Annotated in this window: 213 protein-coding genes, 1 tRNA gene and 10 pseudogenes (1 of these 224 cut by a window edge); 133 read left to right on the top strand and 91 right to left on the bottom strand. The window is 70.6% G+C overall.

From position 1 onward, the window contains the following. From IG99_RS04635 to IG99_RS04620, 4 genes are all read left to right on the top strand, one after another. Positions 1–184 carry the 3' portion of a DUF397 domain-containing protein gene (locus tag IG99_RS04635; protein ID WP_037670053.1) on the top strand. Its footprint begins 26 nt before the window's first position, so 184 of the gene's 210 nt are visible here — the last part of the coding sequence; the start codon falls outside the window, past its left edge; the stop codon is at positions 182–184. Positions 185–283: 99 nt separating this feature from the next. Continuing rightward, a complete protein-coding gene (locus IG99_RS04630) occupies positions 284–3,421 on the top strand; it encodes a sacsin N-terminal ATP-binding-like domain-containing protein (RefSeq protein WP_037670246.1) in 3,138 nt (1,045 codons plus the stop codon). Positions 3,422–4,001: 580 nt separating this feature from the next. Then, entirely contained in the window at positions 4,002–4,868 is an 867-nt protein-coding gene (locus IG99_RS04625; protein ID WP_037670052.1) for a hypothetical protein, read from the top strand. A 186-nt stretch (positions 4,869–5,054) separates the two neighbouring features. Next, the gene (locus tag IG99_RS04620; protein WP_037670050.1) at positions 5,055–5,906 is read left to right on the top strand and encodes a hypothetical protein; all 852 of its coding nucleotides are present in this window, start codon (positions 5,055–5,057) and stop codon (positions 5,904–5,906) included. A gap of 28 nt (positions 5,907–5,934) precedes the next feature. Here the strand turns inward: IG99_RS04620 and IG99_RS04615 are convergent, their stop codons facing one another. After that, positions 5,935–8,331 carry an HAD-IC family P-type ATPase gene (locus tag IG99_RS04615; RefSeq protein ID WP_037670048.1) on the bottom strand — a complete coding sequence of 799 codons (2,397 nt, stop codon included), beginning with the start codon at positions 8,329–8,331 and terminating at the stop codon, positions 5,935–5,937. Positions 8,332–8,429: 98 nt separating this feature from the next. After that, on the bottom strand, positions 8,430–8,693 hold the full coding sequence (locus IG99_RS04610; RefSeq protein WP_037670046.1) for a DUF2530 domain-containing protein: 264 nt from the start codon (positions 8,691–8,693) through the stop codon (positions 8,430–8,432). A gap of 150 nt (positions 8,694–8,843) precedes the next feature. Between IG99_RS04610 and IG99_RS04605 the strand changes: the two genes are divergently transcribed. Continuing rightward, positions 8,844–10,295 carry an NCS2 family permease gene (locus tag IG99_RS04605; RefSeq protein WP_037670045.1) on the top strand — a complete coding sequence of 484 codons (1,452 nt, stop codon included), beginning with the start codon at positions 8,844–8,846 and terminating at the stop codon, positions 10,293–10,295. Positions 10,296–10,311: 16 nt separating this feature from the next. Here IG99_RS04605 and IG99_RS04600 read toward each other — a convergent pair whose 3' ends face one another. Continuing rightward, positions 10,312–10,494, bottom strand: a complete 183-nt coding sequence (locus IG99_RS04600; protein ID WP_037670244.1) for a ribbon-helix-helix protein, CopG family — start codon at positions 10,492–10,494, stop codon at positions 10,312–10,314. A 153-nt stretch (positions 10,495–10,647) separates the two neighbouring features. On the opposite strand from IG99_RS04600, the gene IG99_RS04595 reads away from it, so the two are divergent. From IG99_RS04595 to thpR, 3 genes are all read left to right on the top strand, one after another. Further along, positions 10,648–11,085, top strand: a complete 438-nt coding sequence (locus IG99_RS04595) for a MarR family winged helix-turn-helix transcriptional regulator (protein WP_037670042.1) — start codon at positions 10,648–10,650, stop codon at positions 11,083–11,085. Between the two features lie 131 nt (positions 11,086–11,216). Next, on the top strand, positions 11,217–12,497 hold the full coding sequence (locus tag IG99_RS04590) for an MFS transporter (RefSeq protein WP_037670040.1): 1,281 nt from the start codon (positions 11,217–11,219) through the stop codon (positions 12,495–12,497). A gap of 29 nt (positions 12,498–12,526) precedes the next feature. Further along, positions 12,527–13,099: an RNA 2',3'-cyclic phosphodiesterase gene (gene thpR / locus IG99_RS04585; RefSeq protein ID WP_037670242.1), complete on the top strand. Its 573-nt coding sequence runs from the start codon at positions 12,527–12,529 to the stop codon at positions 13,097–13,099. A gap of 196 nt (positions 13,100–13,295) precedes the next feature. On the opposite strand, the gene IG99_RS04580 is transcribed toward thpR, so the two are convergent. The 3 genes from IG99_RS04580 to IG99_RS04570 all read right to left on the bottom strand — a co-directional run bounded on the left by IG99_RS04580 (position 13,296) and on the right by IG99_RS04570 (position 15,782). Next, complete coding sequence (locus IG99_RS04580; protein ID WP_037670038.1) at positions 13,296–14,288, bottom strand: aldo/keto reductase; 993 nt, start codon at positions 14,286–14,288, stop codon at positions 13,296–13,298. Between the two features lie 44 nt (positions 14,289–14,332). After that, the gene (locus IG99_RS04575) at positions 14,333–14,920 is read right to left on the bottom strand and encodes a Uma2 family endonuclease (protein WP_037670037.1); all 588 of its coding nucleotides are present in this window, start codon (positions 14,918–14,920) and stop codon (positions 14,333–14,335) included. A gap of 112 nt (positions 14,921–15,032) precedes the next feature. Further along, positions 15,033–15,782, bottom strand: coding sequence for an SGNH/GDSL hydrolase family protein (locus IG99_RS04570; RefSeq protein WP_037670034.1), 750 nt, complete (start codon positions 15,780–15,782; stop codon positions 15,033–15,035). Positions 15,783–15,895: 113 nt separating this feature from the next. Between IG99_RS04570 and IG99_RS04565 the strand changes: the two genes are divergently transcribed. The 4 genes and pseudogenes from IG99_RS04565 to IG99_RS49500 all read left to right on the top strand — a co-directional run. Next, positions 15,896–16,882 carry a hypothetical protein gene (locus IG99_RS04565; RefSeq protein ID WP_037670033.1) on the top strand — a complete coding sequence of 329 codons (987 nt, stop codon included), beginning with the start codon at positions 15,896–15,898 and terminating at the stop codon, positions 16,880–16,882. 139 nt (positions 16,883–17,021) lie between these two features. Next, positions 17,022–18,557: a cellulase family glycosylhydrolase gene (locus IG99_RS04560; protein WP_037670032.1), complete on the top strand. Its 1,536-nt coding sequence runs from the start codon at positions 17,022–17,024 to the stop codon at positions 18,555–18,557. A gap of 329 nt (positions 18,558–18,886) precedes the next feature. Then, a complete protein-coding gene (locus tag IG99_RS04555) occupies positions 18,887–19,258 on the top strand; it encodes a hypothetical protein (RefSeq protein WP_234311753.1) in 372 nt (123 codons plus the stop codon). A 52-nt stretch (positions 19,259–19,310) separates the two neighbouring features. Further along, positions 19,311–19,421 (top strand): annotated as a pseudogene (locus IG99_RS49500) (IS5/IS1182 family transposase); the annotation flags it as partial. A 30-nt stretch (positions 19,422–19,451) separates the two neighbouring features. Here IG99_RS49500 and IG99_RS04550 read toward each other — a convergent pair. Beyond that, entirely contained in the window at positions 19,452–19,970 is a 519-nt protein-coding gene (locus IG99_RS04550) for a P-loop NTPase family protein (protein ID WP_037670029.1), read from the bottom strand. A gap of 213 nt (positions 19,971–20,183) precedes the next feature. Continuing rightward, positions 20,184–21,302, bottom strand: coding sequence for a phosphoserine transaminase (gene serC / locus IG99_RS04545; RefSeq protein WP_037670028.1), 1,119 nt, complete (start codon positions 21,300–21,302; stop codon positions 20,184–20,186). A 226-nt stretch (positions 21,303–21,528) separates the two neighbouring features. Between serC and IG99_RS04540 the strand changes: the two genes are divergently transcribed. From IG99_RS04540 to IG99_RS04525, 4 genes are all read left to right on the top strand, one after another. Further along, on the top strand, positions 21,529–24,381 hold the full coding sequence (locus tag IG99_RS04540; protein WP_037670026.1) for an FAD-binding and (Fe-S)-binding domain-containing protein: 2,853 nt from the start codon (positions 21,529–21,531) through the stop codon (positions 24,379–24,381). Positions 24,382–24,487: 106 nt separating this feature from the next. Then, complete coding sequence (locus IG99_RS04535; protein WP_037670024.1) at positions 24,488–25,633, top strand: lipid II:glycine glycyltransferase FemX; 1,146 nt, start codon at positions 24,488–24,490, stop codon at positions 25,631–25,633. A gap of 152 nt (positions 25,634–25,785) precedes the next feature. Next, the gene (locus IG99_RS04530) at positions 25,786–26,733 is read left to right on the top strand and encodes an EamA family transporter (RefSeq protein ID WP_037670021.1); all 948 of its coding nucleotides are present in this window, start codon (positions 25,786–25,788) and stop codon (positions 26,731–26,733) included. Positions 26,734–26,818: 85 nt separating this feature from the next. Next, the gene (locus tag IG99_RS04525) at positions 26,819–27,310 is read left to right on the top strand and encodes a nucleotidyltransferase domain-containing protein (protein ID WP_037670018.1); all 492 of its coding nucleotides are present in this window, start codon (positions 26,819–26,821) and stop codon (positions 27,308–27,310) included. Between the two features lie 11 nt (positions 27,311–27,321). On the opposite strand, the gene IG99_RS04520 is transcribed toward IG99_RS04525, so the two are convergent. Further along, a complete protein-coding gene (locus IG99_RS04520; protein WP_037670014.1) occupies positions 27,322–28,011 on the bottom strand; it encodes a DUF6882 domain-containing protein in 690 nt (229 codons plus the stop codon). Positions 28,012–28,117: 106 nt separating this feature from the next. Between IG99_RS04520 and IG99_RS04515 the strand changes: the two genes are divergently transcribed. From IG99_RS04515 to IG99_RS44075, 9 genes are read left to right on the top strand one after another with little or no spacing between them, the layout of a single operon-like run. Next, on the top strand, positions 28,118–28,912 hold the full coding sequence (locus IG99_RS04515; RefSeq protein WP_037670011.1) for a TIGR03084 family metal-binding protein: 795 nt from the start codon (positions 28,118–28,120) through the stop codon (positions 28,910–28,912). A gap of 50 nt (positions 28,913–28,962) precedes the next feature. Continuing rightward, positions 28,963–30,585: an acyclic terpene utilization AtuA family protein gene (locus IG99_RS04510; protein WP_234311756.1), complete on the top strand. Its 1,623-nt coding sequence runs from the start codon at positions 28,963–28,965 to the stop codon at positions 30,583–30,585. Next, entirely contained in the window at positions 30,582–32,180 is a 1,599-nt protein-coding gene (locus IG99_RS04505) for an acyl-CoA carboxylase subunit beta (protein ID WP_037670007.1), read from the top strand. The genes IG99_RS04510 and IG99_RS04505 overlap by 4 nt, the downstream gene beginning before the upstream one ends. A gap of 11 nt (positions 32,181–32,191) precedes the next feature. Then, entirely contained in the window at positions 32,192–34,033 is a 1,842-nt protein-coding gene (locus tag IG99_RS04500) for an acetyl/propionyl/methylcrotonyl-CoA carboxylase subunit alpha (protein ID WP_037670005.1), read from the top strand. 55 nt (positions 34,034–34,088) lie between these two features. Continuing rightward, the gene (locus tag IG99_RS04495) at positions 34,089–35,249 is read left to right on the top strand and encodes an acyl-CoA dehydrogenase family protein (RefSeq protein ID WP_037670004.1); all 1,161 of its coding nucleotides are present in this window, start codon (positions 34,089–34,091) and stop codon (positions 35,247–35,249) included. Between the two features lie 39 nt (positions 35,250–35,288). Next, a complete protein-coding gene (locus IG99_RS04490) occupies positions 35,289–36,857 on the top strand; it encodes a 4-coumarate--CoA ligase family protein (protein ID WP_037670002.1) in 1,569 nt (522 codons plus the stop codon). Beyond that, entirely contained in the window at positions 36,854–37,588 is a 735-nt protein-coding gene (locus IG99_RS04485) for an enoyl-CoA hydratase family protein (protein ID WP_037670001.1), read from the top strand. Before IG99_RS04490 ends, IG99_RS04485 begins: the two co-directional genes overlap by 4 nt. Beyond that, a complete protein-coding gene (locus tag IG99_RS04480; protein WP_051864923.1) occupies positions 37,576–38,205 on the top strand; it encodes a TetR/AcrR family transcriptional regulator in 630 nt (209 codons plus the stop codon). The genes IG99_RS04485 and IG99_RS04480 overlap by 13 nt, the downstream gene beginning before the upstream one ends. Before the next feature lies 1 nt (position 38,206). Beyond that, entirely contained in the window at positions 38,207–38,620 is a 414-nt protein-coding gene (locus IG99_RS44075) for a hypothetical protein (RefSeq protein ID WP_051864922.1), read from the top strand. On the opposite strand, the gene pdxH is transcribed toward IG99_RS44075, so the two are convergent. Beyond that, a complete protein-coding gene (gene pdxH, locus IG99_RS04470; RefSeq protein ID WP_394297971.1) occupies positions 38,610–39,320 on the bottom strand; it encodes a pyridoxamine 5'-phosphate oxidase in 711 nt (236 codons plus the stop codon). The genes IG99_RS44075 and pdxH overlap by 11 nt on opposite strands. Positions 39,321–39,555: 235 nt before the next feature. Between pdxH and IG99_RS04465 the strand changes: the two genes are divergently transcribed. The 3 genes from IG99_RS04465 (at position 39,556) to IG99_RS04455 (ending at position 43,564) form a co-directional block, all read left to right on the top strand. Then, the gene (locus tag IG99_RS04465) at positions 39,556–40,656 is read left to right on the top strand and encodes a citrate synthase 2 (protein WP_037669996.1); all 1,101 of its coding nucleotides are present in this window, start codon (positions 39,556–39,558) and stop codon (positions 40,654–40,656) included. A gap of 868 nt (positions 40,657–41,524) precedes the next feature. Beyond that, positions 41,525–41,968 (top strand): GNAT family N-acetyltransferase, encoded by a 444-nt coding sequence (locus tag IG99_RS04460; RefSeq protein ID WP_037669994.1) that lies wholly within the window; start codon positions 41,525–41,527, stop codon positions 41,966–41,968. Positions 41,969–42,097: 129 nt separating this feature from the next. Beyond that, positions 42,098–43,564 (top strand): PAS domain-containing protein, encoded by a 1,467-nt coding sequence (locus tag IG99_RS04455; RefSeq protein ID WP_037670237.1) that lies wholly within the window; start codon positions 42,098–42,100, stop codon positions 43,562–43,564. A gap of 33 nt (positions 43,565–43,597) precedes the next feature. On the opposite strand, the gene IG99_RS04450 is transcribed toward IG99_RS04455, so the two are convergent. Next, positions 43,598–44,353 carry an SIS domain-containing protein gene (locus IG99_RS04450; protein WP_037669992.1) on the bottom strand — a complete coding sequence of 252 codons (756 nt, stop codon included), beginning with the start codon at positions 44,351–44,353 and terminating at the stop codon, positions 43,598–43,600. Between the two features lie 271 nt (positions 44,354–44,624). On the opposite strand from IG99_RS04450, the gene IG99_RS04445 reads away from it, so the two are divergent. Beyond that, positions 44,625–45,317 carry a metal-dependent transcriptional regulator gene (locus IG99_RS04445; RefSeq protein ID WP_037669991.1) on the top strand — a complete coding sequence of 231 codons (693 nt, stop codon included), beginning with the start codon at positions 44,625–44,627 and terminating at the stop codon, positions 45,315–45,317. A gap of 609 nt (positions 45,318–45,926) precedes the next feature. Next, complete coding sequence (locus IG99_RS04440) at positions 45,927–46,871, top strand: alpha/beta fold hydrolase (RefSeq protein ID WP_037669989.1); 945 nt, start codon at positions 45,927–45,929, stop codon at positions 46,869–46,871. A gap of 150 nt (positions 46,872–47,021) precedes the next feature. Here the strand turns inward: IG99_RS04440 and IG99_RS04435 are convergent, their stop codons facing one another. From IG99_RS04435 to IG99_RS04425, 3 genes are all read right to left on the bottom strand, one after another. After that, positions 47,022–48,605, bottom strand: a complete 1,584-nt coding sequence (locus IG99_RS04435) for a hypothetical protein (RefSeq protein ID WP_037669987.1) — start codon at positions 48,603–48,605, stop codon at positions 47,022–47,024. Then, on the bottom strand, positions 48,602–49,366 hold the full coding sequence (locus IG99_RS04430; protein ID WP_037669985.1) for an ABC transporter ATP-binding protein: 765 nt from the start codon (positions 49,364–49,366) through the stop codon (positions 48,602–48,604). Before IG99_RS04430 ends, IG99_RS04435 begins: the two co-directional genes overlap by 4 nt. A 105-nt stretch (positions 49,367–49,471) precedes the next feature. Continuing rightward, a complete protein-coding gene (locus IG99_RS04425) occupies positions 49,472–50,134 on the bottom strand; it encodes a bifunctional DNA primase/polymerase (RefSeq protein ID WP_037669983.1) in 663 nt (220 codons plus the stop codon). A 307-nt stretch (positions 50,135–50,441) separates the two neighbouring features. Between IG99_RS04425 and IG99_RS04420 the strand changes: the two genes are divergently transcribed. Continuing rightward, positions 50,442–51,827: a hypothetical protein gene (locus IG99_RS04420; RefSeq protein ID WP_037669980.1), complete on the top strand. Its 1,386-nt coding sequence runs from the start codon at positions 50,442–50,444 to the stop codon at positions 51,825–51,827. Positions 51,828–52,071: 244 nt separating this feature from the next. Continuing rightward, the gene (locus tag IG99_RS04415) at positions 52,072–53,898 is read left to right on the top strand and encodes a hypothetical protein (protein ID WP_037669978.1); all 1,827 of its coding nucleotides are present in this window, start codon (positions 52,072–52,074) and stop codon (positions 53,896–53,898) included. A gap of 30 nt (positions 53,899–53,928) precedes the next feature. Here the strand turns inward: IG99_RS04415 and IG99_RS04410 are convergent, their stop codons facing one another. Continuing rightward, positions 53,929–55,245, bottom strand: coding sequence for an ABC transporter substrate-binding protein (locus IG99_RS04410; RefSeq protein ID WP_037669975.1), 1,317 nt, complete (start codon positions 55,243–55,245; stop codon positions 53,929–53,931). A gap of 117 nt (positions 55,246–55,362) precedes the next feature. Here IG99_RS04410 and IG99_RS04405 point away from each other — a divergent pair, with 117 nt between their 5' ends. Continuing rightward, positions 55,363–55,863, top strand: a complete 501-nt coding sequence (locus tag IG99_RS04405; protein ID WP_037669974.1) for an SCO4402 family protein — start codon at positions 55,363–55,365, stop codon at positions 55,861–55,863. Positions 55,864–55,946: 83 nt separating this feature from the next. After that, positions 55,947–56,828, top strand: coding sequence for a formyltetrahydrofolate deformylase (gene purU, locus IG99_RS04400; RefSeq protein WP_037669972.1), 882 nt, complete (start codon positions 55,947–55,949; stop codon positions 56,826–56,828). A gap of 93 nt (positions 56,829–56,921) precedes the next feature. Here the strand turns inward: purU and IG99_RS04395 are convergent, their stop codons facing one another. Continuing rightward, positions 56,922–58,145 carry a zf-HC2 domain-containing protein gene (locus IG99_RS04395; RefSeq protein ID WP_051864930.1) on the bottom strand — a complete coding sequence of 408 codons (1,224 nt, stop codon included), beginning with the start codon at positions 58,143–58,145 and terminating at the stop codon, positions 56,922–56,924. A 95-nt stretch (positions 58,146–58,240) separates the two neighbouring features. After that, positions 58,241–58,822 carry a sigma-70 family RNA polymerase sigma factor gene (locus IG99_RS04390; protein WP_037669968.1) on the bottom strand — a complete coding sequence of 194 codons (582 nt, stop codon included), beginning with the start codon at positions 58,820–58,822 and terminating at the stop codon, positions 58,241–58,243. 355 nt (positions 58,823–59,177) lie between these two features. On the opposite strand from IG99_RS04390, the gene IG99_RS04385 reads away from it, so the two are divergent. Both IG99_RS04385 and IG99_RS04380 read left to right on the top strand, forming a co-directional pair. Further along, a complete protein-coding gene (locus IG99_RS04385) occupies positions 59,178–59,558 on the top strand; it encodes an STAS domain-containing protein (RefSeq protein WP_037669966.1) in 381 nt (126 codons plus the stop codon). A 146-nt stretch (positions 59,559–59,704) separates the two neighbouring features. Next, on the top strand, positions 59,705–60,217 hold the full coding sequence (locus IG99_RS04380) for an EF-hand domain-containing protein (RefSeq protein ID WP_037669965.1): 513 nt from the start codon (positions 59,705–59,707) through the stop codon (positions 60,215–60,217). Here the strand turns inward: IG99_RS04380 and IG99_RS04375 are convergent. Beyond that, the gene (locus IG99_RS04375) at positions 60,201–61,718 is read right to left on the bottom strand and encodes a class I adenylate-forming enzyme family protein (protein WP_037669963.1); all 1,518 of its coding nucleotides are present in this window, start codon (positions 61,716–61,718) and stop codon (positions 60,201–60,203) included. The two genes, IG99_RS04380 and IG99_RS04375, sit on opposite strands and share 17 nt — an antisense overlap. Positions 61,719–61,815: 97 nt before the next feature. Here IG99_RS04375 and IG99_RS04370 point away from each other — a divergent pair, with 97 nt between their 5' ends. From IG99_RS04370 to IG99_RS04355, 4 genes are all read left to right on the top strand, one after another. Further along, positions 61,816–63,009, top strand: a complete 1,194-nt coding sequence (locus tag IG99_RS04370; RefSeq protein WP_037669962.1) for an amidohydrolase family protein — start codon at positions 61,816–61,818, stop codon at positions 63,007–63,009. Then, entirely contained in the window at positions 63,009–64,142 is a 1,134-nt protein-coding gene (locus tag IG99_RS04365) for an acyl-CoA dehydrogenase (RefSeq protein WP_037669960.1), read from the top strand. The genes IG99_RS04370 and IG99_RS04365 overlap by 1 nt, the downstream gene beginning before the upstream one ends. 1 nt (position 64,143) lies before the next feature. Continuing rightward, entirely contained in the window at positions 64,144–65,037 is an 894-nt protein-coding gene (locus IG99_RS04360) for an acyl-CoA dehydrogenase family protein (protein ID WP_037669959.1), read from the top strand. Positions 65,038–65,603: 566 nt separating this feature from the next. Continuing rightward, positions 65,604–66,086, top strand: a complete 483-nt coding sequence (locus IG99_RS04355) for an ATP-binding protein (RefSeq protein ID WP_037669957.1) — start codon at positions 65,604–65,606, stop codon at positions 66,084–66,086. Positions 66,087–66,554: 468 nt separating this feature from the next. Here IG99_RS04355 and IG99_RS04350 read toward each other — a convergent pair whose 3' ends face one another. Further along, positions 66,555–67,481, bottom strand: a complete 927-nt coding sequence (locus IG99_RS04350; protein WP_037669955.1) for a cyclase family protein — start codon at positions 67,479–67,481, stop codon at positions 66,555–66,557. A gap of 86 nt (positions 67,482–67,567) precedes the next feature. Between IG99_RS04350 and IG99_RS04345 the strand changes: the two genes are divergently transcribed. From IG99_RS04345 to IG99_RS04335, 3 genes are all read left to right on the top strand, one after another. Further along, positions 67,568–68,482, top strand: coding sequence for an SDR family NAD(P)-dependent oxidoreductase (locus IG99_RS04345; protein ID WP_037669952.1), 915 nt, complete (start codon positions 67,568–67,570; stop codon positions 68,480–68,482). A gap of 97 nt (positions 68,483–68,579) precedes the next feature. Next, entirely contained in the window at positions 68,580–69,728 is a 1,149-nt protein-coding gene (locus IG99_RS04340) for an acyl-CoA dehydrogenase family protein (RefSeq protein ID WP_037669950.1), read from the top strand. After that, positions 69,728–70,777: a Zn-dependent alcohol dehydrogenase gene (locus tag IG99_RS04335; RefSeq protein ID WP_037669948.1), complete on the top strand. Its 1,050-nt coding sequence runs from the start codon at positions 69,728–69,730 to the stop codon at positions 70,775–70,777. Before IG99_RS04340 ends, IG99_RS04335 begins: the two co-directional genes overlap by 1 nt. On the opposite strand, the gene IG99_RS04330 is transcribed toward IG99_RS04335, so the two are convergent. Beyond that, complete coding sequence (locus tag IG99_RS04330) at positions 70,767–71,783, bottom strand: GlxA family transcriptional regulator (RefSeq protein WP_037669946.1); 1,017 nt, start codon at positions 71,781–71,783, stop codon at positions 70,767–70,769. The two genes, IG99_RS04335 and IG99_RS04330, sit on opposite strands and share 11 nt — an antisense overlap. A gap of 71 nt (positions 71,784–71,854) precedes the next feature. On the opposite strand from IG99_RS04330, the gene IG99_RS04325 reads away from it, so the two are divergent. Next, positions 71,855–73,183 (top strand): MFS transporter, encoded by a 1,329-nt coding sequence (locus IG99_RS04325; protein ID WP_037669944.1) that lies wholly within the window; start codon positions 71,855–71,857, stop codon positions 73,181–73,183. 136 nt (positions 73,184–73,319) lie between these two features. Further along, positions 73,320–73,775 carry a nuclear transport factor 2 family protein gene (locus IG99_RS04320; protein WP_037669942.1) on the top strand — a complete coding sequence of 152 codons (456 nt, stop codon included), beginning with the start codon at positions 73,320–73,322 and terminating at the stop codon, positions 73,773–73,775. Here IG99_RS04320 and IG99_RS04315 read toward each other — a convergent pair. Next, entirely contained in the window at positions 73,721–74,392 is a 672-nt protein-coding gene (locus IG99_RS04315; RefSeq protein ID WP_158973135.1) for a hypothetical protein, read from the bottom strand. The two genes, IG99_RS04320 and IG99_RS04315, sit on opposite strands and share 55 nt — an antisense overlap. Before the next feature lie 339 nt (positions 74,393–74,731). On the opposite strand from IG99_RS04315, the gene rox reads away from it, so the two are divergent. Continuing rightward, positions 74,732–76,159, top strand: coding sequence for a rifampin monooxygenase (gene rox / locus IG99_RS04310; RefSeq protein WP_037669940.1), 1,428 nt, complete (start codon positions 74,732–74,734; stop codon positions 76,157–76,159). Positions 76,160–76,234: 75 nt separating this feature from the next. Here rox and IG99_RS04305 read toward each other — a convergent pair whose 3' ends face one another. From IG99_RS04305 to IG99_RS04290, 4 genes are all read right to left on the bottom strand, one after another. Then, the gene (locus IG99_RS04305; protein WP_037669938.1) at positions 76,235–76,819 is read right to left on the bottom strand and encodes a flavin reductase family protein; all 585 of its coding nucleotides are present in this window, start codon (positions 76,817–76,819) and stop codon (positions 76,235–76,237) included. Positions 76,820–76,884: 65 nt separating this feature from the next. Next, positions 76,885–77,688 carry an enoyl-CoA hydratase/isomerase family protein gene (locus IG99_RS04300; protein ID WP_037669937.1) on the bottom strand — a complete coding sequence of 268 codons (804 nt, stop codon included), beginning with the start codon at positions 77,686–77,688 and terminating at the stop codon, positions 76,885–76,887. Beyond that, positions 77,679–79,904, bottom strand: a complete 2,226-nt coding sequence (locus tag IG99_RS04295; protein ID WP_037669936.1) for an acetate--CoA ligase family protein — start codon at positions 79,902–79,904, stop codon at positions 77,679–77,681. Before IG99_RS04295 ends, IG99_RS04300 begins: the two co-directional genes overlap by 10 nt. Before the next feature lie 169 nt (positions 79,905–80,073). Further along, positions 80,074–81,297 carry a flavin-containing monooxygenase gene (locus IG99_RS04290; protein ID WP_037669935.1) on the bottom strand — a complete coding sequence of 408 codons (1,224 nt, stop codon included), beginning with the start codon at positions 81,295–81,297 and terminating at the stop codon, positions 80,074–80,076. A gap of 268 nt (positions 81,298–81,565) precedes the next feature. On the opposite strand from IG99_RS04290, the gene IG99_RS04285 reads away from it, so the two are divergent. The 3 genes from IG99_RS04285 to IG99_RS04275 all read left to right on the top strand — a co-directional run bounded on the left by IG99_RS04285 (position 81,566) and on the right by IG99_RS04275 (position 83,058). Next, positions 81,566–82,015: a hypothetical protein gene (locus IG99_RS04285; RefSeq protein ID WP_037669933.1), complete on the top strand. Its 450-nt coding sequence runs from the start codon at positions 81,566–81,568 to the stop codon at positions 82,013–82,015. Position 82,016: 1 nt separating this feature from the next. After that, positions 82,017–82,424 carry a Zn-ribbon domain-containing OB-fold protein gene (locus tag IG99_RS04280; RefSeq protein ID WP_037669931.1) on the top strand — a complete coding sequence of 136 codons (408 nt, stop codon included), beginning with the start codon at positions 82,017–82,019 and terminating at the stop codon, positions 82,422–82,424. 118 nt (positions 82,425–82,542) lie between these two features. Next, positions 82,543–83,058 (top strand): hypothetical protein, encoded by a 516-nt coding sequence (locus tag IG99_RS04275; RefSeq protein WP_234311752.1) that lies wholly within the window; start codon positions 82,543–82,545, stop codon positions 83,056–83,058. A gap of 23 nt (positions 83,059–83,081) precedes the next feature. Here the strand turns inward: IG99_RS04275 and IG99_RS50085 are convergent, their stop codons facing one another. Further along, positions 83,082–83,345, bottom strand: a complete 264-nt coding sequence (locus IG99_RS50085; RefSeq protein ID WP_234311751.1) for a hypothetical protein — start codon at positions 83,343–83,345, stop codon at positions 83,082–83,084. A gap of 390 nt (positions 83,346–83,735) precedes the next feature. Here IG99_RS50085 and IG99_RS04265 point away from each other — a divergent pair, with 390 nt between their 5' ends. Continuing rightward, positions 83,736–84,338, top strand: coding sequence for a GNAT family N-acetyltransferase (locus IG99_RS04265; RefSeq protein ID WP_037669926.1), 603 nt, complete (start codon positions 83,736–83,738; stop codon positions 84,336–84,338). Next, positions 84,335–84,523, top strand: a complete 189-nt coding sequence (locus IG99_RS48610) for a hypothetical protein (RefSeq protein WP_158973133.1) — start codon at positions 84,335–84,337, stop codon at positions 84,521–84,523. Before IG99_RS04265 ends, IG99_RS48610 begins: the two co-directional genes overlap by 4 nt. On the opposite strand, the gene IG99_RS04260 is transcribed toward IG99_RS48610, so the two are convergent. The 3 genes from IG99_RS04260 to IG99_RS04250 all read right to left on the bottom strand — a co-directional run bounded on the left by IG99_RS04260 (position 84,471) and on the right by IG99_RS04250 (position 87,446). After that, positions 84,471–85,136: a pyridoxine/pyridoxamine 5'-phosphate oxidase gene (locus IG99_RS04260; protein WP_037669924.1), complete on the bottom strand. Its 666-nt coding sequence runs from the start codon at positions 85,134–85,136 to the stop codon at positions 84,471–84,473. The two genes, IG99_RS48610 and IG99_RS04260, sit on opposite strands and share 53 nt — an antisense overlap. Positions 85,137–85,151: 15 nt before the next feature. Then, entirely contained in the window at positions 85,152–86,135 is a 984-nt protein-coding gene (locus IG99_RS04255; RefSeq protein ID WP_037669922.1) for an expansin EXLX1 family cellulose-binding protein, read from the bottom strand. A gap of 141 nt (positions 86,136–86,276) precedes the next feature. Continuing rightward, the gene (locus IG99_RS04250) at positions 86,277–87,446 is read right to left on the bottom strand and encodes a thiolase C-terminal domain-containing protein (RefSeq protein WP_037670232.1); all 1,170 of its coding nucleotides are present in this window, start codon (positions 87,444–87,446) and stop codon (positions 86,277–86,279) included. 104 nt (positions 87,447–87,550) lie between these two features. Between IG99_RS04250 and IG99_RS04245 the strand changes: the two genes are divergently transcribed. Both IG99_RS04245 and IG99_RS04240 read left to right on the top strand, forming a co-directional pair. Further along, positions 87,551–88,738, top strand: coding sequence for an acyl-CoA dehydrogenase family protein (locus IG99_RS04245; protein ID WP_037669920.1), 1,188 nt, complete (start codon positions 87,551–87,553; stop codon positions 88,736–88,738). After that, positions 88,735–89,268, top strand: a complete 534-nt coding sequence (locus tag IG99_RS04240; protein WP_051864918.1) for a nitroreductase family deazaflavin-dependent oxidoreductase — start codon at positions 88,735–88,737, stop codon at positions 89,266–89,268. The genes IG99_RS04245 and IG99_RS04240 overlap by 4 nt, the downstream gene beginning before the upstream one ends. On the opposite strand, the gene IG99_RS04235 is transcribed toward IG99_RS04240, so the two are convergent. Continuing rightward, positions 89,192–89,815 (bottom strand): LysE family translocator, encoded by a 624-nt coding sequence (locus tag IG99_RS04235; RefSeq protein ID WP_037669918.1) that lies wholly within the window; start codon positions 89,813–89,815, stop codon positions 89,192–89,194. The two genes, IG99_RS04240 and IG99_RS04235, sit on opposite strands and share 77 nt — an antisense overlap. An 82-nt stretch (positions 89,816–89,897) precedes the next feature. Here IG99_RS04235 and IG99_RS04230 point away from each other — a divergent pair, with 82 nt between their 5' ends. Further along, on the top strand, positions 89,898–90,350 hold the full coding sequence (locus IG99_RS04230; protein WP_037669916.1) for an Lrp/AsnC family transcriptional regulator: 453 nt from the start codon (positions 89,898–89,900) through the stop codon (positions 90,348–90,350). 150 nt (positions 90,351–90,500) lie between these two features. On the opposite strand, the gene IG99_RS04225 is transcribed toward IG99_RS04230, so the two are convergent. Beyond that, a complete protein-coding gene (locus IG99_RS04225) occupies positions 90,501–91,136 on the bottom strand; it encodes a TetR family transcriptional regulator (RefSeq protein ID WP_037669915.1) in 636 nt (211 codons plus the stop codon). A gap of 134 nt (positions 91,137–91,270) precedes the next feature. Between IG99_RS04225 and IG99_RS04220 the strand changes: the two genes are divergently transcribed. The 3 genes from IG99_RS04220 (at position 91,271) to IG99_RS04210 (ending at position 95,262) form a co-directional block, all read left to right on the top strand. Further along, complete coding sequence (locus IG99_RS04220; protein ID WP_078947526.1) at positions 91,271–91,993, top strand: VOC family protein; 723 nt, start codon at positions 91,271–91,273, stop codon at positions 91,991–91,993. A 187-nt stretch (positions 91,994–92,180) separates the two neighbouring features. After that, complete coding sequence (locus IG99_RS04215; RefSeq protein WP_037669911.1) at positions 92,181–94,523, top strand: outer membrane protein assembly factor BamB family protein; 2,343 nt, start codon at positions 92,181–92,183, stop codon at positions 94,521–94,523. A gap of 199 nt (positions 94,524–94,722) precedes the next feature. Continuing rightward, positions 94,723–95,262, top strand: coding sequence for a hypothetical protein (locus tag IG99_RS04210; protein ID WP_037669909.1), 540 nt, complete (start codon positions 94,723–94,725; stop codon positions 95,260–95,262). Positions 95,263–95,264: 2 nt separating this feature from the next. Here IG99_RS04210 and IG99_RS04205 read toward each other — a convergent pair whose 3' ends face one another. The 4 genes from IG99_RS04205 to IG99_RS04190 all read right to left on the bottom strand — a co-directional run bounded on the left by IG99_RS04205 (position 95,265) and on the right by IG99_RS04190 (position 98,293). Beyond that, complete coding sequence (locus IG99_RS04205) at positions 95,265–95,816, bottom strand: hypothetical protein (protein WP_037669907.1); 552 nt, start codon at positions 95,814–95,816, stop codon at positions 95,265–95,267. Between the two features lie 137 nt (positions 95,817–95,953). Continuing rightward, positions 95,954–96,727 carry an enoyl-CoA hydratase/isomerase family protein gene (locus IG99_RS04200; protein WP_078947525.1) on the bottom strand — a complete coding sequence of 258 codons (774 nt, stop codon included), beginning with the start codon at positions 96,725–96,727 and terminating at the stop codon, positions 95,954–95,956. Continuing rightward, complete coding sequence (locus IG99_RS04195) at positions 96,724–97,143, bottom strand: Zn-ribbon domain-containing OB-fold protein (protein ID WP_037669904.1); 420 nt, start codon at positions 97,141–97,143, stop codon at positions 96,724–96,726. The genes IG99_RS04200 and IG99_RS04195 overlap by 4 nt, the downstream gene beginning before the upstream one ends. A gap of 1 nt (position 97,144) precedes the next feature. Continuing rightward, positions 97,145–98,293 (bottom strand): lipid-transfer protein, encoded by a 1,149-nt coding sequence (locus tag IG99_RS04190; protein WP_037669903.1) that lies wholly within the window; start codon positions 98,291–98,293, stop codon positions 97,145–97,147. 98 nt (positions 98,294–98,391) lie between these two features. Here IG99_RS04190 and IG99_RS04185 point away from each other — a divergent pair, with 98 nt between their 5' ends. After that, positions 98,392–99,996 carry a FadD3 family acyl-CoA ligase gene (locus IG99_RS04185; RefSeq protein WP_037669901.1) on the top strand — a complete coding sequence of 535 codons (1,605 nt, stop codon included), beginning with the start codon at positions 98,392–98,394 and terminating at the stop codon, positions 99,994–99,996. Positions 99,997–100,050: 54 nt separating this feature from the next. Here the strand turns inward: IG99_RS04185 and argG are convergent, their stop codons facing one another. From argG to IG99_RS04170, 3 genes are all read right to left on the bottom strand, one after another. Then, positions 100,051–101,496, bottom strand: coding sequence for an argininosuccinate synthase (argG, locus tag IG99_RS04180; RefSeq protein ID WP_037669899.1), 1,446 nt, complete (start codon positions 101,494–101,496; stop codon positions 100,051–100,053). A gap of 301 nt (positions 101,497–101,797) precedes the next feature. Further along, on the bottom strand, positions 101,798–102,004 hold the full coding sequence (locus IG99_RS04175) for a hypothetical protein (RefSeq protein ID WP_037669898.1): 207 nt from the start codon (positions 102,002–102,004) through the stop codon (positions 101,798–101,800). Positions 102,005–102,241: 237 nt separating this feature from the next. Next, positions 102,242–105,205 (bottom strand): AfsR/SARP family transcriptional regulator, encoded by a 2,964-nt coding sequence (locus IG99_RS04170; RefSeq protein ID WP_037669895.1) that lies wholly within the window; start codon positions 105,203–105,205, stop codon positions 102,242–102,244. 209 nt (positions 105,206–105,414) lie between these two features. Here IG99_RS04170 and IG99_RS04165 point away from each other — a divergent pair, with 209 nt between their 5' ends. The 3 genes from IG99_RS04165 to IG99_RS04155 all read left to right on the top strand — a co-directional run bounded on the left by IG99_RS04165 (position 105,415) and on the right by IG99_RS04155 (position 108,369). Beyond that, positions 105,415–106,692: an amidohydrolase family protein gene (locus IG99_RS04165; protein WP_037669893.1), complete on the top strand. Its 1,278-nt coding sequence runs from the start codon at positions 105,415–105,417 to the stop codon at positions 106,690–106,692. Next, positions 106,689–107,621, top strand: a complete 933-nt coding sequence (locus tag IG99_RS04160) for an LLM class F420-dependent oxidoreductase (protein ID WP_037670228.1) — start codon at positions 106,689–106,691, stop codon at positions 107,619–107,621. Before IG99_RS04165 ends, IG99_RS04160 begins: the two co-directional genes overlap by 4 nt. Before the next feature lie 94 nt (positions 107,622–107,715). Then, positions 107,716–108,369 (top strand): response regulator transcription factor, encoded by a 654-nt coding sequence (locus IG99_RS04155; protein WP_037669891.1) that lies wholly within the window; start codon positions 107,716–107,718, stop codon positions 108,367–108,369. A 4-nt stretch (positions 108,370–108,373) separates the two neighbouring features. On the opposite strand, the gene IG99_RS04150 is transcribed toward IG99_RS04155, so the two are convergent. After that, a complete protein-coding gene (locus IG99_RS04150; protein WP_037669889.1) occupies positions 108,374–109,174 on the bottom strand; it encodes a hypothetical protein in 801 nt (266 codons plus the stop codon). 61 nt (positions 109,175–109,235) lie between these two features. Continuing rightward, entirely contained in the window at positions 109,236–109,970 is a 735-nt protein-coding gene (locus IG99_RS04145; RefSeq protein ID WP_051864916.1) for a hypothetical protein, read from the bottom strand. A 193-nt stretch (positions 109,971–110,163) separates the two neighbouring features. Here IG99_RS04145 and IG99_RS04140 point away from each other — a divergent pair, with 193 nt between their 5' ends. The 4 genes from IG99_RS04140 (at position 110,164) to IG99_RS04125 (ending at position 115,486) form a co-directional block, all read left to right on the top strand. After that, positions 110,164–110,934: an SDR family NAD(P)-dependent oxidoreductase gene (locus IG99_RS04140; RefSeq protein ID WP_037669887.1), complete on the top strand. Its 771-nt coding sequence runs from the start codon at positions 110,164–110,166 to the stop codon at positions 110,932–110,934. Between the two features lie 98 nt (positions 110,935–111,032). Then, the gene (locus IG99_RS04135; RefSeq protein ID WP_078947524.1) at positions 111,033–112,151 is read left to right on the top strand and encodes an LLM class flavin-dependent oxidoreductase; all 1,119 of its coding nucleotides are present in this window, start codon (positions 111,033–111,035) and stop codon (positions 112,149–112,151) included. Positions 112,152–112,250: 99 nt separating this feature from the next. Then, on the top strand, positions 112,251–113,999 hold the full coding sequence (locus tag IG99_RS04130; protein WP_267882523.1) for an N-acyl-D-amino-acid deacylase family protein: 1,749 nt from the start codon (positions 112,251–112,253) through the stop codon (positions 113,997–113,999). Then, positions 113,996–115,486 carry an aldehyde dehydrogenase family protein gene (locus IG99_RS04125; protein ID WP_234311750.1) on the top strand — a complete coding sequence of 497 codons (1,491 nt, stop codon included), beginning with the start codon at positions 113,996–113,998 and terminating at the stop codon, positions 115,484–115,486. The genes IG99_RS04130 and IG99_RS04125 overlap by 4 nt, the downstream gene beginning before the upstream one ends. A 10-nt stretch (positions 115,487–115,496) precedes the next feature. Here IG99_RS04125 and IG99_RS04120 read toward each other — a convergent pair whose 3' ends face one another. Then, positions 115,497–115,889 carry a nitroreductase/quinone reductase family protein gene (locus tag IG99_RS04120; RefSeq protein WP_037669880.1) on the bottom strand — a complete coding sequence of 131 codons (393 nt, stop codon included), beginning with the start codon at positions 115,887–115,889 and terminating at the stop codon, positions 115,497–115,499. A gap of 84 nt (positions 115,890–115,973) precedes the next feature. On the opposite strand from IG99_RS04120, the gene IG99_RS04115 reads away from it, so the two are divergent. The 3 genes from IG99_RS04115 to IG99_RS04105 all read left to right on the top strand — a co-directional run bounded on the left by IG99_RS04115 (position 115,974) and on the right by IG99_RS04105 (position 120,408). Beyond that, positions 115,974–116,792, top strand: coding sequence for an endonuclease/exonuclease/phosphatase family protein (locus IG99_RS04115; protein WP_037669877.1), 819 nt, complete (start codon positions 115,974–115,976; stop codon positions 116,790–116,792). Between the two features lie 574 nt (positions 116,793–117,366). Then, positions 117,367–118,890, top strand: coding sequence for a glycosyltransferase (locus tag IG99_RS04110; RefSeq protein ID WP_234311749.1), 1,524 nt, complete (start codon positions 117,367–117,369; stop codon positions 118,888–118,890). A 204-nt stretch (positions 118,891–119,094) separates the two neighbouring features. After that, the gene (locus IG99_RS04105) at positions 119,095–120,408 is read left to right on the top strand and encodes a UDP-glucose dehydrogenase family protein (protein ID WP_037669875.1); all 1,314 of its coding nucleotides are present in this window, start codon (positions 119,095–119,097) and stop codon (positions 120,406–120,408) included. 25 nt (positions 120,409–120,433) lie between these two features. Here the strand turns inward: IG99_RS04105 and IG99_RS04100 are convergent, their stop codons facing one another. Then, positions 120,434–120,958 carry a hypothetical protein gene (locus IG99_RS04100; RefSeq protein ID WP_037669870.1) on the bottom strand — a complete coding sequence of 175 codons (525 nt, stop codon included), beginning with the start codon at positions 120,956–120,958 and terminating at the stop codon, positions 120,434–120,436. Between the two features lie 208 nt (positions 120,959–121,166). On the opposite strand from IG99_RS04100, the gene IG99_RS04095 reads away from it, so the two are divergent. The 4 genes and pseudogenes from IG99_RS04095 to IG99_RS51340 all read left to right on the top strand — a co-directional run. Beyond that, positions 121,167–121,481 (top strand): hypothetical protein, encoded by a 315-nt coding sequence (locus IG99_RS04095; protein ID WP_158973130.1) that lies wholly within the window; start codon positions 121,167–121,169, stop codon positions 121,479–121,481. Between the two features lie 121 nt (positions 121,482–121,602). Further along, a complete protein-coding gene (locus IG99_RS04090; RefSeq protein ID WP_037669867.1) occupies positions 121,603–121,887 on the top strand; it encodes a hypothetical protein in 285 nt (94 codons plus the stop codon). A 147-nt stretch (positions 121,888–122,034) separates the two neighbouring features. Continuing rightward, positions 122,035–122,880, top strand: coding sequence for an LLM class F420-dependent oxidoreductase (locus IG99_RS04085; RefSeq protein ID WP_037669865.1), 846 nt, complete (start codon positions 122,035–122,037; stop codon positions 122,878–122,880). Positions 122,881–122,891: 11 nt separating this feature from the next. After that, positions 122,892–123,095 (top strand): annotated as a pseudogene (locus IG99_RS51340) (adenylyltransferase/cytidyltransferase family protein); the annotation flags it as partial. Between the two features lie 226 nt (positions 123,096–123,321). Here the strand turns inward: IG99_RS51340 and IG99_RS04080 are convergent. From IG99_RS04080 to IG99_RS04075, 3 genes are all read right to left on the bottom strand, one after another. Next, positions 123,322–124,038: a class I SAM-dependent methyltransferase gene (locus IG99_RS04080; RefSeq protein ID WP_234311748.1), complete on the bottom strand. Its 717-nt coding sequence runs from the start codon at positions 124,036–124,038 to the stop codon at positions 123,322–123,324. Between the two features lie 143 nt (positions 124,039–124,181). Beyond that, entirely contained in the window at positions 124,182–124,781 is a 600-nt protein-coding gene (locus IG99_RS45025) for a GNAT family N-acetyltransferase (protein WP_078947523.1), read from the bottom strand. Then, positions 124,778–125,398 (bottom strand): TetR/AcrR family transcriptional regulator, encoded by a 621-nt coding sequence (locus IG99_RS04075; protein ID WP_037669863.1) that lies wholly within the window; start codon positions 125,396–125,398, stop codon positions 124,778–124,780. The genes IG99_RS45025 and IG99_RS04075 overlap by 4 nt, the downstream gene beginning before the upstream one ends. 114 nt (positions 125,399–125,512) lie before the next feature. On the opposite strand from IG99_RS04075, the gene IG99_RS04070 reads away from it, so the two are divergent. Continuing rightward, complete coding sequence (locus IG99_RS04070; protein ID WP_037670216.1) at positions 125,513–126,433, top strand: alpha/beta fold hydrolase; 921 nt, start codon at positions 125,513–125,515, stop codon at positions 126,431–126,433. A gap of 192 nt (positions 126,434–126,625) precedes the next feature. Here IG99_RS04070 and IG99_RS04065 read toward each other — a convergent pair whose 3' ends face one another. Further along, positions 126,626–127,324: a hypothetical protein gene (locus IG99_RS04065; RefSeq protein WP_037669861.1), complete on the bottom strand. Its 699-nt coding sequence runs from the start codon at positions 127,322–127,324 to the stop codon at positions 126,626–126,628. A gap of 149 nt (positions 127,325–127,473) precedes the next feature. On the opposite strand from IG99_RS04065, the gene IG99_RS04060 reads away from it, so the two are divergent. Together IG99_RS04060 and IG99_RS04055 are read left to right on the top strand one after the other, a co-directional pair. Continuing rightward, a complete protein-coding gene (locus tag IG99_RS04060) occupies positions 127,474–130,059 on the top strand; it encodes a bifunctional FO biosynthesis protein CofGH (RefSeq protein WP_037669857.1) in 2,586 nt (861 codons plus the stop codon). An 88-nt stretch (positions 130,060–130,147) separates the two neighbouring features. Beyond that, positions 130,148–130,714 (top strand): L,D-transpeptidase, encoded by a 567-nt coding sequence (locus IG99_RS04055; protein WP_037669856.1) that lies wholly within the window; start codon positions 130,148–130,150, stop codon positions 130,712–130,714. Here IG99_RS04055 and IG99_RS04050 read toward each other — a convergent pair. Genes IG99_RS04050 through IG99_RS04040 form a run of 3 tightly spaced genes read right to left on the bottom strand, consistent with a single transcriptional unit; the run spans position 130,698 to position 132,247 of the window. Further along, positions 130,698–131,207: a DUF2165 domain-containing protein gene (locus IG99_RS04050; protein ID WP_037669854.1), complete on the bottom strand. Its 510-nt coding sequence runs from the start codon at positions 131,205–131,207 to the stop codon at positions 130,698–130,700. The genes IG99_RS04055 and IG99_RS04050 overlap by 17 nt on opposite strands. 51 nt (positions 131,208–131,258) lie before the next feature. After that, the gene (locus IG99_RS04045) at positions 131,259–131,441 is read right to left on the bottom strand and encodes a DUF397 domain-containing protein (protein WP_037669853.1); all 183 of its coding nucleotides are present in this window, start codon (positions 131,439–131,441) and stop codon (positions 131,259–131,261) included. Continuing rightward, positions 131,438–132,247, bottom strand: coding sequence for a helix-turn-helix domain-containing protein (locus IG99_RS04040; RefSeq protein ID WP_037669852.1), 810 nt, complete (start codon positions 132,245–132,247; stop codon positions 131,438–131,440). The genes IG99_RS04045 and IG99_RS04040 overlap by 4 nt, the downstream gene beginning before the upstream one ends. A gap of 113 nt (positions 132,248–132,360) precedes the next feature. Here IG99_RS04040 and IG99_RS04035 point away from each other — a divergent pair, with 113 nt between their 5' ends. Further along, positions 132,361–132,792, top strand: a complete 432-nt coding sequence (locus tag IG99_RS04035; RefSeq protein WP_037669850.1) for an ATP-binding protein — start codon at positions 132,361–132,363, stop codon at positions 132,790–132,792. 222 nt (positions 132,793–133,014) lie between these two features. Beyond that, positions 133,015–133,824 (top strand): DNA-binding protein, encoded by an 810-nt coding sequence (locus tag IG99_RS04030; RefSeq protein ID WP_051864912.1) that lies wholly within the window; start codon positions 133,015–133,017, stop codon positions 133,822–133,824. Positions 133,825–133,955: 131 nt separating this feature from the next. Here IG99_RS04030 and IG99_RS04025 read toward each other — a convergent pair whose 3' ends face one another. Continuing rightward, positions 133,956–134,828 (bottom strand): universal stress protein, encoded by an 873-nt coding sequence (locus IG99_RS04025; RefSeq protein ID WP_037669845.1) that lies wholly within the window; start codon positions 134,826–134,828, stop codon positions 133,956–133,958. A gap of 263 nt (positions 134,829–135,091) precedes the next feature. Between IG99_RS04025 and IG99_RS04020 the strand changes: the two genes are divergently transcribed. Together IG99_RS04020 and IG99_RS04015 are read left to right on the top strand one after the other, a co-directional pair. After that, positions 135,092–136,210 carry an ADP-ribosylglycohydrolase family protein gene (locus tag IG99_RS04020; protein ID WP_037670215.1) on the top strand — a complete coding sequence of 373 codons (1,119 nt, stop codon included), beginning with the start codon at positions 135,092–135,094 and terminating at the stop codon, positions 136,208–136,210. 230 nt (positions 136,211–136,440) lie between these two features. Beyond that, on the top strand, positions 136,441–137,226 hold the full coding sequence (locus tag IG99_RS04015) for a hypothetical protein (protein ID WP_037669843.1): 786 nt from the start codon (positions 136,441–136,443) through the stop codon (positions 137,224–137,226). A gap of 15 nt (positions 137,227–137,241) precedes the next feature. Here IG99_RS04015 and IG99_RS04010 read toward each other — a convergent pair whose 3' ends face one another. Both IG99_RS04010 and IG99_RS04005 read right to left on the bottom strand, forming a co-directional pair. After that, complete coding sequence (locus tag IG99_RS04010; protein WP_037669842.1) at positions 137,242–138,816, bottom strand: sodium:solute symporter family protein; 1,575 nt, start codon at positions 138,814–138,816, stop codon at positions 137,242–137,244. A gap of 230 nt (positions 138,817–139,046) precedes the next feature. Next, a complete protein-coding gene (locus IG99_RS04005; RefSeq protein ID WP_037669840.1) occupies positions 139,047–139,835 on the bottom strand; it encodes an SDR family oxidoreductase in 789 nt (262 codons plus the stop codon). Positions 139,836–139,912: 77 nt separating this feature from the next. Here IG99_RS04005 and IG99_RS04000 point away from each other — a divergent pair, with 77 nt between their 5' ends. Then, positions 139,913–140,806: a hypothetical protein gene (locus tag IG99_RS04000; protein ID WP_051864910.1), complete on the top strand. Its 894-nt coding sequence runs from the start codon at positions 139,913–139,915 to the stop codon at positions 140,804–140,806. Here IG99_RS04000 and IG99_RS03995 read toward each other — a convergent pair. Together IG99_RS03995 and IG99_RS03990 are read right to left on the bottom strand one after the other, a co-directional pair. After that, positions 140,761–142,596, bottom strand: coding sequence for a membrane protein (locus IG99_RS03995; RefSeq protein ID WP_037669836.1), 1,836 nt, complete (start codon positions 142,594–142,596; stop codon positions 140,761–140,763). The two genes, IG99_RS04000 and IG99_RS03995, sit on opposite strands and share 46 nt — an antisense overlap. Before the next feature lie 156 nt (positions 142,597–142,752). Further along, on the bottom strand, positions 142,753–145,461 hold the full coding sequence (locus tag IG99_RS03990; protein WP_051864908.1) for a hypothetical protein: 2,709 nt from the start codon (positions 145,459–145,461) through the stop codon (positions 142,753–142,755). A 396-nt stretch (positions 145,462–145,857) separates the two neighbouring features. Here IG99_RS03990 and IG99_RS03985 point away from each other — a divergent pair, with 396 nt between their 5' ends. From IG99_RS03985 to IG99_RS03975, 3 genes are all read left to right on the top strand, one after another. Further along, positions 145,858–146,610, top strand: coding sequence for a GOLPH3/VPS74 family protein (locus IG99_RS03985; RefSeq protein ID WP_037669834.1), 753 nt, complete (start codon positions 145,858–145,860; stop codon positions 146,608–146,610). Positions 146,611–146,919: 309 nt separating this feature from the next. After that, positions 146,920–147,777: a helix-turn-helix domain-containing protein gene (locus tag IG99_RS03980; protein ID WP_037669832.1), complete on the top strand. Its 858-nt coding sequence runs from the start codon at positions 146,920–146,922 to the stop codon at positions 147,775–147,777. A 190-nt stretch (positions 147,778–147,967) separates the two neighbouring features. Continuing rightward, positions 147,968–148,159: a DUF397 domain-containing protein gene (locus IG99_RS03975; RefSeq protein WP_037669829.1), complete on the top strand. Its 192-nt coding sequence runs from the start codon at positions 147,968–147,970 to the stop codon at positions 148,157–148,159. 153 nt (positions 148,160–148,312) lie between these two features. Here IG99_RS03975 and IG99_RS03970 read toward each other — a convergent pair whose 3' ends face one another. From IG99_RS03970 to IG99_RS03960, 3 genes are all read right to left on the bottom strand, one after another. Next, complete coding sequence (locus IG99_RS03970; protein WP_037669827.1) at positions 148,313–149,182, bottom strand: MerR family transcriptional regulator; 870 nt, start codon at positions 149,180–149,182, stop codon at positions 148,313–148,315. 106 nt (positions 149,183–149,288) lie between these two features. Continuing rightward, positions 149,289–149,804, bottom strand: coding sequence for a glutathione peroxidase (locus IG99_RS03965; protein WP_037669824.1), 516 nt, complete (start codon positions 149,802–149,804; stop codon positions 149,289–149,291). Continuing rightward, on the bottom strand, positions 149,801–150,805 hold the full coding sequence (locus IG99_RS03960) for an ArsR/SmtB family transcription factor (RefSeq protein ID WP_037669822.1): 1,005 nt from the start codon (positions 150,803–150,805) through the stop codon (positions 149,801–149,803). The genes IG99_RS03965 and IG99_RS03960 overlap by 4 nt, the downstream gene beginning before the upstream one ends. 81 nt (positions 150,806–150,886) lie before the next feature. Between IG99_RS03960 and IG99_RS03955 the strand changes: the two genes are divergently transcribed. Beyond that, positions 150,887–152,110: an MFS transporter gene (locus IG99_RS03955; RefSeq protein WP_037669820.1), complete on the top strand. Its 1,224-nt coding sequence runs from the start codon at positions 150,887–150,889 to the stop codon at positions 152,108–152,110. A 21-nt stretch (positions 152,111–152,131) separates the two neighbouring features. Here the strand turns inward: IG99_RS03955 and IG99_RS03950 are convergent, their stop codons facing one another. Beyond that, positions 152,132–152,791, bottom strand: a complete 660-nt coding sequence (locus IG99_RS03950) for a hypothetical protein (protein WP_394297969.1) — start codon at positions 152,789–152,791, stop codon at positions 152,132–152,134. Positions 152,792–152,991: 200 nt separating this feature from the next. Here IG99_RS03950 and IG99_RS03945 point away from each other — a divergent pair, with 200 nt between their 5' ends. After that, positions 152,992–153,513: a GNAT family N-acetyltransferase gene (locus IG99_RS03945; protein ID WP_037669818.1), complete on the top strand. Its 522-nt coding sequence runs from the start codon at positions 152,992–152,994 to the stop codon at positions 153,511–153,513. Positions 153,514–153,647: 134 nt separating this feature from the next. Here the strand turns inward: IG99_RS03945 and IG99_RS03940 are convergent, their stop codons facing one another. From IG99_RS03940 to IG99_RS03930, 3 genes and pseudogenes are all read right to left on the bottom strand, one after another. Beyond that, positions 153,648–154,472, bottom strand: a complete 825-nt coding sequence (locus IG99_RS03940; protein WP_037669817.1) for a class I SAM-dependent methyltransferase — start codon at positions 154,470–154,472, stop codon at positions 153,648–153,650. A gap of 81 nt (positions 154,473–154,553) precedes the next feature. Continuing rightward, positions 154,554–154,748 (bottom strand): annotated as a pseudogene (locus IG99_RS03935) (hypothetical protein); the annotation flags it as partial. Between the two features lie 20 nt (positions 154,749–154,768). After that, complete coding sequence (locus IG99_RS03930; protein ID WP_037669814.1) at positions 154,769–156,286, bottom strand: MFS transporter; 1,518 nt, start codon at positions 156,284–156,286, stop codon at positions 154,769–154,771. A 214-nt stretch (positions 156,287–156,500) separates the two neighbouring features. Between IG99_RS03930 and IG99_RS03925 the strand changes: the two genes are divergently transcribed. The 3 genes from IG99_RS03925 (at position 156,501) to IG99_RS03915 (ending at position 159,263) form a co-directional block, all read left to right on the top strand. Beyond that, on the top strand, positions 156,501–157,154 hold the full coding sequence (locus IG99_RS03925) for a TetR/AcrR family transcriptional regulator (RefSeq protein ID WP_051864907.1): 654 nt from the start codon (positions 156,501–156,503) through the stop codon (positions 157,152–157,154). A gap of 358 nt (positions 157,155–157,512) precedes the next feature. Further along, on the top strand, positions 157,513–158,142 hold the full coding sequence (locus IG99_RS03920) for an RNA polymerase sigma factor (RefSeq protein ID WP_051864905.1): 630 nt from the start codon (positions 157,513–157,515) through the stop codon (positions 158,140–158,142). After that, complete coding sequence (locus IG99_RS03915; protein WP_037669813.1) at positions 158,139–159,263, top strand: CU044_5270 family protein; 1,125 nt, start codon at positions 158,139–158,141, stop codon at positions 159,261–159,263. The genes IG99_RS03920 and IG99_RS03915 overlap by 4 nt, the downstream gene beginning before the upstream one ends. 13 nt (positions 159,264–159,276) lie before the next feature. Here the strand turns inward: IG99_RS03915 and IG99_RS03910 are convergent, their stop codons facing one another. From IG99_RS03910 to IG99_RS03885, 6 genes are all read right to left on the bottom strand, one after another. After that, positions 159,277–162,396 carry a family 20 glycosylhydrolase gene (locus tag IG99_RS03910; protein WP_037669811.1) on the bottom strand — a complete coding sequence of 1,040 codons (3,120 nt, stop codon included), beginning with the start codon at positions 162,394–162,396 and terminating at the stop codon, positions 159,277–159,279. 130 nt (positions 162,397–162,526) lie between these two features. Further along, positions 162,527–163,204 (bottom strand): polysaccharide deacetylase family protein, encoded by a 678-nt coding sequence (locus IG99_RS03905; RefSeq protein ID WP_037669810.1) that lies wholly within the window; start codon positions 163,202–163,204, stop codon positions 162,527–162,529. Then, positions 163,201–163,875, bottom strand: coding sequence for a glycoside hydrolase family 11 protein (locus tag IG99_RS03900; RefSeq protein WP_037669807.1), 675 nt, complete (start codon positions 163,873–163,875; stop codon positions 163,201–163,203). The genes IG99_RS03905 and IG99_RS03900 overlap by 4 nt, the downstream gene beginning before the upstream one ends. Before the next feature lie 197 nt (positions 163,876–164,072). Then, positions 164,073–164,645, bottom strand: a complete 573-nt coding sequence (locus IG99_RS03895) for a dihydrofolate reductase family protein (protein ID WP_037669804.1) — start codon at positions 164,643–164,645, stop codon at positions 164,073–164,075. 310 nt (positions 164,646–164,955) lie between these two features. Next, positions 164,956–165,936 (bottom strand): alpha/beta hydrolase family protein, encoded by a 981-nt coding sequence (locus tag IG99_RS03890; RefSeq protein WP_037669801.1) that lies wholly within the window; start codon positions 165,934–165,936, stop codon positions 164,956–164,958. Next, positions 165,933–166,937: a zinc-binding dehydrogenase gene (locus IG99_RS03885; RefSeq protein WP_234311747.1), complete on the bottom strand. Its 1,005-nt coding sequence runs from the start codon at positions 166,935–166,937 to the stop codon at positions 165,933–165,935. Before IG99_RS03885 ends, IG99_RS03890 begins: the two co-directional genes overlap by 4 nt. Positions 166,938–167,026: 89 nt before the next feature. Between IG99_RS03885 and IG99_RS03880 the strand changes: the two genes are divergently transcribed. Continuing rightward, the gene (locus IG99_RS03880; protein WP_037670201.1) at positions 167,027–167,962 is read left to right on the top strand and encodes a LysR family transcriptional regulator; all 936 of its coding nucleotides are present in this window, start codon (positions 167,027–167,029) and stop codon (positions 167,960–167,962) included. Between the two features lie 89 nt (positions 167,963–168,051). Then, the gene (locus tag IG99_RS03875; protein ID WP_037669798.1) at positions 168,052–168,654 is read left to right on the top strand and encodes a sugar O-acetyltransferase; all 603 of its coding nucleotides are present in this window, start codon (positions 168,052–168,054) and stop codon (positions 168,652–168,654) included. A 123-nt stretch (positions 168,655–168,777) separates the two neighbouring features. On the opposite strand, the gene IG99_RS03870 is transcribed toward IG99_RS03875, so the two are convergent. Next, positions 168,778–171,180, bottom strand: coding sequence for an ABC transporter permease (locus IG99_RS03870; protein ID WP_037669796.1), 2,403 nt, complete (start codon positions 171,178–171,180; stop codon positions 168,778–168,780). Further along, a complete protein-coding gene (locus IG99_RS03865) occupies positions 171,177–171,881 on the bottom strand; it encodes an ABC transporter ATP-binding protein (protein WP_037669794.1) in 705 nt (234 codons plus the stop codon). Before IG99_RS03865 ends, IG99_RS03870 begins: the two co-directional genes overlap by 4 nt. Before the next feature lie 204 nt (positions 171,882–172,085). Between IG99_RS03865 and IG99_RS03860 the strand changes: the two genes are divergently transcribed. The 3 genes from IG99_RS03860 to IG99_RS03850 all read left to right on the top strand — a co-directional run bounded on the left by IG99_RS03860 (position 172,086) and on the right by IG99_RS03850 (position 174,654). Further along, positions 172,086–173,447 (top strand): sensor histidine kinase, encoded by a 1,362-nt coding sequence (locus tag IG99_RS03860; RefSeq protein ID WP_051864903.1) that lies wholly within the window; start codon positions 172,086–172,088, stop codon positions 173,445–173,447. Then, positions 173,444–174,133 carry a response regulator gene (locus IG99_RS03855; protein ID WP_037669791.1) on the top strand — a complete coding sequence of 230 codons (690 nt, stop codon included), beginning with the start codon at positions 173,444–173,446 and terminating at the stop codon, positions 174,131–174,133. Before IG99_RS03860 ends, IG99_RS03855 begins: the two co-directional genes overlap by 4 nt. Positions 174,134–174,237: 104 nt before the next feature. Then, the gene (locus IG99_RS03850; protein ID WP_037669789.1) at positions 174,238–174,654 is read left to right on the top strand and encodes a hypothetical protein; all 417 of its coding nucleotides are present in this window, start codon (positions 174,238–174,240) and stop codon (positions 174,652–174,654) included. Positions 174,655–174,667: 13 nt separating this feature from the next. Here the strand turns inward: IG99_RS03850 and IG99_RS03845 are convergent, their stop codons facing one another. After that, entirely contained in the window at positions 174,668–175,462 is a 795-nt protein-coding gene (locus IG99_RS03845; protein ID WP_037669788.1) for a helix-turn-helix domain-containing protein, read from the bottom strand. 86 nt (positions 175,463–175,548) lie between these two features. On the opposite strand from IG99_RS03845, the gene IG99_RS03840 reads away from it, so the two are divergent. After that, entirely contained in the window at positions 175,549–176,553 is a 1,005-nt protein-coding gene (locus tag IG99_RS03840; RefSeq protein ID WP_037670198.1) for an LLM class flavin-dependent oxidoreductase, read from the top strand. Between the two features lie 13 nt (positions 176,554–176,566). Then, positions 176,567–176,719, top strand: coding sequence for a hypothetical protein (locus tag IG99_RS49495; RefSeq protein ID WP_199815449.1), 153 nt, complete (start codon positions 176,567–176,569; stop codon positions 176,717–176,719). A gap of 26 nt (positions 176,720–176,745) precedes the next feature. Here the strand turns inward: IG99_RS49495 and IG99_RS03835 are convergent, their stop codons facing one another. Both IG99_RS03835 and IG99_RS03830 read right to left on the bottom strand, forming a co-directional pair. Continuing rightward, positions 176,746–177,945: an SPFH domain-containing protein gene (locus tag IG99_RS03835; RefSeq protein WP_037669787.1), complete on the bottom strand. Its 1,200-nt coding sequence runs from the start codon at positions 177,943–177,945 to the stop codon at positions 176,746–176,748. Between the two features lie 12 nt (positions 177,946–177,957). Beyond that, positions 177,958–178,209 (bottom strand): hypothetical protein, encoded by a 252-nt coding sequence (locus IG99_RS03830; RefSeq protein WP_037670197.1) that lies wholly within the window; start codon positions 178,207–178,209, stop codon positions 177,958–177,960. Positions 178,210–178,237: 28 nt separating this feature from the next. Here IG99_RS03830 and IG99_RS45020 point away from each other — a divergent pair, with 28 nt between their 5' ends. Both IG99_RS45020 and IG99_RS03825 read left to right on the top strand, forming a co-directional pair. After that, on the top strand, positions 178,238–178,465 hold the full coding sequence (locus tag IG99_RS45020; RefSeq protein WP_078947521.1) for a hypothetical protein: 228 nt from the start codon (positions 178,238–178,240) through the stop codon (positions 178,463–178,465). A 241-nt stretch (positions 178,466–178,706) separates the two neighbouring features. Then, on the top strand, positions 178,707–179,159 hold the full coding sequence (locus tag IG99_RS03825; RefSeq protein WP_078947535.1) for a DUF5707 domain-containing protein: 453 nt from the start codon (positions 178,707–178,709) through the stop codon (positions 179,157–179,159). A 361-nt stretch (positions 179,160–179,520) separates the two neighbouring features. Here the strand turns inward: IG99_RS03825 and IG99_RS03820 are convergent, their stop codons facing one another. The 3 genes from IG99_RS03820 to IG99_RS03810 are packed head-to-tail and all read right to left on the bottom strand — an operon-like array spanning position 179,521 to position 182,240. Further along, a complete protein-coding gene (locus IG99_RS03820; RefSeq protein WP_037669783.1) occupies positions 179,521–180,702 on the bottom strand; it encodes a nucleotidyltransferase family protein in 1,182 nt (393 codons plus the stop codon). 33 nt (positions 180,703–180,735) lie between these two features. Next, positions 180,736–180,984 carry a hypothetical protein gene (locus IG99_RS03815; protein WP_037669780.1) on the bottom strand — a complete coding sequence of 83 codons (249 nt, stop codon included), beginning with the start codon at positions 180,982–180,984 and terminating at the stop codon, positions 180,736–180,738. Further along, complete coding sequence (locus tag IG99_RS03810; protein ID WP_051864901.1) at positions 180,981–182,240, bottom strand: MFS transporter; 1,260 nt, start codon at positions 182,238–182,240, stop codon at positions 180,981–180,983. Before IG99_RS03810 ends, IG99_RS03815 begins: the two co-directional genes overlap by 4 nt. A gap of 342 nt (positions 182,241–182,582) precedes the next feature. Here IG99_RS03810 and IG99_RS03805 point away from each other — a divergent pair, with 342 nt between their 5' ends. Genes IG99_RS03805 through IG99_RS03770 form a run of 7 tightly spaced genes read left to right on the top strand, consistent with a single transcriptional unit; the run spans position 182,583 to position 189,514 of the window. Then, a complete protein-coding gene (locus IG99_RS03805; RefSeq protein ID WP_037669778.1) occupies positions 182,583–183,248 on the top strand; it encodes a hypothetical protein in 666 nt (221 codons plus the stop codon). A gap of 20 nt (positions 183,249–183,268) precedes the next feature. Continuing rightward, complete coding sequence (locus tag IG99_RS03800; protein WP_037669775.1) at positions 183,269–183,529, top strand: acyl carrier protein; 261 nt, start codon at positions 183,269–183,271, stop codon at positions 183,527–183,529. Next, positions 183,526–185,625, top strand: coding sequence for a beta-ketoacyl-[acyl-carrier-protein] synthase family protein (locus IG99_RS44070; RefSeq protein WP_051864899.1), 2,100 nt, complete (start codon positions 183,526–183,528; stop codon positions 185,623–185,625). Before IG99_RS03800 ends, IG99_RS44070 begins: the two co-directional genes overlap by 4 nt. Beyond that, positions 185,625–187,022 (top strand): class I adenylate-forming enzyme family protein, encoded by a 1,398-nt coding sequence (locus IG99_RS03790; RefSeq protein ID WP_037669773.1) that lies wholly within the window; start codon positions 185,625–185,627, stop codon positions 187,020–187,022. The genes IG99_RS44070 and IG99_RS03790 overlap by 1 nt, the downstream gene beginning before the upstream one ends. Before the next feature lie 7 nt (positions 187,023–187,029). After that, on the top strand, positions 187,030–188,283 hold the full coding sequence (tmk, locus tag IG99_RS44770) for a dTMP kinase (RefSeq protein ID WP_063768287.1): 1,254 nt from the start codon (positions 187,030–187,032) through the stop codon (positions 188,281–188,283). After that, positions 188,280–188,837: an orotate phosphoribosyltransferase gene (locus IG99_RS47380; RefSeq protein ID WP_037669770.1), complete on the top strand. Its 558-nt coding sequence runs from the start codon at positions 188,280–188,282 to the stop codon at positions 188,835–188,837. Before tmk ends, IG99_RS47380 begins: the two co-directional genes overlap by 4 nt. Then, positions 188,834–189,514, top strand: a complete 681-nt coding sequence (locus IG99_RS03770) for an IMP cyclohydrolase (protein ID WP_051864897.1) — start codon at positions 188,834–188,836, stop codon at positions 189,512–189,514. Before IG99_RS47380 ends, IG99_RS03770 begins: the two co-directional genes overlap by 4 nt. A gap of 391 nt (positions 189,515–189,905) precedes the next feature. Here the strand turns inward: IG99_RS03770 and IG99_RS45015 are convergent, their stop codons facing one another. Next, on the bottom strand, positions 189,906–190,478 hold the full coding sequence (locus tag IG99_RS45015; RefSeq protein WP_078947518.1) for a CGNR zinc finger domain-containing protein: 573 nt from the start codon (positions 190,476–190,478) through the stop codon (positions 189,906–189,908). A gap of 103 nt (positions 190,479–190,581) precedes the next feature. Between IG99_RS45015 and IG99_RS03765 the strand changes: the two genes are divergently transcribed. The 5 genes and pseudogenes from IG99_RS03765 to IG99_RS47370 all read left to right on the top strand — a co-directional run bounded on the left by IG99_RS03765 (position 190,582) and on the right by IG99_RS47370 (position 193,196). Further along, on the top strand, positions 190,582–191,754 hold the full coding sequence (locus tag IG99_RS03765; RefSeq protein ID WP_037669769.1) for an epoxide hydrolase family protein: 1,173 nt from the start codon (positions 190,582–190,584) through the stop codon (positions 191,752–191,754). 263 nt (positions 191,755–192,017) lie between these two features. Next, positions 192,018–192,128: pseudogene (locus IG99_RS50075) on the top strand (tyrosine-type recombinase/integrase); the annotation flags it as partial. Between the two features lie 95 nt (positions 192,129–192,223). Next, positions 192,224–192,563: pseudogene (locus tag IG99_RS47375) on the top strand (IS481 family transposase); the annotation flags it as partial. A 12-nt stretch (positions 192,564–192,575) separates the two neighbouring features. Further along, positions 192,576–192,716 (top strand): annotated as a pseudogene (locus IG99_RS50070) (DUF2637 domain-containing protein); the annotation flags it as partial. A 309-nt stretch (positions 192,717–193,025) separates the two neighbouring features. Beyond that, positions 193,026–193,196 carry a mobile element transfer protein gene (locus IG99_RS47370; RefSeq protein WP_107055827.1) on the top strand — a complete coding sequence of 57 codons (171 nt, stop codon included), beginning with the start codon at positions 193,026–193,028 and terminating at the stop codon, positions 193,194–193,196. 83 nt (positions 193,197–193,279) lie between these two features. On the opposite strand, the gene IG99_RS03750 is transcribed toward IG99_RS47370, so the two are convergent. After that, entirely contained in the window at positions 193,280–193,849 is a 570-nt protein-coding gene (locus IG99_RS03750; RefSeq protein ID WP_037669767.1) for a DUF4232 domain-containing protein, read from the bottom strand. A 159-nt stretch (positions 193,850–194,008) separates the two neighbouring features. On the opposite strand from IG99_RS03750, the pseudogene IG99_RS03745 reads away from it, so the two are divergent. The 6 genes and pseudogenes from IG99_RS03745 to IG99_RS48605 form a co-directional block, all read left to right on the top strand. After that, a pseudogene (locus IG99_RS03745) lies at positions 194,009–194,305 on the top strand (tyrosine-type recombinase/integrase); the annotation flags it as partial. Between the two features lie 914 nt (positions 194,306–195,219). Beyond that, the gene (locus IG99_RS03740; RefSeq protein ID WP_037669764.1) at positions 195,220–195,864 is read left to right on the top strand and encodes an RNA polymerase sigma factor; all 645 of its coding nucleotides are present in this window, start codon (positions 195,220–195,222) and stop codon (positions 195,862–195,864) included. Then, positions 195,861–196,946, top strand: a complete 1,086-nt coding sequence (locus tag IG99_RS03735) for a CU044_5270 family protein (protein ID WP_037669761.1) — start codon at positions 195,861–195,863, stop codon at positions 196,944–196,946. The genes IG99_RS03740 and IG99_RS03735 overlap by 4 nt, the downstream gene beginning before the upstream one ends. Then, positions 196,947–200,321, top strand: coding sequence for a S8 family peptidase (locus IG99_RS03730; RefSeq protein WP_051864892.1), 3,375 nt, complete (start codon positions 196,947–196,949; stop codon positions 200,319–200,321). It abuts the gene before it with no gap. A 118-nt stretch (positions 200,322–200,439) separates the two neighbouring features. Beyond that, the gene (locus tag IG99_RS03725) at positions 200,440–200,709 is read left to right on the top strand and encodes a tyrosine-type recombinase/integrase (protein ID WP_078947517.1); all 270 of its coding nucleotides are present in this window, start codon (positions 200,440–200,442) and stop codon (positions 200,707–200,709) included. A gap of 370 nt (positions 200,710–201,079) precedes the next feature. Further along, positions 201,080–201,562 (top strand): DUF5994 family protein, encoded by a 483-nt coding sequence (locus IG99_RS48605; protein WP_037670177.1) that lies wholly within the window; start codon positions 201,080–201,082, stop codon positions 201,560–201,562. A gap of 597 nt (positions 201,563–202,159) precedes the next feature. On the opposite strand, the gene IG99_RS03715 is transcribed toward IG99_RS48605, so the two are convergent. Both IG99_RS03715 and IG99_RS03710 read right to left on the bottom strand, forming a co-directional pair. Further along, complete coding sequence (locus IG99_RS03715; RefSeq protein WP_037670173.1) at positions 202,160–203,203, bottom strand: fatty acid desaturase family protein; 1,044 nt, start codon at positions 203,201–203,203, stop codon at positions 202,160–202,162. A gap of 317 nt (positions 203,204–203,520) precedes the next feature. Further along, positions 203,521–204,306: a hypothetical protein gene (locus IG99_RS03710; RefSeq protein WP_037669759.1), complete on the bottom strand. Its 786-nt coding sequence runs from the start codon at positions 204,304–204,306 to the stop codon at positions 203,521–203,523. 129 nt (positions 204,307–204,435) lie between these two features. Between IG99_RS03710 and IG99_RS03705 the strand changes: the two genes are divergently transcribed. The 6 genes from IG99_RS03705 (at position 204,436) to IG99_RS49490 (ending at position 207,148) form a co-directional block, all read left to right on the top strand. Further along, the gene (locus tag IG99_RS03705; protein WP_037669757.1) at positions 204,436–204,867 is read left to right on the top strand and encodes an Asp23/Gls24 family envelope stress response protein; all 432 of its coding nucleotides are present in this window, start codon (positions 204,436–204,438) and stop codon (positions 204,865–204,867) included. 38 nt (positions 204,868–204,905) lie between these two features. Next, positions 204,906–205,133, top strand: coding sequence for a hypothetical protein (locus IG99_RS03700; protein WP_037669755.1), 228 nt, complete (start codon positions 204,906–204,908; stop codon positions 205,131–205,133). Beyond that, on the top strand, positions 205,130–205,576 hold the full coding sequence (locus IG99_RS03695) for an Asp23/Gls24 family envelope stress response protein (RefSeq protein WP_037669753.1): 447 nt from the start codon (positions 205,130–205,132) through the stop codon (positions 205,574–205,576). The genes IG99_RS03700 and IG99_RS03695 overlap by 4 nt, the downstream gene beginning before the upstream one ends. Then, positions 205,573–206,262 (top strand): DUF6286 domain-containing protein, encoded by a 690-nt coding sequence (locus tag IG99_RS03690; RefSeq protein ID WP_037669752.1) that lies wholly within the window; start codon positions 205,573–205,575, stop codon positions 206,260–206,262. The genes IG99_RS03695 and IG99_RS03690 overlap by 4 nt, the downstream gene beginning before the upstream one ends. An 11-nt stretch (positions 206,263–206,273) precedes the next feature. Then, positions 206,274–206,867, top strand: a complete 594-nt coding sequence (gene amaP, locus IG99_RS03685) for an alkaline shock response membrane anchor protein AmaP (protein ID WP_037669750.1) — start codon at positions 206,274–206,276, stop codon at positions 206,865–206,867. A 110-nt stretch (positions 206,868–206,977) separates the two neighbouring features. Further along, on the top strand, positions 206,978–207,148 hold the full coding sequence (locus tag IG99_RS49490; RefSeq protein ID WP_167404007.1) for a hypothetical protein: 171 nt from the start codon (positions 206,978–206,980) through the stop codon (positions 207,146–207,148). Here IG99_RS49490 and IG99_RS03680 read toward each other — a convergent pair. From IG99_RS03680 to IG99_RS03640, 11 genes and pseudogenes are all read right to left on the bottom strand, one after another. Next, positions 207,097–207,483: an STAS domain-containing protein gene (locus IG99_RS03680; RefSeq protein WP_037669746.1), complete on the bottom strand. Its 387-nt coding sequence runs from the start codon at positions 207,481–207,483 to the stop codon at positions 207,097–207,099. The genes IG99_RS49490 and IG99_RS03680 overlap by 52 nt on opposite strands. 22 nt (positions 207,484–207,505) lie before the next feature. Continuing rightward, on the bottom strand, positions 207,506–207,793 hold the full coding sequence (locus tag IG99_RS03675; RefSeq protein ID WP_037669743.1) for a hypothetical protein: 288 nt from the start codon (positions 207,791–207,793) through the stop codon (positions 207,506–207,508). Between the two features lie 10 nt (positions 207,794–207,803). After that, a complete protein-coding gene (locus IG99_RS03670; protein WP_394297966.1) occupies positions 207,804–208,388 on the bottom strand; it encodes a DUF5994 family protein in 585 nt (194 codons plus the stop codon). 291 nt (positions 208,389–208,679) lie between these two features. Beyond that, positions 208,680–209,872 (bottom strand): annotated as a pseudogene (locus tag IG99_RS03665) (PP2C family protein-serine/threonine phosphatase). A gap of 65 nt (positions 209,873–209,937) precedes the next feature. Beyond that, on the bottom strand, positions 209,938–210,339 hold the full coding sequence (locus tag IG99_RS03660; protein ID WP_234311746.1) for a DUF5994 family protein: 402 nt from the start codon (positions 210,337–210,339) through the stop codon (positions 209,938–209,940). A gap of 328 nt (positions 210,340–210,667) precedes the next feature. Beyond that, positions 210,668–211,126 carry a hypothetical protein gene (locus tag IG99_RS03655; protein ID WP_037669737.1) on the bottom strand — a complete coding sequence of 153 codons (459 nt, stop codon included), beginning with the start codon at positions 211,124–211,126 and terminating at the stop codon, positions 210,668–210,670. A gap of 379 nt (positions 211,127–211,505) precedes the next feature. Then, positions 211,506–211,664, bottom strand: coding sequence for a hypothetical protein (locus IG99_RS48600; protein ID WP_158973123.1), 159 nt, complete (start codon positions 211,662–211,664; stop codon positions 211,506–211,508). A gap of 29 nt (positions 211,665–211,693) precedes the next feature. Further along, a complete protein-coding gene (locus IG99_RS48595) occupies positions 211,694–213,934 on the bottom strand; it encodes an nSTAND3 domain-containing NTPase (RefSeq protein WP_158973121.1) in 2,241 nt (746 codons plus the stop codon). Between the two features lie 426 nt (positions 213,935–214,360). Then, positions 214,361–214,735: a hypothetical protein gene (locus IG99_RS03650; protein ID WP_037670171.1), complete on the bottom strand. Its 375-nt coding sequence runs from the start codon at positions 214,733–214,735 to the stop codon at positions 214,361–214,363. Further along, on the bottom strand, positions 214,735–215,163 hold the full coding sequence (locus IG99_RS03645) for an ATP-binding protein (protein WP_037669735.1): 429 nt from the start codon (positions 215,161–215,163) through the stop codon (positions 214,735–214,737). The genes IG99_RS03650 and IG99_RS03645 overlap by 1 nt, the downstream gene beginning before the upstream one ends. Before the next feature lie 46 nt (positions 215,164–215,209). Continuing rightward, positions 215,210–215,617: an NUDIX hydrolase gene (locus IG99_RS03640; RefSeq protein WP_037670168.1), complete on the bottom strand. Its 408-nt coding sequence runs from the start codon at positions 215,615–215,617 to the stop codon at positions 215,210–215,212. A 109-nt stretch (positions 215,618–215,726) separates the two neighbouring features. Here IG99_RS03640 and IG99_RS03635 point away from each other — a divergent pair. The 10 genes and pseudogenes from IG99_RS03635 (at position 215,727) to IG99_RS03590 (ending at position 222,574) form a co-directional block, all read left to right on the top strand. After that, positions 215,727–216,514 (top strand): annotated as a pseudogene (locus IG99_RS03635) (GntR family transcriptional regulator). Between the two features lie 137 nt (positions 216,515–216,651). Further along, positions 216,652–217,026, top strand: coding sequence for an SCO3933 family regulatory protein (locus IG99_RS03630; protein WP_051864928.1), 375 nt, complete (start codon positions 216,652–216,654; stop codon positions 217,024–217,026). Next, positions 217,026–218,402: an FtsK/SpoIIIE domain-containing protein gene (locus IG99_RS03625; RefSeq protein ID WP_037669732.1), complete on the top strand. Its 1,377-nt coding sequence runs from the start codon at positions 217,026–217,028 to the stop codon at positions 218,400–218,402. The genes IG99_RS03630 and IG99_RS03625 overlap by 1 nt, the downstream gene beginning before the upstream one ends. Before the next feature lie 82 nt (positions 218,403–218,484). Beyond that, positions 218,485–219,102 carry a DUF2637 domain-containing protein gene (locus IG99_RS03620; protein WP_037669730.1) on the top strand — a complete coding sequence of 206 codons (618 nt, stop codon included), beginning with the start codon at positions 218,485–218,487 and terminating at the stop codon, positions 219,100–219,102. Between the two features lie 12 nt (positions 219,103–219,114). Beyond that, positions 219,115–219,306 (top strand): mobile element transfer protein, encoded by a 192-nt coding sequence (locus IG99_RS03615; RefSeq protein ID WP_394297965.1) that lies wholly within the window; start codon positions 219,115–219,117, stop codon positions 219,304–219,306. A 15-nt stretch (positions 219,307–219,321) separates the two neighbouring features. Continuing rightward, the gene (locus tag IG99_RS03610) at positions 219,322–219,516 is read left to right on the top strand and encodes a hypothetical protein (RefSeq protein WP_037669727.1); all 195 of its coding nucleotides are present in this window, start codon (positions 219,322–219,324) and stop codon (positions 219,514–219,516) included. Positions 219,517–219,542: 26 nt separating this feature from the next. Then, positions 219,543–219,794 carry a hypothetical protein gene (locus tag IG99_RS03605; RefSeq protein WP_037669725.1) on the top strand — a complete coding sequence of 84 codons (252 nt, stop codon included), beginning with the start codon at positions 219,543–219,545 and terminating at the stop codon, positions 219,792–219,794. 158 nt (positions 219,795–219,952) lie between these two features. Beyond that, positions 219,953–221,239: a replication initiator gene (locus tag IG99_RS03600; protein WP_037670164.1), complete on the top strand. Its 1,287-nt coding sequence runs from the start codon at positions 219,953–219,955 to the stop codon at positions 221,237–221,239. Next, positions 221,232–221,444, top strand: a complete 213-nt coding sequence (locus IG99_RS03595; RefSeq protein WP_037669724.1) for an excisionase family DNA-binding protein — start codon at positions 221,232–221,234, stop codon at positions 221,442–221,444. The genes IG99_RS03600 and IG99_RS03595 overlap by 8 nt, the downstream gene beginning before the upstream one ends. After that, on the top strand, positions 221,444–222,574 hold the full coding sequence (locus tag IG99_RS03590; protein ID WP_037669723.1) for a tyrosine-type recombinase/integrase: 1,131 nt from the start codon (positions 221,444–221,446) through the stop codon (positions 222,572–222,574). The genes IG99_RS03595 and IG99_RS03590 overlap by 1 nt, the downstream gene beginning before the upstream one ends. A 108-nt stretch (positions 222,575–222,682) precedes the next feature. On the opposite strand, the gene IG99_RS03585 is transcribed toward IG99_RS03590, so the two are convergent. Continuing rightward, a tRNA-Arg gene (locus tag IG99_RS03585) sits at positions 222,683–222,755 on the bottom strand. Between the two features lie 527 nt (positions 222,756–223,282). Between IG99_RS03585 and IG99_RS03580 the strand changes: the two genes are divergently transcribed. After that, on the top strand, positions 223,283–224,407 hold the full coding sequence (locus IG99_RS03580) for an ArsR/SmtB family transcription factor (RefSeq protein WP_037669720.1): 1,125 nt from the start codon (positions 223,283–223,285) through the stop codon (positions 224,405–224,407). A gap of 47 nt (positions 224,408–224,454) precedes the next feature. Further along, positions 224,455–225,715, top strand: a pseudogene (locus IG99_RS51905) (MFS transporter). Positions 225,716–226,153 lie beyond the last annotated feature (438 nt).

Raw genomic sequence — 226,153 nt, 5'->3', positions numbered from 1 at the left:
CGCCTCGGACCTGGCGTGGTTCAAGAGCAGTTACAGCAGCAGTAGCGAAGGCGACTCCTGTGTCGAGATCGCCGCCGCCCCCGCCACCGTCCACGTCCGCGACTCCAAGCACGTCGAGGGGCCCCGGCTCGCGCTCACCCGGACCGTTTGGGCGGACTTCGTGACGTACGCGGCCCGGGGCTGACGGACGGCTCTCTTCCATCGGGGCCGGTGACGGCGGGCGGGCGGCGCGTCCTGGTCGTGTGGGCGGTACCTTCGTCCCACGCCGATGAGGAGAGTGAACGTGAGCAAGTTCGTGCGGCCTGCGGCCGAGGGGGCCGATCCGTTCGGGACGGCACGGCTGCGGCGAGGAGTGCTGGACGCCTGGGCCACCAGCCCCGCGCGCTTCCGCGAGGACGCCAACGCCGAGGAGGATCTGGTCCTCGGGGGGTACCGGGACCGGCTCGTGGTCGAGCTCGCTCAGAACGCCGCCGACGCGGCCGCCAGGGCCGGGGTGCCCGGACGGCTCCGGCTGACCCTGCGCGACGGCGTCCTCGTCGCCGCCAATACCGGTGCCCCCCTCGACGCGGCCGGCGTCGAATCACTCGCCACCCTCCGCGCCTCGGCCAAGAGGAACACCGACCAGGGCGCGGTCGGCGCGGTCGGCCGGTTCGGTGTCGGTTTCGCCGCCGTCCTCGCCGTCACCGACGAACCCGCCGTCATCGGGCGGCACGGTGGCGTCCGCTGGTCCCTCGCCGAGGCCCGCGCGCTCGCCGCCGACACCGCCCGGCACAGCCCCGGCCTCGGTGACGAGATCCGCCGCCGCGACGGACACGTACCGCTGCTGCGGCTGCCGTTCGCCGCCGAGGGCAGCGCCCCCGAGTCGTACGACACGGTCGTCATCCTCCCGCTGCGCGACACCGCGGCCGCCGACCTCGCCGAACGCCTGCTCAACTCCGTCGACGACGCCCTGCTCCTCGCCCTCCCGGGGCTGGAGGAGGTCGTTGTCGAGGTCGGCGACGGCAACCCCCGCACCATCACCCGCCGTACCGACGGCGCGTTCACGGTCGTGGACGACTCGCGGGACGGGATCACGTACTGGCGTACCGCCGCCGCGCACGGGGAACTCACCCCCGACCTCCTCGCCGACCGGCCCGTCGAGGAGCGGCTGCGGCCCCACTGGGCGGTCACCTGGGCCGTGCCCGTGGACTCCGACGGCAGCCCCGTCCGGCCCACCACCAGCCCCGTCGTGCACGCCCCGACCCCCAGCGACGAGCCCCTCGGCGTGCCCGCGCTGCTCATCGGATCCTTCCCGCTGGACACCACCCGGCGCCACGCCGCGCCCGGCCCGCTGACCGACTTCCTGGTGCGGCAGGCGGCGGACGCGTACGCCGAGCTCCTCGCCGGCTGGCGGCCGGTGACCGTCGGGATCATCGACCTCGTCCCCGGTCCGCTGGGCAAGGGAGAGCTGGACGGCACGCTGCGCCAGGCGATCCTGGAGCGGCTGCCGCGCACCTCGTTCCTGCCGCCGGCCGTGGAGCCGGGCAAGGACGAGGACGACGACCTGCCGGAGTCGTTGCGGCCCCGGGACGCCGAGGTCGTCGAGGGCGCCAACGCGGGCACCGTACGGGTCCTCGCCGAGGTACTTCCCACCCTGCTGCCCGCCGGTCTGGAACGCCGGGTGGAGCTGCGCACGCTGGGTGTCGCCCGCGTTCCGCTCACCGACGCGATCGACCGGCTGGCCGGGCTGGAGAAGGCCCCGGAGTGGTGGCACCGGCTCTACGAGAGCCTCGCGGGGGTCGACCCGGACCGGCTCTCCGGGCTGCCGGTGCCCCTGGCCGACGGGCGGACCACGATCGGGCCCCGGCAGGTCCTGCTGCCCACCCCGGACGCGGCCCGGCTCGACCCGGAGGTCCTCGCCCGGCTCGGCCTCAAGGTCGCCCACCCGGACGCCGCCCATCCGCTCCTGGAGAAGCTCGGCGCGCTGCCCGCGACCCCGCGTGCCGTCCTCACCACCCCGCAGGTGCGCGCGGCCGTCGCCGCCTCCCTCGACGACGACGGCGCGGTGAGCTGGGAGGAGGACGCCCCGGACGCCGAGGAGCTGGCGGACACCGTCCTCGCCCTGGTCCGGGACGCGGGCCTCGAACCCGGGGACGAGCCCTGGCTGGGTGCCCTCGCCCTGCCCGACGAGGACGGGGAGCTGTCCCCGGCCGGTGAACTCGTCCTGCCCGGCAGCCCCTTCGCCCAGGTCATCCGCGAGGACGAACTCGCCGCCGTGGACGCCGAGCTGGCCGAGAAGTGGGGCGAACAGCCGCTGGCCGCCTGCGGTGTGCTCGCCGACTTCGCCCTGGTACGGGCCACCGATGTCGTCCTCGACCCGGACGAACTGGAGCCCCGGGAGGGCGACTTCGCCGAGCCCGACGACGCGGGCCTCCTGGACGCGGTGGACGTGTGGTGCGAGGACATCCTCGACCGGTTCCCGGACACACCCGTACCGCCGGTGGCGACGGAACTGGTCGCCGTGCGCGACCTCGACCTCGTCGACGACGACCGCTGGCCCGAGGCCCTGGCCCTGCTGGCCCAGCCGCCCCTGCGGGACGCCCTCACCCAGCCCGTGCGCATCCTGCTCCCCGACGGCACGCACGAGGTCGTACGCCCGTACACGGCATGGTGGCTGCGCGGTCACCCGGTCCTCGACGGCCGCCGCCCCGCCGGTCTCCTCGCCGCGGGAGGCGACCCTCTCCTGCACGGTCTCTACGAAGAGGCCGACGCCACCGGTTTCGACGACGAGCAGGTACTCCGGGCGCTCGGCGTGCGCACCTCCGTGGCCGCGCTGCTCGACGAGCCCGGCGGCGCCGCCGAACTCCTCGAACGCCTCGCCGACCCGGAGCGTCCCGTCACCGCCGCCCAACTGCACGGCCTCTACGGCGCGCTGGCCGAGCTGGACCCCGAACAGGTGACCCTGCCGGAGGAGTTGCGGGCCGTGGTCGACGGGCGCGTGGAGGTCGTGGACGCGGCCGACGCGGTGGTCGTCGACTCACCCGACCTGCTGCCGTTCACATCCGGCGTCGCCCTGCTGCCGGTCCGCCCCTCCCGGGCCGCCGAGTTGGCCGAGCTGTTCCAGGTACGGCGGCTCAGCGAGTCCGTCACCGGCGAGGTCACGTCCGAGGGCACCGAGCACGACGTACCGGATTCGGTACGGGTCCTGCTGGGCCCGCGGACCCCGTCCTCGTACGTCGAACACGAGGAACTCGTCGTGGACGGCGTCGAGATCGACTGGCGCCTCACGAACGACGGCGTCCTGCACGCCGCCACCCTGGAGGGCGTGGCCGCGGGCCTCGCCTGGGCGGCCGGCCAGTGGCCCCGCCGCTTCGAGGTGGCGGCACTGCTGGAGGACCCGTCCAGGACGGGGGAGTTGGCGCGGGACCGCTGGTTCGACTGAGGCCGACCGAAACCGAATGGCCGCCCCCGGGAGGGGTCCGGGGGCGGCCACCGTATGTCGCCTAGTCAGCGCCCCGCTCGGCCAGGAAGTCGAGCAGGAGAGTGAACAGGTGGTCGACAGCGGGCTGTTGCTGTCTTCGGTCAGACCAGTCCAGCGCCGGACGCCTGGGTCAGGAAAGGCCTCCTCAAGAACGAGGGCCCGCCGGCCGAGACTGGTCTGCTCGCCCTTGCGCGCGACAAGCCACTCGGTGAACCCCTGCAACAGCACGCCGGATACGACCGAGGTCGTATCCGCCGAGGAAGGTGACCGTCGGGTAGTAGGTGCCGTTCAGGCCGTAGAGCCCCGGTCTGGCCTGGATCCGCTCGATCAGTTCTCTGTCGTTCACTTGCCTCCCTTTGTCGCCGTGCAGTCAGGTGCACCGTAAAGACCAGTCCACAAAATCTTCACGTCCCGTACAACCTCTCGCCCCCGTCATGTATCTGACACATCGGAGTCAACGGACTCCGCGATCATCCGGGCCTCGACGTGATCACGAGTCGTGCGAACGACGACCGGCGGGGCCCCTCACAGTGGGGGGAACATGCGCATTCGTGCCACCGTCGCCGCCGTCACCGGCGCCCTGGCTCTGTCTGCCTTCGCCATTCCGGTCGCGCAGGCCGACGGGCACAAGCCGAACCTGGCCTCGTTGGTCCCGTCCAGCTCGAAGGCCACGCCGTCCGTCGCCGCAGCTCCGTTGGACGAATCCGAGGGTGACACCAGGGTCACGAGCGTGACCGTCAACGGCGGCAAGAACATCGTCGTGGGCACCACCGCGAAGAAGTCCTTCACCGTCTCCGTGACGGCCACCGACCCCGAGGGCATCTACGACGCCTTCCCTGTCCTGTGGCACGGTCAGGACATCGAAAATGTCGACGGGGCGATCGAGCCTGCGAACCTGGACGAGGAGCAGGTCGGCAGCTGCACCCACTCCAGCGCCACCACCGCGACCTGCAAGGTGACGCTCGTCGCCGACCCGGGCACGAACATCTTCCGCAACTTCCAGGCCGGCACCTGGAAGGTGTGGGTCGCTGCCGTCGGCAACGACGGCGACTACATCATCCGCGACGCTTACAAGACCGCCAAGGTCCAGCGCAACTCGACCCTCACGGTCAACGCCTCGCCCGAGCCGGTGCGCAAGGGCCGGACCATCACGATCACGGGCAAGCTGGCCCGCGCCAACTGGGAGGACTTCAAGTACCACGGCTACACCAGCCAGCCGGTCAAGCTGCAGTTCCGCAAGGCGGGCAGCAACACCTACAGCACGCTGAAGACCATCAAGACGAACTCGACGGGCAACCTGAGCACCACCGTCACGGCGTCCACCGACGGCTACTTCCGCTACAGCTTCGCCGGCACCTCGACCACGCCGGCGATCACCACCGCGGGTGACTTCGTCGACGTGCGATAAAACAGACCCGCACCGCGCCGGTTCCGGACCTTCCGGGACCGGCGTCGTGTTTCGTCATATGAATGCCAAAGCTTGTGCATGCGCGGACAAAATAATGATCCACCCCTACAACCCGACCCCCCGGCGGCGGATCTGAAGCAAGTGAGTCAACAGACTCCACTTCACTTCTCCCCCTGGGGAACGCACATGCGCATTCGTGCCACCGTGGCCGCCGTCACCGGCGCCCTGGCCCTCACCGCACTCGTCGTGCCGGCCGCGCAGGCCGCCGACGCCTCCTCCGGCAAGGCCGCCTTCGGCGCCGCCACCGCCGACGGTCCGGCCACCGCCACCGCCACGCTCGACGTCACCTTCTCCAACATGAAGGTCAACAACGGCAAGAACATCGTCGTCGGCACCACCAACGTCGTCAGTTTCCCGGTGACCTACACCCTGACCCACCCGTCCGGGATGGACGTCAGCGAGGACAACTTCGCCAGCGGTCCGCTGATCTACCACGGCACCTCGGTGACCAGCCCGGACAACGAGATCATCAGCGACGACCCGGCGACCTGCACCGTCACGTCGTCCACCACCCTCAGCTGCAAGGGCACCGTCTCCATCCGCCCCGCCGACGGCGACCTGTACAACTCCGACGCCGGCACGTGGAACGCGGGCGGCCTCGCCGTCACCCAGAACGGCGACACCAAGACCCAGGGCGGCCTCGGCACCACCAAGGTCCAGCGCTACTCCAAGCTGACGGTCAACGCCGGCCCCGAGCCCGTCACCAAGGGCAAGACCGTCACGATCACTGGCAAGCTGTCCCGTGCCAACTGGGAGGACAACGCGTACCACGGCTACACCGGCCAGTACGTCAAGCTCCAGTTCCGCAAGGCGGGCACGAGCACGTACACCACGCTCAAGACCATCAAGACCGACTCCTACGGCAACCTGAAGACCACCGCCACGGCGTCGGTCGACGGCTACTGGCGCTACAGCTTCGCCGGGACCACGACCACCCCCGCGGTCAGCGCCGCGGGCGACTACGTCGACGTCAAGTAGTCGAGCACGGGCCACAGAGGCTTGAGGCCTAGTCGGGAAAGCGGCGGTCGACCCACTTCCACACCACTTCCAGGGCGGCCGCCGCCACCACCGCGATGCCCACCGCGATCCACGGCATCGCCACCCCGACCAGCTTCAGCGCGAAGAAGTGCTGCAACCCCGGCACCATCAGCACACACAGGAATGCCACGCCCATCGCGGCGACCAGCGCGATCCGCCACCAGGTGTAGGGACGGGCGATGATCGCCAGTACCCACATCGAGATCAGGAACAGCGTCAGCGTCGCCGCGCTGGTCTCCGCGTCCAGCGCGCCGCTGCCGGTGTAGTGGTGCCGGGCCAGCAGATACGTCACGAAGGTCGCGGCACCGGCCACCACCCCGCCCGGGACGGAGTACCGCATCACCCGCCGGACGAAGTGGGGCCTGGCCCGTTCCTTGTTCGGGGCGAGGGCCAGGAAGAAGGCGGGGACGCCGATGGTGAGGGTGGACAGCAGCGTCAGGTGCCGGGGCAGGAACGGGTACTCCACTCGCCAGCACACCACCAGCAGGGCCAGCAGCACCGAGTAGACCGTCTTCACCAGGAACAGCGTGGCCACCCGGGTGATGTTCCCGATGACCCGTCGCCCCTCCGCCACCACCGACGGCAGGGTGGCGAAGCTGTTGTCGAGCAGCACGATCTGCGCGACGGCGCGGGTGGCCTCGGAGCCCGAGCCCATCGAGACGCCGATGTCGGCGTCCTTCAGGGCGAGGACGTCGTTGACACCGTCGCCGGTCATGGCGACCGTGTGCCCGCGCGACTGCAGGGCGCCCACCATGTCCCGCTTCTGCTGCGGGGTGACCCGCCCGAACACCGTCGCGCCGTCGAGGGCCTTGCCCATCCCGTCCTGGTCGGCGGGGAGCCGGCGCGCGTCCACCGTTTCGCCGGAGAGCCCCAGCTTGCCGGCGACGGCGCCGACCGACACCGCGTTGTCGCCGGAGACGACCTTGGCGTGGACGTCCTGCTCGGCGAAGTAGCGCAGGGTGTCGGCGGCGTCCGGCCGCAGCCGCTGCTCCAGTACGACCAGGGCGGCGGCCCGCGCTCCGTCGCCGACGGTGGGATCGGCGAGGTCGTGGCGGGCACGGGCGAGCAGCAGCACCCGCAGGCCCTGCTCGTTGAGCCGGTCGGTCTCGTGGAGGGCGGGATCGTCGTCGGCGAGCAGGACGTCGGGGGCCCCCAGCAGCCACGTACTGCTCTGACCGTCGCCCTCGCTGAAGGTGGCGCCGCTGTACTTGCGGGCGGAGGAGAACGGCAGGGACTCGGTGCAGCGCCAGTCCTCGGCGTCGGGGTAGGCGTCGACGATCGCCTGGAGGGAGGCGTTGGGCCGCGGATCGGACTCGCCGAGCGCCCCGAGCACCTTCCGTACGTACGACTCGTCGCTGCCGTTGAGCAGGCGCACCTCGGTGACGTCCATGCCGCCCTCGGTGAGGGTGCCGGTCTTGTCGAGGCAGACGGTGTCGACGCGGGCGAGGCCCTCGATGGCGGGCAGCTCCTGCACGAGGCACTGCTGACGGCCGAGCCGGATCACGCCGATCGCGAAGGCGACGGAGGTGAGCAGGACGAGCCCCTCGGGGACCATGGGGACGATACCGCCGACGGTGCGGGCGACGGAGTCCTTGAGGTCGTTGTCCTTCACGAACAGCTGGGTGATGACCAGGCCGATCGCCGCCGGGACCATCATCCACGTCACGTACTTGAGGATCGTGGAGATGCCGGTGCGCAGCTCGGACTGGACGAGGGTGAAGCGGGACGCCTCCTCGGCGAGCTGGGCGGCGTAGGCCTCGCGGCCGACCTTCGTGGCCTTGAAGGCTCCGCCGCCGGCGACGACGAAACTGCCGGACATCACCTGGTCGCCGGGGTGCTTGACGACGGGGTCGGCCTCGCCGGTGAGCAGCGACTCGTCGATCTCGAGGCCGTCCGCCTCGACGCAGACGCCGTCGACGACGACCTTGCCGCCGGGGCCGATCTCGATGAGGTCGTCCAGGACGATGTCACCGGTGGCGACCTCGGCGGCGGTGCCGTCCCGCCGTACGGTCGGGCGGGCCTCCCCGATCACGGCGAGCGAGTCCAGGGTCTTCTTCGCGCGCCACTCCTGGACGATGCCGATGCCGGTGTTGGCGAGGATCACGTAGCCGAAGAGGCTGTCCTGGAACGGTGCGACGAACATCATGATCAGCCAGAGGACGCCGATGATCGCGTTGAACCGGGTGAAGACGTTGGCGCGGACGATCTCGGCGGTGGACCGGCTGCTGCGCACCGGCACGTCGTTGACCTGCCCGCGTGCGACGCGCTCCGCGACCTCGGCGGCCGTCAGCCCCGTCGCCGGGCCGACGGGGACCGGCACGGGGTGCACAGGGTCGAGTTCCGCTCCGGCGTCGATATGCGTCATGCATTCGACGGTACGTGCGGATTTGGGCCTTCACCCGCCGAGTGGGCGGAAGATCCGACCAGGGGAGGACGGAAGTCCTGCGGTGGTAGTACGCGGGGCTACTCGACGGCCGACTTCCGTGTCGCGTCCCGCTTGATCGCCGCGTCCCGCCTGCGGACGTAGTACACGCCGATCAGCCCGAGCCCGCCCCCGGCCAGGCAGGTCCACAGCCACCACAGGTGGTCGTGGTCGTCGAACCAGCCGTAGAAGGGGAGCTGGACCAGGAAGAGGGCGAACCAGACGATCGTGCCGCCGGTGATGGTGGCGACCACGGGGCCCTCCAGGGGCTCCGGCGCCTCGTGCTGTGGTGTCCACTTCGCCATGGGGACAGCTTACGAGGAGGTCACATCTACGCGCGGAGATGGCGGTGCCCGACTCATATGTTCATACTGAAACAGTTTGTTTCCAGTCACTCCTGTTCGTATGAAACGCCAACGGCGCCTGAGGGAAGTCCGATGGTGATGAGGTCACGCATGCCCACCTCGGCCCCCGCCAAGGTTCCCGCGCCCGAACAGCCGGGCGGCTCGTCCGCGTACGGCGCACTCGACCGCTACTTCAAGATCTCCGAGCGGGGAAGCACCCTCGCCCGCGAGGTCCGCGGCGGTCTCGCCACCTTCTTCGCGATGGCGTACATCATCGTGCTGAACCCGATCATCCTCGGCAGCGCGAAGGACATGTACGGGCATCAGCTGGACAACGGCCAGTTGGTCACCGCCACGGCCGTGACCGCGGCGTTCACCACGCTGCTCATGGGCGTCGTCGGCAACGTTCCGATCGCCCTCGCCGCCGGCCTCGGCGTCAACTCCGTCGTCGCGCTCCAGCTGGCCCCCCGGATGTCCTGGCCGGACGCCATGGGCATGGTGGTCCTGGCCGGCTTCGTCGTGATGCTGCTCGTCGCCACCGGTCTGCGCGAGCGCGTCATGAACGCCGTCCCCTACGGCCTGCGCAAGGCGATCGCCATCGGCATCGGCCTGTTCATCATGCTGATCGGGCTCGTCGACTCCGGCTTCGTCTCCCGCATTCCGGACGCCGCCCACACCACCGTCCCGCTCCAGCTCGGCGCCGACGGCCACCTCACCGGCTGGCCGGTGCTCGTCTTCATCCTGGGCACCCTGCTCACCCTCGCGCTCATCGTCCGCAAGGTCTCCGGCGCGATCCTCATCTCGATCGTCGCGATGACGGTCCTGGCCGTGGTCATCAACGCCGTCGCCAAGGTGCCGTCCTGGGGCCTGACGACCCCGAAGTGGCCCGGCAACCCGGTCGCCAGCCCCGACTTCGGCCTCATCGGCAAGGTCAGCCTGTTCGGCGGCTTCGACAAGGTCGGCGTCCTGACCGGCGTCCTCTTCGTCTTCACCGTGCTGCTGTCCTGCTTCTTCGACGCCATGGGCACGATCATGGGCGTCAGTGACGAGGCCAAGCTGACCGACGCCCAGGGCCAGATGCCCGGCATCAACAAGGTCCTCTTCGTCGACGGCATCGCCGTGGCCGCCGGTGGCGCCAGTTCCTCCTCGGCCACCACCTGCTTCGTGGAGTCCACGGCCGGTGTCGGCGAGGGGGCCCGCACGGGCCTCGCGAACGTCGTCACCGGCGCGCTGTTCGGCGTCGCGCTCTTCCTGACCCCCGTCGCCACAATGGTCCCGTCCCAGGCCGCCACCCCGGCCCTGCTCGCGGTCGGCTTCCTGATCCTGGCCGGCTCGGTCAAGGAGATCGACTGGGCGGACCACACGATCGCCGTCCCGGCCTTCGTGACGATGGTGATGATGCCGTTCACCTACTCGATCACCAACGGCATCGGCATGGGCTTCATCACCTTCGTCGTGCTGCGCCTGGCGGCGGGCCGGAGCAAGGAGATCCCGGCCGCGATGTACGTGGTGGCGGCGGTGTTCGCCTTCTACTACCTGATGCCGGCCCTGGGCCTGACCTGACGGACCCGACACGGGATCAGGCGATCCCGTAGAACTTCTCCGTCTCCTCGACGGCGGTCTGGAACCGCTCGTCGAAGTCATCGCGAATGAGCGTCCGGACGACATAGTCCTGGACGCTCATTCCTCTTCTGGCGGCGTGTTCCCGGAGCCGCTCCAGCAGATCGTGGTCTATTCGCAGGCTGAGCACGCTGGTCCCCATGAACAGAGGGTCGCGGCACGCCTCGGGGCAGCGCGTCACGTTCCGCAGTGGTGTCACCCGGATGAGTGATAGTGCGGCCCAGTGGCCGGTTTCACTGCGGTCCCGCGTGTCCCCGGTGGTCTTTAGCGAGAGTAATGAGTTACGCTAAAGAACATGCCGGACCTCACCCATGGCGACGATGTGGCCGCCGTGAACTCCCTTCGATCAGCCGTGATGCGACTGTCACGCCGACTCAAGCACCAGCGGGTCGACGAGTCGCTCAGCCCCACCGAGATGTCGGTGCTCGGCACCCTCTCCCTCTGCGGCAGCGCCACACCCGGCGAACTCGCCCGCAAGGAACACGTCCAGCCGCCCTCGATGACCCGCATCGTGGCGCTGCTCGAGGCCAAGGGCCTGGTCCGTCTGGAGCCACACCCCGAGGACCGACGGCAGAAGGTCGTCACCAAGACGGAGCAGGCCGAGGCGATGCTCGAGGAGAGCCGCCGCAAGCGCAACGCCTTCCTGGCCTCCCTCGCCGACGGCCTCGACGAGGACGAGTGGGCGACCCTGCGCGCCGCCGCACCCGTCCTGGAGAAGCTGGCACACCTGTAAAGGGCAGTACGAACCGCAGTACGAGCAAAGGAAGAGGAGGCGAACTCACTTTGAGTTCGGGACCCGGAGCAGCTTCCGCCCCCGCACCTGACACCTACGATTCCCCGCCCGCCCGCTCTCGCAAGTCCTCGATGTTCAGCTCGCTGAGGATCCGCAACTACCGCCTCTTCTTCGCCGGCCAGGTCGTCTCGAACACCGGCACCTGGATGCAGCGCATCGCCCAGGACTGGCTGGTCCTCAGCCTCACCGGCTCCTCCACGGCCGTCGGCGTCACGACGGCCCTGCAGTTCCTGCCGATGCTGCTCTTCGGTCTCTACGGCGGTGTCCTCGTCGACCGCCTGCCCAAGCGCCGCACCCTCCTCTTCACCCAGACGGCGATGGCGCTCACCGGTATCGCGCTCGCGGTGCTGACCCTGTCCGGTCACGTCCAGGTCTGGCACGTCTACCTCGCCGCCTTCGCGGTGGGTCTCGCCACGGTCGTCGACAACCCGGCCCGGCAGTCCTTCGTCAGCGAGATGGTCGGCCCCGACCAGCTCCAGAACGCGGTCAGCCTGAACTCCGCGAACTTCCAGTCCGCACGCCTCGTCGGCCCCGCCGTCGCCGGCCTGATGATCACCGGCGTGGGCACCGGCTGGGCGTTCCTCGCCAACGGACTGTCCTTCGTCGCGCCCATCGCCGGCCTGCTGATGATGCGCGGCCGCGAGCTGCACATCGTCGAGCGCGCCCCGCGCGGCAAGGGCCAGCTGCGTGAGGGCCTGCACTATGTCGCCGGGCGCCCCGAGCTGATCTGGACGATCGTCCTGGTCGGGTTCATCGGCACCTTCGGCTTCAACTTCCCCGTCTACCTCTCGGCCTTCGCCGACGACGTCTTCCACGCCGGTGCCGGCTCCTACAGCCTCTTCAACACCCTGATGGCGATCGGCTCCCTCGCGGGCGCCCTGCTCGCGGCCCGCCGCGGCACGGCCAAGATGCGGGTGCTGATCGCGGGGGCGCTCGCGTTCGGCGCGATGGAGCTGGTCGCGGCGGCCGCCCCCTCGCTCTGGCTGTTCGCGCTGCTCATGGCCCCCATCGGCATGTTCGGCATGACGGTCAACGTCACCGCGAACACCAGCGTCCAGATGTCCACCGACCCCGCCATGCGGGGCCGGGTGATGGCCCTCTACATGATGGTGTTCATGGGCGGCTCACCCGTCGGCGCCCCGATCGCGGGCTGGCTCACGGACGCGTACGGGGTCCGGGTGGGCCTGGCGGCGGGCGGCGCGATCTCGGCGGCCGCGGCCGTGACGATCGGCCTGATCCTGGCCCGGATGGGCGGACTGCGCCTGTCGGTCGGCTGGAACCGCGGCCACCCGCACGTCCGCTTCGTCCCCCGTGAACCCGAGGAGCGGGAGCGGCTCGCGACAGTCGCGTGACCGCGCGGGGCGCGTGGCAGGGTGAGCCCATGAGACTCTTCGCCGCCGTGCTTCCGCCGACCGATGTGACCGACGAACTGGCCGCGAAGATCGCCGAACTGAAGGAGCTGCCCGGCGCGGCCGGCCTGCGCTGGACGGGCCGCCCGGGCTGGCACTTCACCCTCGCGTTCTACGGCGAGGTCGACGACGCCGTCGTACCCGACCTGTCGGCCCGCCTCGAACGGGCCGCCCACCGCACCCCCGTCTTCCCCCTCGCCGTCCGGGGAGGCGGCCAGTTCGGCCACGGCCGGGCCCTGTGGGCGGGGGCGCACGGCGACCTGGACACCCTGCGCCTGCTGGCCGACCGGTCGGAGGCGGCGGCGCGCAAGGCGGGCATCCCGATGGGGGAGCACCGCAAGTACAGGCCCCACCTGACGGTGGCCCGCAGCAGGGACGCCTTCCCCGTGCGGCCGTACGTCGAGGCCCTCCACCCCTTCACCGGCACCACCTGGACCGTCCGGGAGCTGCATCTGGTCCGCAGCGACCTGCCGACGTCCGGGGTGCCGGGCGAGCAGCCCCGCTACGAGGCGGTCGCCCGCTGGCCGCTCGGCACCGCCGGTTAGGCTCGATACGTGGACCCGAAAACCCGGAACCGGATCATGGCCGGTGTGCTTGTACTGATGTTCGTCGCTGTGGCGTTGGCGGCGGTGCTCGGTAAGTAGGGCCGAGGGAGGGCCGGGAACCGCACGTCGTCGGTCCGGTGCGGACCGTGGTGGGCCGATCGCGCAGTTCCCCGCGCCCCTCAGATCGCACCCGGGGTTACCAGGCGAACGCCTCCGGCGACGGCCCCGGGCCCGGGAAGATCTCGTCGAGCCCGGCGAGCAGCTCCTCGCTCAGCTCCAGCTCGACCGCGCGCACGGCGCCCTCCAACTGCTCGGCGGTACGCGGCCCGACGATCGGCCCGGTGACGCCGGGCCGGGTCAGCAGCCAGGCCAGCGCGGCCTCGCCCGGCTGGAGCCCGTGCTTGTCGAGCAGGTCCTCGTACGCCTGCACCTGCGCCCGTACGGAGCTGTTGGCGAGCGCGTCGGCGGAGCGCCCGGAGGCGCGGCGGCCGCCCTCGGCCTGCTTCTTCAGCACGCCACCCAGCAGTCCACCGTGCAGTGGCGACCACGGGATGACGCCGAGCCCGTACTCCTGCGCGGCCGGGACGACCTCCATCTCGGCCCGCCGCTCGGCCAGGTTGTACAGGCACTGCTCACTCACGAGCCCGATGGTCCCGCCCCGCCGCGCGGCGATCTCGTTGGCCTGCGCGATCTTGTAACCGGGGAAGTTGCTGGACCCGACGTAGAGGATCTTCCCCTGCTGCACCAGGACGTCGATGGCCTGCCAGATCTCCTCGAAGGGAGTGTTCCGGTCGACGTGGTGGAACTGGTACACGTCGATGTAGTCCGTCTTCAGCCGCTTGAGGCTGGCGTCGACGGCCCGACGGATGTTCAGCGCGGAGAGCTTGTCGTGGTTGGGCCAGGCCTGCCCGTCGGCGGCCATGTTCCCGTACACCTTCGTGGCGAGCACGACCTTGTCGCGCCGGTCGCCGCCCTTGTCGAACCAGCTTCCGATGATGCTCTCGGTGCGGCCCTTGTTCTCGCCCCACCCATACACGTTGGCCGTGTCGAAGAAGTTGATGCCGGCGTCCAGCGCCGCATCCATGATCGCGTGACTGTCCGCTTCGTCAGTCTGCGGTCCGAAGTTCATCGTCCCGAGGACGAGTCGGCTGACCTTGAGTCCGGTGCGTCCGAGCTGCGTGTACTTCATGACCGCCTAGCCAACGGCTTGGAGTGCGCTCTACGCAAGGGGGGTCAGTCGCGGGGGAAGTCGTCGGTCCTGAGGGTGAGGTCGACCACCGTGCCGGTCAGGTCGATGTCGGTGCCGAAGTCCACCGGCGTCCGCTGTTCGTAGTCACCTTCCTTGGGGTCGGTGTAGACGTAGCACCGCCCCTGGTAGGGGTCGGCGACGACATAGACCGGCACTCCGGCCTCCGCGTAGGCGAGCTTCTTCGGGCCGTAGTCGTTGTGGGCCGTTCCGTCGGAGATGACCTCGGCGACGAACTCGACGTCCTGATATCGCCAGCGGCCCTTGTCATCCGGCTTGGCCGAGTCCTTGAGCAGGGCGATGTCCGGGCAGAAGCCGTTCTGGTGGCCCGGGAAGTCGACGCGGACGTCAGAGAAGACCTTGACCTTCCTCCCGAATCTGTCTTCGAGGGCCCAGAGGAAGTGGCGGATGATCTCCCAGTGAGTGTCCCTCTGCGGTGTCATGAAGACGCTGCCCCCGACGATCTCGACCCTGAATCCTTCGGGGACGGGCATGTGCTCCAGCCGCTCGAACCACTCGTCCAGGCGCTGGGTGTTCGCGTCGGCCATCATGATCCTGTCTTCGAGGAGGGTCATCTTGGCACTCCTCCCCGGCGGCCCGTGGATGAGCGCCGCCGAGCAGTACAACGATACGCACGGTGACCAGGACACGGGTCTCTTGGCATATGCCACAGCGCTCCCGGGCCGGTCACCTCCGAACGGCGCGGTGGGACGACCCGCGCCCCCATGTGCGGCCCGGTGCCGGGTGACTCGCGGATCCCGTCGGCTCCCCGTACTCCCCGCCGATCCCCCATGCCTGGTGCATCGCCCCCGCGAACGCCGCCGCCAGTTTGTGCTCGCCGTTCGCGTTGGGGTGGGTGCCGTCGTAGGTGTCGGTGTGGATGTCGTACGACTCCGGGATCGAGGCCATCAGCAGGGGTGACGTCGGATCGTCCAGGTTCGCCGCCGTCTTCGCCAGCAGCTCGTTGAAGCGGGCGACCTCCGCGGCGAAGGGCGCGTCGGCCTCGGCGCGCACATTGGGGATCACCGGGAGGAGGACGACGCGGACATGCGGGTTCGCGGCGCGGGCCTCGGTGACGAACTCCCGCGCGTTGGCGGCCGTCTGCTCGGCGTTCGTGTAGAAGCCCAGGTCGATCAGCCCCAGGGAGACCAGCAGCACGTCGGCCCGGCAGGAGCGGACCGACTCGCGGATGGCCGGGGCCATGTGCAGCCAGCCCTCGCCCCAGCCCGCCAGGTGGGCGCGGGGGAAGTCCGGGTCGGCGTACTCGTACGACGTCGGCCCCTGCGTCGCCTTGTCGTACAGCGTCTCGCGGGGACCGACCACCTCGAACGGGGCGCGGTACGTCGCGCGCAGGTGCTGCCACATGCGGTACCGCCATGTGTGCTCGCCCGCGCTGCCGATCGTCATGGAGTCTCCGACGGGCATGAACCTGAGCATCCGCTCATGATGGACGATCAGCAGGGGAGTTGGGATGTGAGGCTGCCCACGCGTCGGGCGGGCACGCGGTGTCCACTCCGGCTTCACAACCCGGGGATGGCAAGCTGGACGTCATGCGCGCATTCCTCGGGGCGATCTCGGCCGCCGCTCTTGTCGTCCTGACGGGCGCCGGGCCCGCCACCGCCGCTCCCTCCGCCTCCGGCGACGACGGATTCACCATCGAGGACTCCCGCGTCACCGAGTCGAGCGGACTGGCCGCCTCCCACCTCCACCCCGGGATCTACTGGACGCACAACGACAGCGACGACGGCCCGTACCTGTACGCCGTCGACAGCGCCACCGGGAAGACGGTCGCGCGGGTCACCATGACCGGCGTGGGCCGGCCGCGGGACGTGGAGGCCATCTCCATCGGGCCGAACAACCAGATCTACGTCGGGGACATCGGCGACAACCTCGGCGGCTCCTGGTCCTACGTGTGGATCTACCGGCTGCCCGAGCCCAAGGAGCTGAAGGACCAGACGATCCGGGCGAAGCAGTACGTCGTGAAGTACTCGGACGGCGCCCGGGACGCCGAGTCGCTCGTCGTCCACCCCAAGACCGGCCGCGCCTACATCGTCGACAAGAACGAGGACGGCGGACACCTCTACGAGGGTCCCGCCAAGCTCTCCACGTCCGGCACGAACGTCTTCCGCCCCATCGCCACCGTCGACCTGTGGGCCACCGACGCCGCCCTCTCCCCGGACGGCAAGCAGCTCGCCGTACGCGGCTACCTCGGCGGCATCGCCTACGACTGGAACGGCGGCAGGATCAAACGACTCGAGCAGCTGGACGTGCCCCTGCAACGGCAGGGCGAGTCCGTCAGCTACTCCGCCGACGGCACGAAGCTGATGTACGGCAGTGAGGGGACCGGCAGTTCGGTGGTCGCGGAGGACGCGCCCGGTGAGAGCGGGTCCAAGTCGCCTTCCGGCGGCGGGAGTTCGTCCGCGTCCGATGACGGCAAGGGCTCCGACACGCCCGTGACGCTCAAGACGGGCGCGGTGGCCGTCGTCCTCGCCTGTGCCGCCCTGTTCGGCCTGAGCCGGCTCTTCCGCCGGCGCTGAGCCGTGTCCCGGTCTCGCGGCGGCTGAGGATCCGTCCCATGTATTGACGTGAACATGTGTTCCGTTTTCCATGGAGGATGCGGGGGTGGGAGCGCTCCCACTCGTTCCGGCCCGCGCCTCCCCGAGAGGAAGCAGCGACATGTTCCGCAGCTTGCGAAAAGCGCTGTGCGCGATGGCGGTGGCGCTCTTTTTACCGCTGGCGGGCGCGCACACGGCGAACGCGGCGGATGCCGCAGACGTGCGCGCCGCAGACGCCGGCGCCGGTTACTGGCACACCAGCGGCCGTCAGATCCTCGACGCGGCCGGACAGCCGGTCCGGGTCGCCGGCATCAACTGGTTCGGCTTCGAGACCGGCAACAACGTCGTCCACGGCCTCTGGTCCCGCGACTACAAGAGCATGATCGACCAGATCAGGGCAACCGGCTACAACACCCTCCGCATCCCCTACAGCGACGACATCTTCAAGAGCGGCACCGCCCCCAGCAGCATCGACTTCTCCAGCGGCAAGAACGCCGACCTCCAGGGCCTGAACTCCCTCCAGGTCCTGGACAAGATCGTGGCGTACGCCGGTCAGGACGGCCTGAAGGTCATCCTCGACCGGCACCGCCCCGACGGCGGCGGCCAGTCCGCGCTCTGGTACACCTCGGCCGTCCCCGAGTCGACGTGGATCACCAACCTCAAGGCGCTGGCCACCCGTTACAAGGGGAATCCGGCTGTCGTCGGCATCGACCTGCACAACGAGCCGCATGATCCCGCCTGTTGGGGCTGCGGCGACACCACGAAGGACTGGCGGCTGGCCGCCCAGCGCGCCGGCAACGCCGTGCTGTCCGTCAACCCCGACCTGCTGATCTTCGTCGAGGGCGTGCAGACCTTCAACGGCGTCTCCGGCTGGTGGGGTGGCAACCTGATGGGCGTCGCCCAGTACCCGGTCCAGCTCGACGTCCCCAACCGGGTCGTGTACTCCGCCCATGACTACGCCACCAGCGTCGCCCAGCAGAGCTGGTTCAGCGACCCTTCGTTCCCGAACAACATGCCGGGCATCTGGGACAAGTACTGGGGCTACATCTTCAAGCAGAACATCGCCCCCGTGTGGGTGGGCGAGTTCGGTACGACCCTCCAGTCGACGATCGACCAGAAGTGGCTGGCGGCGCTGGTGAGCTACCTGCGGCCGACCTCGACGTACGGCTCCGACTCCTTCCACTGGACCTTCTGGTCCTGGAACCCCAACTCCGGTGACACCGGCGGGATCCTGAAGGACGACTGGCAGACGGTGGACACCGTGAAGGACGGCTACCTCACCAGCGTCAAGGCCCCGGGCTTCCCGAGCGGCGGCGGAGGCGGCGGTGGGGGCGGCGGTGGGGGCGGCGGGAGTACGGCCGCCTGCGCCGCGACCTACACCGTCAGCAGCGACTGGGGCGGCGGCTTCAACGCCGAGGTGAAGGTGACCAACACGGGCACGACGGCGCTCAAGTCCTGGAAGGTCAACTGGACCTGGCCCGGCGCCCAGAAGGTCACCAGCATGTGGAACGCGTCCTACACCCAGAGCGGGGCAGCGGTCACCGCGTCCAACGCCGCCCACAACGGAGCGATCGCGGCGGGCGGTTCGGCGACCTTCGGCTTCGGGGGCGCGCCGGGGGGTGGGGGTGTGCCGAGTGTGAGCTGCACGGCGACATGAGAGAAGGGCGTCCGGCGGTGGTCACCGGGCGCCCTTGCCTACCAGCGGTGTCGCGCACGGCGACGGCCGGCCGAGCTGGACGACTTCGCCCTCGGCTGGGTGAAAGCGCGGAAGTCGAGCGCCTGAGCTGCTACACCTCTCAACCCATGACGGGCCGTCCTCGGGTGTGAGGGCGGCCCGCCCCCATCTGGAAGGCGCGCATGACCTGGACAGGACACTTCCACGGCTACGGCCCGTGGATCGGATCGCCAGACAGCTACCACCGGGAAGGCGACCGGCGGCCTCCGCATCCTGACCCTCCAGCGCCTCCCGCTTCCGACGACGACAAGATGGCCATCCGCGTCCTCCAGCGGTACCGCGAGGTGAGCGCCGAGTTTCCGGCCTCGAACCTGCCGCCCGTGATGTCGGGCCACTGGCTCATGAAACGCAGCCAGGCCAGCCATGAGCGGTCTTGGGCCGACCCCGTCGCGGCCCTCGACTGGCTGACCAAGCTGTTCCTCGACAACCTGCCGATGGAGCGGGAGGACGGGCGGCCGCCGTACGCGGGCTTGGACACCAAGCGTGATTACGCGCTCGATGTCCTGCCGGTCGGTGTCGATGTGAGCTGGGTGTATTACAACCGGTCGGGCAGCATGGTGTCGCTGAACGTGGTGTGCTGCCCGAACCGGCACCACCCTGATCTCACCTGCCCGCTGGCATGACGTCGGTTTGGAGATCGTCTCAACTGGCCTGATCACTGGGCTGGCTGCCGTGATGGCGATGGTGGAGCGTCTGGTGCCGGATGGGTTGTGGGAGTTCTTCCAGTGGGTAGTTCCGGCCGCTCCGGTACGGCCCCAGGGCGGTGGCCGCACCCAGCCCGTCGACGAACCAGGTCCCCAGTAGGCAGCCCGCCGGTCAGAAGGACGCCAGCCAGGCCGCGGTGTCGTCGGGGTGGCCGAAGCGGAGAGTGTCGAGAGGAGCGAAACGGGGATCGCGGACACGGCGCCCGACTTCGCGGCGGCGGCTCCCGTGTTGGGACCATGCCCACCAGGCCGGGTGCTCCCGGCTCAGCCAGCCCGTCCAGGTTTCCCTGTTGCCGCCGAAGAGAACCTCGCGTGTGACGGTGCGGTGGAAGGACCGGCGCAGGACACGGAGCATGATGACGCGTTTGGGATAGTCCAGCCAGATCACGGTGTCGGCCCGGTCCCACAACAGATCACGGACTTCTGGATAGCCGAGAGAGTCTATGACCCAGCAAGGCTTGGCGGTGAGCCTTGATACGTCTTCGGTGAAGTTGTTATTGATGGCCCAGTTGGGGCCGTTGTGGTACAGCGCGTCCATCTCGTGGTAGGGCAGGCCCAGACGACTGCTCAAGGCCCGGGCGAGCGTGGATTTGCCCGCACCGGTGACACCCACCACCAAGATCCGTTCCACGGGTGCACCCTATCCCGGCGCGCCGGCAGCAACGCTCCCGCTGCTCACCTGTCGCCGCCAACTCACCAATGGACACGTCGGTTTAGGTGGCCAGTGCGGCGTACTGGGCCATCCCGCGGCCCCTGCCACGGCCGTGTATGCGGGAGGGCGCCCCACGCATGTGGGGCGCCCTCGTCGTCGTTCGGGTCGTACGGGGTGTCGTACGGAAAGCGGCTAGAGCTTCTCGATCACGTAGTCGACGCACTTCGTCAGCGCCTCGATGTCCGCCGGGTCGATCGCCGGGAACATGGCGACGCGGAGCTGGTTGCGGCCGAGCTTGCGGTAGGGCTCGGTGTCGACGATGCCGTTGGCGCGCAGGACCTTGGCGACGGCGGCCGCGTCGACCTCGTCGGTGAAGTCGATCGTGCCGATGACCTGGGAGCGCTTTGCCGGGTCGGCCACGAAGGGGCTGGCGTACTTGATGTCCTCGGCCCAGCCGTACAGGGTGCGGGCGGAGGTCGCCGTACGCCGGACCGCCCAGTCCAGACCGCCCTGGCCGTTGATCCACTCCAGCTGCTGGTTGAGCAGGAAGAGGGTGGAGAGGGCGGGGGTGTTGTACGTCTGGTTCTTGCGGGAGTTGTCGATCGCCGTCGGGAGCGAGAAGAACTCCGGGACGTGGCGGCCGGACGCGTGGATCCGCTCCGCTCGCTCGATCGCGGCCGGGGAGAAGACGCCGATCCACAGGCCGCCGTCGGAGGCGAAGGACTTCTGCGGGGCGAAGTAGTAGACGTCCGTCTCGGCGATGTCGACGGGGAGGCCGCCCGCGCCGGAGGTGGCGTCGACCAGGACGAGCGCGCCCTCGTCGGCACCGGCCACCCGGTTGATCGGCATGGCGACGCCGGTCGAGGTCTCGTTGTGGGTGAACGCGTAGACGTCCACGCCCGCCTCGGCGACCGCCTCGGGGTGCGTGCCCGGGTCGGCGGAGATGATGTCCGGCTCGGCGAGCCACGGGGCGAGCTTGGCGGCCTTGGCGAACTTGGAGCTGAACTCGCCGAAGCTGAGGTGCTGCGACTTGTTCTCGATCAGGCCGTGGGTCGCGACGTCCCAGAACGCGGTGGAGCCACCGTTGCCGAGGATCACCTCGTAGCCCTCGGGGAGCTGGAACAGCTCGGAGATGCCCTCGCGCACCTGGCCGACCAGGTTCTTGACCGGGGCCTGGCGGTGGGAGGTGCCGAGCAGGGACGTGCCGGTGGCGGCCAGGGCGTCCAGCGCCTCCACCCGCACCTTGGAGGGGCCCGCACCGAATCGACCGTCGGCGGGCTTCATGTCAGCAGGAATCTGGATCTCAGCCACGGAGGGAGGTTAGCCCGTGGAGGAAACCTGGGCGAAACCTCGTCCGTCGGGTGAGACGGCGTTTCGGTGGGCGGACCTGGTGGCTGCCGCCCCACAGACCCCGATTCGGCCGCCGCTTCGGCCGCCGGCGCGGTCGAGGAACGGCCGCGTCCTCGATCGCCGGACGGCTGAGGACGGCCGAGACGGTCTTCTGTCTGCGGCCCGTCCGAACTGGTTTGCTGGACGTATGACGACGGATCTTGAGGGTGAGCTGCGCAAGGCCGTCCGAGGCGACGTCCGTTTCGACGTCACCTCCCGGGCCCTGGTCACCATGGACGCCTCCAACTACCGCCGCGTCCCGCTGGGGGTCGTCGCCCCACGTGACGCCGATGACGTGGTGGCCGTACTGGAGGTGTGCCGGGGGCGCGGGGTGCCCGTGGTGCCGCGCGGCGGGGGTACCTCGATCGCCGGGCAGGCCACCGGCACCGGGGTCGTGCTGGACTTCACGCGGTACATGAACCGGCTGGTCTCGCTGGACCCGGAGGCGCGGACCGCCGTCGTCCAGCCGGGCCTCGTCCTCGACCGTCTCCAGGAAGCCGCCGCCCCGCACGGGCTGCGCTTCGGGGCCGACCCCTCCACCCACAGCCGGTGCACCCTCGGCGGGATGATCGCCAACAACTCCTGCGGCTCCCACTCGGTGGCCTGGGGCACCACCGCGGACAGTGTGCGCGAGCTGGACGTGGTCACCGCGCGGGGCGAGCGGCTGCGGCTCGGGCAGGGCTGGGCCGGCGCGCCGGACGGGCTGCGGGGACTGGTCGACGGGGAACTGGCCCGGCTGCGCACCGGCTTCCCCGAGCTGCCCCGCCGTATCTCCGGCTACGCCCTGGACGCGCTGCTGCCCGAGAACGGCGCCGACGTGGCCCGCTCCTTCTGCGGTTCGGAGGGCACGCTGGGCGTGCTGACGGAGGCGGTCGTACGGCTCGTCGAGGCGCCACGCGCGCGTGCGCTGGCCGTTCTCGGCTACGCCGACGAGGGCGCCGCCGCGGAGGCCGCCGCCGGGCTGCTGCCGCTCGGGCCGCTGACGGTGGAGGGCATGGCGGCCGACCTGGTGCCCTCGGGGGCCGGCCTGCCCGAGGGGGGTGCCTGGCTGTTCGTGGAGACCGGCGGGGAGTCGCCGGGTGAGGCACGCGCGCGTGCGGAGGCGATCGTGCGCGCCGCCGACGTCGTCGACGCGCTGGTGGTGACCGACCCGGCGGGGCAGCGCGCGCTGTGGCGCATCCGGGAGGACGCGAGCGGTACGGCGACCCGGATGCCGGACGGGAGAGAGGCCTGGCCGGGGTGGGAGGACTGCGCGGTGCCGCCCGCCCGGCTGGGCGCCTACCTGCGGGACTTCCGGGGCCTGCTGACCGCGCACGGCCTGCGCGGCACCCCGTACGGGCACTTCGGGGACGGCTGCATCCACGTCCGCATCGACTTCGACCTCCTCACTCAGACGGGTATCGCACGCTTCCGCCGCTTCTCCGAGGAGCTGGCCGAGCTGGTCGTCGCGCACGGCGGCTCGCTGTCCGGGGAGCACGGGGACGGGCAGGCGCGCGCCGAGCTGCTGCCGCGCATGTACGGCGAGGAGATGGTCGCCCTCTTCGAACGGGCCAAGGGCGTGTGGGACCCCGACGACCTCCTCAACCCGGGGATGCTCGTGCGCCCCGCCCCACTGGACGCGGACCTCCGCTTCTCCGTCCTGCCCCGCGAGCCCGTCGACGTCGCCTTCGGCTACCCGGCGGACGGCGGCGACTTCTCCGCGGCGGTGCGCCGCTGCGTCGGGGTCGCGAAATGCCGTACGACGTCGGCGCCGGGGTCCGCCGTGATGTGCCCGTCCTTCCGGGCGACCGGCGAGGAGGCGCACTCCACGCGCGGGCGTGCCCGTCTGCTGCACGAGATGCTCGCCGGCGAGCTGGTGACCGACGGCTGGCGGTCGACGGAGGTCCGCGACGCGCTGGACCTGTGCCTGTCCTGCAAGGGCTGCCGCTCCGACTGCCCGGTCGAGGTCGACATGGCCACGTACAAGGCGGAGTTCCTCCACCACCACTACGCCGGTCGCCGCCGCCCGGCCGCCCACTACAGCATGGGATGGCTGCCGGTGTGGCTCCGGGCGGTGGCGCGGACCCGTGCGGCCCCGCTGGTCAACGCGCTCGCCTCCGTCCCTCCGCTGGCCCGCGCCGCCAAGCGGCTCGGCGGGATCGCGGCCGAGCGGGAGATTCCGCGGGTGGCGACGGAGACGTTCGGCGCGTGGTGGCGCCGGAGGGGGCGGGTCGCCGCCGAGGGCACCCTCGTCGTCCTGTGGCCGGACACCTTCACCGAGCACCTCTCGCCGTCCGTGGGGCAGGCGGCCGTACGCGTGCTGGAGGCGGCCGGGCTGCGGGTGGCGCTGCCGCCGACGGGGTCCGCGTTCCCACGGCGCCGGGGGCGGGTCTGCTGCGGGCTCACCTACGTGTCGACCGGCCAGCTCGACCGGGCCCGCGCGGTACTGCGCCGCACCCTCGACCTGATGGCACCGGTGCTCGCGACCTCCGCCCCGGTCGTCGTACTGGAGCCGAGCTGCGCGGCCGCGCTCCGCACGGACCTGCCGGAGCTGCTGCACGACGATCCGCGCGCGGCCCGCCTCGCCGCACGCGTGCTGACGTTCGCCGAGGCCCTGGAGCGCCACGCACCCGACTGGACCCCGCCACGCGTCGACCGCCCGGCCGTCGGCCAGACCCACTGCCACCAGCACGCGGTCCTCGGCGACGCCCCGGACCGCCGGCTGCGCGCCGCCGCGGGCCTGACCGGCGAGCTGAGCGGCGGCTGCTGCGGCCTCGCGGGCAACTTCGGCTTCGAGGAGGGCCACTACGAGGTGTCGAGCGCCTGCGCGGAGGAACAGCTGCTGCCGTCCGTGCGGGCCGCGGGGGAGGGTGCGGTGGTCCTGGCGGACGGCTTCTCCTGCCGTACGCAGCTGCAGCAGTTGGAGGGGGCGCGGGGGAGGCACCTGGCGGAGGTGCTGGCGGAGGCGCTGGGGGAGTCCCTGGAGGAGCCGCCGGGGAAGGGCATGCGGGGAGGCACGTGACGGACACCGACGCGCGGGAGACGTGCGGCACCCGGGACGGACAGGGCCCTGCTCCTAGGCTGGCAGGTTCAGCCAGGCAGTCCGGCCACCTCGAGGAGCCCCGCCCATGACCCTCCGCGTCCAGCCCATCGGCCGTGACGAGCACCTCGCCTTCGTCGCGGCCCGCGGCTCCGCCAGCCACATGCAGATCCCGTCCTGGGGTGATGTGAAGCCGGACTGGCAGGCGGAGAGCCTGGGATGGTTCGAGGAGGGGGATGGTCAGGGCGAGGGGGAGCGCGGGCGGCTGGTGGGCGTCGCGCTGGTGTTGCTGCGCCCGCTGCCCAAGCTGACGAGGTACCTCGCCTACCTGCCCGAGGGCCCGGTGATCGACTGGTCCGCTCCCGACCTCGACCGCAGGCTGGCGGCCATGCTGGCGTACCTCAGACGGCGGGGAGCCTTCTCGGTGAAGATGGGCCCGCCCGTCGTCGTACGGAGGTGGAGCGCGGAGGCGGTCAAGACGGCGATCGCCGACCCCGGGGCGCGGCGGCTGGGGGACGCCGAGGCCACCTCGTACGAGCCGGGCGCCGCCGAGATCGCCGACCGGCTGCGCAGCGCGGGCTGGCGGCGGAGCGAGCCCGGCGGCGAGGACGGCTTCGCGGCCGGTCAGCCCCGGTACGTCTTCCAGGTGCCGCTGGCGGGGCGGACCCTGGAGGAGGTGCACGCGGGCCTGAACCAGCAGTGGCGGCGCAACATCAAGAAGGCGGAGAAGGCCGGCGTCAAGATCGTGCGCGGCGGCTACGAGGACCTGCCGGCGTTCTACACCCTCTACACCGAGACCGCCGAACGCGACCGCTTCATGCCGCGCCCGCTGCCCTACTTCCAGCGCATGTGGACCGCGCTCACCGCCGAGGACCCCGACCGCATGCGGCTCTACCTCGCCCACCACGACGGCGAGGTCCTCGCCGCCGCCACGATGCTGACGGTCGGCGAGCACGTCTGGTACTCCTACGGCGCCTCCACCAGCCGCAGGCGTGAGGTCCAGCCGAACAACGCCATGCAGTGGCGCATGATCTGCGACGCCCATGAGCTCGGCGCCGCCGTCTACGACCTGCGGGGCATCACGGACACCCTGGAGGAGTCCAACCACCTGCTGGGGCTGCTCCGCTTCAAGGCGGGGACGGGCGGCGAGGCGGTGGAGTACCTGGGGGAGTGGGACTTCGCGCTGAACCGGGTGCTGCAGAAGGTGCTGGACGTGTACATGGCTCGGCGGTAGCGCCAAGGGCCGCGGGGACGCGGACGCGGGAGGACGAGCGGCAGCTGAGGTACAGGGGTATATCGCTTTACGCCCCTGACGTTAGGCCATTACTCTGGACCGCGCAGTACATCTAGGTGAACACATCCCCGAGCACCCGCACTGGAACGCCCGTGAGCACCCGCAACGCCGCCTCCCCGTCCACCTCTCCCGCCTCGGTCGCCCCCGGGGTGAGCCCGGCAGGCGGCGGGCCCCGTGCCCGACGCTCACTCGGGCCGGTCGGCCTGGTGCTCGCGGGGGGTGTCTCCGTGCAGTTCGGCGGCGCCCTGGCGGTCACCCTGATGCCGCGGGCGGGCGCGCTGGGTGTGGTGACCCTGCGGTTGCTGGTGGCGGCGGTGGTGCTGCTCGTGGTCTGCCGGCCGCGGCTGCGCGGCCACTCCCGCACGGACTGGGGCACGGTCGTCGTCTTCGGCATCACCATGGGCGCGATGAACGGCCTCTTCTACGAGGCCGTCGACCGCATCCCGCTGGGTGCCGCGGTCACCCTCGAGGTCCTCGGCCCACTCACCCTCTCCGTCCTCGCCTCCCGCCGCGCGGTCAACCTCGTCTGGGCCGCTCTCGCCCTCGCCGGCGTCTTCCTGCTGGGCGGCGGTGGCTTCTCGGACCTCGACCCCGTGGGTGTCGCGTTCGCGCTCGGGGCGGGCGCGATGTGGGCGACGTACATCGTCTTCAGCGCCCGTACGGGCCGCCGCTTCCCGCAGGCGGACGGTCTCGCCCTCGCGATGGGGGTCGCGGCGCTGCTGTTCCTGCCGCTCGGTGTCGCCGAGTCGGGTGCGAAGCTGCTGGACCCGGTGACGGTGGGGCTGGGAGCCGGGGTGGCCCTGCTGTCCTCCGTCCTGCCCTACACCCTCGAACTGCTCGCGCTGCGCCGCCTGCCCGCGTCGACGTTCGCGGTCCTGATGAGCCTGGAACCGGCCATCGCGGCAACGGCCGGCTTCGTCATCCTGGACCAGGCCCTGTCCCCCGCCCAGGCAGCCGCGATCGCCCTGGTCGTCGCGGCGAGCATGGGCGCGGTGCGGACCCAGGTGGGGCGGGGGAGGGCGGCGGTGCCGGAAGGCTGAAGGCCCGACACCGATCTTCACCGACGGCTGAGGACGGAGGGCTCCGTAGACTTTCCGCTCCGTGAGAGCGAAAGGAGCGTCGGCCGTGACGGGCGATGATGTGCTGGAGATCTTGGACGCGCTCCGAAAGGCCGGCACGGACGTCTGGATCGGTGGGGGCTGGGGCATCGACGCCCTCCTGGGGAGGCAGACCCGCCGGCATCGGGATCTGGACCTCATGCACCGCCATGAACAGGAGCCGACCGTTGTTGCGGCTCTTGCCCGGGTCGGCTTCTCCGAATCGCTCGACTGGCGCCCCGTCCGTTTCGTCGTCGCCGATGCGACGGGACGCGAGATCGACCTGCACCCTCTGGCCTTCGCGCCCGATGGAAGCGCCACCCAGGCTTCGTTGGACCCTGGCCGCCCGTTCGTCTATCCGGCCGCGTGCTTCGTCACCGGCACGATCCAGCACAGCACCGTTCCCTGCCTGTCCGCCGAACAGCAGGTCCACTTCCACCAGGGCTACGAACCCACCGACCGAGATCGCCACGACATGACCCAGCTCCGCGAAGCGTTCGGGATCACCACGCACTTCTGATCCGACTCCACTCAGGGCAGGATCTCGACCCGTACGTCCGCGATCCGGCCGACCGTGTCGAAGTCGACCTCGACCGCGCTGCCACCGGGCAACTCGGCGACGATCCGGTCCTCCTCGACGTGGTGGGGCACGGCGTGGTGGTCGAAGTAGCCGGCGACAACGTGCCGGGCGGAGTGCCCGATCAGCCCGGCTCCGGTGAGCAGCGTGCGCGGCAGCGTGACGGGGTCCAGGCCGGCGCGTGGGACCTGTGCGTCGTCGGGCAGGAAGTACACCTGTGTGGCGGGTCCCGCGGGGACGCCGATGTACCCGGGGGCCTCGGCCGCCCCCATCCCGGTGAAGGCGAGCATCTCGGCCGCGCGGCGCGGGTCCTCGAAGCCCGACAACCGCACGGTTTCCTCGGTCAGTTCGGCGATGCCGTGCGCCTGCCCGTACCGCTCGACCGCGGCGGTCAGCGCGACCACCTCGGTACCCCGCAGCCCCGGGTTCGCCCATCCCCACATCCAGGACTGCTCGTCCATGTCGTACGTGCCCAGTACGGCCACGCGCAGCTCCAGCTCCCCCTGCCGGTACAGGCACGACGGCAGGTCGGCGGTCCACGGCCCGTCGGGCAGGAACGTCGTCAGGGTGTCGAGCTGGGCCGCGCCCCAGGCCGCATGCCGTTCGGCCTCCAGGAGGAAGGCGTCGCTGAATTCTCTTGTCATGTCCTGACCCTATGGGGCCTTCGCGATCACATCTCGAACCGGGGGCGCACCACGAATTAATGCAAGCATGCTTGCTTGTTTCTGGGGGCGCTGCCATGCTCCCCCCATGTCCGATCCGACACCCGTGTTCGACGACCTGCGTGCGGAGAGCGAGGAACTCGACCGGCTCGTAGCCGAGTTGAGTGGGGAGCGGTGGGCGCTCCCGACGCCCGCGCCCGGCTGGACCGTCGCCCATCAGATCGCCCACCTCGCCTGGACCGACCGCGCGGCGCTGGTCGCGGTGACCGACGAGAAGGGCTTCGGCGCGCTGGTCGAGCGGGCCCTCTCGGCACCCGAGTCGTTCGTGGACGAGGGTGCGGAGGAAGGGGCCCGGCTTCCGCCCGAGGAACTGCTCGGCGCGTGGCGGGAGGGGCGCGCCGCCCTCGACCGGGCGTTGCGCCAGTCGGCCCCCGGCGCCCGATTCCCCTGGTACGGGCCGCCGATGTCAGCCGCTTCCATGGCCACCGCCCGCCTGATGGAGACCTGGGCCCACGGCCTGGACGTCGCCGGCGCGCTGGGCGTGACACCGACGCCGACCGACCGTCTGCGGCACATCGCCCGTATCGGCGTACGAACCCGCGACTTCGCCTTCGGGGTGCACCGACTCACCCCACCCACCGACGACGTGCGCGTCGAACTCACCGGCCCGTCCGGCGACCTGTGGACGTACGGTCCCGAAGACGCCCCCCAACGCGTCACCGGCCCCGCCCTGGACTTCTGCCTCCTCGTCACTCAGCGTGCCCACCGCGCCGACCTCGCCGTCAGGGCCGAGGGCCAGGACGCCGACCGGTGGCTCGACATCGCCCAGGCCTTCGCGGGCCCGCCCGGCAACGGCCGCCCGCCGAGGGAGACCACCAGGTGACCCTGCGTATCGGCAACGCCTCCGGCTTCTACGGAGACCGCTTCGACGCGATGCGCGAGATGCTCACCGGCGGCGAACTCGACGTCCTCACCGGTGACTACCTCGCCGAGCTGACCATGCTCATCCTCGGCCGGGACCGCCTGAAGGACCCGTCCGCCGGTTACGCCCGCACGTTCCTGAAGCAGCTGGAGGAATCCCTCGGGCTCGCGCACGAACGGGGCGTCAAGGTCGTCACCAACGCGGGTGGCCTCAATCCCGCCGGACTCGCCGCCGCCGTAAGGGACTTGGCGCAACGGCTCGGCATCCCCGTACGCGTCGCACACGTCGAGGGCGACGACCTCACCGCGGCCCATCCCGGCAGCCTCACCGCCCACGCCTACCTCGGCGGCTTCGGCATCGCCGCCGCGCTGCGGGAGGGCGCCGACATCGTCGTCACCGGCCGGGTCACCGACGCGGCACTCGTCACCGGGCCCGCCACCGCCCACTTCGGCTGGGCTCCCACGGACCACGACCGGCTCGCGGGAGCGGTGGTCGCCGGGCACGTGCTGGAATGCGGGGCACAGGCCACCGGCGGCAACTACGCATTCTTCCGGGACGGAGACGTGCGCCGCCCCGGCTTCCCGCTGGCCGAGCTCCACGAGGACGGCGGCTGCGTCATCACCAAACACCCCGGCACGGGCGGCTTCGTCGACGTCGGCACGGTGACAGCCCAGCTGCTGTACGAGACGGGGGGCGCCCGGTACGCCGGACCCGACGTCACCGCCCGCCTGGACACCGTACGGCTCACCCGGGACGGACCCGACCGGGTGCGGATCGAGGGCGTGCGCGGGGAGCCCCCGCCGCCCACCCTCAAGGTCGGCCGCACCCGCCTCGGCGGCCACCGCAACGAGGTCGTCTTCGTCCTCACCGGGCTCGACATCGAGGCCAAGGCGGCACTGGTGCGGGAGCAGATGGAGACCGGCGCCTTCGCCAGGTCGCGCCCGGAAGAGGTGCGTTGGGACCTCGTCCGCACCGACCGGGCCGACGCGGGCACCGAGGAGACCGCGAGCGCGCTGCTGCGTCTCGTCGTACGGGATCCCGAACCCGACGTCGTCGGGCGGGCGTTGAGCGGGGCGGCGGTCGAGCTGGCGCTGGCGGGATACCCCGGCTTCCATGTGCTCGCCCCGCCCGGCAAGGGCTCCCCGTACGGCGTGTTCGAGGCCTCCCACGTCCCCCAGGGGGACGTCGAGCACGTCGCCGTCCTCGACGACGGGCGCCGCATCGCCGTACCCCCGGCCGCCGAGACCCTCGTACTCGACGACGTACCGGAGCCGCCGCTGCCCGAGCCGCTGCCGCCCGGAGCCACCAGAAGGGCGCCCCTCGGGCTCGTCGCGGGCGCCCGCAGCGGGGACAAGGGCGGGGACGCCAACGTCGGGGTGTGGGTGCGCAGTGATGAGGCCTGGCGATGGCTCGTCCACGCGCTGACCGTCGGCCGCTTCCGGCAGCTCATCCCGGAAAGCGCGGAGTTGAAGGTCACCCGGCACGTCCTGCCGCGCCTGCGTGCCCTGAACTTCGTCGTCGAGGGCATCCTCGGCGCGGGCGTCGCCGCCCAGCACCGCTTCGATCCGCAGGCCAAGGCCCTCGGGGAATGGCTGCGCTCCCGCCACCTGGACATTCCGGAGGCCCTGCTGTGACCGTCCTCGACTCCCGGCTCGACACCCGGGGCGCCGACTACACGGCGAACCGCGAGGCCATGCTGGCCAAGCTCGCCGACCTCGACGCCGAACACGCGAAGGCGCTGGCGGGCGGCGGCGAGAAATACGTGGCCAGGCACCGCGAGCGCGGCAAACTCCTCGCCCGCGAACGCGTCGAGCTGCTCCTCGACCCCGACACACCCTTCCTGGAACTGTCCCCGCTGGCCGCCTGGGGGAGCGACTACACCGTCGGCGCCTCCCTCGTCACCGGCATCGGTGTCGTCGAGGGCGTGGAGTGCCTGATCACCGCCAACGACCCGACCGTGCGCGGTGGAGCCAGCAACCCCTGGTCCCTGAAGAAGGCGCTGCGGGCCAACGACATCGCCCTCGCCAACCGGCTGCCCTGCGTCAGCCTGGTGGAGTCGGGAGGCGCCGACCTGCCGTCGCAGAAGGAGATCTTCATCCCCGGCGGCGCGATCTTCCGGGACCTGACCCGGCTGTCGGCGGCCGGTATCCCGACCGTCGCCGTCGTCTTCGGGAACTCGACCGCCGGGGGCGCGTACATCCCCGGGCTGTCCGATCACGTGATCATGGTCAAGGAGCGGGCGAAGGTGTTCCTCGGCGGGCCGCCGCTGGTGAAGATGGCCACCGGTGAGGAGAGCGACGACGAGTCGCTGGGCGGCGCCGACATGCACGCGCGCGTGTCGGGCCTCGCGGACTACCTCGCCGTCGACGAGCGGGACGCGCTGCGCCAGGCACGGCGGGTGGTGGCCCGGCTCAACCACCGCAAGACCTACGAGGACCCGGCCCCGGCCGCGCCCCCCAAGTACGACGAGGACGAGCTGCTGGGCATCGTGCCGGGCGACCTGCGCACCCCCTTCGACCCGCGCGAGGTCGTCGCCCGGATCGTCGACGCCTCCGACTTCGACGAGTTCAAGCCCCTGTACGGGACGAGCCTGGCCACCGGCTGGGCCACCCTGCACGGCTATCCCGTCGGCGTGCTGGCCAACGCCCAGGGCGTGCTGTTCAGCGAGGAGTCCCAGAAGGCCGCCCAGTTCATCCAGCTCGCCAACCAACGCGACATCCCGCTGGTGTTCCTGCACAACACCACCGGCTACATGGTCGGCCGCGAGTACGAACAGGGCGGCATCATCAAACACGGCGCCATGATGATCAACGCCGTGAGCAACTCACGGGTCCCGCACCTGTCGGTCCTCATGGGCGCCTCCTACGGCGCCGGGCACTACGGCATGTGCGGGCGCGCCTACGACCCGCGCTTCCTGTTCGCCTGGCCCAGCGCCAAGTCCGCCGTCATGGGGCCCCAGCAACTCGCCGGCGTCCTGTCGATCGTCGCCCGGCAGTCCGCCGCCGCCAAGGGCCGGCCCTACGACGAGGAGGACGACGCCGCCCTGCGCGCCATGGTGGAGCAGCAGATCGAGTCCGAGTCGCTGCCGATGTTCCTCTCCGGGCGCCTCTACGACGACGGCGTCATCGACCCGCGCGACACCCGCACCGTCCTCGGCCTGTGCCTGTCCGCCCTGCACACCGCCCCCTTCGAGGGCGTGCGGGGCGGCTTCGGCGTCTTCCGGATGTGAAGGACCCTTCAGTGATCACCTCTGTGCTCGTGGCCAACCGGGGCGAGATCGCCTGCCGGATCTTCCGCACCTGCCGTGACCTGGGCATCCGGACGGTCGCCGTCGCCTCGGACGCCGACGAGAACGCCCTCCACGCGCGCGTGGCCGACGCGACGGTACGGCTGCCGGGCGCGGTGCCCGCCGAGACGTATCTGCGCGGCGACCTGATCGTGAAGGCGGCCCTCGCGGCCGGCGTGGACGCCGTGCACCCCGGCTACGGCTTCCTCTCCGAGAACGCCGGCTTCGCCCGGGCCGTCCTCGACGCCGGCCTGGTCTGGATCGGCCCGCCCCCCGAGGCGATCGAGGCGATGGCGTCCAAGACCCACGCCAAGAAGCTGATGGGCCTCGAACCCCTGCGCGAGGTCACCGAGGCCGACCTGCCCGTGCTGGTGAAGGCGGCCGCGGGCGGCGGCGGCCGAGGCATGCGTGTCGTACGCCGGCTGGAGGACCTGGACGGCGCGCTGGAGGGCGCACGCGCCGAGGCGGCGAGCGCCTTCGGGGACGGCGAGGTCTTCGTCGAGCCCTATGTGGAGGACGGCCGCCACATCGAGGTGCAGATCCTCGCCGACACCCACGGCACGGTCTGGGCGCTCGGCACCCGCGACTGCTCCCTCCAGCGCCGCCACCAGAAGGTGATCGAGGAGGCCCCCGCACCGGGGCTGACGCTCCGACTCGCCCAGGAACTCCAGGACATGGCCGTACGGGCCGCCCGCGCCGTCGACTACGTCGGCGTCGGCACCGTCGAGTTCCTCGTCGCCGACGGCACCGCGCACTTCCTGGAGATGAACACCCGCCTCCAGGTCGAACACCCGGTCACGGAGGCCGTCTTCGGCCTCGACCTGGTGGCGGAGCAACTCCGCGTCGCCGAGGGCCACGCCCTGGCCCCCGAACCCCCACGCGCGCGTGGCCACGCCGTCGAGGCCCGCCTCTACGCCGAGGACCCGGCGAACGACTGGAGCCCCCAGACCGGCACCCTGCACCGTCTCACCGTCCCGGAGGGGGTCCGCCTCGACGCGGGCCACGCCGACGGCGACTCGATCGGCGTCCACTACGACCCCATGCTCGCCAAGGTCGTCGCCCACGCCCCCACGCGCGCGGAGGCCGTCCGCAAACTGGCCGGCGCACTGGAGAGGGCCACGATCCACGGCCCGGTCACCAACCGCGACCTGCTGATCCGCTCCCTGCGCCACGAGGAGTTCACCTCGGCCCGCATGAACACGGGCTTCTACGACCGCCACCTCCAGGACCTGACCCGGCAGCCCCCCGACCCGTGGGCCCTTCTGGCGGCCGCCCTCGCCGACGCCCACGGCCGCTCCCGCTTCGGCGGCTGGCGCAACCTCCCCTCCCAGCCCCACATCAGGCGCTACACCCTCGCCGGCGAGGAACACGAGGTCCGCTACCGGCACACCAGGAACGGCCTGGCGGCGGACGGCGTTCACGTCGTGCACGCCGACACGAACCTGGTCGTCCTGGAGGTGGAGGGCGTCCGGCGCAGGTTCGAGGTGGCGAGGTACGGCGACGAGGTCCACGTCGACAACCGGCGCCTCACCGCCCTGCCCCGTTTCCCGGTCCCGACGGCGGAACGCGCCCCCGGCTCCCTCCTGGCCCCCATGCCCGGAACGGTCGTCAAGATCGCCGAAGGTCTCATCACCGGATCGAGTGTCCAGGCGGGCGAACCGCTGGTGTGGCTCGAAGCGATGAAGATGCAACACGTCATTTCCGCACCGCTCACAGGAAGGCTGACGGCCTTGGAGGTGACCCCAGGACAACAGGTGGAGCTCGGCATGTTGCTGGCGGTAGTGCAGTCGCCCTAGGGGCGCGGGGAACTGCGCGACAAGCCACCCACAACCCGCACCCGAAGGAGCCACCATGACCACCCTCATCGAACCCGACGAACACAAAGCACTCCGAGCAGCGGTATCCACCTTCGCCAAGCGCTACGGCCGCGACTACATCACCCGGGTTGTGGACGAGGGCCGCTACCCCACAGAACTCTGGCAAGAAGCCGCCAAACTCGGCTACCTGGGCGTCAACCTGCCGGAGGCATACGGCGGTGGAGGCGGCGGCATCGCAGAGCTCTCGATCGTCCTCGAGGAACTCGGCACCGCAGGCTGCCCCCTGCTCATGATGATCGTCAGCCCGGCGATCTGCGGCACGGTGATCGCCCGCTTCGGCACCGACGCCCAGAAGAGCCACTGGCTGCCCGCGCTGGCGGACGGCACCCGTCTCATGGCCTTCGGCATCACCGAACCCGACGCCGGCTCCAACAGCCACCGCATCACCACCACCGCCCGCCGCGACGGCACCGACTGGCTCCTCACCGGCCGCAAGGTCTTCGTCTCCGGGGTCGACCACGCCGACGCCACCCTCGTCGTCGGCCGCACCGAGGACTCCCGCACCGGACGCCTCAAGCCCTGCCTCTTCATCGTCCCGCGCGACACCGACGGCTTCCAGCGACGGCCCATCGACATGGAGCTGAACGCCGCCGAGAAACAGTTCGAGCTGGTCCTGGACGACGTACGCCTTCCCGCCGACGCCCTTGTCGGCGACGAGGACGCGGGCCTGCTGCAGCTCTTCGCCGGGCTCAACCCCGAGCGGATCATGACCGCAGCCTTCGCCATCGGCATGGGCCGCTACGCCCTCGCCCAGGCCCTCGCCTACGCCCGCGACCGCACCGTCTGGAACACCCCCATCGGCGCCCACCAGGCCATCGCCCACCCCCTCGCCCAGGCGCACATCGACCTCGAACTGGCCCGCCTGATGACCCAGAAGGCGGCCCACCTGTACGACGCCGGGGACGACGCGGGCGCCGGCGAGGCCGCCAACATGGCCAAGTACGCGGCCGGGGAGGCCTGCGTGAAGGCCGTCGACCAGTCCGTGCACACCCTCGGCGGCAACGGCCTCACCCGCGAGTTCGGCCTCGCCTCACTGATAACGGCCGCCCGCGTGGCTCGTATCGCCCCGGTGAGCCGGGAGATGATTCTGAACTACGTCTCCCACCAGACCCTGGGCCTGCCCAAGTCGTACTGAATCGACCCGCCGCCGCGGCTTCCGCGCGAGGAGGAACCCATGTTCCGCAGCGAGTACGCCGACGTTCCCGCCGTCGCACTCCCCATCCACGAAGCCGTCCTCGCCCGGGCGGCCGAGTTCGGTGACGCACCCGCCCTCGTCGACGGCACGGACGGCACCACCCTCACGTACGAACAACTCGACCGCTTCCACCGCAGGATCGCCGCCGCGCTCGCCGAGGCCGGTGTGCGCAAGGGCGACGTCCTCGCCCTGCACAGCCCCAACATCATCGCCTTCCCGGCCGCCTTCTACGCCGCCACCCGAGCGGGCGCCTCCGTCACCACCGTGCACCCGCTCGCCACCCCGGAGGAGTTCGCCAAACAACTCGGCGACTCCTCGGCCCGCTGGATCGTCACCGTGTCGCCACTGCTGGAGACGGCCCGCAGGGCCGCCGAGATCGCCGGCGGAGTACGGGAGATCTTCGTCTGCGACAGCGCGCCCGGCCACCGCTCCCTCATCGACATGCTCGCCTCGGCCGCGCCGGAACCGGTCGTCGACATCGACCCCGCGCGGGACGTCGCCGCCCTGCCGTACTCCTCGGGCACCACCGGCACCCCCAAGGGCGTGATGCTCACCCACCTCCAGATCGCCACCAACCTCGCCCAGCTCGAACCGGCCATCTCCAGCCGGCCCGGCGACCGCGTCCTCGCCGTCCTGCCGTTCTTCCACATCTACGGCCTGACCGCCCTGATGAAAGCCCCGCTCAGGGCCGGCGCCACCGTAGTCGTCCTGCCCCGCTTCGACCTGGACACCTTCCTCGCCACCATCCAGAACCACCGCATCACCAACCTCTACGTCGCCCCGCCCATCGTCCTCGCCCTGGCCAAGCACCCCGCCGTCGCCCAGTACGACCTGTCGTCCCTGAAGTACATCGTCAGCGCCGCCGCACCCCTCGACGCCAGACTCGCCGCCGCCTGCTCCCAGCGCCTGAACCTGCCGCCCGTCGGCCAGGCCTACGGCATGACGGAACTGTCCCCCGGCACCCACGTCGTCCCCCCGGACGCCCTGCGCGACGCCCCCGCCGGCACCGTGGGCAAGCTCATCGCCGGCACCGAGATGCGCATCGTCTCCCTCGACGACCCCGACAACGACCTCGGCATCGGCGAGTCCGGCGAGATCCTCATCCGCGGCCCTCAGGTCATGAAGGGCTACCTGGGCCGCCCCGACGCCACCGCCGCCATGATCGACCCCGACGGCTGGCTCCACACCGGCGACGTCGGCCACGTCGACGCCGACAACTGGCTCTTCGTCGTCGACCGCGTCAAGGAACTCATCAAGTACAAGGGCTTCCAGGTCGCCCCCGCCGAACTCGAAGCGCTCCTGCTCACCCACGCCGGCATCGCCGACGCCGCCGTCATCGGCGCCTACGACGACGACGGCAACGAAGTCCCCCACGCCCACGTCGTCCGCCGGCTCACCGCCACCGACCTCTCCGAAGGCGAGGTCCTGATGTACGTCGCCGAACGCGTCGCCCCCTACAAGCGGATCCGCAAGGTCACCTTCATCGACGCCGTCCCCCGCGCCGCCTCCGGAAAAATCCTGCGCCGACAGCTCAGGGAGCCCGCATGACCCTCATCGGCCGCACCCGCGAACGCGGCATCGCCACCCTCAGTCTCGACTCGCCCGACAATCGCAACGCCCTCTCGGCGGCCCTCGTCGGCGAACTCGCCGACGCCCTCACCGACTGCGCCAAGGACCACGACGTCCGCGCGATCGTCCTCACCCACACCGGCACCACCTTCTGCGCGGGCGCCGACCTGCGCGACCCACCCCACCCCGACGCCCTGGTCGGCCTCCTGCGCCAGATCCTCGACCTCCCCAAACCCGTCGTCGGCCGCGTCACGGGACACGTCCGCGCCGGCGGCCTCGGCCTCCTCGGCGCCTGCGACATCACGGCCGCGTCCGACCAGGCGACCTTCGCCTTCACCGAGGTACGCATCGGCGTGGCACCCGCCGTGATCTCCCTGCCGCTCCTCCCGCGCACCGACCCCAGAGCCCTCGCCCGCTACTGCCTCACCGGCGAACGCCTCGACGCCGGCGAGGCCGCCCGCATCGGCCTGCTCACCGCGACCGGCGACGACGTGGACACCGTCCTCGCTCCCGTCCTCGACGGTCTGCGCCGAGCCGCCCCCCAGGCCCTGGCCGAGACGAAACAGCTGCTCACAGCCAGGGTGCTGGAGACATTCGACCGGGACGCGGCCCGCCTCACCGCACTCTCGGCCCGGCTGTTCGCCTCCCCGCAGGCACGCGAGGGAATGGCCGCCTTCCTCGAACGACGGGATCCCTCATGGGTGCTGTGACCACGGCCGGCGCACGTGACGAACGAGCCGACCGGGCCGAGCGCATCCCCAAGCAGGACCGCAGCCGAGCCACCCGGCAGCGGCTCCTCGAAGCCGCCGTCGCCTGCCTCGCCGAACACGGCTGGGCCGGCTCCACCGTGTCCGTCGTCGCCGAACGCGCCGGCGTCTCCCGCGGCGCCGCCCAGCACCACTTCCCCACCCGCGAGGACCTCTTCACCGCCGCCGTCGAATACGTCGCCGAGGAACGCTCCACCGCACTGCGCGCCCTCTTCCCCGAAGGCGCCGCCGAACGCCAGGCCGTCGTCGCCGCCCTCGTCGACCTCTACACCGGCCCCCTCTTCCGCGCCGCCCTGCACCTGTGGGTGGCCGCCTCCAACGAGGAACACCTCCGCCCACGGGTGACCGAACTGGAGGCACGCGTGGGCCGCGACACCCACCGCATAGCCGTGGAACTACTCGGCGCCGACGAATCCGTACCCGGCGTCCGCGAGACGGTCCAGGGACTGCTCGACATGGCCCGCGGCCTGGGCCTCGCCAACCTCCTCACCGACGACAAGGCCCGCAGACAACGGGTGGTCGCGCAATGGGCGGGTCTGCTGGAGGAGACGCTCGGCTGACATGAGCGACACCTTCCAGACGATCATCGACCGCGACGCCGCCCCGCGGGACGCACCCGGCCTCGCCCGGCCCGTCGTCGAATGGCTCGTGGCCGAGGGCATCGTGCGCGCCGAACCCGAACCGGGCTGGGCCCTCAGCGACGACCCCGCCCACCCACCCGGCCCGAACTGGCACAAGGCCGTCGCCGAAGCCCGCTGGGGCGCACCCGAGGGCCTCGCCGTGTACACCGAGCACCACATCTTCCACAGCCTCAACAGCGACGACTGCCTCGCCTTCGCCCACCTCGGCTTCGAGTTCTGGAACTGGCGAGGAACTCCGCACCCGCGTCGCGGCACTCCTCGCCGGGCACGAGACCACGTACTTCATGGGCAAGGTCTGAGCACCCCGCAGCCCCAGGCGGGCCTCACGGACTGAGCCGCTCCACCCGCCAGCTCCCGTCCGCCTGCCCCACATACCGCAACCGGTCGTGCAGCCGGTTCTCACGCCCCTGCCAGAACTCCACCGACCGCGGCGCCACCCGGAAACCACCCCAGTGCGGCGGCACCGGCACCTGCTCACCCTCCGGATACCGCGCCTCCAGCTCGGCGTACGACGCGTCCAGATCCGCACGCGAGCCCACCACCGAGGACTGGGCGCTCGCCCAGGCACCCAGCTGAGAACCGTGCGGCCGGGTCCGGAAGTAGGCCGCCGTCTCGTCCCGCCCGGTGCGCCGCGCCACGCCCCGCACGATGACCTGGCGCGCCATCGGATGCCACGGGAACAGCAGCGACACATGCGGGTTCTCCGCCAGGTCGCGCGCCTTGCGGGAGTCGTAGTTCGTGTAGAAGACGAAACCGTGCTCGTCGAACTGCTTCAACAGCACCGTACGAGAACTGGGCCGCCCCTCCGCGTCCGCCGTGGAGACGATCATCGCGTTCGGCTCGAAGAGATGCGCCTCCGTCGCGGCCTGCTTGAACCACCGCGCGAACTGCTCCACCGGAGTGGCGGCCAGCTCGGACTCGGCGAGGCCCTCGGCCCGGTACTGCATGCGCATCGAAGCGGGGTCGGGAGCCCGGTCGCCCGCGGCATCGAGGAAGGCGGCGTCGTGGTCGGTCACCCGGTCATCCTGCCGCATGCGCGCCCCGGGCGCCCCGCCGATTCCCACCCCGCCGTGGCACTCAGTGCCGCGAACACTCCCCAAAGGTGGCACTCGCAGATAAGGTGCCAGTGCCACCCCGATCACCGTCCCTGTCGGGTGACCGCCGACCACACGGGGAATCACTGGGGTGACCGCCCAGGACCGCGAGTCTCGAACAGGACCGCGGATCCCCCGGGCGCCATCTGTCGCACACATCATGAGGAGCCGCCTGATGTCCGACTTCGTACCCGGACTCGAAGGAGTCGTCGCGTTCGAGACGGAGATCGCCGAACCGGACAAGGAGGGCGGCGCACTCCGGTACCGGGGCGTCGACATCGAGGACCTGGTCGGCCACGTCTCCTTCGGAAACGTGTGGGGCCTGCTCGTCGACGGCGCCTTCAATCCCGGTCTGCCGCCCGCCGAGCCCTTCCCCATCCCGGTGCACTCCGGCGACATCCGCGTCGACGTCCAGTCGGCACTCGCCATGCTCGCCCCCGTCTGGGGCCTCGAACCCCTCCTCGACATCGACGCCGAACAGGCCCGCGAGGACCTCGCCCGCGCCGCCGTCATGGCCCTCTCCTACGTCGCCCAGTCCGCCCGCGGCCAGGGCCGGCCCATGGTCCCGCAGCGCGAGATCGACAAGGCCCACTCCGTCGTCGAACGCTTCATGATCCGCTGGCGCGGGGAACCCGACCCCAAGCACGTCAAGGCCGTCGACGCCTACTGGACGAGCGCCGCCGAGCACGGCATGAACGCCTCCACCTTCACCGCCCGCGTCATCGCCTCCACCGGCGCCGACGTCGCCGCCGCGCTCTCGGGCGCCGTAGGAGCCATGTCCGGCCCCCTGCACGGCGGAGCGCCCTCCCGCGTCCTCGGCATGATCGAGGAGATCGAACGGACCGGCGACGCCGAGGCCTACGTCAAGAGCGCCCTCGACCGCGGCGAACGCCTCATGGGCTTCGGCCACCGCGTCTACCGCGCCGAGGACCCCCGCGCCCGCGTCCTGCGCCGCACCGCCCGCGAACTCGGCGCACCGCGCTTCGAGATCGCCGAAGCCCTCGAGAAGGCGGCCCTGGAGGAACTCCACAACCGTCGCCCGGACCGCGTCCTCGCGACCAACGTCGAGTTCTGGGCGGCCATCATCCTCGACTTCGCCGAGGTCCCCGCCCACATGTTCACCTCGATGTTCACCTGCGCCCGCACGGCAGGCTGGTCCGCCCACATCCTCGAACAGAAGCGCACCGGCCGCCTCGTCCGCCCCTCGGCCCGCTACATCGGCCCGGGCCCCCGCGACCCGCGCCAGATCGAGGGCTACGCGGACATCAACGGCTGACCAGCGCGAAAACGCAGACGACCCGCGGGCTGGGTCTCTCCAAGGAGAGGCCGGCCGGACGTACCGGCAGCCCGCGGGTCGGGTGACTGCTTGAAATTGGGCCGGCGACACGCGTTCCTCACGCGCTCCTCCGGCACCGCACAGTGTGTGGTGTGGGCCGCTAGCCCGCAGCCACCTCAGCCGTCCGGTGTTCATACATGTTCCGAACCACCTCCTCTCTGCTTGCTCCACAGCCTAGGAAGACGGCTGGCCCAGGTTCAACCGCTTTTTCGCGATGGCGGCTCCTGATTCGGCCCGGACCCCGTATCCATATCCGTCGCCCCGCTGCAGGAGCTTCAGGTTCCAGTACGAGACGTTGAACCGGCCTGATGGTGTCGTGAGGCTGTGCTGTCCCCGCGCGCGCACTGAAATACGGCCGGTCCACGTCCCCGCCCACTTGCCCGTGGGTATGAGGGCACGCACAAGATCTCCCGTGATGTAGCCGAAGTGCTGTTTGGTGCGGGCCCGCCGCAACCGGGGGAAGCCGTACCGGTCCGGGGTCGTTCGGGCGTATGAGCCGCGCCCGGCAGCCTTGGCGACGAGGACTTGTACGGGGAACCGTACGATCCTGCCGCCGCTCTCGTGGTCAAGAGGTCCCACGGCCAGGGCATCCAGGGTATGGGTCTTCTCGAGCCCCATTGCGCTGCGATTTCCCGTGGTGAGTCTGCCGGACCAGGTATGCACGGGTCTGCCAAGGGCGCTCAGTGCGTCTGCGAGCCGCGAGCGAATTGTGTTCATGGCTGCGGCGTCGTCGAGCGGTGTCTTGATCTGCTGGAGGATCCTTGTGTGGGTGTTGACTGATTGATCACGTCTGCCGTTCGCTGGTGCCGTGACTGATCTTCGTATCGAACCGGTGGCCGGCGAGCGGATGCTGGAGCAGTGGCGGCATGTGCACAACGTGATCGTGCCCCCTGCGGCGATGTCCCTCGACGAGGTGCGGGAGCGGGCCGGGCGTTATCGCCTGGAGAACGCCTACGTCGGCGATGTGCTCGTCGGTTGTTCGACAGTGCGGCCGCCGGAGGGTGAGGAGGCGGTGGCGACGGTCATCGCGCGCGTACTGCCGGAATCCCGGCGGCGGGGGTTCGGGGCCGCGTTGTACGAGCGGGGGGTCGATTACGCGCGCGTGCAGGGGGCAGGCGTGATCGAGACGGTCGTGCTGGCCGAGAACGAGGAGGGCGTCCGGTTTGCTGAGGCGCGTGGGTTTGCCGAGGTCGAGCGGTATGTGCTCGACGGGGAGACGGACGTGTGGCTGACGTTGCGGCTGGCGGGGTGAATTTCGGCGTACAACGATTCCTGCAATCTTGCGGGAATCTGATGTGTGCTGCGTCACGTTCCAGTTGAATGAAGGTGAGTGAGCGAACCGACGCGTCGTGCGTGCGGACGCAGCCTGCAGGGGGTCCAGGTGAGTGCTTCCCGACGTAGTGGGACCACCGACGAGCTGGGGCCGGACGAGCCCGAGCCCGGGCAGACCGGGTCGGAGCGGACCGGGTCCGAGCAGCCGGGGCGGTCCGAGCCGCCCGACCAGCATGAGCGGGACGGCTCGGATCTGCTCGCCGCGCTGCTCGACGGCATGGACGCGGCGCTGTGCGCCTTCGACGCCGACGGCGTGGTGACGCACTGGAACCGCGAGGCGGAACGGATCCTCGGCTGGAGCGCGGCCGAGGCCGTGGGCCGGCACGGTTTCGCCGGCTGGGCCGTGCGCAGCGCGGACGCCGAGGACGTCGAGGGGCGGCTGATGTCCACCATGCACGCGCCCGGCAGACAGGTGTACGAGTTCGCGCTGCTGACCAAGGAGGGCGGGCGCGTCCTGGTGCGGACCCAGTCCGCGGCCGTACGCGGCCCCGACGGGAAGCCCGCCGGCGTGTACTGCGCCTTCAGCGAGGTGCACGCGCAGATCGACCTGGAGCGGTCCATCGCGCTGAGCGAGGCCTTGTTCGAGGACGCGAGCTGGGGTGTCGTCCTCGTCGACGCGGACCTGCGGCCCGCCGTGGTCAACGCGCACGCCGCCCGAGCCCTGGGCATCGGCCGTACGTCCGTGCTGGGACGGCCGCTCGGGGATCTGCTGACGCAGGGCGTCGAGGAGCTGGAGAGCGCCCTCACCCATGTGCTGGCCGAGGGCGCGCCGCCCGCGCCGGCGGAGATCTGGGTGAGCGTGCGGACGCCCGAGGGCGAGAAGCGGCGGTGCTGGCGCAGCGGCTTCCTGCGGCTGGCCTCGCCGCTCGCCGAGGAACCGGTTCCGCTCGGGGTGGGCTGGCTGTTCCAGGACGTCACCGAGACCAAGCAGGGCGAGCAGGAGGCGGCGCTGCTGCGTTTCCGCGCCAAGCAGCTGCACCGTGCGGCGCGGGCGGCCGCGGAGTGCGAGGACCCGGCGGAGGCGGCCGTCGTCCACCTGGACTTCGCGCTCGCCGGCTTCGCCGACCACGCCCTCGTCGACCGGGTGTCGGGCGGGTCGGTGGCCGACGCGGACACCGTGGGACCGGTGCGGCTGGTACGGGCCGCGGCGACGCCCTCCGGTGCGCCCGGACCGAGTGTGCTGACCGGTCAGGCGGGGCTGCCCGTCCGCTATGCCGAGGGTCATCCGGCGCTGCAGTGCGTGGCGCGGTCCGGGTCGGTCCGGGCCGGCGTCGGTGCCGTACCGGCCGAGCAGGCGAGTGAGTGGGCCCGGGTCCGGCAGTGGCCGTCGGACACGGTGCACGCGCTGTGCGCGGTGCTGCGCAGCCGGGGCCGGACCCTGGGCGTGGTGACGTTCCTGCGTGCCTCGGGCCGCTCCGCGTTCGAGCGCTCCGACGCGACCTACGCCGAGGACGTCGCCGTACGTATCGCGATGGCGCTGGATCTGGCGGCGTCGGTGGGTGAGCGGAAGGACTGAGCAGGCCGCATCGCGGCTGTGCCGGTGGCGGTCTCAGTGCCGGTAGAAGATCCGGTCCCGGTACTGCTCCATGATCCGGCTGTTCCAGTCGTGGCCGCCGTCGACGTTGCCCGAGCGCAGCAGTGGGGGTTCGATGTCGCGGTCGGCGAGGGTGGCGGCCGCGGTGGCGACGACGGCCTGGAGGAGGGCGGAGGTGACGACCGTCGAGGCCGGGGCGAAGGGGGCGGGGACGGTGTCGAGGGTGAGTTCCGCGTCGCCGACCGCGATCTTGGAGTCGAGCACGATGTCGCAGTGGTCCTTCAGGTACGTGCCGGAGGCGTGCCGGGACGTCGTATGCGAGGCGTACGCCACCGAGGTCACGCCGATGACCCGCACGCCGAGGGCGCGGGCGGTCATGGCCATCTCCACGGGGAGGGCGTTGCGTCCGGAGAGGGAGATGATCACGAGTGCGTCGCCCTGGCGGACGGGGGAGGACTCGATGACCGCGCTCGCGAGGCCGTCCACCCGTTCCAGGGCGGAGCCGAGCGTGGCGGGCATGACATCCACGCCGACGGTGCCCGGTACGGCGAGCAGGTTCATCAGGGCGAGTCCGCCGGCGCGGTAGACGACGTCCTGGGCGGCGAGGGAGGAGTGCCCCGCGCCGAACGCGAAGAGGCGGCCGCCGGAGGCGACGGTGTCGGCGAGGAGCGTGCCGGCGGCCTCGATGGTTTCGGCCTCCTCGTCGCGGACCCGCTGGAGCAGGGTGATCGCGGCGTCGAAGAACTGGCCGGCCGGCTTGCTGTCGCTCATCCGCGGGGCTCCTTCGCCGTCTGACGGTGTCCGTGTCGCGGATACCGTGCGGTCTGGACCACTGCGGTGTCAATACGACGCCACGCGCGCCGTGGCCGACGAGGCCCGCCCCGTCGGCGCACTTCTCCCGCCGCCGCGCGGGTGGCGACGTAATCGCCTCGTTGCATCGGCGCGGCACGGTTGTCGGTGGTATGCGTCAGAATTGAGTCCACGGCCAGCGCACGCGCCGGAGAGCCGTTCAGCCTTCGGCAGAGCTAATCGAGGGGCACGTATGTCCGGACTGATCGACACCACGGAGATGTATCTCCGCACCATCCTCGAGCTGGAGGAGGAAGGTGTGGTCCCCATGCGCGCCCGGATCGCCGAACGCCTCGACCAGAGCGGGCCGACGGTCAGCCAGACGGTGGCGCGGATGGAGCGCGACGGGCTGGTGTCCGTGGCCAGTGACCGCCATCTGGAGCTGACGGACGAGGGGCGTCGTCTGGCCACGCGTGTCATGCGCAAGCACCGCCTCGCCGAGTGCCTGCTGGTCGACGTGATCGGCCTGGAGTGGGAGCAGGTGCACGCCGAGGCGTGTCGCTGGGAGCACGTGATGAGCGAGGCGGTGGAGCGGCGTGTGCTGGAGCTGCTGCGCCACCCGACGGAGTCGCCGTACGGCAACCCGATCCCCGGTCTGGAGGAGCTCGGCGAGAAGGACGGTGCCGTTCCCTTCCTGGACGAGGGCATGGTGTCGCTGGCCGACCTCGACCCGGGCACGGACGGCAAGACGGTGGTCGTCCGCCGTATCGGCGAGCCGATCCAGACGGACGCGCAGCTGATGTACACGCTGCGTAGGGCGGGTGTGCAGCCGGGTTCGGTGGTGAGCGTGACGGAGTCGGCGGGCGGGGTGCTGGTGGGCAGCGGTGGTGAGGCGGCCGAGCTGGAGGCGGACGTCGCTTCCCATGTGTTCGTCGCCAAGCGCTGAGTAGGGGCTGACGCACGGCGCTGAGCTCTGGCTGGGCAACTCTCGGGGCGGCGGGGGCAGTTGTGGCGTCCCGTCGATCCGGTCGAATCCAAGATTCCCTGTGTCGAATCGCAGCGCTTCGACGGTTCGCGTGCGAGGGTTGTCGCTGAGGCATATGACCTAGGGGGGCCGGGCGGATGTGCCGTGATCATGTGGAGGGCCCCGGTGCCGTTGAGCACCGGGGCCTGTCCTCCCCTGTCATGACCCGGAGCCCCGAGCTCTCAGGGTCATTCCCGTCGGACCGTTTTCCCCGAGCGGTCCGCCTCCCGTTGAAGATCTCCCCTCGCCAGCGCCGATCATTCCTTGCGGGTGGTCACTCGAACGAGCGGTGTTGTGAGCGGAGAGTGCAGTTCTCGAATGAGCATTCGATAATCTGCCTGTGACGGTCTGCGCGGCCCGTGCGTTAGTAGGAGAGGGGTATCCGAACGCACGCGACGTGTGCGACGACGAGAGCGGGACAGGGAAAGCGGCACGACGGCACGGCAGCGACGGCATACAGGACGCGCTACGGGACCGGCCGGCTCGATCGGGAGCGACGGTCCGAGCGGAGCGAGGGGGGTGCCAGAACCAATGGCGCGACGCATCGACGTGACCGGGGCGGGGGGCGTACGCCTGGCCGCCTGGGAGTTCGGCGATCCTCCCAAGAGCGACCCGGCACCGCTCCTACCGGGGCAGGCCGACCCGTTCGTACCGGGACAGGCCGGACCGGTCGACCAGCCCCGTGCCCAGGGGGCCGGGGCCGGGCGGGCGCCCGGGGTGCTCTTACTGCACGGCCTGATGGGCCGCGCCTCGCACTGGGCGTCCACCGCCCGCTGGCTCTCCGAACGCCACCGCGCGGTCGCACTGGACCAGCGGGGCCACGGCCAGAGCGAGAAGCCCCCACGGGCCGCCTACACCCGCGAGGCGTACGTCGACGACGCCGAGGCCGCCCTGGAGCAGCTCGGCCTCGCCCCGGCCCTCCTCGTCGGCCACGCCATGGGCGCGCTGACCGCCTGGCAGCTCGCCGCCAAGCGCCCCGACCTGGTGCACGGCCTGATCATCTGCGACATGAGGGCCTCCGCGCTCGGCGCGGCCTCGCAGCGCGAGTGGGGGGACTGGTTCAAGACCTGGCCGGTGCCCTTCGCCACCCTCGCCGACGTACGGAAGTGGTTCGGTGAGGACGATCCCTGGGTGGAGCGCCCGAATCCGTCCCGGGGCGCGTTCTACGCCGAGGTGATGCAGGAGTCCGCCGACGGCTGGCGGCCCGTCTTCGAGCCGGAGCAGATGCTGAAGTCCCGGGAGACGTGGGTGTTCGACGCCCACTGGGAGGAACTGGCGCAGGTGCAGTGCCCCACGTTGGTCGTCCGTGGCCTGGACGGTGAGCTGGGGCGTGCGGAGGCGCAGGAGATGGTGAGGGTGCTGCCCCGGGGGCAGTACGCGGAGGTGGCCGACGCGGGGCACCTCGTTCACTATGACCAGCCGGAGGCTTGGCGGGCGGCGATCGAGCCGTTCCTCGACGCGGTGCTCACGCGGTAGGGCCGGGTGCCTTCTGGGGTGCCTGGTTGTTCGACGTCGGCGGCCGCGGGTTGTTCGTTGCTGCTCGCGCCCACACGGCGGAGCCGCATATCGACACAGCCCCGCGCCCCCGTCGGGGCGCCGGCCGTCCCCGGCGTCCGTGAGGCGCCCTCAGCCCTTGCTCACCGCTGTCAGGATTTCCGGGAGGTGGTTCGCCGTGTGGGGGGCCGCCAGGCGGAGGCCGAGCAGGGTGATGGCCGTGCCGTAGGCCGCGCCCACCGGCAGGAGGAGCCAGGTGTAGGCGTCGCCGCCCGCGGCGACGTTGAGCCAGATGGTCAGGGCGATCACGGGGGCGCAGAGGAGGGCGCCGGAGATCATGCCGCCGAGGATGGCGATCCAGGCGAGTCCGGCCTGCCCGGGGGCCACGTTCTTGTGGCCCTCCTGGGGGATGGAGTACGGGAAGCGGGCCGATGTCCACGCCCCGGTCGCCAGCATCGCGCCGAGCAGGGCGAGGGACAGGCCCAACACCTCGGGCAGCTTCGCCCAGTCACCCAGCAGCGCGGTCGTCACCACGACGACGAGGGCGGCGTACGGCAGCGTGATCACCAGCAGGGCCAGCGCCCGTGCCCGCAGCTCGGCGTAAGCGTCCCGGGCCGACGAGATCGTCATGGCGACCATCCAGAACGCGGAGGTGTCCTGCCCGAACTGGTTGTACATCTGGATGCCGAGCATCCCGGCGGCGAAGCAGGCGAAGTAGAGCGAGCCGGTGCCCTGGAGGGCGTTGAAGACCGGCACGATCAACCCGATCGCCAGGGACGTCACCCAGGCCGCCTTGGTCTTGGGGTCGCGCCAGATGTAGCGCAGGCTGCGTTCCATGACCGTGCCGGTCCGCCCGGCGGGCAGCAGCCGGGAGAGCCCCGTCGACGTACCACGGTCACGCGACTCGGCGGCCTGGAGCGTCGAACCGTCGGGTGCGGTCATCAGCCGTGTCAGACTGCGCTCCCACACCACCACCAGCAGCACCAACGCGGCGACACTGATGGCGAGTTGCGCGGCCGCGATCCCGTACGAGCCCTCGCTGACCGAGTCGGCCATGCCGATCGCGGAGGCGGGCGGCACCCAGCGCAGCACCGTGGCCGCCGGGTCGAGCTCTCCGAGTCCGGACGAACCGAGCCGCTGTGCGCCGAAGTTGACGACCTGCGCGCCGACGGCGATGACCAGGCCGCTCAGCACGGCGAGGTCGCGGCCCTTGCGGCTGGTCAGCAGCCGGATGTTCGCGGCGGCGACGGCCCGCGCGAGAGCCACGCACAGCAGCAGCGCGAGGACGACCCCGACGATCCCGGTCACCAGCGCGGCCGCCCCGTGCGCCACGGCGATCGCCGAGCCCACCAGCAACAGCAGGGTGAACAGCGGCCCGATGCCCACCAGCGAGGCCGTGAGCAGCGCCCGCACCAGCGGCCGGGGCCGCAACGGCAGCATCACCAGCCGCGTCGGGTCCAGCGTCTCGTCGCCGCTGGGGAAGAACAGCGGCATCACCGCCCACCCCAGCCCCAGCACCGCCACGAGCAGCACGACCAGCGAGACGGCGTGTTCGTGCCCGCGCAGGGCGAGGAGTCCGAGCAACTGCAGTGCGGCGAACAGCAGAACGACGACGGCAGAGGCGATGTAGGCGGTCCGCCGGCCTCCGGACTGCCGCAGCCCGTTCCGCAGCAGCGACAGCTTCAGCCGTACGACCGTGGAGGTCACGTTCGTCATCGGCCGCCGCCGAGCCAGTCGAGGTCGGTGGCGGTGTCGCGGCCGGTCGCGCCGACGAGGTCGAGGAAGGCGCGCTGAAGGGTGGGATGGTCGCCGCGCACCTCGTCGAGCGTGCCGTGGGCGCGGATCCGGCCGGCCGCCATCACGGCGACCCAGTCGCACAGCGACTCGACCAGCTCCATGACGTGCGAGGAGAAGACGACGGTGGCCCCGGAGGCCGTGTACCGCTCCAGGACGCCCCGGATGGTCTGCGCGGAGACCGGGTCGACGCCCTCGAAGGGCTCGTCGAGGAAGAGCACCTCGGGATTGTGGAGGAGAGCGGCCGCGAGCCCTATCTTCTTGCGCATGCCGGTCGAGTAGTCGACGACCAGCTTGTGCTGTGCGCCGGCCAGGTCGAGGACGTCCAGGAGCTGCGTGGCCCGCTTGTCGACCTCGGCACCGGGCAGTCCGCGCAACCGCCCGCTGTACGCGAGCAGTTCCCGCCCCGACAGTCGCTCGAACAGTCTGAGTCCCTCGGGCAGCACCCCGATCCGCGCCTTCACCTCGACCGGGTCCCGCCACACGTCGTGCCCCACGACCTCGACGCTCCCCTGATCGGGCCTGAGCAGTCCGGTCACCATCGACAACGTGGTGGTCTTCCCAGCCCCGTTGGGCCCCACGAGCCCGATGAACTTCCCGGAGGGCAGATCAAGATCGATCCCGGCAACGGCGACCTGCTGCCCGAACCTCTTCCAGAGCCCACGCACACGAACGGACGTCATACGCGAAGCCTACGGCTCAGTAGCTCCGCAGGGGCGCGAGACTGTGCTGATATGCGGCTCCGCCGCGTGGGCGCGGGAAACCAAGAACGACCCGCAGTCGCCGAACTACCGGTCCCGCCCGCACGCGTAGGCCAACGGCGAGATCAACTCCTCCGCGTCCGGCAGCCACCGATTCGCGGGCGTAGGCCGGCAGGCCCACTGCACGGCCCCCCGAGACCCGAACCGAGTAGGCGGCGCAGCCACATACGCCCCCTCCCCGAGCGCGACCAGATCAAGGGACGTGGGCGACCAGCCCAGCTTCCGCACCAGATCCGGCACCTTCACCGACGCCCCCGGCAGCACGAAGAAGTGCATCCGACGATCCGGCGTCAAGGTCACGGGCCCGAGCGTCAGCTCCATCCGTTCCATCCGCGCCAGCGCCAGAAACCCGGCCGTCTCCGGAACGGAGATCGCGTCGAAGGTCCGCCCCGTCGGCAGCAGGATCGAAGCCGTCGGCTGCTTCTGCCACATCCGGCGCGCCACGGTCGCACTGCCGGTGGCCTGCGTCGCCCAGTCCGCACGCGCCGGATGCGCGCCGGGTACGGCGCACGCGACGTCACCGCAGGAACAGTGCTGCACCCCTTCGACCGCTTCCAGCCAGGTGCCGGGGAACACGTCCCAGTGGCGCTCCTCGGCGTAGCGAACGGCGGTCTCCAGCAGCGATTCCCCGCGCTGCTTCGGAATCTGAGCGGCTTCGGTGCCCGCGATCGTCTCTTCCACGATGAACACAACTCCCGCACCCACCTGGAGTTACGGGCGTAGCGCGCGCGGGGGAGGAGCATCGATTCCGTGTCCGGGGCGCATGGGTGCATGTGCGGGGGCGCGCGCGAGGATCCGCGGCGGCAGCGGGTAGGCAGGGATGGGGCCGGCTTCCGCCGTTACCCCGGCAATCCTCGCATTTTCGTCCTGTTTGCGGGGCATTGATCTTTGCGGCCGGATCCTTTCGCCTCTGTTCTCCGGAGGTGTCGTGGCCCGGTCGGGAAAGACACACCAACTCGGTGCACGGGCAAGCACCGCAGCCACAGGGGGTACGCCAATGGCCGCGAGGCCACTCGTAGCGCGGCAGCCGAACGAACGGCTGCAGGCGCTCATCCAGGAAGCGGGGTGCTCGAACGCCGGGCTGGCCCGTCGGGTCAACATGTGCGGCGCGGAGCACGGCCTCGACCTGCGCTACGACAAGACGTCGGTGGCGCGTTGGCTGCGTGGACAGCAGCCGCGCGGACGGGCCCCGGCGATCATCGCCGAGGCGCTGGGCCGCAAGCTGGGCCGTACGGTCACGATCGACGAGATCGGCATGGCCAACGGCAAGAACCTCGCGTCGGGTGTCGGTCTCCAGTTCTCGCCGACGGTACTGGGGGCCATCGAGCAGGTGTGTGAGTTGTGGCGGAGCGACGTGGGCCGCCGTGACTTCCTGTCCGGCTCGTCCGTCGCCGCGTCCGCGCTGGTCGAGCCCAGCCGGGACTGGCTGATCTCCGCACCCGACGCCCAGGTGTCGCGCTCGGCCGGGCCGCGGGTGGGCCAGTCCGACGTGGCGGCGGTCCGGGCGATGACCCAGGCACTGGTCGACCTGGACCACCAGTACGGCAGCGGGCACGTCCGCCCGGTCGTCGTGCACTACCTCAACAGCGTCGTCTCCGGGCTGCTGGCCGGCTCGTACCGGGAGGCGGTGGGACGTGATCTGTTCGCCGCGGTCGCGCGGTTGACGGAGCTCGCCGGGTACATGGCGGTCGACACCGGCCAACCGGGCCTGGCCCAGCGGTACTACATCCAGGCGCTGCGGCTCGCGCAGGCGGCGGGCGACCGCGGATACGGCGGGTACGTCCTCGCCGCGTCCATGAGCCATCTCGCCGCGCAGCTCGGGAACCCGCGGGAGATCTCGCAGTTGGCGAGGGCGGCGCAGGAGGGGGCGCGCGGGCGCGTGTCGCCGCGTGCGGAGGCGATGTTCTTCGCGGCGGAGGCGCGTGGGCACGCCCTGCTGGGTGACGCGCGGGCCGCCCATGTGGCGTCCGGGCGGGCGGTCGCCGCGCTGGAGACGGCCGATCCGGGCTCCGGGGACGACCCGGAGTGGATCGCGCACTTCGACGAGGCCTACCTGGCCGACGAGTTGGCGCACTGCCACCGCGACCTGGGGCAGGCCGAGGCGGCGGTCCGGTGCGCCGAGCAGTCCCTGGCCGGGCATCCCGAGTCCCGCGCGCGCAGGCGGGCCATCGGCTATCTCCTGCTCGCCACCGCGCAGGTCCAGCAGCGGGAGCTGGAACTGGCCTGCCACACCGGCCTGAAGGCCGTGGAGCTCCTGGAGAAGCTCCGCTCCAACCGGGGCGCCGAGTATCTGGAGGACTTCCAGCAGCGGCTCGATCCGTACCGGGACGAGTCGGTGGTACGCGAGTTCGGCGCACGGCTGGGCACGCCGGTCGCCGCGTGAAACCCCCGGTGATCGGCGGGTGAACCAACGGACAACGGAACTTGGTGGTGGGAGGAGGCGCCGTACGGCGGGCGGTGAGCGGAGGGGGAGCACTGGGGGAGCGGTTGCTGTCACCGCCGTCACATTGATCTGTTACGGCGGTCACAGGGACCCAGGTCACGGCCTGAGCTGCGTAGCACCTGGCTCCACGGACCCGGTAGCGTGAGCCGACGATTCCGAAGGTCCCCCATAAGCAGGAGTCCCGGTGACGCAGAGTGGACAGGGCGAGGAGCCCTCGGCGCGGCCCGCGCGCGAAGGCATCGTGCTGCCCTCCGACGGTGGCGAGCCGCTGCTGCCGGGTATGACGGGCGGACCGGGCGACCGGCAGCAGGGCCCGCAGCCGGGGCACGCGACCGGTCAGCAGTCCTACGGCGGGCAGTACGGCCGCCAGGACCCCGCCGCGGCCCCGCCCGGCGGTCAGGCCTGGGACCACCCGTGGGGCCCGGGCCAGCACCAGGATCCCGCCCCGTCCCCCGGCCAGGGCTGGCCGGCCCCGGCCGACCAGCAGTGGGGTACGCCCGAGCCGCCCGCGTGGGGCACCCCGCAGCAGTCGGGAGCGCTCCCGCCGGAGTCCACCCCGTCGCAGGGACACGAAGGACACCAGGGACGCCAGGGGTACGGGGGCTACGAAGGGCACCAGGGCTACGGCGCCGACGCCCAGCAGCAGGGCGGCTACGGCCCCGGCGCACAGCAGCAGGGCGGCTACGGCGCCGACGACCGGCAGCAGGGCTACGGCACCGGCCTGCAGCCCCAGGGCTACGGCACCGGCGCGCAGTCACCCGCGTACGGCACCTCCGGCGCCCCGCTGCCCCCGGCCGACGAGGGGGCCACGCAGTACATACCCCCCGTCCCGGCCGCCCAGGGGGACGAGGGGGCCACGCAGTACATACCCCCGGTCCCCGCCGCCCCGGCGGACGAAGGGGCCACCCAGTACATTCCGCCGGTCCCGGCCGCGTCCGCCGACGAGGGCGCGACGCAGTACCTCCCGCCCGTCGGGCCGGGGGCGCTGCCGCCCGAGACGCCGGCCGAGTCCACGCACTTCCTGGGGCGCTCGCCGCAGGGCGCACCGTCGACCGGGAGACCCGGGCCGGGCGCGGGACCCCTGCCGCCCACCTCGGGCTCCGACGCCGAGGCCACCCAGTACATCCCGCCCGTGACCGGGCAGCCCGGCGGGGCGCCGTACGGAAACCAGCGCACGCCCTCCGAGTTCGACAACCTCTTCCGCAGCGACCAGGGCGGGGGCGCCCAGGCCGGCTCGACCCAGCAGCTGCCGCTGATCCAGCAGCCCCAGGGCGGCTACGACGGTTACGCGCCCGCGGCCTCGTACGCCCCGCCGACCGGGCCCGGCGGCGGGCGAGGCGCGGCGCACGGTGACGACGGCGACGGTGGCCGGGGGCGCCGTACCGGCTCGCGCGTGCCGCTGATCGCCGCCATCGGGGTGGGTATCGCGGTCGTCGGCATCGGCGCGGGCGCGCTGCTGGCCGGCGGGGGCGGCGGTGACGACAAGGGCGACAACAAGACCGCCGCCGCCTCGGCGCCCGCGACGGACGCCTCCGGTTCCGCTGCCGCCGATCCGGCGAAGCAGCAGGCGACCGCGCTGGACGCACTGCTGGCCGACAGCGGCAGCAGCCGCACCAGCGTGATCAACGCGGTGGCGGCCGTGAAGGCCTGCAACAACCTCGACCAGGCGGCCACGGACCTGCGCGACGCGGCCAAGCAGCGCAACGACCTGGTGACCAAGCTGTCCGGGCTGTCCGTCGACCAGTTGCCCGACCACACGGAGCTGACCAACGCCCTCACCAAGGCGTGGCAGGCCTCGGCGGCGGCCGACGACCACTACGCGGCCTGGGCCGACCAGGTCGCCGGCAACAAGAAGATGTGCAAGAAGGGCCAGGCCCGCGTCACGGGCCAGACCCAGGCGGGCAACCGCGAGAGCGGCACCGCCAGCATCCAGAAGAAGACCGCCGCCCGGCTGTGGAACGCGATCGCGGAGAAGTACGGCCTGACCCAACGCCAGCCGACCCAGCTCTGAGGGTGCCTCCGCCGAGGCACCCCGGCTCTCTCAGCCGAGGTCCGCGTCCAGGAGGGTCTTCGTCACGTCGACGAAGCCCTTCTCGGCGGCGACCAGGCGGCCCTGCCGGACGACCTGGAGGGTCACGGAGGTGTTCACCAGGCGCGGGAAGCCGACGGAGGCGAGCCGGTCGGAGAAGCGCCAGCGCAGTGGGGGCGTGAGGCCGCCGGTGGTGACCTTCAGCCCGCCGTTCAACGCCTTGCGCACCGTGCCGGCGCTCACCTCGCCGCCTTCGAGCGACTCCACGGCCTGCCGGAACGCGGTGTAGGCGATCCACGTGGTCTGCACGCCCGCGTCGGCGGGGTCGATGCGGTTGTCGGAGAAGGCCTGCTCCTTGATGACCTGCTTCATCTCGTCCCACCGCTCGTCGGTGGCCACCGGGTACCAGCCGCTGATGAAGGCACCCTCGTACGGCCCCGCCGCGCCGCCGGAGGCGTCGATGACGGTCTGGTCGACACTGCCCAGCACGGTCGCCGTGCGCACCGCGGGGTGGTCGGCGCGGGCGCGCCGGAAGGAGTCCATGAAGGTGTCGTTGCGGTCCCCGAGCGCGGGCACCACGCACCCCTCCTTCGCCGGGTTCCCGCCCGCGTGCGCCAGGGAGCGCTGGGCCTGGGTGGCGTACTCGGTGGAGTCCTCCTTGGCGAGCAGGTCGTGCGCGGCCGTGTGCCGTCCCGCCCGCAGGCCGGAGTCCAGCAGGGTCGGCAGCTGGTCGCCGGCGATGGAGTCGGGGCGCACGAGCGAGACCGGTCCGCAGCGCCCCGCGAGCTCCTTGCCGAGGCCGGCCAGGAGCGCGGGCTGGCCGCCGTTGACCGGGTAGGACAGCGGGCTGGTGAACTCGCTGTTGGTGACGCCGTAGCCGCCGATGTACGGGATGCCGCCGCTCTCCAGCGCCGGGAAGAAGGAGTCGGCGTACTGGCTGTAGGAGCCGACGACGGCGACCACGTTCTCCTTGACGGCGCGCCGGGCGCACTTCGCGGCCTGGACGCTGTCGTTGTGGTCGTTGCAGGTCAGAACCTCGAGCTTGCGGCCGCCGATGCCGCCGTGGGCGTTGACCCAGCGGGCGTAGGCGCGCGCGAAGGCGGGCATGCCGGGCTTGTTCGTCGCCTGGGTGTCCTCGGGCGCCCAGGTCATGACGGTGATCGGGCCGCCCCCGGCGCCCCCCGTGCCGCCGGGGACGATCCCGCAACCGGCGGCGAGCGACGCACACGCGGCCAGCGCGCCCGCCGTACGAACCGTGGCTGTCACGGGACGGGTGAAGCGGCCGAACATGTGGAGGAATGTGCTTCGCGTGCGTCGCGTGCCGGTCATGGAAACGCACGATTCCTGCACACCGCTAACCTGGGAGTGACCTCCGGTCAACGGTCGGTGACACGGAGGTGAATTGCAGGGGGCGGTCAGCCGCGGACGAGGGGGAACGTACGATCGATGACCGTGCAAGGTTCGGAGAACTCTTCCCGTCGCGGGCGTCGCTCATTCACCATGGGCGGCATGCCCCTCAATGACATGCCCTGGTGGCGATGGCGCAGCAATGTCCGCTCCGCGCTGCACATGCTCTCCGATCCGGTGTTCCAGCGGGACGTCTGGCTGGCAGGCTTGGAAGGGTACGGGGACGTCACCGACGCCGTGTACCGCCTCGTCGAGGACACCTGGCTGGACAACTGGTCCGCCGAGAAGTACGTCGGCACGATCTTCCGGGACTCCCAGGAGGCGGCGCTCGTCGACACCGCCGTGCTGCGGGTGCTGAGGATCATGCACCAGGTCGGCCCGGACGCGCCGGTCTCCGCGTACGTCGACAACCAGGCCTGGCCGGAGGCGGTGCGGGCGGCCCGTGACGCGCATGTGCGGATGGCCGCGGCCGACGGGGAGGACCCGGACGCGCCCCCGCGCACCCTCGAGGTGCTGCGCATCATGACGCGGTCCGCGTAGGCCCTGTCGAGGCCGTTTCCCGGCTCGGTCCGCGTGGCGGACGGGTTCCGGTGAGGGTCATGGGATATGGGACCCTGTCCTGCATGAACGCGCAGTCCACCCGAGCCGCCGCCCCGGCCGACCAGTACGTCCTCACCCTCTCCTGCCCGGACAAGCAGGGCATCGTGCACGCCGTGTCGAGCTACCTCTTCATGACCGGCTGCAACATCGAGGACAGCCAGCAGTTCGGCGACCACGACACGGGACTGTTCTTCATGCGCGTCCACTTCTCGGCAGAGGCTCCGGTGACCGTGGACAAGCTGCGCGCCAGCTTCGCGGCGATCGGTGACTCCTTCCACATGGAGTGGCAGATCAACCGGGCCGACGAGAAGATGCGCATCGTGCTGATGGTCAGCAAGTTCGGGCACTGCCTGAACGACCTGCTGTTCCGGGCGCGGATCGGGGCGCTGCCGGTGGAGATCGCCGCGGTGGTGTCGAACCATACGGACTTCGCCGAGCTGGTGGGGTCGTACAACCTTCCCTTCCATCACATTCCGGTGACGAAGGACACGAAGGCGCAGGCTGAGGCGCAGCTGCTGGAGCTGGTGCGCGCGGAGAACGTCGAGCTGGTGGTGCTGGCCCGGTACATGCAGGTGCTCTCCGACGACCTGTGCAAGCAGCTCAGCGGGCGGATCATCAACATCCACCACTCCTTCCTGCCGAGCTTCAAGGGCGCGAAGCCGTACCACCAGGCGCACGCGCGTGGGGTGAAGCTGATCGGGGCGACCGCGCACTATGTGACGGCGGACCTCGACGAGGGACCGATCATCGAGCAGGAGGTCGAGCGGGTGGGGCACGACGTCACCCCGGACCAATTGGTCGCGATCGGGCGGGACGTGGAGTGCCAGGCGCTGGCGCGGGCCGTGAAGTGGCACGCGGAGCGGCGCATCCTGCTGAACGGGCGCCGGACGGTCGTGTTCGCCTAGCGGCTCGGGACTTCTGCCGCCGGGCGGGTGCGGTGGCGTCGTGGTGACCGGCCCCCACTCACCCCCGGTCGCCCGCGAGGCCGCAACCCAGCCCTACATCCGGCTCAGCGACGCCGCCGCGAACAGTACGTCCTTGATGGCCTCGCGGTCGCCGACCTGACCGGCCGCGGCCTCGGCGGGAGACACATGTCCCGCGGCCAGGCGGCAGAACTCGGCGCCGTCGAGGGCGACGTGCGCGACCTCGTGCTGGGCGGAGCCGAGGGCGGCCGGTGAGTCCAGGGGGATCAGCCACTCGCCGCCGCCGTTTCCCTCGATCTCCAGACGGAGGCTGCGGCCGGGCTCGCCGGCCGGGACCAGGTGCCGGTGCGGGACGGCGGAGGCCAGCCCGGCGCGGCGGCGGGCGGCGAGGGTGTGCGGCAGCATCCGTACCGCCAGTTTGATCATCGCGTTCAGATGGCGGGGCGAGGGCGGGGTGTACGGGTAGTCCACCGCCCCCGCGATGTCCTCGGCGTGCACCCAGCACTCGAAGGCCCGGTCCAGCAGGGCGTCGCGCAGGCGCAGCTCGAAGTCGCCGTACGGCACCCTGCGGTCGCCGGAGCCGCAGCCGGTGAACGACGCCGTGCGGACGATGTCGCGGCCCTGTTTGCGCCACGGCGTCCGTACGGAGCGGGTCGGCGGGAAGTGCGCGGCGCGCCAGTAGGCCTCGGTGCGGCCCGCGGGGGTGGCGTCCGCGCCGTCGGTGACATCGCCGAGGGGGTCGGAGAGGCCGAGGGCGACGGCGACCAGCCCGTCGACGGCCAGCAGGTGGGCGATGACTCCCGCGACGGTCGTACGACGGGTCGCCGTGGTGTCCCGCTCGAACCAGCGCAGGCGTACGGGGGCGTGCCACTCGGCGTCGCCGAAGTCCTGGAGCAGGGCGTCGAGTCGGGCGGTCTCGGCGTCGTACGAGGTCGCCCACTCCGGGACCGCGATGCGGGGCGGGCGGCGGTCGAGGCAGCCGGCGAGGACGCGGGTGCGCAGGCCGGGGTCGAGGTCGAGGCTCTCCGGGCGCTGCAGCAGGCCGACCGCCTCACGCAGCCGCCGCGCCTCGTCCGCGCAGGCCCCGCAACCGCCGAGGTGCTCCTCGACGGCCAGGGCCTCCTCCGCCGAGCACGCCGCCAGCGCCCACGCCCCGAGCAACGACTTGAGCACCCGGTGCTCGAACACGGGCGCCGGCTCCCACCCGGCCGGCGCCACCAAACTGTCCTCCACGGAAACCCGAGGCACCGGCTCGTCCATGCCGCCGGACTCGGCCATGCCGTAAGAGTCATCCGCCATGTTCTGCCCCGGCGCGGCCGACCCCGGGAGGCCCGCCACGGCGTGCACCTCGGGGTCCGCGTGCTGGGCGGCGTCGTCCGGCGACCCGGCGCTCCTCATGCCGCACCGCCGTATCCCGGCGGGGCGCCCGGTGTGTCGGTGTCGTGGGCGGTGGCCAGAAGTTGGAGGCCGAGGCGGAGGCGGCGGCGGGCCTCGTCCTCGGTGACGCCGAGGTCCGCCGCGGTCTGGCGGTAGTCGCGGCGCTGGAAGTAGGCGAGTTCGAGGGCGGCCCGCAGCGGAGTGGGCATGGCGTGCACGATGTAGTCGGCGCGGGCGGCGACCGAGGCGTGCCGCACCTTGTGTTCCAGGTCCTCCGTGGAACCCTCGCCGTCCTGGGCGAGAGCGGCCGTCTCCAGGGCACGCAGCCGCTGTACGGCGAGACGGCTGGTGAGCGCGGCGACCCAGGTGCGCAGGGGCCCCTTGTGCGGGTCGTAGGCGTCCGGGTGCTCCCAGACGTGGGTGAAGACCTCACGGGTGATGCGGTCGGCCGCCCGTTCGTCCTCCAGCACGCGGTGGGCGAGGCCGTGTACGAGCGAGGCGAACCGGTCGTACAGCTCACCGAGGGCGGCCGCCTCCCCGCGGGTGAGCCGCTGCTGCATCTTGCGGTCCCAGCGGGACGGTGCGTCCTGCGTCGCCATGCGGCCCCCTCACCCGTGCGCTCGCGTCCAGCCTGCGTCCTTCGTCATCCCGAATGTAGTCGGCATGCACGGGAACGCACGCCCCTTTGTGGCAATGTGCGCCCCCCAGCCCGTTCCAGGTGGTAGAGGGGCTCCGGGGTGCGCCGGGCGTACTTCCGGGCCCGCCTACCCGTCGTTTCCCCGCTCAAGCCTGATCGAACAGGATCGAATACGACTGAAACCAGCCTCTTTTGTTCGATTACCGTTTCTCGCGCTGTGTTTCAGGGAACGGCCGCTGGGCAGCCGCGCAGCAAGGAAGCGTAGGAGCGGCTTCCGTTTTCCGGTTTTTCCGGGATGAGATCAGCGAGCGAAGGGCGTGGTGGTGGCGTTCAAAGTGACCGACGGGGAGCAGGCCGGGTGGGCCGTGCTCCACGTCTCCGGTGAACTGGACCTGGTGACGTCGCCGGTGCTGCGTCAACGGGTGCACGACGTAGTGGCCGACGGCCGCCACAGTCTCGTCCTCGACCTCTCCGAGGTGCAGTTCTGCGACTCCAGCGGTGTCGGCGTGCTGATCGCCGTCCGCCGTCTCATCCGCTCCTGTCGGGGCACCCTGCGCCTGATCCTGCCCGCGCAGGGCGCGGTCGACGGCTCCCACGTCAACCGTGTGCTCGGAGCGCTCGGCGTGCGACGGCTGTTCGACGTGTATGCCGACGTGGAGGGCGCCGTTGAGGACGAGGCGGGCCCGCTGTCGGCCTGAACACCGCCCCCGCGACTGCCACACCGTTGTCGCGGAATGTCCCCGGTATTGGTACAAGCACCGGTTTCCCGCACCCCCACGGCCCACCACGTCGTACGCTCCGTGCCAGAAACACCCTCACGTGACGTAAGGCGGCCCGAAAACACATGGTCAGCAGCGAGTACGAGCGCAGGATCGCCGACCGGTTCGCCACCTTCGACCAGGACGGCAACGGCTACATCGACCGCGAGGACTTCAACGTGGCGGCCAAGGCGCTGCTCGTGGAGTTCGGCACCACGGCCCGCTCCGACAAGGGGCAGGCGCTGTACGCCGGAGCGGAGGCGTTCTGGCAGGGCATGGCCGGCATAGCGGACCGGGACGGTGACCAGCGCATCAACCGGGACGAGTTCGTGAACGGCGCGCTCAAGCGCCTGCGCGACAACCCCGAGCGGTTCGCCGAGATCGCCCGCCCCTTCCTGCACGCCGCCCTCGACATCGCGGACACCGACGGCGACGGATCGGCCACGGTCGCCGACACCGCGCGCGTGCTCGCCCTGTTGGGCGTGCCGGAGGACGCCGCCCGCACGGCCGCCGCCGCGCTCGACGCGGACGGCGACGGCAAGGTGGGCGAGGCCGAGATCGTCCCGGCGTTCGCCCGCTACTTCACCGTTCCCGAATAGCGGTCCCCGCATAGCGTTCGCGCAGCTTGTACTTGAGCACCTTGCGCAAGGTCTCGTTGCGGGGAAGGGCGTCCACCACCTCCAGCCGTTCCGGCAGCTTGTGCGTCGACAGCCCTTCCGCCCGCAGGTACGACGTCACCGCCGCCAGGGTCAGCACCTCGGCCCCCGGCGGCTGCTCCACCACCGCGCACACCCGCTCCCCGCGCTCCGCGTCCGGCAGTCCGATCACGGCTACGTCCCCGACCGCCGGATGCGCGTGCAGCAGGTCCTCTATCTCCTTCGCGGAGACGTTCTCACCCTTGCGGATGATCACGTCCTTCAGGCGTCCCGTCAGCACCAGATGCCCGCTGGACGTGAGGTGCCCCAGGTCGCCGGTGCGCAGGAAGCCGTCCGCGTCGAACGCCTCCGCGGTCTGCGCCGGGTCCAGATAGCCCCGGCAGACGGCCTCCCCGCGCAGTCGTACTTCCCCGTCGACGATCCGTACCTCCATCCCCTCCGGCGGCCGTCCCTCCGTCGTCGCCAGCTCCTCCGGGGTGTCGTCCGGCGCCCCCATCGTGATCATCGGCACCTCCGTCATGCCGTAGCCGTGGGTGAGCCGCACCCCCATCTCCCGTACGACGGCGTGGTACAGCTCCGGCGGCTTGGGCGCCCCGCCGCCGGCGAGCAGCCGCAGGGTAGGAATCACCGGGTCGCCCGGCTGTCCGCGCTGCTCGGCGAGGAACATCGAGTAGAACGCCGTGGACCCGCCCGCCATCGTCACCCCGTGCTCGCGGTACTCCTCCAGCGCGTCCGGCAGCGCGAACTGCTCGAACAGCACCGCGGGGAAGCCGTACAGCAGCAGCATCACCGTGTAGTCGGGGCCGCCGATGTGGGCGTAGGGGAAGGCGATCGAGCCGACGTCGGCGGCCGTGGGGCGCAGCGCGTGGGCGAGGCAGGAACCGCCCGCGATGAGCGAACGGTCCGTGTGCAGCACGCCCTTGGGGTCGGAGGTGGTGCCGGAGGTCCAGTAGATCCAGCGGACGGCGGTGCCGTCGGTGGGCGGGGCGGGCAGTACGGCCGGGTCGCCCTCCGGGAGCCCGTCGTACGCCTCGAAGACGCCCTTCGCGCCCAGCCGACGCGCCATCTCCGTGTGATCGAATCCCCGCCAGACGCCCGGCACCGCGAAGAACTCCGCCTTCGACTCCCGCAGCGCGAAGCCGACCTCCCGGTCCCGGTAGAAGGGGATGACCGGGGTCTGTACGGCGCCCAGGCGGGCCAGGGCGAAGGACAGGACGGCCGTCTCGACGCGGGTGGGCAGCTGCCAGGCCACGACCGTGCCGGGGCGTACGCCCATGTCGTACAGCCCGGCCGCGACGCGCTCGGCACGCGCGCGCAGTGCGCCGAAGGTGAGCGTGCGGTGCTCCTGGAGGAAGAGCGGGCGGTCGGGGGCCAGGTCGGCGCGACGGTCGAGCAGCTCCCACAGCGTGCGGGAGGAACTCAGCGAGTGCGGGGTCTCGGTCACGGATGCCCCTCCTTGGCCGAAGCCTTGGCTGACGGATCGTCAGATGCGATGCTATCTGACACTCCATCAGATAAGTACCGTCCGGCGGAGGGGACCCATGACGGAACTGCCCCGCATCATCAGCGTCGACGACCACGTGATCGAGCCCGCGCACCTCTTCGAGACCTGGCTGCCGGCCAAGTACCGCGACCGCGGCCCCAAGCCCCTCACCGCCGGTATCGGCGAACTCGCCTATATCGGCGGCAAGTACCGGATCACCATGGACCCGGAAGGACCGCCCACCGACTGGTGGATCTACGAGGACCTCCAGTTCCCGTACAAGCGCAACATCGCCGCCGTCGGCTTCGACCGCGACGAGATGACCCTGGAGGGCATCACGCGCGCCGAGATGCGGCGCGGTTGCTGGGACCCCGTCGAGCGGCTGAAGGACATGGACCTCAACCACGTCGAGGCCAGCCTCTGCTTCCCGACCTTCCCGCGCTTCTGCGGGCAGACCTTCGCCGAGGCGCGGGACAAAGAGGTGGCGGTCGCGTGTGTGCGCGCCTACAACGACTGGATGGTGGAGGAGTGGTGCGGCGACAGCGGCGGCCGCCTCATCCCGCTGTGCCTGATCCCGCTGTGGGACATCGACCTCGCGGTCGCCGAGATCCACCGCAACGCCGCTCGCGGTGTGCGCGCGGTGACGTTCTCCGAGATCCCCACCCACCTCGGCCTGCCGTCCATCCACTCCGGCTACTGGGACCCGTTCTTCGCGGCGTGCCAGGACACCGGGACGGTCGTCAACATGCACATCGGCAGCAGCTCGCAGATGCCCGCCGCCTCCCCGGACGCCCCGCCCGCCGTCCAGGCCTCCCTCAGCTTCAACAACGCGATGGCCTCGATGATGGACTTCCTCTTCAGCGGGGTCCTGGTCAAGCATCCGCGGCTGAAACTCGCCTACTCCGAGGGCCAGATGGGCTGGATCCCGTACGCCCTGGAGCGCGCCGACGACGTCTGGGAGGAGCACCGGGCCTGGGGCGGGGTGCGCGACACGATCCCCGAGCCGCCGTCGACGTACTACTACCGGCAGATCTTCTGCTGCTTCTTCCGCGACAAGCACGGCATCGCCTCACTGGACGTCGTCGGCCGCGACAACGCCACCTTCGAGACCGACTACCCGCACGTCGACTCGACCTTCCCGCACACCAAGGAGGTCGCCCTCGACCATGTGAAGGGCCTCGACGACGAGACGGTCCACAAGCTGATGCGGGGCAACGCGATCCGCATGCTGGACCTGGACCTCGACAGGTGATGGACCTCTCCTGCACGCCCGAGGAGGAGGAGTTCCGAGCCCGGCTGCGGGAGTGGCTCGGCAAGGTGCTGCCGGCACTGCCGCCCAAGCCCTCCCCCGACGACTGGCCGGCACGCAGGGCCTACGACCTCGGCTGGCAGCGGATGCTGTACGACGCGGGGTACGCCGACGTGCACTGGGGCGAATCACCGAGCGTCCGTCTGATCTTCCTGGAGGAGACAGAGAAGGCCGGCGCGCCCTACGTGGGTGCCAACTTCGTCGGACTGCTGCACGCGGGGCCCACCATCGCCGCCGAGGGGAACCCCGGTCAACGGGCGCGCTGGCTGGCGCCGATCCTGCGCGGCGAGGAGGTCTGGTGCCAGGGCTTCAGCGAACCGGAGGCAGGGTCCGACCTCGCGGCGCTGCGCACGCGCGCGTGGCGCGACGGCGACCACTACGTGGTGAGCGGCGCCAAGATCTGGACCTCGCACGCGGAGGTCGCCGACTGGTGCGAACTGCTGGTGCGCACCGACCCGGAGGCGCCGAAGCACCGGGGCATCACCTGGCTGGCGATGCCCATGCACACGCCCGGCGTCACCGTGCGGCCGCTGCGCACCCTCGCCGGGTCGGCCGAGTTCGCGGAGGTGTTCCTCGACGAGGTGCGGGTGCCGGTCGCCAACCGGGTGGGCGAGGAGAACGACGGCTGGCGCGTGACGATGGTGACGCTGTCCTTCGAGCGCGGCACGGCGTTCGTCGGCGAGGTGGTGGCCTGCCGGCGCGTCCTCGGCGAACTCGCGCGGGAGGCACGCCGGAACGGCCGCTGGGACGATCCCGCGCTCAGACGCCGCCTGGGCAGACTGAACGCCGAGTTCCGAGCGCTGTGGCGGCTCACCCAGTGGAACGTGAGCGAGGCGGAGGCGTCGGGCGGGGTGCCCGGCGCCGGGGGGTCGGTCTTCAAACTGAGGTACTCGCACGCCCGGCAGGACCTCTACGACACGGCCGCCGCCGTCCTCGGCGACGCGGCCCTCGATCTCGACCGGCCCTGGGTGCTCGACCGGCTGTCCTCGCTGTCGTACACCATCGCGGCCGGCACCTCGCAGATCCAGCACAACATCGTGGCCGAACGGGTCCTGGGCCTGCCGAAGGGACGCTGACGTGCGGTTCCAGCTGAGTGAGGACCAGCGTGCCGTGCAGGCCGGGATGCGGGGGCTGCTGGCACGGCGCTTCGGCGCGGAGGCCCTGCGCGCCGCCGTGGAGAGCCCGGGGCTGGACCGTGCGTTGTGGCGGGAGCTGGGGGAGTCCGGCTTCTTCGCGCTGCGACTGCCCGAGGTGGACGGCGGGGCCGGAGTGGGCCTGCCCGAGACGGTGTTGGCCTTCGAGGAGGCCGGCCGGGCACTGCTGCCGGGTCCCCTGGTGGCCACCCACCTCGCGGCGGGACGGGTGCCGGGGGCGGCCGAGGGGGAGACCGTCGTGACGGCGGTCGACGGCGGGCTGGTGGAGTGGCTCGCGGAGGCGGACGTGGTGGACACGGCGCACGGGGACGCGGGGGACGCCTCCGGCGCCGTACCGCTGCGGTCGGTGGATCCGTTGACGCCGCTGCACCGGGTGGTCGGGGTCCGGACCGCCGCCGACCCCGTCGCCGTCCTGCTCACCGCCGCCGAACAGCTCGGCACGGCGTCGCGTGTGTGCGAGCTGGCGGTGCAACACGCCCGTACGCGGCAGCAGTTCGGGCGGCCGATCGGGGCCTTCCAGGCGGTCGCGCACCTGTGCGCCCAGCTCCTCGTCCGGGCCGAGACGGCCCGTGTGGCGGTCTACGCGGCCGCCGTCACCGCCGACCCGGCCGACATCGCCGCGGCCCGGCTGCTCGCCGACGAGGCCGCCGTACGCGGCGCCCGCGACTGCCTTCAGGTGCACGGAGGCATGGGCTTCACCTGGGAGTCGGAGGTGCACCTGCATATGAAGCGGGCATGGGTACGGACACGGCGTGCGGGAGAATGCACGGAGAGTGAGGAACTGCTCGCCGCGGACCTGTTGTCGGGAGTGGACTGATACGCCGCTGAGCTGCGGGTACGCGTGACGGGGCGTCATGATCCGCTCCGTTGTCACGGATTGTGGCAAAAAAAGACTACGGAGCGTCGATATCGGCTTGTGTCCGCGGCGTGACTCGTCACGGCCCGGAGTCGGCGTGCCCCTCGGGTACCTTGGGTGGGATGCGAGTGGTGCCGAGCGCGAGTCACGCCGGTGCGGCCCCTGGGGCGGCGCCGGATTCGACGGTGCGCGCCGCTGCTCGCTGGGCGGATGAGGCTTTGGCCTTCACCTGTTCGACTCCCCGCGGCGAGCGTCGCACAGTATGCCGCACGGGTACTCCTTCGCGCTGGAATATGCCCGAAGCGCTTGTTGACGTGACTGTACGTCAATCAAGCTGTCCCGTAAGGGATTCACGTTCCGTGACTCCGGCCGTGACTCCGGTACTGGCCGTTGTTCTGGTCATGCAAAAAATGGTTACGATCGTGGCCCTCGTCGTAGCCCTCGTCATGGCGCTCGTCGTGGCGCTCGCGTGCCGCGAGGTCATGTGTCCGCCGGTTCGGATGGTGTGAGCGGTGCAGGTGCTTCAAGTGCAGTTGGAGATCCGGCCCGACCCCGCTGAGGTGGGGCGCGCACGGAGATGGGCCCGGTCGCGGCTCGCCGTGTCCGGTATAGAGGCCGACGAGCCACTCGCCGAGACCCTGGTCCTGCTGGTCTCGGAGCTGGTCACCAACGCCGTGGTGCACACCGGCCGTCCGGCCGTGCTGCGGCTCTCCCTGCCGGGGTCGGCCGCCGCCGACGAGTCGGCCACGGTGCGCCTGGAGGTGGCCGACGGAAGCGGCCGTGCCCCGGTGCCGCGGTGCGCGGACGACGACGCCACCGGCGGACGCGGCCTGGCCCTCGTCGACGGCCTCGCCGACCGCTGGGGCTGGGTCCGCGAGGGCGCCGGCAAGCGCATCTGGTGCGAACTCGACCGCTGTACGAAGCCCCGGCAGGCCGTGGCCGGCTGCGGGGTCGCCGGTGTGCCGGCGTACGAGGACCTGGCGTACGAGGTGATCTGCACGGGGGCCTGACCGCGTGCGCGGGGCTTGAGGGCGTGGGGGCTTGGGGGTGCTCTCGGCGGTCGGTGAGGCGGGCGCACGGGCTGTGAGGGGGCCGTCGGTGTCGTCGGCTCGGTGCACGGTCGCAGAAAGCGCTGTCGTGACATGTCCGCGAGGCATCCGTGCGCCTGGATGTGCTTCTGTGCGCGCCCACGACAAACGGGGGCAAAAACAACTGGGGTGTTGACGCCACGTGTCCGTTTGATCACGCTTGTGGTTCAGCGATTCGCCGCGAGGGGACGGCGAGGGCCTCGGTGACGGAAGCCCTCGTCGAGTGCGGGTCGTTGGTTCGGCGTCGGCTCCCTCAGGGCCAAGGGGGGTCGATGGGGGCTCCCCCCGCCCGAGCGGAGTCGGGTGGGGGAGGGAACGCCGGAGCCGGATGGCGGCGTGCGGTGCCGTGCTCGGGGCGGGCACGCGCGCCGCCAGCCGGGAAACAGTGGGTCAGAGGATCGCGACCGGTGCCACCGGAGTGCCGGTCGCGCCGACGAACGGCTCGGGCATCGCCGCCAGCAGGAAGGCGTACCGCTTCTCTTCTCCACAGGCTGTGGACAACTCTTCGAGATTCCAGTTCTGCCCCTGGGGCATCCCCATCTCCACCAGATCGAGCGCGTGGACGGGCAGCCACAGATCGTCGATCTCGGGCGGAAAGATCTCGAATGTCAACGTGTCGTTGGCGACCGCCGCGGCATCGCGCGCGCGGAACCACTCCGGTGTACGGATCGACAGCCCCGGCGACGGATAGGCGTACGCCTCCCGGTTCCCGGCGAGGTAGACCTGGACCTGCCCGGTCCGTACGAGCGCGATGTCGCCGGCCCTCACCCGCGTACCGGCGAGTTCCTCGGCGGCGTCCAGATCCTCCGGGGTGACGGCGTGCCCGCCGGGCAGCCGGTCGACGCCCCGCGCCCGGGCCACGTCGAGGAGGACCCCTCGCGAGACGATGTGCCGTGCCGTGTCGATGCCGCTGAACTCGGCGCCCCCGTGCGGGGTGATGGTGCCGGCCGGGCGGCCGTTGTAGAGCCGGCCCGAGTGCGAGACATGGGTGAGCGCGTCCCAGTGCGTGCCCGCCTGGAGCCCCATGGTCACCGCGTCGTCGCTGCACGCCACCGTCCCGGGACCGAAGATCTCCTGGTTGATCTGCACCATGACGTGCAGGGGGTTGACCCGCCCCGGGATCACCCCCGTCTGTACGCCGTCCTGCTTCAGGGGCAGCGCGAGGGGCACGCGGCGCCCGGCGCGAACGGTCTCCGCGGCCCGGCGCACCACCTCGTCGGTGATCAGGTTGAGGGTGCCGATCTCGTCGTCGGCGCCCCAACGCCCCCAGTTGTTCACGCGCTTGGCGATGTCGTGGAACTCGGCCGGCAGTGACATCCGGTGCCTCCCCGGGGCTTGTCCTGTCCCGACTGGCGGGACATAAAATCTAACGGACCGTCAGAAACCGCGGGAAGGGGCCGGGCGTGGGGAACTTCTTGGCAGGCAAGGTCGTCGCCGTGACGGGCGCGGGACGGGGCATCGGTCGGGCGGTCGCGCTCGCGGCGGCGGCGGAGGGGGCACGGGTCGTCGTCAACGACTACGGGGTGTCCGTGGACGGCGCCTCACCCAGCAGCGAGGTCGCCGAGTCCGTCGTCAAGGAGATCGAGGCGGCGGGCGGGGAGGCGGTCGCGGTCGCCGACGACGTCTCCACGATGGCCGGCGGCCGGCGGGTCGTGGACGTCGCGCTGTCCGCGTACGGGCGGCTCGACGGGGTCGTGTGCGTGGCCGGGATCCTGCGTGAGCGGATGCTGTTCAACATGTCCGAGGAGGAGTGGGACCCCGTGGTCGCCACCCACCTCAAGGGCACCTTCACCGTGTTCCGGGCGGCCGCGGCGGTGATGCGGAAGCAGCGCGCGGGAACGTTGATCGGGTTCACCAGCGGCAACCACCAGGGCTCGGTGTCCCAGGCCAACTACAGCGCGGCCAAGGGCGGGATCATCTCGCTGGTGCGGAGTGCCGCGCTGGGCCTGCACAAGTACGGGGTGACCGCGAACGCGGTGGCGCCGGTGGCGCGGACGCGGATGTCGGCGGGGGTGCCGATGGAGTTGGCGGAGATCGGGGAGCCGGAGGATGTCGCCGCGCTGGTGGTGTACCTGCTGTCCGACCGGGCTCGGGAGCAGGGCATCACCGGGCAGGTGTACACGGCGGCGGGGGCGAAGATCGCGGTGTGGGCGCAGCCGAGGGAACTGCGTTCGGCTTACGCGGAGGGGGGTTCCTGGACGCCGGAGCGGATCGCCGAGGTGTTGCCGGGGGCGGTGGGGGTGGATCCGATGCCGATGCTGGCGCAGCTGGCCGGGATGGAGAGGGCGGCGCGGGAAGGGGCGCGGCCCAACGGGTGAATTCTGAAGGCTGGCGGGTGCGGGTTGTCTGTGGCTGGGCGCGCAGTTCCCCGCGCCCCTGAGTTGGCTGCACTTGCCCCGATTCAAGGAGCTGGACGTGGACTTCGGGTTCTCCGGGCAGGATGAGTTGTTCCGTATGGAGGCGCGTGCCTGGCTCGATGCGCATGTCGATGGGGAGCGGGACCGTCGTAGCTGGGAACGGGCTCTTGGCTCGGCCGGGTGGATCGGGCTCGGGTGGGGTGAAGGTGGGTACGGCAATCGGACCGCGTCTCTCACGCAACAAGTCGCCTGGGCAGAGGAGTACGCGCGGTCGGGGGCGCCGGCGCGGTCTGGGCACATCGGGGAGAATCTGCTCGCCCCGACTCTCATCGCGCACGGCACCGACGAGCAGAAGGCCCGTTTCCTGCCTCCCGTCGCCGCCGGGGAAGAGCTGTGGTGTCAGGGGTACAGCGAACCCGGAGCCGGGTCCGATCTCGCCGGGGTTCGTACGAAGGCCGAACTCGACCCGGACGGGCGGACGTACCGCGTCACCGGGCAGAAGATCTGGACGTCTCTCGCCCACGAGGCCGACTGGTGCTTCGTGCTCGCCCGTACCGACCCCGAGTCGGCGCGGCACCACGGGCTGAGTTTTCTGCTGGTGCCGATGGATCAGCCGGGGCGGATCGAGGTGCGGCCCATCCGGCAGATGACCGGCACCAGTGAGTTCAACGAAGTGTTCTTCGACGGGGCGCGGGCGGAGCATGTCGTCGGGGGTGAGGGGCACGGCTGGCGGGTCGCGATGAGTCTGCTCGGGTTCGAACGCGGGGTGTCCACGCTCGCCCAGCAGATCGGGTTCGCGGCGGAGTTGGGGCGGGTGGTGCGCACGGCCGTGGAGACGGGGGCGGCGGACGATCCCGTCGTACGGGAGCTGCTGGTGCGGCAGTGGGCCGAGTTGCGCGTCATGCGGTGGAACGCGATGCGGACGCTGGGGAGTTCGGGCGAGGCCGGTGCGCCGAGCGTGGCGAAGCTGTTGTGGGCCGGGTGGCATCAGCGGCTCGGGGAGCTGGCGGTGCGGGTGCGCGGGGCGGCGGCGGGCGTGGGACCGGTGGACTGGTCGCCGTCGGCGCCGTACGAACTCGACGCCGCGCAGCACCTGTTCCTGTTCTCCCGGGCCGACACGATCTACGGCGGCTCGGACCAGATCCAGCGCACGATCATCGCCGAGCGCGTGCTCGGCCTGCCCAGGGAACCCAAGGGAGCCGCGTGATGCGAGGCGTGATCTATGACGGGAAGCGGATCGAGGTCGCCGACGATCTGGAGGTGCGGGAACCGGGGCCCGGTGAGGTGCGGGTGGCGATCTCCGCGGCCGGGCTGTGCCACAGCGACCTGTCGGTGGTGGACGGGACGATCCCCTTCCCCGTGCCCGTGGTGCTCGGGCACGAGGGTGCGGGCGTGGTGGAGACCGTCGGCGCGGGCGTCTCGCACGTGGCGCCCGGGGACCACGTCTCGCTGTCCACGCTCGCCAGCTGCGGCACCTGCGCGGAGTGCGGCCGGGGGCGTCCTACGATGTGCCGGCGGGCCATCGGGCGACCGGAGCGGCCGTTCTCGCGCGGCGGGCGGCCGGTGTACCAGTTCGCGGCCAACTCCGCCTTCGCGGAACGCACGGTGGTCAAGGCCGTCCAGGCGGTGCGCGTCCCGGACGACATCCCGATGCCGTCCGCCGCGCTCATCGGGTGCGGGGTGCTGACCGGCGTCGGCGCCGTGCTCAACCGCGCGCGGGTGGACCGCGGGGACAGTGTGCTGGTGATCGGTACCGGCGGGATCGGCCTCAATGTCATCCAGGGGGCGCGGATCGCGGGGGCGTCGCGGATCGTGGCCGTGGACGCCAATCCGGCGAAGGAGGCGGTGGCCAGGCAGTTCGGCGCGACGGACTTCCTGACGTCGACGCAGGGGGTGCGGGAGCTGCTGCCCACGGGTGCCGACCACGCCTTCGAGTGCGTCGGCCGCGTCGAGCTGATCCGGCAGGCGATCGACCTGCTCGACCGGCGCGGACAGGCGATCCTCCTCGGGGTGCCCGCCTCGACCGCCGAGGCGTCCTTCCTCGTCTCCTCCCTCTACCTCGACAAGTCCATCCTGGGCTGCCGCTACGGCTCCTCCCGCCCCCAGCACGACATCGCCCTGTACGCGGAGCTGTACCGGCAGGGCCGGCTGCTGCTGGACGAGCTGGTCACAGCGACCTACCCGGTGGAGGACTTCGAGAAGGCGGCGGCGGACGCGGAGGCGGGGCGGGTGGCGCGGGCGGTGCTCACGTTCTGACGCCGGTGCCGTTCCCGCTCGCCCTGAACGTCCTGCGGTACGCGGTCGGGGTGACTCCGAGGGCCGCCTGGAGGTGCTGGCGCATCGACTGGGCCGTGCCGAAGCCGGCGTCATGGGCCACCTGGTCGACGGACAGCTCCGTGGACTCCAGCAGGTGCCTGGCCCGTTCGACGCGCTGCTGGGTGAGCCACTGGCCGGGGCTGACACCGGTCTCCTCGCGGAAGCGGCGCGTGAAGGTACGTACCGACATGGACTCCTGGGCGGCCATGTCCCGCAGCTGGATCGGCTCCTGCAGCCGCCCCAGCGCCCAGGCGCGCGCCCCGGTCGTGGTGGCCTGCTGCGGGTCCGGGACGGGCCGCTGGATGTACTGTGCCTGGCCGCCGTCGCGGTGCGGCGGTACGACCGTACGGCGGGCCGCCTCGTTGGCGACGGCCGTGCCGTGGTCGCGGCGCACGAGGTGCAGGCACAGGTCGATCCCGGCCGCGACACCCGCCGAGGTGAGGACGTCGCCGCCGTCGATGAACAGCACGTCCGGGTCGACCTCGATCCGCGGGAAGAGGCGCTGCAGGCGCTCGGCGTCGATCCAGTGCGTGGTGGCGGTGCGGCCGTCGAGGTAGCCGGCGGCGGCGAGGACGTAGACGCCGGTGCAGATGGAGGCGAGGCGGGTGCCGGGCCGGATGAGGGCGAGCGCGGCGGCCAGCTCGTCGGTGAGGACACCCTCCTCGTAGACGGGACCGAGTTCGTACGACGCCGGGACGATCACCGTGTCGGCGGTGGCCAGGGCCTCGGGGCCGTGGGCGACGTGGATGGCGAAGTCGGCGTCGGTCTCGACCGGGCCGGGCGGCCGGATCGAGCAGGTGACGACCTCGTACAGATTCCGGCCACCGGCGTCCCTGGAGAGGCCGAAGATGCGGTGCGGGATGCCCAGTTCGAAGGGGAGCAGCCCGTCGAGGGCGAGAACGACGACACGGTGGGGGCGGAAGGCGGGGGAGGGCGTACGGGCCATGGCCCGATCCTAGCGAATATCGTCTCTCGGGCCACTCGTTCGCTCGGGTCGCAGGCCGGATGCTCGGTGATGTGACTGAGACGACCGAAGCCGCCGCCCCCGTGGCCGCCGAAGCACCCGAAGCCGCCGCCAAGGACTCCCGCGGACGCTCGCGTATCCACCGCGCCTGGTTCGTCGCCGCCGTCACCTTCGTGACGATCATCGGCGCGGCCGCCTTCCGCTCCCTGCCCGGGCTGCTCATCGACCCCCTGCACGACGACTTCGGCTGGTCACGCGGCACGATCAGCGCGGCTGTCTCCGTCAACCTCGCCCTGTACGGCCTGACCGCGCCCTTCGCGGCCGCGCTGATGGACCGCTTCGGCATCCGCCGGGTCGTCGCCGTCGCCCTCACCGTGATCTCGATCGGCTCGGGGCTGACGGTGTGGATGACGTCGGCCTGGCAACTGATGCTGTGCTGGGGGCTGTTGGTCGGGCTCGGTTCGGGCTCCATGGCGCTGGCCTTCGCCGCGACCGTCACCAACCGCTGGTTCACCGAGCGGCGGGGCCTGGTCAGCGGCATCCTGACCGCCGCGTCCGCCTCGGGTCAATTGATCTTCCTGCCGCTGCTGTCCTGGCTGGTCGAGGCGCACCGCTGGCGCCCGGCCGCGGTCACGGTGGCCCTCGCGGCCCTCGCGGTCGTCCCCTTCGTCTGGCTGCTGCTGCGGGACCACCCGGCGGACGTGGGCCTGAAACCGTACGGCGCACGGGACTTCGTGCCCAAGCCCGCACCCGTGCCGGGGGCCGCTCGGCGCGCGGTCAAGGTCCTGCTCTCCGCGATGCGCACCGGCCCGTTCTGGCTGCTCGCCGGCACCTTCGCGATCTGCGGCGCGTCCACCAACGGACTGATCCAGACCCACTTCGTGCCCGCCGCCCACGACCACGGCATGCCCGTCACGGCGGCGGCCTCACTGCTCGCGGTCATCGGCGTGTTCGACGTCGTCGGCACGATCGCCTCCGGCTGGTTCACCGACCGCTTCGAGTCACGCCGGCTGCTGGCGGTCTACTACGCCCTGCGCGGCGTCTCCCTTCTGTTCCTCCCCATGCTGCTGGCGTCCTCGGTCCACCCCCCGATGATCTTCTTCATCGTCTTCTACGGCCTCGACTGGGTCGCCACCGTCCCGCCCACCCTCGCCCTGTGCCGCGAGCACTACGGCGAAGACAGCGCCATCGTCTTCGGCTGGGTCCTCGCCTCCCACCAGCTCGGCGCCGCCCTCGTCGCCTACCTCGGCGGCGTCTCCCGCGACGTCTTCGGCTCGTACGACATGGTCTGGTACGCCTCGGGCGCCCTGTGCGCGGCGGCGGCGCTGATGGCGCTGGTGATCCGGCGAAGGGCGACGAGCCCGGTGCCGGCGGTTGCCTGAGGACCGCGCGGTGCGCTGCCACCGCGGGTCACTCATGACCCGCCGGGTAATCGACCGCTCTCCCCACCCTCGGCAGGATCGGACACACCGACGGGAACCTCCGCCGGTATCAGGCCGCAACCACGAGGAGAGCGCCATGCCCGTCAAGTCCACCGCCGCCACCACGGCCGGTTCCGTCGCCGACGCCACCCGGGCCGTCGTGCGGGAGTTCCTCGCGGCCCGGCTGGCCTGTGACACCGAGCGGCTCGCCGCGCTCTTCGCCGACGAGGTCGACTGGCTGCTCGCCGAGAACCCCGCCGTCCCGTGGATCCGCCCCCGGTCCAGCGCCGCCGACTGCGCCGCCCAGGGCGCGGAGCTCATGGAGCACACCGTGCCCGAGGACGCGCGCGCCCGCGTCGACACCTTCCTCGTCGACGGCACCGACGCCGTCCTGATGGGGCACCTGTCGGGGACCGTGCGGGCGACGGGAAAGTCCTTCGAAGGCCCGTTCGCGCTGCGTCTCACCGTCGAGGACGGCCGGATCACCCGGCACCACCTCTACGAGAACAGCCTGTCGCTCGCCGAGGCCTGCGCCCCGTGCGTGCGGGTGTGAGCTTCGGGCACCGCGGCTCCGGCAACTGCCGCATCGCGCCCCAGGGGAGACAGTGCCGCGGCGAAGAGGAGCCCGCCGAGAGGCATCAGATCCAGACTGGCGGCCATGGTCGCCGTACCGAGCACCACCAGCGCGGGACGCCAGACGCGGATGCGGCGCTGTACGGCGAGTTGGATCACCAACCACAGCAGGCCGACGTAGAACAGCATCGGGCCGACCGTGTACACCGCGGGCATCACGCCCGGGTGGCTCTGGACGTCCTCGAAGAGTCGCTCCATCCCTGCCCGGTCGCCCGCCCGGAAGCCGACGACGAGATCGATGACGCCCTGGGCGGTGACTGCCACCACCCCCACCAGCCCGAGTAACGTCGCCACGCGGGCGCTCGCCCGTGCCGCGCCGGTCGTCGGCTCCGCCAGCCGGAGCAGGCCCAGGAAGACCGCGCCGAAGAGCAACACCCCGGAGACCAGAGCGACATGACCGCTGGTCCAGGCGAGCCCCGGGCCGTGGTCCGGGTCGGAGAGACGGATGGATCCGTAGGCGAGCATGCACAGAGGGGCGGCGATGAAAGCGGTCCGCGTCAGTGCGGTCCGGTGGAGTCCCCGAGGTCGATTCGTCATGTGTCGATCTTGTCCGCCGGCACCCGTACCCGAGATCAGGCATCACCCCGAGAAGACCCTCGCTCACCCCTGACGAGCCCTCGGGGTGCCACGCGGCAGATGGCTACCGGGTAGGGGCGACATGTCCGGCGCGCTCGCCGGTGACGGGAGGTTCCGGCCGGCAGGCGCTCTCGACCAAGAGAAAGGCAAGGGGGGAACTCCCACTCCTTGCCACTATCAACCTATAGCGCACCGGGGGGCTTGCGGCAAGACCCCGGGGCTGATGGAGAATCTCCGGCCTGGGCCTGAACCTGGCGAAAATCAGGGGTTGGCGAAGTTCATGGGCATATGGGGGATTCGATGTTCGACGTGATCATCGCCGGTGGCGGACCGACCGGCCTGATGCTGGCCGCCGAGTTGCGGCTGCACGGGGTGCACGTGCTGGTGCTGGAGAAGGAGGCGGAACCGACCAAGGTGGTCCGCGCGCTCGGACTGCACGTGCGCAGCATCGAGGTGATGGACCAGCGTGGCCTGCTGGAGGAATTCCTCGCGCTCGGCAAGCAGTACAGGGTCGGCGGTTTCATCGCCGGCATCGAGGCGCCCTGGCCCGACCGGATGGACACCGCGCACGGCTACGTCCTCGGCATTCCGCAGCCCGTCACCGACCGTCTGCTGAGCGAGCACGCCATCGGGCTCGGCGCCGAGATCCGACGCGGCTGCGAGCTGGTCGGGCTGAGCCAGGACGACGACGGGGTGACCGCCGAACTGGCGGACGGCACCCGGCTGCGCTCGCGCTACCTCGTCGGCAGCGACGGCGGCCGCAGCACCGTGCGCAAACTGCTCGGCGTCGGCTTCCCGGGTGAGCCCAGCCGGGTCGAGACGCTGCTCGGGGAGATGGAGATCGGCGTGGAGCAGGAGACGCTGACCGCCGTGATGACCGAAGTCCGCAAGACACAGAAGAGGTTCGGCTTCGGGCCTCTCGGGGAGGGGGTGTACCGCGCGGTCGTGCCCGCCGAGGGAGTGGCCGCGGACCGCACGGTCCCGCCCACGTTCGAGGAGTTCAAGAAGCAGCTGCGGGCCGTCGCGGGAACCGACTTCGGCGTGCACTCGCCGCGCTGGCTGTCCCGCTTCGGCGACGCCACCCGCCAGGCCGAGCGCTATCGCGTCGGCCGGGTGCTGCTGGCCGGCGACGCCGCGCACGTCCATCCGCCGACCGGCGGGCAGGGCCTCAACCTCGGCATCCAGGACGCGTTCAACCTCGGCTGGAAACTGGCCGCCGAGGTCGCCGGCTGGGCGCCCGAGGGACTGCTGGACAGCTACGAGGCCGAGCGGCATCCGGTCGCCGCCGCCGTGCTGGACCAGGCCCGGGCGCAGTCGCATCTGATGTCCACCGAGCCGGGGCCCCAGGCGGTGCGCCGACTGGTGGCCGAGCTGATGGACTTCGACGAGGTCAACCGCTACCTGATCGAGAAGCTCACCGCCATCAGCGTCCGCTACGACTTCGGCGAGGGCCACGAACTGCTGGGCCGGCGGCTGCGGGACGTGGAGCTGAAGAAGGGTCGCCTCTACGCGCTGACGCACGGCGGCCGCGGACTGCTGCTCGACCAGACCGGCCGGCTCTCGGTGGCGGGCTGGGCGGACCGGGTCGACCACGTCGTCGACGTCAGCGAGGAACTCGACGTCCCCGCGGTGCTGCTGCGACCCGACGGTCACGTGGTCTGGGTCGGCGAGGACCAGCAGGATCTGGAGGGCCCGCTGCGGAAGTGGTTCGGCACTCCCACCGACTGAGCGGCGCCACCGGCTGGGCGGCGCCACCGGCTGGGCGGCGCCACCGACTGAGCGGCGCCGTCGGCCGGGCAACGCCTAGGCGAACCGCCCCCGGTGGAACACCAGCGGCGCCCCGTCTCCCTCCTCCGCCCCCAGCGCGTTCACCCGGCCCACGACGATCAGGTGGTCGCCGCCGGTGTGGACCGCGTGGATCGTGCAGTCGATCCAGGCGAGCGCGCCGGCGAGGCGGGGGGAGCCGGTGACGGGGGCGGGGGTGTGGGGCACGCCGGCGAACTTGTCCGCGCCGCTCACCGCGAAGGCACGGCACAGGCCGCCCTGGTCCGCGCTCAGCACGTTCACGCAGAAGACGCCCGCGCGGGCGATGCGCGGCCAGGTCGTCGACGTACGGCCCACCATGAACGTGACCAGGGGTGGGTCGAGGGAGAGGGAGGTGAAGGACTGGCAGGCGAATCCGGCGGGGCCGGATTCGCCCTCGGCGGCCGGGGCGGTGACGATCGTGACACCGGTCGCGAAGGTGCCCAGTACGCGCCGGAAGTCGCCCTGGTCGACCGGCGCCCGTTCGTCCTCGCGGACGCACCGCAGCTCGGGGCGCGGCAGCGCCTCGACCGGTCCGGCCCTGAGATAGCGGACGGCGGCCTCCGCCATGCCTGCGTGTCCCATCACGCCTCCCATTGAAACTGACGGTACGTCAGATGGGAAGGGTCGCGCGGGTCCGCCTTCCGTGCTCAGCGGCCCCGGAACTCCGCCGTCCGGCGTTCCACGAAGCTCGCCACGCCCTCCCGCGCGTCCGCCGTCGTCATGTTGATCTCCTGCGCGGCGGCCTCGGCGGCGAATGCGGTGGGCCGGTCGGTGTCCAGGGAGGCGTTGACCAGCTGTTTGGTGAGGGCGAGGGCGCGGGTGGGGCCGGAGGCGAGGCGTTCGGCCCAGGCGCGGGCCGTCTTGTGCAGGTCCGCGTCCGGGACCACCCGGTTGACCAGGCCCAGGCGTTCCGCGTCCGCCGCCGTGAGCGCGTCGCCGAAGAACATCAGCTCCTTGGCGCGCTGCGGACCGATCAGTCGGGGCAGGAGGTAGGCGCCGCCCGCGTCGGGAACCAGGCCCCGACGCACGAACACCTCGATGAAGCGGGCCGATTGGGCGGCCAGCACCAGGTCGCAGGCGAGCGCGAGATGCGCGCCGAGACCGGCCGCCGTGCCGTTCACGGCGGCGACGACCGGCTTCTCGCAGTCCAGGACCGCGGCGACCAGGCGTTGGGCGCCCAGCCGCAGGGTGCGGGACACGTCTCCGGCGACGCGCTCCCCGCTCGCCGCCCCGCCCCGCAGGTCCGCGCCCGCGCAGAAGCCGCGGCCCGTCCCGGTGAGGACCACCGCCCGTACATCCGGGTCGGCGGAGGCCTCGCCGAGGAGGTCGATCAGCCGGTCGCGCTGGTCGGGGGTGAGGGCGTTGAGGGTGTCGGGGCGGTTGAGGGTGAGGTGGGTGACGTGACGGTCGGTCGTGGTCCGGACCGACGGCTCGGACGGGCTCACCGGCACACCGCCAACGCGTCCAGCGCCACCGCCCCCTGCCCCCGGGGCAGCACCATCAGCGGGTTGATGTCCAGCTCCGCCAGCTCGTCCCCCAGCTCCAACGCCATCCGCTGGACGCGTAGGACGACCTCCACCAGCGCGTCCAGATCGGCCGGCGGCCGGCCCCGGACCCCGTCCAGGAGGGCCCGGCCGCGCAGTTCGTCCACCATGGCGCCGGCCTGGTCCTCACCGAAGGGCGGCACGCGCACGGCGGTGTCGCGCAGCACCTCGACGAGGACTCCGCCGAGACCGACGGTCATGGTCGGCCCGAAGAGGTCGTCGTGGGTGACACCGACGACCATCTCGACACCTTGCTCGACCATCTGGCACACCAGGACACCGTCCAGCGCGACGCCCTCGTAGCGGGCGATGTCGGTCAGCTCGCGGTAGGCGTCGCGGACCTGGGACGCCGAGGTCAGACCGATCTTCACCAGGCCCAGCTCGGTCTTGTGGGCGATCTGCGCGCCGGACGCCTTCATCACCACCGGGTAGCCCACCAGGCCGGCCGCCCGTACGGACGCCGCCGCGCTGGTCACCAACTGCTCGCGCGGGACCCGGATGCCGTACGCCCGCAGCAGCTGTTTCGCCGCGTGCTCGCTGAGCTGCTGGCCCGGCCGCATCAGCATCCGTGCCTTGCGGAAGGACGGGGACGGGGTGCGCGGGGCCTCGTCGAAGGGGGAGCGGTAGCCGCGTACGAAACGGTGGTGGTCGAGGTGGGCGCGTACGGCGGTGAGACAGTTCGCGACGGTCCGGAAGGTGGCCACGCGTGAGGAGCCCAGCAGCACCTCGCGGTACGCCGGCTCGGTGCCGACCGGGGAGCCCCACACCACGCACACCAGCTTGTCCGTGTGCTCGGCCGCCTCCACCAGGTCCCGCACCAGCCGGTCGCTGAGCGGCGGGAACGGGCCGGTGATGGGACAGATGAGCACACCCACCTCGGGGTCGTCGAGGATCGCGTCGATGATCTTCCGGCCGCGCCAGTCGCCGACCGGATGGCCGCCGTTGTCGACGGGGTTGGCCACGTTCAGGTACTCGGGTATCCACTGGTGCAGCTCGGCCTGTCGGGCCTCCGACAGCACCGGCAGCCGCAGGCCCGCCTCGGTCGCCAGGTCGGCGACGTGCGCACCCGTGCCGCCCGAGATCGAGTACACGACGACCCCGTCCGCGCGCGGCGGCCGGGCCCGCGCCAACAGGGCCGCGGTGTCCTGGAGTTCGTCGAGACCGTCGACGCGGATCACCCCGTACTGCCGCATCGCCGCGTCCACCACCGCGTCCGCGCCGGTCAGCTTGCCGGTGTGGGAGGCGGCCGTACGGGAGCCGGTCTCGGTGCGGCCCACCTTGACCGCGACCACCGGCACCCCGCGCCGGGCGGCCCGGTCGGCGGCCAGCAGGAAGGAACGGCCGTCCTTGAGGCCCTCGACGTAGCAGGCGATGGCGCCCACCTCGGGCTGCTCGGCGAAGTACGAGATGAAGTCGGAGGTCTCCAGGTCGGCCTCGTTGCCGGTCGGCGCCCAGTGGGAGAGGCGGACGCCGAGTTCCTGGAGGGCGAACACGGGTCGGCCCTGGTGTCCGGACTGGGTGATCAGGGCGATCGCGGGGCCGTCCAGGTCGTCCCGGAACCGTTCGAAGGCGTTGAGGTTGGTGTTGGGCCCGAGCATCCGCAGCCCCGCCCGCCGCACCGCGTCGGCCAGCCGGTCCTGCGCGGCCGCGCCCTGCGCCCCCGTCTCCGCGAACCCGGAGGCGAAGGCGACCGCGAACCTCACCTTCGCCTCGCCGAGTCGGCCGATCACCGAGAGGGGGTCGGCGACCAGCAGTACGGCGAGGTCGACCTGCTCGGGCAGGTCGGCGACGGAGGAGAAGCAGGGCACGCCGAAGACGGACTCCCGGGTCGGATGCACCGGGTACACCCGCGCCCCGACCCGCTCGGCCCAGGTGAGCAGCTGTCTTGTGATCCCGGTGTTGGGACGCCCCTCGGTGTCCGAGGCGCCGACCACGGCGACGGACTCGGGGCGGAAGAAGCGGTCCAGATCGGGGACGTCGGCGTACAGCGGACGGCCGCTGACGTCGAAGTCGTCCACGTCGGCGGGGCGGCCGTGGACGGCGGGCGCGGGTGGCTCGCCGCACGCGATGGCCCGGGCCCGGCGGGAGTCGGTGGTGAGTGTGCCGTGGGTTGATCCAAGCATGGGTCCGCCCGCTCTTGTGACGACGGCAATGACTCAATAACTGACGCTCTGTCAGGTTACTGAACTGACGGGTCGTCAGGAATGGTCGTGCACGCAAAGAACGGCGGACGGGCCGTGGCGCAGAGGGGGCGGCGCGGTCGGTCCAGGATCCCCGACACCGGGCGCCGGGTCAGCGCGGGATTCCGGACACCTTTCCCGCCCCCTCTCGTGCGATCGCCTTGGCGATCTTCTCCGCGTCCAGGGCCAGCTCGCGGAACATGCCGCTGATCGGGTTGGTGAAGCCGGTGAAGTACAGGCCGGGGGCGTTGCGTGGGGCGCGGGCGCCGTGGACGACCGGTTTGCCGCGGGGGCCGAGAACGTCCAGGTGGCCGACGAGACCCTCCAGGGCGCGGACGTAACCGGTGGCCACGACGACCGCGTCCGGGGAGACACGGGTGCCGTCGGCGAGGACCACCTTGCCGTCGTCGAAGCCGTCGACCGCCGCCACGATCTCGACCTTCCCCTTGCGCACGGCGTCGATGAGGCCGACGTCCTGTACGGGAATGGCGCCTTCGTTGACCCTGCTGTACAGGCCGGTGTCGGGGCGGGGCAGCCCGTGCGCGGACAGGTCCGGCACACTCAGCTTCGCCAGCGGCTTGGCGCACCGGTCGACGAGGGCGACCGGCAGACGCCGGACCAGGACGCCCGTGTACTGGGACGCCCAGCCCGCCGTGGAACGGCGCAGCAGGTGCGGAGCGGTGCGGACGGCGAGGCGCACCCGGGAGGCGCCGCCCTCCACCAGGTCGACGGCGATCTCGGCGCCGGTGTTGCCGATGCCGACGACGAGGACGTCACGGCCGGCGTAGGGCTTGGCGTTGCGGTAGTCGCGGGCGTGCAGCAGCTCGCCGGAGTAGGAGTCCCGGCCCGGCCAGTCCGGGATGCGCGGCGTGTGGTTGTAGCCGGTGGCGATCACCACCGCGGCGCCGGTCAGTTCACGGCCGCCGGTGGCGTGCAGCAGCCAGCCCGTACCGTCCGCGGAGCGCTCCACGCGGGACACCTCGACGCCGGTGACGATCTCCAGCTCGTGGTGCTCGGCGTACTTCTCCAGGTACCGCACCACGTTGTCCCGCGACACCCACCGCCCGAACCGCCGCGGCATCGGCAGCCCCGGCAGGGCCGACAGCCGCCGGGTGGTGTGCAGGTGCAGCCGGTCGTAGTGGCCCCGCCAGGACGCCCCGACGCGGTCCGACTTCTCCAGGACGACGGCACGCAGGCCCCGGGCGCGCAGCGCGTACGCGGCGGCGAGACCGCCGGGGCCGCCGCCGATGACGTAGACGGGGCGGTCGGCGGGGTGCGGGGTCGTGGACCCGGTCGGTGACCCGGTGGGGGGCGGGGGCGGGGTGGAGTCGGCCATGAGCGCGAGCGTAATCAGATGGCGTGTTGATGGGTCTCGGTCAAGACCGGAATTGGTTGCGGATTGATCACGGGTGTGGGAGGGATGGGTGGGACCGGTAGCGCGGGGAGTCCGGTCGTGATGGTTCGGAGGCGGCTGAAGCGGAGGTGTGCCGCGACGCCGGGGCGCGTGGACCGGCGTCGCGCGATGCACAGCTTCAAGGGGTGGTGCGTCACGGGGGCGCCTGGGGCGCTTCCCCCACCGACCGATCTGACGTACCGTCAGATTCATGGACGCGATCTGGCTCAACGGGGCGGACTGGCTGGCCGTGTTGCGGGTCGGGCTCGGGCTGTGGTGGCTGGAGAGCTGGCGCCACAAGGACAAGAAGGGCTGGTTCGAGCGCGGGACCGGTATCGCGTGGGCGGCGGACGTCGCGGCCAAGCACCGCTGGAGCGCCGTACGGTCCGGCTTCGACGTCGTGGTGGCACCGCGTCCGCGAACGATGGCGTACGTCGTCGTGTACGCCGAACTGGCACTGGGTCTGGGTCTCGTCGCGGGATTCCTGACGCCCGTCGCCCTGGTCGGCGGGCTGGTGCTGAACCTCCTCTACTTCACCCTCATGATCCACGACTGGGCCGAGCAGGGGCAGAACGCGATGATGGCGCTGACCTCGGTGGTGGCGCTGTTCGGGATGTCCTGGCAGACGTGGTCGGTGGACAGCGCGCTGGGGTGGTTCTGAGGTGGCCGGCGCCCTCCGCCACGACCTCCCCGAACCCGACGCCTTCACGCGCGCCTACTGGGACGCGGCCGCAGAGGGGCGGCTGCTGCTGCGGCGCTGCGGGGCGTGCGGGCGGGCGCATCACTACCCCCGGGAGTTCTGCCCGCACTGCTGGAGCGAGGACGTCACCTGGCAGCCCGCCACCGGCCGCGCGACCCTCTACACCTGGTCCGTCGTCCACCGCAACGACCTGCCGCCCTTCGGGGAGCGCACCCCGTACGTCGCCGCCGTGGTCGACCTCGCCGAGGGGCCGCGGATGACGACGGAGGTGGTGGGGTGCGAGGCGGGGGAGCTGCGGGCGGGGCTGGAGCTGGAGGTGACGTTCCGGGAGGGCGTACCGGTGTTCAGGAGGTCGGCTCCGGGCGCGTGAGGAGTCGAGCCGGTCCCGGTCGGAAAAATTCACCGGCAGTGCCGAAGCGCCCCGCCTATCGTGTTCGGCTGCCGTCCACACCAGGACGGCCCGACGGGAGGGGCATGGATTGCCGGACGTGTACCACTTCATGCAGGACGCCGAGCTGAACAAGGCGTTCGACGTGTGGTCGGGCTACTTGGAGGCCCGCACCGGCGAGGATCCCGAGATCCGTGCCCGACTGCGCTCCCTGCTGGAGTCGGCCCGCGAGGCCGCCGCCGAGGGGGACGCCGCCTCGGCACGCGCCTGGGTGGCGGACCTCTACGACGAAGCCTGCGCGGCCGGCCTGCCGTGGGCTCCCCCGCGCCTGCGCCCCTGCGAGGCCGACCGGCAGACGCGCGACTACGTCAAGGACGAACTGCGGCGGGCGCTTCCCGTGCATCTGCGCGAGGAACTGGACAGCATCGCGATCTACCTGAGCGTCACGGCCCGTCGCCTCCGGACTGCCCCCGGCCTCGATGCCGCCGCCCGCCAGGACGTCCTCTACGTCACCGCCCGCGCGGGAATGGCCCTCGACCTCGCCCACCCGACCGCGGCCCGACGCGAACTCGAACGCCTGAAGGCACTCGCCCGACGCTGGGGTGTGGAGCCCTGAGAGAGCTGTCCGAGAACGTGTCGTCAGGACAGCACGGCGAGGAGCCCGATCTCCGGTGCCGGCGCTCCGGGCTGCCCGAGGGCGCGGAAGTCGGCCTCGACCGCCGCCAGGTCCAGGGCACCGGCGCGTACGGCGTGATACCGGACGACCGACCACAGGAAGACGGCGAGGTTGTCGAACTGAGTGTGGGCCTCGATGACCTCCTCCTCGTGGAACCACAGCGCCACCCTGCCGTTGGTGAGCACGACGTAGTAGTCGCCGCCGCCGTCGGCGCCGATGGACCACACGTCGTAGTCGGAGAGCTCCGTCTCGTAGTCGGAGTCGAGGTTCGGCAGTCGTTGGCCGCGAAGTCGAAGCCGTACGACCAGTCGTGCATGTCGAGGAACTCCGGCATGGTTCCCGACCGGACCCGGCGGTCGAAGGCGGCCGACGCGGTCGCGGCGTCGCGCGGGAGCCTGGCGAGGAACGGTTCGACCGGGCGGGTCGACGCCGGGATCCCGGCCTTCGGCTCGTCGGGGAACCAGCGCGCCAGGTCGGCGTCCAGACCCCGATCCAGGTATCCGGCCACTTGATCAACGGTGAGAGGCATGCGGGGAGGCCGGCCAAGGACCACGGCGTGCTTGCGCAGCCCCCGTAATCGAGCTGTACCGCGCCCCGCCCCCGGCTTGAATGATCCGATGGCATACTCCAGCGAGCAGTCCCTCACCCATCCCTTCCCCGAACTCCACGGTCACGGCCTTCGGCTGCGTCACTGGGACGCGGACTCCGAGAGCCAGGCGGAGATCTGGCTGCGCGGGCTGTCCGACCCGGAGTTCCTGCGCTGGAACACCCCCATGACTCCGGTCACGGACCTCGACGGCGCCCGTCTGTCCCTGCGGAGGAAGGCGGAACAGGCGGCGGACGGCACCAGCGCGTCGTTCCGCGTCACGGACGCGGCGGACGGTACGACGCTGGGGCATGTCGGCGTCAACATGATCGACCCCGCTTTCCGCGTGGCCCGCGTCGGCTACTGGATCCTGCCCGAGGCCCGGGGCCGGGGCATCGCCACCCGCGCCCTCGTCCTCGCCGCCCGCTGGGCCCTCACCGACCTCGGGCTGTACCGCCTGGAACTCGGCCACGCCCTGGGCCACGACGCCTCCTGTCACATCGCCGAGCGTTGCGGCTTCCCGTACGAGGGCACGCTCCGGGGCGCGATGTACGAGGCCGGCCGCAGGGGCGCCTTCCGCGACGTCCACCTCCACGCCCGCCTGGCAACGGACCCGGAGGTGGAGCTGCCGTGACCGCCACACCTCAGTGGCGCCTCATCCGGGACCTCGACGCCCGCCTCTCCCACGGCGGCCGCACCCTCTGGGAGACCCCGGACGGCATCCCCGTCTCCATGGCGGGCGCCCTCCCCGAGGTCGTCCTCTTCGTCAGGGCCAGAGCAGCACCTTGGCCCAGCCGGCCCCGTCCCGCCGGTAGCTGAGCCGTACGTGCCGCCGCCGCTCGTCCCCCTGGAAGAACTCCACCTCGTCCGGGTGGAGGTGGTACAGCGTCCAGGTGGGGGACTCGGCGGTCGGATCCTCCTGGGCCGCTTCCCAGGCGGACTGTGAAACGCGGGCCAACTCCTCCAGGGAGCCGAGCACTTCGCTCTGGCGGCCGGTCAGCGCGGCGGCCAGCGCTCCCGTCGAGCGGGCGTGCAGGTCGGCCTGCGCCTCCCGCGCCGGGGCTGCGGAGACCGGGCCGCGCACGCGGATCTGGCGGCCATGGACGGGCCAGTAGAAGGTGAGGGAGGCGTAGGGGCGGGCGGCGAGCTGGTGGCCCTTGCGGCTGGTGGCGTGGGTCGCGAAGGACCAGCCGTCGGCGTCGGCGCCGTGCAGCATCACGATGCGGGCGTCCGGCAGCCCCTCCTCGTCCGCGGTCGCCAGCGTCATCGTGTGCGGCTCGCGCTCACCGGCCGCCACCGCCTCGGCGAACCACGCCGTGAAGAGGGGCAGGGGTTCGCCGGGCGCCGCCTCCGGGGCGAACACCGGAAGCTCGGTCACCTCCGGGTCCCACACCCGAAGCGACCTGAGCAGCTCATGAAGATCCGTAGCCATGCTCCGAGTATCGGGTCAGTGCCGGGCGAACTGGACCCGCGTCGCCTGCACGACGTTCGCGCGCACCGCGAGACCCTCGACGGTCAGCCGCTCCCCGTAGATGTCGGTGAGCCGGATCGCGCTGCCGCACCCGGCGCCCTGCTCGGAGAGGAAGTAGTTGTAGCCGGTGCGCGGCAGCGCCTTCCAGCCGCCGCTCGTACGGACCTCCAGGCGGGCCAGCGGGTTGCGGTGGCCGATGGCCTGGATGCCGCACCAGTACTGGGTGGAGCCGGTCTTGTAGCGGATCGAGATGGTGTCGGAGGTGGCGGGGCTCAACAGGCTCCACGTGATCGCGATCCGGCCGGTCGACAGGGGTGCCAGCTTGGCGAACGCCTGCTGGCTGAGGTCCAGCTGGCCCGGCTGGCAGGGGGCGGGGCACTCGTTGGTGATCCGGACGGTGATCGACTTGCCGCCGGACGCGCGGACGAGGACGTACGCACCGCACGCCCGGGACGTCTCGTAGTCGGTGACGTTCATCGCGGCGTTCATGACGTCGGAGGTCGGCCCGTAGGAGCAGGCGCCGTCGCCGTTGCTGTCGTAGGCGGTGGCCACCCCTTGATAGGTGGCTCCGGGGCGGATCCGGCCGGACGACGGCGCGGCGGCGGTGACCGGCTTCCTGGGTGCCGGCTCGGCGGCGGCGCGCGCGGACGCGGGCGTGGTGCTGGGCTTGGCCGACTTGGTGGGGGCCTTGGTGCTCGCCTTCGGGGTCGGGGACGCCGTGGACGGCGAGGGGGACGCCGACTCGGCCGTCGGCGTGGGCTGCGTGTCCTTCCCGGCGCCGGCGACGGACGCGGCCCTGTCCTGGCCGGCCTCGCTTCGGCCGCCGTGACCGCCGTCGGGGCGGAGGGCGATCACCAGGGACACGACGAGTGCTACGGCCGCCACGGCGACCACGGTGAGCAGGGGCACGCGGACCGGGCGCCGGGCGGGACGGGCGCGGCGGTGCGAGGGGGATGTCACGGACGAATCCTTACGCGGTTCGGCGGAGCACGTCCTGCGGACGGCGGAGCTTGCGACACCTCAGTGGTCGCCGAAGCCGGAAAGGTTGCCGCGTTCTTCCGTTTGGTTCTTCCGTTTTTCCGCCGCACCCGGAACAGTCGGTCATTCCCGGCCCAGTACCACCGTTCCGGACGAGCAGAACCAGCCGCCGGTGCCGGAGGCCACCCCCAGGCGCGGCAACGCGCCGTCCGCGCGCCGCACCTGTCGGTCACCCGCCTCGCCCCGCAACTGCCGTACCGCCTCCACCAGCAGGAACAGGCCCCGCATGCCCGGGTGCTGGGCCGAAAGCCCACCCCCGTCCGTGTTGACCGGCAGGGCTCCCGACAGGGTCAGCCGCCCCTTCTCCACGAACGCCCCGCCCTCGCCCTTCGCGCAGAAGCCGAGGTCCTCCAGGGTCACCAGGGTCATGTAGGTGAACGCGTCGTAGAGCTCGGCGAAGTCCATCTCCTGCGGCCGCACGCCCGCCCGCGCGAACGCCAGCCGCCCGCTCACCGCCGCCGGGGAGACCGTGAAGTCCTCCCACTCCGACAGGCTCGCGTGCGAGACGTGCTCGCCGCTGCCGAGGACCCACACGGGGGCGGTGCGGCAGTCCCGCACGTACTCCTCGGCGGCCAGCAGCACCGCCGCGCCGCCGTCGGAGCGCAGGCAGCAGTGGAGCTTGGTGAAGGGGTCGGCGATCATCGGGCCGGACAGGACGTCGTCGACGGTGATCGGGTCGCGGTACATCGCCCCGGGGTTCAGGGCCGCGTTCGCCCGGGCCTGGACGGCCACCTCGGCCAGCTGCTCGATCGTCGTGCCGTACTCGATCATGTGACGGCGGGCGGCCATCGCGTACTTGGCGATCAGGGTGTGGCCGTAGGGGACCTCGAACTGGAGGGGGCCGCGCGCGCCGAAGGAGAGGTCGCCGGTGCGGCGGCCGGCCCGGATGTCGGCGCGGGCCGTCGAGCCGTAGACCAGCAGGACGGCGTTGGCGTGGCCCGCGGCGATCGCGTCCGCCGCGTGGGCGGCCATGACTTCCCAGGTGGAGCCGCCGACCGAGGTGGAGTCCACCCAGGTGGGGCGCAGGCCCAGGTACTCGGCGACCTCCACCGGTGCGAGGACGCCCAGGCCGGCCGAGGCGAAGCCGTCGATCCGCGTGCGGTCGAGGCCCGCGTCCGCCAGGGCCCGGCGGGCCGCCTGCGCGTGCAGGGCGTAGGGCGTCGCGTCGTCGACACGGCCGCAGTCCGAGAGGGCGACGCCGACCACGGCCACCTTGCGGTTCCCAGGAGCCACCATGAATCTGACGGTATATCAGGTCCGGCGGTCCCGACAGCCTTCCCGCTTCCGTTCGGCGCCCCTAATATGACGGACCGTCAGATCGGGAGGGAAGGCCGGCCATGGACGCGAGCTTCACCGCCGAACAGGACGAGATCCGCCGCACCCTGCGCGAGGTGCTCCACAAACGCTGCGGACCCCATGAGCTGCGTGCCGCGCTCGACACCCCCGCCGGCCACGACGCGGCCCTGTGGACCGCCCTAACCGAACAGCTCGGCCTGCCCGGACTCGCCCTGCCCGAGAAGTACGGCGGTGTCGGCTGCTCCGTCACCGAACTCGCTCTCGCCTGCGAGGAGACGGGCCGCGCACTCGCCCCCACGCCCCTGCTCGCCACCGCCGGACTCGCCGCCCCCCTCCTCCTCGCCCTCGGCACCGACGCCCAGCGCGCCGACCTGCTGCCCCGCCTCGCCTCCGGCACCCTGACCGCAGCCCTCGCGCTGCCCGGCCCCGGCCTCACCACCGCCCTCGCGCTGACCGGCGGCAACGACGGCGACTGGGCCGGCGGCGGCCGCGCGGGCGGGGTCCAGGCCCGGCGGGGGCACGGGGACGCGTGGCGGCTGTACGGGGAGGCCGACCAGGTCCTCGACGGGCACAGCGCGGGGATCCTCCTGGTCGCCGCCCACACCGGCGGGTTCGCCCGCTCCCGCACCCTCCTCTTCCTCGTCCCCGGCGACGCGGCGGGGCTGGTCCGGATCCGGCAGACCGCCCTGGACCCGACCCGGCCCCGGGCCCGCGTCCAGCTCCGGAACGTGGAAGCCGCGTTGCTCGGCGCGTCGGACGCGGACGTCCCGGCGGCCCTGTCCGCCCTCGGTGACGGGCTCGCTGCCCTCCTCGCCTGCGAGGCCGTGGGCGCCGCCGACCGGGCGCTGGAGCGGACCGTCGAGTACGTCGGGCAGCGGGCGCAGTTCGGGCGGCTGATCGGATCCTTCCAGGCCGTCAAGCACCGGCTGGCCGACGTCCACGTCCAGGTGCGGGCGGCGCGCTCGGCGGCCTACTACGCGGCCTGGGCGACCGCGCACGAGGAAAGGGTGGGCGGCCTCGCCCTGGCCCAGGCGCTCCAGGCGCTGCGCACCGCCGCCGGGGAGGCGATCCAGCTGCACGGCGGCATCGGTTTCACCTGGGAGCACGAGGCCCACCTGTACTTCAAGCGGGCCGCGGGCGACGAGTTGCTCTTCGGGCCGGTGCACCGGCTGCGGGCGCACGCCGCCGACGAAGCGCGACTGTTCGAGCGGACGGAGGTGGCGGTGTGATCGGCGTCCGAGTGGTGCAGAAGGTGTCCTCGACCCGGGGCTTCGCGAAGGTCGCCCCGCACCTGGTGCCCGCGCTGGACCGTGCCGTGCACCGGCTCACCCGGGGAAAGGTGCTGCTCAGCGCCCAGATGCTGCCAGGGGTGGTCCTCACCTCGACCGGCGCGCGCAGCGGGCTGCCACGTCGTACGCCGCTGGCCTGCATGCCCGAGGGCGGCGGGCGGGGCTGGCTGCTCGTCGGCTCCAACTTCGGCAGGCCCGGGCACCCCGCCTGGACCCACAACCTGCTCGCCCATCCCGACGCGGAGATCAGCTGGAAGGGCGAGGACGTCCCGGTCACGGCCCTGCTGCTGACGGGGGAGGAGCGGGCGGTGGCCTGGCAGGCGGTGCTGGCGTTCTGGCCGCCGTACGCGACGTACCAGCAGCGGGTGGAGCGGGAGATCCGGCTGTTCCGGCTCAGCCGCCGAGCGCCAGCCGCTGGACCAGCAGAAACGCCCCGATCCCCAGCATCGCCGCCCCCGACGTCCGGGTGACCGCCCGGGCCGCGGCCGGCCGGGCGCCGAGCACCGCACGGGCGAGGAGGCCGACCGCGGCGTACACGGCGACGCAGCACGCCATGTGCAGCAGCCCCAGGACGGCGGTCTGCGCGGGGACGGGGAGGTGCGCGTCCCGGGTGACGAGGAACTGGGGCAGGACCGACAGGTAGAGCAGCAGCCCCTTGGGGTTCAGGCCGCTGATCGTGGCCCCGCGCAGGAAGACCCGACCGGCGCCCGCGACCACCGTCTCCCCGGCCTCCGGCACCCACGGCCTGCGCAGCACCCCCCACCCCAGCCACACCAGGTAGGCCGCCCCCACCACCGTCAGCCCGGTGAGCAGCGCCGGAGACCCCGCGACCAGGACCGCGAGCCCGGCCGCCGCGAGGACGGTGTGCAGCGCGTACCCGGAGACCAGCCCGCCGACCGCCGCGCCCACCGAGCGCCCGCGCAGTCCTGCCGAGATCACATACGCCCAGTCCGCGCCCGGCACGCACACCAGCAGCAGATCGAGGGCGAGGAAGGAAATCAGCGTGGTGGAGTCCATGACGGGGACATTAGGCGCGATCTGGCCAAAGGTGTTCCCGAAGTTTGCCCGGAACCGCCGGGAGTGAGGGAAGATCTGCCTCATGGACGACATGGACCGGAAGATTCTTGCCGAGCTGCAGCACGACGGGCGGCTGACCGTGACCGAGCTGGCCGGAAGGGTGCGGCTGAGCGTCTCGCCCTGTCACCGCAGGCTGCGGGAGCTGGAGCGGTCGGGGGCGATCACCGGATACCGGGCGGTCGTGGACCCGGTCGCCGTCGGGCTGACCTTCGAGGCGCTGGTCTTCGTCTCGATGCGGCAGGAGGACCGGGACACGGTCGCCGAGTTCGAGCGGGCGGTCAGCGAGGTGGAACACGTACTGGAGGCGCAGCGGCTGTTCGGTGACCCGGACTATCTGCTGCGGGTGGCGACGGCCGACCTCGCGGCCTTCCAGCGGCTGTACGACGAGCGGCTGGCGACGCTGCCGGGGGTGCAACGGCTGACGTCCACGCTGGTGATGAAGCACGTGGTGCAGGACCGTCCACTGCCCGCGTAGCAACTGGTGCAGGGCCGTCCACTGCCGGCGTAGCAGCTGGTGAGGGATCGGCCACGGCCCGCACACAGCACGGCAGGCGGCGGCCACCCGAGGGTGACCGCCGCCTGACAGACAGGACTTGACCGTGTAAGAGGGGGAGGGGGGCCGGGCCTACTTCGTCGGCTTCTTGCCGGTGATCCCCAGATGCACCAGCAGCGCCAGATTCGGCTTCAGTTCAGCCTGCTTGACGCCCCACGTCTGGAAGCCCTTCTGGTGCGAGGCGACCGCCGCGAGCATCGCGACGACCGAGCCGGCGATCGCGGCCGGGTTCACGTCCTTGTCGACCCTGCCCTTGGACTGCAACTCGCTGACGGCGTCCACCAGGGAGTTGTTCACCGAGTTCAGGATCTTCATACGGAGTTTGTAGAAGCGTTTGTCGCCTTCGGCGGCACCGAGGTCGACCACGCGGAGGATGGCGTCGTTCTTCTTCCAGAACTCCAGGAACCCGTCGACGAGTTCCTGTGCCGTCTGCCAGCCGGACTTGCCGACCCAGGACCGGCCCTCGAGCAGCTCGGTCAAACCGGCGCCCTCCGCGGCCATTTGCTCGGCGATCTCAAGGACGGCGCCTTCGACGTCGGGGAAGTACTGATAGAAGGTCGCGGGCGAAGTGCCCGCCTTCCGGGCGACGTCGATGACCTTGACGTCCCGGTACGGAGAGGAGCTGAGCATCTCGCTGAGGCAGTCCAGCAGCTTCTGCCGCGTCGCCTGCCCGCGCCGACCGGCAACGCGGCCGTCGACGGTACGCACTTGTCCTGTCATGTCGTCAGCTTACCGAGGGGTGATGGGAGCGCGATTCGGCCGACTGCAAATGGGGTGTGCGGGTGCTGCGGGGCGGGTGTGCCTGGTCTGCGGCCTGCGGGAGCCGACGTTACGTTGGCTGCATGGCCGAAAACAGGGCATCCGCGTATAGAGAGGGCGTCCCCTGCTGGGTGGACGCCCAGCTGCCCGATGTGGCGGCGGGTGAGCGGTTCTACGGTGAGCTCTTCGGGTGGACCTTCAAGGAGGCGTACGGCCCCTCCGTGTGGGCGCGACTGGACGGGGAGCCCGTCGCCGCGCTCGGGCGCAAGACGGACGGCCGGATGCCCACCGTCTGGACGGTCTACTTCGCCACCCCGGACGTCGAGGGCCTCGCCGACCGCATCTGGGCCGCGGGCGGCCAGGTCGTCACCGCCCCCATGCCGGTCGGGGACCTGGGCCTCGCCGCCCTCGCCGCCGACCCGGAGGGTGCCGTCTTCGGCCTCTGGCAGCCCCACAAGCACCCGGGCTTCGGCCGCCGCCGCGAGCGGGGCACCTTCGTCTGGGCCGAGCTGTACACCCGCGACACCGAGGCCGCGAACACCTTCTACGGCGACCTCTTCCACGACGCCCTCTTCGGCCCCGACGCCGACCCCGACTTCGGCCGTGCCCTTGTCTACGACGTGTTCCCGGCCGAGATGCCGCCGCACTTCCTGGTCCACTTCCGGGTGGCGGACTGTGTGGCGGCACTCGGGACGGTGAACCGGCTCGGCGGCCGTGTCCAGGCGGGACCCTTCGAGACCTCGTACGGAACGGTCGGCGTCGTCACCGACAATCAGGGGGCGTCGTTCGCTGTGCTGGAGCGCTGAGGCGGCATATTTGTCCTGGTGGAACCTGGTAACAGGTAAGACATCCCAATTGTCACCGGGTTCGCAACCTGTGGCCCGGCCAGGAAGAATCGGGGTGCGTGCCGCCATGGCGGTGCGGTGGTGAGACGCTGCACGGGGTCGCGTACACAGGTGAGCCACGCGGCTCGTACGGGGAGGTGGCAGGCAAGTGGTGGGTCAGCTGACGCAGCACGATCCGCGGCGGATCGGGCCGTTCGAAGTGCTGGGACGGCTGGGGGCCGGCGGCATGGGGCTCGTCTATCTCGCGCGCTCGGCGTCCGGCCGGCGCGTGGCGATCAAGACCGTCCGCACGGAGCTCGCCGAGGACCAGCTGTTCCGTGTCCGCTTCACGCGTGAGGTGGAGGCGGCCCGGGCGGTCTCCGGCTTCTACACGGCCGCCGTCGTGGACGCCGACCCGCGCGCCGCCGTGCCGTGGCTGGCCACCGCGTACGTGCCGGCGCCCTCGCTCGAGGAGATAGTGAACGACTGCGGGCCCCTCCCGGCCCAGGCGGTGCGGTGGCTCGCGGCGGGCGTCGCGGAGGCCCTGCAGTCCATCCACGGCGCCGGGCTCGTCCACCGCGACCTCAAGCCGTCCAACGTGCTGGTCGTCGAGGACGGCCCCCGGGTGATCGACTTCGGTATCGCCTCCGGCGTTTCGAACACTCGTTTGACGATGACGAACGTCGCCGTCGGTACGCCCGCCTACATGTCCCCCGAACAGGCCAAGGACTCCCGCAGCGTCACGGGCGCCAGCGACGTGTTCTCGCTCGGCTCGATGCTCGTGTTCGCCGCCACCGGGCACCCGCCCTTCCACGGCGCCAACCCCGTCGAGACGGTCTTCATGCTGCTGCGTGAGGAGCCCGACCTCGAAGGCCTCCCGGACGAGCTGCGCCCGCTCATCGAGTCCTGCATGCAGATGGAGGCGACGGGCCGCCCCAACCCCGCCGACCTCCAGGCCCAGCTCGCCCCGCACCTGTTCGGCTCCGGCTCCGACGACAGCGGCACGGCGTCGGCGTGGCTGCCCGAGAAGGCCGTCGCCCTCATCGAGACGCGCCGCGGCGGCCGTACGTCCGTGCAGGGGGCGCCCGCCGGGCCCCGCAGCGGTGGCCGCCCCGCGGTCCCGCCCCCGCCCTCCCACGACCCCGTCGTGCCCGCCCCGCAGCCCGTGCCCGTCGGCGCCCCCGACACCGGCCCCGTTCGCCTCGCCGGCGCGCCCGTCCCGATCGGTCCCGGCCCGCGCGTCGCCGACGCCCGCGCCGCCGCCGTCAAGGCGCCCCCGCCCGAGGCCGGCCTGGTCGCCTCCTGGTCCCGGCCCCGCCCGGGGCTCAACGGCGCCGATCCCGCCGTACCCGCGCCGCCCCCGGTGCCCCCGGAGACGGCGGCCGGCTGGCGCCCCTGGCGGTTCCGCATGTCCAACGACGTCTGGGGCACCCCCAAGGTCGCCGACGACCTCGTCTACGTCACCTCCTTCGAGGTGCACGCCCTGGACGTGGCCACCGGCCGCCGCCGCTTCAAGACGCGGGACGTCGCCTGGTCCATGGCGGTCGCCGACGGCCGCGTGCACGCCTCCGACGGCCCCACCCTGTTCGCCCTGGACGCCCGCGAGGGCGGCGACCTGTGGCGGCTGTCCACGGACGCCTGGGTGTACTCCCTCAAGGCCGACCGCGGCACGGTCCTCACCGGCACCCGCGGCGGCGGCGTCCAGGCCTGGGAGGCCTCCAGCGGTCAGAAGCTGTGGGAGATCACCGGCTGTCAGACCGACTTCGAGTCCCCCGAGGCCGGCCCCGCCCTGCACGACGGCACGGCCTTCGTCTGGCAGGACGCCCGCCTGCGCGCCCTGGACGCCCGCACCGGCGACGAGCGCTGGTCGTACCCCATCGGTGACGCGGCCTCCTGCAGCGGTGTCCCCGTCCGGGTGACGCACGGCCCCGACGGCTACGTGTACCTCTCCGCGGGCTCCCGCGTCCTGGCCGTCGACGTGGCGAGCGGCAGGGTCCGCTGGCACTTCGAGGCCCCCGCGGTCTTCCTCTCCCCGCCCGCCTTCGTCCCCGGCCCCGCGGTCACCGGCGGCGGCGTCTACCTCGCCGACTACCTCGGCACGGTCTACGCCCTCGACGCCACCGACGGCCGCGACCGCTGGCGCATCGCCACCGAGGCCCGGGCCTCCGTCGAACCGGTCCTGGTCGCGGCCGGGCACGTCCACGTCGGCAGCGGCAAGGGCCTCTACACCCTGGACGCCGTCACCGGCACCCCGAAGTGGCGCTTCCAGGCGGGCGGCGACATCGTGGGCGCCCCCGCGGTGGCCGAGGGCCGTATCCACTTCGGCTCCACCGACCACCTGCTGTACACGCTGAAGGCCGACGACGGCCGGCTGCGCTGGAAGCTGGCCACCGGCGGTGAGATCACCGGTTCCCCGGTGGTCCGCGACGGCGTGGTGTACGCGTGCAGCAAGGACCGCTGTGTGTACGCGCTGGACGCGGAGAAGGGGACCGGGACCGCGCGCACGGCCTGACCGGCCCGGAGACCGGTCGGGCCGCCTTGGGCCTGACCGGGGACGGCCGTCGTACCGGGCGCACGGAAGGGGATCCAGACGGCGGCCGCCGCACCGGGGAGCGGCCCGTTCGCCGCTCTCAGCCCAGACGCTACGCCGGGTACGCGACCATCGCCACGCGGTGACATGACCGTGACAGGCGGTGCGTAGGGTGGCAGTCATGCATTCACGGGGACGCAGCATCAGGCTGACAGCGGTGGCCGCACTGGTCGTCCTGTCGCTGACCGGTTTCTCGACGAGTCGCGGTCACGGCCACGGCAGCAGTCATGGCAGCGGCGGGGGCGGCGGGTGCAGCAGCTCCAGCCAGGACCACGACAGCTCGTCGTCGTCCGGGGGCGGTTCGAGCGGTTCGCGCTACCACGACTACGACGACGATGACGACTACGACACCGGCAGCTCGGGCGGCTCCTCCGGAACCACCTCCTCGGCCGCGCGGGACGCCACGGTCGAGCTGGTGAGCTGCGTGACGGAGGCTGACGCGTACGCCACGGTCGAGGTCACCAACCCCAACTCCACGGGCTACTTCTTCACCATCACCGTCAAGTTCCTCGACGCCAAGTCCGACCAGGTGGACCTGCGGACCGTGGACGAGTTCGTCGCCGCGAACGACACGGCGAAGGTGCAGGTGCCCCTGGCCAACCCGGGCCTGGCGGCCAAGGTCGACCGCTGCGCACCGGAGCCGTCCGCACCGGCGGACTGAACTCACCCGGGCTGTTTGTACGCTTTCCACGAGTACTTATCGGCGCTCCGGGGGCCCAGGTTCATGATGTCGCTGAAGTAGTCCGTGTAGCCGATGGACGGGCTGAACACTACTTCTGGATAAACTCGAAGAACCATTCCATCCGGGATGAGCGCAGAGCCCAGCGGGACCTGAGGGTGCGTTTCCTCCTGCGGGAAATTGAACGGCCCGACGACCCGAGCCGCACCACTCATTTGCGGACCTTCGTAAAGAACGATCTTCGTGATCTCGGGGGGAGGATCGGCCGCTTTGTAAACGACGGCCGAACTTGCTGTCCTTGCCCACCCGCCGAGGTCCGGGGCGTCTTGACCGACGTCCAGATGGCCACCCTGAAAGTGCCAGTGCTCATAGAGTCGCACTGCCAAACCCGAGGGCACCTTGACGGAACTGACGGCGTCGTTTCCGATACTCAAGTCCGACGAATCATAGGATCCTTCGGCAAGGAACTGACCCAGGCCGAGGAAATTCTTGTCCGCGAAAAAAATCACACGGTCGCCGGATTCGCTGCCAGGCATACCGATGCTCCTAGCGTGGGATGGGCACCCGTTCGTGAGAAAACCCTCAATCGCAGGATACGTTGCGGGTTCTCCGATGTCGAAATATGCGGAACCAGCCGAGGGCGGCAGCCCCAATTGACCCAAAGGGGCGGCCTCTAACGGATCCGGGGCCCGGCGCCCGACCGCCTCGCGAACAGCTCCGCCTGGCGGTCCGGGGGCAGGTTGCCCAGCGTGATGAGATGCGGAGCCTGGGCGAATCCCTGGGCCCGTGCCCCCTCCTTGGCCGCCCACAACGCCCGCACGGTCCCCTGGACGGCCTCCGCGGGATACCCGGCGATGACGGCGGCCCGCTCCTGGGCGGCGGCCGACGCGGCTCCCGCCTCCGTCAGTTCGGAGACGAGCCCGATCTCATGGGCCCGCCGCGCCCCTATCCGCTCCGCCGCCCCCATCAGCATCATCCGGGCCACCTCCCCGAACGGCATCCGCTGCGCCATCAGCACCGACTCGTACGCGCTGACCATGCCGTAGCTGGTGTGCGGGTCGAAGAACTCGGCCCCGGCCCCCGCGACGACGAACTCGCACTCCCCGAGCAGATAGAAGGCGCCCCCGCAGGCCATCCCCTCCACGGCGGCGACGACCGGCTTCCACAGGTCGTTCGCCTTCGGGCCGATGCTGAGCAGCGGATCGTCCTGCATGTAGGGGGAGTCGGGCTGCGGGACGACCGCGTCCCGGTCGAGCCCCGTGCAGAACGCGCGGTCCCCGGCCCCCGTGAGCACGACGGCCCGTACGGAGTCGTCGTACCGCAACGCCCGCCAGGTGGCCGACAGTTCTGCGGCCGTGTCGAGGTCGATCGCGTTCAGCCGCTTCGGCCGGTCGAGGGTGACGACGGCGACGCCGGTGTCCGCGTAGGTGCTGATGCGCAAGCTCACGAACGCTCCAGTACCCACTGGGGGAGCCCGGACTCCTCGTCGAAGACGACGTGCACCCGGGCCCCGATCCGTATCCGGTCCGCCGGCAGGGAGTTGAGCGCGGCTCCCGCCCGGGCGACCAGATTCCCGACCAGCCGGATGCGCGGTGCCTCCGCCAACTCCACGACGACCACGTTGTACGGGGCCTGCTCGGCGTAGTCGGGCAGCAGGGGCGGATGGGGGACGACGTAGGACCAGACGCGCCCCTGGCCGGACATCGACCGCCACTCGCTCGCGAAGGACTGGCAGTGGGGGCAGCAGGGCCGGGGCGGGAAGCGGGGCTCGCCGCAGTCGGCGCAGGCCTGGACGCGCAGCTCGCCCTGCGCCGCGTACTGCCAGAAGGGGGCGCCGTCGGCGTCGATGATCGGCTGGAGCATCTCAACTCCTCAGCAGCAGGGCGGAGGTGGGGACTCCCTCGCCGGCGGTGACGAGGCAGGTGGCGGCGCCGGGAACCTGGGCGGTGCTGGTCCCGCGCAGCTGCTTCACGCCCTCGTTGATGAGGTTGAAGCCGTGCACATAGGCCTCGCTGAGCCCGCCCCCGCCGGTGTTGATCGGCAGCCGTCCGCCGATCTCCAGCGCACCGCCCTCGGTGAAGGCGCCGCCTTCCCCCCGCCCGCAGAAGCCGTAGCCCTCCAGGGAGAGCGGGATGAGCGGCGTGAACGCGTCGTAGATCTGGGCGACGTCCACGTCCTCGGGGGTGAGGTCGGCGTGCTTCCACAGATGGCGGGCCGCGGTCCAGGCGGGTCCGGTGAGCGGGTCGTCGTTCCAGTAGTTGACCATGCCGTGGTGCTGGGCGGGCAGGCCCTGGGCGGCGGAGTGGACGTAGACGGGCGGCCGCCGGCAGTCCCGGGCGCGCTCCCGGGAGACGACGACACAGGCCAACGCACCGTCGGTCTCCAGGCAGTTGTCGAAGAGGCAGAGGGGCTCGCTGATCCAGCGGGAGGTCATGTACATCTCGCGGGTCAGCGGGCGGTCGTACATGAGGGCGGCCGGGTTCTGGTTGGCGCGGTTGCGGCAGGCGAGGGCCACGTTGAACAGGTGGTCGCGGGTGGTGCCGTACTCGTGCATGTGGCGGCGGGCGAGCATGGCGATCTCGTCGGCGGGCCGGAGCAGGCCGAAGGGCCGCGTCCACTGTCCCGGGGTGGGGAGTTGCACCGCGGTGTTGGTCCACGGCCGGGGGCCGCTTCCGCGCTTCCGCGACCGCCAGGCGACCCCCACGGAGGCCTGCCCGGAGGCGATGGCGGCGGCGAGATGGGCGACCGTGGCACATGAACCGCCGCCCCCGAAGCCGACCTTGCTGAAGAAGGTGAGGTCGCCGAACCCGACCGCCTTCGCCAGTTCCACCTCGTCGGTCTCCTCCATGGTGAACGAGGCGAGGGCGTCGACCTCGCCGGGCGCGATGCCGGCGTCGTCGAGCGCGGCGAGCACGGCACGGCAGGCGAGCGTGCGCTCGTCCTCGGGGAGGCGCTTGGCGAACGGGGTCTGTCCGATACCGACGATGGCGGTGGCGTCCTTGAGTCCGGCCATGCTGTGACCACCTCCGCGAGGGTGCCCGGCTGCTGACAGGTCGTCAGGTTACAGCTAATCTGACGGACAGTCAGCTGCTGTTGAACCGGAGGCTCACCGTGGGCGGAGATGTGGAGTGGGGCGCTGTTCCGGGCCTGGTCCGGTCGGCCGCCGAGCGGTACGCGGACGTCGAGGCGGTCGTGGAGGGGCGCACCCGTGTCACCTACGCGGAACTGGGCGCGCGGGTGGAGCGCGCCGCGGCCGCGTGCATGGCGCACGGGGTGCGCATCGGGGACCGGGTGGCCGTCTGGGCCCCCAACTCCCTCGACTGGATGGTCGCGGCGCTGGGCGCGGTGTCGGCGGGCGCGGTGCTGGTCCCCCTCAACACCCGCTTCAAGGGGGCGGAGGCGGCGGACGTACTGCGCCGCAGCGGCGCCCGGCTGCTCTTCGTGACCGGCACGTTCCTGGGGACGTCGTACGTGGCCGCGCTCCGGGGGGCGACCGCGCACGGAGACGGCACCGGGCCGCTGCCGGGACTCCCGGCGCTGGAGCAGGTGGTGGTCCTCGCCGACGACGCCCCCGCCGAGTTCCACACCTGGAAGGACTTCCTGGCCGGTGGGGAGGGCGTCAGCGGAGCGGACGTGCGGGCGAGGTCCGCGGACGTCTCCCCGTCCTCCCCTTCGGACATCGTCTTCACCTCGGGTACGACGGGCCGCCCGAAGGGCGCGGTGATCACTCACGCCCAGACGCTGCGGGCGTACGAGGTGTGGAGCGACCTCGCGGGTCTGCGCCGCGGCGACCGCTACCTCATCGTCAACCCCTTCTTCCACACCTTCGGCTACAAGGCGGGCGTCATCGCCTGCCTCATGCGGGGCGCCACGATGATCCCGCAGCCGGTGTTCGACGTCGACACGGTCCTGGCGAACGTGGCGGCCGAACGCGTCTCCGTCCTGCCCGGCCCCCCGACCCTGCACCAGTCCCTCCTCGACCACCCCGCCCGCACCGCCCACGACCTGTCCGCGCTACGACTGGTCGTCACCGGGGCGGCCGTGGTGCCGCTGCGCCTGGTCGAACGTCTCCGGGGCGAACTCGGCGTCGACACGGTCCTCACCGCGTACGGCCTCTCCGAGGCGAGCGGCATCGTCACCATGTGCCGCCGCGACGACGCCCCCTCGGTGATCGCAGCCACCTCCGGCCGCCCGATCCCCGGCACGCAGGTGCGGACAGTGAACCCGGACGGGGTCACGCTCCCGGCGGGCGTCCCCGGGGAGATCCTGGTCCGCGGCTTCAACGTCATGCGCGGCTACTACGAGGACGAGGCGGCCACCGCCGAGGCCCTGACCCCCGACGGCTGGCTCCGCACCGGCGACGTCGGCGTCCTGGACGAGTCGGGCAACCTCCGCATCACCGACCGCGTCAAGGACATGTACATCGTCGGTGGCTTCAACGCCTACCCGGCGGAGATAGAGCAGCGCCTGGGTCTCCACCCCGACGTCGCCGACGTGGCGGTGATCGGCGTACCCGACGCGCGCCTCGGCGAGGTCGGCACGGCGTACGTGGTGCGCAGGCCGGGAGCCCGGCTCACCGGGGACGAGCTCATCGCCTGGGCGCGCCACGAGATGGCCAACTACAAGGTGCCCCGGGCGGTGGAGTTCGTGGGGGAGCTGCCGAGGAACGCGAGCGGGAAGGTGCTGAAGGGCGAGCTGCGGGACCGGCTGATGTGAACGGGAAAGGGGCCGGCCCGTCGCCGAGCCGGCCCCTTCCGTCGCTGTCGCCGGTCAGTCGTTGCCCGACTCCATCGCCGCGCGGTCCAGCAGCACGTCCTCGTCGGAGACCTCACCGCGGGAGGCGATGGCCTCGGCGCCGCCCTCCGGCATGCTGCCGATCAGGCCGGTCGCGGCGGCCTGGGCGGCACCGATGGCGGGGCTGCCCGTGCCGATCAGACCGAGACCCGCGTACTGCTCCAGCTTGGCGCGCGAGTCGGCGATGTCGAGGTTGCGCATGGTGAGCTGGCCGATCCGGTCGACGGGACCGAACGCCGAGTCCTCGGTGCGCTCCATGGACAGCTTGTCCGGGTGGTAGCTGAACGCCGGGCCCGTGGTGTCGAGGATCGAGTAGTCCTCACCGCGCCGCAGCCGCAGGGTGACCTCGCCGGTGACGGCGGAGCCGACCCAGCGCTGGAGCGACTCGCGGATCATCAGGGCCTGCGGGTCCAGCCAGCGGCCCTCGTACATCAGCCGGCCCAGGCGCCGTCCCTCGGCGTGGTACTGGGCGAGGGTGTCCTCGTTGTGGATCGCGTTGACGAGCCGCTCGTAGGCCGCGTGCAGCAGGGCCATGCCGGGCGCCTCGTAGATGCCGCGGCTCTTGGCCTCGATGATCCGGTTCTCGATCTGGTCCGACATGCCCAGGCCGTGGCGGCCGCCGATGGCGTTGGCCTCCATCACCAGGTCGACGGGGGAGGCGAACTCCTTGCCGTTGACGGTGACCGGCCGGCCCTGGTCGAAGCCGATGGTGACGTCCTCGGTGGCGATGTCGACCTCGGGGTCCCAGAACCGCACACCCATGATGGGCTCGACGGTCTCCACGCCGGTGTCCAGGTGCTCGAGCGTCTTCGCCTCGTGGGTGGCGCCCCAGATGTTGGCGTCGGTGGAGTACGCCTTCTCCGTGCTGTCCCGGTAGGGCAGGCCGTGGGCGACCAGCCACTCGGACATCTCCTTGCGGCCGCCGAGCTCGGTCACGAAGTCCGCGTCCAGCCAGGGCTTGTAGATCCGCAGGTGCGGGTTGGCGAGCAGACCGTAGCGGTAGAACCGCTCGATGTCGTTGCCCTTGAAGGTCGAGCCGTCGCCCCAGATCTGCACGTCGTCCTCGAGCATCGCCCGTACCAGGAGCGTGCCCGTGACGGCGCGGCCGAGCGGCGTCGTGTTGAAGTACGCCCGCCCGCCCGAGCGGATGTGGAACGCCCCGCAGGTCAGCGCGGCCAGGCCCTCCTCGACCAGCGCCGCGCGGCAGTCGACCAGGCGCGCGACCTCGGCACCGTAGGTCTTCGCCCGCCCCGGCACCGAGGCGATGTCGGGCTCGTCGTACTGGCCGATGTCGGCGGTGTAGGTGCAGGGGATGGCGCCCTTGTCACGCATCCACGCGACCGCGACCGAGGTGTCGAGACCGCCGGAGAAGGCGATGCCGACGCGCTCGCCGGCGGGAAGGGAGGTGAGGACCTTGGACATAGGAAGAGTATGCATGCTCTCGCATGGTCATGCAAAGCCTCAGGTCATCTCTCTTGTGGCGCCCGGCGTAACGGCACCCGCGGGGTGAGGGCGCGCTCGCGCTCTGTCACGCGCCGGCCGTTCACACCCGCTCGGCTGTCCTGAACGCCGCCCCGAACGCACCGCGGCCGCGGCGGCTCCCCTCCGTGCTCCGCGCCGCCGCGGCCGATCCCCCGAGCTGGGTGCTCCCCCCGAAGCAGCTCCCCCGAGCCGCTTCAGAGGCGCTCCCGCGTTGCCCCCTGCTGTCCCCCCCAGCGCCGGACTACTTCGTCGGCTTCCAGGGCTCCGACGTCGCGTGGATGTCGCCCTTCGTCTCGATCCGGGCCTCGGTCTTGGCCTCGGTGGGCTCGTCGGTGGCGTGGATGTCGCCCTGGGGAGTCATCTCGGCGTCCGCGGCCTCGGCGGTCTTGAGAGGCTCCGACGTGGCGTGGATGTCTCCCTGCGGCTTGACGACCGGCTCGTCGCTCATGTTCGTTCGCTCCCCACTTGGCACTTGGCGTGTTCGTCGCTTGCGTCGGTGGCGGCCCGTCCGTGCATTCCCCCGTGGATGTCCGGACGGGCCGCCGGGCCGCTCAACCCTATTTCGCCGGTGTGCGGCCCCGGCGCCGGCCCGTTTGCCCCCCGACACGACGGACCGACTGCCCTTGAGGATGGTGGGCGCCGATAAACGAATGATGAACGTCCCTCAGGACGCCCCTGCGCCCCCTCAAGCCACCCGTACCTCCGCCTCCCCCAGCAGCGCCCGCACCCCCACCGCCTCCGGTGCCCCCAACTCCTCGTAGATCCGCATCGCTTCCTCCCAGCACACCCGCGCCCGTCCCGTGTGCCCGACCCCCGTCAGCGCGTGGCCGAGGACCGTCAGGACGTTGCCGCGGCGCCACTCCCCGCCGATGCCCCGCAGCACCGTCAGGGCCATCTCCGCGTTGGCGGCGGCCTGGGCGTAGTGGTGCCCGGCGATGTCGACCTCGGCGAGACGGAAGAGGGTCATGCCCTCCCACAGGCGCTGGCGGCTTTCGCGGAAGACGTCGAGGGCCTCGTGGAGGCGGTCGGCGGCGGAGGTGAGCCGGCCGCTCTGGGTGAGCGCCATGCCGAGCGCGTACCGCCCGTTGGCACCCCGCATGGAGTTGCCCATGGCGTCGTAGATCTCCATGCCCTGTTCGGCGAGCGCGACGGCGCTCTGGGTGCGGCCGGTGGCGAGGTGGATGCGGGAGAGGTTGCACAGGGCGCTGGCCTCGCCCGGCCGGTCGCCGAGGGCGCGGAAGTCCTCGATGGCCCGGGAGAGGTGCTCCTCGCCGTCGGAGGTGCGGCCCTGGTAGAGGGCGATGACCCCGCGCGCGTTGCCGGCCCAGCAGGCGGGCAGCAGGTCGTCGGCCTCGTGGGCGAGGCGGATCACCCGCTCCGCCTCCTCGTCGGCCATCTCGAAGCGCCCGCCGTCGAGGTGGGCGTGGGCCAGCGTCATCAGCGCGCGTGCCTCGACCCGCGCGGCCCCCGACCGCTGGGTGGCCGCCAGCAGCGCCTTCGCCGTGGCCTCGTACTCCCGGGAGTTCGCCCCGGACTCGGAGAGGTCCAGCGCGGCCCACAGCAGGTCGATGGCGCGGGGGAGGGTGTCCGGCCGGGCCGCGGACTGGCGGACCATGGACAGCAGGCAGTTGGCCTCCGTGTAGAGCCAGTCGCGGGCCGCGCGGCGGTCGGGGAAGACGATCCCCGGGTACTCCGTCGGAGCCAGATGGTCCACCAGGCGGTCGCCGGGGCGCTCTGTGGCGTAGACCCCGGCCGCGGTGGCCAGGTAGAAGTCCAGCAGCCTGGACAGCGCCGTCTCCCTCTCGCCGGGCGGCCACTCGTCCCGTTCCGCGCATGCACGCGCGTAGAGCCGGACCAGGTCGTGGAAGCGGTAGCGGCCCGGAGCCGCGGACTCCAGCAGCGAGGTGTCCACGAGGGACTCCAGCATGTCCTCCGTGTCGTCGGGCGCCAGGTCGAGCACCGCGGCCGCCGCGGCCACCGAGATGTCCGGGCCGTCGGCCAGCCCCAGCAGGCGGAACGCGCGTGCCTGGGCGGGCTCCAGCTGCCCGTAGCCCAGCTCGAAGGTCGCCTTCACCGCCAGGTCGCCCGCCTGGAGCTCGTCCAGCCGGCGCCGCTCGTCGGCGAGCTTCGCCGCGAGGACGGACACCGTCCAGGTGCGGCGGGCGGCGAGGCGGGAGGCGGCGATGCGGATGGCCAGCGGGAGGAATCCGCACGCCGCGACCACGTCCAGGGCGGCCTCCCTCTCGGAGGCGACCCGCTCCTCGCCGACGATCTTCGTGAAGAGGGACAGCGCCTCGTCGGGGGACATGACGTCCAGGTCGACCAGGTGGGCTCCGGCGAGGTCCACCATCCGCACGCGGGAGGTGACGAGGGCGGCGCAGCCCGCGGTGCCGGGGAGCAGGGGGCGTACCTGGGCCGCGTCGCGGGCGTTGTCCAGCAGGACGAGGACCCGGCGGCCGTCCAGCACCGAGCGGTAGAGGGCGGACCGCTCCTCCAGGGAGTCCGGTACGGCCGAGTCGGCTGTCCCCAGGGCCCGCAGGAACGCGCCGAGCACCGTCTCCGGTTCCGCCGCCCGCTGTCCCGCGCCCTGGAGGTCGACGTACAACTGCCCGTCGGGGAAGGCCCCTCGCGCCTGGTGGGCGACGTGCACGGCCAGGGTCGTCTTGCCGACTCCGCCGATGCCCGCGAGCGCCGACACCGCCATCACGCGGCCGTCCGCCGACGCCAGTACGTCTCTGAGTTCGGCGACGAAGGACGCGCGGCCGGTGAAGTCGGGGACGGTGGCCGGGAGTTGGGCGGGGCGGACCAGGACGGCGGGCGGTTCGGCGACGGGGGCGGACGGCTCGGCGAGGGCCGGGTCGGCCTGGAGGATGCGCTGCTGCAGTTCGCGCAGACCCGGGCGGGGGTCGACGCCCAGTTCGTCGGCGAGCAGCCGACGGGTGTCGGCGTAGACCGCCAGCGCCTCCGCCTGGCGGCCCGAGCGGTACAGGGCCAGCATCAGCAGTTCCCGCAGCCGCTCCCGCAGGGGGTGGGCCGCGGTCAGCGCGGTGAGCTCCGAGACGGCCTCCGCGTGGCAGCCCTGCTCCAGGTCCATGTCCAGGCGCGATTCGAGGAGTTGGAGCCGCCATTCCTCCAGGCGGACCCGCTGCGCCTCCGCGTACGGGCCGGGGACGCCGGCCAGCGCCTCGCCGTCCCACAGGCCCAGCGCCCGGTTCAGCGCGTCCCGCGCATGGCACAGGTCTCCGGTCCCGCGCGCCTTCTCCGCCTCCGTGGCGAGTTCCTGCGCGACGGCCAGGTCCAGGGCGCCGTCGCCCAGCCCGCGTACCGCGTAGCCGCCGGACTCGCTCGCGAGGACGCCCGGGTCGAGCACCTTCCGCAGCCGGGAGGCGTAGGTGCGCAGCGCGGCCAGCGCCTGGGACGGCGGGTCCTCGCCCCACAGGGCGTCGATCAGTTCGCCGGCTGTCGCCGTACGGCCCTCGCGCAACAGCAGGGCGGCGAGCAGGGCGCGTTGTTGGGGGGAGCCGGTGGCCAGGGCGGTTTCGCCGCGCCAGGCGCGCACCGGGCCGAGCAGACCGAAACGCAGGGCCGTCGGCTCCTCGGAGGAGCCGGGCCGCCTCTGCTCCGGCACGCGCGGTACACCGTCGTCCATCGGGGTCCCCCTAGGCATCCTCAACTACTACGCCAGTTTGCCTTGTCCATGGCAGACCCGTCAGCCGGGCGAGACACCGATCACAGGCAGGGCACAGCCGGACGCGCGGGATGCCACAACCCCCTCACACGGTCTCCGCACATGTCCGCACAGACCCGAACAGTCCCAGGTTCCTGACGGGTCGTCAGATCAGCGCTACCGTGACTTTCATGGAGACCGAGCCCGCGGAGACCCGCGCCCCCCTCGCGGAGAGCATCTCCGCCCCGCTTCCGAAGATCATCTCCGTCGACGACCACACCGTTGAGCCACCGAACGTCTGGCAGGACCGCCTCCCGAAGAAGTACCGGGACACCGGCCCCCGGATCGTGCGCGCCCCGCTGAAGGAGATGACCTTCCTCGGCGGCCGCTTCAAGCCCGTCATGGGCAGCCCCGGCGACGACGGACCGGTCGGCGACTGGTGGGTCTACGAGGACCTGCACCGCCCCCTGACCCGCCTCGACACCGCCGTCGGTTACGACCGGGACGAGATCCGGCTGGAGGTCATCACCTACGAGCAGATGCGCCCGGGGTCGTACGACGTCCCGCAGCGCCTCGCCGACATGGACGTCAACCACGTCCAGTCGGCCCTGTGCTTCCCGACCTTCCCCCGCTTCTGCGGCCAGACCTTCACCGAGGCCGCCGACCACGAGCTGGGCCTGCTGTGCGTCCGGGCCTACAACGACTGGATGGTGGAGGAGTGGTGCGGCCCGGACGCCCACGGGCGTCTCGTCCCGCTCACCCTCATCCCTCTGTGGGACGCCGAACTCGCGGCGGCGGAGGTCCGCCGCAACGCCGAACGCGGCGTACGCGCCGTCGCCTTCTCCGAGATACCCCCGCATCTCGGCCTGCCCTCCGTCCACACCGACGACTGGGACCCCTTCCTCGCCGCCTGCGACGAGACCGGCACCGTCATCGCCATGCACATCGGCTCGAGCAGCCGTATGCCCTCCACCTCCGCCGACGCCCCGCCCGCCGTCGGGTCCACCATCACCTTCGCCAACTGCTGCTTCTCGATGGTCGACTGGCTGATGAGCGGCAAGTTCGAACGCTTCCCCGGCCTGAAGGTCATGTACGCGGAGGGCCAGATCGGCTGGATCCCGTACATCCTGGAACGCGCGGACGTGGTGTGGGAGGAGAACCGGGCCTGGGGCGGAGTCGCCGACAAGGTGCACCGGCCGCCCTCCGAACTCTTCGCCGAGCACGTCTACGGCTGCTTCTTCGACGACGCCTTCGGGCTCAGGAACCTCGACTCCATCGGCGTCGGGAACGTCCTCTACGAGACCGACTACCCCCACTCCGACTCCACCTGGCCCAAGTCGCGCGAGGTCGGCGAGGCGCAGATGGGCCATCTGCCCGCCGAGGTCGTGGAACGCATCGTCCGCGGCAACGCGATCCGCCTGCTGGGGCTCACCCCGGAGGGCCTGTGGCCGGGCGGCGGTGCCCGGTGAGCCCCGGCCTCGCCTACGGCATCCAGCTCCCCGTCCAGTCCCAGTCGACGATCTACGCCGAACCCTGGGAGGCCGGCGCGGGCCCCGACGACCTCGTCGCCCTCGCCCGCGCCGCCGACCGGGCCGGCTTCGCCTACGTCGCCTGCTGCGACCACGTCGCGATTCCGCGCCGTCTCGCGCCCGCGATGAGTACGGTCTGGTACGACCCCGTGGCCACCCTGGCCCACCTCGCGGCCGTCACCGAACGCGTCCGCCTGCTCAGTCACGTGGCGATCGTCGGCCTGCGCCACCCGCTGGTCACCGCCAAGCAGTACGCCACCCTCGACCATCTCGCGAGCGGCCGCCTGATCCTCGGGGTGGGGGCGGGGCACGTGAGGGAGGAGTTCGAGACGCTGGGGGTGGACTTCGAGCGGCGGGGCGCGGTACTCGACGAGACGATCGACGCGCTGCGCGCCGCGCTGGGAGAGGAGGAGTTCCCCTCCCACCACGGCAAGCTGTACGACTTCGAGGACCTCGGACAGCGGCCGCGGCCCGCCCAGGCGCGGGTGCCCCTGTGGGTCGGCGGATCCTCCCCGGCCGCCGTGCGCCGGGCCGCGCTCAAGGGGGATGGCTGGCTGCCCCAGGGCGACCCGAGGGACCGGCTGCCCGCGCAGATCGAGACCATCCGGCGGCTGCGCGGTGACGAGGGCGAGCCGTTCACGATCGGCGCCATCACCGAGCCGCTCTACGTCGGCACCCCCGACTGGGACGTGGGCCGCCGTACCCTCTCCGGGCCGCCGGAGGCACTCGCCGAGTCGCTGCGCGCCTACGCGGCGATGGGCGTGGACCAGATCCAGGTGCGCTTCCGCTGTCGCAGTCGTACCGAACTCACCGACCAGATGGCCCGGTTCGGCGCGGAGGTGAGCCCGCTGCTCGACACGTCCCGCTGAGCGACGGCTCTTCTTGAACGTTTGAACATGTCCACGCCGAGCCGCGTATGTACGAACGTACGGACGTGGTGGTTCCGGCGGAAGGGCACGTGCAGTGCGATCCTCCCAACGACTCTCCATCGCCCTCGCCTGCGCCGACGGCGAGTGGCCGCACGCCGACTGGCCGTCCCCGGACGACCGTTACGTGGGCCGGGCCGAGTACCTGACCCCGCCCTTCCGCGTCCCCGAGACCGTCGATGTGGTCCTGCTGCTGTGCGAGGAGCCCTCGCGGTCCGTCCCGGAGCTGCTGGAGGCGCTGGGCGAGCGGAGCGTCCCGGTGATCGTCATCAGCCCCAGTGAGGACACCGAGGCGGTGGTCGAGGTGTTCCGGGGCGGCGCGGGCTACCTCGTCGAGGGCGACTACTGCACCCACATGCTGTCGTCGGCCGTGATGGCGGCCACCGTCGGGCACACCTACCTCTCGCCGACCGCCTGCGCCGCCCTGCGTGAGGGCGCCCGCCGCATGCCCACGGCCGGTGACGCCCTCGAACGGCTGCGCGCGCTGCTCTCACCGCGCGAACGCCAGATCATGGAGCTGCTGTCGACCGGCCTGGGGGCGCAGGAGATCAGCCTGCGGTTGCGGCTGAGCGAGAAGACCGTCCGCAACAACCTCAGCAACATCTACGCCAAACTCGACGCCCGCGGCAGCACGGGCGCGGTCCTGCGCTGGCTCGGAGCCACGCCCGCCGCGCCCGTGCTTCGCATGTGAGAACCTACGGCGCCGGTATGTCCGCCTGCGGGATCTCCACGTCGGTGACTTTGTCGCCGCCCTCACCGAATCCCGGTTCCGCCCGCAGGCTCTTCGCCGAGTTCTGGATTCCGTTGGCCTCGGGAGTTCCGCACTTCACGTTGCGGAGCCAGAGACGGCCGTCCGGAGTTCCGTTCCGCAGGATCTGCGGGTAGAAGACATGGACCGTCTTCCCGCCCTCGCTCGGCGCGAAGAACACCTTCTGGCCGTCCTGGGCCTCCTTGTAGGTGGCCTTCAGGAATCCGCTCACATCGGTGCGCTTGGCCGACCACATGAAGAAGCCGACGCTGTCCGGCTGCACGGTGTCGGAGCGGCTGAACGCGAGGCCGGTGGTCTTGTCGTCGCGTGTGATGTTGATTTCCGAGGTGCTGAACTTCAGGCCGATCTCGAAGAAGGAGTTTCCCAGCTTGGTGTCGGCGCCTGCGGTGAATCCGTCCTCCAGCTGAATGGTCCTGGTGACGGACGTGCTCACATTGAAGGTGCTCGTCGCCGCGGTCGTCGTTCCGCAGTTCTCGGTCACAGGGGAAACGCGCTGGTTGGGCCCGAGGCTGTTCGCCTTGAACTGGACGTCGACGAACTCGCAGTTCTCCAACTTCTCGGAGTCCGCGGCACAGTCCGAGGTGACCTCGGACGGGGTGGCGGCACCGGCCTGGTTCATCAGCGGCACGATCACCGCGAGGGCGGCCACCGGGGCCAGGGCGAGGCTGATCCGCTTCTTCTTGCCGCGGTGGCTTCTGGGGCGGGGGGCGGGTGTGGGGGTGGTCATCCTGGTCTCTTTCATGGGGCCGTGTGTCGAGTGGGTTGTGCGCTGCCGTGGCACCACCGGGTCAGCAGTCCTCCAGGACCGCCTTGGACGTGCCGTCCACGACACCGGGCGCCCCGGCCGCGCCCGGCAGGACCACGGGTCCCTCGACGACCTCCGGCGCGACGAAGTTCCGCTCGGGGGTGGCGTTGGTGGTGGTCGTCGCCTCACGGGCGTCGATCCGCACCCGCCATTCGCCGGTCATGCGCTGCATCTTCGGCGTGAACTCCATGTGGAGCACCTTGCCGACCGGCACCTCCCGCTGTTCCGTCGCGCCCGCGGTCGCCGACTTCACGGTCATGTCCAGGGTTCCCTTGTGTTTCACCCAGGACCCGCTCAGCGCCCCGAACAGACCTCCGCCGCCGCCCTGTTGGGTCACCGTGTACTTTCCCTCTCCCTGGGCCGCGGTGGACGACCAGGTGACGGACACCTTCGCCGCGTCGGTGGCGGCCGGCTCGCAGTTCGGGAAGTCGATCGACGCCTTCTCGGTGGGGCCGTCGAAGGTCTCGAACTTCGTCTCCACGAAATCGCAGTTGTCCGCCTGGAATCCGTCCGCGAAGCCTCCGTCGAAGTCGCGCACCGAGCGCTGCTTGCCGTTGACGACCGCTGACCTCTCGCACATCGTCATGATCTGCTCGGGCGTCTTGTCGTCGGCCGCGTTCGCCGAGGGAAGCAGGGCGACGATCCCTCCGCCGGTGGCCAGTGCGGCGCCGATCGCAACGAACCTGACCTTCCTGTTCTTCAGTCTCCGCTTGGCCATACCTGCTCCGTCCTTGGGGGTGGCTTTACTTCTCCGTGGGGGATTATTGGAGTCCTCCTGGCGGGCCGACAGAGTCAAATGTCCCTACCTGCAAGTCACTTGCTGTGTGCTTGTGCAATCGGAGCACGCTATCTGACACATCGTCAGATACGGCGGTACGATGCTGTGCCCACCGATGTGAAGGGGGCCCCGCATGGGCAAGCTGGACGGCCGTGTCGTCATCGTCACCGGTGCCGCGCGCGGGCAGGGGGAGCAGGAGGCGCGCCTGTTCACGGCGGAGGGCGCGCGCGTTGTCGTCGCCGACGTCCTCGACGAACAGGGCGAGGCCCTCGCGAAGGAACTGGGCGCGCTGTACGTCCACCTCGACGTGGGGGAGGAGGGCGACTGGCGGGCCGCGGTCACCGCCGCCAAGGACGCGTACGGTCATGTCGACGGACTCGTCAACAACGCCGGCATCCTGCGCTTCAACGCCCTCGTCGACACCCCCCTCGACGAGTTCATGGAGGTCGTACGGGTCAACCAGGTCGGCTGCTTCCTCGGTGTCAGGACCGTGGCGCCGGAGATGGAGCACGGCGGCACGATCGTCAACACCGCCTCGTACACCGGGATGACCGGGATGGCGGCCGTGGGCGCCTACGCGGCGACCAAGCACGCGATCGTCGGCCTCACCCGGGTCGCCGCGCTGGAGTTGGCCCACCGGGAAGTGCGCGTCAACGCCATGTGCCCCGGCGCCATCGATACCGCGATGTCCAACCCGGCACTGCTCGACCCTTCCATGGGGACCGAGGAGACCTCGCGGGCCCTGGACGAGCTGTACCGCGGGCTCGTACCGCTGGGCCGGGTCGGCAGGCCGGAGGAGGTGGCCAGGCTCGCGCTCTTCCTCACCTCCGACGACTCCTCCTACATCACCGGGCAGCCCTTCGTGATCGACGGGGGCTGGCTGGCGGGGGTCAGCGTCATCTGACGGGCAGTCAGCTATTGACGGTCCACGGGCCCGGTGCCACAGTCGGCGGGAAGCGAATCTGACGACCAGTCAGAAACAACTGGGGACGGTGAACCGCCTTGGAATTCGGGCTCTTTGTACAGGGATACGTGGGCAAGCGCGCCGAGACCGACCCGCTGGCCGAGCACAAGGCGCTGATGGAGGAGACCGAGTACGTCATCGAGGCGGACCGCTCGGGCTTCAAGTACGCCTGGGCGTCGGAGCACCACTTCCTGGAGGAGTACTCCCACCTCTCCGCCAACGACGTCTTCCTCGGCTACCTGGCGCACGCCACGGAACGGATCCACCTCGGCTCCGGGATCTTCAACCCACTGGCCCAGGTCAACCACCCCGTGAAGGTCGCCGAGAAGGTCGCCATGCTCGACCACCTCTCCGGCAACCGCTTCGAGTTCGGCAGCGGGCGGGGCGCGGGGTCCCACGAGATCCTCGGGTTCATACCGGGCGTGACCGATATGAACTACACCAAGGAGATCTGGGAGGAGACCATCGCGGAGTTCCCCAAGATGTGGCTCCAGGACGAGTACGTGGGATTCCGCGGCAAGCACTGGCAGCTCCCGCCGAGGAAGGTGCTGCCCAAGCCGTACGGGAAGTCCCACCCGGCGATGTGGTACGCGGCCGGGTCGCCGCCGTCGTACGCGATGGCTGCCCGCAAGGGGCTCGGGGTGCTCGGGTTCAGTGTGCAGAAGGTCTCCGACATGGAGTGGGTGCTCGAGCAGTACAAGACGGCCGTGGTGAACGCCGAGCCGGTCGGGGACTTCGTCAACGACAACGTGATGGTGACGACGACGGCGATCTGCGCGCCCACGCACGAGGAGGCGGTGCGGATCGCGGTGAACGGCGGGCTGCACTACCTGCCGTCGCTGGTGTTCCGGTACCACGACACGTTCCCGCGGCCCGAGGGGTTCCCCGTCTGGCCGGAGACACTGCCCGAGTACAACGAGGAGTTCATCGAACTGCTCATCTCCGAGGAGCTCTTGATCTGCGGCGATCCGGCGGAGGTGCTGACGCAGTGCAAGCGGTGGGAGCAGGCGGGGGCGGACCAGCTGAGCTTCGGGTTGCCGGTGGGGGTGCCGAAGGAGGAGACGTTGCAGACGATTCGGTTGATCGGGGAGCACGTGATTCCGAAGATCGATACGGATCCTGTGCATCGGACCACGCGGTTTCGGCAGGGGGCTTGAGCGTCGTCGGCGGGTGCGGGCTCGTGGTGGCCTGCGCGCCCACGCGGCGGAGCCGCACATCGAAACAGCCCCGCGCCCCCAGGTAGGCATGCTCACCGCATCTCCAGGAGGGACCGCATGCTCGATCACGTCATCGGGGGCGCCACCGTCGTCGACGGGACCGGTGCGCCTGCCTACACCGCCGATGTCGGTATCCGCGACGGGCGCATCACCGCCATCGGTACCGTCACCGAGGATTCCCGCACCAGTGAGGACGCCACCGGGCTCGTCCTCGCCCCCGGTTTCGTCGACCCCCATACCCACTACGACGCCCAGCTCTTCTGGGACCCGTACGCCACGCCCTCTCTCAACCACGGAGTGACGACCGTCGCCGGCGGCAACTGCGGTTTCACGCTCGCGCCGCTGAACCCGGACCGTCCCGAGGACGCCGACTACACGCGCCGGATGATGTCCAAGGTGGAGGGGATGTCGCTGGTGGCGCTGGAGGAGGGGGCGCCCTGGAGCTGGAGCTCCTTCGGGGAGTATCTGGACGCCCTCGAAGGGCGGATCGCCGTCAACGCGGGCTTCATGGTCGGTCATTGCGCGCTGCGGCGGTATGTGATGGGACCGGACGCCGTCGGCGGGCAGCCGAGTGACGCGCAGTTGGCGCAGATCGTGCGGCTGCTGCACGCGGCCATGGACGCCGGGGCCTGGGGTTTCTCCACCACGCAGTCGTCGACGCACTCCGACGGGGACGGGCAGCCGGTCGCCTCCCGGCATGCGCGGCCCGAGGAGCTGCTGGCGCTCGCGCGGGCCGTGGGGGAGCACGAGGGGACGCAGATCGAGGCGATCGTGGCCGGCTGCCTGGATCAGTTCAGCGATGCCGAGATCGATCTGTTCGTGGAGATGAGTGCGGCGGCGGGGCGGCCCCTGAACTGGAACGTCCTGACCATCGACGCGGCGGTCCCGGCGCGGGTGCCCAGGCAGCTGGAGGCGAGTGAGCGGGCACGGAAGTCGGGCGGTCGGGTGGTGGCGCTGACCATGCCGATCCTCACGCCGATGAACATGTCCCTGGGCACCTTCTGCGCGCTGAACCTGATCCCGGGGTGGGGGCCGATCCTGGGGCTTCCGGTGCCCGAGCGGATCGAGAGGCTGCGCGACCCGGCCGTACGGGCCGAGATGCTCCGGCGGGCCGACTCCAAGGAGGCGGGCGTCTTCCGGCGGCTCGCCGACTTCGGGCGGTACGTCATCGGGGACACCTACAGCGAGGCGAACCGTGGGCTGACCGGCCGGGTCGTGCGGGACATCGCGGCGGAACGCGGGCAGGACCCGTTCGCGTGCCTGGTGGAGATCTGCGCCAACGACGAGCTGCGTACGGTGCTGTGGCCCATGCCGACCGACAACGACCCGGCGTCCTGGGCGCTGCGGGCTCAGACGTGGCAGCACGAGGACGTCATGCTCGGCGGGTCCGACGCGGGCGCGCACCTGGACCGGATGTGCGGGGCGCCGTACACCACGCGCTTCCTCGGGGACTGTCTGCGGGGCCGGAAGCTGGTCGGTCTCGAGCAGGCGGTGAGGATGCTGACGGACGATCCGGCGCGGCTGTTCGGTCTGCGGGAGCGGGGCCGGGTGCGGGAGGGCTGGCATGCGGACCTGGTCCTCTTCGACCCGGAGCGGATCGACGCGGGCAAGGCCACTTTGGTGCACGACCTGCCGGGTGACAGTCCGCGGCTGGACTCCAAGGCGATCGGGATACGGGCCGTGTGGGTCAACGGGGTCGAGGCGATCCGCGACGACGTGGTGACCGGCGCGGTACCGGGCCGGGTGCTGCGGTCCGGGCGGGACACCGAGACGGTGAGCACCAAGTGAGCGAGCAGCGGCTGGTCGTGGCCGGTGGGCACGAAGCGGGCGACGGGCAGCGGCTGTTCGTGGGCGGTGAGTGGGTCGAGCCGGACGCCGGGCACTACGCCGTCCTCGACCCGGCGACCGAGGACACCGTCGGGTGGGCGCCGGAGGCCTCGCGGGATCAGGTGCACGCGGCCTGCGCCGCGGCCCGCGACGCCTTCGGGCCGTGGTCGCGCACGTCCGCCGAGGAACGGGCGGGGGTGCTGGCACGGGCCGCGGACCTGATCCGGGAGCGGCTGGTGCCGTACGCCGAGCTGGCTCAGGCCGAGACGGGCGCGACGACCGGGACGGCCCGGGGCATGCAGGTGGGTGTCGGGGCCGCCCGTTTCCGGCGGTACGCGCGCGTGGAGCCCGCCGAGTGGGCGATCCCGCCGCAGATCAACGAGGCCGGTCCGATGGGGAGGGCCGGCGTGATGGGCGCGCTGGCCGTACGACAGCCCGTCGGTGTGGTCACCTGCATCACCTCGTACAACAACCCGTGGGCCAATCCGGCGGGCAAGATCGCCCCGGCGCTGGCGATGGGCAACACGGTGGTGGTGAAGCCGGCGCCGCAGGATCCGCTGTCGGTGTACCGGATGGCGGAGGCCCTGGAGGCGGCGGGCGCACCGCCGGGTGTGGTGAACGTGGTCTCCGGACGTTCGGTCGCGGTCGGCGAGGCCGCCGTGGACTCCCCGGACGTGGACATGGTGAGCTTCACCGGCTCCACGGCGGTGGGGCAGCGCATCGCGCAGGTGTGCGGGCGCGGGATGAAACGCCAGCTGATGGAGCTGGGCGGGAAGGGCGCGGCGCTGGTCTTCGACGACGCGGACCTCGCCTCGGCGGTCGCCGGGATCGGCACGACGTTCTCCTTCTACAGCGGCCAGATCTGCACGGCACCGACCCGGGTGCTGGCCCAACGGGGCGTGTACGACCGGCTGGTGGCGCAACTGGCCTCGTACGCAGACCGGTTGAAGGTAGGAGACCCGAGAGCCCGCGACACGGTGGTCGGTCCGGTGATCTCGGCGGCGCACCGGGAGCGGGTGGAGTCGTACGTGGAGGCAGGCCGCAAGGAGGGCGCGACGCTGGTGACGGGCGGCGAACGCCCGCCGTACGACACCGGGTTCTACGTCTCCCCGACCCTACTCGCCGACTGCTCCCCGGAGATGCGGGTGGTCCGTGAGGAGATCTTCGGCCCGGTGGTCGTGGTCCTCCCCTTCGACGAAGAGGAGGAGGGCGTGGAACTCGCCAACGACGGTGACTACGGCCTGATCGACTACGTCTGGACCGCCGACGTGGCCCGCGCCTTCCGCGTCGCGCGCCTGCTGCGGGCCGGCGGCGTCGGGATCAACACCGTCGGCCGCAACATGGAGGCGCCGTTCGGGGGCTTCAAGCGGAGCGGTGTCGGCCGGGACGTGGGCTCGTACGCGCTGCACGCCTACAGCGAGGTGCAGGCGATCGTGTGGCCGGGGTGAGGTGAGCTGATCACCCGGTGAGATCCACCCGCACCGTCAGCAGGTTCGTCCCCAGTGCCCGTACCGCCGTGCTGTTGAGGCGGGGCAGGGCGCGCAGGCGGGCGACCGGGTCGTCGTCGGGGAGGAGGTGGGCGGTGCCGGTGTGCCAGCGGCCCCGGATCCGCACCCGCACCTCCGGGTTCGCCCGGATGTTGCGCACGTACTGGGAGCGGTCGCCGAATTCCGAGACCAGCCAGAAGGAGTCGCCGACGCGCCGTCCGCCCACCGGCGTCTGACGGGGCTGCCCGGAGACGCGGCCCGTGGTCTCCAGGACCGTCTGGAGGGGGAGACGGCGCAGCAGGGGATTGATCCGCCTCTGAAAGGTCGTGGTGGCGCGGAATCTGGCATCGGCGAGGCGGGACATCTCCGTACGACTCCTTCACACAACACTCTCGAACTGTTGCTTCAATGGTCCCCCACGCGGCGGAACGAGAGCGGGTGGCTGCGGATGCGGGTCGTGACCTGGAACCTGTGGTGGCGCTTCGGCCCCTGGGAGACACGCCAGAAGGCGATCCTGGAGACCCTGCGGGAACTGGGCCCCGACGTGGTCGGCCTGCAGGAGGTGTGGGCCACCGGCGGCGAGAACCTCGCCCGGTGGCTGGCCGGTGAGCTGGGCCTGCACTGGGCGTGGGCGGCCTCTCCGGCGCCGGAACGCTGGCAGCGGCGGATCGGGGACGCCACGGTCGGCATCGGGAACGCGGTGCTGAGCCGGTGGCCCGTGCTGGAGCAGAGCACGCTACGGCTGCCCGCCCCCGTCGACATCGACGACGGCCGACTGGCCTTCTACGCCCGCCTCGCGCACCCCTCCCACCAGATCCCCTTCTTCACCGCCCACCTCACCTCACCCCGGCACGCCTCGGCCGTGCGCTGCGGCCAGGTGACCGCGCTCGCGGAGTTCGTCGCACGCCACCGGGGCGACACCCCGTTCCCGCCGGTCGTCACCGGCGACTTCAACGCCTGGCCGGACTCCGACGAGATCCGCCTCTTCGGCGGCTACCGGACCGCCCCTGCCGTGCCCCACCAGGTCCTCTACGACGCCTGGGAGTACGCCGACCCGACGGCACCCTCCAACACCTGGGACGCTTCCAACCCGTACGTGGCGATCGGCGGCGAACCGAGCGCCCGCATCGACTACGTCCACGTAGGCCGGCCGGGCCCCGACGGGATCGGGAAGGTGCGGGCGGTACGGCGGGCGGGGGACGGCCCGGTGGACGGGGTGTGGCCTTCGGATCACGCGGCGGTGGTGGCGGAGTTGCAGGAGGCGTGAGATCGCCGGGCGGCTGCAGGTGCAACGTCGCAGACACCTGGTCAGCAGCTGGCGCGCACGCTGGAGGCAGCGTGGCCAGGCAATCGCGTGACGTGGCGGCCCGGTCATCGGGCGACTCCCGGACCGTCATCCGGCCGCTCGACCTGTTTTGTTTGAGTCAGGTCCGGGACGATTCCGTTTCTGAAAGACAAGGGGACCAAAATCATTGGCCAATGCTTTCGAGCTTTGGCCAACGATTCGGTCCCTCCGGGCTGGCACCCGAGCAGCGGGATTCGTCGAGTTGGACTGCGTAAAAAAAGAATGTCGCAGTTTCATCACGATAGATGGTCGAGCCATCTACTCATCTGACCTGCATTCATGACTCTCTGTCAGGCCCGGCGTCACTCTTCCGTGTGTCTCCGACGGCTCGTTCAACGTTCAAGAGCCCATGGTGGGCTTGATCGGTGGTCCTATCATCTTTTTTATCCAACAGTCGTTCCCATGGGGGGATTCACGTCATGTCCGGACACGCTCAACTTGCTCAGACAGGGACTCCGGTTCTTGTCATCGGCGGGGTCAGTTATCCCATCGGGGGATGGATGCTCGCGGCGGCAGCCGGCCTGGTCTGCCTCGGCCTGCTGCTCGTCCGCTTCGGATTCCGACGCAAGATCGCCATCGGCGAGAACGCGACCACGACGGGTGCGCAGCACCAGAAGTGAACCGTCGCAATCGCCAAGCACCGGTGCTGAGTGCCCATCAGCACCGGTCCTGGACCGTCGCCATGGGCATCCTTGTCCTGTTGCTCGCTGCCGGGTGGACCACCCACCACGCCGTGGTGAACTTCACGGCTGACCCCGACATGCGCAGCCGGCTGACCGTCGTCTGGATCAGCCTCTTCCTGGTCTTCCTGCTGCAGACCTTCATGTATCACCTTGAGCGGGTCCCACGGGTGAGCGAGCGGGCGCGGCGACAGCTCGACGCCCTGCACGTGTCCATCCTCGTGCCCGTCTACAACGAGGACCCCGGTTACCTGAAGCTGGGACTCGAAAGCTTCCTCCGCCAGACGCGGCTGCCCGATTCGGTGCACGTCGTCGATGACGGGTCCACTTCGAGCGACTATGCCGAGGTGAGGGCATGGTGGGAGCAGGCCGCCGCCGACGCGGGGTTGGCCACGACGTGGCAGCGGGTGGCCAACGGCGGTAAGCGGCACGCCCAGGCGCACGGGGTGCGGGTCAGTCCCGAGGCCGACATCTACATCACGTGCGACTCGGACTCGTGCTTCGCGCCGAACGCGGTGGAACAGTCGCTGCTTCCCTTCGCGCGGCCGCGGGTTCAGTCGGTGGCCGGCATCGTGATCGCCACGAACAACCGGGTCAACTGGTTGGTGCGGGTGACCGATCTGTGGTTCGTGGTGTGCCAGTTGGTGGATCGATCGGGACAGTCCTCCCTCGGCGCGGTCATGGTCAACTCCGGTCCGCTCGCCGCCTACCGGGCCGGCGTCATCCGCGACAACCTCGGTTCCTATCTGAACGAGACGTTCATGGGCCGGCCGGTGATGTTCTCCGACGACAGCCTGCTCACCTTGTATGCGCAGCAGCGGGGCCTGACGGTGCAGCAGCCGCGAGCGATCTGCTTCACGGCGATGCCGGAGAACTGGGGGCACTTCTCGCGGATGTATCTGCGGTGGATGCGGGGATCGACGATCCGGTCGGTGTGGCGGATGCGGTACCTGTCACCGGCGCGGCCCGCGTACTGGCTGCACGCCATGCGCTGGCTGCAGATGATCCTCACGCAGATGGTCACCGTATGGCTGTTGGTGGTGGTGCCGCTCGTCTACCGGGACTGGCCGCCCAAGAGCATGCTCGTCATCCCGTTCCTGATCGGCTACGCGCAGGGCCTCCGTTACCTGAGCATCATCCGTTCCGACGAGCGGATCCGGCAGCGAGCCATGACGTGGCTGGCCATGCCGCTGGCCATCGTGCTGGCCTGGACCCTGCTGCGCAGTCTGCGCTGGTACGGCATCTTGACCTGCGCCAAGACCGGCTGGGGCACGCGGCAGAACGGCGCCGAGGTTTCTCTCGCCGCCGGCGCGGCCCCGGCGGCTGCCCCGTCCAGTTGACTCCCGCATCGGCCGTGCCGCCCACGCCCGGCTGATCCAGGACGCCTGCCGGTACCTTCCCTGCTCCCATCCCCTGCACCCCGTCCTTGCCCCTTCACGTCCGCGCGCCGCGCGGCGCAGGGGTGAGGATGGGCGCAACTCTTACGTCTGTCCGGGGGCCGCAGCCGTGCGCTGCGGTCCGCCTCAACAGGGAAGGACCCTGTCATGAGCCGCCCCGCCCACCGCGTCACCATCTTCGGCGCCGGGTACATCGGCCTGGTCGCCGGCGCCTGCTTCGCCGAGCTGGGCCACCACGTCACCATTCGCGACATCCAGCCCGAACGCGTCCGGATCCTCAACTCCGGCGAGGTGCCCATTTACGAGCCCGGCCTGGGTGACATGCTCGCCCGCAACAAGGAGCGCCTGTCCTACACCCTGGACGGCGACGAAGCCGTCCGTGACGCCGACGTCGCCTACATCTGCGTCGACACCCCGCCCACCGCCTCCGGCGATGCCGACCTCTCCCGGGTGTGGGCCGTCATCGACACCCTGGGCACCGCCGGCCACCTCAAGGCCGTCGTCGTCAAGAGCACCGTGCCCGTCGGAACCGGCGAGCGCATCCGCCGGGCTCTGGACGAGGCCGGTCTGGGACACGTCGGCTACGCCTCCAACCCCGAGTTCACCGCCGAAGGCCGCGCCATCACCGACTTCATGCGACCCGACCGCATCGTCATCGGTGCCACGGACACCGAGACCGCCGACCTCGTGGCCGCCCTCCACGACGGCATCGACGGCCCGGTCGACGTCATGGACATCGCCTCCGCGGAAATGGTCAAGATGGCCGCCAACGCGCTGCTCGCCACCAAGATCTCCTTCACCAACGAGATCGCCGCGCTGTGCGAGGCCACCGGCGCCGACATCACCCATGTCACCCGCGCCATCGGCCAGGACCACCGGCTCGGCCCGCACTTCATGAACGCCGGCCTCGGCTACGGTGGCAGCTGTTTCCCCAAGGACTCCCGCGCCCTGCGTGCTCTCGCCAGCAACACCGGCTACCCCTTCCAGCTCCTGACCGCCGTCATCGAAGTCAACGAGCTCCAGCCCCGCCGCGCCGTCCAACGTCTGAAGACCCAACTGGGCACCCTGAAAGGCCGCACCGTCACCCTGCTCGGCATGACCTTCAAACCCGGCACCGACGACATGCGCGAAGCACCGAGCACCATCATCGCCGCCCGCCTGCTGGCCGAAGGCGCCCACGTCCGCTGCTGGGACCCCATGGCCCGCCCCGGTCCCGGAGCCCCCTGGGACACAGCCGAACGCCACCCCGGCATCAGCGAGGCCCTCGACCATGCAGACGCCGCCGTCGTCGTCACCGAGTGGCCCGAACTCCGTGACACCGACTGGAGCGCCCACGTCACCCGTATGCAGACGCCCGTCATCTTCGACGGACGGAACGTCCTCGACCTCACGACCATGCAGGCCCTGGGTTACACCTACCTCAGTGTCGGACGCGCTTCCGGCCCCGAACACACTGCCTGACCTCCGCGACGGGCAGGGACGAAGGTCAGACGCCGAGCCCCTGCAGGGTCTCCTTCACCAGACGGTTGCCCTTGGGCTCGAACCACGAGGAGAACGGCGACAGCTTGGCGACCGCCGAGCCGAGCCATTCGGGATCACCGAGGCGGTGCAGCTGCCTCGCCTCGGTGAGCTGGGCGAACAGCGCCTTCAGCACGATGACGTGGCCGCCGGTGTAACGGCGCTCGTGATGCGTGTACCGCACGGACCACAGCTCGTACGGGTGGCGCAGGATGCCGTGCAGGGAGCAGCCGTCGCGCCCCATGTCTGCACGGGGCTCGGCGGCCGCGATGATGCCGGCGGCGGGCGAGGCCTGCCACTTCCGGTAAGCGGCCCGCACCTTCAACTCCAGGAACTGCGACCACTCCAGGGCGAGCAGCGGTGCCGTCTCCCCGTTCCGCCGATGCTCCAGCCCCTCCGGCGTGAGCACGACGCACAGACCGTCAGCCCGCGTCGCATCCCCGATCACCCACTGCTCCCCGACCAGCTCCAATGGCCCCAGATGCTGCGTCACGACTCCCCCTCCGACCGGCAACACGACCGACGGTACGTCACGCGGGAGACTTCGATGTGTGGAGCAGGGCGTTGAAGGTGGCGGGGGTGGTGGTGAGGACGGCGTGCGTGGGTCGGCGCTGGCCGGCGTGGTGACTGTCCGCTGCTCGTAGCGACCGGGCAGCGCCATACTGGGAGACGGAGCCATGCCCTTTCACCAGGAGCGGACCATGAGCGCACAGCCCGAGCACGGCTGGGGCACGATGCCCCTCCCGGAGATCCGAACCGTGGACGACCTGCGCGGCGCGCTCAGCCGCTACGGCTTCCCGGGTGACCGGGAGCGCTTCGAGGAGGAGCTGGCGACGGCCATAGGGGCATCCTCGGCCAACGACTTCGAGGCGGCGGCCGCAGTGGTACGGGCTTACCGGCACCGGGTCATGATCAGGAACTCGCCCGAGGCCATGACAGCACTCGAGGACGCTCGCACCGGAGACAGGCGGCACGTGCGGAAAGCCCCGCTCCGTGATCCACGGGCTGTGGACTGAGCTGGCGGGGAGTCATCCGCTGGTCCCTTCCAGTGATCGCCGTACGACTCGCGAGCGGCGCAGACGCCGCACGGGTAAGGCGTCTCCGCAGCAGATGCCCGGAATCGTGAGGAGACCAGCCGTGTACGTAGCCGTCAGGCGATACGAGGGAGTGACCGATCCGGCCGAGGCGGGGCGGCGCGTGAACGACGGGTTCGTGCCGCTCATCCGTGAGGTCCCCGGTCTCGTGGCCTACTACTGGGTCGACGCCGGGAACGGAGTCATGGTCTCGACCAGCGTCTTCGAGAGCGAGGCGGGCGCCGAGGAGTCGATCAGGAGGGCCGCCGACTTCGTGCGGGACAACCTCGCTGAGCTGCTCCCCAACCCTCCCCAGGTCATGTCCGGCCAGGTCGTGGCGTCCCTGTAGCGGAGGACGCGCAGGGCGCCGCGCACCCTGGTCCCTCAGGCCGCGTGGCGCCCGCACCGGTCACGACCGACGCGCACCTCCCGCCGACCATCGTGATGCCGACTGGTCGGTATGGACATACGGCCCCGGGCCCGGTACAGATGACGCATGCGTATCTCCGTGACCATCTTCCTCACCGACGAGACCATCACCCCGACCCGCCTCGCCCGTGAGCTGGAGCAGCGGGGGTTCGCCGGGCTCTACCTGCCCGAGCACACCCACATCCCGGTCGAGCGGATCACCCCGTACCCGGCGGGCGGCGAGCTGCCGCGCGAGTACGGCCGTACGCTCGACCCCTTCGTCGCCCTCGGGCAGGCCGCCGCGGTAACCGACAGGCTCGGTCTCGGCACCGGCATCACGCTCGTCGCCCAGCACGACCCGATCGACCTCGCCAAGCAGATCGCGACCGTCGACCACCTCTCCGGAGGCCGCCTCACCCTCGGCCTCGGCTTCGGCTGGAACGTCGAGGAGGCCGCCGACCACGGCGTGGAGTGGCGCACGCGCCGCGAGCTGGTCCGGGACCGGATGGCGCTCATGCGGGCCCTGTGGAGCGAAGAACCCACCGCCTACGACGGCGAGTTCGGGAGCGTACGGGCCAGCGAGGCCCACCCCAAGCCCGTACAGAAGCCGCGCGGGCCCGTCGCCGGACCGCGCACCCTCATCGGCGGCGCCGCCGGACCCAAGCTGTTCGCCCACATCAGCGAGTACGCCGACGGCTGGCTGCCGATCGGCGGGCGGGGCCTGTCGGAGTCCCTGCCGCAGCTGCGCGCCGCCTGGGCCGACGCGGGCCGCGACCCGTCCGCCCTCCAGGTCGTCCCCTACGCCGTCCACCCGTCCCCGGGCAAGCTCGCGTACTACGCCGAGCTGGGCATCGAGGAGACCGTGGTGCAGCTGCCGCCGGCGGGGGAGGAGGAGGTGCTGAAGGTGCTGGACGCCTACGCGCCCTACCTCTAGCCGGATCCTTCGACCCGGTCACTCAAGGGCACCGGGACGTTCTCCGCCGCGCCGCCCTCCTGTTCGACGAGGTCGTCGTCTGCGTCATGTCCAATCCGAGCAAGACCGGCCGCTTCCCGGTCCAGGTCGACGAAGTCGAGGAGTGGGGCTTCCAGGTCTTCCACCCCGACTCACACCTCGCCCACCAGATTGAAGAACTCGCCGACACCCCGTAACCCTTGTGGACGTTGGAGCACTACCCCAGCTTTCGAGCGCACGACCGTCCCGGCAAAGCCGGTGTCGGGACAGCCGGGCACAGAGCCTCGCCGCCCTCTGTAGCACTTTGATCAAACAGTGCCTGCCCGCACCACGATGCGCCCCCGACCAAGCTCAACGCGGTGCCATCGCTGCGAGTGACGCGCGGCCGCCCAAGTCGGGTGGGCCTCGCGGGTCCCATCCGGCTCAGCAGAACGGTCGGAACTCTTTGAAGTCCGGCGTCGGGCGCGGGTCGGGCAGCCGGTAGGCGCCGGTCCGCGGCCGACTGCCGGCCGGGTCGGTCGTCCCGTCGGCCGGAGCGCCCGGTATCGGACGCCACCCCAGATTGGTCTCGAAGTACGCCACGGCAGCGCTGACCGATGGCCACCAGACATCGTCGAGCAGCACGATGCCGCCAGGTCGGACGATCTCGCCCAGGAAGTGGAGGTCGACGAACACGTTATGGAAGTGGTGACTGCCGTCGACGAACGCCGCGTCCGCGGAGAAGCCCGCGTCGGCCAACCGGGCAAGGAAGCGCTGCGATGGTTCGGTCACCAGCTCGGCGATGTCGTCCAGGCCGGCGCTGCGCAGCAGCTCCCACCCGACACCGTCGTACGCCGTGTACTGGAATGGGTCGATCACCACATGCCGCGGATTCCGGGAACCAGTGCGCAGCAGCGCCTCGCTGATCGCCAGCGCCGAGCTGGCATAGGCGAGCCCGATTTCGACGACCGTGCCGACTCGCTCTTTCACCAAGAGATCACGTACCTGATCACAGTCGCGCTCCGGCAGCGTGACGGTGGCGAAGTCCGGACCGCCGTCGGGCTTCCGCGGCGGCCCGTGCTTGGCGAGCCGGCGGCGTACGGCGGCTACTCGATCCGGCCGCTTTCCTGCGGTTCCGTCCGGTTGCACGCTCGAGTTCACCAGGCACACTCCTTCTTGCTGAGGGCACGGGACGTGGTCAACTGTGACACTCAGAGGGGCCAACTGAGAGTTGTGGCCGCGCTTCCGTGCCGGCTACGCCTTGGCAGTGAGATCGGCTCCACGGGGGGTATGTGGGCAGCCCATCAACTCGGGAGCTTCTCTGGATCTTTAGGTCCTGGTGTGTGATCGCGCCCGTTTGTGGCCCTGTTCGCTTGTTGGGCAATGTAGATCCAGTCGAAGCCGTCGTATCCCTCGGTGTCGAGATGCTGTGCTCGGCTGAGCCCGGCGCGGATCGCCACGCGCTGAGAAGCGACGTTGGCTGGTCGAACGCGGGCGATCAGCGGGAGGTCGGGCAGGTGATGGGATGCCCAGCCGGCAACGGCGGCTGCGGCTTCACCGGCGAAGCCCTGGCCCCAGGCTGAGGGGGCGAAACGGTAGAAAAGATTCAGGACCGGGGCCCCGTGCAGTGCCATGGGCTTGATTCCGCAGAATCCGAGCTGCTGGGCGGAGCCGTGGTGCCGGACAACCCAGTACCCGTATCCGTGCTGCTGCCACTGGTCGTCCCAACGCTGGTAGAGAGCTTCTGCCTCCTCGAACCGGGCGAGCGCATCGGACGGGTTGTGGGTACACGTCTGAGGATCGCGGTGGATGGCGAAGATCGCGTCGACATCGGCTGTGGTTGGGCGTCTCAGCAACAGCCGGGCGGTCCGCAGCTCGACGGCTGCTGGACTCCGATCAGTCATGTCAAGACCGCCTTGCCAGTGCGGAAGATTCGGTTCAGATGGTGGTCCAGGACTGTGGTCGCGGACTCCGGGCTGCGCTGGCCGACGAGGATGCTCGTGCCGAGTCCCGCAGACATGGCAAGCAGGCCGGCTGCCTCCAACCGAGCGTCCGCACCGGGCTCAAGCAGTCCCGCCTCTTGCGCCTGCCGGAGGAGTTCGGTCAAGGCGTCTTCGGCGGCATCCGGGTGCTTAATGAAGGGCTGGGCTGCGAGCGCCGGGTCGTTCACGGACAGAACTGCGTATGACGTGTAGAGGTGGTGGAAGGTGCGGCTCTCGTCGTCTGTCGGCAGCGCCGCCATCAGCAGCGCCTCGACCATCACGCGCGGACCAGGACTGTCCCCGGCGGCCCGCACGCGGGCGGAGACCCGCTCCCCGAATCTCTCCGCCAGGAGCTCGAGCCCGAAGAGCAGCAACTTTTCCTTGGTCTGGAAGTAGTACTGCACCAGCCGCAGCGATACGCCCGCCTCCGCTGCCACATCGCGCATCCCGACGGCATGCAGCCCGTGCCGGCGGGCGACTCGGAGGAGGGCCTCGGCGATCTCGGTGCGCCGTTCTGCGTGGTCCACGCGCTTGGGCATCGGCCGGTTCTCCGCTCGTCGTCGCTGCTACGGCTCCCATGGGGCTGATGATGATACAGCTGTACCAACATCGTGGTACGTTCGTATCACAAAACCGAGACGCTGGAGGTGGCCATGCCTGAGACCGCTGCCCGAACTCACGCCGATGTCGGCCGTTATGTGAGCGACGCCTGGCGGGAGCGCTACTTCACGGCCTGCGATGCGGTCTACGCCCTGGGAACGCCCGCGCACGCGGAAGTGGACGTGGAGACGTCCTTCGGCACCACGCACGTCTACCGCTATGGCCCGGGGGACGAGGCTGTCGGATCCCGCACCCCCGTCGTCCTGGTGCATGGGGCGGGCTCCTGCTCCGCCATGTGGTATCCGAACACCCCCGCCCTCAGCGCAGACCGCCCGGTCTACGCGATCGACACCCCGGGCGATCCCGGCCGCAGCGTGCAGCGCGAACCGATCCACCAGCCCGAACATGCGGCACAGTGGCTGGATGAGACGCTCGCGGGACTCGGGCTCGACAGCGTCCACCTCGTCGGCTCCTCCTACGGTGGCTGGCTTGCCCTGAACCAGGCACAGCGCAGGCCCCGTCGCCTCGCCTCGGTCACCTTGCTCGACCCCGGCGGCCTGGAGAAGGTGGGGCTGCGCTTCTTCGTCTGGCTCTTCGTCGGCCTCTTCGCGACCTTCGCGCCCAGAGCGCTCCGCCCGCGGCTGGCGGCCTGGCTGGAACAGCCGGTCCTCGTCGTGCCGGAACTGCGCGCGATGATCAGAACGGCGGTTCGCGCCTATCGCATACGCCGCCCGGCGCCGCTTCCTCTGTCCGAGGAGGAGCTGTCCAGCATCCGGACTCCGCTCTATCTGGTGCTCGGCAAGCGAAGCCTCCTTGTGCACCCGCAGCGGCAGGCGGAGCGGGTGCCGCGACTGGTCCCCGGCGCCCGAGCCGAGATCATCTCCAGCACGGGCCACGGGCCGCAGATTGACCACGCGGAGGAGATCAACCGCAGGATGCTGAACTTCATGGCCTCCGTCGACCGACCAAGCTGAGGCCCACTCACAGGAGAAGAAGAGGCGGTAGCAACGTGTCTATGCCGACTTCTACGCAGCGTCCAACACGCTCCGTGCGATTCTTGTGGATGCAGAGACGGAACCGAAATCCATTCCAGCCGATGCGAGTTCTTCCGATAAGAGCCGCGACCACCGCGCCTCCAGCGATCGCGAACCTACGCGGTCACAGCACTAGCCCTTCTTGGCGGTGCCGCCCCGTAGCGAGGGTCCGAAGTCGGGCGGCACCGGCGCGTTCCCGGCGGGCTCGTCGTCGCCCTGTTGCCACCCGGGGTCCGTGGCGCAGGGCATGGCGGCCCCGCCGGTGAAGTACTCACGGTCCGCGAACCACTGGAAGGACATCCGCTCCTCGCCGTCCGAGCGCGAGGCGTACAGGTCCCAGTAGTCGCCGGACACGGCCTCGCGGTACGAGGTGATGTCCCAGCCGGTGTCCTCCAGGTGCGCGCGCAGCCGGCGCAGGCCGGGGACCGCCTGCTCGGCGCCCACGTGGTCGAGGGCCCAGCTGTGGCTCATGCTGTAGACGCCGTGGACGATCGTGTCGCTCATCCCGCCCGCGTAGCAGTAGTCCGCGTCGAGCGTGTTCTCCGGGGAGACGCCCACCTTCTCGACCCCGGGGCTGATGGTGCGCGTGAACCCCAGCACGTCGTACGCCTCCTGCGAGCGGTCGAGGACGCGGCTCGTCATCTCCTCGGGAGCGACCCGGGGAAAGTCCGACGGTTCCTTCGTCTCCAGGGCGATCCAGACGACCAGGCCGAGGACGAGCAGCAGCGGTACGGCGATCAGCGCCGCGCAGCCGATCCCGACGGCCTGCGCGGCGGTCGGGCGGGTCGGGGCGGGCGTGGGCGCGGTGGCGGTGGTCGTCTCCTCGGGCATGAGGGGACCGTAGATCGGTCGGCGCGCCCTGCGTATCGGTGCGGCTGCGCACGGCAGATGGGTACACGTACTCAGTCCGTCCGGCAGGCAGCACCGCTGCGCCGCTGGTCACGCCCCGCGCCACGAACGCGTGATCGTATGCTCGAAGGATGACGACTTCCGCGACCTCCGGAACCGGCCCCACCGAGAACTCCATGCGTCGCGCCCTCAAGCGCGCCCGGGACGGCGTCGCCCTGGACGTGTCCGAGGCGGCGGTGCTGCTCCAGGCACGCGGCGAGGCCCTCGAGGACCTCGTCGCTTCCGCGGCCCGGGTGCGGGACGCGGGCCTGGAGGCAGCCGGCCGGCCCGGCGTCATCACCTACTCGAAGAGTGTCTTCATCCCCCTGACCCGGTTGTGCCGGGACAAGTGTCACTACTGCACTTTCGTCACCGTGCCCGGAAAGCTCCGGCGCGAGGGCCACGGGATGTTCATGTCCCCGGACGAGGTCCTCGACATCGCCCGCAAGGGCGCGGCCCTCGGCTGCAAGGAAGCCCTCATCACCCTCGGCGACAAGCCGGAGGACCGGTGGCCGGAGGCGCGCGAGTGGCTCGACGCGCACGGCTACGACGACACGATCGCGTACGTCCGGGCCATCTCCATCCGGATCCTGGAGGAGACGGGCCTGCTGCCGCACCTCAACCCGGGCGTGATGAGCTGGACAGACTTCCAGCGCCTCAAGCCCGTCGCCCCCTCCATGGGCATGATGCTGGAGACCACCGCGACCCGGCTGTGGTCCGAGCCCGGCGGCCCCCACTACGGCTCCCCGGACAAGGAACCCGCCGTACGCCTCCGTGTCCTGGAGGACGCCGGCCGCTCCTCCGTCCCCTTCACCTCGGGGATCCTGATCGGCATCGGCGAGACCTACGAGGAGCGCGCGGACTCCCTGTTCGCGCTCCGGAAGGTCTCCCGTGCCTACCACGGCATCCAGGAACTGATCATCCAGAACTTCCGCGCCAAGCCGGACACCGCCATGCGCGGCATGCCGGACGCGGAACTCGACGAACTGGTCGCCACGGTGGCCGTCGCCCGCCACATCATGGGCCCGAGCGCCTGCCTCCAGGCCCCGCCCAACCTCGTGGACTCCGAGTACGAGCGCCTCATCCACGCCGGCATCGACGACTGGGGCGGGGTCTCCCCGCTCACCATCGACCACGTCAACCCCGAGCGCCCGTGGCCGCAGATCGAGGAGCTCGCGGAACGTTCGGAGGCGGCCGGTTTCTCGCTGCGGGAACGGCTCTGCGCGTACCCGGAGTTCGTCAAGCGCGGCGAACCCTGGCTGGACCCGCGGCTGCTGCCGCACGTCAGGGCCCTCGCCGACCCGGAGACCGGCCTGGCCCGCGAGGACGCGGTCGTCGAGGGCCACCCCTGGCAGGAACCCGAGGAGGTCTTCGTCTCCTCCGGCCGTACGGACCTCCACACCACGATCGACACCGACGGCCGTACGTCCGACCGCCGCGACGACTTCGACGAGGTGTACGGCGACTGGGGCGCCCTGCGTGAGGCGGCCGCCCCCGGCATGGCACCGGAGCGCATCGACACCGACGTACGCCAGGCGCTGCGCACGGCGGCCGACGATCCGACGAAGCTGACGGACGAGGAGGCGCTGGCGCTGCTGCACGCGGACGGCCCGGCGCTGGACGCGCTGTGCGCGGTGGCCGACGAGGTCCGCAAGTCGGCGGTCGGCGACGACGTCACCTACATCGTCACCCGGAACATCAACTTCACCAACGTCTGCTACACCGGCTGCCGCTTCTGCGCCTTCGCCCAGCGCCGTACGGACGCCGACGCCTACACGCTCTCCCTCGACCAGGTCGCCGACCGTGCCCAGCAGGCGTGGGAGGTGGGCGCGGTGGAGGTCTGCATGCAGGGCGGCATCCACCCCGACCTCCCGGGCACCGCGTACTTCGACATCGCCCGGGCCGTGAAGTCCCGCGTCCCCGGCATGCACGTCCACGCCTTCTCCCCGATGGAGGTGGTCAACGGCGCCACCCGCACCGGCATGTCGATCCGCGAGTGGCTGACGGCGGCGAAGGAGGCGGGCCTGGACTCCATCCCCGGCACCGCCGCCGAGATCCTCGACGACGAGGTCCGCTGGATCCTGACCAAGGGCAAGCTGCCGACGGCGACCTGGATCGAGGTCGTCACCACGGCTCATGAACTCGGCATCCGCTCGTCCTCGACGATGATGTACGGCCACGTCGACCAGCCCCGCCACTGGCTTGGCCATTTCAGGACCCTCGCTGGTATCCAGCAACGGACGGGCGGCTTCACGGAGTTCGTGACCCTCCCCTTCATCCACACCAACGCGCCGGTGTACCTGGCGGGCATCTCCCGGCCCGGCCCGACCATGCGGGACAACCGGGCGGTGACGGCGATGGCGCGCCTGCTCCTGCACCCGTACATCCCCAACATCCAGACCAGCTGGGTGAAGCTGGGCACGGAGGGGGCGGCGGAGATGCTGCGCTCCGGCGCGAACGATCTCGGCGGCACCCTCATGGAGGAGACGATCTCCCGGATGGCGGGCTCGTCCTACGGCTCGTACAAGTCCGTCCAGGACCTGATCGCGGTGGCGGAGGCGGCGGGCCGACCGGCGAGGCCCCGCACGACGCTCTACGGGGAGGTCTCGGAGGAGCGCCGGCGCGCCGCGACCGCGTCGGACGGGCACCTGCCGGAGCTGCTGCCGGTACTGGACTGACCTGGATCGAGTCCGGGGCCCAGCCGACCCACAGTACGATGATCCGACCCCCTTGCCGGGGGGTTGGAGACTGAGGAGAGGCGCACCCGTGTCTGCCCGACTGCCCTCGTGGGCCTGGGTCACCGGTCTGACGGCCGGCGCGATCGTCGCGGTCGTGTTCCTTGCCGTACAGGCCGACGGGGGCCCGCACCCCAAGGCCACGGCGGCCCACCCCAGCGCGTCGAAACCGGCGGCCACGGGATCGGCGGCACCCAAGGACAAGGACGCGGGGCCGGCGGCGGTCCCTGCCGACTCGGGCACGGGCCGCCGTATCGTCTACTCCCTCGCACAGCACCGGGTCTGGCTGGTCGACGCCAGCGACACCCCGCGCCGTACGTTCACCGTCTGGGCGGGCACGGTCAGCCCCGACCCGGGCAGCTACTCGGTCTACACGCGCCGAGACGCCACCACCGGCTCCGACGGCGTCAAGATCGAGCACATCATCTACTTCACCGCCAAGTCCGGCATCAACATCGCCTTCTCCAACGCGGTCGACGGCTCCTCACCGCCGCCCGCCTCGGGCACGCGGACGGGCGGCATCCGCATGCCCAAGGCGGACGGAGCGGCGCTGTGGGCGTTCGGTACGGAGGGGACGAAGGTCAGGGTCGTGAAGTGACCTCCCGCTGCCCGAAGGGCAGGTGGTTGACGACCAGCACGATCCCGCTGAGCAGGAACACCCGCATCGCCGCGTCCAGCCCGTTCCAGCTCTTCGACTGCCACATCGCGAACCACTCACCGCCGATCGCGATGAACCCGGCCCCGAAGAGCAGCATCAGCATCAGCAGCCCGTACGTCGACACGGTCCGGGCCCGCGCGTGATCCCGCCGCGCCCACAGCCACGTCCCGTATCCGAGGACGAGCGCGGCGGCCGTCTCCCACACGATGATCGCGACGTACGCGGCGTCCTGTAATCCCTTGCTCGTTATCGCCCGCCACATCAGGTCGTCGTCCTTGAACGTCGTGTCCATCGCCAGCACATGTCGCACGAACTGCTGATTCGTGCCGAAGTCGGTGATGTTCCCGAAGGCGACGAGGGCGACGTAGAGGGCGACGGTGCCGGTGAGGAGCGTCGCGGTGAGGGGGATGACCCGCGAGTTTGAGGTGACCATGACGGCCCCCTTCCCGCCCCGAGTCACCCGGAACCGTGACCGCCCCTACGGCTACTTCGTCATGTGCGTGAGGAAATCCGCCCAGGCAGCGGGGGAGAGGGCGAGCCGTGCGCCCTGCTTGTTCTTGGAGTCGCGTACGTGGACGGTGGGGTCGGCGGGGGTTATGGCCACCTCGACGCAGTCGGGGCCGTCGGCGCTGCTGTAGCTGCTCTTGAACCACTCAAGGGGGGTCATGTCTCTCCCAGAACTTTCTCGATGAAGGTCAGGGACTCCCGTGGTGAGAGAGCCTGCGCCCGGATCATTCCATAGCGCATCTCCAGGATCTGGACCTCCCGGGGATCACTGATCAGGCGGCTGTGCAACTGGACCTCCAAGTGCCCCAGTGTCTTTCCGTTCTGGAGTTTCAGCAGCCGGATCGGCCCGCTCAGTCCAGCGTGATCCTCACGATCCGTGGGCATCACCTGGATCGAGACGTGCCTCAACTGGCTGATCTCCAACAAGTGTTCCAGCTGTTGCCGTAGCACCATTTTGCCCCCGACCGGGCGCCGAAGCGTCACCTCTTCCTGGACGAAGGTGAGCAGGGCCCGAGGTGCGCGATCGAAGACGGCTTTTCGTGCCATACGTGCGGCGACATGGCGTTCGATCTCGTCCTCTGTGTACGCCGGCCTTCGAAGCGCATACACCGCTTGGGCATAGTCCGGCGTTTGCAACAGGCCGTGGATGTGGCTGCTGGTGTACGCCCCCAACTCCACCGCCTCGTCCTCCAGCTTCGCCAGATCCCGCACGTTCTTCGGATACCGCGCCTCCTCGACGTCCTTCTTCATCGCCGAGATCTTCCCGTCCGCACGCAGCACCTCGTCCGCCTTGTCCAGGAACTCCGGCTTCGGGACCCGTCGCCCGCGCTCCACCGACGAGACCATCTCCTCGCCGTAACCGATCGCGGACCCGAACTCCGCCTGGCGCATCCCGGCCGCTTCGCGCCACATCTTGATCTGACGGCCGACGGCCTTGAGTACGGCCGTGGCCTCATCGTCTTCCACAACGCCCACCTCCCGTGTACGAGCCGGACGACCCCGGACCGTACCCGGACAGTCGCGCTCCGTACTGACTGATGTGCTGGTCAGGGTATTCAGGAGTGACCACGCTGGGTGATGTGAATCAGGGAATCACTCAGACCGCCGCCCCGGTACGGCACTTCACCGTGCAACTTTCCTCCACCCGCAGGGGTGCCCGCCTCGCCCGCCTGCTCACGGAACGTCAACTCGCCGACTGGGGTGAGCCGAACACCGCCGCCGAGCACATCGTGGCCGAACTCGCCGCGAACGCAGTCCTGCACGGACGTGTACCGGGCCGGGACTTCCGGCTGACGCTCCGACTCGACACGGCACGCACCCTCCGAGTCGAGGTGACCGACGCACGGGGCGACCGCGTCCCGGTTGTCCCGAACCCGGCTCAGGGATGCGCGGAATCGGGGCGCGGTCTCCTGCTGGTCGCCGCGTTCGCCGACCGCTGGGGGGTCGACGAGGGGCCGTCCCCCTGCAAGACGGTGTGGGCCGAACTGGCGCCGGATCGCGTGGCCCTGTGACCCGGTCGCGCGCGACGCCAAGGAAATAAGAACCGGGGAAATGACCAACCCCACCCCACCGCCCCCGCCGCTCACCCGCAGGGGTGAACATCATCAACTCGGCTGGCGCGGCGGGGCTTCGTAGTGCAGCGTCAGCGCCAACAACCGCACATGAATCGGCCCCCGCCGGGACGGCAATCCCAGTGCGAGGGCCTGATCACCGAGGAAGTCGACACCTTCCAGATGACTGCACAGCAGCCTAGCGCGCCCGCGCGCGCCCGGTCCGGCCGTTGCGGACCCGGAGTCGAGCACGTCACCGAGCGCCATCACGAGCGCTTCACCGTGGTCGGAAACCACCTCGCCCAGCATCCGGACCTGTCCCTGACGGCGATCGGCCTGGCCACCCACATCCAGTCGCTGCCCGCCGGATCGGCGATCGGGATCAAGGCGCTGGCCGCGAAGTTCCCCGAGGGTGAGATCCGGATCGCCGCGGCGCTGCGCGAGCTGGAGGAGTACGGCTACCTGAAACGCACGAAAGAGCGACTGCCCTCGGGCCGGATCGTGACCCGCACGGTCTCGTACAACAAGCCACGGCAGTCCGGCCCGCCCGTCGAGGCTCCCGCGCCGGAACCATGCCCAGCCCCAGCCCCGGCCCCGGCCCCGGTGGGCCCGCAGCCGTCGAAGCCGTGCCACGACGCAGCCGTCGACGTGCTCTCCGGCCTCCGCGCCCACGACCCGCGCCTGCTTCTCACCGAACGGGACGTACGCCGTCTGGCGCCGGCGGTCTCCGCCTGGTTGGAGCGGGGCGTGCCCCCGACCGCCGTACGCGAAGCCCTGACCACCGGCCTGCCCGAGGAGCCTCTGCGGCACCCGGCCGCCTTCCTCGCCCACCGCCTCACCGCCCTCCTGCCCCCACCCCTCCCCGAAGCACCCACCCCACCGAGCCCCCTCCGCCCGGACCCGCTCCAGACCTGCGACGGCTGCGACCGCGCGTTCAGAGCCCCGCACCCTGGCCGCTGCCGCGACTGCCGTGCACCTGGCGCGGCGGCGTAGGACTGCTGAATGGGAGACCACGCCCCGACCGACGGCCCGTACGGACCGCTGATCCCCATGCTCGGCTCACGCCGGACGCCCTGCGTGCGGCGGTCGCGCGCATCGCGCCGAGTCGGTTGAGCAAGCGATACTCAGGCGTGGGGGACGACAGCCACGGGGCAGCGTCCGTGGTGGAGGGCGGCGTGGGCGACGTGGCTCAGCAGCGGCCCCGTGTGCGTGTGCCGGTGCACGCGCCGGCCGACGACCAGCAGCCCGGCGTCCGCGGTGGCCTGCACGACGGCCTTGGCGGGGCTCGTGAGACGGACACTGTCGGACACGTCCACCCCCGGGTACTTCTCCTGCCAGGGGCGGAGCGCCTTGCCCAGTTCCTTCTGGCCGTTCCTCGTCATCTCCTCGGTGGCGTCGTGGTCCACACCCCAGGGGGTGCGCGCGTGGAGCGGCACGCTGCGGCCGAAGACGGCCAGCAGGGGAACGCCCCGCGCGGCGGCGGTGTGGAAGGCGAAGTCGAGCAACTCGTCGCTGGACCCGCGCGGTTCCACCGCCACGACCACGCGGCTCGCGGTTGCCGGAGGCGGGTGCTCCTTTCCCGGGGCCGTGCGGACCACGACGACGGGCCGGTCGGCTCGTGCCACGACCGGGAGGCTGACGTCGCCCAGGAAGTAACTTGAGAAGGTCTCCAGCCTCCGGGAACCGAGCACGAGCATCTCGGAATCCGATGCCGCCCGCAGCAGGGCCTCCCGGGCGTCCTCGGCGAGCAGGCTGCCCACGACCGTCAGGCCCGGATGGCGTGTCTGCAGCTCCGACTGCGCGGTGTGGACCAGACGCTTCGCCCAGTAGTTCTGGTCGACTTCGGAGGGCCCGTGGGCCGGTTCCGGCACCAGCATCGGCCACGCGTGCAGCAGCCGCAGGGTGAGCTTGCGCTTCTCGGCCTCTTCGGCGGCCCAGCGGGCGGCGGTGAGGCTCTCCGGTGAGCCGTCGAGGCCCACGGTGACGATTGGTTGCATGGCGGCGGCCTCCGTCTCGTACGAAAGCTGGACATGACGGTGAACGAGTCCGGGGGCGAGCCGTCCGGACGTCGCCGGCGGGCCGAGCGTGGTGCGTTTCTCTTCCTTCGAGAACTACACCAATCCCCTGCGGCGCGCATGTGGACCTAGGGAGGACAGGACACGAGAGGAGTCCCGAGGCCGTGGTCCTCCTCTGAATCAAGCGTTCCCATTCGATTACAGTGCTGGGCGTCGTACATACGGACGGTGCCTGGGAGGTCTTGGTGGGTGCGACCGACGGCGCCGTCTGGGGCCGTACCGAGCAGCAGGACTTTCGGAGCCGGGTGCGGGGCACCCTCTTGGGTGGTGCCCTGGGAGACACGCTCGGGGCGCCCGTCGACGGGCTGGATCTCGACGCCATCCGGGAGGCGCACGGCGCCGAGGGGGTCGTAGACCTGGCGCCCGCGTACGGGAGGCGCGGTGCCGTCAGTCACCTCACTCAGCTCACCCTCTTCACCGTGGACGGCCTGATCCGCGCCCAGGTACGCAGGGACACCGGCGCCTGGCATCCGCCGACCGACCTGCACCGGGCGTATCTGAGGTGGGCCGCGACGCAGCGGGACTGGGGGCCCGACGAGCGGCGGGCGGAGGACGGGTGGCTGGCCCGTGAGGAGTGGCTCTACGCCCGACGGGGCCCCACCCGTCCGCTGCTGCTCGGGCTCGGCGACGAGGCGATGGGCACGCTGGACGCGCCCAAGAACCCCGGTGAGGCGGGCCCCGAGGTCGTCGCCCGGTCGGCCCCTTTCGGGCTGCTCGTCGGCTGGGAGCCGCAGCTGGTGATACAGCTCGCCGTGGAGTGCGCCGCGCAGACCCACGGTCACCCCGTCGCCTACCTGTCGGCCGGCGCGTACGCGGTGATCGTGCACGCCCTCGCCCGCGGCGACAGCCTCGACGGCGCCGTACAGCGGGCGCTCGCCCTGCTCGGCGCGCGGCCCGGTCACCAGCCCGTGTCGGACGCCCTGCAACACGCCCTCGGCGCGGTCCGGCAGGGGATTCCGACGCCGGACCGGGTGGCCGAGCTGGCCGGTGCCGGTACGGCGGAGACCGTGCTGGCCGCCGCCGTGTACTGCTCCCTCGTCGCGGAGGAGGTCCGCCACGGTCTGCGCCTCGCCGTGAACCAGGTCGGCCCCTCCGCCGCGACCGCCGCCCTGACCGGCGGTCTCCTCGGCGCCCTGCACGGCGAAACGGCCCTCCCGCCGGCCTGGCTGGCCGAGCTGGAGGGCCGTCCCACGCTGCTGGAGCTGGCCGACGACTTCGCCATGGAGATGACCCAGGGGCCCGCCCTGCACGGCCCGGCGGGGTCCGCGCCGGGGTGGCTCGCGAGATACCCGAGAGGCGGATAGGACGGTTCAGCCCCCGGCGAGACCCCGGCCGTCAGCCCCGCGTCGAGCTCCGGGTGCGGGCTGGTCGTGGGCCATGAGCGCGTAGGGGAGCGCAGATCCGGACAGCGGGAGCGCTGGGCGATCCCACACGCCCTTGCGCGCGCCCCACAGCGCCCTGCCTGGGTGTACGCGATCCGCCGTAGCCTCCACTGCGGGACGTGGGTTCAGGGTTTCGATCCTCGGGGGGACACATGGTCTGGTTGGGCATCGCCAAGTTCGTGGGGGGAACGGTCGGGACCGTTCTGGTACAGCGGACGGTTGAGAACTGGCTCAGTGACAACAAGGCGACCGAGGCAGCGCGATTGCTGTTCCACCAAGCGGTTCTGGACGAGAACGGGCGGGTTCCCGCCGACCGGTACCTCACGGAGGAAGCCGGTCTCAGGTTCGCGGTGACGCCGCTCGAACTGAGTGACGAAGTGCGCGGGCCGGCACATTTCATCGAGGCGACCAACACGCTCATCGACGGCAACCAGCCCGAACGCACACGATACTTCTGGCACAACGGGGAGAACCAGGAATTCCGGCTCACCGGACCCGGCAGCGGTCTCGCTGCCGGAGAGCCGAGGCCTCCCCGGTTGACCCGGGTCACCGAGCCGACCGGCGCGAGCGTCATCACGGAACCGTCCGACTGGTTCGTACACCGCACCCTGCGCAACCCGCAGGTCTACGTTCCCGCCTACGGCATGTACAAGCTCATGAAGGACACGAAGCAGAACCGCCGTGCCGCGGACAGGGTCACCGCGGCATTTCGCGAGGCGTGCGGGAGCCCCCAGGGCCAGGTGGAGGCCGACGGAGCACCCGTCGTCGCTGGGGACCTGACCTTCTGGGTCACACCCCTCAGGTCGACGGGCACGTCGGGCCGCACCGTCTTCCACCATGTCCTGGTCGTGAACAGCGCGGTGGCCAAGAACCATCCGCTGCGTGTCCTGACGCTCCTGCACAGCGCCATGACCGGTGGCCTCACGTGGCTGGTCTGACCGAGCGCCGCGCCCTCACTCCTTCGCCCGCGCCCGCACCACGTCGTCCACCGGCTCCGCCGGTGTCGGGATCGCGGCCGCTGCCGTTCCGTCGTCGTCGGTGTTGATCTTCTCGATGACGGCCAGTCGTTCCGGGGTGTCCTCGGGCTTGAGGAAGCCGATGAGGATGTAGAGGACCAGCGACACCGCGAGCGGGATCGAAACCTGGTACTGGAGCGGGACACCGCCGTCCACGTTCCAGTTGATCGGGTAGTTGACCAGCCAGAAGGCGAGCAGGCCCATCGACCAGCTGGTCAGTGCCGCCGTCGGTCCCGAGCGGCGGAACGGACGGAGCAGGCCCAGCATCATCGGGATGGCCATGGGGCCCATCAGACCGGCGACCCACTTGATGACGACGGTGATGATGTCCTTGAACGTGGGGGAGTTGACCTGGGTGGCCGCCGCCATGGACAGGCCGAGGAAGACGACCGTCGTGATCCGGGCGACGCGCAGCCCCTGCCCCTGGCTCCACGAGCGCGCCCTGCGCCACACCACCGGCGCGCAGTCCCGGGTGAAGACCGCCGCGATCGCGTTGGCGTCGGAGGAGCACATGGCCATGGTGTGCGAGAAGAAGCCGACGATGACCAGTCCCAGGAGGCCGTGCGGCAGCAGCTGTTCGGTCATCAGGCCGTACGCGTCGGATCCGTCCGTCTTCTGCGACTCGACCAGCAGCGGTGACATCCACATGGGGAAGAACAGCACCACCGGCCACACCAGCCACAGCACCGCCGACAGGCGCGCCGAGCGCTCGGCCTCGTACGCGTTGGCCGTGGCCATGTAGCGCTGGGCCTGGTTGAGCATGCCGCCGTTGTACTCGAAGAGCTTGATGAAGAGGAAGGCGAGCAGGAAGACCGTGCCGTACGGCCCCACCAGTGGCTCCCCGTGGCCCTTCAGCTCCGGCTCGTCCCAGGCGCCGAAGAACCCGATGCCCTTGTCGTTCAGTTTCAGGACCACCGCGATGAACATCGCGATGCCGGCGAGCAACTGGATGACGAACTGGCCGAGTTCGGTCAGGGCGTCGGCCCACAGGCCGCCGATGGTGCAGTAGACCGCCGTGATGCAGCCGGTGATGAGGATGCCCTGGTTCAGGCTGACGCCCGTGAAGACCGACAACAGGGTCGCGATCGCGGCCCACTTGGCACCCACGTCGACGATCTTCAGCAGCATCCCGGACCAGGCCAGCGCCTGCTGTGTCTTCAGGTCGTACCGGTTCTTCAGGTACTCCAGCGGAGACGCCACGTGCAGCCGTGAGCGCAGCCGGTTGATGCGGGGCGCGAACAGCTTGGAGCCGATGGCGATGCCGAGGGCGATCGGGAAGGACCAGGTGACGAAGGAGGTGACGCCGTAGGTGTAGGCGATGCCGGCGTAGCCGGTGAACATCACCGCGCTGTAGCCCGACATGTGGTGGGAGATGCCGGAGAGCCACCAGGGCATCTTGCCGCCGGCGGTGAAGAAGTCGCTGACGTTGTCCACGCGCTTGTGGGACCAGATGCCGATGGCGACCATCACGCCGAAGTAGCCGATCAGCACGGCCCAGTCGAGACCGTTCATGGTGCCCCCTTCCAGGGTCCGCCTTGTGAACTCCGCTCAGCTGGTTGGCACTTCGCGTGAGCGGGGTAAGGGCGAGGGAGGCGGCGAAGTGCCCGCTCATCCTGGGTGGGGTTATGTGGGCACGACAAGCTGATGGATGGTCAAGGGCAAGTAAAAATGTTCGCCTTACTGACCTGTGTTCATCTACATGAACAATTGTGAACGGTGGAAGATGGCCGAAAGGGACCGTTTCAGCGCATCAGTTCCCCCGCGTTGACCAGCAGCGACTGCCCCGTGATCGCCCGCGCCCGGTCCGACGCCAGGAACACCGCCGCGTCCGCCACGTCCCCGTCGGTCGCCAGGTCCGGCAGCGCCATCCGCTCCGTCAGCCGTCCCAGTACGTCGGCCTCCGCGACCCCCTCCGACTGCGCCGCGAACTGCACATACGCCCGCACCGGCGGACCCCACATCCAGCCCGGCAGCACGGTGTTGACCCGGATCCGGTGCGGCCCGAGCTCCCGCGCCAGCGAGTACATCGCGCTGGTCAGCGCCCCTTTCGAGGCCGCGTACGCCGCCTGCCGCACCTGGGACGGAGCGGCGACGGCCGACTGGGTGCCGATGAAGACCACCGCACCGCCCCCGCCCGCCTTCAGCGCCGGCAGGCACGCCCGCGTGATGCGCAGTGAGCCCAGCAGGTTCACGTCGATCACCGACCGCCAGGTCGCGAAGTCCGCGTCCTCCACCCCGCCGAAGTAGCTGTCCCACGCGGCCACCTGCACCACCGCGTCGATCCGCCCGAACCGCTCCCGCGCCAGCGCCGCCAGCGCCTCGCACTGGCCCTCGTCGGTGATGTCGGTCGCCCGGTACGCCGTGTGCGCGCCGTCCGGGTCGATCTCGGCGGCGCTCTTGGCGAGGTTCGCCTCGGTCCGCGCCCCGAGCACGGCGTTCCCGCCGTCCCGTACGACCGCGGCCGCCACCTGGTGCCCGAGCCCGGCACCGACTCCCGAGACGACGACGGTCCTTCCGGCGAGCAGTGACATCGGCGGCCTCCCTGGCTCTGGCGCATTATCTGACGGAGCGTCAGAGTATGGGCGAGCCGCCTAGGAAGGGGAAGGCCATGAGCGAGGAGACCCGCAGCGAGACGTACGCCGAACTGGCCGCCGTAGGCCCCTACGGAGTCCACCCCGGCCACGCCCTGATCACGATGGTCGAGCCGCACCCCGGCCACGAGTACGCCTACAACCGCTGGTACGAGGACGACCACTACTACGCCGGCGCGATGGCCATGCCCTGGATGTACGCGGGCCGCCGCTGGGTGGCCACCCGGGACCTGCAACTGCTGCGGTACCCGGAGAAGTCGGCGATCGCCCAGCCCGTCACCGCCGGCTGCTACATATCGACGTACTGGATCACGTCCGGCCGCTACGACGACCACATGCGCTGGACGGTCGCCATCAACAAGCGCCTCAACCGGGACGCCCGCGTCCATCAGGACCGCACCCACGTCTTCACGGCGTTCCAGGACCACGAGGCGACGGTGTACCGCGACGGTGCCGCGGGCCCCCGCGACTTCCACGCCCTCGACCACCCGTACGCCGGTCTGGTCGTCGAGGTGATCGACGCGGAGTCGCCCGAGCAGCGGGCGGAACTCCTGGAGTGGCTGCGCTCCCGGCACCTCCCGGGGCGCCTCCAGGGCACCCCCGCCGCGCTGGTGACGGTCTTCCGCCCGACCCCCCTGCCCGGCGACCGCATGAGCTACGTCAAACAGGTCGAGGGCGTCGACACCCGCCTGACCCTGCTGTGGTTCCTGGAGGCCGACCCGAGGGAGTGCTGGGAGGGAAGGTTCACGGACCTGGACACGGCGGTCGCGGAGTCGGGGCTCGGGAGGGTGGAACTGGTGGCGCCGTTCATCCCGACGGTGCCGGGCACGGACCGCTACGTGGACGAGCTACGCCACCAGTCGCGTCACTTCATCTCGTCCGGACAGGGAGTGCCCCGCGGCAGGCCGTAGGGCGCCGCCAGCCGGTACGTGCCCGCCTTCGGGGCGACCAGCATCGTCCACTTGTCGCCCTTCGTGTCCTCCTCGGTCTCCAGCAGGCAGCCGTTGGGGTTGTCGTACCTCTTCGGCGTGCCCTCGGGAGCGTCCTTGGACTCCTGCGTCTCCTGCGGCGCCTTGAGCTTCTTGCCCTCGGCGTCGACGATGCTCAGCCACGGCGAGTACGGGATGCGGATGAGGATGCGGCCCGGCTTGGCCACCTTCATCGTCACCTCGGTCTGCCCGGCCCGCTCCACGACCGTGTTCGGCTCCGCGAGCGACGTCGGATCGGTCACCCGGAACAGCTGCCAGTTCGCGTCGCCCCAGATCTGCTTCAGATACGGCATGCCCCGCTGGACCAGCTCACGCTCGCGCTCCGCGCCGCCCGGGTCCGGCTCGTCCTTGGGCAGCACCACGAAGTGCACGGCCCACCGCTTCAGCCAGTCGTGGTAGTTCGCCGAGTTGAGCGTGTCGTCGTAGAAGAGCGGGTTGCGCTCCATGTCGGCCTGGCGGTTCCAGCCGCGGGCCAGGTTGACGTAGGGCGCCAGGGCGGAGGCCTCGCGGTGGGACCGGGCCGGGACCACCTCGACGCGCCCCTTCTCCGCGCCGACCTCCTGGAGCTCGTTCACGAGCGGCGAGAGCTCACGCGCCCAGGACGCGGCCGGGCTCGTGTGGATGATGTCGTCGACCGACTTGAAGCCGATCCAGCCGACGAACGTGGCCATCGTCAGCACGATCACGTACCACTTGCGGCTGCGCGGCACCGCGAACGGCAGCGCCGCCATCAGCACCACCCCGGCGAACAGCATCGGCAGCCGGGTGATGTTCGACCCGATCTGCGAGCTGATCAGCCAGACGAGGAGCACCGACAGACCGTAGATCGCGGCAGTGATCCGCACGGTCGTCCAGTCACGCGGCACGACCATGTAGATGACCACGGAGAACAGCAGTGGGAGGACCGTCGACCCGAAGATCATCGGCTGGGTGCCGGAGAAGGGGAACGCCAGCGCCGACACCGCGACGACCGCCGTCGGTCCCAGCCCCAGCGCCCAGGCACCGGGCCTTCGCTTCTGCAGGAACATCGCGGCCGCCACCAGCCCCACGAACAGGCCGGCGACCGGCGAGGACATGGTGGCCAGCGCGGCGAGCGGCGCGGCGCACAGCGCCTTCGCCCACCGCTTGTAGCGCCAGCGGTACGGCCAGCAGAACGTGACGGCGACCGCGCCCAGCGCGAACGCGGTGCCGAGGCCGAACGTCACCCGTCCCGATATGGCGTTGCACAGGAAGGCGAAGACACCGGCGAGCACGGGCCACATCGGCTTCTTCACCGGCCGGCACCGCACCATGATCAGCGTCAGCAGGGTCGCCGAGACCGTTCCCGCGATCATCATCGTCGTACGGACGCCCAGGACGGACATCAGATACGGCGACACCATGCTGTACGACACCGCGTGCATGCCGCCGTACCAGGCGAGGTTGTACGCGGAGTCGGGATAACGGCCGACGAACTCGGCCCACGCGTCCTGCGCGGCGAGGTCGCCCCCGCTGTTCGCGAACGTGAAGAACCAGGCGATGTGCAGGGCGCCGGCGAGGAGGGTGACGGCGAGGACGGGGTGCCGGCCGGCCCACTCGCGCAGCACGGCGGTGCGGGCCGCGAACCCGGACGACCCGCCGTCACCCTTGGCCGGTGCGGGCAGCCGTATTCGCGGGCCGGTACCCGGGCCCGGACCGGTGTCGTCGGTGCGTGTCGGCTCCGCAGTGGCCACCTGTAGGCGCTCCCCGTGTCCCGTCTTCTCTTCTCGGCTCTTCCGGTCCGGCGGCCGATACCGTTTCGTGACGCTAGCACGCGGCCCGCCGGGGAGCGCCGATACGGTGCTCCACCGACGGGCGCGCCGGTACGGCCGTCGTCCGTGACCCGCGGGTCAGCCGACGCGGGTCAGCTTGTCCGCGAAGCCCGGCTCGGCCAGGTCCTTCTGCAGCGCGACCGGGACCTTCACCGCGTCACCGGAACCGTCGCCGACGGTGAGCGAGCCCACCTTCGTGCCGGCCTTCGCGGTGTGGGGTACGTCGTCGGTGGCGAAGGACAGCTTCACCTTCAGCCCGGCCCAGCCGACGGCGCTGACGTCCTTCGTCACGACCACCGGGGTCCGGTTGCCGAACTTGTCGTCGACGTACCCGACCACGTCGCCCTTCTTGAGGATCTGCGCCGAGGTCAGGGCGTCCTGGGTGGCGAGCATCGCGGTCTTGCTGACCTTGTTGACCTGGTCGATGATCGAGACCGCGTTGTGCTGGGCGAGGATCGCGCCGACCAGGGTCACGGTCTCGCCGCCGACCTCCTTGGTGGCGGCGAACAGCAGGTTGCCGCCGGCCTTGCTGGTGGAGCCGGTCTTGATGCCGATGGCGTTGTTGTAGGGGACCAGGTCGTTGTAGTTGCGCCACTTGAAGCCGGTCGGGTCGACCCAGTTCGGCTGCTTGGTGATGTCCATCAGCGCCGGGATCTTCACCAGCTCGTGGCCGAGCTTCACCTGGTCCTCGGCGGTGGAGACGGTGGTCTCCTTCAGCCCGGAGGCGTCGGTGTACTTCGTGTTCTTCATCCCGAGCTCCTTGGCGGTGGCGTTCATCTTCTTGATGAACGCCGCCTCGTTGCCCGCGTCCCAGCGGGCGAGGAGCCGGGCGATGTTGTTCGCCGAGGGGATCATGACCGCCGAGAGGGCCTGCTTGAGGGTGTACTTGTCACCCTTCTTGACGGTGTTGACGGTCGACTCGTCGTACTTGTCGTAGCCGCCCTCCTTCTCGGCGAGGGCGTCGATGGTGATGGACGGGCCCTCCGTGCCCAGCTTCAGCGGGTGGTCCTTCAGCACGACGTAGGCCGTCATGGCCTTGGCGACGGAGCCGATGGCGACCGGCTTCTGCTCGCCGAAGCCATCGACGTTGCCGATGCCGTTGACGTCCATCCAGCCCTGGCCCTCGTTCGGCCACGGCAGTGCGACCTTGTCGCCCTTGAAGGTGTACGACTCCTCGGCGGTGAGGACGAGGCTGGGGGACGGCAGCGGCCGTACGGCCTGCACGATCGCAAAGACGACGGCGAGCAGCAGGACGATCGGCGTCCAGACCTTCACCCGGCGGACGGTCGTCCTGAGCGGGGTCTCCGGGGGCGGCGGGGTGTTCGTCAGCTCCGCGAGCAGATCCAGCGGCGGCTTCGGCGGCAGCGGCTGCTGCGTCGTCCGCTCCGGGCCGATCTGCGGGACGGGGCTGGTGGCGTCCGCCGGCTTGACCCTGGGCAACGCGGTCGTCGCGTCCGCGGGCGGCGGCGGTGGCTTGCGCGTCGACGGGTCGTCCAAGGGCTTCAGCGCGACGAACTTGCTGGTCCGCTCGGCTTCGGCCTCAGGAGTCCTGCCGGGGGCGGGCTTGTCCGGGGTGCGCTTGTCGGCGACCTTGTCTTCGACGGCCTTGTCTTCGGTGACCTTGTCTTCGACTTTGTCTTCGACCTTGTCGGGGGCCTCGCCGTCGGGCTTCTTTCCGCCCCTGCGGGCGGTGGCCGCGTCGCCGAGCTTCAGCATGGTCGTCGGCTGATCAACCTCCCGCTTACCGACCCGCGGCGCCTTGAAGACGGCGGTGGGCTGGTCGACGGCGGGCGAGCCGGTCTTGCCGGGCTTCTCGGAGTCGTCGGAGTCACCGCTGGGGCGCTCCTCGCCGTCGGCGGCTTCGGACTCGTCGGCGTCCTCGTCCCCGCCCTCGTCGGCGTCCGTCTTCGGGTCCGCCACGGGCTTGGCGTCGGCGTCGGCGTCGGCCTTGGAGACGCTCGTGCCGACCCTGGGGTCCGGCTTCGCGGGGGTTTCCGTGTCGTCGGCTTCGGCTTCGGCTTCGGCGTCGGCGTCGGACTTCGGCCGGACGTCGCCGCTGTCGGAGTCCGCGTCCGGGTCCGTGCCCTCGTCGGCGCCGGCGTCGGAGCCCGCGTCGGCTTCGGCGTCAGCCTCGGGGTCCGCGTCGGCGTCGCTGCGCGGCTCGGCGTCGGCCACCTCCTCGGCCTCGTCCGCAGGCGCGTCCGTTTCGTCCGTATCCTGCGCTACCGGAGAGCCTTGGGCATCCTCGGCATCCCGGTCCTCGGCCGCCTCGGTGCCACCCTCGGCCTCCTGAGCGCCCCCAGAGGCCCGTTCGGCCTCCCCGGTGCCCGCGGACGCCGACTCGCCCCCCTGGGCGCCCGTAGAGGCCTCCTCGGCCTCCTCGGCGCCCTGCCCGTCCCTCTCAGCCGCTTCAGCCGTCTCGGCGTCCCGCGCGTCCCCGTCTGCCTCGACGTCCGCGCGCCCGGCCCCCTCGGCCGTCTCGGCCGTCTCGGCGTCCTCGCTCTGCGCCTCCCCGGTGCCCTGCGTAACCGTTTCGCTGGACGGGGTGTCCTGCTCGGGCTCGGTGGCCGGCTTGTCGTCGGCGGACTGGACCCAGGCGGCGACGGCGGCCCGGAGGCGGGCGTTCCCCGACGTGTCGGTGCCGGACCCGGAAGGGGTGTCGGTCGGTCCCGAACTCTTCACCGAGTCCGTGGCGTCCTCGGCGGTGCCGTCACCGGCGTCCTCGGCCTCCTCCACGTCCCCGGTCTCGGACCTCCGTACCGAGAACACGCGTGTCGCCGTGTCCACGCCTCCGCGGGAGGTGGAGTCCGTACCGCCCTCCCGGGTTGCCGGAAGGCGTGGGTCGCGGGCTTTGGGCCTGGCCTCGGGAACCGGACCCGCGCTCCCCGACGTCGGTTCTGCCGACGACTCGCGCTGCTTCGACCTGTCGGGGGACTCGCCCGCCACCGATGCCTCCTCCATGTGCCGCACGGCTTCCGTGCGTCTGCCGAACCGTGAACCGCCGCCCGGAACACCGCCACAGCGCGCTGTCCGAACCATGTACCAGTGTCCTGTGTGAGGACTTGGCTCCTGCGATAGACGAGAACGACATACCTACCGGTTCCCTTACAAACAGGTCACGCACCCTCGACAGACCAATGTGAGAGGGGTCACCCTGTCATTCATCCACGCGGGGAGGCATGGATGGGCAGGAGCCGCAGAACCATTCCGGAGGAGCTTCTGCTGCTGGCATTGGACCCGACCACGGGTACCACTGCACAGCCGCAGTCGCTCGACCTTGGTCTGGCCGGAGCACAGCTAGTGGAGCTGGCGCTGGCCGGACGGATAGCCCCAGACGGGGATCGTATCGCCGTGGTGTCCCCACGGCCGACTGGAGATCCAACACTGGACTGCGCGTTGGAGTTGCTGCGAAGGCGTGGCGCTCCCGTACGGGCCGTCCACTGGATCGGCGGGCCGCGTCTCGGGCTCCGCCAGACCTACCTCTCGCATCTGGAGCGGTGCGGCATGGTGCATGCCGTGGCGGGCCAGATGTGCGGGGTGCTGCCGACGACCCGGTACCAGGCGACGGAGACCGCGATCAGCCGCGAGATCAGGGCGCGGCTGGACTCGGCGATCCGTACCGGCGTACCGCCGGACCCGCGGACCGCGGCGCTCGCCGCCCTGGCCCACGCGGTCGGTCTCGGCAAACACCTGTACCCCGGGAACGAGGGACGCTCGTCCCGGTCCCGGTTGCGGGATCTGATCCGGCACGACCCCATGGGCGGGCTCGTCGCCCACGCCGTGATGGACGTACAGAACGGTGCGGTGGCCCAGCCACGCCGCCCGGCACCGGCCGGTCGGCAGGCCGCCCCCGGCGCCAGGGCGGTCGTGGAACCCGCGCGCGGTGTTCCGGTGCAGCCGCACCGCGGATCCATGGCGCGTGTCGTGGCCCACTGAGCCGCAGTTCCGCGCACACCGGCGCTCGCACATCAGCAAGACCCGTTCGGGAGCCGCCGCGGCCCGCGCGGGGTGGTGGGGCCACACGTCCTCGGACGTGCCCGGTCCCACCGCCCCGCGCGGACGCATGTTTCGGGGCCGCCACCCCTCGGCTGCCGTAAGATCGCCGCACATATCCGGTCGACGCGCACCGAACTAGCGTTGACCGGCCGCGTATCGACCGTTTTCCAGCGGTACAAAGCACCTTGGTGGCAGTCTGCTCAGCAGCAGATACGCAAAGTGGAGAACGCAGCCGGAGGTGCACGTCCCGTGGCGTCCAATGTCAATCCCACCGTCAGGCGACGCCGGCTGGGCCAGGAGCTGCGTCGGCTCCGTGAGCTCAAGGGCATGACCGCCGAGGAGGTCGCCGAGCGGCTGCTGGTCTCCCAGTCGAAGATCAGCCGCCTCGAGAACGGCCGCCGCAGCATCAGCCAGCGCGATGTGCGCGACCTGTGCGGGGTCTACGAGGTCGAGGACCACCGCATCATCGAGTCCCTGATGCAGATGGCCAAGGACTCGCGCCAGCAGGGCTGGTGGCACACCTTCGGAGACATCCCGTACAGCGTCTACATCGGTCTGGAGACGGACGCGGCGAGCCTGCGCGTGTTCGCCCCGCAGGTCGTGCCGGGCCTGTTGCAGACCCGCGCGTACGCGGAGGCCGTCATCACCGGGGCGCTGCCGGAGACGCCGACGACCGAGATCGAGAAACGGGTCCAGGTGCGTGTGCGCCGGCAGGAACGTGTCTCCGCCGTGGAGAACCCGCTGCGCCTGTGGGCGGTGCTGGACGAGGCCGCGCTGCGCCGGGTCGTCGGCAACCGGCAGCTGATGCGCGAGCAGTTGGAGCACCTCGCCGAGGTCTCGCAGCTGCCCCATGTCACCGTGCAGGTGCTGCCGTTCGACGTGGGCGCGCATCCCGGCCTCAACGGTCAGTACGCGATCCTCGAGTTCCCGGACGCGGCGGACTCCAGCGTCGTCTACATCGAGGGTGTGACCAGTGACCTGTATCTGGAGAAAGCACCCGATGTGCAGAACTACAGCGTCATGTACGAGCATTTGAGGGCGCAGGCCATGAATGCGGACCAAACCCGTCAGTTCATCGCGGACTTGGCGAAAGAGTACGCCCGCTGATCGCATCGCGACGGAAGGCGCCGGACATTACACCTTGGGCAGCCCCAAGGGAAGACTCATTGGAATATGCCATCCGACCGAGTGAATCACTGCTCCGCCTGAGGGAGTTGCCGAGTAGCGTCGATCAAGCCAGCGACACGACGACGCTGGCGGAAACCGCACTCACAACTGGCAAGTCATCGGAGCAGAAATGGCAATTGTTCGCGGTGCCACGCAAGAGTGGACCAAGTCCTCGTACTCCGTCGGGAACGGCGAGTGTGTCGAAGTCAAGTCGCCCACCGTCTCGGCGCTCGCCGTCCGGGACTCCAAGGACCCCCAGGGTCCCGTGCTGGCCTTCCCGGCCGACGCGTGGAGCGCGTTCGTGGCCTCGGTCAAGCCGTAACACCCGCAGAACCCGCTGAACCCGCAGAACCCGCAGTTCGAACAACTTCAGAAGCAGTACATCTTCAGAAGCAGTACCGACAGAGCCCTCTCGACTAGCCCGCCGTCCTTGCCGAGGGGGCTCGGCTCGTGCCCGCCGAGCCCCGCACGGACCTCACTTCACGGGGAACGCCACATCGCACACCGGGTCCTCGGGCCCCGCCGCGTCCCAGTCCGCGAAGTACACCTCCCGGCAGGGGCCGTCCACCGTCACGCCCTCCGCCTTCAGCCACTCCTCCACCGCCTCGAAGGCCGCCAGGATCTGCGGATGGGCGACCTGCGCCTTGGTGATCCGGGTGTACGCCAGCCGCCGGGCCGGCTCCACCCGCACCCTCGTCTGCCAGTGCCGTCCCCGCCGCTCCGCCCAGGCCCGTGCCGCCACCTCGTCGGCGACCGGCACACACGCCTCGGCGGGGCCGTCGCTCTCCATGGACACCTCGGAGTGGTAGACGACGAACGGCGGGGCGGTGATCCCGCCGCATTCCCGCGCCCCCGCCTCCAGCCGGCCCAGCGACTCGCCGATCCACGCCGGAAGCTCGTCCGCCAGCGTGTGCCGGGTCTCGGTGATCACCACCCGCTCGGGTACGTCGACCGTCTCGACCACGAACTTCCCGTACATCTCGGAGCTCCTCCCCGACAACCGTCCACGGAGGTACTCGGCGAGCGTCCGCTGCCCCGCCAGCCGCGTCTCGACATCCGCCCAGTAGGCGGTGAGCCGGTGCGCCGCCTCGGCCCCGTCGGCCGCCTCGACCACCTCGGCGATCCGCGCGAGCGGCATGTCCAGCTGCCGCAGCAGCGCCACCGTGCGGGCTCGTTCGACCTGGTCCGAGCGGTAGTAGCGGTAGCCGCTGGCCTCGTCGACGTGCGCCGGGGCCAGCACTCCGAGGCGGTCGTACAGTCGCAGGGCCTTGGCCGAGAGCCGGGCCCGCGCCGCGAACGCGCCGATGGTGAGCAGTTCAGCGTCCACCGTGCAATCCTCCGTCACCGGGCGGTCCTTTCGCCCGGTGAGAAGGACGCTCCGCCCTGCCCCAGGGGCAAGGTCAACCCGCCACGACCGGGCGGGCGCGCCGCACCGGCCGCAGCCGGGCGGCTCAGCCCGCCAGCTGTGCCTCGACGGCGGCCACCAGCTCCGCGGACTCCGGCTCGGTCTGCGGGGAGAACCGGGCGACCACACCGCCGTCCCGCCCGATCAGGAACTTCTCGAAGTTCCACCGGATGTCCCCGGTGTGCCCCTCGGCGTCGGCGAACCCGACGAGCCGCTCGTACAGCGCGTGCCGGTCCTCGCCGTTCACGTCGACCTTCTCGGTCATCGGGAAGGACACGCCGTACGTCGCCGAGCAGAACTCCGCGATCTCCTCGGCCGTCCCCGGCTCCTGACCCAGGAACTGGTTGCACGGCACGCCGAGCACGGTGAAGCCCTGCGCCGCGTACCGCTCCTGGAGCCGCTCCAGGCCGGCGTACTGCGGGGTCAGACCGCACTTGGAGGCCACGTTCACGATGAGCACGGCCTTGCCCGCGTACTGCGGGAGCCCGGCGGAGCCGCCCGTGAGGGCGCCTATCTCGATGTCCAGGGGGGAGGGAGTGGAGGGGGTGGCGTCAGTAGTCATGAGCGGATGCTAACGCCGCCGGACGACGGAAGGGGCGCGCCCCCCGCCGCCTCCACCAGGACCTCGCCCGCCGCCGTCCGGGAGTACAGCACCGAGCGGCCCGCCCGGCGCCTGGCCACCAGCCCGGCGTCCAGCAGGACCCGCAGATGCCGCCCGACTGAGCCGAGACCCTGACCGGTGACGGCCACCAGCTGGGTCGTGCTCATCGGGGAGCCGAGCAGGACGAGCACCGCGGCCCGGGCCGGGCCCAGGAGCGCGCCCAGGCTCGCCGGGACCGGACGGCGGGCGGGGTCCTCGGCGAGGGCGCCCGCGCAGGGGTACACGACGGCGTACCGGTCCCACTCCTCCCACGACACCCAGCCGGCCTTGGGGGTGACCGGCACGAACACCAGCTCGGCGCCGGAGATCTCGCGCGGCGGATACTCGTGCAGGTTGACCTGGAAACGGTTCTCGCCCAGCCAGCGCGTCCCCGGCCGCAACGAGTCCAGCACGGCCGCCCAGCCGCCCCGGCTCACCTGCGCGGTCCGCGCGACGACATCGGCCTCCAGGACGCGCCGCCGCCGCTCCCAGTACGGCCGTACGGTCTCGTCCCACACGTACGCGAGGAGGGCCGCCGCCCGCTCGGGGAGGTCGTCGCGGTCCAGCGCGGCGGGCAGCGGCCCGGCGAGGGAGACCCGCAGATGCGCCCGCGCCTCGTCGGGCCGGGCCGCCCGCACCCGGGCGACGCCCTCCTCGAAGCTCTCCCCGTCCCGGGGCGCCGGTGTCAGGAAGTCGGCGATCCAGTCCCTGCCGAGGCCGGCGCGGACGAGCAGCGCGGTGACCGGGTCGGCGGCCAGCCGCGCGCGATAGCCGGGCAGATGGGCGTGCAGCCAGACCCGCTCACCGGGGTGGGACGCCACACCGGCGTGCAGCAGCTTCAGACTCGCGAAGGTCTCGGCGAGCGGCGAGAGCACGAACCGACTACGGGCCAGCGTGTCGGCGTTGACCTGCCACCAGCCCATGGCCCTCCTCCTGCGGAACATGATGTTTCGCTTCTCCGCGAAACAATAACGACCGCTGGTTACCCGCCCGAGACTCCGCGTATGCGCAGCTACCGCGACCTCTTCCATGTCCCCGAGTTCACGCCCCTGTTCCTCTCCGCCGCCGGCCACACCGCGGCCCAGACGGTGAGCGGGCTGGCGCTCGGCACGCTCGTGTACCGGGCGACGGACTCGCCGCTGCTGTCGGCGGTGAGCATGTTCGGTCCGTCGCTCGCGCAGGTGCTGGGCGCGACCTTCCTGCTGTCGGGGGCCGACCGGCTGCCCCCGCGGGCGACACTGGCGGGCATCGCCTGCGCGTTCGCGGCGGGTACGGCGGTCCTGGCGCTGCCCGGCCTGCCGCTCTGGACGGTGTTCGCGGTCGTCCTGGCCCAGGGCCTGATCGCGGCGCTGGGCGGCGGGGCGCGCTGGGGCCTGCTGACCGAGATCCTGCCGCCGGAGGGCTATCTGACGGGACGTTCGCTGTTCAACATGATGAACGGCCTTCTCCAGATCACCGGTTACGCGATCGGCGGCGCCCTGGTCGCCGTCCTCTCCCCGCGCGCCGCCCTGCTGCTGGCCGCCCTGCTGTACGCCGCCTCCGCCGCGGGCCTCCGCCTCGGCCTGACCGCCCGCCCGCCCCGCGCCACCGGCCGCCCCTCCGTCACCGCGACCTGGCGCACCAACGCCCTCCTGTGGTCCTCCCGCCCACGCCGCCTGGTCTACCTCGGTGTGTGGCTCCCCAACGGCCTGGTCGTCGGCTGTGAATCCCTCTTCGTGTCGTACGACCCCGAGGCCGCGGGCACGCTCTTCGCGTGCGCGGCGCTGGGCATGCTGACGGGTGACGTGATCGTCGGCCGGCTGCTCCCCCCGGCGGTCCGTTCCCGCCTGACCGTCCCCCTGCTCCTCCTCCTGGCCACCCCGTACACCTTCTTCGCCCTGCACCCGCAAACACCGGTGGCCGCGATGTGTGCCGCGCTGGCCTCGGTCGGCTTCGGGGCGAGCCTGGTCCAGCAGGAGCGCCTGGTGGCCCTCACACCGGCGGAGCTGAGCGGACACTCGCTGGGGCTGGAGTCCTCCGGCCGGCTGACCATGCAGGGCGTGAGCGCGGCACTGGCCGGTTCGGTGGCCCAACTCACCTCACCGGCGACGGGGGTGACGGTGATGGCGCTGCTGTCGATCGCGGTGACCGTGACGCTGACGGCGGTGGGGCGGCGGGGGGTGCCGGTCGGTGGGGCGGGGGGTCGTGTCGCCGAACGGTCCGTGCCGGCCCAGCACCTGACCGAATGACGGGGGCGTCCAGCCGGGGCCTCACTCGTCCTCGGGCGGAGCCTCACCCTCGACGAGCCGTTCCGCGATGTCGTCCGCCCACTCCTGCGCCCATCGCCGGAGTGCGACGGTCTCCGGCTCGTCGAGGCCGAGGGCGGCGAACCGACGGTCGTCGATCAGCTCGACGGCGACGAGGCGGCTCTGCAGGTCGGCGAGGTCGAAGAGGTCACGCGCGTGCCGACGCCCCAGCTCCTCCAGCTCCGGACGCGTCCAGTACTCGGCACCGGCCCGCACGTCGACCAGCTCCCGCGCCAGCCCCCCGTCGACGAGGTCCCGCACCCGGATCCCCACGAGATCCTCCAGCGCGACGGCGACCCCTCGGCCGGTCCGAACCGGCTCCCGCCACAGCACTTCCTTCAGCAGGTTCACCTCGACCGACTCACCGGTGGCAGGCTCACCGACGGCCAGCCGCCCGGCCAACGCCTCGACACTCATGACCCCTACATGCCAGCCCATCTCACGGAGCCCACCCCGAACCGCCTCGACGACCTCCGCCATCCCCACCGCACTGTCCGTCGCGACCTCCACCGCCGGATCCACCCGCGGCGCCAGCCCATGGGCCCACATCCCACCCCCACCCGACAGCGCAAGCGAAAACCGCGCCCCCACAGCAAGCACATCACCCACCAGCCGCCCATCCACATTCCCGACTCTAGGCGCCCCCCTCACCCCGAACCCCCGCCCGACCCGGTGTGTCGTCACGGCGCACACCCCCTACCTCCCTCCCCAGCCCCCCGAACACCACCCCACCGCACCCCGGCACACTGACTCACCCGACCTCTCCAAACGAGAAAATCCGGAGAGACGAACGGGGATGGCATGCCTATCCTCGGGCGGACACCATGTGGGGAGGGGGATGGATTGTGGCTGGGGTGTTGTTGGAGCGGCTTACGGTGGGGCATGAGGAGGCGTTGCTTGGGTTTGAGAGGGAGAACCGGGCTTATTTCGCGGGCTTTGTGTCAGATCGAGGGGACGCCTACTTCGCGGAGTTCGGGGCTCAGCTTCGGGACCGGCTCGCGGAGCAGGACGCGGGGGTGTGTCACTTTCACGTCGTCGTGGATGACATGGGGAACCTCATCGGCCGCGTGAATCTCGTCGACGTGGAGGACGGTGTCGCCGAGCTCGGCTATCGGATTGGGGAGCGTGCCGCGGGCAAGGGTGTTGCCACGGCCGCGGTGCGTGAGGTGTGTCGGTTGGCCGCTGACGTGTACGGGCTCTCCGAGCTCACCGCGGTCGCGCACCTCGACAACCCGGCGTCCAGGACCGTACTCGAACGCAACCGGTTCACCTTCGTCGAGAACATCACCCTCGTCGGCCGCCCTGGCGTGCGCTACCGCCGTCGCCTCACCACGGCAGCGACCTGACCGCCCGCACCGCTCCATGGCCGCGCGCGAAGCCACAGCGCCAGTCGTGGCCAGGACGTCCAGCGAGGCCGCCGTACCGCAACAGGGGACATTCACCGCGAGCGTCCCCAAGCCGTCCTCGCAGCGGTCCGTCGTCACTCATGGGCGGCCTCGGCAGTCGGCTTGCGGAACAGGTCGTAGGCGAAGCCGACCGTCTCGGTGAGAGGGGAGTGGCGGCTCAGCTCGGCGGTCAGGGTGGTGTCGAAGGCGGTGGCGTGCTCGGCCAGGACCGGGGGTGGGAGGAAGGACGTGGACCGGATGTGGCCTGCCAGTTCCGGGATCGTCCAGTGGTGGTCCACGGAGAACTCGTGCCGTCCGGCTAACTCGAAACCGGCCTGGGCCAGGACCTGGTGGTCGGGGGTCTCTCGCCTCGGCCGGTTCCAGCCGGCCGGCACCCGGGTGGCCGCGTCGAGCCGGGTCTGCCAGGTGCGGAGCAGGGCGTCGAGGGCCCGCTGCCAGTCCTGGTCACAGACCCAGGGGGAGTTCGACCAGCAGAGGGCGAGGTGGCCGCCCGGCTCCAGCCATGTGTAGGCGCGTCGGGCGACCAGGGCGCGGTCCAGGCGGTGGAAGGCGTTGCCGATGACGATCAGCTCGAAGGCCGACGCCTCGGCGCGCAGTTCCTCGGCCTCGGCGGTGACCGCCCGGATGCCGGGTGCGTCGGCGGCCACCGCCTTGGCGCGGACCAGTTGCGTCATGTCGGGTTCGGCGTCCACGGCCCACACCTCGGTGAACCGGCCCAGAAGGGGAAACGTCAACTGGCCCGTGCCACAGGCCAGATCGAGCAGGCAGCCGTGTCCCGAGGGCGCTGCCCTGCGGACGAGGTCGGCGGTCATGGCGTCGGGGTACGGAAGTCGGAAGCGGTCGTAGAACTCCGCCGTGCCCCGGTACAGGCCGGCCTCGAAACTCACCTCACGGGACACGCGCCCAGCATTTCAGACGTGCGGCGAACCGGTCGTCGACTTTTGAGTCCCGGCGAGTCGATGCTCTTGCCGTGGGTGAACTCAGCGCACGTCGACGAAGTCGCCCGCGGTCGTGACGGCCGGAGTCGTGGAGGTGCCGGCGAAGTGCCAGCGCCAGTAACCGTCGGCGGCGGCCGTGAAGTTCGCCTTCAGCTTGCCCGTTGTGTCGCTCTTCACGGTCTTGACGGTGCTGTAGGTGTTGCCGCCCTTGGGCCGGAACTGGAGCCGCACGGACTGGGGCCGCTGCTGACGGGGGCTCACATGTGGACCACGGGCGCCGCGTCCGGGTCGGTGGCCGGGGCGCCGCGGCGGTAGAGGAGGGCGCTGACGACGAGGCCGGCGGCGAAGAAGGCGGCCGACCACCAGTAGGCGGTGGAGTAGGCCTCGAGGCCGGCGTGGGCGAGGACGGCGGGGTCCTTGGGGTTCCTGCCGACGAGGTAGTCGGCGGCGGCGCTGGTGGAGAGGGCGTTGAGCAGGGCCGTACCGAGGGAGCCGCCGACCTGTTGCATGGTGTTGACGGCGGCGGAGGCGACACCGGAGTCCTCGGCGCGCACGCCGGCGGTGGCCAGGCTCATGCCCGGCGCCATCACCAGGCCGAGTCCGAGGCCCGCCGCGACGAGCGGGGGCAGGATGTCGGTGGCGTAGCCGCTGGTCAGGTCGAGGTTGGTCAGCCACACCATGGCGGCCGCGGCGAGGCCCATGCCCAGCGGGACGACCGGCTTGGGGCCGAGGCGGGGGATCAGTACGGTCGAGGCGAGCGTGGAGGCCAGCATGAGTCCGGCGACCATGGGCAGGAACGCCAGCCCGGTCTTGATGGGCGTGTAGCCGAGGCTCTGCTGCAGGTAGTAGGTGAGGAAGAGGAAGACCCCGAACATTCCGGCGCCGGTGATCAGGATGGCGATGTAGGAGGCGCCGCGGTTGCGGTCGAGCAGGATCCGCAGGGGCAGGAGGGGATGGGTGGTGCGGGTCTGCCACCAGGTGAACGCGGTGAGCAGGACGGCGCCGGCGAGCAGGAAACCCCAGGTGGCGACGGAGTCCCAGTCGTGGCTCTCGGCGTTGGAGAAGCCGTAGACCAGGCAGAACAGGCCGCCGCCGACGAGGACGGCGCCGGGGATGTCGATCGTGGCGGACTTGTCCCGGACGCTGCGCTGGAGCAGCAGGACACCGCCGGCGATGGCGACCACGGCGAAGGCGAGGTTGACGAAGAGGGTCCAGCGCCAGTCGAAGTACTCGGTCAGTACACCGCCGAGCAGCAGCCCGATCGCGCCGCCGGCGCCGGCGATGGCGCCGTAGACGCCGAAGGCCTTGGCGCGTTCCCTGGCGTCGGTGAAGGTCACGGTGAGCAGGGAGAGGGCGGCCGGTGCGAGCAGCGCACCGAACAGTCCCTGCCCGGCCCGCGCGACGATGAGCATCTCGAAGCTGGTGGCGGCGCCGCCGACGGCGGAGGCCCCGGCGAAGCCGACCAGGCCGACGAGGAAGGTCATCTTGCGGCCGAACAGGTCGGCTGTGCGTCCGCCGAGGAGGAGCAGGCTGCCGAAGGCGAGCGCGTAGGCGGTCACGACCCACTGCCGGTCGCCGTCGGAGAAGCCGAGGTCCTTCTGGGCCGAGGGCAGCGCGATGTTCACGATGGTCGCGTCCAGCACGACCATGAGCTGGGCCACGCCGATGACGGCGAGGATCCACCAGCGGTGGCGGGCCGGCGCCTGGCCGGGCGGCAGGGGCGTGACCTCCGTGTCGGGGGAGTCGACCGAGGGATCGGCTGCGGGTGTGGGCATGACGAAGGCTCCTGAGGGGTGGGGCGGGGGGATCCGTGAGGTCGGGCTGTACGGGGCCGGGACGGCTGCGTCGATGGAGCTCGTCACGTTCTCCGGCGGCTGTCGGCCGCACCTCTGACACCTGTCAGATTAGTCGTCGTCTGACAGGTGTCAAGTAAGCTGGTCGGCAGGTGTCCGGCGATCGAGGAGGCCACCGGTGAATGAGGAGGCAGGGATGGGAGCGCGAACCGAGTCCGCCCGACGGCCCGGGCGCCCCGGCTCGGGCACCCCCGCGGTGCCCGAGGAGGAGAGCATCCTGCTGCGCGGCCTTGAGGCCTTCGCCGAGCTGGGCTACGACCACGCCTCCGCGCGCGAGCTGGCCCGCCGCCTGGGTGTCAGCCACAACTTCATCAACGACCGCTACGGGTCCAAGGCCGCCTTCTGGCGCGCGGTGGTCGACGACGCCCTGGGCGCGCAACTGGCCCGCCTTCCTTACGTCGACCCCTCCCTCGACGAAGCCGAGCGGCTACGGCAGATCATCACGGGCTTCTACCGCACCGCGGCGGACGCCCCGCTGGTCGCCCGGCTCCTCGTCGGCGAACTCAACCGGGACACCGAGCGGTTGGAGTACCTGTACGAGCACTACATCGCCCCCACCCTGCAGACCATGGCCACCTGCATCGACGCACTCGTCGCCGACGGGCGCATGGCCCCCGTCCCGGTCGACATCCTGTTCTTCGCCGTCATCCCCCCTGTCTCGGGCATGCTCGACATGCCCCTGGCCCGCCGCCTCGGCAGGCCCGAGCCCACCTCCCCGCAACAGCAGGCGGCCACGGCCGAGTCCCTGGCGTCCCTGGTGGTCAACGGCCTGCTGGCGACGGGCCGCTGACCAGACATCGCGCCCCGGAAACCGGAACGACACGGGGGCACATACGCCGGCCTCCCCCTGCCGAAGAGGTGCCATGGCACTGGGACGCAAGGGAGCGCGCCGTAGCGTCATCGGCGGCCCGGTCCATGGCCGGCGGCTGCGACACAAACCTGCCTGTGTCCAGGGCCTGGCCCGACGCCTTGCATGTACGCGGTTGGTGGCCGCGCGTCGGCCGCGGCGGTCGCGGTGACGCCGCCGCGACTGTGGGCGGCCAGTTTCACACCCTCGCCCCGACCCGTCGCGAACGCCCGGGCTCCCGGTCGCCAAGTAGAGGGTGTGGCCGTCTCGTTCGGTCACGGATGGGGACTGAAGGGGACTCATGACACAGGAACCGTTACGGCGGCCGGAGGCGGACGGCGATGTGCCGGACGAGGGCGATCTGCTGGCCCGCTCGGCCCGTGACCCGGCGGCGTTCGAGACGCTGGTCACCCGTCACTCGGTGGCGCTGCACGGGTATTTGACGCGCCGGGCGCCCACCGCCGCCGACGATCTGCTCTCCGAGGTCTGGCTCCAGGCCTACGCGAGCCGCCGCACCTTCGACCAGGCCCGCGGCACCGTCCGCACCTGGCTGTTCGGTGTGGCCAGAAACGTGCTGGCCACGCACTGGCGGCGCACCGCTCGGGAGCGATCCAGGACGGAACCCGAGCCGCCTGGGCGCGGACCGGCCGAGAACGACCCGTGGCACGCGGTGGATCAGCGGCTCGACGCCGCCGCGCTCGCCCCGCTGGTACGCCGCACCCTGGCCGAACTCCCGCACGTGGAGCGGGAGCTGTTGCTGCTCGTCGCCTGGGAGCAGCTCACCCCGACCGAGGCCGCCGCCGTGCTCGGCATACCCCCCGGCACCGCGCGCTCCCGACTGCACCGGGCGCGCGGCCGTCTGCGCGAGGCGCTCGACACCGCACGGCCCTCGCCCTCCCCCGTACTGCGTTCGACAGGAGACTTCGCATGAGCGAGCACGAGGTTCTCGGCTTCCCCGGCGCGGACCGTCTGGTCGCCGCCGGTGAGGTCGCCCCGCCCGACACCGCCGTGGTCGCCGCGGCGCTGGCCGCCGTACGGCTGGCCGCTGCTTCCGACGGTGCGGGCGTGAGCGCGGGTGTGGGCGTGGATCCCGGCGCCGGCGTGGGGGTCGGCGCGCGGGTGGGCGCCGACCGGGCCTCGCCCAGGACCCGGCTCCTGTCCTGGCGCCCCTTCGGCCGTACCCGCCGCAGCCGCGTCCTCCTCTCCGTCGCCGTCGCGGCCGTCGTCGCCGGGGCGGTGGCCGTTCCGGCCGTCCCGTTCGGCGACACGCCCCCCGCGGCCAGCGCGGGCGCGGCGTCCTTCCTGCACGAGGTCGCGGGCACCGCCGCCGACGCGAAGGCCACCGACGCCCCCTACTGGAAGGTGCGCCAGAAGATGACCTCCGGCGCCGACGACTCGCCCCGGCCCTGGGGGAGGCCCGTGCCCGTGAGGAAGGGGGGCGGGAAGGACGGCTCGGACGTGGGCACGATCTGGCTGTGCCGGGAGGGAATGATCAGCCGGGCCTGGAACGGGCAGTACGCGCTGACGCCGGCGGGGAAGGGGCCTGACGCCCAGATGGGGTGGCAGGTCGCCGGCATGATGATCGACTGGGACGACCTGCGCGAGCTGCCGACCGAACCCCGCGCCCTCAAGGCGTACCTCTACAGCGGCAATCCGGACACACCCGAGCAGGAGGCGGTCTTCAACGGCATCATCACCCTGCTCAGGTCCCCCGTGAGCCCCGAACTGCGCTCCGCGCTCTACGACGTGCTGGCCGGGCTGCCCTACCTCCGTCTCGTCGGCCCCGTGCGCGACAGTGCCGGCCGGGCCGGGGTGGCGATCGAGTACGACGGTGAGGACCTCCGCAGCCGGCTCGTCGTCGACCCGAAGACCGCGCTGCCCCTGGAGGAGAGGAACACGACCCTGGGGGGCCCGGGCGACGGTGACCTGGTCAGCGCCGTCACCTACCTGACACTCCAGGCCGTGCGGGACGCCCCCGAAGCCGTACCGGACGACACGATCCCGCCCGACCCGAACGATCCCCTCCGTGACCTGACGTCCGGGAAGAAGTGAGACCCGCGAGGTTCTACGGGACCACCACCACGCCGATCGGATAGCTGCCGACCCGGACGGGCGGTCCCGTCTCACCGGTCGCCGTCAGGATCGGCACCACGGTCCCGTCGGCGCCCACGGCCGCGTACGCCACCGTCCCGTCCGGGGTGTAGGCGATCTGGGTGGGCTGCTGGCCCAGCAGGACGCTGCCGCGGACCTTGCCGGTCGCGAGGTCGACGAAGGCGGCGGTGTAGGTGTCGTTCACGCCCACGGCGAGGGTCCTGCCGTCCGGGCTGACGGTCAGCCCGAAGGGGGATCCGCCGACGCCGATCGGGGCGCCCGGGGTGTGCGTGGCGGTGTCGATCGGCAGGACCGTCTTCGCCGTCTGCTGGCCCACGTACACCGTGCCGCCGTCCTGGCTGACGGCGATGCCGAAGGGGCTGTTCGCCACCGGCACCGCGGTGCCCGCCGTACGGGCGGCGGTGTCCACGGGGACGACCTGGTTGCCGGTGCGGCAGGCGACCCACAGGGTGCCGCCGTCCGGGCCGACGGCCAGGTTCTCGGGTCCGGCGCCGACGGGGATCTCCGGGCCCGCCGTCAGGGTGGCCAGGTCGACCGGCTGCACGGCGTTGTCGCTGTAGGCCGAGACCCACAGGGTCTTGCCGTCCGGCGACAGCGCCAGCCCCGCCGGGGTGGTGCCCACCGGCACGGTGGCGGTGACCTTGCGGGTGGCGGTGTCGATGACGCTGACCGACGCCGAGCCCTGGTTGGCGACGTACAGGGTCGTACCCGAGGGGTCGGCCACGATCGTGCCGGGCAGTTTGCCGACGGTGACGGCGTCCTGCGCGGTGCCGGTGGCCAGGTCGATCGGGGTGACCGTGCCGGAGACGAAGTCGGCGTCGAACGCGGTGGCTCCCTTCAGACCGGCGGCCGTGGTCATCACCGAGCCGGTGGCGCCCTCCGTGGCGGACACCGCGCGCAGTGGGGCGAAGCCGGTGGCGGCGTCCCGCGGGGCCGTCGCGGTCCACTTCAGGGTGGCGGTGGCGCCCGCGTCCAGCCGGGCCGGCGGCGTGCCCTGGGGCTCGGCCGTCCAGCCGTCGGGGGTGTGGAGCGAGACGTCCGGCAGGGCGACGGGGCGGCTGCCGTGGTTGGTGAGCGACACGGTGACACCGGTCTGTCCGCCGGCGGGGACGACCGGGGCGCCGACGGCCAGAGCACCCGTCAGCTGGGAGGCAGCCGGCGCCACCGTCCACCGCTGGCCCGCGGCGCCGGTGTCGTACCGCTGGACGAGCGCCGTTCCCGCCCCGCCGGAGGGCGCGGTGAGCACGCGCCCGCTGAGGGCGGAGCGCAGGACCAGCCCGCCGGAAGTCGGTTCGGCGAGCCACTTCTGGGCGTCCGAGTCGGCGACGCAGTCCGCCGTGACGATGCGGACGTTCTGCGCGTACGACTGGCCGGACACCTCGGCGCAACGTCCGTCCGCCTGCGCGCGCAGGGTGTACACGCCGTCGGCGTCCTCCTTCAGCAGCCAGCCCCCGGCCGTACCCGCGCCGGCCGCGGTGACGAGCGAGCCCGTACGGTTCCCGGACCCGGTGGCGACGGCGTAGGAGCCGTTGCCCGCCCGCAGGGTGTACACGCGGTCCCCGGGGAGGGTGCCCGCGGTGTCGTAGCCGGGGGCGTGGCCGATCGCCTGCTCGACGGGCTGGAAGTCCGCGTACGACGACACGAGCGGGGTGCCACCCCAGTTCTTCTGGGCGAGGGCACGCAGCGGCCCGAACAGGCCCTGCTCGACGGAGTGTTGGGTGTCCCCGTAGGCGGCCGGCCACACGCCCATGGCGGAACCCAGCAGATGGGGGTCGTCGGCGGGCAGGGTGAGGCCGCCGCTGAACAGGGAGGGCGTGAACGTCTCGTAGATCCACTGGGCGTCGGGCGGCCCGCCGCTGGCGTAGTACAGGGAGTCGGAGACGTTGACGAGGTCGTTGCCGTTGGCGGCGATCTCGGCGGGCGTGGTCCGGCCGTCCTGGTGGATCCAGTAGTCGACGACGACACCCGGGTCGAGCTTGGTGGGCATGCCTTCGTACAGCTGGTCGTTCCAGACGTGCAGGGTGCGGCCCTGGCTCGCGACGTAGTCGTGGATCCGGTTCTGCCACAGCACCCAGGAGTCGGCGGCCGGAGCGTCCGAACCGGCCTGCTGGTGGGCCCACTTGACCAGCGACGGGTACTGCTCGTAACCGGCCGCGGAGCTCAGGTACTCGTCACCGCCGCCGTACCAGACGCCGCCCGGGAACTGCGGCATCTGCTCGTCGAGGAGGGACCTGACGTAGGGCAGCGCCGCCGGGTCGGCCATGTCGAGGTTCGACGGGTTGGCGGCCCCGGAGGCGTCGACGGCCCGCAGCTCCGGGTGGGCGGCGAGGTAGTAGTCCATGTGGCCGGGTGTACCGACCTGTTGGACGACCTGTACGTGGTAGCGCTGCCCGGCGCTGACGATCTGACGCACCTGCGCGGGCGAGTACACCGGGTCGGTAAGGGAGTTGTTCTCCGGGTGCGCCGTACTGGCGATCCGCATCTCCAGGTGCAGCTGGTTGTACTTGAGGTACGACATGTCCTTGATGAGCCGGACCAGCCAGGGCACCGAGAAGAACTTCGCGCAGTTGCAGAGGGAGATGCCCCGGTACGGGTAGTCCGGCCAGTCCTTGCCGGTGCCGGCCGGGAGCGTACGGCCCTGCGCGAGCATCTGGAGCACGGAGCGGGTGCCCCAGAACACCCCGGTGCCGGTGGCGCCGCTGATCACGGTGGTGGTGGCGACGTCCAGGCGGTAACCCTCGGCCATCGGTCGCACGGACGGATCGGTGCGCAGGACGACGTCGTGCGGCCGGGCGGGGCCCCGGACGACATCGATGTCGCGGCCGAGCAGGGCGCCGAGGTCGGTGGCGAAGGTGTGGGCGGTGGCGGCGAGGGCGGGCTCGGCGCTCACCACGCGGGTCGAGGCGTCGGCGGCGAACGCGCCCGACGAGGACGACGTCCACTGCTTCAGGGCGGGAATCGTCCAGGGCCGGGCGCTCCCCGCTGCCACGGCGGGCGGCCCGGCCGCCAGCACGCCGAGGACCAGACCCGTCGCGACGAGCAGGGGCATCAGGACACGGCGGATGGTGCGCATGCGGGACTCCTGTCCGGCGCAGGTGCTGGATCTCCGACGTGCTGATGATAGGAGCCACCAATTCTCGGAAACAAGATGAATGGTTGAACCGAACTGAAGGGAACCCGACTGGATCCCATGTGTGGCGGACTCAGCCCGGGGCCACCGCGCGGCCGGTCTGCGGCGAGATCATGCCCGCACACAGGCCGCGGCCCGCCAACCCCCGCGCGACGCGCGGGATCGCCGCGAGCGTGTTGGCGGACCAGTCGTGCATCAGGATGACCTGACCGTTGGTCAGCCGGGCGGCGGCCTGCACGATCGCGTCGGTGCTCGCGCCGTTCCAGTCCTGCGAGTCGACGTCCCAGATGATCTGGGTCAGGCCGTACCGGGCCGCGACCGACTTCACGGTCGAGTTGGTCTCGCCGTACGGCGGCCGGAACAGTTTCGGGGTGCCGCCGCCCGCGTTCGCCACGGCCTGCTGGGTCCGCGAGAGCTCCGAGTCGATCTGCGACTGGCCGAGCCGGGTGAGGTGCGGATGGGTGTAGCTGTGGTTGCCGACCCACATGCCGGCGCTCACCTGGGCCCGGACCTGGGAGGGGTTCGCGGCGGCGTACTGGCCCTGGTTGAACATGGTGGCCCGCAGCCCGTTCTGCCGCAGCGCGTTGAGCAGGGCGGGCGTGTTGCCGGAGGGGCCGTCGTCGAAGGTGAGCCCGACGTACCCGGAGCAGGCGGCGGCCTGGGCCGGGGCGGCGGTGTTCACGGTGAGGGTGCCCGCGGCGGCCGTCACGAGGACGGCCAGCCGGGCGAACAGTGAGCGGCGCAAGGTCATGGTTGCACCGTGATGGTGGAGTTGCCGCTGCTTCGGTACCCCTCGGTCGCCATGATCATGTAGTACTTGAAGTTGCCGAGGGGCATGCCCGCGCGAGCCCAGGCGTCGAAGTGGTTGCCGGTGGTGATGGTCCCGCCCGTCCGCTTCTGCTGCCGCACGCTCCAGTACTGGTCGAAGGTGCGCTGCCCCTCGACGGACGGGGCGTTGTATCGCGTCGTCTTGTAGATGTCGTACGTGCCGCCGTCGCTGGTGACCGTGCCCTTGTACGTTCCTGTCGGGCGGTAGGTGCCCCAGTTGTCGACGACGTAGTACTCGACGAGCGGGTTCGACGTCCACCCGTAGAGCGCGAGGTAGGCGTTGCCGGACGGGTTGAAGGTGCCCGAGTAGGTCACGCTCCTGCGCCCGCCGTTGTTCCAGCCCTTGCCGGCGACGAAGTTCCCGGTGTTGCGCCAGGAGGTGCTGTACTTCCCGCCGGACGCCAGGGTCATCGAGACCGTCCCCGGCGCGTCCGTCCAGAACGAGTAGTAGTAGCCGTTGTTGGTGCCGGTCTGGTTCGTGGTGACGACCGTGTCGGCGTGCGCCGTGCCGGGCAGGGCCACCGTCGCCCCGACGACGAGCACGACCGCACAGACCCGACCGAGGAACCGCCGTAAGCGGTGTGTGGGATTCATGGTGGTGCAGTGTTGGTGTGCTCGTGTCAACTGTCAATAGTTTCGGTGCCGGATCCGAAACATTCGTCGAATCGATCATCCGGCGTTCCACCTCGGAGGACGCGGCGCCCGGCGTGCGCCGCACGGTCCCCCGCGGAGGGCACCGCGTCCTCGGTGAGATGGCGAATGTTGCGCTTGTCTTCCGGTAGTGGCGGACGTCAGCGGACGACGTCGAAGACCTGCTTCTGGAGGCCGTTGGCGTAGGCCTCGTGCTCGACCAGCTTCAGCTTCTGGGTGTCCTTGTCCGTGTCGCTGAACAGGCGCTTGCCGGCGCCGAGCAGGAGCGGGAAGACGAGCAGGTGGTAACGGTCGATCAGGCCGGCGTCCGACAGGCCGTGGTTCAGGGCGGCGCTGCCGTGGACGATGATCGGGCCGCCCTCGGTCTCCTTCAGCGCGGCGACCTCGTCGAGCGACCGCAGGATCGTGGTCTCGCCCCAGTTCGACACCAGGTCGTCCTCGGTGAGGGTGGTGGAGACGACGTACTTCGGCATCGCCTTGTAGTCGGCGAAGTCCTCCATGTCCGGCCACACCGGGCTGAACGCCTGGTAGCTGACCCGGCCCAGCAGCATCGCGGTGGCTTCCTGCTGCTCCCGGCCCTTGATCTCGAACGCCTCCGGGAGGAACTCGACGTCCTTGAAGGTCCACCCCGCGTTCCGGTAGCCGGCCTCACCGCCGGGCGAGTCCACGACGCCGTCGAGGGAGATGAAGGCGGTGCTGATCAGAGTGCGCATGGCAGGGTCCTCGTTCTCGGTGTCCGGTGCTCAACGGGTTCAACGTCCTCTATGACTGCGGGCGGCGCGAGAACTCATCGGCCGTGTGGGCGGTGCGTTGGCCCCAGCCCCGCGGGTCCCGTCGGCGCTCAGCATTGATCAACGGTCACGGAACGGCCACCTCTTCCACGCCTTCTTCACGCGCCGCCCTGTCGTCTGGGCGGTACTCGACCCCGACAAGCTGCGGCCGTGGACGGCGGAGGACCGGCGGAGCGGGTGACCGGGGTGGGATCGCGGTCACGAGGCGGCCGTCGCTGACGGAGTCGCCGGTTCAGGTGAGCGCTCCGCACAGCCAGTCGGCGGCGGTGGGCAGCCAGTCGGGCCGGGCGTTGCCGAGGAGGTGATCGCCGTGCGGGACGAACAGGTACGCGCCGCGCGGCGCCAGGAGGGCCAGCTGCTCTCCGTTGGTCACACCGGGGATGACATCGCGGCCGCCGTCCACCACCAGGAGGGGGCAGGTGATCCGCGGTGCCGCGGCGGACAGGTCGATGTGGCGTACGAAGTCGCGGGCCGGCTCGGCTCCTCCGGCGCGGTCGGTGAGGATGTCGCGCACGACGGGCGGGGCGGCGTCCCAGTCGAGACGGAAGGGACCGCTGACGGTGACGGCGGCAGCCACGCGCGGTTCGTGGGCGGCGCTCTCCGCGACGTAGTAGCCGCCCAGGCTCAGCCCGATGAGCCCGACCCGGTCGACACCGAGCGCGTCGATGACCTGGCCCGTCACCTGGTGGTAGTCGGGTCGCGCGGTGGTGGTGGCCGCGAGTGCGCCCTGGCCGGGGCCGTCCATCGCGAACACGGCCAGGCCTCGGCGCAGCAGGGCCGAGGTGACGGCGTGGAACTCCTCCTTCCCGGAGTCCAGGCCGGGGACGACGACCACCGTGGCCGGCGCGTCGGCCGGGCCGCGCAGCCAGCCGGTGAAGGCCGGCCCGTCGATCCTGCGGGCGCCGGGTTCCAGGAGGGCCAGCGCGCTGCCCATGGCACGGTCCGCCTCGGCCGCGGCCAGGGCCTGGTCCTGGTGAGGTGCGAGCGTGGCGATGTGGAACCAGCGTGCCGCCACTTGATAGTGCTCGCCCGCGGACAGGGGGGAGGCAGCCTGCTCGGCCCGGGTGACGTACTGCCGGGCGGTGCGGACGAACGCCTCGCCCCAGCCGTCCACGGTCGTGAGTTCACTGGTGACGCGCTCGTACTCGTGAGGGTCGAGGCCGGCTCCCGTGGCGCGGGTCAGCTGGGCGGCGGCGAATTCGGCTGCGGTCATCGTGCGGTGCCCGCCGTTTCCGGTGTGCTCACCGCCACCTGGGCCGTCTGTGGCCCTTGTGCCCCTTCTGCCCCCTGCGCCACATGGGTCCCCGTCGTGAGGACGGCCTTGCCGCGTATCCGGCGCTCCCGCAGATCCACCAGGGTGTCGGCGGTCCGCGCCCAGTCGGCGACGCGGCCGATCTCCGGATGCAGCCGCCCTTCGTCCACCAGGCGCACCAGGGTGGTCAGGTCGGGTCCGTAGGGCGCGCCGGCGTAGTGGAAGTGGTGGATCGTGGCCCCTTCGGGACCGGCGAGGAGGTCGAAGAAGTCGAGCGTCACCGGAGTACGGCCGGCCTGGCCGAACCAGATCAGCGTGCCGCCCGGCGCCGACTTGGAGAGGGCGATGGGCAGCTGGGCGCCACCGGTGGATTCCAGCACCACGTCGAACGGGCCCCGCGCTTCGGCCACCTCGTGCACGACAGCCGCCGCACCCAGCTCACTCAGCCGCTCGCCGCGTGACGGCGTGGCGGTCACCACGGTGACCTCCGCTCCGGCGGCCGCGGCCAGCTCGGTGACGTAGTGGCCGACACCGCCCGAGGCGCCGGTCAGCAGGACCCGCCTGCCCGTCACGCTGCCGGCCGCACGAAGCAGCCGAAGTGCGGTGATGCCGGCCAACGGCAGGGCCGCGGCCTGGACGGCGCCCATGCCGTCGGGGAGGGCCGCGAGCGAGTGGGTGGGCACCGCCGCGTACTCGGCCCAGCCGCCCTGCGGCGGGTGTCCCACCACTCGGGTGCCGACGTGTGGTCCGGAGCCGTCGGCCGCGGCCTGCACCACCAGGCCGGCGACGTCCTTGCCGGGAAGCAGCCCCGGCCTCGGCCGTTCCAGGAGGAACGTCTCGCCCCGGTTCGGCGCGAACGCCTCGACCCTGATCAATGCCTCGTCCGGCGCCGGAACCGGCTGGGCAGCCTCCGTGAACGCGACCGGACGCGCCGGATTCCCTGTGGGGATCAGTCTCTGCATGCGGTTCATGACACAGGTGGTGGCCCCGACCGAGCCAACAAGAAAACGGCGAAACCGACAACCACCGGTTGTCACCTATGGTGAGGGGCGTGGATCTCGACCTGGCGCATGTCCGCGCCTTTGTGCTCGCCGCGCGGGAGCTGCACTTCGGGCGGGCGGCCGAGACCCTCTCGATCTCCCAACAGGCCCTGTCCAAACGGATCGCTCGGCTGGAGTCCCAGCTCGGCACCGAGCTGTTCCGGCGCACCGGCCAAGGCGTGCTGCTCACCGAGACCGGGCGCCGGTTCCTGGAACCGGCCCGCCGGACACTGGCCGCCGCGGACCAGGCCCTGGCGGCGGTGCGGGACGAGCGCCGGCCGCTGCGGGTCGACGTATGGGGCCATCTGTACGCCCCGACCCGGACACTGGCCCAGGTGGCGGCGCGCATCGGTGAACCGTCCCTGGAGTTCGGACACGGTCGCGATGTGCGGTCGGTGGCTGCCGCGTTGCTGCACGGTGACATCGACGCGGGCTTCGGGCGGGTCCATCCGCCCCTGCCCGCCGGACTGACGCACCGTCTGGTGCGCCTCGAGCCGGTGGACGTCATCCTCGGCACGGACCATCCGCTGGCCGCCGAGCCCGCCCTGCGGCCCGAACAGCTGCGGGACAGCGTGCTGTGGACCCCCGGTGCCCTGGACCGGCTCGACTTCCTGCACCGCTTCGCCGAGCACTTCGGCATCCGCGCCCACGCCGAGGGCCCCAACCTGGGCCTCGACCACTTCCTCACCGACATCCTCACGGATCCACGCCGCGTCACACTGATCCCGGCCGACGTACCGCTTCCCCAGGTCCCCGGGATCCGGTCGATCCCGCTGATGGACCCCACCCCGCTCTACGCCTGGTCCCTGCTGCGTCGGGACCACGAGGCGCACCCTCGGCTGCCCGACCTGCTGAACGCCTTCATCACGGAGGCCGACCGCAACCGCTGGCTGGAGTACGACCCGACCCGCGATTGGCTGCCGGAACCCAACTCGCCCGACCGGTAAGGGCAGTGCACGTACCCTCTGGGTGCGCGCGGTCGAGCGGGGGCGCGCCGGGCCCGTGCCCGAGGATCGGACGAAGGGAACGTTCCGCCGTGACGCGTGAGCAGGAGGAAGAAGTCCTGGCCCGGATCGCCAAGGGGCTGGTCTACACCGAGTCGGAAGCGGCGTTCCAGGCCCCTCGGCGCCGCACCGACCAGATCTTCGAGTACAACCACACACCACCGGGCGAAGCCGGCAAACGCCGGTCGCTGCTGGTCGCGATCTTCGGCTCGGTCGGTGAACGCACGGTGCTGCTGCCCCCGTTCCACGCCGGGTTCGGCAGCAATGTCCACATCGGCGACGACTTCTTCGGGAACGTGAACCTCACGTTCGTCGACGACATGGACATCCGCATAGGCAACGGTGTCATGATCGCTCCCAGCGTGACCCTGACGACCACGGGGCACCCGGTGCATCCCTCCCGACGCGAAGACTTCGGACGGTTCTCGGAACCGATCGTGATCGAGGACAAGGTGTGGATCGGCAGCAACGCCGTGGTCCTGCCCGGCGTTCGCATCGGATACGGGTCGGTCATCGGCGCCGGCAGCGTCGTCAGCCGGAGCATCCCCCCGATGAGCGTCGCGGTCGGAACCCCTTGCCGGGTGGTCCGCCCCATCACGGACGAGGACCTCACCACACGTACCGCCGGACAATAGGCCCGACGCGGACGTCGCTCCCCGCCCCAGCGCTCGGCGGGACGGCATCCGGGCGGCGCTGATGTGACGCGAGTGGTCACGGCCCGCGCCGCCCTTCGCCGATGGACGGCGCCGGGGCACCGCTCACTCGCTGCGCAGCGCCGTGGCCGTGTCCTTCCTGGCTGCCCAGCCGGCCGGCAGCAGCGCGCCCGTCACCGCGATGAGCAGCCCGCCGAGGGCGAGCACGGCCAGCTGGGGTGCGTGATAGACGGCGATGTCCGAGGCGGGCAGGGTCATGCCGACGGCGTTGCCCATGAGCGGCGTGACGTACCGGTGCAGGGCGACCCCGGCCGGGACCGCCGCCGCGCCGGCGAGCAGGCCGATTCCGGCGACCGAGGTGACGACCATGGTCACGGTCTGACGGGGGCCCATGCCCAGCGCCTTCAGGACACCGAGGTCGTGGACACGGTCGCGGGTGTCGAGGACGACCGTGTTGAGCACGCCCAGGCCCGCGACCACGACGAGCATCAGGGTGAGCATCCCGATCAGCGCGTTCATCGTCACGATCACATCCGACGTGTTGGCGGTGTTGGCCAGGGCGACGGCGCCGACCGGGTCCAACGCGGCGTTGAGCGCGGTCAGGTAGTGCGCCGGATCCGTGCCCGGTCTCGTCTCCACGTTGTACTGGCCCGGCTTCGCGTCGAGTCCCAGTGCGGCGAGGGTCGAGGTCCCGGTGAGGAGTTCCATGCCCTCGCCCTGGGTGAAGAACGCCTCGCCGACGATCCGCACCGAGGTCTGCCGCCCCCGCTCCCGCAGAGTCACCGTGTCCCCGACCCGGATTCCGGCGGCCTTCAGGAACCGGGTGGTGACCACCGCCTGGCCCGGCCCGTCGAGCCAGCTCCCCGAGACCATCCGCGGGGCGGCCCACGACGCGTCGCCCTGGTACGCCACCACCGTGGTGGCGCCGGCGATCCCCGACGCGCCGACTTCGGCCTGGGCCGTGCCGTAGAAGCGGCTGGTCCCCCGCTGCGCACCGAGCGCGGCGGCGATCTCCGCCGGGTCGGCCCTCGGCCGGTCGGGCTCACCGCCCGCGTGGACCGCCTGGGCACCGGGCGGCCCCCCGCCGCCCGTTTCCACCACCACCGAACCGGCCGAGTCGAGCATGCGGCCCGACTGGACGGCCCCGAGCGTCAGGGCGAGCCCGACCCCGAACGTGACGGTGGCGGCACCGAAGGCGACCGCGGCGGCCGTCGTCGCCGAACGCGCCGGGCGGGCGAAGGGGTTCGCCAGCCCGAGGCTGACCGCGCGCGGCAACGGCAGCCGTCCCGTCAGCCGACGGGCCAGGTGCCCCCGCCCCGCGCCGGGCGTCCGCCCCACACTGATCGCCTGCACGGTGCGCAGCCGGCCGGCGCGCAGCGCGGGCACCAGAGCGGCGCCGGCGACCAGGGCGAGGGCCGCCGCGGGGACCACGACGTCGATCCACACGGGAATCGACGCCGACGGTCCGCCGAAGGCCGTGCCGACCTCACCGAGCACCGGAACGGCCAGCAGGTTGCCCAGGCCCAGCCCCAGGGCGCAGCCGACCGCCGCCGGGATCAGCGCCTGGCCGACATAGGCCCGTACGACCTGCGCCGGGGTGAAGCCCAGGGACTTCAGGATGCCGATGCGCCGGGTCGCGGCGCCGACCGCGCCGCTGACCACGATGGCGATGACCAGCACCGACAGAAGCAGTCCGAGCACACCGAAAGCGGCCAGGAAGGGCACGAACGCCATCGCGTTGGCGGTCTCCTGTTGCCTGACGGCCAGATAGGAGTGCGACCCGCTCATCGCGCCCTTCGGCACCGCCCCGGTGATCGCGGCGCGGTCGGCGGCCACCTGGGCGTCCGTACCCGCGTGGCGGAAGCGGTAGAGCATCTCGTACGCGGTCGGGCTGCCCGGCGTGGTCAGCGCCTCGGCCTGCTCGGGAGTCACCCAGGCATCGGCGGTGCCGGTCACCGACCGGGCGACACCGACCACGGTCAGCGTGGGGCTGCCCGGTGCGGTCGGCAGCGTCAGCCGCCCGCCCGGCTCCACGGGCACCTCGTCGTAGGCCACCACGATCTGACCGGGGCGGGTGGCCCAGGAGCCGGTGACGAGACTGACCCTGTCGACGCCGCCCGCGGCATCCGCCCGGCCGACGACGGTCAGCGGCGGCAGATCGACACCGGCCGGCAGCGGGCCCGAGTCCGACGCCGTGCGCGGGCGTACCGAAAGGACCGGGAAGGGCCCGGCCGCGGCCGTCACGTCGGACGCGCGGGCCGTTGCCGCGAGCTGTGAGGCCGTCACCTTCGCCCCGTCGAACTGGGCGGTCAGATGGGCGCCGTCCTGCTCGGCGAAGGCGTGGTCGAAGGGCGCCCGGGACGCGACGAGCAGTCCGGCGGCGAGCACCGCCGCGGTGACGGACATGAGGGTGGTCAGGATCATCACCGCGGTCTGGACGCGTCGCCGCCCCACTCCGGCGCGTACGACCCGGCCGAGGGCGCCCTTCCTCCGGGCGAGGGCGCTCATCGGGCCACCGCAGTCGCGTGCGTCGTGTCCCGCACGATCCGGCCGTCGACCAGCTCGACGGTCCGGGTCGCGCAGGACTCGGCGAGGCCCAGATCGTGGGTGACCAGGATGATCGTCTGCCCTTCCGCGTTGAGTTCGGTCAGCAGCTCCCGTACGTCCTCGCCGGAGGCGGAGTCCAGCGCGCCCGTGGGCTCGTCGGCCAGCAGCAGCGCCGGACGGTTCATCAGGGCCCGGGCGACCGCCACCCGCTGACGCTCCCCGCCGGACAGCCTGCCGGGGTAGGCGGCGGCGTGCCGGTCGATGCGGAGGTACTCCAGCAGACCGGCGGCGCGCCTGCGGGCCTCGGCCCGGTGCACGCCCGCCAACTGGGCGGGCAGCAGCACGTTGTCGGTGACCGTCAGGTCGTCCAGCAGGTTGAAGAACTGGAAGACCATGCCGATCGTCGCCCGCCGGTACCGGGCCGACCCGGCCTCGCTCAGCCCGTCCACCCGCAGTCCGGCGACCGTGACGCTGCCCGCGTTCGGACGGTCGAGCCCGGCGATCAGATTGAGCAGCGTCGACTTGCCGCTGCCGGACGGCCCCAGCACGGCGAGTGCCTCCCCGGCGCGCACGCTCAGAGTCACCTCGGCGAGAGCCGGCGGTCCCTGCCCGTACGTCCTGGTCACATCGCGGATGTCGATGACGGGCGCGGTCGCTGTCACGGTGCCTCCACAGGGCGGTCGTTGACGGTTCGGCCCGAAGGTAGGCGCCGGTCCCCGCCCGGCGCGTCGCCTGCGAAGCCGAGACGAACTGCCGTCACCGGATGACCCGCCGGTCGTGTCATCCCTGCGATGTAGGCGGGGGATGTAGAACCCGTCGGCAGCGGGAGTGATGTGGCCGGGGCCGGGGCTTGCCACACTGAGCGCATGGGCGGGCCTGTTCGAGCAGAGATCGTGGAGCGGTGGAGGGCAGGTGTCGAGGCGCTGCGGCGCCTGAACCCCCTGCCCCGTCCGTCCCGCTGGATGTGGGCCGCCGACGCGATCCTCGCCGTAGTCCTCGCCGCCTGCACGGTGGGTACGGTCGTGCGACAGGGCAGCGGCGACGCGCCGGTTCCGCCGCTTCTGATGCCGACGCCACCGCCGGTGCCACCATCGCTGCCGACGCCACCACTGGCGCCACCATCGCTGCCGACGCCACCGCCCGTGCCGGAAGCTCCGTTCCCGCCGGTGGGTGTGGCGCAGCACCTCGAAGCCGCCCAGCCCTGGCTGTTGGTCCTGGCGGTGCTGACCGCGCTGCCTCTGGTGGTGCGCCGGCGGTATCCGCTGGCCGCGTTCTGGGCCGTGACCTGCGCGAGCCTGCTTTTCAACCAGCACCTGGGCGGCGGGGATCCGACCCTGTACACGTTCCTCTCCTGCGCGGTCGCCGCCTACAGCGCCGCCGTGTACAGCCCGTACCGGGCGCGCGCGCTCACCAGTCTGGTGGCCGGCGCCGGCCTGCTCGCCCTGTTCCACGAGGAGAACTTCCCGTCGTTCACCCCCGGTCTGGTGCCGTTCCTCGCGCTGGTCGGGGCAGGGCTCGCGGCCAACGCGATCCACATCTGGAAGCAACGCCTGCGCGCCCTGCAGGAAGAGCACGAGGCCGCCACCCGGCTGGCGGTCGACCGCGAACGCTCCCGGATCGCACGTGAACTGCACGACGTGGTCACGCACAATGTGAGCGTGATGGTGATCCAGGCAGGTGCGGCCCGCAAGGTGATGGACATCGCGCCGGACCGGGCCCGCGAGGCACTGCTGGCCGTGGAGGCCGGCGGGCGCACCGCGATGACGGAACTGCGCCACGTCATGGGCCTGCTGACCATGGCCGGTGACAGCGCCGACGAGGCCGACCTGGCGCCCCAACCCGGCCTCGGCCAGATACCGGCCCTCACCGACCGCGTGCGCGCGACCGGCGTTGCCGTCGAACTGACCGTCACCGGCACCCCGGTGCCCCTTCCCGCGGGCGCCGACCTGGCCGCGTACCGCGTGGTGCAGGAGGCGCTGACCAACACCGTCAAACACGCCCGCGGCGCCCGGGTACGGATCGCCGTCGAGCACGTCCCCGGCGCCGTGCGCATCGAGGTGTCCGACACCGGCGGCACCACCGGGGCACCGGCCGGTCCCGGCGGCGGCCGCGGCCTGATCGGTCTGCGGGAACGCCTCGCCGTCCACGGCGGCACCCTCCACGTGGGCGAACGCCCCACCGGCGGCTTCCGCGTCCGTGCCGTCATACCGGCCGAGGAGCCTGCGTGAGTGAGCCGCCGCGGGTGGTGATCGCCGACGATCAGGCGCTGGTCCGTACGGGCTTCCGCCTGATCCTGGCGGCGGACGGGATCGACGTCGTCGCCGAGGCCTCCGACGGGGACGAGGCGGTCGCCGCGGTCCACCGCACCCGCCCCGACCTGGTCCTGATGGACATCCGCATGCCCGGTACCGACGGCCTGGAAGCGACGCGGCGCATCCTCTCCGAAGCAGTGCCGGATCCGCCCCGGATCCTCATCCTGACCACCTTCGACCTCGACCGCTACGTCTACGCCGCCCTCACCGCGGGGGCGAGCGGCTTCCTCCTCAAGGACGTCACCCCCGAACACCTGGTCGCCGCCGTCCGCCTCGCCCGCACCGGCGACGCCCTGCTCGCTCCGGCCATCACCCGGCGCCTCGTCGAACGCTTCGTGGCCAACGCCCCCCAGACCGCGGCCCTGCACCGGGACCTCTCGGGACTCACGCCCCGCGAACTCGAGGTCCTCCGCTCACTCGCCGGCGGCCTGAGCAACGCCGAACTCGCCGCACACTTCCACTTGAGCGAGTCCACGGTGAAAACCCACGTGGCCCGGATCCTCGCCAAGCTCCACCTGCGCGACCGCGCCCAAGCGGTGGTCGTGGCCTACGAGACGGGACTGATCACGCCGGGGACGGGCGCCCGGGGGACGGGACTGTAGAGGACCCGACCATGACCCCCACGGGCCCCACAGGCTCATGTACTCGGGCAGAGCTGAGTACTTGCGCCCTGGTCGGTGACGGGACGAGCCGAAACCCTCGTGACATGCGCCAAAAACTACCGAAGCCCGTTCTCCAGTTGCTGCTGATCCCCGTGCTGGCCGCGGTGTCATCGGCGTTGTGGGCTGCCTGGCTGGGCTGGGACCAGCACCGTGACGTACATCCTGATGGTTCGACGACCGGACCGTACGAGGCGTGGCAGGTGATCGGGCTGGTGGTGACCCTGCTCGTCCCGGTGTACTGGGCGGCATCCCGCCGTTACATCGCCGGCGCCGTGCTCGGCACCACGGCGGGCCTGACCGTTGCCGCCTATGACGACTGGTCGGACGATGCCAGCGGCCTCTTCATGGTCGGCGTGATCCTGGTCATGATGGGGAGCCTGGTCGTGACAGGCCTCGTTTCCGCCGTCGTCGCCTCCGCGCATGGAGACGGACGACGCCGCCCGGCAGGAAACCCGTCCTGAGCCGGCACCCGTTTCAGCAGTTCGATCGCACGTTCCCGGGGGCCTGGTCCGCAACAGCAGAGGCGCCCATCGGCCCGGCGGCCGCCGAGAGTGCCTCGGCTGTCGCCGTGTCGGCCGGCAGGAACGCCTCCAGCTTCAGCTCGGCAAGCGTGACGTCGACGGCCGTGGCGAAGGTCGTCACGGTCGTCATCAGGCGCAGCTCACCGTACGAGGACCGCAGGCGGAGCGGAACCGCGAAACCGAGCTGCGCGGCGGACGGATCAAGCTGAGGAACGTACCCGGTGAGCTCGGCGCGCAACTCCTCCAGGTGGCCGAGGCGGGCCAGGATGTGGCGGGCCCACTCGGCGAGATTGCGGATACGTGGAGCCAGGCCGTCGGGATGCAGCGCGAGACGGTAGACATTCGTGCCCGGGCCGACCAGCTCGGGCGCCGCCCCCTCGGTGATCAGGTCGAATGCGGTGTTCGCGGCGATCAGGTCACCGCCGCGGTCCACCACCAGCGCCGGATACGGCAGATGCCCGCGGAGGATGTGCTCGATCGCCGTGCGCACGGGAGCCAGTACCGGGTCGTCGAGTGCGCTCTCGGGGTAGACAGGCGCGTACCCCGCGGCCAACAGCAGCTCGTTGCGCTCCCGCAGCGGCAGCTCCAGCGACTCGGCCAGGCGCACGACCATGTTCCGGCCGGGGACGGACCTGCCGGATTCGATGAAGCTGAGGTACCGCTGGGTGGTGCCCGCACGCAGCGCCAGGTCGAGCTGGCTGAGATGCAGGCGGGTACGGCGTTCGCGCAGCGCACGGGGGAAGTCCACGGCCTTGTTGTAACGGTGGCGGAGGGTCCCGGGCCATTCCCCGCAGGGAATTGTCGCCACTCCGGCCGGCCGTGAACATCGCCGGCATGGACATCGGTGTACTGCTTCCGACCGGAACCGCGCAGTGGGGCCCGGCCGACGACCCTCGCGAGTTGGTCGCCTTCGGCCGCGCGGCCGAACGCCTGGGCTTTTCCTCCCTCTTCGTCAACGACTCCCTGATCAGCCCGCGCATCGAGGCACTCACGATGCTGGCCGCACTCGCCCCGGCGACCGAGACCGTGACACTGGGTACGGCGGCACTGATGCCGTTCCTGCGTCGGCCGGTCCAGGCCGCCCAGTCGCTCGGGTCGATCGACCTGCTGTCCGGCGGCCGGCTCATCGTGACCGTCGGCGCCGGCTTCCCCGGCCGCTTCGGGCGGCCCCTCTACACGCTGTCCGAGCTGCCGTGGGAGAGGCGCTTCGCCCGCCTGGACGAGACGGTCGCGCTGTGGCGGGCCCTGTGGGACGGCGCCGACTCCTTCCACGGCGAGCTCCTCCGGTTCGCTGACATCCCGCCCACCACCAGGCCGTCCCGAGCCGGCGGCCCGCCCATCTGGCTCGGCGGCGCGTCCCCCGCGGCGCTGGCCCGCACCGGCCGGACGTACGACGGATGGCTTCCCTATCCGCCTGACCCCGCCGACTACGCGTCCGGCCTTCGCGATGTCCGCCGAGCGGCGGCCGACGCCGGACGCGCGGCCGATGACATCACCCCGGCACTGTTCGTCTCGGTACGGATCGACGACGACACCGAGAGCGGCGGTCGAGCACTGGACGCCTACGCACGGGCCACATACGGCATGCCGCTGGCGGACTTGGCGAGGATCCAGGCCGTTGTCACCGGCTCCGCCGACCAAGTGCTCCAACGCCTGGGACAGTACGTCGCCGCCGGCGCCCGGCACATCGTCGTACGACTCGGCACCGTGGGCCTGCGCTCCCAGCGCGACCAGCTGGAACAGATCGCGGACCTGATCCCCGCCCTCCAGAAGACAGCGGATCACGCCGCTGCGGCGGGAACTACGTCGAGCCGCCGGCCCAAGGGGCCAGAGCAGTGACATCCGGCAGCCGATGCCTCTCATCCTGGGGCAGGGGCTGACCAGGCCGGACCCACCACGCGTCAAACGCGCCTCTCCCGGCAAGGCCGGCGTGCGGACGTTGGTGACCCTGTTGGGCGACCAGTACGAGGCGTCCGGCGTGCACGTGGCCACCACGTGTACGTGAGTACGCCTCGCAGAGGGCAGCCGTCCCTAGTCGACGTCCACCGGACCGTCGTTCGACTTCCTCTCCCTGGTGGTGGGCAGCTGGAGCAGGCCGTTGCCGTCGTTCTCCTCGGGGTGGCGGTCACCGGGACGGCGCCCCTCGGAGTCCTGGCCGTTCAGGTTCTGTCGGACCGAGTCAAGGATCGTCAGGCCCTGTGACACCAGGCCGGCGGCGATCTCCCCGAGCCCGTCCGCGCCGTTGAGGACGTTGACGTTGGCGCCGGCGAGGCCGCCGGCGGCCTCCTTGACGATCTGCGGGAGCTGGTCGATCAGCATCCGGTCGAGCGCGACCCGGTCGTACGAGGCCGCCGCCTCCGCCTGGATCTTCATCCGCTGCGCCTCGGCGGCCGCGAGGATCCTGACCCGCTCGGCCTCGGCCTCGGCGGGCTTCACGACCTCGGCCACCAGCTGCTGCTGGCGCAGCTTGGCCTGGCGCTGGGCCAGCTCCGTCTGGGCGGCAAGCACCTCCTGCTGGGCGTGTGCCTGCGCCAGCGGCCCGGCCTGCGCGGCCTGCGCCTGGGCGCGGTCCACCTCGGCCGAGTACTCCGCCTTGACGACGGCGGTCTGCCGGGCGTACTCGGCCTGCTTGCGGGCTGCCGCCTGTTCCGCCTCGACGGCGGCCTGGGTGGCCTGCGCCTGGGCGATCTGCGCCTGCCGCTGGATGGCCGCCTTGTGCGGCGCGGACATCGCGTCGATGTAACCGGTGTCGCCGTCGTCGATGGACTGGATCTGCAGCGAGTCGACGATCAAGCCGATCTTCGCCATCTCCGTCTTGGAGGTGTCCAGGACCTCCGCGGCGAGCTTCTGCCGCTCGGTGACGATCTCCTCGACCGTCATCGAGCCGATGATCGCCCGCAGGTGGCCGGCGAAGATCCGGCCGGTCAGCACCGACATCTGGTCCTGGTCGGAGAGGAAGCGCTGGCCCGCGTTGATGATGCTCTCGTGGTCGTTGCCGACCTTGAAGGCGATGACGGCGCGGACATGCAGCGCGATGCCCTGCCTGGTCACACAGGTCTCGGTGACCTCGGACTCGCACATCGACAGGGTCAGGAAACGGGTCTTGCGGAAGATCGGGAGCACGAACTTTCCGTGCCCCGTCACCACTCGGAACGGCGCTCCCCCCAGTCCCCGCCTGCCTCCCGAGATCAGCATCGCCTCATCGGGGGCGGGAACGCGGTAACCGAACATGCCTGTCACTCCTCAGCCGGCGCCGACGGGACCGCCGCCGAGCGCGTCCAATGGATCCACCCACTCGATGACGCCTACCTCGCGACATCCCCGTGATTCGATCACGAGCACTGTCGCCCCCATGGGCAGGGGATCCTCCGACCAGGCGAGAAAGGTCTCGGAGCCGCCTCTGACCCGCACGAGAACCTCTCCGGGCCCCGCGGATCCGCGGGTTCCGATGAGTACCTTCCCCGTGCAGCCGATCACGGCCTCGTCCTGTGGCATCACCGGCCGTCCTCCTCGTCCTGGCCCCATGATTCCGACGATAGACCCGGTCGGGCCCGGACCCAACGGGCAGGAGGACTCGACCCGCGCCACTGGGACGGACGGCCCCGGCAAGAAGATGCACAAGCGCCATGCCAAGCGACTGGCCACCCAGGCCGTCCTCGCCCTCGCCCGCCGCCGCGTCAACGTCCTCTGGGCACTCCTACGCGGCGGCCGGTGCCACGAACTCACCCCGCCCGGTGCTCACGCGGCTTGACAGACCGCATGAGGGATCACTGACCGGGTGACCGTTTATCTCGCTCAGCCCTGCATGCCCATCCCCGGTCGACGGCAGTTGCCAGCCTCTCGCCTTCGTCTTGACTGACGGACTGGCCTTACTCAGGCGGGAGTTGAGTATGTGCGCTCATACCTGGTGCTTGTTGCGCGGCCAGGATTGGTGCAGCGGCGCAGCAAGGAGCGCCGGTCTGATGCAGCTGATCCTGTGGGGGGAATTTCTCATGTCGCGTCGCATCGTTCTGTCCGTGACCGCCGGTGTTGTCGTCCTGGGCGGTGCCGGGGCCTTCGCTCTGGCCCACGCCGAGGGCCAGCCTCCGGTGCTGGCGCACAGCACGGCCCGTTACGCTGCCCCCGAAGGTGATCGGGGTGGTTCGTTGGCCTTCACCACTGATGTCACGGCGTCCTCCGGTGTGAAGAACGTGAAGGTCCTGGCCTGGCCGGCGAAGTCGTCGTTCGCGAAGAAGGGGCTGACCGTCAAGGAGATGGCGGCAGCGGAGACGGCGGTGTGCAAGCCGGCCGGTGGGGACACCGTGCGGTGCACCTACAAGGTCCCCGTCACGCGCGCCGATGCCGAGGCGTCTCCGCGTGGTCTGTGGCACGTCGCCGTCCTGGCCACCGACAAGGACGGCGACACGACGCTGGACACGAAGGCGGCCGACTTCACCGTGGTGTGATCGACGCGCATGTGATCGTGGCTCGGCCTTTGACCCCACGGCCCTGAATCCGCAGCACCGTCCGATGTCCGATGATCGCCCGGAGCCTCGGCACGGGGCCCGCACCGTGGCAGCCTGTACGGGGACGGGGCCCTTCGCGATTTCACCGCCGACCACTCCGGCGCGTCCCCGTCAGCCGTGATCGAGGCCCTGACCTGCCTGCTGGACGACTTCGGCTACGACACCACCTGCTCGCCCTCGGCATCCCCCTCCAGCGGCCTGATTGCCATCCGTCCCCCTCAGGCCTGCATCGCACTCGCCGCAGTGGCGCCCACACCGCGCGCCCCGTGCACCGCCGGCCGGCTCACTGCGTCACAAACAATCAGGAACCGGACACCATTCGACGCGCAATTCCTGTGCCTTGGGGTCGGAACACCTCGGCGAACGGCACGCAGTTGACGGTCGAGAGAAATCGGGCACTGAAGTCGCCCAAGTCGTAGTCGGGATGCGCCTGGAGTAGGTCATAAAAATATGCGACCTGATCTTCAGGCACACAATGGGGATCCTCGAGAATCGTCGACAACTGCTGAAGCCCGTAATAGGCAGGGGCGTAGAGCCGGTACTTCTCCACCAGGCGGGCGAATCGCGACCAGTCGACCTCGCAGGCCGCGACGACCCTGGTGGCGTCTGCGATCGTCTGCAATGGCGGGTCATTGAATGCCTGCGTCACGCTGTAAGCCCTGCCGAGATACAGGCACAGGTAGACTTCCGGATCGAGTGCGGGGTATTCGAGTCCGTCCGGCAGCGTGACCTTGCGGCGCGAGGGCCACTGGTCCTCTTCCTCGAATCCGGACGCGATCGAGAAGTGCAGGTCGACCGCCGCCGCGGCGTAGGGCTTGCCGTCGATGACAACCGCCGGAGTGTGCCGGGTCAGGAGATCCACCTGTTCGCGCGACAGCTCGGGGGAGAAGAACGTGAAGTAGGGGTGCGCCTGGTGGTGGTTCTCGAGCATCCACTCGAGGTCCCGGTCCTCCAGCGGCATGAGCGCAGGGCCAGTGCCTGCCGCATCGAGCCGGGACTTGTCTATCGTCCCCTGCCGGAATCCGGCCTCGACCAGTATGTCGTGTGCTTTCTGGACATCACCGGGAGGGACCAGCGGATCGGCGTCGACTACGAACCTCTTACCGCTCGCGTTGGGGAATGCGTAGATCATGTCGAATCCCTTGATGGGCATGACCTCCATTCCGGTCTGCCGAAGCGCTGTGAATGCCGGCAGCAATATTTCGAGTCGCGCATCCGTGACAATGTCGAGCACTTGGCACAGTTGCCACATCTCGTCGAACTGGCCGCCGTCGAAATATTCTCGTACGCCGGGCATGAAGGCCAGACACTTCTTCACCTTGAGGAACTTGGTGAACTCGCCGACCCGGTCCGCGATCAAGCTGATGTCGCATTGCCGAATAAGTTGGCGGCCGTACTCCTGTGCCCCGGGATGGGTGGCTGATACCAGTCCAGCACCCACAGCGGCCAGTGAGAAATGCGCCTTTTCAGTAACGCTGCTCATACCTGCCCCATTCACGCTCGATGTCATGTGTGATCAACCGCTGGTGATGCTCTGGCCTTTACAGAGATTCTCCACCGGTCCGAAAAGGACATCCATCATCGTTATCCCGCCCAGGGGATACCCGGCGAAACCAACCGCCTCATGGTTCTGGTCGGCAGCGTAGAAGAAGCCCGGCCATCGATACCCCATCACCAGGCCACCGAGGTAAATATCGTCCGGATCCGGCGGACATGCTTTGTCCCCCTCGGCCGCGGCAGGCTTCTCATAGGTGGCTTTGATCACGCGGGCATCACTCTTCCCAATAGCGCGGACTTAGGCAGGCGCGAGGCAAGGAACAAGGTCGTCGGAATCGTGAGGAGGCCGAGGAGTACGAGGCTGGCCCATGGAGCGGAGCTCGACTGTTCGAACAGAACGGAAAACATGAGCGGTGCGACCACCGTGGCAACAGCGAAAGAGGTCTGGAAAATCGCAAGGTAACGACCTCGCACGTGGTCGGGCGCAGCATCCGCGGCGAGTGCGTTCGATACCGGAGAGTGCACCAGTTGAGCCGCCGAGTAACACAGGATGGCCGTCACGAGGCAGGGCAGCCACATAACTCGCGGCGCCCATTCCGGGGCCATCGTCAAGCAGGCCCAAGAGGCCCAAAGAGAGCCGGCCAGACAGAGCGACCTGTCTCTTGAAAAAGGGCGGATCAAGCGGACGACCAGGGGCTGGAATATCGCCTGGACTATCGTGTTGGTCGCCAGTAGGGGCCCGATCGCCCAGATCATCGACGGGAGCCGGTGCGTGACGAACGGCGGGAACGCGATGCCGAGCATCACATTGCAGAGAGCGAACACCGTGTTCAGTGCCACCAGTCCCAGGTAAGGACGATCGGCCCACAACACCCGGTATCCGCGCTCGTGGTGTTCCCCGTCATGCCCCGCGCTGGGAGCGGCCCTGTCGGGAACACCTGCCCCGACCAGCACGGCGGCCGCAACCAGCAGCAGGACATCCGCCGCGATCGCGCCGCGCCAGGCGAGGTTCGACTGCATGGACAGGATGACACCCGCGGTGAGCGCACCGACGCCGTAGCCGGCTGCGCGCAGCGAACCTATGACACCGAACCACCGCTCGCGCGCCCTGGCATCGGAATCCCCGTCGGCCAGATAGCTGACCAGAGTGAACACGGAGGACCAGAAAGCCCGTTGGCCCAGCGATGTCACAAACGCGGCGAGGAAGAGCATGGTTGGACTCGTCGTCACGAGATACCCCGCGAACCCGGCTGCCTGCAGCAATTGCGCCACCAGCACGACCCGCTTGGGCCCCACACCGTCGACGAGTCGGCCAACCCACAACGGCAACGGCAGCGTTATGGCCCCGGCGATACTCAACAGGGTTCCGACTCGCACCAGTGACTCGCCCGAAGTCGCGGACAGGTAGAGAAGGGACATGGGGACGAAGAGACCGTTGACGACGGAATCTGTCATCAGGACGAGGAATATCGAGACTTTCTCGCCTGGGCGACCCCTGCCGAGCGGCTGGATTTGAGCAATCACAGGTACTCCGTTTGCCTGGATTTTATTGTGTGACGTCAAACCAGCCGCGTCGCTGCCTGTCGCATCACTTGGGGTGACAACGCCGGGAAACGCTAGGGCGAACCATCAGTGGCCGACAACCCTTCAGATCTTCTCCAAAGGTAAAGAATGTTTGACTCTGCGTGACTGGCCCATGGCGGTTGACAGTTGATGTTGGGACATGAGAGACCTTGAGCGTTTCCGTTGGTCGCCGCCAGCCGAGGCCCACTTGGCCCGATGAAGCTCCTCGTGCGCATCTCTTTGCCGCCTCGGCCTGTCCCCTCGCGTGCGACTCGTTCTTTCGCCACTGCTTGGAGAACCACAATGGACTGGAGCGCCTTCGTCGCCGCGCTCGAAGCGGATGTCGACTGGTCTGATCCGAGTTACATGGAGCGCCAGGCGCCGGTCGTGGAGGAGATCCTGCTGATGGCGTCAGCATCTCCGGAACTCGTCCACGAACGCACGGAAGCGATTCTCGCGGACGACGAGTTGTTCGGTCGGCTCGCACCGCACATGAACTACCCGCGGATTCTCATGGACAAGTTCGTCCTCCACGTGGAGGACGACAGCCCGTTCAGGGTGCGGCTGCACCGTTTCAAGACCAAGCGCCAGAACGGCGGCGCGATCGAGAAGGTGCACTTCCACAAATGGCACTGCAGCACCGTCATGCTCCGCGGCGGCTACCACGAGCGGCAGTTCGAGATCCTGCACTGCGATGAAGCGGCAAGGACCGCACGGCTCGACGTCCAACTGCGGCAGGACCTGTCCTCAGGACAAACGAACTCGCTGCCGGCCGGACGGCCGCACCAGGTCAGCAACGAGAGCGACACGGAGCCGTGCGTCACCTTGTTCGTCCGAGGCCCCTCCGTGCTGCCGTGTGCCCGGATCTTCGATCCGGAGCGAGAGGTCTTCTACAACACCTACGGCCCCGATGAGCAGTTGAGGGTCGGCCTGAGCCACATGGGTCGTCTCGACCCGGACTTTCACTAGTCACAGCACTGGAGTCATCCGTGACCGCGACACCCACCCACGACACCCTCGTCGCCCTGCTCAGATCCCACAGTCCCGAACTTGGGGAGAGCGAGCTGGAGCCCGAGCCGCATGACCAGCTCACCGCGCTCGGCATCGACTCGCTCGAACTCCTCTCGCTCGCCGCGGACATGGAAGAGGCCTTCGATCTGGACATCGACGACGCCGACCTCGGCTCTGCGAAGACCGTGGCGGATCTGCTGAGGATCATCGAACCGGCCCTACGGAAGCCCGCGGAATGACCCACGAGCCCACCGCCGTCATCACGGGCCTCGGTTGTGTCTCGCCCCTCGGCTCCGGCGTCGAGCGCTTCTGGGCAGGCCTGTTCACCGGCTGCGAACCGCACCCGCCGACGGGGTTCGACGCGACGGCGATGCGAGTCGTCGGCGTCCTGGAGGTTCCGGACCACGACGGCCCGCGGGAAGACCGGCCGGTACGGCTGCTGCGCGGCGCTCTTTCGGAGGCGATCGCGCAAGCCGGCCTCGACAGCGTCCGGATCCAGGGCGCCGGGCTGGTCCTCGCCTCGACGAGCGCCGGGTGGCACCTGCCGGAGCAGGCCTTCGGCGGTCAGGCGCCGACCGACGGCCACGGTCCGCTGCGCAAGGAGTGGCCCGCCGTGGTGGTCGCCGAGGAACTCGGACTGACCGGGCCCTGCGCCGTACTCTCCTCGGCCTGTGCCTCCAGCACGGGAGCGGTCGCCTGGGCGACCGAGCGCATCCGGGCCGGCGAGGCGGAGGTCATGCTGGTCGCCGCCGTGGATGTGGTGACCGAGGTGGTCCTGGCCGGTTTCCGCTCGATGCGCTTGCTCACCAAGAGGCGCTGTCGGCCGTTCGCAGCCGACAGGGACGGCTTCGTCCTCGCCGAGGGAGCCACCGTCGTCGTGCTGGAGTCCGCCGTACACGCCGCTCGGCGCGGTGCGGTCACCCGCGCGGCGGTCACCGGCTGGGGAGCGAGTTCGGACGCCGGTCACCTCACCACGCCGGCGTCCGAGGGCATCGCCCGCTCCATGCGTGCGGCGCTCGCCGACGCCGCCTGCCGGCCCGAGGACATCGGTGTGTTCCACGCGCATGCCACTGCCTCCCCGGCGAGCGATCTCGCCGAGGCCCGAGCGGTGGAGGAGGTACTGTCGCCCGGCCCGTCCGGCGTGCCGACCACCGCCATCAAGAGCGCGATCGGCCACACCGAGGGCGCCGCGGGGCTGTTCACCCTCGCGGCGGCCGTCGAGGGACTGTCCCGGAACGAGGTGCCGCCCGTACTGGGTGAGGGGATCCAGGATCCGGCGACCGCGGCGGTACAGCCGTCCCGCGGCCGCCGAGCCCACCCGGCCGGCTCCGCCTTGGTGCACGCATCGGGGTTCGGCGGAGCCAACTGCACGGTCGTCATCGGCCGGGAACCCGCTGCCCGCCGAGCACCGCAACCGGTCCCCGTCCACCTCATCGCCGCAGGCCGATCCCGCACGGAGGATGTGGAAGCCGTCGGCTGGCACCCCGCCTTCGATGTGCGCTCCGCTCCGCTGCCCGGGCGGCAGCTGACCACCCCACGCCCCGACCGCACCTGTCAATTGCTGGCAGCGTCGGTGGGCGCTCTGCTCGGCGGGCTGCCCGAGGAGTGGCGCTCCGACTGTCTGAACGGAGGGCTGCTCATCGGGACGGAGTTCGGCCAGCAGCACCACCACGCCCGTATGCACGCCGCCTTGCGGGCCCGAGGCATCCGCGGGGTCGACCCGCTCGACTTCGCGCTGTCCACCTTCAACACTCCCGCGTCCGCGACGTCCGTCATACACGGCATCCGGGGAAGGACCGAGACCTACCTCGGGGCCACGGGAGCCGTCGAGGCACTGGTCAGCGGCGCACGGTCGGTGCGCAGCGGCCAGGTCCCCGCCATCCTCATCGGCGGCTATGACGCTCCGGAGAACCGTCTGCGCGTCCCGCCGGACTCCCCACCCCTGCCGGCCGCCGCGACCGTGATCGCCTTGGGTTCTCCGAGACACGGCGGTGCTCCGGTGGGAGCCTCGGTGGAACTCGCCGGACACACCAGACTGCCCATCGCCTCTCGGCCGGCCGGCCCAGCGGCACTGGACGTGGCGGTGAAGAGGCTTTGCGCGCGACCACCGGCGCTGCTGGTAGCCGGCGGCTTGGAGGAACCGGACGCCGAGGCGGGCCGGTGGACCCAGGCCGAACCCGCGGCCGGGGCGGTTGCCGCCCTGGATGCCCATCTTCTGGCGATCAGGCGGATCGCGGACGGTGAAGCGCAGGACGCGGTCGTGGCCACCACCGGCCCTTACTGCGCCACCATCCTGGTGCACTACCGCCGGCCTGTGGAACGGAGTGCCGGGTGATGTGGGAGCACGTACGCAGACACGCGAGCCGGACCCCGGCGGCCCCCGCGCTGATCGACCCCCGCACCACCCTCTCCTGGGGCGAGTTGGTGCGTGCCGTCGAACACCGTTGCGCCGGTCTGCCCGAGCGGCCACGGCGAAAACCCCGCCTGATCGCCCTGCACCGGCGAGCCGACACCGCGTGGGTGGTGGATCTGCTGGCCCTGCGGGTCAAGGGGTACGCCGTGCTCGCCATCCCGGAGGCCATGCCCGCGAATCCGGCGACCGCGCTCGCGGATGAGCTCGGCGCAGCCGGCGTACTGCGCGGAGGCCCCGAGGTGAAGTTCACCGAACACGAAGGAGCTGACCTCGGTGACACGGCGCTGGTGCACCTCACCTCCGGGACGACGGGCACGGCTCGAGGGGTGCTGCGCAGTGCGGCGAACCTCCACGACGAGGCGTCAGCCGTGGCCCACTCTCTCGAGTTGGACACCGCTCATGCCGTGCTGATGGGCACCCCGGTGACGCACAGCTTCGCCTCGGGTCTGCTGTTCGCGGCACTGCTGGCCGGAGCCCCCAGCATCCTCGTACCGCACTACGACCCGGCCGCCCTGGCGATGCTGGCTCTGCGCCACCGCCCGGGCACGATCGCGGGCACCCCCTACGTGCTGCGCGCCCTGGCCGGTACGGAGGCGATACGGCAGGCCGGGCTGCCGGGCCTGCGTTACCCGCTGTGCGGGGGAGCGCCGCTGCACCCCTCGTGGGCGGACCTCTGGCTGCGCACCACCGGGGTGCACATATGCCAGGAATACGGCCTGTCCGAGGGTGGTATCGCCACCATGAACCTGCGCGATGCCGCGGCATGCCCCGAGTCCGTCGGCGTCCCCGTTCCCCGGGTCGACATCCGAGTGCTGGACGCCGACGGCCGGCCGGCGCCCGCAGGGACGGTCGGCAGGATAGTCGTCGACCGCCCGGCGAACCCCACCACCTACCTGAGCCCGGGAGGCCGGCACCGGCCGATTCCGGCGGTGGACGACGGCACCGCTGGTGGTCTGGACACCGGCGACCTCGGCTTCGTCGACCCACAGGGCCTGTTGCACCTGACCGGCCGCGCCAAGCTCCTCGTCAACGTCGCCGGTGCCAAGGTCAGCCCCGTCGAGGTGGAACAACGCCTGCTCGACCACCCGGCGGTCCTCGACGCCGTCGTGGTGGGCGTCGCCGATCCCGACCGCGGCGAATCGGTGGCCGCCATGGTGGAAACGACGCCGGGCGCCACGATCAGGGAACTCGCCGGCCATCTGCGCGAGCACCTCAGCAGCTTCGCCGTTCCCCGCCGCTGGGCACTGACCGACACCATTCCGCGAACCCCTGCCGGCAAACCGGACCGGGCCCGGATCCGTCATCTCCTGGAAGGCTGACAACAACATGCTGGAAGACGCCTACGCCGCAGCGGGTGTGCTCGACTCCGGTCGCTACCTCACGACCGTCAACGAACTGTGCGACCACATACCGGCCCTGCGTCCCGAGCTGCTGCGCCACGTCGTCGACAGACTCCGCTCGGCTCTGGATCTGACCGGATGCGACAAGATCCTTGTCGAGGAGGAGAAGGGCGCCGTCATCGGAGCGGCCCTGTCCCTGGAGACCGGCATCCCGCTGGCGATCGCCAGGACCTACCCGTACGCCGTACCCGGGTACCGCGTCGGCTTCGTCAGCGAATACACCCAGGGCGAGCTCTACGTGAACGGCGTGGAGCCGGGCGACCGGGTCTGCCTCGTGGACGACACGCTGTCCACGGGAGGGACGCTGGTGTCGCTGGTGTCCGCCGTTCGCCAGATCGGCGCGGAGGTCAGCGAGATCGCCGTCGTCGTCGAGAAGGCAGGCAACGGCGGTCGGGACGCGCTCGCACAACTCGGCGTGGAGGTCACCGCGTTGATCGAGATAGAGGTGTCCAAGGGCACCGTGACCGTGCGTCGGCCGCCCGAGGCTCCGGAATCCGGCCGGGCCGGCATCCAGTTCCTCGACACCATGCGGCCGCACGGCGAGCAAGGCCTCTTCGTGGTGGTGGAGGGAACGGACGGCGCGGGCAAGACGACCCTGGTCAACGGCCTGGCGGCCGCCCTGCGGGCCGACGGCCACGAGGTGTTCACGACGTTCCAGCCCACCCCGAGCGCTCGGGCGACCGATGTCTTCCGCGGTTTCGCCGAGCGCGGCGGAGACGACCCGGCTCTGCACCGGGCGCTGTACCTGGTCACGCTGGGCGACCGTCTGTACCACGCACGCGGCGACATACTCCCCGAGCTGGCGGCCGGCCGGGTGGTCATCTGCGACCGTTACATCTACACCACGGTCGCCAACGCCCTGGCTCGCGGTCAGCGCCTGGAGAGCTGGTTCCGCCAGACGGTCGGCATGTTGCCGAAACCGGACCTGGCTGTGCTGGTCCACAGTCCTGTGGATGTGGCCGTCCAACGGATACGCAGCCGTGCCGCGGAACGCGAGCGCCCGATCGACATGGCCCACATGGAAGGCGTTTACAACGGCTTCCAGCGCCTCGTGGCCGACGGCCAGTTGATCGGTCTGGACACCGACGCGCTGGGCATCGAGCCGACGCTCACGCAGGTTCGCGCTCGTGTCGACGAGTTGCTGCGCGAAGGTGCGGCGCAACGGAGCCTGGCATCGTGACCGGCCACCTGGCCAGAACCCTGCTGGCCCGGCGGCCCTTCTGCCCCGGCCGGCGCGGGGACGGAACACCGCTGGCCGACTACTTCGACGGCCATCGCGTTCTCGGGGAACCGCGACTGCTCGCCGCGCTCGCCGACGAGCTCTACCTCGCGATCGCGCGGACGGATGCCGAACTGGTCGCTGGAGAGGTGGCGGCCGGAGCCCAGCTGGCCACCGCGGTGGCCCTGGCCAGCGTTCGGCACGACCGGGTGCTGGAGTCCCGCGGAATACGCCGCGTTCCCAAGGAGTACGGTGTGCCCGGACTGCTGACCAGCCCGGCCCCGGCCGCCTCGCGCGTAGCAGTGGTCGACGACGTGGCGGGTACCGGAGCCGCCGGCCTGCGCTGCGTCGAGGTCCTGCGAGAGGCCGGGCACGAGGTGGTCGGCGTGTTCGTCCTCCTGGACCGCTGCCAAGGTGCCGCCGAAGCACTCGCGCGCTTTGGTGTGATACTCACCTCGCTCTTCCGTTTGGAAGATCTCGCACGAGAGCTGAATCAGAAAGGCACTGGCCCATGACCACCATCCTGGAAGCCCTTCGGGACAACCCCTACCCCGGTCGGCTCATCCTGCTGGCACGCACCCTGAACGGGGAACTGACCGCCGGGTACGCGCTCACCGGACGGAGCGAGGCATCCCGGGCCCGCCGGATGGAACTCACCACGTCCGGTGAGCTGACCGTCGTACCGGTCGGTGCCACGGGCCACGACAGCCTCCGGCACTACGTCGCCGCGACCGCGGACGAGCGATGGACCGTCTACGGCAACGGAGAACAGGTGGCGGAGGTCGCCGCTCGGCTGGCGAAGGGCCTCGCGCCCGGCAGCGCGCTGGAGGACCTCAGCTACGAGCCGGACCCGCCGATCTGCACACCGCGGATCACCGCCGTCGTGGACCGTGTCGACCAGCGGGCCTGGTTCGGCGCGGCACGCCGCCCGGAGGGCGAGCGGGAGAGCGCGGACACCACCGTGGTCGCGCTGGGCGATCTGGCTCCAGGGCAGGCGGTCATGCTGAGCACCTACCAGTCCGACGGAGACACCGTGTCGACCGCCCGGCGCCACTTCGACCTGAACACCGCCGCCCAGGACGCGGACGCGCTGCTGGCGGAGCTGTGGGCGGCACTGGACTTCCGCTTCCTGGTCGCCGCAACCACGTTCGCACCGATCACCGGCGTTCAGGGGCCCGCCAGCCATGCCTGATGCGGATCACGCGGGAACAACACCGTGCTGATGCCCGCGTGGGTCTCCTCGCGGGCCTGGCATGTGTCGAAGTAGGCCGGGGACGCGGGATCGTACGGACGCGGGATCGTACAAGGCGGCGAACGCACACAGGAACATCCCGCGTTGAGTTGCCGGTTGCAGCCCTGGGCGTGTTCGCCGTCGATCGAAATCCAAGACCGACGCCGGCGCGCGGTGATCGACCTTCCGCCGGCCCGGCTCCCAACCGCGTCCCGGCTCGTACCGCGCCCGTGCTCCCTTTCTCGGAACACCGTTTCGCAGCGGCGCCCGCGGGGGAGCGGGGGCGCTGACCTGACCGTGGGTGCGCCGACCGACCAGGCGCGCGGGTGCCTGGCTGCACCCCTGGCCTCCATCACCCTGATCTGGGATTTTTGCGCTGGTTGGCATTGAAGCGCGCTTTCTTCTGACGATTCCCGCAGGTGTTCATGTCACACCATTTGCGGGTGCGGCTTTGACTGGTGTCGAAGAAGGCGGCTTGGCAGGTTGGTGACGCACACAAGGCCAATTTTCCGTCTCGTTCGCCTGCGATGATGCTGATCGCGTCGGCGGCGATCACGCTGAGGGCATCTTCCACACAGGAAGCCGAGCTGAGCCGCCATTCTCGCTTACCCTCCGGCGTCAGGATGGCCGCGGCTCGACCCTGAGCGCTGCAGTCGTTGATGACTTGGACAGCAGGCGCGGGGAGAGCGTCCCGGGTCGCGGCCGCTGTCGCGGCGGCGTGAATCGACTCCCTCAGTTCCCGAGCGAGGTCGAGCTGGGCAGTGGTGCAGGAGTCCACGGCGAGGCCGTTCACCGCCAGCCAGTCGACGAGTCGCTGCGGCGTGGGAATGCGCTCCACAGCGTCGCCATGACGCTCTGACAGGGTCCCCGTGAAGCTGGTCGCTAGCACGTTGCCGAGGCGGAAATCAGGGAACGCAGGGCGCATGGAACCACCTTAGCTGGTTGCGGCACGGCTCAGGGAACTGCTAGAACCGTCTTAGCCGGTTCGCGATGGATCGCAGCCGGTTCCGCGATGGCCAGGAGGTCTCATGCCCCGTCCAACCAGCGACGTGCAAGCATTTGAAGCCCACGCGACTGACGCTGACCTCGACGATCTGCGCGCGCGACTGGCCGCGGCGCGGCTACCGGAGGTCGAGACGGTCTGTCGCGCCGCGCCAGACCCTCGCCGATGGGAACAGGGCGTTCCTCTCGCCGACCTCGTCGATGCCGTGAACTACTGGCGCACCGGGTACAACTGGCGGTCTTTCGAAGAACGCCTCAACCGTGTCGGCCAGTTCCGCACGACCATTGATGATCTGGGAATCCACTTCCTGCACCGCCGATCCGCGCGCGCAGATGCCACGCCTCTGATCTTGACGCACGGCTGGCCAGGCAGCATTGCTGAGTTCATCGATGTAGTGGACGAGCTGGCAGATCCGAAAAGTGCAGACGCGCCGGCGTTCCACGTCGTGGCCCCGTCGCTACCAGGCTTTGGTTACAGCGACAGGCCGGCCACCACCGGGTGGGGAACCGAGAAGATCGCGGCCGCATGGGTGGAACTGATGGGAAGGCTCGGCTACAGCAAGTTCGCAGCCCACGGCGGCGACTGGGGAGGAAACATCACCACGGTTCTCGGTGGCAGGTTCCCGGCGCACGTTCTCGGCATCCACACCACGTTCGCGGAGGGACCGCCCGGGTTGACAACGGACGGGCTGACGGCGGTCGAGCGCAAGTGGACCGAGGAAACCCGCGATTTCTGGCTCCACCGTGCGGCGTACGCGAAGCAGCAGGCAACCCGACCGCAGACCATCGGCTACTCGCTCGTCGACTCGCCGGTCGGGCTTCTTGCCTGGATCCTCGACAAGTTCGCCGAGTGGTCGGACACCGAAGACAGCCCGTTCGAGACGATTTCCAGGGACCGCGTTCTCGACGACGTCACCCTGTATTGGCTGACGCGGACCGGCGCATCGGCGGCCCGCATTTATTACGAAAGCCACAACTCGCTGGACCCCGAACTTCGGGTCGACGTCCCATCAGCAATCACTATGTATCCCCGCGACATCGAGAAGTGTCCGCGCCCCTGGGCGCAGGAGCGGTACCGACAGATCGTCCGATGGAGGTCACCCGAAGCCGGGGGACATTTCCCGTCGCTGGAAATGCCCGAGTATTTCGTCAAAGATCTGCAAGAGGGCCTCGCGGCAGTGCTGGCCGCTCATCGGTGAAGGCCGTTCCGTGCCCGCGTTCGATCACCGCCTGATCCGGCTCAAGGCGTGCCCGACGGCTTCCAGGCCGAGTGCGTTCGCCCGAGCCCGACGTCGAACACGAGCCCATGTCGGCGCTGACCCAGTTGTTCGTCGGCACGGTCACCGCCGCCGAGTCCACCTCTGGCGTCCGCGGAGCAGGCGGCCGGCAAGACTTGGCAGCGCGTAGCGAAAGTGGGACCGCGCGGGAAGAACGCCACCCGGCGCGGCAAGGACCACGAGTCACCGGCGTCGCCGAGTCCGCCGGCCTCCGCGTGATCCGGCTGCACGACGCCCGCCACGGGACCGCGACCCTCCTCACGGCGGCCGGGGTCGCGCCCCGCGTCATGACGGAGAATTCCCCGCTGCCCCCGGTCGTTCTGGTGCGGTAGTGGTGCAGAGCTGCCGCGTCCAGGAGGTGATCAGCTGAAGTCACGCCGCTGTCCGCTGCGACCCGCTGACCGGCCAGGTCATCCGCGCCACCAGGGCCAGCAGCCGCCGCTACGAACACTCCCGGCCCGGCGACATGATCCATGTCGACGTCAAGAAGCTCGGCAGGACCCCCCGCCGGCGGCGGCCATCGCGCCCACGGCCGCGGCGAACGACCCGGATCGCTCCGGGGCCTGGGTTACGAATACATCCACGCTGCCGTCGACGACCACTCCCGCCTCGCCTACGCCGAGATCCTCCTCGACGAGAAGGGCACCACCTGCGTGGGCTTCCTCACCCGCGCAGCCGCGTTCTTCCACGCTCACGGCATCACCCGCATCGAGCGGGTCATGACCGACAACGCCAAGAACTGGCCGTCCGCCCTGGTCGCCCACGCCCGCAAGGTCGCCGCCGAACATCACGCCCGTACCGGCGCCCCGATCGACACCCCGACCCTCCGCACCCGCTTCGGCGTTCCGGCCCCCATGGCCGAAGCCATCGCCGCCCAGCTTTGAAGGCGGGCCCTGTCCGGAGGCTTTACCGCTTCCGCCACACTCGCCGCGTTCCGACAACGGCCGAAACGATCAGCACCTCAAGGCAGCACATGGTGATCACGGTGCCCCAGGACTCGCCCAGCCACCACCTTCCCCCAGCACACGCGAGCCCAAGTACCAACGCGGCCGAACCGAAGGCGGCCAGCCGCCGCGCCCCTTGTGACATGCCACCTGTCTACACGCCCTAGCACCCCTCGGGTGAGCGATCAACGAAAAGGAGATCATCCGTGACCGCCCACCGCCCACCGCCGCTTCCGCAACGTCACCCGCATCGACCCCGTCCAGGTCGGCACCGCCTACGACAACCGGGGCCGCGAGAAGCACACCGCGGCCTCCACCGCCCCGCGCTGCGGCTTCTCCGCCGACTACGACAGCCGCGCCCGCTACGGGATTTACCACGCCCCCGGCGCGCACCGAAGGTGCGCTGAGTCGCTGACCTGAACTTATGTGCAGTGCCTCGTAAACGTGCAGGTCAGAGCGTTGCGATCGTCGTGCAGGCTGCTCGATTTATGGGGACGGTGGGGTCAGGAAGGCTTGACCGCCGAGACCGGGGTGACGGTCACCTTGTTGTCGCACTCGGCCCACACCCCGTCGTTCAGGGCGACCTGGTGCTTCCCGGAGTGCGGCAGTCCGATGACCATCGTCGGATATGTCACCGGGTCCTTGCCTGACACGCAGTAGCCGTCGGCCTCCCCCTGGACCTGGACGAAGGTCAGCTTCACCCACGCCTTGCCGTGCGGCCGGACCGTCACGGTGGCCGCCCTGCCGGTGCGGGTGACCTTGAGCGGGGTGTTGTGGGCGGGGGAGCCGTTGCCGGCGCCCGCGACCGTCGGATGGCCCTTCAGAACGCACGTCCTCCGGGAGACGTTGGTGTACTGCACGACCGCCGCCCCGGTCCCGGTCCCGACGGGCCGGTGGACGGCCTGCCGGGCGCTGACCTGGAGGGCGGAGGCCGGGCAGGCGGGCGGCGGGGTGGAGGTGGTGGTGCTCGCCGCCATGGCGGTGCCGGGCAGGATGCCGGTCACCGCCGCCGCGACGGCCGTGATCGCCGTCGTCGCCAGAGCCGCCCTGCGAATGCCGTTGCTGTGCCGCATGCTGTCGTCCCCCTGAGTCGTCTCGTCCGCGGGTTTCGGTCGTCGGTTGTTGCCCCGCGGTACGCGTGGTCGTGGTACGTGAGTGCAGACAGGACGGGAGAGCGGCAGGGTTCCGTGCGGCGACTACTTGTGACGGAACGGTGACGACAGGCTGCACCCGTCTTCGTCGGTCCGAGGGGTGGCCAGCTCCGGCGGAGCAACTTCCGCGACGACTGGGTGGCGGCAAGGAAGGCGGCAGGTGTGACGTCAGAGCTGCACTTCCACGATCTCCGCCACACGGGCAACACCCTGGCCTCGACCGCTGGCGCCAGCACGCGTGAGCTGATGACCCGGATGGGCCACAGCAGCTCGCGCGCCGCGCTGATCCACCAGCACATGACCAGCGACCGTGACCGGGCTGGCGCGGATCGCCTCGGAGCCATGATCCGCGAGGGTGGGGGAGAGCCACCCGGCTAGGGGATGTGGATTCCGCGTGGATTCCAGTGGCACGTGTGTGGCACGACCCCGAACAAGACAAAGGGCCAGCCCAGGAGGAAACCTCTCCTGAGCTGGCCCTTAACTCTTTGCCCCCGGCAGGATTCGAACCTGCGACACCCGCTTTAGGAGTTCGATCAACGCCCGCCCCTTGGGCCGTCGTCGGTAGGTCCGACGGTCGTCCGAAGATGTTGCTGTATGCCGCCGTCCGGCTCTGTTGATGTCAGAGTGGGATGTCAGCGAAACAGCTCCGATGCTGGGCAGACCTCCAACGGATCGCCTGGTCGGTCCGCCTACTGCCACTACATGTGCACCGCCACGAAGTCCGGCAGGTCCGTCGGCCGTCGTCGTCCTGCCCGGCGAGCACCAGGCCGCGCGACAACAGGGGCTGTTGCACTCGGGACAGGGCGGAGCATCGTCGGGCAAGGGAGATCTATTCCGGGCGCGCCTGGATGGCTTGTGCCTGGACCGGCGCGATCGTCAGCCCGAGGCCCTGGCCCCGTCGGTTCTCGGCCGCTCCGGTCGGCAAGTGTTGCGGCCCGTGGGCGAGCAGCTCTGCCGAAGCCCGGGCCTGGTTTGGGTACGACGACAACGGCGCCGTTCACCGTCGGTGAGACCGGTGCCCGCCCGTGCCGGTGGGCGTCGCAGGATCAGCCTGTTCCGCGCCCGCGTTCGGCCTCGACATCTCCAACAGCTTCTCGACCAGCCTGCGCACCCGAGGACCGGTTCCCGCATCAGATCGGGCGCCTTGCTTTCGGGCCTCGCAGCCTGAGCGGTGCGCGGCTGAGTGGCTGCCATGTCCACCGAGTCCTCGTGCGGTCATCGCCCCGGTGAAATGTGCGACGGCTGTGACGTGTCTCACCGGAACTCGCCCGCACCGAACGTCAGTTCAAGACGTGACCACAGATATGCGAACCCGGGTGCGAAACGGAGATCCGGACGCCTTCGCGGAACTCTTCGACGAGTGCGCCCGCGCGGTGTACAACCACGCCTTCCGGCTGACCGCCGACTGGTCGCTGGCCGAGGACGTGATGTCGACGACCTTCATGGAGGCGTGGCGGCGCCGGGCCTCGGTCGAGGCCGAAGGTGGCTCGCTGCGGCCGTGGCTGCTGGGCATCGCCACCAACGTCGCCCGCTCCCACCACCGCAGCAACCGCCGCTACCGCAACGCGGCGAGCGCCGCGGCCGCCGCGCACGCCGCCGAGGAACGGGTCGAGGACCACGCCGAGGAGACCGCCGGACGCCTGGACGACCGGCGCCGTATCAACGCCACGCTTACCGCCCTCAGCCTGCTCAAGCGCCCCGAGCGTGAGGTCCTGACGCTGTGCCTGTGGGAGGGGATGGAGTACGCCGAGGCGGCCCGTGCCCTCGGCATCCCGGTCGGCACCGTCCGCTCCCGCCTCTCCCGCGCCCGCGCCAAGCTGCGCAAGCTCGCCGACGCGCAACTGCTCGTAGGAAAACGGGAACCCATCGGCACGAACCGGCAGATAACAGGTGATCGCGGATACGCGGTCCGGTCCGCACAGGAAGGAAACCGATGAACGCCAGCCCCTCCCACCGGCCCCATCCGGCTGAGTGGACGGAGACGCAGAGTCTGCTGCCCTCCGCCGAGCGGGATCTGCCGGCGGGCCGCCACCAGTTCCACAAGGAGCAGATGATGGCCCGGATCCACGAAGACCTCCGTACCTCCTCCCGTACGTCCGGTACCTCTCCGGTCGCGCCCGTGAAGCGCTCCAACCCGTTCCTGCGCCGTACGATCCTCCTGCCCGCCGCGGCCTTCGCCCTGGCCGGCGCGGTCGCGGGCGGCCTCGCCCTCACCGGCGGCGGAACCGACGGCGGCAGGACCGCCCTGGCCACCGGCCCCGCACTGACCACCAGCGTCGGCGTCGCCGACCCCAAGGGCGCCCCCCAGCTCCTCGCACGCATCTCCCTGGCCGCCGCCGATACCTCCGCGCCCACCCCGCGCAAGGGCCAGTACATCTACATCGCCTCGAAGGTGGCCGACAGCTACATCAAGGCCGACGGCGACAAGCGCGAGGCGGTCAGCAACGAGCTGCACTCCCGCCAGGTCTGGAACTCCCTCGACGGCAGGGACGGCTGGCTGATCGAGGCCGGCGAGACCAGCGACAAGGGCATCACCCTGAAGAGCGACACCCCGTTCAGCGGCGCCTACAACGCCCTGGCCGAGCTGCCGACCGACCCCGACGCGCTGCTGCAGCGGATCTACCGCGCATCGGACGCCGTCCGGGACCCCGAAGTCCCTCGCGACCAGGCCGCCTTCGTCGCGATCGGCGATCTGCTGTTCGAGAGCTACCCGCCCGCCGAGGTCGGCGCCGCCCTCTACAAGGCCGCGGCCAAGATCCCCGGAGTCGTCTCGGTGGACGACGCGGTCGACGCCACGGGCCGGCACGGGGTCGCGATCGCGCGGCAGAACGACACCGACGGCGAGCGCACCGAGTGGATCTTCGACAAGAAGACGCTGCAGTTCCTCGGCGAGCGCATCGTGGTGGTCAAGTCCACGGCGGACAGTCCCCTCAAGGTCGGTACCGTCACGTTCACCAGCGCGATCACCGAGCGCGCGGTCGTCGACGCCGCCAAGCAGGTCCCCGGGCAGGTGAGCTGAATGCGCGACAGAACCGCAAGCGCCTCGCTGGCCGCCCTGCTGGTGGCGGGGCTGATGACGGGTGTCTCGGTGGCGGCCACGGGCTCCGGCCTCGGCGTACGGACGCAGGACACCGCCACGGTCGCGGCGCCCGGCAGCCCCGCCCTCGGCGCGCGGACGGCCGGCTCCGCCTCCGCGGCCGGCCGGTACGTCACCCTCCTCACCGGCGACCGGGTCCGGTTGGACGCCCGGGGCCGGGTTACGGGCGTACGGCGGGCAGCGGGCCGTGAGCACGTCCCGGTGTCCGTGCGCGGCGTCGGGGGCGATCAGTACGTCGTTCCCGCCGACGCCGCCGCCCTGATCGGCCAAGGCGTCCTGGACATGCGGCTGTTCGATGTCAGCGGCCTGATACGCGCCGGCTACGACGACACCCGGCGCGGCACGCTCCCGTTGATCGTGTCGTACGAGGGCAAGGCCGCCCAGCGCCGGAGCACCCAGAAGTCACTGGTCGCGGACGCGGACGCCACCGTGAGCCGGGAGCTGCCCAGCGTGGCGGGCGCCGCGATCACCGTGCCCAAGGCCGGGGCCGACGACATGTGGCAGGCCCTCACCGAGGAGCAGGGAGTCGCGCGGGTCTGGCTGGACGGCCGGTTCAAGGCGCCGGCGGACGAAGACGGCGCGAAGGCCGGGGAGGCGGGCGGCGGCGTCGCGCAGATCGGCGCCCCGGCCGCCTGGGCGGCCGGATACGACGGCAAGGGCGTCAAGGTCGCCGTCCTGGACACCGGCGTCGACACCACACACCCGGACCTCGCCTCGGCGGTGAAGGCGTCGAAGGACTTCACCGGCACCGGCGGCACCGACGACATGGCCGGCCACGGCACCCATGTGGCCGCGACGCTGGCGGGCTCCGGCGCACGGTCCGGCGGCCGGTACACGGGCGTCGCGCCCGGTGCCGGGATCCTCAACGCCAAGGTGCTGGACGACAGCGGCGAGGGCAGCGACTCCAGCGTCATCGCCGGCCTGGAGTGGGCCGCCGGGCAGGGCGCCAAGGTGGCCAACCTCAGCCTGGGCCAGGCCGACACCCCGAAGGAGGACCCGGTCGAGGCGGCGGTGAACGCCCTCTCGAAGAGCACCGGCATGCTCACCGTCGCCGCGGCCGGCAACGAGGGCCCCGACGCGGGAACCGTCGACTCCCCGGGGGCCGCGGAGTCGGCGCTCACCGTGGGCGCTGTCGACGGCGAGGACCATGTCGCCGACTTCTCCAGCACCGGCCCGACCGCCGACAGCGCGCTGAAACCGGACCTCACGGCGCCGGGCGTGGCCATCGTCTCGGCGAGGGCGGCGCACGGCCACATGGGCGACCCGGCTGCCGACGGCTATGTCTCCATGTCCGGTACGTCGATGGCGACGCCGCATGTCGCGGGGGCGGCCGCGATCCTCGCCCAGCGCCACCCCGACTGGACCGGCGCACGGATCAAGCAGGCGCTCACCGCGTCCACCACCCCGACCACCGGCGCGACCGGCTACCAGCAGGGGACGGGCCGGCTCGACGTGTCCCGGGCACTGGAGGGGGCGGTGGCGAGCGAACAGACCTCCGTGTCCTTCGGCAAGCAGCTGTGGCCCCATACCGACGACCGGCCGGTCACCCAGCACATCACCTACCGCAACGACGGCGACCACCCCGTCACCCTGGACCTGACGGCCACCGCGACCGGCCCCGGAGGCAGCACGGCCTCCGAAGGCATGTTCACGCTGAGCACCACACAGCTCACCGTCCCGGCGGGCGGCACCGCCGACGTCGATCTCACCGCGGACACCCGCGTCGAGGCGGCGGACGGCGCCTACTCGGGCACGCTGGTCGCCACCGCGCGGAACGACGCCGACCCCGCTGCCGTACGGACCGCCTTCGGCGTCGTACGCGAGGCCGAGGCACACGACCTCACCCTGAAGTTCCTCGACCGCGGCGGCCGGCCCGTGAGCGCGCCGCTGACCGAGATCCTCGGGTACTCGGGCACGTACTGGACCACGAACCTCAAGGACTCCGAGCAGATCTCCAAGGGCGTGTACCGGGTGCGGGTCCCGCGCGGCGACTACGTCGTGGACACCGTGATGGACGACGCCAGGGGCACCTCCGCGCTGGTCCGGCCGCGGCTCTCGCTGACCGGGGACACCACGGTCGTCTTCGACGCGCGCAAGGCGAAGCCGGTCCGGATCACCGCGCCGCAGGGCGCGAAGATGTCCGACGGCCAGCTCAACCTCGCCGTGGGCACCGGAGACACCGGGAGCGAACCGCACAACAGCACCCTGTTCTGGGGAACGTTCAAGAACCTGCGCACCGCGGCCCTGGGACCGACCGCCCCGGCCGGGAGGCTCAGCACGCAGCTCGGCGGCCTGTGGCAGAAGGGCAGCACCACCTACCACCTGCTCCACAACCTGCCCGACCGCTTCCCCACCGGCTATCGGCACACCACGCGCATGAACGAACTGGCCTTGCTGAAGCGGAACTTCGGCTCGTCCGTCGCCCACCGCAAGGGCATCGTCAACGTCCTGTGGAGCGGCCCCACCCTGTCGCTGGGCACGGTGAGCGACCCCTTCCCGCTGCCGACGAACGCGAAGATCTACGTCACCACGCCCAAGGGCTTCAAGTGGACGGCCAACCTGGGCCAGCGAAACGCCTCCGGAGACGACGAGGACGTCTTCTACGGCACGGAGAGCGCGAGGTCGTACCAGGCGGGCCGGACCTACGCGGCCACGTACAACGTCGGCGTCTTCAGCCCGATCACCGGCGGCCCGTACGGCGCACAGCGCGACGGCGACACCCTCGGCCTGTGTGTCCCCGACCTCGCCGACGGGAGCGGACACCCCGCCTCCTCCACAGCGAAACGCCACACCATGGTGACCGCGGACGGCAGCACCCTGCTCGACAACGACGGCGACCTCTGCCAGACCGTGGAGAAGCTCCCGTCCGTCCCTGCCCGCTACACGATCCGAACGAACCTGACCCGCCCGCCAGGGGTGGCCACGACCACGAGCCGCCTGACAGCGGCCTGGACCGTCACGTCCGGCCCGTCCGACTCCGGCTCCCTGCCCCTCTCCACGGTCCGCTTCCACCCGAAGCTGACCCCGACCGGCACGGCCCCCGCAGGCCGCCGCACCACGATCCCCCTCTCCCTCCAGGGCCCGGCGGCCACTGACCTGAAATCCCTGACGGTGAAGGTCTCCTACGACGCCGGCAAGACCTGGTCCCCCGCCCCAGTGACCACCACCCACGGCAAAAGGACCCTCACCCTGATCCACCCGGAAAACGCCCGCTCGGTCTCCCTCAAATCCACCCTGACCGACACCACCGGCAACACCTACGCGGTGACGATCCTGAAGGCATACCTCCTGACCTGACGTGGTCCAGACACTCCTCGACGCGGTTACGCGTCATCTGGAGCACTTCGCCGCTGCCGACCGAGACACACGTCTTCGTCGATCCGCAGAGGCGGGCAACTGCGGCGGAGACGACTGGGTGAAGGCTCGGAAGGCTGCGGGTGTCACGGCCGAGTTGCACTTCCACGACCTTCGGCACACGGGCAACACGCTCGCCTCGACGGCGGGAGCCGGCACCCGGGAGCTGATGACGCGCATGGCCCACAGCAGCTCCCGAGCCGCGCTGATCCACCAGAACATGACCAGCGACCGGGACCGGGCCATCGCCGACCGGCTTGGGGCCATGATCCGGGGCGGCGGGGGAGTGGCCTGCCCCGAGCCCTCTGAAAAGGATCGGGCGGGCTCGTAGTGGCATGGATGTGGCACGGCGCCTGAAATGGCCAAGGGCCAGCCTTGGAGAAAACCCCTCCTGAGCTGGCCCTTCTGTCTGTGCCCCCGGAGGGATTCGAACCCGCGACACCCGCTTTAGGAGTTTCCTCCGAAGGGGCCTGCGACCTGCGGAAACGCTCGCTTCAGGTCGCCTGGCCTGGGAAAACACTCCTCCGTAGTTCTCGTGTGTTCACGGGGTTTCCCGGCCTCATGTGTGCTGGATCCGTTCCGGCTGGGGCCGGTCGATAGAGGGCGATTTCGGAGACGCCGGCGCGCGTGGCACCAGGAGTAGCGTGGCAGGTGCGAGACGGTCGCCGTTGTCGCACCTGCCCTACAGACGGGTGGTCCTCATGACCAGCTCGGATACACCTCCTGTTCCGCGGCGTCTGCCCAGCGGTGTCCACGAGGCCGTGCGGCCGGGTTGTGCGCTTCTCCGGCTGGAGACGACCGCATCACGTGAAGGTGTCCTCGATGGTGCGTGGTGGCCGCGCTCGCGCGACATGGGCGCCGAGCTGCCCGCGCTGCTGAGTGCCCTCATCGCCCACCTCGGCCCCGTGACCCGCGTGGGGCTGGACACCGCAGCTTGGGAAGGTCTCCCGACGCGTGTCCTCGTGGACGACCGCGTGGTGCACGTCGATTCCTTCCCGGTCGGTGACGACACGGTCCTGATCACCCGGGGCGACCGGGACATCTTCTCGCTCCTGGTGGTCCCGCCGGACGCGGCACCGGACGCCGCCCGCACCGCGATGGCCCAGGCGGTCCGGGCGGACAACATCAGCCAGGCGGCACAGATCCTCATCGACACCGGGAGGGGGCGCGGTTCGTCGGGCTGACGGGTCACAGCCCGGCGCGACGGTGTCGGACGGCGGGGGCGAGAGGTCAGCCGCGTCATTCGACCATGAGCAGGGTCGCGTCATCGGTGGTGTGTCCGACCCACGCCTGCTTGAGCGTGTGGGACAGGGATCGCGTCGCCGCCCGGATGCCAAGGCTCTCCAGTTGGTTCACGCGGTCGATCCGCTGGTCCTCCCCGGACTCTCTCGGAGCGGTCCGTCCGCCGTTCTGCTGTCATCCCCTCGCCCGCCGTATCCGCTTCGCGCGTGGGCGGGCCAGGATCAGGACGGATCTTTCGGTGCCATGGCTCCATCACGGGGGTCGTGGACGCCCGGTCTCGGCATGCTGCTGGAGGACCTCGGCACTCCTGCCCGGGAAGCGGGCGACCTCGCTCGGGCGGCTCTTGCTCGGGCGTTGCACCGCTGCGCAGGGCGGGCCGCTGTGCAGCGGTGCAACGTGGGTTCCCGGCCTCATGTGCGCCGCATCCGTGCTCCTCGGCCCGGTCCGGCGCAGCCGTCGTGCTCTTCGCGGTGCTCCGCGCGGACCGGGGCATGTCGACGGTGACCACATCACGGCCTCCGACGGCTCCGGCAGGTCTCTCAGATGGGGACACGTGCGTGCCGGAGCGGTGCTCCGGCACGGTGGAGACTGGCGAGGGCCAACCGGTAGGAGGCGATCAACCCGGTTTCCGCGTAGTCCACACTCAGTTCCTGGCAGTGGCGCCGCACGATTGTCCGGGCCCTGCGCAGGTTGGGGCTGGGCATGCTGGGGAACAGGTGGTGCTCGATCTGGTGGTTCAGCCCGCCCAGTGCGATGTCGGTGAGCATGCCGCCGCGCACGTTGCGTGAGGTGAGCACCTGGCGACGGAGGAAGTCCGGGCGGTCCTCGCCTGTCAGGATCGGCATGCCCTTGTGGTTGGGCGCGAAGAGGGAGCCCAGGTAGACGCCGAACAGGCACTGGTGGACGGCGAGGAAGGCGATCGCCATGCCGGGCGGCAGCAGCCACAGCAGCACGGTCAGGTAGAGCGCGAAGTGCGTGAACAGCAGGACGCCGTCGAGCGTGCGGTGCTTGAGCGAACGATTGGCCAGTGCCTTCACGCTCGACACATGCAGGTTGAAGCCCTCCAGGGTGAGGAGCGGGAAGAACAGGAACGCCTGCCAGCGGCCGATCAGGCGGGGGAGCCCCTTGGCGGCCCGCGCTTGGTCCTGGGACCAGACCAGCAGGTCGGGGTCGAGGTCGGGGTCGAGTTCCTCATGGTTGGGGTTGGCGTGGTGGCGGGTGTGCTTGTCCTGCCACCAGCCGTAGCCCATCCCAATACCGGCACCGGCGATCCGTCCGGACACCTCGCTGGCCCGGCGTCGGCGGAACACCTGGCGGTGCGCCGCGTCATGGGCGAGCAGGGCGACCTGGCCGAAGACAACGCCAAGGAAGGCGGCGACCGCCAGAGTCCACCAACTGTCGCCGATGAGCGCGACGGCGGCCCACCCACTGACGTAGAGCCCGGCCACCACCGTGGTCCGCAGCGCGTAGTAGCCGGGACGGCGCCCCAGCAGCCCGGCGGCGGTGATCTTTCTCGACAGGCGGGCGAAGTCACTTCCGGACGCCTCCGAGGGCGGGGGGCGGACCGCGGTGTTACTGCTCATGATGGTGAAACTCTCTCCGAAGAAGGCCGAGTGGCCCGGCGCCGCCCCGGGAGCCGCTGGACCGGGCCGCAGGCAGGGCTTTTCGTCCTCCGTGGTTGCGGACACATCACACGACCACGGAGCTGGGAGGCGTCTGCTTCGTCCGTCAGCGGCTGCTGCGCAGGCCCTCTGTTTCTAGCGAGTACCCCGCCGCGGGCGTCTCACACCGTGTCAGACGGGGCCTCGCGAGCGGGCCGCGTGCATGTCGGCAGACAGAACCGACTCCGGCCGGTGAAGCGGATCTGCTGATCGCTGATGAGTGCTCGACGCCCGGCCGGTCAAGCCGCGGTCTCGGTGATGAGGACGGCAACGGTGACCGGGCCCGGGGCGTCGGTGGTCGCCGCGTCGGCCACGGCGGCCCGGACGGCGCGCGCGACTTCCAGAGGATGGTGTCCAGGGGCGACCGCGAGGTGGACCTCGACACGCCGCCCGGGTGGGTCGGCATGGTCCTCCATCTTGACCGGGCGGCTCCCCAGCACGGTGGTGAGGCCGGCGACGCCCGGAACACCCGTTGCGACGTCCGCCAGATCCCCGACGGGCCCTCGCGGGGAGCCCGCTCCGGTCACGGGGAGCGAGCTCCGTGCGGCTGCGGTCCTTGCTGCGGCTGTGCTTTGCGGCGTGAGCGTCATGGATCTCGCAACGGTCCGCGTCTCCGTACCTGTCTGCGGGACCTCATGGAGATCCGTGACGCGCAGGTCGGCTGCCACGGTGGCCAGGCCGAGCCGTCGAGCGGCCGCCTCCAGCAGTCTGCTCCTCAACTGGTCGGCTGTTTCGGGCAGTGGCTCCCCGAGTGATGCCGAAAAGGCGGCTTCGATCCTGAGCGGGCCCGGCGGCATCGCGCTGACCGGCGGACGGACGGCCGGCTCGGACACGGATTCGAACGGCGTCGGCCCGATGCGCAGAGACTCCAGCCGCACCCCGGGAATCTCGTTCGCGGCCCGCCTGAGGGCCTGGACGGCCGCTTGCTCGGTGATCCATGCCCCGTCGGCGGGCCCGCCCAGCGGGAGCAGCCGGCCCAGGCCGAACTGGTGCCGTACCGCCTGCGTCCCTGCTTCGGTCTTCACTGGCCTCGCACCCTCTCTCAGGCTTGTCCGACCCTCGCGCCTCGCAGTGTTCAATTCCGGCAATACGCCCTAACGCGAATATAATCGTGGAAAAGAGGGCCCGGTGGGCCTCTGAGGGAGGAAATCCCGATGACCGAGATCACCGCCGTAAGGCGCAGTGGCGCTCCCGCCTCTCGTGGCCGGACGACGGTCGCCGATGTGGTGGTGGAGAAGATCGCCGGAATGGCGGCACGGGACGTGCGCGGCGTCTATGCCCTGGGCAGCGGATTCGCGCGCTCGATGGGATCCATGCGGGAGCGGATGCCCGGTGCCGGCAGTGGCAAGTCCGCCACGCGTGGGGTCAGTGTCGAGGTCGGAGAGAAGCAGGCGGCCATCGATCTGGAGATCGTCGTCGACTTCGGCGTCTCCATCACGGACGTGGCCGGTGACGTGCGGGAGAACGTGATTTCCGCGGTGGAGCGGATGGCGGGGCGGGAAGTCGTGGAAGTCAACATCATGGTCAGCGATGTGAAGCTCCCCGACGAGGAGGACGAAGAGGAAGAGCGGCAGCGGATCCACTAGCCGGGGCGGTGCAGTCCGCTTGAGTGAAGGAGCGCGTGATGAGCAGGGCTGTGGTGGGCTTGATTGCCGGGATGGCGCTGGGTTTCGCCGCGTATTTCGGTGACTTCTGGGCCTTCCTGCTGGTGCTGGGGCTGGGCGTCGTCGGACTCGTGGTCGGGCGGCTCATGGAAGGCGATCTCGAACCGGGCGACTTCGTCCGCCGCCGGGACCGGCAGGAGCGGATCCGAGATGACCGGCGACGGGCACGGGGAGACTGGCGGCAGTGACCGGTGAAGCCAATCGGCGTCCGGGCATTCCCCGTGGGGAGCGCGGTGCGATCACCATCGCCGACCGGGTCGTTGCGAAGATCGCTTCCCACGTGGCGCGCGAGGCGCTGAGCCGGTTCACCGACTCGGTCGACCACGTACCACCCGGCCGCCGGACGCCACGCGTGACCACTTCCGTGCGGCGGGCACCGGAGCGGGATACCGCAGGACGAGACGCCGAGTCTGCCGCCGGACGGCAGGCGGCGCTCGGCGAGGCACGGATGCGCATCACCGTCGAGCTCGGCTATCCGTCCGACATCGGGGCGCAGTGCGCCGCGGTGCGCCGGGAGGTTACCGACCGGCTCAGGACATGGGCCGGCATGGAGGTGTCCGACCTTGCGGTGTCGGTCGAGAGGCTGCACTCGGCGTATACGCGCCACACGGACCAGGAGAGGGTGAGATGAGCGCGAACACCTGGCGGCAGCCGACCGGTGCCAGCGACCTTCCCTCCGAACCCGGACAGGCAGCTCCGTCCGCCGATGGCACCCGGGGAGCGGGCTCGGGCGCGACGGCGATGATCGATGAACCAGGCCGGTCGGCGCGCCGTTTCTGGTCAACGCGGCGGATTCCAGCGGCCGTGGTGGCCCTGTTGTCCGCCGCGGCCATCGGATTGCTCTTGTACGACGTGGTCTCGGTCCGTGCAGGTCGGTCTGCGATGCGCTGGCGGCGGCGGCTTGCTGAGGAACTGGCCACACGGCCACTGGATGACGTCTGGATGATCGTCGGGGCCGCGGTGGCGATGGCCCTCGGCCTGTGGCTTTTCCTGCTGGCGGTGACGCCGGGACTGCGCAGGCTGCTGCCCATGCGGCAGCCCACCGGCATCCCCGGGAAAGGGGAGGTCCGCGCCGGGCTCGACCGCCGCGCGGCCGGCCTTGTTCTGCGCGACCGGGCCGTGCAGGTACCCGGTGTCCAGTCGGCACAGGTCGCCGTCGGCCGCCGGAAGGTCAAAGCCTGGGCGCGCGCCCATTTCCGCGTTCTCGAGGAGGTCCGCGCGGACCTGGACGCCACGCTGGGCGAAGCCGTGACGTCCTTGGGTCTCGCCCGGCAGCCCACGCTGACCGTGCGCGTCCGGCGCCCGAAGAAGGGTTGAGGTGATCCCCGATGCTCAGGACGGTGAACCGGGTGCTGCTGGGGCTTCTCGGCCTTGGACTGTTCGCCTTGGGCGGCGGCGTGCTGCTGGGCGGGCTGGACCTGCCGCGCCGCTGGGACTTCGGCATGCCGGGCTGGTGGCCCTTCCGCGGGCCGGACGACGTGGTGCTGGGCACCGAGGGACGCACCCGGTGGCGGGAGGAAGGCTGGTGGTGGCCGACCGTCATCGCAGTGCTCGCGGTGCTGCTGGTCCTGCTGCTGTGGTGGCTCCTCGCACAGCGCAGGCGCCGCCTGGGCGGCGTCCTCGTCGACAGCGGGGACGGGGCGGCGGCCCGGCTCGACGGCGGCACACTGGAGGACGTGATCGAGGAAGAGGCCCAGGCTTTGGACGGGGTCTCGCGGGCTCATGTACGGCTGACGGGCAGAAGTACCGCTCCCACCGCACGCGTCCGGCTGTTGCTGGAGCCTCATGCGGATCCAGCGCGGACTCTGGGGCGACTGAGCCGGGAAACACTCACGCACGCGCGGGACTCGGCCGGCCTGGACCGCCTCCCCTCGAAGGTCCGACTCAAGGAAGTCCGCCACCACGCACGACGCGTCGGCTGAGATCCACAGGGCCTGACTCCCAACGGGGGACCCGGTCTGGCTCGCAGGGCAGGTCTTCACGACTGCCCCAAGTCATCTACGCCGCGGTTCTCTCCAGGGAGGCATTCCGCATGGTCCTGTTCCTGACCCTGCTCGTCGCCGGAATCGCTCTGATCGCCATCGGGGCGGGCGTCGACGGCATGCTCTATCTGACCTCCGCCGGTGTACTGCTCCTCATCGCCGATCTGCTCTACCTGGCGGCCCGCTCCGTGTGGCGATCTCCTCGGCGCCCGGCCCGCTGAGGCCGCGCCCCTCCCGGTCTCGTCGCACGGAGCAGACGGTCGGAGCCCGTGTCCGTGAGCAGTCGTTCGGTCTGCGGGGAGGGGTGGTGCAGCCGCAGGGACGCGTGGGTCTCGGCGGCGTGCCGTGACACGTCGAGGAAGACGCGCAGGCCGCTGCTGTCACAGCGGCCGACGGTGGTCAGATCGACGTCGATGAGGGTGATGCCGTCCTGCAGGCACCGCTCCAGAGCGGCGCGCACCTGGGGCGCGGTGGCGGGGTCGATCACACCGGCCAGGGTGACCAGTGCCCGCCTGTCCCGGTCGTGCCGGTAGATGTTCAGCTGCGGAAGAGTCATGACGCCTCGGTTCAGATGTTGCTCAGATGCCCCGGTCCACGGGTCCCGGCCGCTCCCCACCCGGTCCGGGGCCCGGGTGTACGCGCGTCGCCGCGGATTGAGCCGACGGTTCGGAGGCGCGGCCGGGTGGCCGGTGGGGCGACTCGGATGATCGCCCGTGGTGCGTGGTGCGGCCGCGGCGGCCGGGCCGGGGGGTGCTGTACCGGTACGCGGCGATCCTGTCGGCGTGCTGGAAGTTGAGCCGGTGGATCACGTACGCCGCCGCTGCGATGAGGACCACGAAGGCGGCGGCTGTCAGAAAGGCGTTCATGGCGGCCACCTCACATACCGATGATCAGCCGGCTGGCCCGGCCGGGCGGACCGGTCTGGTGGGGAACGGCTACGGACACCGCGGAGGCGCCGCCCTCGTACTCCCATGCCTCGTCCGGGTCCAGTGGCTGGTCGGCCGCCAAGACGCCGTGCCGGGCCTCGTCCGCGGCGATGAGCGCGCTCGCGGTCAGGGGCGGGCCGTTGTGGTCGGACGCGGCAGCCATCAGCCGGGCCGCCGCCTCCGCCCCGGTCTCGGGCGGGATGACCAGGAGATCCCAGCGGCTGGTGCCGTAGGAGAGCAGCAGCAGCTTGTGCGGGTCGATCTCCGGGGTGAACCAGCCGACCTTGACGATGTGGCCGTCCACGGGAACCGTGCGGGGGATGACCGGCCAGTGCTCCGGGTTGACGGCGATGCGGGTGATGCGGCCCCACAGGGGATCCAACATGTCGGTGAGTGCCGGCAGTTCGCTCAGCAGATCACGGGAACGGGGCCACCAGGCTCCGTCCAGGAGCCCGCGGGAGGGGCCGTCGGTCTTCAGTGCGAGACGCGCGACCGGGGTTGCGACGGGCTCGGGGTGCGGCAGGGTTGGGTACAAGGTCGCCGACATGATGCGGACCCGTCTCCGGGCCGCCTGCGGCGGCCCGGGTTTCATCTTTCGCCGGGGACGACCCGGCGTGGAAGCCGGTGTGCGTGATGCCCTCGGTACTGTCCACACTACTCCGCGTTTCGTTGCGGCGCGGAGCAGCGGCCACATGGAGTGGAGTACCGGCCGGGTGATCTCCCGGCAGTGCCTCAGCGCGTGCCGGGAGCTCCGGTCCTTCGGGCTGAAGGGCCGTCGCCGCCGGGCGTGGCCGGCACAACGGTGTCGGGCGGCGGTGGCGAGAGGTCAGCCGCGCCACTCCACCATGAGCACGGTCGCGTCATCGCTGGTCCGCCCGCCCCTCGCCTGCTTGAGCGTGTGGGACAGCGATCGCGTCACCGCCCGGATGCCGCGCCCGGTCCTCTCCAGTTGGTTCACGCAGTCGATCAGCTGGTCCTCCCCGAACTCCTCCCCACCGCTCTTGTGCTCCTCGACCACTCCGTCGGTGAAACAGAGGACGCGGTCCCCGCGCACCAGCCCCAGCTCGCTGATGCGAGGCACCGAACCACCCAGGCCGACGGGAAGGGTCGTCGGGGCGACCAGACGCTGTGCGACGCGGTGGTCGCGGACGAGGATCGGCGGCGGGTGCCCGGCGTTGATCCACTGCACCCGTCCCGTCGTCGTGTCCAGCTGCATCATCTGTGCGGTGACGAAGTGCTCGGGACCGAACTGCTCTGCCACGGCGCGGTCCATGAAGTCGTAGATCTCCGGCAGTCCGATGCCGGCGCGGCGGGCGTGGCGGTAGGCGCCGATGGCCACGGTGGCCATCGTGGCCGCGTCCAGTCCGTGGCCCATCGCGTCGATCATGGCCACGTGGAGGACGTCGTCGTTGAGCGCGTAGTCGAAGCTGTCGCCGGCCACGGCGTAGGCGGGTTCCAGGATCCCGGCCACGGCGACCCGGGGCATGATCATCGCCAGCGGTGGCAGCAGCGACCACTGGATCTCAGCGGCGACACTCATCGCCTCGCCGCGTCGGACGCCGAAGAACAGGTCGGAGTAGCCGTGCTTGGTCACCAGCAGGTCGGCCACCAGGCCGGAGATTCTGAGCAGCAGGCGACGGTCCTGGTCGTCGACGCTGTCCAGCGTCACGGCCATGACCCCCACCTGGTCACCGCCGTCCAACAGGGGCAGGTGGACCCGGACGCCGTCCTCCTGGGGCACCTCCACGGGGACCGCGTCGAGGAAGCAGCGGCCCGCCTCGGATTCGTCGATCACCTGAGGTTCCCCGCCCGTGAGGCCCTCACCGGGCAGCGGTACGAGAAGCAGCTGGCCGTAGTCCTGCAACAGCATCTGCGGTCGGCGGCCACCGAGCCGCTCTACCGCGTCAGCGACCAGGGGCCCGATGAGATGGGGCGGCAATTCGTGCGCGCTGCGAGGATCTCTCCGAGGAGAGCTTCTCCGAAGCTCTCGGAGCGGTCCGCGCGCCGTCCTGCCGTCATCCCCTCACCCGCCATGGTCAGGGGCGGGCCGGTATGACAAGGGATCTGTCGGTGTCATGGCTCCATCACGGGGTCGTGGACGCCCGGGCCCGCCGGGTACACCGGTGCTGCTTACCTGGGTCCGGTTCCTCCTTCCGACTCCATGTGTCCTGTCCGTCGAGGCCGCTCTCGGCGAGTGCCAGCAGGCGCGGGGCGGACAAGGGGTTCTCGGGGTTGGAGGCGGCGGTCAGCAGCAGGGCTGCCGTTCCGGCCGGTTCGTCCGGTGGGACCACGAGCAGTTCCCAGCGCCCCACGGTGCCGCAGTCCACGGTGATGGCATGCATCTCGGCCGCCCCGTTGCTCAGGGCCACCTCGATCACATGCCCCGGTGCCATCACCTCCTGCGCGGGGCATCGGGCCAGGCGGCGGTACCCACGGTCACGCGCGTGACAGTGCCGGCGGCGAGCCAGCTCGTCCTTCGCGGGCATCTCGCACAGCTCCCCACCTCTGCCCGCAGCACCCATGTGTGCCATATGTGTGCTGCGAGTACGAAGGCCCTCCCGTCCGATGGACGGAAGGGCCTCTGATCAGGTGTTTCTCTGTGCCCCCGGCAGGATTCGAACCTGCGACACCCGCTTTAGGAGAGAGGCGGGGGAGTGGGGGCGCTGACCTGGAGCTTCGATGCCTGGTCAGCCCACCGAGAACTCAACCGCGAGACACCCTCGTTGACCGTGGCTGACCCTTGCATCTGGCACGACTGTGGCACGCGGCGAGCAGGTGACTCGGAATCTGCCCGGCTCCGCCGGTGCCCGGTGCTCAACCGCCGTAGCGGCTGCGCAAATCCTCGGTGATTCGCGACATCAGCCCAATCGAGCCTTCCGGTGGAGTCTCCACCAGCGGACGTTCTGTCTGGGGATCGTAGGCAGTCAGCCCGGTCTCCTTCTCGACGACGGCCGCAAGGGCGGAGACGTGACCGAGCACGACTGCGGCGTCGTCCCCCGCATGCCAGTAGGGCACAGTGATGCTCACCTCGTCACCGAAGACGGACAGGCCGATGCCGGTGCCCGAGTGGCTCAGGTCCCGCGACTCCTGCTCGTACTCCGTGATCTCTACTTCGCCCAGCAGGGTCCGAGCCTGCGGCACTATTCGGTCCCAAGCTTCAAGGAGGTGGGTGGGGATCGGCTCGCTCTCCTCGGCTGCGCCCTCCATCGCCTCCAGGACTTCGTTCCAGGATTGCCCGTTGCGTCGACTCAAGAAGTAGATGTCGTAGCTCACTGCGCGATCGTAGGCACTCGAACACTTCGAGGGCAGGGGTGAGGCCGCTTGCCGCTGCTGACTCCGTTGGCGCCATCAGCTTGGGAAGCTCGTGGTTTCTGGCCTCACTTCCCTTGCTGACCTGCGGCTGTGGGCGTCTATACGTCAGTTGACCGCCGAGTTGGTAGCCGATGTTCCCCGTGGTTCCCCGCACAACCTGGCACGGTTCTGGCACGCCCGTAGCAGCACCGACCAAAGGCGTAAGGGCGTTGTCACTGGCGGCTGTTAGCTTCCGTGTCCGAGACGATACGGTTCGATGTTCTTGCCGAAGGACACGGCGGCTTCTCTCCTAACGGATCGGCCATCAGGGGACATACCGGCATCTGTAAACGTCTGGAGGTCAGTGCCGGGCGCTGACGGTTGCTGTGTTCTGCTGCTGTACCGGCTCACAGATCCACACGAGCTCGGTCGCGCCGCTCTCCTGTCGCAACGCGACGTACGCCGGCCTGAACGGCAGCTGAGTGGGGGTGATCCTGAGGAAGAGAACGTTGAGCGTCATACAGCATCCTGGATCACGCCCGATACGGGTTACTCGGCCAACCGACCAAAGAGCCCCTCCAGATATGACTCCGTCACGTATTCACCTTCCCTGAAACCTTCGGGACGCTCGTAATCATCGTCCGGCTCGGCCTCCACAGCGATGGCTTCTTCAATTCTTTCCGAAAGCTCACGCAGACCGAATTCATCGGCAATTGATTTCATGTCATCCAGATCGGACGGATGGGGGTTACTTGACGAAAATTCATTTTCCATGAATCGCTCAAAGTGATCAGCAATGTCCCACTCATCTTGTAGGTTGGTCGAATCATGGTCTGACAGATGATCGATATAGTGACGCCAATCTTCGGGGGTGTCTAGAGTAGATCCAAGCCAGTCGTGGAAAACCTCATGCGCCTCATCCATGTAAGCGTGTGCAGAGCGATGAGCTGACAGAAGAACGAATGTACTTGAGGCCTCGGATTTGTCCCCCTCGTAGTTGCGCCATTGATCCAGGAGTCGCTCCACCACCACTCTGATTTCTTCATCTCCAACGTGCCATTCTCTGTCGACTTGGAGGTAGATGCCGACCCTCTCGTCTAGCTTGCTTGACGGATCAACTAGTGTTATTCCGACACCCGGGGCCCATGCCTTCTCTTGCTGCAACGACGGCGAGTCGAATGACTCACTCATGGCCCCGATGAACTTTTCTTTCATTTTTTTCAGGGCTGTCATCAGTTCAGGGTTTCCCCGATAGATGAAAGACCCACCTCGGGCATAAAGGAAGAGCTCGGCCAACTGGTCAAAAGAGACGACGGATGCAACGATTGCTTCCAGTATTTTTCGATCCGATGCAACTCTGAAAAGCGCAAATTCGGTCACTGATGGATTGGCGTGTTGAATTACCGTATCATTGTTGCGATTTCTTGAAATTGCAATAAAGGTACCCTCTAGAACTTCTAGCGCTCTCCGAAAACTGGACTCTGTACTGAGTACTCCCAAATGGCTACAAAGGGACTGGTGAGCTTCCAGGAGGACGTCAATCCTGACACGTCTCGGTAGGGTGCTAAGCGCCAAAACAAGCAGTCTCTGTTCGTCAGTGAGGTGCTCCTCAAAGGCAACACGCCAGATTCTCTCTGGATGATCTAGACTTTCCTTGAACCGGGAAAGGTATCCGGGCGATTGAGTATCGAACGCTTTTCCTGTGCAATATTCAACGAGGCGAGGGTTGTACGATCGGTGGTCCAAAATCTCTTTGTATCCACCCTTGGCGATTTCCCGCAGGCATGATGCGGCCACGTCGGAATGCCATAGATGGTTGTAAAGAATCTGTGCCCTATTTGCTTTACTGTACGCTTTCAATTCAAGGACGAACTGATACCTGCTGTCGAGCTCTCCGAGTCGTTCGTAGCTTAGCTTTGCGTCCCGCAGGATATATTCCCGAGTGGTCAGGATCAGCTTCTTCGAAGAAGACCCTGTAGACAGTTTTTCAATAAGGTCGGAGAGGCGCTTATCTTCATTCTTGGCCAGGCGCTCCGAAAATGTGATCTGCCCCAAGAAATCGTCATAGAGGAAAATCTGGCTAGTATCTCTACTTAGTGCCATCCATGCTTCGTTGATGTCTGCGGAAACTTCAACTGGCTCGTAACCGATTGAGATATGCTCGGCGACAAGCATCTGTGCCAGAGTTGTTTTTCCGATTCCGGGTGGGCCAGAAATTAGACAGACATTGTGCTCGTCGAGCAAGCGGCGAGCTGGTCCGTAGGATGACGAGACGACATACCTGGGCATCGACTTTTCGATTCGCTGCCGTAGCGCCTCGGCGCGGTTCGCAATATCGGAGTGCAGGTTCCAAAACAACTGCATTCCAGTTGAAACCCAAAGTTTCGCGTGGCGCCGTTCTATATCCGGGTGGCGTGTGATGAGGGCATCGATATCTCTTCCTCCTAGAACGTCTTCAGGGCCGGACATCCATTCCGAAAATAGATCGTGAATGCGTTCCTTCTGTGACACGGAAATGTCGAAGGTAGTAAGAAAGAAATAAGCGTCAGGGTTCAATCTTTTGACTTTTTCTACCTCTTTCTCTGCTGCGGCATATAGTTGAGAGAAGGAAGATCTAAGGTAGTGCTTGCACTGGGCAATGGTGGTTACACCGCTTGCGTTCCACCTCAGATCGATGCCGCCATCGGCTCCGGCTGCGAACCGTTCCACTGGCACGCCTACTTCGGCTCCCAGCAAGTCACCAGCCAGCTCTTCAAACTCGACGTCGGATAGCACTGAAAAGTCACGCATGGCAGTTTCTTAGCACAGGTTCTGTCCTACCGGAGGCGGGTTGCCCGATTCCTTCGGCGACGGCTTGGCTCGGGCTGAGAGACAGGTCGGCGTAGCGGCTTTGGGGTGGCGCTGCTTTGGCGCGAGTGATCATGGCTCCGTAAGCTTCCGGCGCGTCGGGCAGTCTGTGGACCTGCCCGGTAAAGCACGACGTTGGAGCCATGATCTTCGAGGCTCGCGCCAAAGTGGCTCCCTAAAGCCGTGGAGCCGACCGCCCCAGCCACGATGTACCCCTTCTCTGGCATCAGGCGGCTGAGTGCTTTGAGCGCGGTGCGGGCGCCGGCCGGGCTGGAGCGGGGCGGAGACTGGAGCGCAGGCCCGGCCGGGGGCCGGGCCGCGTGCGGGGAGCGGAGCGAGCCGCCTTGAACCCGTAAAGAAAGTTGTAACTCAGTAGCTTGGGCGGGGCTTGAAGTCGTACGCGCAGCTGGGGAGGTTGGCGGCCTGGCGGTGTGCGAGTGGCAGGAAGAGTGCTGGCCGGATGGTCCAGGTGATGCGTGTGTCGGCCTGGGTGATGGTCACCGTGCAGGGCTCGGAGCGTAGGAGGGCTCGTCGGGTCTCGATGCGGCCGTCGTACAGCCACTCCCACGCTTCTTCGGATGCGTCGGGGTCGAGCGCCGGTGAGATGGTGCGCAGGGCCACCGCTACCCATCGGTCGGCCTGCGGTGCCGAGTAGGCGTCGAATGAAGCCCTCAGGGTCGGCTGGTCCTCGCTGAGATCTTCGGTCCAGCACTCGCACCAGTAGCCCCACTGCGGCTTGTCCATCAGCACCGGTGCCCCCAAGGGCGTGGGGCCGTGAAGAGTTCCGCCGTGACCGTGCGGCCGGTGTCGCTGTTGCGGACGACGATCCGGTGGGCGATCGCGTTGACCATGGCCAGGCCTCGGCCGTGTTCGGCGTCCTGGTCCTGGTGCCCGATCTTCGGGGCGGTGCCGGCGTTTCCGTCGTCCGTGACGGACAGGGCGACGACCTGAGGCGAGACGGCCAGGGCCAGGTGGAAGCTGCCGGATGCGTGGCCGCTGGCCGTGTGGAGGATCGCGTTCGCGCTGAGCTCGCTGACGATCAGTTCGGCGTCCTCGGCCAGGGGGGAGCCGCGCAGGATGTCGCGTGTCCAGCGGCGGGCTCTGCTGACCTCTTCCGGGAAACCTGGGCAAGAAAGCCCCCACACCCGGGCTGTACTCGTATACTCGTGCATACAAGTTCCTTCGTGCTGGTAGGCCGCCATGTGCAGCGGGTTCGGGCTAGACGAGTTTCACGCCGTCGTGGGCGCGTATGGCCGGCGGGGACATCGCGTCGAGTGCGTCAAGGACGCGGATCGCGTATGCCTCGTCGGCGAGCTCGGAGACTTCTTCACGGGTTGCCCAGCGCAGGGCCCGGGTCTCGTCGCCGGTCATGGGCGTGCCGTCGGCGGCCTCGCAGCGGAAGACCAGCGAGACGATGAGGCCCGTCATGTTCTTGTAGACGCCGGTGAGGGTCGCGGGAAGCGCGATCTTGATGCCGGTCTCTTCGAGGACTTCGCGTTGCAGTGCCTCGGGAATGGTTTCCTCGCGTTCGAGGACGCCACCCGGGGGTTCCCAGTGCCCGTTGTCGCGGCGCTGGATCAAGAGGGCCCGGCCCTGGTCGTCGACGACGACCCCGGCGACGCTCACGGAGTGCGGGCGTTCCATGCTCACGTTCCTCAGCCCTCTCGGATGGCTAGGCTCTCCACCGTAGCAACAAGACTCGCCCACTCGTCTAGATACCTAAAGGAGTACACACGTGCCCCCTCTTTCTTCCGGCCTCCTCGGCGACCTGGACCCCACGAGTGATCGTGCGGTCTTCCGTCAGATCGCCGATCAACTGCGCGAAGCCATCGACCGGGGACGGTTCAGAGAGGGCGAAAACTGCCCTCGGAGGCCGAGCTTGTCGATCATTACGGGGTATCCCGGATGACCGTTCGAAACTCCTTCTCCATCCTCCAGGGCGAGGGCCTGGTCCACGCCGAGCACGGAAAGGGCGTCTTCGTGCGGCCCCGGCCGCCCGTGCGGCGGCTCGCCTCCGACCGGTTCGCCCGGCGGCACCGGGAGCAGGGCAAGTCCGCCTTCATCGTCGAGGCGGACGCGGCCGGCAGTCACCCCCAAGTCGACAGCCTTGAGGTCAAGGAAGAGAAGGCCAGTCAGGACGTCTCCACCCGGCTCGGGTCCGTGCGGCGGGTTCTGGCTCGTCGGCGCCGGTATCTGCTCGATTGGCGGCCGGTCGAGTTCGCTACCTCGTACCTCCCACTGGACATCGCGCGGGGGACTGCGATCGCCGAGCCCAACCCCGGTCCCGGCGGCATCTACGCCCGCCTCGAGGAGCTGGGCCATCGTCTCGACCACTTCGAAGAAGAGATCCGCGCCCGGATGCCCTCGCCCGCTGAGGTCAAGACGCTCCGGCTGGCCTCCGGTGTGCCCGTGATCCACCTGATCCGGACCGCGTACGACACCGAGGGGCGGGCCGTCGAGGTCTGCGACACAGTGATGGCGGCGGACGCCTACGTGCTGTCGTATCAGCTTCCGGCTACCTGATCGCAGGTCAGCGGCGGTGCGCGGGGACGCTTCTCCGTACTCGTACACGCCAACAGGCATACTCGTATAGACGAGTGGGCAAGTTGTGCGGCAGGGTGATCACCGTGATCCCGGAGATCGGGTTCACAGACCGCATCTTGTATAGACGAGTAGATAGGAAAGTTCCTTGCGCACCATCCTCGGCCGCGACGATCCTCCTCACCGAGGCGCCCGAGCCCAAGGTCCGCGACCGGCAGACCGGCGAAATAGCCAAGGACGCCGTCAGCGGTGAGTCGCTGATGACCATCGGCGTCGTCTACATCGAAGAGGGCGAGTCCTCACTCATCAAGGTCACCGTCCCCGAGAGCGGTGTCTCGGAAGGGCTGGCCCTGGGGGCGCCGGTCTCGCTGCCGGGACTCGTCGCCCGGCCGTGGGAGTCCGTGTTCAACGGCCAGCAGCGCCACGGCATCGCCTACCGCTCCGCCGCCGTGACCCCGGCCGCCTTCCCGGCCTCTACCGGGGCCGCTGCCTGATGAGCGACCTCGCGACGCTTCTGGAGGTGGGTGGTCCTGTCGCCGCGCTTGGTGGCGGGGCCGCCTACGCCCGGCCCAACCATCCGGCCGTCTACTGGTCCGCGGTCGGCCTGCCGGTATCAACGCTCCGGCTGCTCAGCTCGTACGGGTCGGTCATGGAAGCGTGCGGGCTGACCGTGGCGCCGTCCCGGCTGCGGGTCCTGGCGGTCAAGGCCACCAGCCGCCGTGAGGTCCGGCCCGTGCCTCCTCGCCGGGGCGTCATCCGGCCCACCTCGACCGGTCTGCGTCTCCGCCTCCGGCTCGCCCCGGGGCAGGAACCAGCAGACGTTGCCGCCTCGGCCGAACGGCTGCGGCACGCCTGGGGCGTTCACGCCGTGTACGTCACGACCATCAAGCCGGGTGTCGTTGAGCTGCGGCTCGTCGGCTATGACGTTCTGCGACAGGTACGGATGCCCCGCAAGCTCGACGCCGAGTTCCTCAAGGTGCCGGTCGCGCTGCGGGAGGACGCCACTCCCTTCGTGCGTGACTACCGAGCTGTTCCGCATCAGCTCACCCTCGGCGCGACGCTGTCGGGCAAGTCTATGTATCTGCGCCACCTGATATCGGGCCTCGCCCGTCAGCCCGTCGCCCTGGTCGGGATTGACTGCAAGCGGGGCGTGGAGCTGGCGCCGTTCGCCTCGCGCCTGTCCGCGCTTGCCACGGACCCGGAGGAAGCAGCCGAGCTGCTGCCTGCCCTCGTCAAGGAAATGGAGGACCGGTACGACCTGATCAAGGCCCGGCAGGGCATCGCCCCTGGTACTCCCGACGAGGAGATCACCTCAGACCTCTGGGGTCTGCCCGAGAGCGAACGCCCCGTGCCTGTGGTCCTGTTCGTCGACGAGGTCGCTGAACTCTTCCTCACGGCCACCCGCAAGGACGAGGAACGCCGCGACGAGATGGTCACCCAGCTCATCCGGCTCGCCCAGCTCGGCCGCGCGGCCGGCATCTACCTTGAGGTCTGCGGGCAGCGCTTCGGCGCCGAACTGGGCAAGGGCGCCACCATGCTCCGGGCCCAACTGACCGGCCGCGTCTGCCACCGCGTCAACGACGAAGCCTCTGCGAAGATGGCCCTCGGCGACATCGCGCCCGGAGCGGTCGACGCCGCCTGCGCCATCGCCCCCGAACGCCCCGGCCTGGCCATCGCGGGCGACACCTCCGGCGGCTGGTCCCGCATCCGCCCGCCCTACCTCTCTCTGGGGGCCGCCGCCGAGATCTGCCAGAAGTCGGCGCACTTGGTGCCCGACCTGCCTGCCCTCAAGCGCTTCCGGCCCGACATGCCCATGCGGCCCGTCGAGGCTCCCGGCCCGGCCATCCAGCCATACCCACTGACCGACTGACCTTCCCCCCATCCCGGTCGGCGTGACCGCCTCGCGCCACGTCCCTACCCCTGCCATGCCTGAACCCGGAAGGAGCCGCATCATGCGCGCCCACCTGGCCCGCGTTGACGCGGTGCTCGTCCAAGCCCTCATCGCCGCCGCGCTGTCCTTCGCCCACCTCCACGACGTCGCCGTGGCGGCCGGACAGGACGGCTGGAAAGCCTGGGCCTACCCGGTCTCCGTCGACCTGCTCCTCGTCGCCGCCTGGCGCCGACTGCGCTCCGGCCACGGCAAAGGCGCCGCCTGGTGCTGGTTCGTCATCGCGCTCGCCGCGTCCCTCGGCGCCAACGTCGCCACCGCCGGACTCCTCGACATGCACCAGGTGCCGGCCTGGCTGCGCATCCTCGTCGCGGGCTGGCCCGCTGTCGCCTTCCTCGGCGGCACCCTCCTCGCCCACACAGCACCGAACTCCGACGAAGTCGAGGACGACGCCCAGGAGGACGCACCCGACCTCCCATCCCAGACGCCAGACCAACCGGCCATCAAGGCGGCACCACCCGAACTCCCCGCCGTACCGGTCCCGGCTGCCCTGGTCACCCACGCCCGCAAAGTCGCCGACGAACACCACGCCCGTACCGGAACGCCCATCGACACCCCAACCCTCCGCGCCCGCCTCGGCGTCCCGCCACCCATGGCAGAAGCCATCGCCGCCCAGCTCTGAAAGGAGATGCCCGTGAGCGCCAACCGCCGGTTCCGCAACGTCACCCGCATCGGCCCCGTCCAGGTCGGCACCGCCTACGACAACCGGGGCCGTGAGAAACACACCGCAGCCTGCACCGCCCCGCGCTGCAACTTCTCCGCCGACTACGACAGTCGCGCCGCCGCCGAACTTGCCGCCCGCACCCACCGCTGCCCCGTCCGCTGAAAGGACCCCCACTCCGTGACCGTCAGCCTGCCGCTCGTCGTCGTTCTCGGCTTCTTCGCCTGGGGAGCGGTCAAGTTCCTCGGCGTCCGCGTCTGGATCGTCGTCCTGATCGCCCTCTTCGGCTTCTGGCTCTCGCGCACCTTCCTCGCCCCCGCCATCGAGTCCGGCACCCGCTCCGGCGTGACCGTCATAAACGGCTCACACATCTAGACGAGTAGATAAGGAGAACCTCGCCCGTGTTCCTGCCCAAGTACCCGGACACCCCCACCCCGCCGCCCGCACACACCCACGCCCCGATCGACCCGGCACCGGTTCCGGTCCGGCGCTCGCTCCCGTCGGTCTCCCTCGACCAGAAGACGGTCGCGGCCGTGCTCGTCGGCGGAGTCGTCCTCACCGCGCTCCTGGCCGCCGTCGCCGTCACGGCCATCTCCGTCGCCGTCGCCGCCGTGATTCTGCGCTCCCTGCTCCGCGATCACCACCGCCGCTGACTGAGGCCGGACCTCCGGGGCGGCGCGACACAGCCACGCATCCGCCGCCCCGGCGGCCCACTCCTCCCGAAGTGCCCGTCAGAAGGAGAACAGCCATCTTCACCCGCACCACCCCGCCCCCACTCCCGGAACTCAGCAACCTCGCCGCAGGCGGGACCCTGCCCGGTATCCTCCGGCAGCTCTCCGGGCTCGGCGGCTGCACCAACCCCATCCGCCTGGACGGTCACCGCACCGAGTACGACGTCGACACCACGACCGGCGAGATCGGCCGCGTCCTCCAGCACCTCGACTCCTCCACCCTCCCGGCCGGCCAACTCCTCGTCCGCTGCAACAACCGCCGCACTACCCGCTGCGCGGCCTGCGCCGAGGTGTACCGCCGCGACACATTCCAACTGATCACCGCCGGACTGCGCGGCGGCAAGGGCACCCCGGAACACGTCGCCGCCCACCCGCGCGTCTTCGCCACCTTCACCGCCCCTGGCTTCGGCCCGGTCCACAACCGCCGCACCGACGGCCGCCCCTGCCGCTGCGGCACCCACCACGGACAGGAGGACGAAGCCCTCGGTACGCCGCTGGACCCGGACACCTACGACTACGAAGCAGCCGTCCTCTGGAACGCGCACGCCGGTCCCCTCTGGCGGCGCTTCTCCACCTACGTGCGCCGAGAGGTCGCAAAACGCGCGGGCCTGTCACAGCGCCGCCTCCGCGACCACGCCCGCGTCTCCTTCGCCAAGGTTGCCGAGTACCAGAAGCGCGGCGCGGTCCACTTCCACGCGGTCATACGCCTGGACGGCCCCGGCGGCGGCGAGACTCCGTCCCCGGCCTGGGCCACCGCCGAGCTGCTGACCGATGCCATCAGCGCTGCGGCGTCCACGGTCCGCGTCGAGGGCCCGACCATCGACGGCCGCCCCCACACCTTCGCCTTCGGCCGCCAACTCGACGTCCGCACGATCCGATCCGCCGACTTCAACGACGGCCAGCAGCTCACCGAACGAGCCGTCGCCGCCTACATCGCCAAGTACGCCACCAAGGGTGCGGAGACAGCGACGGGAGCTCTCGACCGTCCACTGAAGTTCGCCGCCGAACTCGCCCAGCTCGACATCAGCGACCACGCCCGCCGACTCATCCGAACCGCCTGGACCCTCGGCGCACGCAAGGACCTCGAACACCTCCGCCTGCGCGCCTGGGCCCACATGCTCGGCTTCCGCGGCCACTTCTCCACCAAGTCCCGCCGCTACTCCACCACCCTCGGCGCACTACGCACCGCCCGCGCCGAATGGCGACGAGCCCAAGCAGCCGCCGCACAGTCGGAGCGCGAGCCCGACACCACGTACGTCCTGGCGCACTGGGTCTTCGCCGGTACCGGCCTCTCCGACGCCGAAGCCTGGCTCGCCGCATCCCTCGAACCCGCCCCTGGAACGGAAGGAGAACCCACCCATGGCTGACCGCTACCTCACTGTGGCGCAGGTGGCCGAACTCCTCGGCACCACGGAACGCTTCCCTCGACGTCTGATCGCCGAGCGACGCATCACGTTCGTCAAGGTCGGCCGTCACGTCCGCATCCCGGAGCGTGAGCTGAGCGCCTTTATCGACGCCAACACGGTGCAGCCGATCGGCCACCGGCGAAGCTCGCTGCGGAGGGTCGCCTGATGGCCAACAAGAAGGGACAGCGCAGAAGCTTCGGGTCGGTCCGACAGCTCAAGTCCGGCCGCTGGCAGGTCCGCTACCGCGACCCCGAGACGGGGCAGCTTCGTCCGGCCGAGAAGACGTATCCGACCAAGAGCGACGCCCAAGTTGCCCTCGCCCAGATCGAGGCCGACATCACGCGCGGCCAGTGGTCGGACCCGGACGCTGGTTCGGTGAACTTCGCGGAGTACGCCACCGCATGGCTGCGGGACCGGAAGCTCGCCGACCGCACCCGTGAGCGGTCTGAATCCGTCATGCGGCTGCACATAGTGCCCACCTTCGGCGCCGGGACCATGGCTGACGTAACGACAGCTCGGGTGCGCAGTTGGCGCGGCAAGCTCCTCGGGGCCGGCGTCGGTGAGCCGACTGTGGTCAAGGCGTATCAGCTGCTGCGGGCCTTGATGAACACGGCCGTGGACGACGAACTGATCCGGCGCAACCCTTGCCGTATCAAGGGCGCGGACCGTTACGACGTGCCCGAGCGCCCCGTCCTCACGGTTGCCGAGGTCTTCACCGTCGCTGACTCCATGGCGCCGCGCTACCGGCTGCTCGTCCTCCTGGCCGCGTTCACGACTCTGCGGTTCGGTGAACTCGCCGCCCTCCGTCGCCGGGACATCGACCTGGAGGGCCTGACCGTCAGCGTGCGCCGTTCTCAGGCGGAGTTGCAGGACGGGCGGCTCTTCGACAAGGCACCGAAGTCCGCTGCCGGGGTTCGCGCCATTTCCTTTCCGGCCGAGCTGCTCGACGACGTCACGCGCCACCTCGAACAGTTCGCCGCACCCGGCCGCGACGGACACGTCTTCGTCGGCCCGAAGGGCGGCCAGCTCCGGCGGAGCAACTTCCGAGACGACTGGGTGGCGGCCAGGAAGGCGGCAGGCGTCACGTCAGAGCTGCACTTTCACGATCTCCGCCACACCGGCAACACCTTGGCCTCGACCGCCGGTGCCAGCACCCGTGAGCTGATGACCCGCATGGGCCACAGCAGCTCGCGCGCCGCGCTGATCTATCAGCACATGACCAGTGATCGTGACCGGGCCATCGCTGATCGCCTTGGAGCCATGATCCGCGAGGGTGGGGGAGAGGCCACCAGCTAGGGAATGTGGATTCCGCGTGGACTCTAGTGGCACGCGTGTGGCACGACCTCGAACAAGACGAAGGGCCAGCCCGGGAGGAAACCCCTCCTGAGCTGGCCCTTTAGTCTGTGCCCCCGGCAGGATTCGAACCTGCGACACCCGCTTTAGGAGAGCGGTGCTCTATCCCCTGAGCTACGAAGGCGGGGGCTTGTAGAAAACCTTGTTGAAAATCCAGGGTGTGGATCTTCGACGAGGAGCACAAGCCCGCTGGTCAGACGTGGTGCAATGCTCTCCGCTGGGTCATCTGAGCAGACAACGTCACGTACAACGGCTGACCAGGGGTAGCTTAGCGGATGCGCGCCAGTGGGGGTCCTCTGCCTGGGGGCAGGAGGCCAGGGCGGCGAGCTGGAGTGCCTTGACCTGCGGTGCCTGGGGCTTGCATCGCGCGGTTGGTGGACGTTGTGGGAGCCGGGACCGAGGGCCGTTGGACCGTTCTGCTCCCTGTGTCAGCTTGTGGGGCTACTTGCCGCTGTCTCGGGGCGCCTGGCATGACAGGCCGCTCCCGCGGAAGTAGGGCCTCTTGCGCAGCCCGCAGGCGGGACACGCTCACCACCTCGGGGTGGGCCCACGGTGAGAACGACGCACAGGTCATTGTCAGTCACCATCGCCGACCACCGTCTCGCGCGGCACGCTCCCTCCGGGGACGCCGGACGGCGAGGATGGCGAGTCATGACGATCGTGTTCCGGGTGCCCGCCGGTGGTGCGGAGCGGGTGGGGTTCGCCTACTCGCCGGCGATGGAAGCCGTACTGAGCCTTCATGTGCTGGTGGAGCCCAAGCACCACCCCGTCCAGCACGGCTGGGTACGCGCGATGCGCAAGCTGTCGCCGGCGCTGAAGCGGGAGATCGAGGCGTTCTCCTACGCGGTGCGCTCGTACTTTCCCGAGTTCCTCTTTCCGCGGCCGACCGGAGGGCTCGCGGACTTCGGCAGCGAGCTGGTCGGCCTGCGCACGGCGGACCCGGAGCTGGTCCGGCTGGAGTTCGCCATCCCGCTGCTTTCGCCGTGGCCGGGCAGCGGCGAGGGCAGGGATCCGCACGCGCTGCGGGAACCGGGCGTACAGGGCCTGCTGCGGGAGCGTGTCGCACGGGAAAGCGACGAAGCGATGGCCGCGATGCTCCTCGACGATCCTCGCGCACTCCTCGAAAGGTTCCTGAGCATGCTGGAACGCTACTGGCGGGAGGCGTTCGAGGAGGAATGGGCCCGGATCGAACCGGAACTGGCCGCCGGGGTGACCGAGGCCGGGCACCAGATCGAACAGCGCGGACTGTACGGCATGCTCCGCGGCCTGTGGCCGGAGGTGCGCAGCGACCGGCAGGCCGAACGCTTCTGGTTGGAGCGACCTCACGACCACGAGGTCGCCATCGGCCCGGACGACACCCTGCTGCTCGCCCCCAGCGCCTATGTGTGGCCGCACGTACGGGTCAACTGCGACGGCCCCTGGCCCCTCGGGCTCGTCTTCCCCGTCTCTTCGATCGCCCGGGAGGCCCGCCCCAGGATTCCCCCCGCACAGCTCGTCGGCATGCTGCGCGCGCTCGCCGACGACACCCGCCTGCGCGCCCTCCGGCTGATCGTCGAACGCCCGCGCAGCACCCAGGAGTTGGCCCCGCTCGTCGGCGTCAGCGAGGCCGCGCTGTCCAAGCACCTGCGGGTCCTGGCGGACGCGGGTCTGCTCGAACGTCGCCGTGAGGGCTACTACGTCCTGTACCGGCTCCTGTCCGGCCAGGTGGCGGGTCTCGCTCCCAGCCTGGAGAGCTTTCTGCACGCCACTGACCCCATTGATCAGCCATCTGCCTAATCAGTGGATCAGGTGCCCGAGGAGATCCGACAGTGGCGGCAGGCGGCATGTCACTGCTCAGGGACCGCGATTTCCTGCTTCTCTTCGTCGGCCAGGCCGTCTCACGTTTCGGCGACGGCCTGTACACCGCCGCGACCGCTTGGCTGGCCTGGTCGCTGACGAAGGACCCGACGGCCGTCGCCGTGGTCAGCGTGTCCGCGTTCGCGCCCGCGTTCCTGGCCACGTTCGTGTCCGCCTCGCACGCCGACCGTTACGACCGCCGCAAGCTGATGATCGCCACCGATCTGGCCCGGGTCGCCGTGGTGGCGGTAGCCGCGGTGCTGCTGTCCCTCGGTCTGCTGAACCTGTCCCTGCTCGTGGTGACAACGGCGCTGCTGGCCCTGATCGGCGCCCCGTTCGCCCCGGCCCGCAACGCCATCGTCACGCAGATCGTCCCGGCTGACCGTCTGCAACAGGCCAGCGGGCTGCTGCAAGTCGCCTTCCGGGCCGCCTTCTTCGTCGGCCCGCTCATGCTCGCTCCGCTGCTGGCCTACGGCTCCATGCGGGCGGCGCTGGTGGTCAACGGACTGACCTTCCTCGGTTCGGCGGGCGCCGTGGCCGCCATCCGCGTGACCCGCCCCGTCCTGGCCGCCGGCCAGGCGGGCCTGTTGGGCCGATCTCGCCGCCGGGCTCAAGGCCGTGCGGGCCGCTCCCGACGCGCTGGTGGTCATCGTGACCTTCGTGCTCGCCCTCGCTCTGACCAGTGGTTTCCTGACGGTGGGGCTGGTCGCCGTCGTGGGGCAGGGCGGCCGCTACGGCCTGTTGCTGGGCGTCGCCGGGGTCGCGGAAGTGGCGGGGGCGCTCCTGTTGGCCGGCCTGCGGATGCGTAGGCTCGCCCTGGCGGCGGTGCTGGCCTGGGCCCTGCTCGGAATCTTCCGTGCGCCGCTCGGAATTGTCACCTCCACTGCCGGGGCCGCGGTGCTCCTGATCGCCACCGGGCTGGCCTCGGCCCTCACGGACATCCCGCTGATCGCGCTGGTGCAGCAGCGCATACCGAGCCACCATCTGGCGAAGGCGTTGGGCCTGTGGGAGGCCGGAGTGGCAGGAGCCCTGGCCGTTTCCCCCTTCGTGGCCTCGACCACCATCGCACTCACCGGAGTCAAGGACGCCTTCCTCCTCTCGGGCGCCGCCCTCGTCGTTCTGGCCATGAGTGCCGCGTTCACCCTGGCCCGCATAGACAGAGCACAGCGGCCCGGGCAGTTGCGCATCGGCGTCCCGTCCGGTTCCGAGGCCGAACAACCGGCAGTCGCGCCGGAGTCCGCCCGGTGACTGGCCCCCTGCTGTCGTCCAGCCAGCCCCGATTGCGGACGGCCCGCCGTGAGCGAGGCTCACCGCATCAGTCGTGAGCCGTTGACGGCGGGCGTCGAGGGCGGGCAGCGGCACGCCCGGCACCGCGCGCAGGAGGGCGGCCAGCTCCGTCGGCGCGCTTCGCGCGGAACCAGACTTCCGCGCCACCGCCCTTTCGGCCAGACACGCCTCCTGGGCACCCGCCGCCTGACCTTCCGCGATCGTCCGGGCGCGAGACGGAAGCCGTGCTCGGACTTCCGGACCGGCCTCCAGGGTGAAGCCGCGGTCCTTCCCGCGGCGTCGAACTCCCGGTCTGGCCGCAGCGGCTGTGCAGCCGGTCCTATCGTTCCCGCACCGTGCCGGACTCCCAGGCCCAGGCGGCGATCTCGACCCGGTTGCGGGCGTCGATCTTCTGCTGGA

Source organism: Streptomyces griseus subsp. griseus (genome assembly GCF_000720255.1).
Taxonomy (GTDB): Bacteria; Actinomycetota; Actinomycetes; order Streptomycetales; family Streptomycetaceae; genus Streptomyces; species Streptomyces griseus_I.
This window is presented reverse-complemented; position numbering and strand designations above follow the sequence as displayed.

Excerpts from the sequence above, each read along its gene's own strand:
- IG99_RS04625 (WP_037670052.1), top strand. The coding sequence starts at position 4,002 with ATGCGCATTCGTGCCACCGTCGCCGCCGTCACCGGCGCCCTGGCTCTG.
- IG99_RS04620 (WP_037670050.1), top strand. The coding sequence starts at position 5,055 with ATGCGCATTCGTGCCACCGTGGCCGCCGTCACCGGCGCCCTGGCCCTC.
- IG99_RS04615 (WP_037670048.1), bottom strand. The coding sequence starts at position 8,331 with ATGACGCATATCGACGCCGGAGCGGAACTCGACCCTGTGCACCCCGTG.
- IG99_RS04610 (WP_037670046.1), bottom strand. The coding sequence starts at position 8,693 with ATGGCGAAGTGGACACCACAGCACGAGGCGCCGGAGCCCCTGGAGGGC.
- IG99_RS04605 (WP_037670045.1), top strand. The coding sequence starts at position 8,844 with ATGCCCACCTCGGCCCCCGCCAAGGTTCCCGCGCCCGAACAGCCGGGC.
- IG99_RS04600 (WP_037670244.1), bottom strand. The coding sequence starts at position 10,494 with ATGGGGACCAGCGTGCTCAGCCTGCGAATAGACCACGATCTGCTGGAG.
- IG99_RS04595 (WP_037670042.1), top strand. The coding sequence starts at position 10,648 with ATGCCGGACCTCACCCATGGCGACGATGTGGCCGCCGTGAACTCCCTT.
- IG99_RS04590 (WP_037670040.1), top strand. The coding sequence starts at position 11,217 with ATGTTCAGCTCGCTGAGGATCCGCAACTACCGCCTCTTCTTCGCCGGC.
- thpR (WP_037670242.1), top strand. The coding sequence starts at position 12,527 with ATGAGACTCTTCGCCGCCGTGCTTCCGCCGACCGATGTGACCGACGAA.
- IG99_RS04580 (WP_037670038.1), bottom strand. The coding sequence starts at position 14,288 with ATGAAGTACACGCAGCTCGGACGCACCGGACTCAAGGTCAGCCGACTC.
- IG99_RS04575 (WP_037670037.1), bottom strand. The coding sequence starts at position 14,920 with ATGACCCTCCTCGAAGACAGGATCATGATGGCCGACGCGAACACCCAG.
- IG99_RS04570 (WP_037670034.1), bottom strand. The coding sequence starts at position 15,782 with ATGCTCAGGTTCATGCCCGTCGGAGACTCCATGACGATCGGCAGCGCG.
- IG99_RS04565 (WP_037670033.1), top strand. The coding sequence starts at position 15,896 with ATGCGCGCATTCCTCGGGGCGATCTCGGCCGCCGCTCTTGTCGTCCTG.
- IG99_RS04560 (WP_037670032.1), top strand. The coding sequence starts at position 17,022 with ATGTTCCGCAGCTTGCGAAAAGCGCTGTGCGCGATGGCGGTGGCGCTC.
- IG99_RS04555 (WP_234311753.1), top strand. The coding sequence starts at position 18,887 with ATGGCCATCCGCGTCCTCCAGCGGTACCGCGAGGTGAGCGCCGAGTTT.
- IG99_RS04540 (WP_037670026.1), top strand. The coding sequence starts at position 21,529 with ATGACGACGGATCTTGAGGGTGAGCTGCGCAAGGCCGTCCGAGGCGAC.
- IG99_RS04535 (WP_037670024.1), top strand. The coding sequence starts at position 24,488 with ATGACCCTCCGCGTCCAGCCCATCGGCCGTGACGAGCACCTCGCCTTC.
- IG99_RS04520 (WP_037670014.1), bottom strand. The coding sequence starts at position 28,011 with ATGACAAGAGAATTCAGCGACGCCTTCCTCCTGGAGGCCGAACGGCAT.
- IG99_RS04515 (WP_037670011.1), top strand. The coding sequence starts at position 28,118 with ATGTCCGATCCGACACCCGTGTTCGACGACCTGCGTGCGGAGAGCGAG.
- IG99_RS04510 (WP_234311756.1), top strand. The coding sequence starts at position 28,963 with ATGCGCGAGATGCTCACCGGCGGCGAACTCGACGTCCTCACCGGTGAC.
- IG99_RS04495 (WP_037670004.1), top strand. The coding sequence starts at position 34,089 with ATGACCACCCTCATCGAACCCGACGAACACAAAGCACTCCGAGCAGCG.
- IG99_RS04490 (WP_037670002.1), top strand. The coding sequence starts at position 35,289 with ATGTTCCGCAGCGAGTACGCCGACGTTCCCGCCGTCGCACTCCCCATC.
- IG99_RS04485 (WP_037670001.1), top strand. The coding sequence starts at position 36,854 with ATGACCCTCATCGGCCGCACCCGCGAACGCGGCATCGCCACCCTCAGT.
- IG99_RS04480 (WP_051864923.1), top strand. The coding sequence starts at position 37,576 with ATGGGTGCTGTGACCACGGCCGGCGCACGTGACGAACGAGCCGACCGG.
- IG99_RS44075 (WP_051864922.1), top strand. The coding sequence starts at position 38,207 with ATGAGCGACACCTTCCAGACGATCATCGACCGCGACGCCGCCCCGCGG.
- pdxH (WP_394297971.1), bottom strand. The coding sequence starts at position 39,320 with ATGCGGCAGGATGACCGGGTGACCGACCACGACGCCGCCTTCCTCGAT.
- IG99_RS04465 (WP_037669996.1), top strand. The coding sequence starts at position 39,556 with ATGTCCGACTTCGTACCCGGACTCGAAGGAGTCGTCGCGTTCGAGACG.
- IG99_RS04450 (WP_037669992.1), bottom strand. The coding sequence starts at position 44,353 with ATGAGCGACAGCAAGCCGGCCGGCCAGTTCTTCGACGCCGCGATCACC.
- IG99_RS04445 (WP_037669991.1), top strand. The coding sequence starts at position 44,625 with ATGTCCGGACTGATCGACACCACGGAGATGTATCTCCGCACCATCCTC.
- IG99_RS04440 (WP_037669989.1), top strand. The coding sequence starts at position 45,927 with ATGGCGCGACGCATCGACGTGACCGGGGCGGGGGGCGTACGCCTGGCC.
- IG99_RS04435 (WP_037669987.1), bottom strand. The coding sequence starts at position 48,605 with ATGACGAACGTGACCTCCACGGTCGTACGGCTGAAGCTGTCGCTGCTG.
- IG99_RS04430 (WP_037669985.1), bottom strand. The coding sequence starts at position 49,366 with ATGACGTCCGTTCGTGTGCGTGGGCTCTGGAAGAGGTTCGGGCAGCAG.
- IG99_RS04420 (WP_037669980.1), top strand. The coding sequence starts at position 50,442 with ATGGCCGCGAGGCCACTCGTAGCGCGGCAGCCGAACGAACGGCTGCAG.
- IG99_RS04410 (WP_037669975.1), bottom strand. The coding sequence starts at position 55,245 with ATGACCGGCACGCGACGCACGCGAAGCACATTCCTCCACATGTTCGGC.
- IG99_RS04405 (WP_037669974.1), top strand. The coding sequence starts at position 55,363 with ATGACCGTGCAAGGTTCGGAGAACTCTTCCCGTCGCGGGCGTCGCTCA.
- purU (WP_037669972.1), top strand. The coding sequence starts at position 55,947 with ATGAACGCGCAGTCCACCCGAGCCGCCGCCCCGGCCGACCAGTACGTC.
- IG99_RS04395 (WP_051864930.1), bottom strand. The coding sequence starts at position 58,145 with ATGGCGGATGACTCTTACGGCATGGCCGAGTCCGGCGGCATGGACGAG.
- IG99_RS04390 (WP_037669968.1), bottom strand. The coding sequence starts at position 58,822 with ATGGCGACGCAGGACGCACCGTCCCGCTGGGACCGCAAGATGCAGCAG.
- IG99_RS04380 (WP_037669965.1), top strand. The coding sequence starts at position 59,705 with ATGGTCAGCAGCGAGTACGAGCGCAGGATCGCCGACCGGTTCGCCACC.
- IG99_RS04370 (WP_037669962.1), top strand. The coding sequence starts at position 61,816 with ATGACGGAACTGCCCCGCATCATCAGCGTCGACGACCACGTGATCGAG.
- IG99_RS04365 (WP_037669960.1), top strand. The coding sequence starts at position 63,009 with ATGGACCTCTCCTGCACGCCCGAGGAGGAGGAGTTCCGAGCCCGGCTG.
- IG99_RS04350 (WP_037669955.1), bottom strand. The coding sequence starts at position 67,481 with ATGTCACTGCCGGCCGAGTTCCACGACATCGCCAAGCGCGTGAACAAC.
- IG99_RS04335 (WP_037669948.1), top strand. The coding sequence starts at position 69,728 with ATGCGAGGCGTGATCTATGACGGGAAGCGGATCGAGGTCGCCGACGAT.
- IG99_RS04330 (WP_037669946.1), bottom strand. The coding sequence starts at position 71,783 with ATGGCCCGTACGCCCTCCCCCGCCTTCCGCCCCCACCGTGTCGTCGTT.
- IG99_RS04320 (WP_037669942.1), top strand. The coding sequence starts at position 73,320 with ATGCCCGTCAAGTCCACCGCCGCCACCACGGCCGGTTCCGTCGCCGAC.
- IG99_RS04315 (WP_158973135.1), bottom strand. The coding sequence starts at position 74,392 with ATGACGAATCGACCTCGGGGACTCCACCGGACCGCACTGACGCGGACC.
- rox (WP_037669940.1), top strand. The coding sequence starts at position 74,732 with ATGTTCGACGTGATCATCGCCGGTGGCGGACCGACCGGCCTGATGCTG.
- IG99_RS04305 (WP_037669938.1), bottom strand. The coding sequence starts at position 76,819 with ATGGGACACGCAGGCATGGCGGAGGCCGCCGTCCGCTATCTCAGGGCC.
- IG99_RS04295 (WP_037669936.1), bottom strand. The coding sequence starts at position 79,904 with ATGCTTGGATCAACCCACGGCACACTCACCACCGACTCCCGCCGGGCC.
- IG99_RS04290 (WP_037669935.1), bottom strand. The coding sequence starts at position 81,297 with ATGGCCGACTCCACCCCGCCCCCGCCCCCCACCGGGTCACCGACCGGG.
- IG99_RS04285 (WP_037669933.1), top strand. The coding sequence starts at position 81,566 with ATGGACGCGATCTGGCTCAACGGGGCGGACTGGCTGGCCGTGTTGCGG.
- IG99_RS04265 (WP_037669926.1), top strand. The coding sequence starts at position 83,736 with ATGGCATACTCCAGCGAGCAGTCCCTCACCCATCCCTTCCCCGAACTC.
- IG99_RS04260 (WP_037669924.1), bottom strand. The coding sequence starts at position 85,136 with ATGGCTACGGATCTTCATGAGCTGCTCAGGTCGCTTCGGGTGTGGGAC.
- IG99_RS04245 (WP_037669920.1), top strand. The coding sequence starts at position 87,551 with ATGGACGCGAGCTTCACCGCCGAACAGGACGAGATCCGCCGCACCCTG.
- IG99_RS04235 (WP_037669918.1), bottom strand. The coding sequence starts at position 89,815 with ATGGACTCCACCACGCTGATTTCCTTCCTCGCCCTCGATCTGCTGCTG.
- IG99_RS04230 (WP_037669916.1), top strand. The coding sequence starts at position 89,898 with ATGGACGACATGGACCGGAAGATTCTTGCCGAGCTGCAGCACGACGGG.
- IG99_RS04220 (WP_078947526.1), top strand. The coding sequence starts at position 91,271 with ATGGCCGAAAACAGGGCATCCGCGTATAGAGAGGGCGTCCCCTGCTGG.
- IG99_RS04210 (WP_037669909.1), top strand. The coding sequence starts at position 94,723 with ATGCATTCACGGGGACGCAGCATCAGGCTGACAGCGGTGGCCGCACTG.
- IG99_RS04205 (WP_037669907.1), bottom strand. The coding sequence starts at position 95,816 with ATGCCTGGCAGCGAATCCGGCGACCGTGTGATTTTTTTCGCGGACAAG.
- IG99_RS04195 (WP_037669904.1), bottom strand. The coding sequence starts at position 97,143 with ATGCTCCAGCCGATCATCGACGCCGACGGCGCCCCCTTCTGGCAGTAC.
- IG99_RS04190 (WP_037669903.1), bottom strand. The coding sequence starts at position 98,293 with ATGGCCGGACTCAAGGACGCCACCGCCATCGTCGGTATCGGACAGACC.
- argG (WP_037669899.1), bottom strand. The coding sequence starts at position 101,496 with ATGTCCAAGGTCCTCACCTCCCTTCCCGCCGGCGAGCGCGTCGGCATC.
- IG99_RS04175 (WP_037669898.1), bottom strand. The coding sequence starts at position 102,004 with ATGAGCGACGAGCCGGTCGTCAAGCCGCAGGGAGACATCCACGCCACG.
- IG99_RS04170 (WP_037669895.1), bottom strand. The coding sequence starts at position 105,205 with ATGGACGACGGTGTACCGCGCGTGCCGGAGCAGAGGCGGCCCGGCTCC.
- IG99_RS04165 (WP_037669893.1), top strand. The coding sequence starts at position 105,415 with ATGGAGACCGAGCCCGCGGAGACCCGCGCCCCCCTCGCGGAGAGCATC.
- IG99_RS04150 (WP_037669889.1), bottom strand. The coding sequence starts at position 109,174 with ATGACCACCCCCACACCCGCCCCCCGCCCCAGAAGCCACCGCGGCAAG.
- IG99_RS04145 (WP_051864916.1), bottom strand. The coding sequence starts at position 109,970 with ATGGCCAAGCGGAGACTGAAGAACAGGAAGGTCAGGTTCGTTGCGATC.
- IG99_RS04140 (WP_037669887.1), top strand. The coding sequence starts at position 110,164 with ATGGGCAAGCTGGACGGCCGTGTCGTCATCGTCACCGGTGCCGCGCGC.
- IG99_RS04120 (WP_037669880.1), bottom strand. The coding sequence starts at position 115,889 with ATGTCCCGCCTCGCCGATGCCAGATTCCGCGCCACCACGACCTTTCAG.
- IG99_RS04115 (WP_037669877.1), top strand. The coding sequence starts at position 115,974 with ATGCGGGTCGTGACCTGGAACCTGTGGTGGCGCTTCGGCCCCTGGGAG.
- IG99_RS04110 (WP_234311749.1), top strand. The coding sequence starts at position 117,367 with ATGGATGCTCGCGGCGGCAGCCGGCCTGGTCTGCCTCGGCCTGCTGCT.
- IG99_RS04105 (WP_037669875.1), top strand. The coding sequence starts at position 119,095 with ATGAGCCGCCCCGCCCACCGCGTCACCATCTTCGGCGCCGGGTACATC.
- IG99_RS04095 (WP_158973130.1), top strand. The coding sequence starts at position 121,167 with ATGAGCGCACAGCCCGAGCACGGCTGGGGCACGATGCCCCTCCCGGAG.
- IG99_RS04085 (WP_037669865.1), top strand. The coding sequence starts at position 122,035 with ATGCGTATCTCCGTGACCATCTTCCTCACCGACGAGACCATCACCCCG.
- IG99_RS45025 (WP_078947523.1), bottom strand. The coding sequence starts at position 124,781 with ATGACTGATCGGAGTCCAGCAGCCGTCGAGCTGCGGACCGCCCGGCTG.
- IG99_RS04075 (WP_037669863.1), bottom strand. The coding sequence starts at position 125,398 with ATGCCCAAGCGCGTGGACCACGCAGAACGGCGCACCGAGATCGCCGAG.
- IG99_RS04070 (WP_037670216.1), top strand. The coding sequence starts at position 125,513 with ATGCCTGAGACCGCTGCCCGAACTCACGCCGATGTCGGCCGTTATGTG.
- IG99_RS04065 (WP_037669861.1), bottom strand. The coding sequence starts at position 127,324 with ATGCCCGAGGAGACGACCACCGCCACCGCGCCCACGCCCGCCCCGACC.
- IG99_RS04060 (WP_037669857.1), top strand. The coding sequence starts at position 127,474 with ATGACGACTTCCGCGACCTCCGGAACCGGCCCCACCGAGAACTCCATG.
- IG99_RS04050 (WP_037669854.1), bottom strand. The coding sequence starts at position 131,207 with ATGGTCACCTCAAACTCGCGGGTCATCCCCCTCACCGCGACGCTCCTC.
- IG99_RS04045 (WP_037669853.1), bottom strand. The coding sequence starts at position 131,441 with ATGACCCCCCTTGAGTGGTTCAAGAGCAGCTACAGCAGCGCCGACGGC.
- IG99_RS04030 (WP_051864912.1), top strand. The coding sequence starts at position 133,015 with ATGACTGCACAGCAGCCTAGCGCGCCCGCGCGCGCCCGGTCCGGCCGT.
- IG99_RS04025 (WP_037669845.1), bottom strand. The coding sequence starts at position 134,828 with ATGCAACCAATCGTCACCGTGGGCCTCGACGGCTCACCGGAGAGCCTC.
- IG99_RS04015 (WP_037669843.1), top strand. The coding sequence starts at position 136,441 with ATGGTCTGGTTGGGCATCGCCAAGTTCGTGGGGGGAACGGTCGGGACC.
- IG99_RS04010 (WP_037669842.1), bottom strand. The coding sequence starts at position 138,816 with ATGAACGGTCTCGACTGGGCCGTGCTGATCGGCTACTTCGGCGTGATG.
- IG99_RS04005 (WP_037669840.1), bottom strand. The coding sequence starts at position 139,835 with ATGTCACTGCTCGCCGGAAGGACCGTCGTCGTCTCGGGAGTCGGTGCC.
- IG99_RS04000 (WP_051864910.1), top strand. The coding sequence starts at position 139,913 with ATGAGCGAGGAGACCCGCAGCGAGACGTACGCCGAACTGGCCGCCGTA.
- IG99_RS03985 (WP_037669834.1), top strand. The coding sequence starts at position 145,858 with ATGGGCAGGAGCCGCAGAACCATTCCGGAGGAGCTTCTGCTGCTGGCA.
- IG99_RS03975 (WP_037669829.1), top strand. The coding sequence starts at position 147,968 with ATGGCAATTGTTCGCGGTGCCACGCAAGAGTGGACCAAGTCCTCGTAC.
- IG99_RS03965 (WP_037669824.1), bottom strand. The coding sequence starts at position 149,804 with ATGACTACTGACGCCACCCCCTCCACTCCCTCCCCCCTGGACATCGAG.
- IG99_RS03960 (WP_037669822.1), bottom strand. The coding sequence starts at position 150,805 with ATGGGCTGGTGGCAGGTCAACGCCGACACGCTGGCCCGTAGTCGGTTC.
- IG99_RS03955 (WP_037669820.1), top strand. The coding sequence starts at position 150,887 with ATGCGCAGCTACCGCGACCTCTTCCATGTCCCCGAGTTCACGCCCCTG.
- IG99_RS03945 (WP_037669818.1), top strand. The coding sequence starts at position 152,992 with ATGTGGGGAGGGGGATGGATTGTGGCTGGGGTGTTGTTGGAGCGGCTT.
- IG99_RS03930 (WP_037669814.1), bottom strand. The coding sequence starts at position 156,286 with ATGCCCACACCCGCAGCCGATCCCTCGGTCGACTCCCCCGACACGGAG.
- IG99_RS03925 (WP_051864907.1), top strand. The coding sequence starts at position 156,501 with ATGGGAGCGCGAACCGAGTCCGCCCGACGGCCCGGGCGCCCCGGCTCG.
- IG99_RS03920 (WP_051864905.1), top strand. The coding sequence starts at position 157,513 with ATGACACAGGAACCGTTACGGCGGCCGGAGGCGGACGGCGATGTGCCG.
- IG99_RS03915 (WP_037669813.1), top strand. The coding sequence starts at position 158,139 with ATGAGCGAGCACGAGGTTCTCGGCTTCCCCGGCGCGGACCGTCTGGTC.
- IG99_RS03910 (WP_037669811.1), bottom strand. The coding sequence starts at position 162,396 with ATGCGCACCATCCGCCGTGTCCTGATGCCCCTGCTCGTCGCGACGGGT.
- IG99_RS03905 (WP_037669810.1), bottom strand. The coding sequence starts at position 163,204 with ATGACCTTGCGCCGCTCACTGTTCGCCCGGCTGGCCGTCCTCGTGACG.
- IG99_RS03900 (WP_037669807.1), bottom strand. The coding sequence starts at position 163,875 with ATGAATCCCACACACCGCTTACGGCGGTTCCTCGGTCGGGTCTGTGCG.
- IG99_RS03895 (WP_037669804.1), bottom strand. The coding sequence starts at position 164,645 with ATGCGCACTCTGATCAGCACCGCCTTCATCTCCCTCGACGGCGTCGTG.
- IG99_RS03890 (WP_037669801.1), bottom strand. The coding sequence starts at position 165,936 with ATGACCGCAGCCGAATTCGCCGCCGCCCAGCTGACCCGCGCCACGGGA.
- IG99_RS03885 (WP_234311747.1), bottom strand. The coding sequence starts at position 166,937 with ATGCAGAGACTGATCCCCACAGGGAATCCGGCGCGTCCGGTCGCGTTC.
- IG99_RS03870 (WP_037669796.1), bottom strand. The coding sequence starts at position 171,180 with ATGAGCGCCCTCGCCCGGAGGAAGGGCGCCCTCGGCCGGGTCGTACGC.
- IG99_RS03860 (WP_051864903.1), top strand. The coding sequence starts at position 172,086 with ATGGGCGGGCCTGTTCGAGCAGAGATCGTGGAGCGGTGGAGGGCAGGT.
- IG99_RS03850 (WP_037669789.1), top strand. The coding sequence starts at position 174,238 with ATGCGCCAAAAACTACCGAAGCCCGTTCTCCAGTTGCTGCTGATCCCC.
- IG99_RS03840 (WP_037670198.1), top strand. The coding sequence starts at position 175,549 with ATGGACATCGGTGTACTGCTTCCGACCGGAACCGCGCAGTGGGGCCCG.
- IG99_RS49495 (WP_199815449.1), top strand. The coding sequence starts at position 176,567 with ATGCCTCTCATCCTGGGGCAGGGGCTGACCAGGCCGGACCCACCACGC.
- IG99_RS03835 (WP_037669787.1), bottom strand. The coding sequence starts at position 177,945 with ATGTTCGGTTACCGCGTTCCCGCCCCCGATGAGGCGATGCTGATCTCG.
- IG99_RS03830 (WP_037670197.1), bottom strand. The coding sequence starts at position 178,209 with ATGCCACAGGACGAGGCCGTGATCGGCTGCACGGGGAAGGTACTCATC.
- IG99_RS45020 (WP_078947521.1), top strand. The coding sequence starts at position 178,238 with ATGATTCCGACGATAGACCCGGTCGGGCCCGGACCCAACGGGCAGGAG.
- IG99_RS03825 (WP_078947535.1), top strand. The coding sequence starts at position 178,707 with ATGTCGCGTCGCATCGTTCTGTCCGTGACCGCCGGTGTTGTCGTCCTG.
- IG99_RS03820 (WP_037669783.1), bottom strand. The coding sequence starts at position 180,702 with ATGAGCAGCGTTACTGAAAAGGCGCATTTCTCACTGGCCGCTGTGGGT.
- IG99_RS03805 (WP_037669778.1), top strand. The coding sequence starts at position 182,583 with ATGGACTGGAGCGCCTTCGTCGCCGCGCTCGAAGCGGATGTCGACTGG.
- IG99_RS44070 (WP_051864899.1), top strand. The coding sequence starts at position 183,526 with ATGACCCACGAGCCCACCGCCGTCATCACGGGCCTCGGTTGTGTCTCG.
- IG99_RS03790 (WP_037669773.1), top strand. The coding sequence starts at position 185,625 with ATGTGGGAGCACGTACGCAGACACGCGAGCCGGACCCCGGCGGCCCCC.
- tmk (WP_063768287.1), top strand. The coding sequence starts at position 187,030 with ATGCTGGAAGACGCCTACGCCGCAGCGGGTGTGCTCGACTCCGGTCGC.
- IG99_RS03770 (WP_051864897.1), top strand. The coding sequence starts at position 188,834 with ATGACCACCATCCTGGAAGCCCTTCGGGACAACCCCTACCCCGGTCGG.
- IG99_RS45015 (WP_078947518.1), bottom strand. The coding sequence starts at position 190,478 with ATGCGCCCTGCGTTCCCTGATTTCCGCCTCGGCAACGTGCTAGCGACC.
- IG99_RS03765 (WP_037669769.1), top strand. The coding sequence starts at position 190,582 with ATGCCCCGTCCAACCAGCGACGTGCAAGCATTTGAAGCCCACGCGACT.
- IG99_RS03750 (WP_037669767.1), bottom strand. The coding sequence starts at position 193,849 with ATGCGGCACAGCAACGGCATTCGCAGGGCGGCTCTGGCGACGACGGCG.
- IG99_RS03735 (WP_037669761.1), top strand. The coding sequence starts at position 195,861 with ATGAACGCCAGCCCCTCCCACCGGCCCCATCCGGCTGAGTGGACGGAG.
- IG99_RS03730 (WP_051864892.1), top strand. The coding sequence starts at position 196,947 with ATGCGCGACAGAACCGCAAGCGCCTCGCTGGCCGCCCTGCTGGTGGCG.
- IG99_RS48605 (WP_037670177.1), top strand. The coding sequence starts at position 201,080 with ATGACCAGCTCGGATACACCTCCTGTTCCGCGGCGTCTGCCCAGCGGT.
- IG99_RS03715 (WP_037670173.1), bottom strand. The coding sequence starts at position 203,203 with ATGAGCAGTAACACCGCGGTCCGCCCCCCGCCCTCGGAGGCGTCCGGA.
- IG99_RS03705 (WP_037669757.1), top strand. The coding sequence starts at position 204,436 with ATGACCGAGATCACCGCCGTAAGGCGCAGTGGCGCTCCCGCCTCTCGT.
- IG99_RS03700 (WP_037669755.1), top strand. The coding sequence starts at position 204,906 with ATGAGCAGGGCTGTGGTGGGCTTGATTGCCGGGATGGCGCTGGGTTTC.
- IG99_RS03690 (WP_037669752.1), top strand. The coding sequence starts at position 205,573 with ATGAGCGCGAACACCTGGCGGCAGCCGACCGGTGCCAGCGACCTTCCC.
- amaP (WP_037669750.1), top strand. The coding sequence starts at position 206,274 with ATGCTCAGGACGGTGAACCGGGTGCTGCTGGGGCTTCTCGGCCTTGGA.
- IG99_RS49490 (WP_167404007.1), top strand. The coding sequence starts at position 206,978 with ATGGTCCTGTTCCTGACCCTGCTCGTCGCCGGAATCGCTCTGATCGCC.
- IG99_RS03680 (WP_037669746.1), bottom strand. The coding sequence starts at position 207,483 with ATGACTCTTCCGCAGCTGAACATCTACCGGCACGACCGGGACAGGCGG.
- IG99_RS03675 (WP_037669743.1), bottom strand. The coding sequence starts at position 207,793 with ATGAACGCCTTTCTGACAGCCGCCGCCTTCGTGGTCCTCATCGCAGCG.
- IG99_RS03660 (WP_234311746.1), bottom strand. The coding sequence starts at position 210,339 with ATGCCCGCGAAGGACGAGCTGGCTCGCCGCCGGCACTGTCACGCGCGT.
- IG99_RS48600 (WP_158973123.1), bottom strand. The coding sequence starts at position 211,664 with ATGACGCTCAACGTTCTCTTCCTCAGGATCACCCCCACTCAGCTGCCG.
- IG99_RS48595 (WP_158973121.1), bottom strand. The coding sequence starts at position 213,934 with ATGCGTGACTTTTCAGTGCTATCCGACGTCGAGTTTGAAGAGCTGGCT.
- IG99_RS03650 (WP_037670171.1), bottom strand. The coding sequence starts at position 214,735 with ATGGACAAGCCGCAGTGGGGCTACTGGTGCGAGTGCTGGACCGAAGAT.
- IG99_RS03645 (WP_037669735.1), bottom strand. The coding sequence starts at position 215,163 with ATGCACGAGTATACGAGTACAGCCCGGGTGTGGGGGCTTTCTTGCCCA.
- IG99_RS03625 (WP_037669732.1), top strand. The coding sequence starts at position 217,026 with ATGAGCGACCTCGCGACGCTTCTGGAGGTGGGTGGTCCTGTCGCCGCG.
- IG99_RS03620 (WP_037669730.1), top strand. The coding sequence starts at position 218,485 with ATGCGCGCCCACCTGGCCCGCGTTGACGCGGTGCTCGTCCAAGCCCTC.
- IG99_RS03595 (WP_037669724.1), top strand. The coding sequence starts at position 221,232 with ATGGCTGACCGCTACCTCACTGTGGCGCAGGTGGCCGAACTCCTCGGC.
- IG99_RS03590 (WP_037669723.1), top strand. The coding sequence starts at position 221,444 with ATGGCCAACAAGAAGGGACAGCGCAGAAGCTTCGGGTCGGTCCGACAG.
- IG99_RS03580 (WP_037669720.1), top strand. The coding sequence starts at position 223,283 with ATGACGATCGTGTTCCGGGTGCCCGCCGGTGGTGCGGAGCGGGTGGGG.